199 protein-coding genes and 1 tRNA gene (2 of these 200 only partly in view) are annotated in these 230,686 nt (G+C 27.7%); 74 read left to right on the forward strand and 126 right to left on the reverse strand.

The genetic code is table 11. The features are described 5' to 3' along the window. Window positions 1-594: the 3' portion of an HD domain-containing protein gene (locus tag I1A51_RS11490; protein ID WP_196894031.1), read on the forward strand. 18 nt of this gene lie to the left of the window's left edge; only the last 594 of its 612 coding nucleotides appear in the window; its start codon lies beyond the left edge, outside the window; it ends in the stop codon at window positions 592-594. A 314-nt stretch (window positions 595-908) separates the two neighbouring features. Here I1A51_RS11490 and sucC read toward each other — a convergent pair whose 3' ends face one another. The 5 genes from sucC to meaB form a co-directional block, all read right to left on the reverse strand. After that, a complete protein-coding gene (sucC, locus tag I1A51_RS11495; RefSeq protein ID WP_196894032.1) occupies window positions 909-2,102 on the reverse strand; it encodes an ADP-forming succinate--CoA ligase subunit beta in 1,194 nt (397 codons plus the stop codon). Window positions 2,103-2,365: 263 nt separating this feature from the next. Continuing rightward, window positions 2,366-2,722, reverse strand: a complete 357-nt coding sequence (locus I1A51_RS11500; protein ID WP_196894033.1) for a hypothetical protein — start codon at window positions 2,720-2,722, stop codon at window positions 2,366-2,368. Window positions 2,723-2,844: 122 nt separating this feature from the next. Further along, entirely contained in the window at window positions 2,845-7,050 is a 4,206-nt protein-coding gene (locus I1A51_RS11505) for a T9SS type A sorting domain-containing protein (protein WP_196894035.1), read from the reverse strand. Between the two features lie 128 nt (window positions 7,051-7,178). Next, a complete protein-coding gene (locus tag I1A51_RS11510; protein ID WP_196894037.1) occupies window positions 7,179-8,537 on the reverse strand; it encodes a lactonase family protein in 1,359 nt (452 codons plus the stop codon). A gap of 133 nt (window positions 8,538-8,670) precedes the next feature. Then, a complete protein-coding gene (meaB, locus tag I1A51_RS11515) occupies window positions 8,671-9,768 on the reverse strand; it encodes a methylmalonyl Co-A mutase-associated GTPase MeaB (protein ID WP_196894039.1) in 1,098 nt (365 codons plus the stop codon). Window positions 9,769-10,073: 305 nt separating this feature from the next. Here meaB and I1A51_RS11520 point away from each other — a divergent pair, with 305 nt between their 5' ends. Continuing rightward, window positions 10,074-10,769: a hypothetical protein gene (locus I1A51_RS11520; protein WP_196894041.1), complete on the forward strand. Its 696-nt coding sequence runs from the start codon at window positions 10,074-10,076 to the stop codon at window positions 10,767-10,769. A gap of 342 nt (window positions 10,770-11,111) precedes the next feature. Next, entirely contained in the window at window positions 11,112-13,109 is a 1,998-nt protein-coding gene (gene uvrB, locus I1A51_RS11525; RefSeq protein ID WP_196894043.1) for an excinuclease ABC subunit UvrB, read from the forward strand. A gap of 36 nt (window positions 13,110-13,145) precedes the next feature. Here the strand turns inward: uvrB and I1A51_RS11530 are convergent, their stop codons facing one another. Next, complete coding sequence (locus tag I1A51_RS11530; protein WP_196894045.1) at window positions 13,146-13,820, reverse strand: hypothetical protein; 675 nt, start codon at window positions 13,818-13,820, stop codon at window positions 13,146-13,148. Window positions 13,821-13,932: 112 nt separating this feature from the next. Between I1A51_RS11530 and I1A51_RS11535 the strand changes: the two genes are divergently transcribed. Beyond that, window positions 13,933-15,372 (forward strand): T9SS type A sorting domain-containing protein, encoded by a 1,440-nt coding sequence (locus I1A51_RS11535; protein ID WP_196894047.1) that lies wholly within the window; start codon window positions 13,933-13,935, stop codon window positions 15,370-15,372. Between the two features lie 229 nt (window positions 15,373-15,601). Here the strand turns inward: I1A51_RS11535 and I1A51_RS11540 are convergent, their stop codons facing one another. After that, complete coding sequence (locus I1A51_RS11540; RefSeq protein WP_196894056.1) at window positions 15,602-17,353, reverse strand: amidohydrolase family protein; 1,752 nt, start codon at window positions 17,351-17,353, stop codon at window positions 15,602-15,604. A 467-nt stretch (window positions 17,354-17,820) separates the two neighbouring features. Here I1A51_RS11540 and I1A51_RS11545 point away from each other — a divergent pair, with 467 nt between their 5' ends. Continuing rightward, complete coding sequence (locus I1A51_RS11545; protein WP_196894058.1) at window positions 17,821-18,132, forward strand: hypothetical protein; 312 nt, start codon at window positions 17,821-17,823, stop codon at window positions 18,130-18,132. A gap of 105 nt (window positions 18,133-18,237) precedes the next feature. Beyond that, window positions 18,238-18,747 carry a ferritin gene (locus I1A51_RS11550; protein WP_196894060.1) on the forward strand — a complete coding sequence of 170 codons (510 nt, stop codon included), beginning with the start codon at window positions 18,238-18,240 and terminating at the stop codon, window positions 18,745-18,747. 277 nt (window positions 18,748-19,024) lie between these two features. On the opposite strand, the gene I1A51_RS11555 is transcribed toward I1A51_RS11550, so the two are convergent. Together I1A51_RS11555 and I1A51_RS11560 are read right to left on the reverse strand one after the other, a co-directional pair. Then, window positions 19,025-19,651 carry a carbonic anhydrase family protein gene (locus tag I1A51_RS11555; RefSeq protein ID WP_196894062.1) on the reverse strand — a complete coding sequence of 209 codons (627 nt, stop codon included), beginning with the start codon at window positions 19,649-19,651 and terminating at the stop codon, window positions 19,025-19,027. A gap of 9 nt (window positions 19,652-19,660) precedes the next feature. Further along, complete coding sequence (locus I1A51_RS11560; RefSeq protein ID WP_196894064.1) at window positions 19,661-20,338, reverse strand: TetR/AcrR family transcriptional regulator; 678 nt, start codon at window positions 20,336-20,338, stop codon at window positions 19,661-19,663. Between the two features lie 151 nt (window positions 20,339-20,489). On the opposite strand from I1A51_RS11560, the gene I1A51_RS11565 reads away from it, so the two are divergent. Further along, window positions 20,490-21,389: a DMT family transporter gene (locus I1A51_RS11565; protein ID WP_196894065.1), complete on the forward strand. Its 900-nt coding sequence runs from the start codon at window positions 20,490-20,492 to the stop codon at window positions 21,387-21,389. On the opposite strand, the gene I1A51_RS11570 is transcribed toward I1A51_RS11565, so the two are convergent. From I1A51_RS11570 to I1A51_RS11585, 4 genes are all read right to left on the reverse strand, one after another. Then, window positions 21,371-22,291 (reverse strand): helix-turn-helix transcriptional regulator, encoded by a 921-nt coding sequence (locus I1A51_RS11570; RefSeq protein ID WP_196894066.1) that lies wholly within the window; start codon window positions 22,289-22,291, stop codon window positions 21,371-21,373. The two genes, I1A51_RS11565 and I1A51_RS11570, sit on opposite strands and share 19 nt — an antisense overlap. A gap of 253 nt (window positions 22,292-22,544) precedes the next feature. After that, window positions 22,545-23,519 carry a hypothetical protein gene (locus I1A51_RS11575; RefSeq protein WP_196894067.1) on the reverse strand — a complete coding sequence of 325 codons (975 nt, stop codon included), beginning with the start codon at window positions 23,517-23,519 and terminating at the stop codon, window positions 22,545-22,547. 92 nt (window positions 23,520-23,611) lie between these two features. Beyond that, on the reverse strand, window positions 23,612-24,610 hold the full coding sequence (locus tag I1A51_RS11580; protein ID WP_196894068.1) for a hypothetical protein: 999 nt from the start codon (window positions 24,608-24,610) through the stop codon (window positions 23,612-23,614). A 25-nt stretch (window positions 24,611-24,635) separates the two neighbouring features. Then, entirely contained in the window at window positions 24,636-25,631 is a 996-nt protein-coding gene (locus tag I1A51_RS11585) for a hypothetical protein (RefSeq protein ID WP_196894069.1), read from the reverse strand. A gap of 267 nt (window positions 25,632-25,898) precedes the next feature. Here I1A51_RS11585 and lpdA point away from each other — a divergent pair, with 267 nt between their 5' ends. Then, window positions 25,899-27,287, forward strand: a complete 1,389-nt coding sequence (gene lpdA, locus I1A51_RS11590; RefSeq protein WP_196894070.1) for a dihydrolipoyl dehydrogenase — start codon at window positions 25,899-25,901, stop codon at window positions 27,285-27,287. A 74-nt stretch (window positions 27,288-27,361) separates the two neighbouring features. Here lpdA and I1A51_RS11595 read toward each other — a convergent pair whose 3' ends face one another. Then, on the reverse strand, window positions 27,362-28,426 hold the full coding sequence (locus I1A51_RS11595) for an endonuclease I family protein (RefSeq protein ID WP_196894071.1): 1,065 nt from the start codon (window positions 28,424-28,426) through the stop codon (window positions 27,362-27,364). Between the two features lie 179 nt (window positions 28,427-28,605). On the opposite strand from I1A51_RS11595, the gene I1A51_RS11600 reads away from it, so the two are divergent. Together I1A51_RS11600 and I1A51_RS11605 are read left to right on the forward strand one after the other, a co-directional pair. Continuing rightward, the gene (locus tag I1A51_RS11600; protein ID WP_196894073.1) at window positions 28,606-29,052 is read left to right on the forward strand and encodes a hypothetical protein; all 447 of its coding nucleotides are present in this window, start codon (window positions 28,606-28,608) and stop codon (window positions 29,050-29,052) included. A 210-nt stretch (window positions 29,053-29,262) separates the two neighbouring features. Next, window positions 29,263-32,475 carry a T9SS type A sorting domain-containing protein gene (locus tag I1A51_RS11605; RefSeq protein WP_196894075.1) on the forward strand — a complete coding sequence of 1,071 codons (3,213 nt, stop codon included), beginning with the start codon at window positions 29,263-29,265 and terminating at the stop codon, window positions 32,473-32,475. 50 nt (window positions 32,476-32,525) lie between these two features. Here I1A51_RS11605 and I1A51_RS11610 read toward each other — a convergent pair whose 3' ends face one another. Further along, window positions 32,526-34,631, reverse strand: coding sequence for a prolyl oligopeptidase family serine peptidase (locus I1A51_RS11610; RefSeq protein ID WP_196894077.1), 2,106 nt, complete (start codon window positions 34,629-34,631; stop codon window positions 32,526-32,528). Window positions 34,632-34,730: 99 nt separating this feature from the next. Beyond that, the gene (locus I1A51_RS11615) at window positions 34,731-35,231 is read right to left on the reverse strand and encodes a hypothetical protein (protein ID WP_196894079.1); all 501 of its coding nucleotides are present in this window, start codon (window positions 35,229-35,231) and stop codon (window positions 34,731-34,733) included. 1,167 nt (window positions 35,232-36,398) lie between these two features. On the opposite strand from I1A51_RS11615, the gene rpsU reads away from it, so the two are divergent. The 4 genes from rpsU to I1A51_RS11635 all read left to right on the forward strand — a co-directional run bounded on the left by rpsU (window position 36,399) and on the right by I1A51_RS11635 (window position 39,070). Next, window positions 36,399-36,593: a 30S ribosomal protein S21 gene (gene rpsU, locus I1A51_RS11620; protein ID WP_196894081.1), complete on the forward strand. Its 195-nt coding sequence runs from the start codon at window positions 36,399-36,401 to the stop codon at window positions 36,591-36,593. Window positions 36,594-36,800: 207 nt separating this feature from the next. Further along, a complete protein-coding gene (locus tag I1A51_RS11625; RefSeq protein WP_196894084.1) occupies window positions 36,801-37,493 on the forward strand; it encodes a hypothetical protein in 693 nt (230 codons plus the stop codon). A 75-nt stretch (window positions 37,494-37,568) separates the two neighbouring features. Then, entirely contained in the window at window positions 37,569-38,171 is a 603-nt protein-coding gene (locus tag I1A51_RS11630) for a hypothetical protein (RefSeq protein ID WP_196894086.1), read from the forward strand. Between the two features lie 5 nt (window positions 38,172-38,176). Then, entirely contained in the window at window positions 38,177-39,070 is an 894-nt protein-coding gene (locus I1A51_RS11635) for a ComEC/Rec2 family competence protein (protein ID WP_196894087.1), read from the forward strand. Window positions 39,071-39,148: 78 nt separating this feature from the next. Here the strand turns inward: I1A51_RS11635 and I1A51_RS11640 are convergent, their stop codons facing one another. From I1A51_RS11640 to I1A51_RS11655, 4 genes are read right to left on the reverse strand one after another with little or no spacing between them, the layout of a single operon-like run. Then, entirely contained in the window at window positions 39,149-40,483 is a 1,335-nt protein-coding gene (locus I1A51_RS11640) for a TolC family protein (protein WP_231374021.1), read from the reverse strand. Next, window positions 40,458-43,643 (reverse strand): efflux RND transporter permease subunit, encoded by a 3,186-nt coding sequence (locus I1A51_RS11645; RefSeq protein WP_196894089.1) that lies wholly within the window; start codon window positions 43,641-43,643, stop codon window positions 40,458-40,460. The genes I1A51_RS11640 and I1A51_RS11645 overlap by 26 nt, the downstream gene beginning before the upstream one ends. A gap of 12 nt (window positions 43,644-43,655) precedes the next feature. After that, entirely contained in the window at window positions 43,656-44,765 is a 1,110-nt protein-coding gene (locus I1A51_RS11650) for an efflux RND transporter periplasmic adaptor subunit (protein ID WP_196894091.1), read from the reverse strand. Next, window positions 44,752-45,213: a MarR family winged helix-turn-helix transcriptional regulator gene (locus I1A51_RS11655; RefSeq protein ID WP_196894093.1), complete on the reverse strand. Its 462-nt coding sequence runs from the start codon at window positions 45,211-45,213 to the stop codon at window positions 44,752-44,754. The genes I1A51_RS11650 and I1A51_RS11655 overlap by 14 nt, the downstream gene beginning before the upstream one ends. Before the next feature lie 668 nt (window positions 45,214-45,881). On the opposite strand from I1A51_RS11655, the gene I1A51_RS11660 reads away from it, so the two are divergent. Continuing rightward, window positions 45,882-46,778 (forward strand): UbiA family prenyltransferase, encoded by an 897-nt coding sequence (locus I1A51_RS11660; protein ID WP_196894095.1) that lies wholly within the window; start codon window positions 45,882-45,884, stop codon window positions 46,776-46,778. A gap of 483 nt (window positions 46,779-47,261) precedes the next feature. On the opposite strand, the gene I1A51_RS11665 is transcribed toward I1A51_RS11660, so the two are convergent. Next, window positions 47,262-47,597 (reverse strand): hypothetical protein, encoded by a 336-nt coding sequence (locus tag I1A51_RS11665; RefSeq protein WP_196894097.1) that lies wholly within the window; start codon window positions 47,595-47,597, stop codon window positions 47,262-47,264. A 364-nt stretch (window positions 47,598-47,961) separates the two neighbouring features. Continuing rightward, on the reverse strand, window positions 47,962-48,504 hold the full coding sequence (locus I1A51_RS11670) for a Crp/Fnr family transcriptional regulator (protein WP_196894099.1): 543 nt from the start codon (window positions 48,502-48,504) through the stop codon (window positions 47,962-47,964). A gap of 259 nt (window positions 48,505-48,763) precedes the next feature. Here I1A51_RS11670 and lpxD point away from each other — a divergent pair, with 259 nt between their 5' ends. Continuing rightward, the gene (gene lpxD / locus I1A51_RS11675; protein ID WP_196894101.1) at window positions 48,764-49,753 is read left to right on the forward strand and encodes a UDP-3-O-(3-hydroxymyristoyl)glucosamine N-acyltransferase; all 990 of its coding nucleotides are present in this window, start codon (window positions 48,764-48,766) and stop codon (window positions 49,751-49,753) included. 79 nt (window positions 49,754-49,832) lie between these two features. On the opposite strand, the gene I1A51_RS11680 is transcribed toward lpxD, so the two are convergent. Together I1A51_RS11680 and I1A51_RS11685 are read right to left on the reverse strand one after the other, a co-directional pair. Further along, window positions 49,833-51,749, reverse strand: coding sequence for a hypothetical protein (locus I1A51_RS11680; RefSeq protein ID WP_196894103.1), 1,917 nt, complete (start codon window positions 51,747-51,749; stop codon window positions 49,833-49,835). 118 nt (window positions 51,750-51,867) lie between these two features. Then, window positions 51,868-56,493 (reverse strand): beta strand repeat-containing protein, encoded by a 4,626-nt coding sequence (locus I1A51_RS11685; protein WP_196894105.1) that lies wholly within the window; start codon window positions 56,491-56,493, stop codon window positions 51,868-51,870. A 294-nt stretch (window positions 56,494-56,787) separates the two neighbouring features. On the opposite strand from I1A51_RS11685, the gene I1A51_RS11690 reads away from it, so the two are divergent. After that, window positions 56,788-58,719 carry a tetratricopeptide repeat protein gene (locus tag I1A51_RS11690; protein WP_196894107.1) on the forward strand — a complete coding sequence of 644 codons (1,932 nt, stop codon included), beginning with the start codon at window positions 56,788-56,790 and terminating at the stop codon, window positions 58,717-58,719. Between the two features lie 48 nt (window positions 58,720-58,767). Here I1A51_RS11690 and I1A51_RS11695 read toward each other — a convergent pair whose 3' ends face one another. The 10 genes from I1A51_RS11695 to I1A51_RS11740 form a co-directional block, all read right to left on the reverse strand. After that, a complete protein-coding gene (locus tag I1A51_RS11695) occupies window positions 58,768-59,721 on the reverse strand; it encodes an AAA family ATPase (protein WP_196894109.1) in 954 nt (317 codons plus the stop codon). A gap of 9 nt (window positions 59,722-59,730) precedes the next feature. After that, window positions 59,731-61,080, reverse strand: a complete 1,350-nt coding sequence (locus tag I1A51_RS11700) for a peptidylprolyl isomerase (RefSeq protein WP_231374022.1) — start codon at window positions 61,078-61,080, stop codon at window positions 59,731-59,733. Then, the gene (locus I1A51_RS11705; protein ID WP_196894111.1) at window positions 61,073-61,945 is read right to left on the reverse strand and encodes a hypothetical protein; all 873 of its coding nucleotides are present in this window, start codon (window positions 61,943-61,945) and stop codon (window positions 61,073-61,075) included. The genes I1A51_RS11700 and I1A51_RS11705 overlap by 8 nt, the downstream gene beginning before the upstream one ends. Beyond that, window positions 61,945-63,831, reverse strand: coding sequence for a peptidylprolyl isomerase (locus I1A51_RS11710; protein WP_196894113.1), 1,887 nt, complete (start codon window positions 63,829-63,831; stop codon window positions 61,945-61,947). The genes I1A51_RS11705 and I1A51_RS11710 overlap by 1 nt, the downstream gene beginning before the upstream one ends. A 212-nt stretch (window positions 63,832-64,043) precedes the next feature. Then, window positions 64,044-64,334, reverse strand: coding sequence for a DUF493 family protein (locus I1A51_RS11715; RefSeq protein WP_196894115.1), 291 nt, complete (start codon window positions 64,332-64,334; stop codon window positions 64,044-64,046). A gap of 318 nt (window positions 64,335-64,652) precedes the next feature. Further along, window positions 64,653-67,688, reverse strand: a complete 3,036-nt coding sequence (locus I1A51_RS11720) for a DUF7619 domain-containing protein (RefSeq protein WP_196894117.1) — start codon at window positions 67,686-67,688, stop codon at window positions 64,653-64,655. A 278-nt stretch (window positions 67,689-67,966) separates the two neighbouring features. Next, complete coding sequence (locus tag I1A51_RS11725; RefSeq protein ID WP_196894119.1) at window positions 67,967-68,293, reverse strand: hypothetical protein; 327 nt, start codon at window positions 68,291-68,293, stop codon at window positions 67,967-67,969. 135 nt (window positions 68,294-68,428) lie between these two features. Then, window positions 68,429-69,487: an isochorismate synthase gene (locus I1A51_RS11730; protein ID WP_196894121.1), complete on the reverse strand. Its 1,059-nt coding sequence runs from the start codon at window positions 69,485-69,487 to the stop codon at window positions 68,429-68,431. A gap of 47 nt (window positions 69,488-69,534) precedes the next feature. Next, complete coding sequence (locus I1A51_RS11735) at window positions 69,535-70,419, reverse strand: alpha/beta fold hydrolase (protein WP_196894123.1); 885 nt, start codon at window positions 70,417-70,419, stop codon at window positions 69,535-69,537. Beyond that, window positions 70,420-70,839: a PaaI family thioesterase gene (locus I1A51_RS11740; protein WP_196894124.1), complete on the reverse strand. Its 420-nt coding sequence runs from the start codon at window positions 70,837-70,839 to the stop codon at window positions 70,420-70,422. 75 nt (window positions 70,840-70,914) lie between these two features. Between I1A51_RS11740 and I1A51_RS11745 the strand changes: the two genes are divergently transcribed. Together I1A51_RS11745 and I1A51_RS11750 are read left to right on the forward strand one after the other, a co-directional pair. Continuing rightward, a complete protein-coding gene (locus I1A51_RS11745; RefSeq protein ID WP_231374023.1) occupies window positions 70,915-71,460 on the forward strand; it encodes a plasmid pRiA4b ORF-3 family protein in 546 nt (181 codons plus the stop codon). Window positions 71,461-71,724: 264 nt separating this feature from the next. Further along, window positions 71,725-72,150: a VOC family protein gene (locus I1A51_RS11750; protein WP_196894126.1), complete on the forward strand. Its 426-nt coding sequence runs from the start codon at window positions 71,725-71,727 to the stop codon at window positions 72,148-72,150. A gap of 155 nt (window positions 72,151-72,305) precedes the next feature. Here the strand turns inward: I1A51_RS11750 and I1A51_RS11755 are convergent, their stop codons facing one another. The 3 genes from I1A51_RS11755 to I1A51_RS11765 form a co-directional block, all read right to left on the reverse strand. Continuing rightward, complete coding sequence (locus tag I1A51_RS11755) at window positions 72,306-73,388, reverse strand: ETX/MTX2 family pore-forming toxin (RefSeq protein ID WP_196894127.1); 1,083 nt, start codon at window positions 73,386-73,388, stop codon at window positions 72,306-72,308. 171 nt (window positions 73,389-73,559) lie between these two features. Then, a complete protein-coding gene (locus I1A51_RS11760) occupies window positions 73,560-74,642 on the reverse strand; it encodes an ETX/MTX2 family pore-forming toxin (RefSeq protein WP_196894129.1) in 1,083 nt (360 codons plus the stop codon). 196 nt (window positions 74,643-74,838) lie between these two features. Beyond that, the gene (locus tag I1A51_RS11765; RefSeq protein ID WP_196894131.1) at window positions 74,839-75,897 is read right to left on the reverse strand and encodes a hypothetical protein; all 1,059 of its coding nucleotides are present in this window, start codon (window positions 75,895-75,897) and stop codon (window positions 74,839-74,841) included. Window positions 75,898-76,227: 330 nt separating this feature from the next. On the opposite strand from I1A51_RS11765, the gene I1A51_RS11770 reads away from it, so the two are divergent. The 3 genes from I1A51_RS11770 (at window position 76,228) to I1A51_RS11780 (ending at window position 79,663) form a co-directional block, all read left to right on the forward strand. After that, on the forward strand, window positions 76,228-76,971 hold the full coding sequence (locus tag I1A51_RS11770; protein ID WP_196894133.1) for a hypothetical protein: 744 nt from the start codon (window positions 76,228-76,230) through the stop codon (window positions 76,969-76,971). Window positions 76,972-77,104: 133 nt separating this feature from the next. Beyond that, window positions 77,105-78,457, forward strand: a complete 1,353-nt coding sequence (locus tag I1A51_RS11775) for a DUF1800 domain-containing protein (protein ID WP_196894134.1) — start codon at window positions 77,105-77,107, stop codon at window positions 78,455-78,457. Between the two features lie 18 nt (window positions 78,458-78,475). Continuing rightward, window positions 78,476-79,663, forward strand: coding sequence for a DUF1501 domain-containing protein (locus tag I1A51_RS11780; RefSeq protein ID WP_196894136.1), 1,188 nt, complete (start codon window positions 78,476-78,478; stop codon window positions 79,661-79,663). Window positions 79,664-79,733: 70 nt separating this feature from the next. Here I1A51_RS11780 and I1A51_RS11785 read toward each other — a convergent pair whose 3' ends face one another. The 6 genes from I1A51_RS11785 to rocD form a co-directional block, all read right to left on the reverse strand. Continuing rightward, entirely contained in the window at window positions 79,734-81,575 is a 1,842-nt protein-coding gene (locus tag I1A51_RS11785; protein WP_196894138.1) for an ATP-dependent nuclease, read from the reverse strand. Between the two features lie 98 nt (window positions 81,576-81,673). Further along, a complete protein-coding gene (locus I1A51_RS11790) occupies window positions 81,674-82,339 on the reverse strand; it encodes a class I SAM-dependent methyltransferase (RefSeq protein ID WP_196894140.1) in 666 nt (221 codons plus the stop codon). A gap of 199 nt (window positions 82,340-82,538) precedes the next feature. Then, window positions 82,539-83,165: a thiamine phosphate synthase gene (locus I1A51_RS11795; RefSeq protein ID WP_196894141.1), complete on the reverse strand. Its 627-nt coding sequence runs from the start codon at window positions 83,163-83,165 to the stop codon at window positions 82,539-82,541. A 281-nt stretch (window positions 83,166-83,446) separates the two neighbouring features. After that, on the reverse strand, window positions 83,447-84,181 hold the full coding sequence (locus tag I1A51_RS11800) for a hypothetical protein (RefSeq protein ID WP_196894143.1): 735 nt from the start codon (window positions 84,179-84,181) through the stop codon (window positions 83,447-83,449). A gap of 87 nt (window positions 84,182-84,268) precedes the next feature. Continuing rightward, window positions 84,269-84,460 (reverse strand): hypothetical protein, encoded by a 192-nt coding sequence (locus tag I1A51_RS11805; protein WP_196894145.1) that lies wholly within the window; start codon window positions 84,458-84,460, stop codon window positions 84,269-84,271. A 342-nt stretch (window positions 84,461-84,802) separates the two neighbouring features. Beyond that, window positions 84,803-86,044: an ornithine--oxo-acid transaminase gene (rocD, locus tag I1A51_RS11810; protein WP_196894146.1), complete on the reverse strand. Its 1,242-nt coding sequence runs from the start codon at window positions 86,042-86,044 to the stop codon at window positions 84,803-84,805. A 317-nt stretch (window positions 86,045-86,361) separates the two neighbouring features. Between rocD and I1A51_RS11815 the strand changes: the two genes are divergently transcribed. The 7 genes from I1A51_RS11815 to I1A51_RS11845 all read left to right on the forward strand — a co-directional run bounded on the left by I1A51_RS11815 (window position 86,362) and on the right by I1A51_RS11845 (window position 92,746). Further along, window positions 86,362-86,952, forward strand: coding sequence for an outer membrane beta-barrel protein (locus I1A51_RS11815; RefSeq protein ID WP_196894148.1), 591 nt, complete (start codon window positions 86,362-86,364; stop codon window positions 86,950-86,952). 632 nt (window positions 86,953-87,584) lie between these two features. Beyond that, window positions 87,585-87,902: a heavy metal-binding domain-containing protein gene (locus tag I1A51_RS11820; protein ID WP_196894150.1), complete on the forward strand. Its 318-nt coding sequence runs from the start codon at window positions 87,585-87,587 to the stop codon at window positions 87,900-87,902. Window positions 87,903-88,213: 311 nt separating this feature from the next. Then, window positions 88,214-89,662, forward strand: coding sequence for a lipopolysaccharide biosynthesis protein (locus tag I1A51_RS11825; RefSeq protein ID WP_196894152.1), 1,449 nt, complete (start codon window positions 88,214-88,216; stop codon window positions 89,660-89,662). Continuing rightward, on the forward strand, window positions 89,659-90,741 hold the full coding sequence (locus tag I1A51_RS11830; protein WP_196894154.1) for a DegT/DnrJ/EryC1/StrS family aminotransferase: 1,083 nt from the start codon (window positions 89,659-89,661) through the stop codon (window positions 90,739-90,741). Before I1A51_RS11825 ends, I1A51_RS11830 begins: the two co-directional genes overlap by 4 nt. 41 nt (window positions 90,742-90,782) lie before the next feature. Then, window positions 90,783-91,712 carry a glycosyltransferase family 2 protein gene (locus I1A51_RS11835; protein ID WP_196894156.1) on the forward strand — a complete coding sequence of 310 codons (930 nt, stop codon included), beginning with the start codon at window positions 90,783-90,785 and terminating at the stop codon, window positions 91,710-91,712. 81 nt (window positions 91,713-91,793) lie between these two features. Continuing rightward, window positions 91,794-92,450 carry a hypothetical protein gene (locus tag I1A51_RS11840; RefSeq protein WP_196894157.1) on the forward strand — a complete coding sequence of 219 codons (657 nt, stop codon included), beginning with the start codon at window positions 91,794-91,796 and terminating at the stop codon, window positions 92,448-92,450. A gap of 71 nt (window positions 92,451-92,521) precedes the next feature. Further along, on the forward strand, window positions 92,522-92,746 hold the full coding sequence (locus tag I1A51_RS11845) for a hypothetical protein (protein WP_196894159.1): 225 nt from the start codon (window positions 92,522-92,524) through the stop codon (window positions 92,744-92,746). Window positions 92,747-92,790: 44 nt separating this feature from the next. Here the strand turns inward: I1A51_RS11845 and I1A51_RS11850 are convergent, their stop codons facing one another. From I1A51_RS11850 to tssD, 3 genes are read right to left on the reverse strand one after another with little or no spacing between them, the layout of a single operon-like run. Next, window positions 92,791-93,108, reverse strand: coding sequence for a hypothetical protein (locus I1A51_RS11850; RefSeq protein ID WP_196894161.1), 318 nt, complete (start codon window positions 93,106-93,108; stop codon window positions 92,791-92,793). A gap of 7 nt (window positions 93,109-93,115) precedes the next feature. After that, on the reverse strand, window positions 93,116-94,726 hold the full coding sequence (locus tag I1A51_RS11855) for a hypothetical protein (protein WP_196894163.1): 1,611 nt from the start codon (window positions 94,724-94,726) through the stop codon (window positions 93,116-93,118). A 9-nt stretch (window positions 94,727-94,735) separates the two neighbouring features. Beyond that, complete coding sequence (gene tssD, locus I1A51_RS11860; protein WP_196894165.1) at window positions 94,736-95,458, reverse strand: type VI secretion system tube protein TssD; 723 nt, start codon at window positions 95,456-95,458, stop codon at window positions 94,736-94,738. 411 nt (window positions 95,459-95,869) lie between these two features. Here tssD and I1A51_RS11865 point away from each other — a divergent pair, with 411 nt between their 5' ends. The 4 genes from I1A51_RS11865 (at window position 95,870) to I1A51_RS11880 (ending at window position 102,365) form a co-directional block, all read left to right on the forward strand. Next, entirely contained in the window at window positions 95,870-98,287 is a 2,418-nt protein-coding gene (locus tag I1A51_RS11865) for an alpha/beta hydrolase family protein (protein WP_196894167.1), read from the forward strand. A gap of 213 nt (window positions 98,288-98,500) precedes the next feature. Next, window positions 98,501-98,914 carry a hypothetical protein gene (locus I1A51_RS11870; protein ID WP_196894169.1) on the forward strand — a complete coding sequence of 138 codons (414 nt, stop codon included), beginning with the start codon at window positions 98,501-98,503 and terminating at the stop codon, window positions 98,912-98,914. A 2-nt stretch (window positions 98,915-98,916) separates the two neighbouring features. Then, complete coding sequence (locus I1A51_RS11875; protein WP_196894171.1) at window positions 98,917-99,822, forward strand: hypothetical protein; 906 nt, start codon at window positions 98,917-98,919, stop codon at window positions 99,820-99,822. Continuing rightward, entirely contained in the window at window positions 99,819-102,365 is a 2,547-nt protein-coding gene (locus I1A51_RS11880; RefSeq protein WP_196894173.1) for an AAA-like domain-containing protein, read from the forward strand. Before I1A51_RS11875 ends, I1A51_RS11880 begins: the two co-directional genes overlap by 4 nt. A gap of 28 nt (window positions 102,366-102,393) precedes the next feature. Here the strand turns inward: I1A51_RS11880 and recG are convergent, their stop codons facing one another. The 6 genes from recG to I1A51_RS11910 all read right to left on the reverse strand — a co-directional run bounded on the left by recG (window position 102,394) and on the right by I1A51_RS11910 (window position 107,327). After that, the gene (recG, locus tag I1A51_RS11885; protein WP_262895828.1) at window positions 102,394-104,628 is read right to left on the reverse strand and encodes an ATP-dependent DNA helicase RecG; all 2,235 of its coding nucleotides are present in this window, start codon (window positions 104,626-104,628) and stop codon (window positions 102,394-102,396) included. A gap of 45 nt (window positions 104,629-104,673) precedes the next feature. After that, entirely contained in the window at window positions 104,674-105,153 is a 480-nt protein-coding gene (locus I1A51_RS11890; RefSeq protein ID WP_196894175.1) for a MepB family protein, read from the reverse strand. Window positions 105,154-105,239: 86 nt separating this feature from the next. After that, window positions 105,240-105,404, reverse strand: a complete 165-nt coding sequence (locus I1A51_RS11895) for a hypothetical protein (RefSeq protein WP_196894177.1) — start codon at window positions 105,402-105,404, stop codon at window positions 105,240-105,242. Between the two features lie 327 nt (window positions 105,405-105,731). Continuing rightward, window positions 105,732-106,487 carry a tRNA(His) guanylyltransferase Thg1 family protein gene (locus I1A51_RS11900; RefSeq protein ID WP_196894179.1) on the reverse strand — a complete coding sequence of 252 codons (756 nt, stop codon included), beginning with the start codon at window positions 106,485-106,487 and terminating at the stop codon, window positions 105,732-105,734. Continuing rightward, the gene (locus tag I1A51_RS11905; RefSeq protein WP_196894181.1) at window positions 106,477-106,923 is read right to left on the reverse strand and encodes an AAA family ATPase; all 447 of its coding nucleotides are present in this window, start codon (window positions 106,921-106,923) and stop codon (window positions 106,477-106,479) included. The genes I1A51_RS11900 and I1A51_RS11905 overlap by 11 nt, the downstream gene beginning before the upstream one ends. 59 nt (window positions 106,924-106,982) lie before the next feature. Next, window positions 106,983-107,327 carry a tRNA-binding protein gene (locus tag I1A51_RS11910; RefSeq protein ID WP_196894183.1) on the reverse strand — a complete coding sequence of 115 codons (345 nt, stop codon included), beginning with the start codon at window positions 107,325-107,327 and terminating at the stop codon, window positions 106,983-106,985. Between the two features lie 76 nt (window positions 107,328-107,403). On the opposite strand from I1A51_RS11910, the gene I1A51_RS11915 reads away from it, so the two are divergent. Both I1A51_RS11915 and I1A51_RS11920 read left to right on the forward strand, forming a co-directional pair. Next, complete coding sequence (locus I1A51_RS11915) at window positions 107,404-108,159, forward strand: LytR/AlgR family response regulator transcription factor (RefSeq protein ID WP_196894185.1); 756 nt, start codon at window positions 107,404-107,406, stop codon at window positions 108,157-108,159. 85 nt (window positions 108,160-108,244) lie between these two features. Next, window positions 108,245-108,886, forward strand: a complete 642-nt coding sequence (locus I1A51_RS11920; RefSeq protein WP_196894187.1) for a DUF4349 domain-containing protein — start codon at window positions 108,245-108,247, stop codon at window positions 108,884-108,886. Between the two features lie 254 nt (window positions 108,887-109,140). Here the strand turns inward: I1A51_RS11920 and I1A51_RS11925 are convergent, their stop codons facing one another. The 4 genes from I1A51_RS11925 to menD form a co-directional block, all read right to left on the reverse strand. Further along, window positions 109,141-111,201, reverse strand: a complete 2,061-nt coding sequence (locus I1A51_RS11925) for a T9SS type A sorting domain-containing protein (protein ID WP_196894188.1) — start codon at window positions 111,199-111,201, stop codon at window positions 109,141-109,143. 215 nt (window positions 111,202-111,416) lie between these two features. Then, window positions 111,417-113,486 carry a T9SS type A sorting domain-containing protein gene (locus I1A51_RS11930; RefSeq protein ID WP_196894189.1) on the reverse strand — a complete coding sequence of 690 codons (2,070 nt, stop codon included), beginning with the start codon at window positions 113,484-113,486 and terminating at the stop codon, window positions 111,417-111,419. Window positions 113,487-113,671: 185 nt separating this feature from the next. Then, window positions 113,672-114,094 (reverse strand): S1 RNA-binding domain-containing protein, encoded by a 423-nt coding sequence (locus I1A51_RS11935; RefSeq protein WP_196894190.1) that lies wholly within the window; start codon window positions 114,092-114,094, stop codon window positions 113,672-113,674. A gap of 4 nt (window positions 114,095-114,098) precedes the next feature. Next, complete coding sequence (gene menD / locus I1A51_RS11940) at window positions 114,099-115,769, reverse strand: 2-succinyl-5-enolpyruvyl-6-hydroxy-3-cyclohexene-1-carboxylic-acid synthase (protein WP_196894191.1); 1,671 nt, start codon at window positions 115,767-115,769, stop codon at window positions 114,099-114,101. Window positions 115,770-115,929: 160 nt separating this feature from the next. Here menD and I1A51_RS11945 point away from each other — a divergent pair, with 160 nt between their 5' ends. The 4 genes from I1A51_RS11945 to ung all read left to right on the forward strand — a co-directional run bounded on the left by I1A51_RS11945 (window position 115,930) and on the right by ung (window position 119,328). Further along, window positions 115,930-116,961, forward strand: coding sequence for a DHH family phosphoesterase (locus tag I1A51_RS11945; RefSeq protein ID WP_196894192.1), 1,032 nt, complete (start codon window positions 115,930-115,932; stop codon window positions 116,959-116,961). Then, window positions 116,951-117,505: a gliding motility-associated peptidyl-prolyl isomerase GldI gene (gene gldI / locus I1A51_RS11950; RefSeq protein ID WP_196894193.1), complete on the forward strand. Its 555-nt coding sequence runs from the start codon at window positions 116,951-116,953 to the stop codon at window positions 117,503-117,505. The genes I1A51_RS11945 and gldI overlap by 11 nt, the downstream gene beginning before the upstream one ends. Further along, complete coding sequence (locus I1A51_RS11955) at window positions 117,502-118,587, forward strand: peptidylprolyl isomerase (protein WP_196894194.1); 1,086 nt, start codon at window positions 117,502-117,504, stop codon at window positions 118,585-118,587. Before gldI ends, I1A51_RS11955 begins: the two co-directional genes overlap by 4 nt. A gap of 81 nt (window positions 118,588-118,668) precedes the next feature. Then, window positions 118,669-119,328 (forward strand): uracil-DNA glycosylase, encoded by a 660-nt coding sequence (gene ung, locus I1A51_RS11960; RefSeq protein WP_196894196.1) that lies wholly within the window; start codon window positions 118,669-118,671, stop codon window positions 119,326-119,328. A 61-nt stretch (window positions 119,329-119,389) separates the two neighbouring features. On the opposite strand, the gene I1A51_RS11965 is transcribed toward ung, so the two are convergent. The 4 genes from I1A51_RS11965 to I1A51_RS11980 all read right to left on the reverse strand — a co-directional run bounded on the left by I1A51_RS11965 (window position 119,390) and on the right by I1A51_RS11980 (window position 123,555). After that, complete coding sequence (locus I1A51_RS11965) at window positions 119,390-120,856, reverse strand: aminotransferase class V-fold PLP-dependent enzyme (RefSeq protein ID WP_196894198.1); 1,467 nt, start codon at window positions 120,854-120,856, stop codon at window positions 119,390-119,392. Window positions 120,857-120,871: 15 nt separating this feature from the next. Further along, the gene (locus I1A51_RS11970) at window positions 120,872-121,714 is read right to left on the reverse strand and encodes a hypothetical protein (RefSeq protein WP_196894200.1); all 843 of its coding nucleotides are present in this window, start codon (window positions 121,712-121,714) and stop codon (window positions 120,872-120,874) included. Between the two features lie 503 nt (window positions 121,715-122,217). Next, the gene (locus tag I1A51_RS11975) at window positions 122,218-122,949 is read right to left on the reverse strand and encodes a LytR/AlgR family response regulator transcription factor (RefSeq protein ID WP_196894201.1); all 732 of its coding nucleotides are present in this window, start codon (window positions 122,947-122,949) and stop codon (window positions 122,218-122,220) included. A 129-nt stretch (window positions 122,950-123,078) separates the two neighbouring features. Beyond that, a complete protein-coding gene (locus tag I1A51_RS11980; protein ID WP_196894203.1) occupies window positions 123,079-123,555 on the reverse strand; it encodes a protease complex subunit PrcB family protein in 477 nt (158 codons plus the stop codon). Between the two features lie 170 nt (window positions 123,556-123,725). Between I1A51_RS11980 and I1A51_RS11985 the strand changes: the two genes are divergently transcribed. After that, a complete protein-coding gene (locus I1A51_RS11985; protein WP_196894205.1) occupies window positions 123,726-124,283 on the forward strand; it encodes a thioredoxin family protein in 558 nt (185 codons plus the stop codon). 33 nt (window positions 124,284-124,316) lie between these two features. Here the strand turns inward: I1A51_RS11985 and I1A51_RS11990 are convergent, their stop codons facing one another. From I1A51_RS11990 to I1A51_RS12030, 9 genes are all read right to left on the reverse strand, one after another. Beyond that, window positions 124,317-124,571, reverse strand: coding sequence for a GIY-YIG nuclease family protein (locus I1A51_RS11990; RefSeq protein ID WP_196894207.1), 255 nt, complete (start codon window positions 124,569-124,571; stop codon window positions 124,317-124,319). A 332-nt stretch (window positions 124,572-124,903) separates the two neighbouring features. Then, window positions 124,904-125,608 (reverse strand): hypothetical protein, encoded by a 705-nt coding sequence (locus tag I1A51_RS11995; RefSeq protein WP_196894210.1) that lies wholly within the window; start codon window positions 125,606-125,608, stop codon window positions 124,904-124,906. A 230-nt stretch (window positions 125,609-125,838) separates the two neighbouring features. Beyond that, complete coding sequence (locus I1A51_RS12000) at window positions 125,839-126,468, reverse strand: response regulator (RefSeq protein WP_196894212.1); 630 nt, start codon at window positions 126,466-126,468, stop codon at window positions 125,839-125,841. A gap of 3 nt (window positions 126,469-126,471) precedes the next feature. Continuing rightward, window positions 126,472-128,799: a tetratricopeptide repeat-containing sensor histidine kinase gene (locus I1A51_RS12005; RefSeq protein WP_196894214.1), complete on the reverse strand. Its 2,328-nt coding sequence runs from the start codon at window positions 128,797-128,799 to the stop codon at window positions 126,472-126,474. Then, on the reverse strand, window positions 128,789-129,172 hold the full coding sequence (locus I1A51_RS12010; protein ID WP_196894216.1) for a hypothetical protein: 384 nt from the start codon (window positions 129,170-129,172) through the stop codon (window positions 128,789-128,791). Before I1A51_RS12010 ends, I1A51_RS12005 begins: the two co-directional genes overlap by 11 nt. 231 nt (window positions 129,173-129,403) lie before the next feature. Beyond that, on the reverse strand, window positions 129,404-129,958 hold the full coding sequence (locus tag I1A51_RS12015; RefSeq protein ID WP_196894218.1) for an NADAR family protein: 555 nt from the start codon (window positions 129,956-129,958) through the stop codon (window positions 129,404-129,406). 48 nt (window positions 129,959-130,006) lie between these two features. Beyond that, window positions 130,007-130,543 (reverse strand): HD domain-containing protein, encoded by a 537-nt coding sequence (locus I1A51_RS12020; RefSeq protein ID WP_196894220.1) that lies wholly within the window; start codon window positions 130,541-130,543, stop codon window positions 130,007-130,009. A gap of 144 nt (window positions 130,544-130,687) precedes the next feature. After that, on the reverse strand, window positions 130,688-131,911 hold the full coding sequence (locus I1A51_RS12025) for a potassium/proton antiporter (RefSeq protein ID WP_196894222.1): 1,224 nt from the start codon (window positions 131,909-131,911) through the stop codon (window positions 130,688-130,690). A gap of 63 nt (window positions 131,912-131,974) precedes the next feature. Then, on the reverse strand, window positions 131,975-132,505 hold the full coding sequence (locus tag I1A51_RS12030; RefSeq protein ID WP_196894224.1) for a nuclear transport factor 2 family protein: 531 nt from the start codon (window positions 132,503-132,505) through the stop codon (window positions 131,975-131,977). 244 nt (window positions 132,506-132,749) lie between these two features. Here I1A51_RS12030 and I1A51_RS12035 point away from each other — a divergent pair, with 244 nt between their 5' ends. Continuing rightward, window positions 132,750-134,903, forward strand: a complete 2,154-nt coding sequence (locus I1A51_RS12035; protein ID WP_196894226.1) for a TonB-dependent receptor — start codon at window positions 132,750-132,752, stop codon at window positions 134,901-134,903. 81 nt (window positions 134,904-134,984) lie between these two features. Here the strand turns inward: I1A51_RS12035 and I1A51_RS12040 are convergent, their stop codons facing one another. Beyond that, complete coding sequence (locus I1A51_RS12040; RefSeq protein ID WP_196894228.1) at window positions 134,985-136,025, reverse strand: Kelch repeat-containing protein; 1,041 nt, start codon at window positions 136,023-136,025, stop codon at window positions 134,985-134,987. Window positions 136,026-136,329: 304 nt separating this feature from the next. On the opposite strand from I1A51_RS12040, the gene I1A51_RS12045 reads away from it, so the two are divergent. Further along, the gene (locus I1A51_RS12045) at window positions 136,330-138,237 is read left to right on the forward strand and encodes an LTA synthase family protein (protein WP_231374025.1); all 1,908 of its coding nucleotides are present in this window, start codon (window positions 136,330-136,332) and stop codon (window positions 138,235-138,237) included. Window positions 138,238-138,593: 356 nt separating this feature from the next. Continuing rightward, window positions 138,594-139,571, forward strand: coding sequence for a DUF438 domain-containing protein (locus I1A51_RS12050; RefSeq protein ID WP_196894232.1), 978 nt, complete (start codon window positions 138,594-138,596; stop codon window positions 139,569-139,571). Between the two features lie 114 nt (window positions 139,572-139,685). Here I1A51_RS12050 and I1A51_RS12055 read toward each other — a convergent pair whose 3' ends face one another. Next, on the reverse strand, window positions 139,686-140,096 hold the full coding sequence (locus tag I1A51_RS12055) for a 6-pyruvoyl trahydropterin synthase family protein (protein ID WP_196894234.1): 411 nt from the start codon (window positions 140,094-140,096) through the stop codon (window positions 139,686-139,688). Window positions 140,097-140,234: 138 nt separating this feature from the next. Between I1A51_RS12055 and I1A51_RS12060 the strand changes: the two genes are divergently transcribed. After that, entirely contained in the window at window positions 140,235-142,313 is a 2,079-nt protein-coding gene (locus I1A51_RS12060) for a carboxy terminal-processing peptidase (protein WP_196894236.1), read from the forward strand. Window positions 142,314-142,378: 65 nt separating this feature from the next. Here I1A51_RS12060 and I1A51_RS12065 read toward each other — a convergent pair whose 3' ends face one another. Both I1A51_RS12065 and idi read right to left on the reverse strand, forming a co-directional pair. Next, entirely contained in the window at window positions 142,379-142,981 is a 603-nt protein-coding gene (locus I1A51_RS12065) for a DUF1684 domain-containing protein (protein ID WP_196894238.1), read from the reverse strand. Beyond that, entirely contained in the window at window positions 142,981-143,505 is a 525-nt protein-coding gene (gene idi, locus I1A51_RS12070) for an isopentenyl-diphosphate Delta-isomerase (RefSeq protein WP_196894239.1), read from the reverse strand. The genes I1A51_RS12065 and idi overlap by 1 nt, the downstream gene beginning before the upstream one ends. 285 nt (window positions 143,506-143,790) lie before the next feature. On the opposite strand from idi, the gene I1A51_RS12075 reads away from it, so the two are divergent. Then, window positions 143,791-144,567, forward strand: a complete 777-nt coding sequence (locus I1A51_RS12075) for a hypothetical protein (RefSeq protein ID WP_196894241.1) — start codon at window positions 143,791-143,793, stop codon at window positions 144,565-144,567. A 13-nt stretch (window positions 144,568-144,580) separates the two neighbouring features. On the opposite strand, the gene bshC is transcribed toward I1A51_RS12075, so the two are convergent. The 5 genes from bshC to I1A51_RS12100 form a co-directional block, all read right to left on the reverse strand. Next, entirely contained in the window at window positions 144,581-146,176 is a 1,596-nt protein-coding gene (gene bshC / locus I1A51_RS12080) for a bacillithiol biosynthesis cysteine-adding enzyme BshC (RefSeq protein ID WP_196894243.1), read from the reverse strand. Window positions 146,177-146,185: 9 nt separating this feature from the next. Further along, window positions 146,186-146,845, reverse strand: a complete 660-nt coding sequence (locus tag I1A51_RS12085; RefSeq protein WP_231374026.1) for a class I SAM-dependent methyltransferase — start codon at window positions 146,843-146,845, stop codon at window positions 146,186-146,188. Window positions 146,846-147,383: 538 nt separating this feature from the next. Next, window positions 147,384-147,755: a hypothetical protein gene (locus I1A51_RS12090; RefSeq protein WP_196894245.1), complete on the reverse strand. Its 372-nt coding sequence runs from the start codon at window positions 147,753-147,755 to the stop codon at window positions 147,384-147,386. 32 nt (window positions 147,756-147,787) lie between these two features. Further along, the gene (locus I1A51_RS12095) at window positions 147,788-149,200 is read right to left on the reverse strand and encodes a hypothetical protein (protein ID WP_196894247.1); all 1,413 of its coding nucleotides are present in this window, start codon (window positions 149,198-149,200) and stop codon (window positions 147,788-147,790) included. Window positions 149,201-149,293: 93 nt separating this feature from the next. After that, window positions 149,294-149,662, reverse strand: a complete 369-nt coding sequence (locus tag I1A51_RS12100; RefSeq protein ID WP_196894249.1) for a hypothetical protein — start codon at window positions 149,660-149,662, stop codon at window positions 149,294-149,296. A gap of 288 nt (window positions 149,663-149,950) precedes the next feature. Between I1A51_RS12100 and lhgO the strand changes: the two genes are divergently transcribed. Beyond that, the gene (gene lhgO, locus I1A51_RS12105) at window positions 149,951-151,147 is read left to right on the forward strand and encodes an L-2-hydroxyglutarate oxidase (protein WP_196894250.1); all 1,197 of its coding nucleotides are present in this window, start codon (window positions 149,951-149,953) and stop codon (window positions 151,145-151,147) included. Window positions 151,148-151,206: 59 nt separating this feature from the next. Here lhgO and I1A51_RS12110 read toward each other — a convergent pair whose 3' ends face one another. Together I1A51_RS12110 and I1A51_RS12115 are read right to left on the reverse strand one after the other, a co-directional pair. After that, window positions 151,207-151,986 carry a hypothetical protein gene (locus I1A51_RS12110; RefSeq protein WP_196894252.1) on the reverse strand — a complete coding sequence of 260 codons (780 nt, stop codon included), beginning with the start codon at window positions 151,984-151,986 and terminating at the stop codon, window positions 151,207-151,209. Between the two features lie 23 nt (window positions 151,987-152,009). Continuing rightward, the gene (locus I1A51_RS12115) at window positions 152,010-152,864 is read right to left on the reverse strand and encodes a hydroxymethylglutaryl-CoA lyase (protein WP_317192850.1); all 855 of its coding nucleotides are present in this window, start codon (window positions 152,862-152,864) and stop codon (window positions 152,010-152,012) included. A gap of 293 nt (window positions 152,865-153,157) precedes the next feature. Here I1A51_RS12115 and I1A51_RS12120 point away from each other — a divergent pair, with 293 nt between their 5' ends. Beyond that, window positions 153,158-154,081, forward strand: coding sequence for a cation diffusion facilitator family transporter (locus I1A51_RS12120; RefSeq protein ID WP_196894254.1), 924 nt, complete (start codon window positions 153,158-153,160; stop codon window positions 154,079-154,081). Between the two features lie 43 nt (window positions 154,082-154,124). On the opposite strand, the gene rluF is transcribed toward I1A51_RS12120, so the two are convergent. The 3 genes from rluF to I1A51_RS12135 form a co-directional block, all read right to left on the reverse strand. Continuing rightward, the gene (gene rluF, locus I1A51_RS12125) at window positions 154,125-154,847 is read right to left on the reverse strand and encodes a 23S rRNA pseudouridine(2604) synthase RluF (protein WP_196894256.1); all 723 of its coding nucleotides are present in this window, start codon (window positions 154,845-154,847) and stop codon (window positions 154,125-154,127) included. Between the two features lie 44 nt (window positions 154,848-154,891). Continuing rightward, entirely contained in the window at window positions 154,892-155,617 is a 726-nt protein-coding gene (locus I1A51_RS12130; RefSeq protein ID WP_196894258.1) for a glycoside hydrolase family 25 protein, read from the reverse strand. 118 nt (window positions 155,618-155,735) lie between these two features. Next, window positions 155,736-157,034, reverse strand: a complete 1,299-nt coding sequence (locus I1A51_RS12135; protein WP_196894260.1) for a PQQ-dependent sugar dehydrogenase — start codon at window positions 157,032-157,034, stop codon at window positions 155,736-155,738. A gap of 371 nt (window positions 157,035-157,405) precedes the next feature. On the opposite strand from I1A51_RS12135, the gene I1A51_RS12140 reads away from it, so the two are divergent. Beyond that, window positions 157,406-157,879, forward strand: a complete 474-nt coding sequence (locus tag I1A51_RS12140; protein WP_196894262.1) for a hypothetical protein — start codon at window positions 157,406-157,408, stop codon at window positions 157,877-157,879. Between the two features lie 48 nt (window positions 157,880-157,927). Here the strand turns inward: I1A51_RS12140 and I1A51_RS12145 are convergent, their stop codons facing one another. Beyond that, on the reverse strand, window positions 157,928-158,428 hold the full coding sequence (locus tag I1A51_RS12145; protein ID WP_196894263.1) for a shikimate kinase: 501 nt from the start codon (window positions 158,426-158,428) through the stop codon (window positions 157,928-157,930). 12 nt (window positions 158,429-158,440) lie between these two features. After that, window positions 158,441-159,631 carry a tRNA 2-thiouridine(34) synthase MnmA gene (gene mnmA, locus I1A51_RS12150; protein WP_196894265.1) on the reverse strand — a complete coding sequence of 397 codons (1,191 nt, stop codon included), beginning with the start codon at window positions 159,629-159,631 and terminating at the stop codon, window positions 158,441-158,443. 475 nt (window positions 159,632-160,106) lie between these two features. Between mnmA and rimO the strand changes: the two genes are divergently transcribed. Continuing rightward, on the forward strand, window positions 160,107-161,420 hold the full coding sequence (gene rimO / locus I1A51_RS12155; RefSeq protein ID WP_196894266.1) for a 30S ribosomal protein S12 methylthiotransferase RimO: 1,314 nt from the start codon (window positions 160,107-160,109) through the stop codon (window positions 161,418-161,420). Between the two features lie 94 nt (window positions 161,421-161,514). On the opposite strand, the gene I1A51_RS12160 is transcribed toward rimO, so the two are convergent. Further along, window positions 161,515-162,192 carry an alpha/beta fold hydrolase gene (locus I1A51_RS12160; protein WP_196894268.1) on the reverse strand — a complete coding sequence of 226 codons (678 nt, stop codon included), beginning with the start codon at window positions 162,190-162,192 and terminating at the stop codon, window positions 161,515-161,517. A gap of 226 nt (window positions 162,193-162,418) precedes the next feature. On the opposite strand from I1A51_RS12160, the gene I1A51_RS12165 reads away from it, so the two are divergent. From I1A51_RS12165 to I1A51_RS12180, 4 genes are all read left to right on the forward strand, one after another. Then, on the forward strand, window positions 162,419-162,778 hold the full coding sequence (locus tag I1A51_RS12165) for a hypothetical protein (protein ID WP_196894270.1): 360 nt from the start codon (window positions 162,419-162,421) through the stop codon (window positions 162,776-162,778). A 75-nt stretch (window positions 162,779-162,853) separates the two neighbouring features. Next, complete coding sequence (locus I1A51_RS12170; RefSeq protein ID WP_196894272.1) at window positions 162,854-163,213, forward strand: hypothetical protein; 360 nt, start codon at window positions 162,854-162,856, stop codon at window positions 163,211-163,213. 167 nt (window positions 163,214-163,380) lie between these two features. Continuing rightward, window positions 163,381-164,100, forward strand: a complete 720-nt coding sequence (gene bshB1, locus I1A51_RS12175) for a bacillithiol biosynthesis deacetylase BshB1 (protein WP_196894274.1) — start codon at window positions 163,381-163,383, stop codon at window positions 164,098-164,100. 77 nt (window positions 164,101-164,177) lie between these two features. After that, a tRNA-His gene (locus I1A51_RS12180) sits at window positions 164,178-164,253 on the forward strand. 126 nt (window positions 164,254-164,379) lie between these two features. Here I1A51_RS12180 and I1A51_RS12185 read toward each other — a convergent pair. From I1A51_RS12185 to I1A51_RS12200, 4 genes are all read right to left on the reverse strand, one after another. After that, window positions 164,380-166,596, reverse strand: a complete 2,217-nt coding sequence (locus I1A51_RS12185) for a RelA/SpoT family protein (protein ID WP_196894276.1) — start codon at window positions 166,594-166,596, stop codon at window positions 164,380-164,382. A 42-nt stretch (window positions 166,597-166,638) separates the two neighbouring features. After that, window positions 166,639-167,874, reverse strand: coding sequence for a M48 family metallopeptidase (locus I1A51_RS12190; RefSeq protein ID WP_196894278.1), 1,236 nt, complete (start codon window positions 167,872-167,874; stop codon window positions 166,639-166,641). A 4-nt stretch (window positions 167,875-167,878) separates the two neighbouring features. Then, entirely contained in the window at window positions 167,879-168,682 is an 804-nt protein-coding gene (locus I1A51_RS12195) for a TrmH family RNA methyltransferase (RefSeq protein ID WP_196894279.1), read from the reverse strand. 119 nt (window positions 168,683-168,801) lie between these two features. After that, window positions 168,802-170,721, reverse strand: coding sequence for a T9SS type A sorting domain-containing protein (locus tag I1A51_RS12200; RefSeq protein ID WP_196894281.1), 1,920 nt, complete (start codon window positions 170,719-170,721; stop codon window positions 168,802-168,804). Window positions 170,722-171,091: 370 nt separating this feature from the next. On the opposite strand from I1A51_RS12200, the gene I1A51_RS12205 reads away from it, so the two are divergent. From I1A51_RS12205 to I1A51_RS12225, 5 genes are all read left to right on the forward strand, one after another. Next, complete coding sequence (locus tag I1A51_RS12205) at window positions 171,092-171,661, forward strand: RNA polymerase sigma factor (RefSeq protein WP_196894283.1); 570 nt, start codon at window positions 171,092-171,094, stop codon at window positions 171,659-171,661. Beyond that, entirely contained in the window at window positions 171,636-172,394 is a 759-nt protein-coding gene (locus I1A51_RS12210; RefSeq protein ID WP_196894285.1) for a hypothetical protein, read from the forward strand. Before I1A51_RS12205 ends, I1A51_RS12210 begins: the two co-directional genes overlap by 26 nt. 4 nt (window positions 172,395-172,398) lie before the next feature. Then, the gene (locus I1A51_RS12215) at window positions 172,399-173,445 is read left to right on the forward strand and encodes a Na/Pi cotransporter family protein (RefSeq protein ID WP_196894287.1); all 1,047 of its coding nucleotides are present in this window, start codon (window positions 172,399-172,401) and stop codon (window positions 173,443-173,445) included. Between the two features lie 131 nt (window positions 173,446-173,576). Next, window positions 173,577-174,374, forward strand: a complete 798-nt coding sequence (locus tag I1A51_RS12220; RefSeq protein WP_196894289.1) for a response regulator transcription factor — start codon at window positions 173,577-173,579, stop codon at window positions 174,372-174,374. A 108-nt stretch (window positions 174,375-174,482) separates the two neighbouring features. Then, window positions 174,483-175,679: a cytochrome-c peroxidase gene (locus I1A51_RS12225; protein WP_196894291.1), complete on the forward strand. Its 1,197-nt coding sequence runs from the start codon at window positions 174,483-174,485 to the stop codon at window positions 175,677-175,679. A 92-nt stretch (window positions 175,680-175,771) separates the two neighbouring features. Here the strand turns inward: I1A51_RS12225 and I1A51_RS12230 are convergent, their stop codons facing one another. From I1A51_RS12230 to I1A51_RS12265, 8 genes are all read right to left on the reverse strand, one after another. Next, window positions 175,772-177,373, reverse strand: a complete 1,602-nt coding sequence (locus I1A51_RS12230; protein WP_196894293.1) for an aspartate:alanine exchanger family transporter — start codon at window positions 177,371-177,373, stop codon at window positions 175,772-175,774. Between the two features lie 137 nt (window positions 177,374-177,510). After that, a complete protein-coding gene (gene ribB, locus I1A51_RS12235; RefSeq protein ID WP_196894295.1) occupies window positions 177,511-178,644 on the reverse strand; it encodes a 3,4-dihydroxy-2-butanone-4-phosphate synthase in 1,134 nt (377 codons plus the stop codon). A 4-nt stretch (window positions 178,645-178,648) separates the two neighbouring features. After that, window positions 178,649-180,103: an LptF/LptG family permease gene (locus I1A51_RS12240; RefSeq protein ID WP_196894297.1), complete on the reverse strand. Its 1,455-nt coding sequence runs from the start codon at window positions 180,101-180,103 to the stop codon at window positions 178,649-178,651. 10 nt (window positions 180,104-180,113) lie between these two features. Continuing rightward, window positions 180,114-180,782 (reverse strand): LolA family protein, encoded by a 669-nt coding sequence (locus I1A51_RS12245; RefSeq protein ID WP_231374027.1) that lies wholly within the window; start codon window positions 180,780-180,782, stop codon window positions 180,114-180,116. Next, complete coding sequence (locus tag I1A51_RS12250; RefSeq protein WP_196894299.1) at window positions 180,769-183,294, reverse strand: FtsK/SpoIIIE family DNA translocase; 2,526 nt, start codon at window positions 183,292-183,294, stop codon at window positions 180,769-180,771. Before I1A51_RS12250 ends, I1A51_RS12245 begins: the two co-directional genes overlap by 14 nt. A 274-nt stretch (window positions 183,295-183,568) precedes the next feature. After that, complete coding sequence (locus I1A51_RS12255; RefSeq protein ID WP_196894301.1) at window positions 183,569-183,949, reverse strand: diacylglycerol kinase family protein; 381 nt, start codon at window positions 183,947-183,949, stop codon at window positions 183,569-183,571. Between the two features lie 10 nt (window positions 183,950-183,959). Continuing rightward, on the reverse strand, window positions 183,960-184,457 hold the full coding sequence (gene tpx / locus I1A51_RS12260) for a thiol peroxidase (protein WP_196894303.1): 498 nt from the start codon (window positions 184,455-184,457) through the stop codon (window positions 183,960-183,962). A 95-nt stretch (window positions 184,458-184,552) separates the two neighbouring features. Next, the gene (locus tag I1A51_RS12265) at window positions 184,553-185,185 is read right to left on the reverse strand and encodes a peroxiredoxin (protein WP_196894304.1); all 633 of its coding nucleotides are present in this window, start codon (window positions 185,183-185,185) and stop codon (window positions 184,553-184,555) included. A gap of 264 nt (window positions 185,186-185,449) precedes the next feature. Between I1A51_RS12265 and I1A51_RS12270 the strand changes: the two genes are divergently transcribed. Both I1A51_RS12270 and I1A51_RS12275 read left to right on the forward strand, forming a co-directional pair. Continuing rightward, window positions 185,450-186,802, forward strand: a complete 1,353-nt coding sequence (locus tag I1A51_RS12270) for an MATE family efflux transporter (RefSeq protein WP_196894306.1) — start codon at window positions 185,450-185,452, stop codon at window positions 186,800-186,802. 2 nt (window positions 186,803-186,804) lie between these two features. Continuing rightward, on the forward strand, window positions 186,805-187,035 hold the full coding sequence (locus I1A51_RS12275; RefSeq protein WP_196894308.1) for a hypothetical protein: 231 nt from the start codon (window positions 186,805-186,807) through the stop codon (window positions 187,033-187,035). A gap of 284 nt (window positions 187,036-187,319) precedes the next feature. Here the strand turns inward: I1A51_RS12275 and I1A51_RS12280 are convergent, their stop codons facing one another. Further along, window positions 187,320-187,844: a hypothetical protein gene (locus I1A51_RS12280; protein ID WP_196894310.1), complete on the reverse strand. Its 525-nt coding sequence runs from the start codon at window positions 187,842-187,844 to the stop codon at window positions 187,320-187,322. A gap of 237 nt (window positions 187,845-188,081) precedes the next feature. On the opposite strand from I1A51_RS12280, the gene I1A51_RS12285 reads away from it, so the two are divergent. The 6 genes from I1A51_RS12285 (at window position 188,082) to I1A51_RS12310 (ending at window position 194,070) form a co-directional block, all read left to right on the forward strand. After that, window positions 188,082-188,456 (forward strand): hypothetical protein, encoded by a 375-nt coding sequence (locus tag I1A51_RS12285; RefSeq protein ID WP_196894312.1) that lies wholly within the window; start codon window positions 188,082-188,084, stop codon window positions 188,454-188,456. 7 nt (window positions 188,457-188,463) lie between these two features. Continuing rightward, the gene (locus I1A51_RS12290; RefSeq protein ID WP_196894313.1) at window positions 188,464-189,246 is read left to right on the forward strand and encodes a TerC family protein; all 783 of its coding nucleotides are present in this window, start codon (window positions 188,464-188,466) and stop codon (window positions 189,244-189,246) included. A gap of 19 nt (window positions 189,247-189,265) precedes the next feature. Further along, the gene (locus I1A51_RS12295) at window positions 189,266-190,150 is read left to right on the forward strand and encodes a tetratricopeptide repeat protein (RefSeq protein WP_196894315.1); all 885 of its coding nucleotides are present in this window, start codon (window positions 189,266-189,268) and stop codon (window positions 190,148-190,150) included. Between the two features lie 158 nt (window positions 190,151-190,308). After that, window positions 190,309-190,638: a hypothetical protein gene (locus I1A51_RS12300; protein WP_196894317.1), complete on the forward strand. Its 330-nt coding sequence runs from the start codon at window positions 190,309-190,311 to the stop codon at window positions 190,636-190,638. A 334-nt stretch (window positions 190,639-190,972) separates the two neighbouring features. Further along, entirely contained in the window at window positions 190,973-191,290 is a 318-nt protein-coding gene (locus I1A51_RS12305) for a hypothetical protein (RefSeq protein ID WP_196894319.1), read from the forward strand. A 479-nt stretch (window positions 191,291-191,769) separates the two neighbouring features. Beyond that, on the forward strand, window positions 191,770-194,070 hold the full coding sequence (locus tag I1A51_RS12310) for a TonB-dependent receptor (RefSeq protein WP_196894321.1): 2,301 nt from the start codon (window positions 191,770-191,772) through the stop codon (window positions 194,068-194,070). 70 nt (window positions 194,071-194,140) lie between these two features. On the opposite strand, the gene I1A51_RS12315 is transcribed toward I1A51_RS12310, so the two are convergent. The 3 genes from I1A51_RS12315 to I1A51_RS12325 form a co-directional block, all read right to left on the reverse strand. Then, entirely contained in the window at window positions 194,141-194,905 is a 765-nt protein-coding gene (locus tag I1A51_RS12315; protein WP_196894323.1) for a hypothetical protein, read from the reverse strand. 15 nt (window positions 194,906-194,920) lie between these two features. After that, on the reverse strand, window positions 194,921-195,196 hold the full coding sequence (locus I1A51_RS12320) for a hypothetical protein (protein ID WP_196894325.1): 276 nt from the start codon (window positions 195,194-195,196) through the stop codon (window positions 194,921-194,923). Between the two features lie 186 nt (window positions 195,197-195,382). Next, window positions 195,383-196,636, reverse strand: a complete 1,254-nt coding sequence (locus tag I1A51_RS12325; protein WP_196894327.1) for an aminotransferase class I/II-fold pyridoxal phosphate-dependent enzyme — start codon at window positions 196,634-196,636, stop codon at window positions 195,383-195,385. Window positions 196,637-197,583: 947 nt separating this feature from the next. Between I1A51_RS12325 and I1A51_RS12330 the strand changes: the two genes are divergently transcribed. Together I1A51_RS12330 and I1A51_RS12335 are read left to right on the forward strand one after the other, a co-directional pair. Beyond that, window positions 197,584-198,780 (forward strand): S8 family serine peptidase, encoded by a 1,197-nt coding sequence (locus I1A51_RS12330; RefSeq protein WP_196894329.1) that lies wholly within the window; start codon window positions 197,584-197,586, stop codon window positions 198,778-198,780. A gap of 123 nt (window positions 198,781-198,903) precedes the next feature. Continuing rightward, window positions 198,904-199,956 carry a hypothetical protein gene (locus tag I1A51_RS12335; RefSeq protein ID WP_196894331.1) on the forward strand — a complete coding sequence of 351 codons (1,053 nt, stop codon included), beginning with the start codon at window positions 198,904-198,906 and terminating at the stop codon, window positions 199,954-199,956. A gap of 40 nt (window positions 199,957-199,996) precedes the next feature. Here I1A51_RS12335 and I1A51_RS12340 read toward each other — a convergent pair whose 3' ends face one another. From I1A51_RS12340 to I1A51_RS12380, 9 genes are all read right to left on the reverse strand, one after another. After that, window positions 199,997-200,833 (reverse strand): ATP-grasp domain-containing protein, encoded by an 837-nt coding sequence (locus tag I1A51_RS12340; protein WP_196894333.1) that lies wholly within the window; start codon window positions 200,831-200,833, stop codon window positions 199,997-199,999. Beyond that, window positions 200,830-201,366: an AAA family ATPase gene (locus tag I1A51_RS12345; protein ID WP_196894335.1), complete on the reverse strand. Its 537-nt coding sequence runs from the start codon at window positions 201,364-201,366 to the stop codon at window positions 200,830-200,832. The genes I1A51_RS12340 and I1A51_RS12345 overlap by 4 nt, the downstream gene beginning before the upstream one ends. 35 nt (window positions 201,367-201,401) lie before the next feature. Then, complete coding sequence (locus I1A51_RS12350) at window positions 201,402-202,307, reverse strand: aminoglycoside phosphotransferase family protein (RefSeq protein WP_196894336.1); 906 nt, start codon at window positions 202,305-202,307, stop codon at window positions 201,402-201,404. Between the two features lie 3 nt (window positions 202,308-202,310). Continuing rightward, window positions 202,311-203,033 (reverse strand): class I SAM-dependent methyltransferase, encoded by a 723-nt coding sequence (locus I1A51_RS12355; protein ID WP_196894338.1) that lies wholly within the window; start codon window positions 203,031-203,033, stop codon window positions 202,311-202,313. A gap of 148 nt (window positions 203,034-203,181) precedes the next feature. Continuing rightward, window positions 203,182-203,799 carry a zinc ribbon domain-containing protein gene (locus I1A51_RS12360; RefSeq protein ID WP_196894340.1) on the reverse strand — a complete coding sequence of 206 codons (618 nt, stop codon included), beginning with the start codon at window positions 203,797-203,799 and terminating at the stop codon, window positions 203,182-203,184. 256 nt (window positions 203,800-204,055) lie between these two features. Then, window positions 204,056-204,487 carry a hypothetical protein gene (locus I1A51_RS12365; protein ID WP_196894342.1) on the reverse strand — a complete coding sequence of 144 codons (432 nt, stop codon included), beginning with the start codon at window positions 204,485-204,487 and terminating at the stop codon, window positions 204,056-204,058. 106 nt (window positions 204,488-204,593) lie between these two features. Continuing rightward, complete coding sequence (locus I1A51_RS12370) at window positions 204,594-206,309, reverse strand: hypothetical protein (protein WP_196894343.1); 1,716 nt, start codon at window positions 206,307-206,309, stop codon at window positions 204,594-204,596. Between the two features lie 176 nt (window positions 206,310-206,485). Beyond that, on the reverse strand, window positions 206,486-207,190 hold the full coding sequence (locus I1A51_RS12375; RefSeq protein WP_196894345.1) for a LytR/AlgR family response regulator transcription factor: 705 nt from the start codon (window positions 207,188-207,190) through the stop codon (window positions 206,486-206,488). Continuing rightward, window positions 207,187-208,254, reverse strand: coding sequence for a sensor histidine kinase (locus I1A51_RS12380; protein WP_196894347.1), 1,068 nt, complete (start codon window positions 208,252-208,254; stop codon window positions 207,187-207,189). The genes I1A51_RS12375 and I1A51_RS12380 overlap by 4 nt, the downstream gene beginning before the upstream one ends. Before the next feature lie 222 nt (window positions 208,255-208,476). Here I1A51_RS12380 and I1A51_RS12385 point away from each other — a divergent pair, with 222 nt between their 5' ends. Then, entirely contained in the window at window positions 208,477-210,648 is a 2,172-nt protein-coding gene (locus tag I1A51_RS12385) for a DUF5916 domain-containing protein (protein ID WP_196894349.1), read from the forward strand. Window positions 210,649-210,805: 157 nt separating this feature from the next. Here I1A51_RS12385 and I1A51_RS12390 read toward each other — a convergent pair whose 3' ends face one another. From I1A51_RS12390 to I1A51_RS12425, 8 genes are all read right to left on the reverse strand, one after another. Next, the gene (locus tag I1A51_RS12390) at window positions 210,806-211,720 is read right to left on the reverse strand and encodes a hypothetical protein (protein WP_196894351.1); all 915 of its coding nucleotides are present in this window, start codon (window positions 211,718-211,720) and stop codon (window positions 210,806-210,808) included. A gap of 65 nt (window positions 211,721-211,785) precedes the next feature. Continuing rightward, complete coding sequence (locus I1A51_RS12395; RefSeq protein ID WP_196894353.1) at window positions 211,786-212,289, reverse strand: toxin-antitoxin system YwqK family antitoxin; 504 nt, start codon at window positions 212,287-212,289, stop codon at window positions 211,786-211,788. A 1-nt stretch (window position 212,290) separates the two neighbouring features. After that, window positions 212,291-212,794, reverse strand: coding sequence for a hypothetical protein (locus I1A51_RS12400; protein WP_196894355.1), 504 nt, complete (start codon window positions 212,792-212,794; stop codon window positions 212,291-212,293). A gap of 34 nt (window positions 212,795-212,828) precedes the next feature. Then, window positions 212,829-214,106, reverse strand: a complete 1,278-nt coding sequence (locus I1A51_RS12405) for an APC family permease (RefSeq protein ID WP_196894357.1) — start codon at window positions 214,104-214,106, stop codon at window positions 212,829-212,831. Window positions 214,107-214,222: 116 nt separating this feature from the next. Continuing rightward, entirely contained in the window at window positions 214,223-214,708 is a 486-nt protein-coding gene (locus tag I1A51_RS12410) for a hypothetical protein (RefSeq protein ID WP_196894359.1), read from the reverse strand. Window positions 214,709-214,773: 65 nt separating this feature from the next. Then, window positions 214,774-215,172: a hypothetical protein gene (locus tag I1A51_RS12415; RefSeq protein WP_196894361.1), complete on the reverse strand. Its 399-nt coding sequence runs from the start codon at window positions 215,170-215,172 to the stop codon at window positions 214,774-214,776. A gap of 105 nt (window positions 215,173-215,277) precedes the next feature. Further along, window positions 215,278-218,412 (reverse strand): BspA family leucine-rich repeat surface protein, encoded by a 3,135-nt coding sequence (locus tag I1A51_RS12420; RefSeq protein ID WP_196894362.1) that lies wholly within the window; start codon window positions 218,410-218,412, stop codon window positions 215,278-215,280. A gap of 315 nt (window positions 218,413-218,727) precedes the next feature. After that, on the reverse strand, window positions 218,728-219,351 hold the full coding sequence (locus tag I1A51_RS12425; protein ID WP_196894363.1) for a hypothetical protein: 624 nt from the start codon (window positions 219,349-219,351) through the stop codon (window positions 218,728-218,730). A 305-nt stretch (window positions 219,352-219,656) separates the two neighbouring features. Here I1A51_RS12425 and fumC point away from each other — a divergent pair, with 305 nt between their 5' ends. Next, on the forward strand, window positions 219,657-221,054 hold the full coding sequence (gene fumC / locus I1A51_RS12430) for a class II fumarate hydratase (protein WP_196894364.1): 1,398 nt from the start codon (window positions 219,657-219,659) through the stop codon (window positions 221,052-221,054). Window positions 221,055-221,152: 98 nt separating this feature from the next. Next, window positions 221,153-222,259, forward strand: a complete 1,107-nt coding sequence (locus I1A51_RS12435; protein ID WP_196894365.1) for a serine hydrolase domain-containing protein — start codon at window positions 221,153-221,155, stop codon at window positions 222,257-222,259. A gap of 33 nt (window positions 222,260-222,292) precedes the next feature. On the opposite strand, the gene I1A51_RS12440 is transcribed toward I1A51_RS12435, so the two are convergent. Next, window positions 222,293-222,727, reverse strand: a complete 435-nt coding sequence (locus I1A51_RS12440) for an NADAR family protein (protein WP_231374028.1) — start codon at window positions 222,725-222,727, stop codon at window positions 222,293-222,295. Window position 222,728: 1 nt separating this feature from the next. After that, complete coding sequence (locus I1A51_RS12445) at window positions 222,729-223,205, reverse strand: macro domain-containing protein (RefSeq protein WP_196894367.1); 477 nt, start codon at window positions 223,203-223,205, stop codon at window positions 222,729-222,731. Between the two features lie 46 nt (window positions 223,206-223,251). On the opposite strand from I1A51_RS12445, the gene I1A51_RS12450 reads away from it, so the two are divergent. Next, window positions 223,252-223,794 (forward strand): GNAT family N-acetyltransferase, encoded by a 543-nt coding sequence (locus I1A51_RS12450; protein WP_196894368.1) that lies wholly within the window; start codon window positions 223,252-223,254, stop codon window positions 223,792-223,794. A 170-nt stretch (window positions 223,795-223,964) separates the two neighbouring features. Next, window positions 223,965-224,414, forward strand: a complete 450-nt coding sequence (locus tag I1A51_RS12455; RefSeq protein WP_196894370.1) for a hypothetical protein — start codon at window positions 223,965-223,967, stop codon at window positions 224,412-224,414. Window positions 224,415-224,563: 149 nt separating this feature from the next. Here I1A51_RS12455 and I1A51_RS12460 read toward each other — a convergent pair whose 3' ends face one another. Further along, entirely contained in the window at window positions 224,564-227,425 is a 2,862-nt protein-coding gene (locus I1A51_RS12460) for a DUF2339 domain-containing protein (protein ID WP_196894372.1), read from the reverse strand. 311 nt (window positions 227,426-227,736) lie between these two features. On the opposite strand from I1A51_RS12460, the gene I1A51_RS12465 reads away from it, so the two are divergent. Beyond that, a complete protein-coding gene (locus tag I1A51_RS12465; RefSeq protein WP_196894373.1) occupies window positions 227,737-228,279 on the forward strand; it encodes an acyl-CoA thioesterase in 543 nt (180 codons plus the stop codon). A 117-nt stretch (window positions 228,280-228,396) separates the two neighbouring features. On the opposite strand, the gene I1A51_RS12470 is transcribed toward I1A51_RS12465, so the two are convergent. The 4 genes from I1A51_RS12470 to I1A51_RS12480 all read right to left on the reverse strand — a co-directional run. Continuing rightward, window positions 228,397-229,110 (reverse strand): pirin family protein, encoded by a 714-nt coding sequence (locus I1A51_RS12470; RefSeq protein ID WP_196894569.1) that lies wholly within the window; start codon window positions 229,108-229,110, stop codon window positions 228,397-228,399. 233 nt (window positions 229,111-229,343) lie between these two features. Continuing rightward, on the reverse strand, window positions 229,344-230,207 hold the full coding sequence (locus I1A51_RS12475; protein ID WP_196894375.1) for an AraC family transcriptional regulator: 864 nt from the start codon (window positions 230,205-230,207) through the stop codon (window positions 229,344-229,346). Between the two features lie 77 nt (window positions 230,208-230,284). Then, window positions 230,285-230,401 (reverse strand): CbrC family protein, encoded by a 117-nt coding sequence (locus I1A51_RS17645; protein ID WP_231374029.1) that lies wholly within the window; start codon window positions 230,399-230,401, stop codon window positions 230,285-230,287. Between the two features lies 1 nt (window position 230,402). Then, window positions 230,403-230,686, reverse strand: the 3' portion of a protein-coding gene (locus tag I1A51_RS12480) for an ADP-ribosylation/crystallin J1 (protein ID WP_196894377.1). Its footprint extends 58 nt past the window's final position; the window shows 284 of its 342 coding nt (coding positions 59-342); the start codon falls outside the window, past its right edge; it ends in the stop codon at window positions 230,403-230,405.

Genomic DNA, 230,686 nt, shown 5'->3' on the forward strand with positions numbered 1-230,686 from the left:
AAAATCGCCGCAAAATATTCGGATAATAAAGAACTTATTTCTGAAATTTGGAAAAAAATGGAATCCAAATATTCGGAAAGACATAGGCATTATCACAATCTAAAACATATTGAATCGATGTTGCAGTCTGCAATGTTTTTTAAATCTGAAATCAAAGATTTTGATGCGTTTTTATTTTCCATCTTTTTCCATGATATCATTTATTGTGTTTCCCGAAATGATAATGAAAAGAAAAGTGCAGAATTGGCTGAAGAATATTTACAACAATTAAATGTTCCAATAAAGATAATTGAGAAATGTAAACAACAAATTAAAGCTACAAAATATCATGAAATAGAAGGTTGTTCAGATACTTCTTATTTGATAGATTTAGATTTAGCGGTTTTAGGAACTTCGGAAGAAAAATATAAAGAATATGCTATAAACATTCGAAAAGAATACAATCGTTATCCTGATTTTCTTTATAAAAGAGGAAGAAAGAAGATTTTAAAGAATTTCTTAGAAAAACAGAATATTTATAAAACAAAATATTTCCAAGAGAACTACGAATCTAAAGCAAAAGAAAATCTAAAACTTGAAATGGAATCTTTTTAGTTTCTTTTTTCAGTAAAAAATAAGATAACTAACTATAATTGATGTTTTGTACGAAAAATTAATTTAGAATTTAATTGACCTATTTTTTAAATCTTAAAAATCAAGAAGATTGAAAAAAATAGACGAGAAACTGTTTGAGCTTTAGCGAGTTTTTTGAGTCTTTTTCAAATTTTGTAGATTTGTGATTTAAAAAATAAAGTCTTGATTTTTTTGATTCGTTTTTTTATCAAGAAAAAAATGAATTCTTAATTTCTAAACATAAAAAAAGCTATTCAATCAAACTGAATAGCTTTTTTTATATGTAAAAATATTAATTAGCTTAATACTTCTTGTACTTTATCAGCAGCTTCTTGGAACTCTACAACTGAATGTACAGCTAATCCACTAGCATCGATTAATTCTTTCGCTTCTTTTGCGTTTGTTCCTTGTAAACGAACGATTAATGGTACATTGATATCATCTCCCATGTTCTTGTATGCATCTACAATACCTTGAGCAACTCTATCACAACGTACGATTCCTCCAAAGATGTTTACTAAAATAGCTTTTACTTTAGGATCTTTTAAGATGATTCTGAAAGCAGTTTCCACACGCTTAGCATCTGCAGTTCCACCAACATCTAAGAAGTTAGCTGGGTCTCCTCCTGCTTGCTTAATTAAATCCATAGTTCCCATCGCTAATCCAGCTCCGTTTACCATACATCCAACGTTTCCATCTAAGGCAACATAGTTTAATCCTGCTGCATTCGCTTCTACTTCGATTGGATTTTCTTCACGTAAATCACGTAATTCAGCGTAATTTTTGTGACGGTATAAAGCGTTATCATCTAAAGTAACTTTAGCATCTACTGCTAAAACTTTATCATCAGATGTTTTTAATACTGGATTAATTTCAAATAATGAAGCATCAATTCCTACGTATGCGTTATATAAAGCTGTAACGAACTTAGTCATTTCTTTGAACGCAGCTCCAGAAAGACCTAAATTGAAAGCGATTTTTCTAGCTTGGAATGGTTGTAATCCTGCTAAAGGATCAATTTCTTCCGTGAAAATTAAATGAGGAGTTTCTTCAGCAACAGTTTCGATGTCCATTCCACCTTCTGTAGAATACATAATCATGTTTCTTCCAGTAGCTCTGTTTAAAAGAACTGACATGTAGTATTCTTCTGGCTCAGAATCACCAGGATAGTATACATCTTCCGCAATAAGAACTTGGTTTACTTTCTTTCCTTCTGCTGAAGTTTGAGGTGTTACTAAGTTCATTCCGATAATTTGGTCAGAGATAGTTTCAACTTCTTCTAAGTTTTTTGCTAACTTAACTCCACCACCTTTTCCACGTCCTCCTGCGTGAACTTGTGCTTTAACAACATACCACTCTGTTCCTGTTTCTGCAGTTAATTGTTTTGCTGCATCTACAGCTCCTTTATGGTTATCAGCAACTATTCCGCGTTGAATTCTAACGCCAAAAGTATTCAGAATTTCCTTTCCTTGATATTCGTGTAAGTTCATTACTAATTTTTGTTTAATAATCGTATGAGCAAATGTAATAATCAATTATCAGAAATAGGAAAAAAATTAGAAAAAAATTATTTTTTTATGAGGATATTAAATTCCTTTATTTATAAATTCATGAAAACATGTAAACTACTATAAGTTTCTCATTTATTTCTTTATAAATACAGGCTTATTTTCAAGTAAATTTTAATTATAAACAAAAAAATCTCCCAAAAAAAGGAGATTTATTTTTTCACACGTAATGGAAAGTCTTTCTTCTAATTTACATCGACAAAAATATCTGCATCTGACAAATTCCAATCGTTTTCTAAAAGTAATTCTTTAATATATTTTGCTTTTTTCTTTCTTAAATAAAAAACTTCAGCTTTTCCAGCATATACACGAATTGATAAATCTGCACCAAAAAGATGTGTATCAATTTTCACATTACGAATCGAACGAAATGCATGTGTTTCTTCATCATGTGAAAACAAATGCCAGTTTCTTCGTTTTACCGTCAATAATTTCTTTTCCGTATCCACTGTTATTCGCCAAGGTCTTAAAATAGCCATCGGATGCCCATTAAAAACCAGCGCAATTGTGGATGATTTTGCATTTACAATTTCTTTTTCCATCTTATAGGAATTTTAATATCATATTGTAAATATATTTAAATATTTAAGACCAAAAATCAATTTTCAAAAAAAATAAAACGATACTAATATTTCTATAAACATCGTTTTATTTCTTTATTTATTTAGATTTTAATCTTAAAACTTTTCTGTCCTTTTTCTGTAAAAACATTTACAATATAAACTCCTGAATGTATGTTTTTTGAAATCGGAATAGTATAAATTTCCTCTTTAGCTTTAGGAAATTCTTCCAAGATTTTTTGCCCTAAAAGATTATACATTTTAATTCCTTGAAGTTTCAATGAAGTTTGAACAATTAACTCTTGAGAATTTTCTGAAAAGTAAACTTTTGTATTTTCTAAGTCTAAATCTTCAACATTTAAAGTAGATTCTTCTTCAAAAACAATTGAAAATCTATTTTTATAAACTCCTTGCTCTAAAATGAATTCTAAACTTACTTCTGTCAATTCAAAAGTAGTTTGTAATTCTTTATCTTTTAAATAAACTTTTGCAGAAATCCCTACTTTTTCATCCATTTTAAATTCATAAACACCATCTTTTTCTGCTTTTACAACTAAAGGAATTTCTTTATCAAAACTAAATTTTGAAATTCCAGCAATCACATATTTCTTTTCATTTCCTTCAAATTTACTATAAAAATCTGTTGGTTGTTCATCAATCATCTCACTATCATATCCTTGCTCATGATTTTCTGTCAAACCATTTTTAAATCCAATTGCAATTTGTCTATTTGCTAATTCTGCATTGTCTGTATAATGACCTAAACTTAATTTTAAAACTGCCAAATCATCTTCAGAAGTTCGAAATAAAGTTGTTTCATCACTTGCTTCTGTTTTAAAAGTTCTCTGGCTATTTTTAAATGTAATTGTTCCTCCATTTGCAGAACCTTTTACAAAGAAACCTTGTCCAATTGGAATAAATCTTTTTGGTGTTTTTGCTCCCGTTAATGCTGCTCCAGAATTAATATGAACAGCTTTAACACTTGTTAATAAATTCAATGTTGCAAATCCACCTTCATAACTACTTATACCATGACCAGAAGCAGAAATTTGATCCCAAAAATATAAGGTTCCATCAATAACATCTTGTGCAACTCTTGGACTTAAATTATCTTTCAAAAACTCATGTCCATCAATTACAGATGGATACGGATTTCCAAGTAAACTTTCGTTCCCTGCTCCAATAGTAGAAGTTATAATTCCATCATTTGGAGTTCCAATAAAAACATAAGTTTCTTTTCTTCCTGGTCCTTTTATAGAAAACCCTTCACCAGCATTAACAGTTACAGCAGATTCTCTTACTAATTTCCAATCGTCAAAAGTAGCTCCATTTACAAATTTCCAAAACCAATAATCACTTAATTGAAGTGGACTCACACTTGCTCCATAAGGATCTTGTGTATATGCATAATCTGGATGTGTAGAAATTGCTGTGATTCCTTCATAACCTCCATAAAGTGTCATATCGTAATTTCCTCCAGTATGTAAAACATCGGTAACATCATGAGAAGTTGTTCCTGCAATAGAAACAGGAGAACTTAAATATTGAATAGAAAACTTCGTTCCGTGTTTTGATTTACGTTGTACATACAAATTACCATTTCCAGAAACTTGTTTATTTCCTGTATGATTTTGAATGATTTGCGCATCTCCTAACAAACGAATATCTCCATCTAATTGAATTTCATTTTCCACATATAAAACAATTCCTTCTTCAATTACTAAAGTATTTCCTGCTTTTACTTCTAAAGATTTTACTGTTGCATTTTCTGTCAAAGTAGCAACCATTGCCGAAGTATTTTGTGAATCAATAATAAAAGGAAAACAAGAATCAGTCATCGAAGGTGCATTATTCGTTCCAGATCCATTTTTAAAGGAATATCCATTCCAACCAACAGCACTTACATAATCAATTGTAAAATATGCTTCATTAGGTAAAATCACATTATCAATAGAAAACATTTTATCATTTCTAATTAATTCATAAGAAGTATTTGTTCCTAAATTTAATTGATTTGAAACGCGTAAATGCATTTTTGTACAAGCAGATTCATATTCTGTTAAATCTAAAGTTGACAAATCAAAAACCATCGAAACAGTTCCTAAATCTCCTACTTTATTTAATCGCCAAAGACTATTTACTCTTGTTGTAAAATTAAAAGTATCAAAAGCTAAGTCTAAATTCTCAATTGTTCGATTATTAGAACCCCACATTAAAAATTCATTATCATTTAAATCACTTGGATTACTTATTTCTAAAATCCCTGTCCCTCTAGCTTTCACATGATTATCTGTACTAGAAATTTGACCAATTCCAGCGAAATGGTGATCAAAATTACCTCTATTATTTTGATCCATTTTATAAAAATTATCACTAGAAATTCCAGTTTTATATTTTGCAGATAAATAATTTTTAAGGATAATTTCTTGTGTTTGATTTAAAGGTGTATCAAAGAAAATAACCTCCGCAATTAATCCTCTAAAACTATCTCCTAATTTTTGAATTGGAAAAGAATTATCACCAGAAACTAAAGTAGAAATTGTATTATCCGTCACATATTGTTCAAAATCTATAGAATTGCTTCCCGAATTTTTTTTATAAGATAAAAATGTCCTATTTAAAAGCTGATCTGTAGCAAATAAATGCGTTGAAGTATTTGTAAAAGATGGTCTATAATATTCTGTTCCAGAAATTGTTTCCCTTGTGTAAAAATCAACCGAAACATCATCATTACTTAAAATTTTACTTGTAGAAATATGATCATGAACATAACCTCTTAAAACCACAACTAATTGTCCTTCATTAAAGCTTTGTGTATTTCTAGAATCCATAAAACTTCCATTTCGAAAACGTCCTGCTGGATATCCATTAAAATTAAATCTAGTTTGTGGACTTATAATATTATTTTCTTGAATATAATCATTTAAATTTCCACTTAAATCTTTCCAATATTCCACCAAAGCATTATTAACAGTAGGTTCTTTATATAGTGCCTCCATATTATGTCCATTCAACCAAAGTTTCAGAGAAGAACTTCCATCAATATTACCAATTCCTGCTGGACCTCTTGCTTCAAAACTTTCATCTCCATTTCTTTTTCCTAAAACAATTTCTGAACGGCCAAAATTTAAAGTTTTTTGAACCTCATCTGTTAATGTAATAGTTGAAGCATACATATTTCCCCAATGAGAAATTGAATTATCACGTTTTATGTATAAATCTAATAAATTTTCTTCTGCTTCAGCACTAGCATATCCAGTATAATCATATGTTAAACGATAACTAATATCTTTTTTTGTACCTGCGAAAAATACACCATATTGCACATAATTATCTGAAAAACTTGAAAGAATTCCATTTGTAGAATTTGGTTTATCTGAAATTTTATATAAATGAATTCCAGAAAAATCACCTGAAAGATTATCTACTTTTAAATTTCCAAAAGAAGAAGTTAATTCTAGAGAACTAACAGAAAAATCAGAAGCATATATAAAAGTAGATTCATCACCAATTGCAGCTCCAGAATCTATCCACCCAGAAGTTTCCGTAAAATCAATATTATGTAATGTTGCATTATTTGTTGAGGTTTCATCATTTAAAGTTGTTCCAGAAGTTTGATCAAATTGATAATAAGCTAAAAGTCCAGTTTCTGTTCCTTGCAATTTCTTTGTCATATATTCTCGAATTTCATTTTGTGTTCTTGGTACACTCCAAATTCGAACCTCATCCATGGCTAATTTTTTAAAACTATTTGTAATTAATCTAGTTGCTAAAAACACTTTTCTACTTTTAAAAATAGAAGCTCCTCCATTATTTAAATCTAGAATAATTTCTTCACCATCAATATATATTTTGGAATAAATATAACTACTCACAAAACTATCTCCATCTGTATTTTCATTTTCAATTGGTAAACTTACATCTTTGTTACTAACAATTGCAATATGATGCCATCCAGAACTCACTGTTTCCGTCATCGAAGAAACACCAAAGTTTCCACCTGCGTGTCCATTGTGAATAGATAATGTTTCATCTTCAAAAGCAGAACAACAGGAATTACTCCAAAGCCACTTTCTATTGGAAACATCCGAATCAAAAGTAATAACAGGATCATTTGCATTCACTCCATTAACACCTCTATCAAATTTCACCCAAAACTCAATTGTATGAAATTCTCCCATGATTCTTTCTGTTTCTACATAGTCATCAGAACCATCAAATTGAATGGCATTTCGTGGATTTTGTGCAAAAGCACTCGATATTTTTAAAATGAATAAAAAAGCTATTAGTTTAAGTAGTATTTTTCGCATAAATGTAAATTTGTTGCGAAAATATGATTTTTATTCAAAAAACAATAAGCTTAACCGAAAAATATGGTGCAAAAAAAACACTTAACGGTTAAGTCAAGTGTTTTTGTATCTTATTCTATATTAATTTTTTACTTTAGCGGTCTTTGAACTCCAACTAAACCAACAAAAGCTTGATCTGTTGGACTTGCTCCAATCGAAGAAGGAATTTTATAAGGTGAATTACTAATTTCTACCAAACTTCCATCAGCGTTTACATAAAACGCACCAATATTATGACCTGTATAAGCTCCAGAAACATATAAGAAACCGTCTTCTGATTCAAATAAATCTTTATTATCCAAAGCTTCTTCTCCTCTACGGAAAAAATAATTTGGATCTAAAGAACTATATAATGTATTGTCTCCAGCAATATTGAAAACACTTACAATATTTGTTTTAAAACTTGAAGTAAACACTTTAGAATAGTCATTACTACAAATTACCCAACAAACTAAATCTTTTCCATCACCTGTTTGATAACTTGCAATTTCTAAAGCATCTGCACTATCTAGAACACGTAAACCTTTATCTATTTGATCACTTGTTAAATTTAAACTTGTCACATAAACATATTGATCATTTGGAGACCAAACTGTCCCTACAGCACCAGCTACACCAGCAGTTTCATTATAAATTTCATTTGATAAAACTCCATTTGCATAATCATAAAAATAAACTCTTGCAGGTTGTAACAAATTTGGGTCTACAGTATCAGATAAAACATCTGGAACTCCCCAGGTAGAAACTACAAACTTTGTTTCAGCTTCATTAAATGAAATACAAGTTGGTCCTCCCCATTCTCCAGAATTATAAGTAGCTGCAATATTTTCAAAAGATAAAATTCCTGTATTTATATCAAATTTAAACATTGCAATATTTCTTAAATCCGAATTTTGAATTGGGAAATTCGTTGCTTGTCCTTGTAAGTAAAGTGGACTAGAATGTTGGTTTGCTACAGCAACCCAAATATCATTTCCTCTATCTGCATAAGCGATACTAACTGGATGAATTCCTCTTGAATCAATATTATCCACTTCTTCTGTAGTTGGATCTTGATCTATTCTAATTAATTCTCCTGTATTTGAATTCAATTTAAACACAGAAACAGAACCATTAATTGGATTATCTCCTGTATTCACTACAAGCATATATTCTCCAATCATTTTAATTCCATTTTGAGAATCAAAAATTCCATATCCTGCTGCACCTTTATCTCCTGTAGGAATTGGAGAATCTGGCAATTCTTGTAAAGCTCCGTTAGCTAATCTTCCCATTGCAATCACTTCATTACCTTCTGTTGCGCTATTGGAAGTAAATAAAAAACCTACATAACCTTCAGGTTCTGGTGTTGGAGGGAAAGGAGTTGGATTAAAATCGTCATCATCACTACACGAAACTGTAAAAACCAATCCTACAATCATCATCAAATAAATAATTTTTTTCATCATCTTATGGTTGTTTTTTTTCGATTATCTTAAAGTTAACCAATTTTTACCTAAGATTTTTTGATAATTGTAGGTTTTAACAATTTTTACACATATTTTCTAAATATGTAACTATTTTATTTTAAGCAAATTAAATTTAAGATTCTTTAAAATAAATCCCTAATAATTTCTTAGCTGCTTCAAAAGGAGTCATCTTATGATTATTAATATTAGATTCTAAAATATCTATTTCTTGTTTTACTTCCTTATTCTCAAAAAACTGTTTTTTTAATGCGTCTTCAATTGTTTGTTTAAACCAAAAATGATTTTGAGATTCTCTTCTTTTTTGGAAATAAGAATTTTCTTTTGTCTTTTCAAAAAATGAATTAATCATAGAAATAATTTCTAAAACACCTTCATTATTTAATCCACTACATGTCAATACTTTTGGTGTCCATCCATTTTCTTTTAAAGGATATAAATGAAGTGCTTTTGAAAAATCAATTTTCGCTTGTTTTGCTCTTTTAATATTATCTCCATCTGCTTTATTTATCGCAATTGCATCGGCCATTTCGATAATTCCTCTTTTAATTCCTTGCAATTCATCTCCTGTTCCAGCAACTTTTAAAAGCAAAAAGAAATCAACCATCGAATGCACCATTGTTTCGCTTTGCCCGACTCCAACAGTTTCAACAATTATATGTGAATATCCAGCTGCTTCACAAAGAATAATGGTTTCTCGAGTTTTCTGTGCAACTCCACCCAAAGATTCTCCTGAAGGTGAAGGTCGAATAAATGCATTTTGATTATTTACAAGCGTTTCCATTCGAGTTTTATCACCAAGAATACTTCCTTTATTCACAGAACTACTAGGATCAATTGCTAAAACTGCAACTTTATGACCTTGTTCCGTTAATTTGTTTCCAAAAGATTCAATAAACGTACTTTTTCCAACTCCAGGAACACCAGTAATTCCAATTCTATAAGAATTATTCGCATGTGGTAAACAACCTTCTAAAATCTTATTTGCCTTTTCTTGATGTTTTAGATTTGTGCTTTCTATTAATGTAATTGCTCTACTTAAATAAGATATATTTCCAGCAACAATCTCTTTTACAAACTTTTTTACACTTGGTTGTTTAATTTTTTTTCTCTTGATAAAATTAATTGAATTCTGGCTAATTTTTTCTGGTTGAGAAACACCTCCTATTTCTGTTAATGTTTTTTTTGGTTTATTTTCTTTTTTGTCTTGCACGTTTAATTTTGTCTTTTGTTTCTTACAAAGTTAAAAAATGAATTATGGAATTTAAAAATATTACTTGGATATAATTTCTATATGCTAAATATTATTTTAAGTTATTCAAAATCAATAAGAATTAATTTAACATAAAACATATTAGTTATTTTTATTTATAAAAAACAATCTAATTGCGTTTTTATATACCGATTTTATTTAAAATCATTTCAAATATTAAAAAAATCACTAAAAATCATTAAAACACCTATTTTATTTCTATTTTTTTAACATATATTTGCCGCAAAATTAATTTAAAAAGAAAAATGAAAAAGGATTTTTTAACAAAGATTGCTAAAATTGCTATTGTATTAACTGTATTATTTAATGTTTCTTGTTCTAATGATGATGATAATGATGAAACACAATACATTGGACCATTTAATGGATCTGTGGATTCTGTAGAAAACATCTATACTCCAGAAACAGTTCAAGCTTTAAATAACCTTGATTTTACTATTTATACTGGAAATACACCACCATCTGTAGAAGGAACTTTTGAGGTTTCTCCGATGATGTTAATTAACAGTACTGTCCCAGGAGATGTAATTCCTACTTTTTTTCCAAACTATGTTTTTACATTAACGAATCAAAATAACAATGATTTAACTATTGATTTTGAAGGACAACATTTGGATGGTTCACAACAAGATAGCGGAGATGGAACATATATTTCTGGTCAAGGAAATAATTTTACTGTTTATTTAAACTTAACTAGTTTAATTGGTCAATATCCTGCACAAACTGCATTTGTAATTTCAGGGCAAAAGACAACAGAAGGAATTGCAAACTTGCAAATTGCTGCTTTAATGGTCGATAATGGAGGAAATATAGAAGATGAATATATTCCAAATAATACGGGAAGAGTACTTGTAGACTTTGATGAATTAGCTGAAGAAATTGAAATTGTAAATGAAACTTCAAGAGCAACTTCAAACGGAAAAAGCTTATTTAAGAAATAATGTTTTCAAAAGATTTTAAACTAAAAAGGAGTTGTCAATACAACTCCTTTTTCAATTAATAAAACCTACCTTAAAGAAAGGTTTTAATACAAAACACCTCACTATTTATTACTAAAAAATTACTTCCTTTTTTTCGCGTAATTTCTCCTTTAATCTATTACATAAAAGAATAAATTTTTAATCTTGGAATCTATCTTTGTTTTTTCGTTATTTTTGTAGCAAAAGTAAATTTCACATTTAAAGAAGTCTTCATGAAACTTTTAATTTATCATGTATTTATTGTAAATTATAAGCTTTAAATGTTAAAATAATTTGATTTAAAAGCACTTTTTACTCAAAACGATGAAATTTAAAATCAATTCTAACTTCCAACCTACTGGAGATCAACCACAAGCAATAGGACAACTTGTAAACGGAATAGAAAACGGAGAAAAATACCAAACACTTTTAGGAGTTACTGGTTCTGGAAAAACATTTACAGTTGCAAACGTAATTGAAAAAGTAGAAAAACCTACTTTAATTCTTGCTCATAATAAAACATTAGCAGCACAACTTTATTCTGAGTTTAAGCAATTTTTCCCAGAAAATGCTGTGGAATATTTTGTTTCTTATTATGATTATTACCAACCTGAAGCTTTTATTCCTACGACAAATACTTACATTGAAAAAGATTTATCTATCAATGATGAAATTGAAAAATTACGTATTAGTGCATCTTCTGCCCTACTTTCAGGAAGAAGAGATGTCATTGTTGTAGCCTCTGTTTCTTGCTTATATGGAATTGGAAATCCAATTGAATTCAAGAAAAATGTAATTTCTATTGAAGTTGGACAAGAAATTGCTCGAACTCGATTTTTACATAGTTTGGTAACAAGTTTATACTCTCGTACAGAAACAGAACTTAAAAGTGGTTCTTTTAAAGTAAAAGGTGATACTATCACAATTTTTCCTTCTTATGGAGAACATGCTTATCGTGTACATTTTTTTGGAGATGAAATTGAAGAAATCGAAAGTTTTGATGTTATAAATAATAGCGTCATCGAAACTTTTGAGCAATTAACAATTTATCCTGCAAACTTATTTGTTACTTCTCCTGATGTACTTCAAAATGCAATTCATGAAATTCAAGACGATTTGGTAAAGCAAATTGATTATTTCCATGAAATTGGAAGATATTTGGAAGCGAAAAGAATCAAAGAAAGAACAGAATTCGATTTGGAAATGATTCGTGAGCTTGGTTATTGTAGCGGAATTGAGAATTATTCAAGATATTTAGATGGAAGACCACAAGGAACACGTCCTTTCTGTTTGTTGGATTATTTTCCTGATGATTATTTAATGGTTATTGATGAATCTCATGTTACCGTTCCACAAGTTCATGCAATGTATGGTGGAGATAGATCTAGAAAGGAAAATTTGGTGGAACATGGTTTCCGCTTGCCTTCTGCAATGGATAATAGACCTTTAAAATTTGATGAATTTGAAATGATTCAAAATCAAGTGGTTTATGTTACTGCTACTCCAGCAGATTATGAATTGGAAAAAACAGAAGGTGTTTTCGTAGAACAAGTAATTCGTCCGACAGGATTATTAGATCCGATAATTGAAGTTCGTCCAAGTTTAAATCAAATTGATGATTTAATGGAAGAAATTCAAAAAAGAGTTGAAAAAGACGAACGTACACTTGTTACAACTTTAACAAAAAGAATGGCAGAAGAATTAGCGAAATATTTAACGAAAGTTCAAATTCGTTGTCGTTATATTCATTCGGATGTAGATACTTTAGAACGTGTGGAAATCATGCAAGATTTACGAAAAGGTTTGTTTGATGTTCTTATTGGAGTAAACCTTTTAAGAGAAGGATTAGATTTACCAGAAGTTTCTTTAGTTGCTATTTTGGATGCTGATAAAGAAGGTTTTCTTCGTTCTCATCGTTCGTTGACACAAACAATTGGTCGTGCTGCGAGAAATGTAAATGGTTTAGCAATTATGTATGCAGATAAAATCACTAATAGTATGCAAAAAACTATTGATGAAACAAACCGAAGACGTGAAAAACAGATTGCTTATAATTTGGAAAATAATATTACTCCTAAACAAATTGAAAAAGCAATTGATACAAGTTTAGTTGATAATCATAAGGAATATCAAGAAATTAAAAATTATGAAATTGCTGCGGAATCTGGTGAAGAATATGTAACTAAACCTGGATTGGAAAAACGAATTCGAGATGCGCAAAAAGGAATGGAAACTGCTGCAAAAAATCTTGATTTTGTTCAAGCTGCAAAATTCCGTGATGAAATTAAAGCTTTAAAAAATCGATTGGAGGAGTTTAAATAATTAAAAATAAAAGAGAGTTCGACTTTGAACTCTCTTTTATACATTATCCATTATATCTTCTAATTTGTCTGTATAAATCTCCCAAATAGTAGAGTTTTCTATGTCAGTTTCTTCTAATAAACTATCTCTAAATGAAGAAATTTCATTTTCTAGTTTTTCTAAAAATAATGTTGCATTAATTCTTTTACTTTCTTCTTCAAACAATTTTCCTGTTCTAGAAATCCTCCATCCATTTTTAATTTCACCAGAATGTAATATTCCACAACGAATATTTTCATAAAAATCTTGAGGAATTCCACTATTATTTCTTCTTACAGAGTACTCTATATCTCTATATTTATCTATTGTAAGACCTTCTTTTGAAAATTCAGAAAAATTAATTGATTTATTAAAAAAAACACCAAAACTTCTTTCACTCATTCCATGAGTATTTTTAAAGTCTTCTTCTGTGAATGAAATAAATGTTTCAATTAATAAACAACAATTTGCCATAATCGAAAATCCATTTTTATAATCGCTCTTATAGTTTTTATTATTATAATCAAATGGTTTTAAATATCTACCGTATAATCTATCGTAAATAAAGTTGGCTAATTTTTCTTTGTAACTTTCTTTATCATTTAACCATTCTTTAAGTTTTAAAACAGTAATTTCTTCTCTATTTTCACTACTCGTTGCCAATACAACTTCATTATTATTATTATTATTCATATTTAAATTTTCTTCTAATGTATAAATATTTCATATACTATTATTTCATATTAAACAATTCTTTTAAAAATCATTTAACTAACTTTAATAAAGTAATTTAAAATCTATTAAAATGAAACAAACATTACTTTTATTCTTTATTTCAATTGTTAGTTTTGGACAAATTGATGAAGAGAATATTTCTTTACTCACTTCAACTGAAAACAATCCGAAAATTGAGGAAATTCAAGTTCAACTTTATAGTGAGATTTCAGAAGAATATGAAAATCAAGGTAAAGAAATTTACGAATTTGATGCAGCTGGAAACCAAGTTCGATGGGAATATCACACTTGGAATAACGAAAACAATGATTATGTTCCAGATTCAAAAACAATTTCAATGTATGATGAAAATAATCGATTGATTCAAGAAAGTTCTTATTCTTGGAGTATTACAGAAGAGGATTTTATCAAAGTTGAAGAAGAAAGTGTTTCGTATGATGAATTTGGAAGATTTATCGAACTAAACACCTACAATTATGATACAGAAGAAGAGAGTGAATTTTTCACAAAAGCTGTTTTTATTTATGATGGTTATTTTATTGAAAATTACACTGCATATGTTAAATCTCCAGGAATCGTAGATGAATTTACAGAATATGAAAGAGGTTTGACTTATACACAAGGTGAAAATAACACAACAACAGTTGAAATTGAAGCTAGAGAAGATCTTACAAGTCCTTGGGAATTGTTTTCTAAAAGAATTATTCAATTTGATGTGAATTACAACCTTATTTTAGAAGAGTTTTATGAGTTTAACAACGGAATTTATGGTGCTGTAGATAAAGAAAAATATGTGTATGATTTAACTACAAATAAATTATTGGAATATTACGATTTTACAACAACTAGTGAAGGAGATGCATTTACAGAAAATCAAAAATTTCTTTATACTTATGATGGGAATATGACAAATGAAATAACTTATTATTGGGATTCAGATGAAGAAGATTATATTTTAAGTTCAAAATTGAAAGTAGTAAAAAATAATTCTAATCAAATTATTGAAAAAGAAAATGCAAATTGGAATACTACTAATTCTGAATATGAACCAATAAATCGTTGGGTTTATACTTATGAAAATGGTTATGTTACTTCTGTGAATACATTCCAAGGAATTCCGTTTGGATTTCATTCAGAATCGACTTACACACCAATGGTAGAAGAAGGTGTTTTGATTGAGCGAGTGGAAAGTTTTCAACTTTTAACAGATGAGCCAGAAAATAGATATAAATATATTTACAATTTTCCAGAATTAAACATTGAAAATCAAACTGCAAAAGCAACGGAAATTTCTATTTTTCCAAATCCAACAACAACTAATTTTACAATAAATAATGCAAAAGGTTCTTCAATAGAAATTTATAATTCTTTGGGTCAAAAAGTTTTCAATCAAAAAGTAATTTCTGAAATGCAAAATTTTCAGGTTATTCATTTAAAAAACGGACTTTATTTTGCAAAAATTCAAAAAGAAAAGAATCTTAAATCTATTCCGATTTTAATACAGAAATAAAATATTTAAACAGGACTCTAATTTATAGGGTTCTGTTTTTAAAATTTCTTCTCTTTATAATTCAAAATTTTAAACTCATTTAAAACACAAAAACGTTCCGTAGAAATGCAAATGCAGTTATCTAAAATCACTTTTCCAAAGAAAATTGATAAAATAACAACTATTTAAAACAAAAAAGATATGCTTCCAAACATATCTTTTCTGTATTTTATTTCTTTAAAAAATTGGTTTAATCTCTAACAAAATAAACTTGTTTAATTTTCCCATTTTCTATTTTATAAATCGCAATCGCTTCAACTTCTCTATCTCCAAAAGTAACACGTTCTTTATCGATTACGGTATTTCGCATTACAATTCTTTCTTCTAAATTACAATACAAATTAGGAACTCTTTCAAACATCGATTGGTATCTTTCTCTCATAATATCCTTTCCTTTATATTTCAATTTACCACTTGGAAAATCGTATACTTCCACATCTTCAGCATAAGGTTCTAAGAAAGCTTCAATATTTCTTAAATTATATCCATTTAATTGTCTTTGTGCCAAATCTGCTGGCGTATCTACTACAATTTTGTTTGGATCAAAAACTTCTCCTTTATTAAAAACACGATGAATTTTTAAAACATTTTTCAAATCTTCTACTGGATTTTCATCTAAAAGAATCAAATTCGCTTTCAATCCTACTTTTACTGCTCCAAATTCATTTTCTTTGCTTAAAACTTTTGCACCATTAATAGTAGAAGCTTCCAAAATTTGCCAATTCGACATTCCACTTTTTTTCATCGTTTCCATTTCTGTCAAATAAGAAGAAGCATGAATAGTTCCAATGTTTCCAGCATCTGTTCCTGTAGCAATTAAAACATCATTATCAGCTAGAACTTTTAAATTCTTTAATAATATATTTAAATCTTCTTTTCGTTCAGGAACTTTTCTTTTACCATAATTTATAACATGTTTAGAATAGGCAGAATCTTTTGTTTTTAAAAACTTTTTCAAATCCATTAAAGTTCCGATTTGGTGAGGATTTCCTCTTCGAAGTTCATGTAATTCTAATTCTGGACTTTGCGCATAAGATGTAGCGTAATTAACACTAACTAATAAAGTTGGACAAAGAATTACATTATTTTTTTTCAACAATTTCGCAAAATCTTTTGTCAAAACCTCATCTTTTACACTGTGAACTAAGAAATCACAACCATTTTCTACAGCTAATTGAGCAGCAATTCTTTGAGTAGCATGCACAGCAACTTTCAAATTTCTTTTATGCGATTCTTCAATAATCTTCTTCACTAAAGGCAATGCAGCTCTTGCAGCTTCTTCCGTAGTATCGTATTTTTTCTTGTCTAAAATGTACCAAATTTTAATAAAATCTGGATTATATTGCATTTGATCTTCAATATATTTTACAACATCTTCTTCTTTTTTAATCAAACTAAAAGGTGTATCATCCTTTAAATCATTATAAACTTTAGATTTATAAGTTGTCAACAAAGGACCTGTCATATAAATAGACGGAGTTTTCGGATCATTTACATATTCCTTTCTTTTTTTTAATAAATTATTTGTTGCACCAACATCAATTAAATTTGTAATACCATAACTTAAATAGCGATGCAATTTATCTTCCATCGTACTAAACGTCAAATCAATTTCATCATCATAAGATTGGTCTCCTCTTAAATCAAGAATATCAGGTCTTGAATACAATCCTCCATTCTGAAAAAAGTGAATATGCGCATCGGTTAATCCAGGCATCAAAAACTTTCCGTCTCCATTAATTACTTCAGCATTTTCAGTAATTTTTATTTTTTTATTCGATTTAATTTTTGTGATTTTCCCATCAACAATTTCTACTGTTTGTCCTTTTTTGATTTTGTGATTTTCCACATCTAAAATAGAAACGTTTTTAATATACGTTTGCGCATTTAAGGATATAACAGATAGCAATAAAAATATTGCTAATACATGTGTCTTTTGCATTTTTTTATTTTTGTAGATTATTTAATTCTTCATATTTATTTTTTTATACTTTTTCATTCTTCTTCTGATTTATTTAATCATCATTTTCCAAAGCATTAAATCTAATTTTTAAAATAAATTAAGTAATATTTATCTTATAAACTTAGAGGTAAAAATATATACTTTATTTTAAAAAACTGGAATAATATCTAAATATGTAAGATCTTAAATCTAAATCATATTTTTTTGAATTATCCATTTAAAAAAAATTTAAATGAATTATTCAATCATGTTAATTAAGTTAGTTTAAAATTCAACTATTCAACATTACACAAATCCATTCACCTTTTTTAATAAATTATTTAATATCTCACATTTATTTTCATAAAATTCAAAATATCACAAAAAAATAAGGAATGTTAACAAAATTCATTTGTTTTTTATTTGGAATAAATCTTAATAAAGATTATTTTTGCTCCGTAATGAACATGGAAATACTACATAACTCATCATTTTTTAGTTCTTATCAAGATGTTGAAAAAGAACTTTTTTACATCGACTTTGGACACAAAGTTGTTTCTTTAACTTTTCACCAATTTTTACATTTAAAACATAAAATCAATAGAATTAGTTCTCCAAGATATTTAGAATTAGTAATTCAAAAAAGAAATTTGGAAATCTTGACTTTATGCAACAGAAAACATATTATGATTTTAGATGTTCCACAAATTTTAGACTTACAAAAGTTAGTTCAAAATACTTTCCAATTATTTGAAACTGAAAGCTTAGTGTTATCGTAATCATTTTATTTATAATTAATCTATCTATAAATTATTAAAGATTAATAAAATATTATAAATAACTTCCTTAGATATTTTTATATTTAATACACTAAAGTATTGATTATGAAAAATATAATAAGACAAAAAACAAGCATCCATACTGATATTATGGAATTGTTGAATGAGCAAATATTCGCGGAACAACATGCTTCTTCTGCATATTTAGCAATGGCTTCTTGGTGTGATCAAAATGGTTATTTACAATCGACTGAATTTTTCTACAAAAACGCACTAGAAGAACGTGAACACATGATGAAAATTTTCAAATATATATTAGATAATGGTGGCGCTTCTTTTTCACCAGAAGTATCAAATATTAATCATGAATTTGAATCAATTAAAGATGTTGTTGAAACAGCTTTAGACATGGAAATTTCTGTGACACAAAAAATTTACAATTTAGTGAAAGAGTGTCGTAGAGTTGGTGATATTGGAACGGAAGTTTTTCTACAATGGTTTGTAACAGAACAATTAGAAGAAGAACAAAAGTTCAGAGATATTTTAGATATGATTCACTTAATGGATGGTGCTGCACAGCAATTTATCGACGAAAGAATGAAAAATTATCTTTAGAAATAAATACATATAAAAATAAAAAGGTCACTAATTTTAGTGACCTTTTTTCAAACCTTGTAAAAACCTTAAATATAAAAATATATTTAAAAATTAAATTGTGAACAATCTTATAGTATTTAAGATTCATTGATGTTAAATACAAAAAATAGCGTTTCATCAATACTGCATTCGCATCAATAAATAATCTTTCCAACTACGCAACTATTCTTCAGGTAATGAATTTGATAAAAGACTATTGAAGAAAATAGCTTATTCTTTTATCTTCATTACTTTATTATAAGAAACTTACTTTCCCAGAAGCAACATCATATACTGCTCCTACAATAGTAATTTCATTGTTGTCATACATTTCTTTTAAAACTTCACTTCTTTCTAAAATTCCTTGAATATTTAAGTGAACATTTTTCTCTACCACACGTTGAACAAAATCAGCATTATTTGAACTTCTATCTCCTGTTTCTTCAACAGCATCAACAGCTGGCATTAAATTATCCAACATTGGAGTAATATTTCCAAGTTCAACATGATCACATGCTCCTTTTACAGCTCCACATCCAGAGTGTCCTAAAACAACTACTGCTTTTGATCCTGCAACTTTACATGCATATTCGATAGAACCTAATATATCTGTGTTAATGAAATTTCCTGCTACTCTTGCACTGAAAATATCTCCAATTCCTTGATCAAAAACGATTTCTGCAGGAACTCTTGAATCAATACAACTTAAAATTGCAGCAAATGGACTTTGTTGTGTTGCAGTAACAGCAACTTGTTCTAAATAATTTCTTTCAATTCTTTTTTTATCAAGAAAACGTGCGTTTCCTTCTTTTAACATATCTAAAGCAGCTTGTGGTGTAATCGCCGCTTGCGTTTCACTTGTTTGCGTGATATAATCAGCCATGATATTTATTTATTTTTGAATAACTTTAAAAACTAAATCAATATAAAAATTAGTTATACAGTTTCTATCTTCCGAAATTGTAGTAAGTTTCGGCAAATGTTCTGTAAAATAATATTGATGATGAGCTCCTTCAATTACTGTAGAAACAAGCATATTCGCATTTGGATAATCAGGATTGATTTCTTGAATTACTTTACTTATTCGCATCACCATACTCTCATAACCAGAGAAAAAACCTTCTTTATTTTCAGAGTCTACCTCTTTTGTTAAATATGCTTTTGATGATTCAGAAATTACAATGTGATTAAGTTTAACCTCATTAATATGTAAAAAGTTACTATCTTCTTCAATAGGCTCTGTAACAATTGTTACAGCTCTTTTTAATCTTTCTTCTGGAGAAATAATATTAATTAAGCTAAAAACTAATTTATATTCCATCCAAGCCCAATACCAAGCTGTCAAATATAATAATAGCTTATGCTTACTTTCAAAGTATCGATAAATAGAAGCTTCTGTTGAAGAAATGGAACAAGCTAATTTTCTAAATGTAAAAGCTTCAAAACCAATATCATCAATCATCTCAATACTTCCAAATATGATTTTTTTTCCTAAATCACTTGATTCAGGGTTTTTTAAGTAAATGTTTTCATTTACCTTAATCTGAATATTTGAAAATAAATCTTTCATCTTTTTATATTCCTTATTCGCAAATATAATAGTATTACTATTACAAACAAATATTTTAACTATTATTTTTTATTAAAACCTTAAGAATTCTAAAGGTATCTAATTTAATACTAATTTATTAATTTAGAAATAGACAAACCAACAATTCATTATGAAAGCATATTTATTTTTAATTATTGCAGCATTTTTTTGGGGATTAAATTATTATTTAGCTAAAATCATGCTAAAACAAGTCAATTTTGTGGAAGCTGGATTTTGGCGTTATTTCTTTGGAGTAATCACACTTTTATTAATTTCTATAAAGAGCTTCCCTCCTTTTGCTTTAGTTAAAAAACGTTTTTTAGGAATTTTACTTATTGGTATTATTGGACTTTTTGGTTTTAATTTTTTCTTTTTTCTCGGCTTAATAAATGGTTCTGCTGTAAGTGCTTCTTTAATAATTAGCTTAAATCCTGCAATCACACTTTTACTTTCTTTTTTAATCTTAAAAACTTGTCTAAAACCGCAGCATATCGTTGGTGTAATTCTTGCTTTTTTTGGTGTTGTCTATTTAGTTTTAAAAGGAAATATTTTAAATATTAGTATGGTGCATTTTAGCAAAAGTGATTTATATATTTTGATTTCTTGTATCGTTTTTGCTTTTTATAATATTTGGGTTAAAATATATTCTGTAGATTTTACGAATACCAATTTTACTTTTTTGACAAATCTTGTTTGTATGATTAGTTTTTCCGCCGTTTTACCTTTTTATGAAGTTAGCAATGTTGGAAATCACGATTTCAATTTTTGGATTGCTGCTATAGGAATTGGTAGTGTTGGAACTGCTTTGGCATATTTTCTTTGGAATAAAGGAATTCAAATCAAAGGTGCAGATCAAGCAGGGATTTTCATGAATTTCATTCCACTTTTTGCAGCATTTTTAGGAATTTTCTTCGATGAAAAATTATATTCTTATCATTACGTTAGTGGAATTTTCATCATCATTGGAATGTTGATTATGAATATTAAATTCAAAAAGAAAAGGCTGAAAATTCAGACCTCTTCTTCGTAATTCTTTAAAGTTTCTTGTAATCCTTTGATCATAGATTCTCTTAAATGCTTAGGTTTTAAAACAACCGCATTTACTCCATATTGCGCTAATTGCATTTTAAATTCATAATTAATTGCAAGCACAAACTCTACAATAATTCGGTCTCCAAAAGTTCGTTCTGTAATTTTTTGAGAAGCATGTAAAGGCAAACTTTTTAAATATTCTAATTGAATTTTTGAAAAAGCAACTTCAATCAATTCTATCTTTTTATTTTGTCGATCTAAACCTACAATATGATTAAATAAATCTAATTGATTTTCATATTTCTGTAAATTGATTTTTTTCTTATTTCCTATTTGTAAATCCGAAATCCTATCAATTCCAAAAATTCGTATTTCCGTCTTTTTTAATGGCAAACCAATAACATACCAACGGTTTTGATATGCTTTTAATTTAATTGGTGAAATCGTGTATTTTGTGTTTTTTTTAGTTTTAAAATTATGATGTGTAAAAACAATTGTTTTCTGATTTTGAATTGCTTCAATTATCATGGGTAAATGTTCCAAACCTTTAAATTGATGTTGTTTATCAAAATCAATATAATTTAAAGTTTTACTAGTTTCATTAATACTTTTGGTAAAAAATTGTGCAGAAGAAGCCATTTCTAAATAATGAAATAAGCTACTAATTTGTTGTTTAGAATTAATTTCTTCTTCAATATAATATCCTTTTTCTTGTCTATTGTACTGATAATCGATTCCAAAATTAGTTTTTAAAGCTCTTAAATCTCTTTCTAAAGTTCTTTCAGAAATATAAATTTCTTTGTCTTCTAAAAAATCAATTAAAGCAGTTTTAGATGGAAAATTTCCGTGTATTAAACATTCCATAATCAATCGAAAACGATTGGCAATTTCGTAGTTCATTTTCTTTTTTTATATACGTCATTATTTGGCGATGTAAGGTAATATCTTTGCTGTGAAGAAAAAAGAAAAAGACAATATTTTTGATTCAAATCTAAATTTACGGGGAAAGATAAATTTAGTAAATGGGAAGAAATGTTGAAAAAGAAAAGTCTATTTTTTGAACTTTTTTTTTAAAAAAAGTTCGCTGTTTTGATTTAATTGTTAAATTATGTTTTTAAAAAAACCTGCACAAAAATGTACAGGTTTTTTTATTTTATTCTTCTTCTTCGTTTGTTATTTCAACTAATTCTGCTTCGTCAGTCCAATCTGGGAAAGGATCTCCACTAAGTGTTTTTGTCGCAAAATATTGATTATCACAATTTACAAAGATTCTATTTGAATTTTCATCTGTATAATTCAAAAACTGTCCATGATAAATATAGTATGTTCCTTCTAAATTTTCGTTACAGTTGTTTGGATTTACAATTTCATATAATAATTTATCTCCTAAAATTCCATTTAAAGATTTAATTTCAAATAATTTTGGAGAAGAAACAGCTTCATTTCTTCCAAAATAACCAGCTAATTCTCCAGATGCAGTATAAACTTTAAACCTTTTTAAGGTTGTACATTCTAAGCATTCATTAATTAGAAAATAAGTGTAACCTGAAACTTCAATCTTACGAATAATAACATTTGTTCCTAAATTTTCTAATTCTGTTTTTTTATCATTTAACCAAGAAATATCTTCCAATGGTGTTGAAAAATCAAAATAATTAGAATACAATGTTGCCATTTTTTGGAAAGTAATTGGAATTCTTCCAAATTTATTTCCATTTAAATCCAATGAAGAATTTAATAATTCAAAATCAACAAATTCTTCCATTTCAATATTTAAAGCATTTCCGGCACAATCGTAAGGAATTGATGTGATAAATCTAAATGTTTCACCATCAATAGTATGATTCATGTATTTATTGATAAACACATAAAAATGCTCTTGAATAAATCCATTTTCAACTTCCCTTGATTCCTTATGAAAAGTAATATCCACTACATTTTCATCGATTAAATCATTGACCCAAGCAAAACTTCCTTCAATATTATTCACATCATAATCACAAATTTGAGTTCCAGTTGGCTCCTCAGGTTGTTGGTTATTAGATGAGGAATCATCATCTTTACTACATGAAGTAATAAAAACTAAAGCTATTATTAAAAATAGATTAGTAAACGTAATTTTTTTCATATTTTTTTTAATCAAATTATTAAGATTTTGGACAAAAATAAAGATTTAATTAATTTCTAAAAACTTTATTTTAATGAAAGGTTATTTTATTATTATTCCAATAAAATAGCTTCTTCATCCCAATCTGGAAATGGATCATTTACATTAAACATTGCAGTTATACTAATACCTTCTCCATCGCAATTGTAATAAGCTGTACCATCAAATACTTTATTCTTTCTAATAGTTTGTCCATGATATTTATAAAAATCTCCTAGTAAACTTTCATCAACTTCACAATCTGTTGTATTTATAATATTATAAAATAATTTATCTCCTAATTCTCCTCGCATATTGACTAATACTGAATTAAAAGCATCTGTACTAGCTACATAATTATTATTTCCAAAAGTTCCAGCATATTCTCCTTTGAAATTATACACTTTAAATCTCCTTAATTGTGCACACTCAAGGCATTCATTAATCATGTAATATTTATATCCAGCAAATGTGAATATTCTTATCATTGTATTTTTATCTGAATTTTCTAATTCATTTTTTTTTGCATTTAACCAAGGAATTTCTTCAATTGGTTTGGAAACGTCTAATTGATTTGAAGGATTTGAATAAATAGTTTCAATTGTAATTAATTGATTTGGTAAATAAATCTTTCCCGGTCCTTCTTCAGGGGAAGTATAGTATTTCCAAGAACGATAATCACTTATATCAAAAAAATAAAAATAAGAGTCCTTTTCTCCTGAACAAGTATATAGTTCATGTCCAACAATATGATAAACATTTCCATCAGAATCTACTTTTTCTACATTTTTAGATACAACAACATAATAAAATTTTTTAATTTCACCATTCCATTCTTTTTCTGCTTTTCGCAAAGTAATTTCAACAACATCATCATCAATTAATTCTTCTAACCAATCAAAACTACCTAATAAGTCGTTTGGATCATAGTCACAAACAGTAATAGGAAGTTGCTGAATTATTTGTTCTTCTTGTTCTTGATTATTTTCTGTGGTATCATCCTCTTCATTACAAGAAATCATAAATAAAAAGGAAATTAATAGTACGATTTTTGCAAAATTCATTTTTTTCATATTTATTCTTTTTTTAAAATTTTAATTATTCTTCCTCTAACAAAATAGCTTCTTCATCCCAATCTGGAAATGGACTATTAATTCCATTTATAACACTCATTACATTTATAATATTACCTCCACAATCAAAGTGTACTTTAATATCTTCTTGATTGTCATAATATATTGTTTGACCATGATATTTATATTTTTTTCCAATATATTGCTCAATTTCTTGCTCACAATCATTTGTATTTATGATATTATAATACAATTTCTCTCCTAAAATACCTCGAGTATTAACTAAATAAGAGTTATATGCATCTACAGAAGAATTAAAATTATTACTTCCAAAATATCCTGCTAATTGTCCTTTATAATTGTAAATTTTAAATCTACGAAAAGTTGTACATTCCAAACAATCATTAATAACATAATAAGTATCTCCATAACCGTTGAACAAAGTAATCATTCCATTATTCCCAGAATTTTCTAGCTCATTTTTTTTAGCATTTAACCATGGAATTTCTTCAATTGGTGTAGAAAAATCAAAATGATTGGAATAAAAATTCCCTATTAAATCTAATTCATACGGGATACATAAATTTCCGCCTCCAGTTTCTGGTGTATAACAGAATCTTTGAGGATTCTGGTAAAACTCATCTCCTTCTATATAATTTAAAAATTCTACAACATTTCCAGAACAATCATAAATTTTATTTGCAACTACATTAAAAGTTTCATTTCCATCTGATACAAAATCAGTGTATTGTTTAATAATTACATAATAAAAATCTTTCACTTCTCCATTAAACATTTCTTTATTGACCGTATATAACCCAACTTCTACTACATCTTCATTGATAAGATCATTAACCCAATCGAAACTTGCCATAAGATTATTCGGATCAAAATCACAAAATGTTTGACCTAGTTCTTCTTGTTGTTGATTATTTTCAGTAGTATCATCTTCTTCATTACAAGAAATCATAAATAAAAAGGAAATTAATAGTACAATTTTTGTCAAATACTTTTTTTTCATATTATTTTTTTTAAAGGTTAATTTTTCAACAATAATATGAATTAAATATCTTTTTAACTAAAAAATTTAAAATTTCCTATTTTATGCATCTATAATTTCTAAAAACAAGTATTCAAAACTTCCTTATCTTTTTTACAATCTTTACTTCCTTTTCCATACATTTTAATTAAATTTGTGCGATGAATAATTTTAGGTTTTTTAAATTTATAGGATTGAAAACTTAAAATGAAAATTCATCAAAAACAACATTTTATTAAAAATTAAAATATGAAATACGACGTTATCATTATAGGAAGTGGTCCTGGTGGATATGTGACTGCAATTAGAGCATCACAACTTGGATTCAAAGTTGCAGTTGTTGAAAAAGAAAATTTAGGAGGAATCTGCCTAAATTGGGGATGTATTCCTACAAAAGCATTATTAAAAAGTGCTCAAGTATATGACTATTTAAAACATGTAGATGATTACGGATTAAAAGCTGAAGCAATTGATAAAGATTTCCAAGCAGTAATCAACCGTAGTAGAGGTGTTGCTGAAGGAATGAGCAAAGGTGTTCAGTTCTTAATGAAAAAAAATAAAATTGATGTAATTGATGGATTTGGTAAAATCAAACCAGGGAAAAAAGTAGATGTTACTGCTGCTGACGGAACAGTTACTGAATATTCTGCTGATCACATCATCATCGCTACTGGAGCTCGCTCACGTGAGTTACCAAACTTACCACAAGACGGAAAGAAAGTTATTGGATATAGACAAGCAATGACATTACCAGAGCAACCAAAGAAAATGATTGTTGTTGGTTCTGGAGCAATTGGAGTTGAGTTTGCTCATTTCTACAACTCAATGGGAACGGAAGTTACTATTGTAGAATTCTTACCAAACTTAGTTCCTTTAGAAGATCAAGATGTTTCTAAACAATTCGAAAGATCTATGAAAAAATCTGGTATCAAAGTAATGACAAATTCTTCTGTAGAATCTGTGGATACTTCTGGTGAAGGAGTTGTTGCAACTGTAAAAACAAAGAAAGGTGAAGTTACTTTAGAAGCAGATATCGTTCTTTCAGCAGTTGGAATTAAATCAAATTTAGAAGGAATCGGATTAGAAGAAGTTGGAATCGTAACGGATAGAGATAAGATTTTAGTTGATTCTTCTTACAAAACAAACATGCCAGGATATTATGCAATCGGAGATGTTGTTCCTGGACCAGCTTTAGCACACGTTGCTTCAGCAGAAGGAATCACTTGTGTAGAACGTATTGCTGGAATCGAAACAGAATCTATCGATTACGGAAACATTCCAGGTTGTACATATGCTACTCCAGAAATTGCTTCTGTTGGTATGACAGAAAAACAAGCAAAAGAAGCTGGATATGAATTAAAAGTTGGAAAATTCCCATTCTCTGCTTCAGGAAAAGCAAAAGCTGCTGGAACTCCTGACGGATTCGTAAAAGTTATCTTTGATGCAAAATACGGAGAATGGTTAGGATGTCATATGATTGGAGCTGGAGTAACAGATATGATTGCGGAAGCTGTTTTAGGTAGAAAATTAGAAACTACTGGACATGAAGTATTAAAAGCTGTTCACCCTCACCCAACAATGAGTGAAGCAGTTATGGAAGCTGTAGCAGATGCTTATGATGAAGTAATTCATTTATAAGAATTAGAATATATACAAATAAAAAACCAGAGAAAATTCTCTGGTTTTTTTATGTTTATTCTTTTGAAATTCTATTACATCTTTATGATTTTTCTAGAGATGTTTGAATTTTTAGTTTTGATATTTAACACATACATTCCTTTTTCTTTAGGTAAAGAAATAATGTTTTTTCCTAATTTTAATTCTTGGCTTAAAATTCTTCTTCCTGCTAAATCAATTAATTCAATAGAAGTTGCTTTGTCTACATTATCAATGTATAATACATTTGAAGCTGGATTAGGATAGATAGCAAAATTCTCTAATTCAAATTCTTCATTTGATAATGGATTTAACCAAGTATCTCCAATTTTATTTCCCCAAATATGTTCAACTAATTCTGGAAAATCAATATATGGATTTCTATTTTCTTGGTAGTTAAAAATAACATCATTACGATCTCTCTCCCATTCGTTTACAGGATCATTTCGATGCCAATCTAATAAAGCATCTAAAGTTCCATGAAAAGGTTCTTTATTAGATTGCCCTAAAATAGATTGTGTTAATTCTAAATCAGGTTCTCCTTCATCTCCTTCATATCTAGTCGCCATATAAAAAATCATACGAGCTACATCTCCTTTCACATCTGATCTTGGTTCAAATGTCCAGTTGATACCATCTGTAAAAGAACCTGTATTAAAAGTTCCATCAATCACTTCAGAACAAGTTTCACAATCATCAAAAGCTCTGTTACTTCTTGTACTGTTTACACTTTGATCTAAAGGTCTTAAATGATGAACATCTGTTCCCGCTCCACGAGAAGTTCCGAAATCACCTCTAGATTTTGCCCAGACATGCTCTCTTGTCCATCCACTCCCTCCATTATATTCCTGGTCACCATTAACAGAACGACCTGAATAAATAAGGATAACATTCTCAGAATTGTTAGGATCTTTATCTGTTTCTTTTAAAATATCCCAAGTATCTGTTGTTGAAGCTGAATAAGGAAATTCAATATGATCTTTAATAATATTATAAAGAGCATTTTTTAGCTGACTACCTGACTTCCCATGCGCCTCATCGTAATAATCATCTGGCATTTGTGCGATAGCTTGCGAACAAATACCTCCTATACATAGTAAATGAAGTAATATTTTTTTCATTCAAGGGTGTTTTTTTAAATTATTAAAAGCAGGCTAAATTAACATTTTGATAGTAATTTTTAAGACTATGTTGATATTTTTTTAGTTAAGTAATAGTTAATTTAGTTGTAGTGCAAAATAGTACAAATCCCTTAATTTTTATATTCAATTCATTATCAAACAATTAAACCTTAAAAACCATGCATTCACTTGAAAATGACATCGATTACATTGAATTCTGTTCTTCAAACACAGATCTCAAAACTATAAAGGATAAATACGTTGATACAGAAATATATAATGAAATAATTCATTTTTTAAACTGGTTTCACCCCGAATGGAAAACCAGGGCAGGTTTAGGGTATTGGTCTCCAGAGTTTATTTTGGATACGATTGTGGAAAATGAAAACATTTACAACAACCACAAATTTGATAGATTAGACAAACTTCATCATATTTATAAATATACCGGATTAGCATATTTAAAATCTAAAGAAAATTATCGGCACATCTTTAAAAGTTGGTGTTTAAAAAAATTTTATTCTTCTAAAAATGATATAGTTGAATATTTAAGTACGGAAAATAGAAAAAAGATGTTTAAAATGTTTGTACGAAAAGTTGGGAAACAAGTTATTTATCCTCTTTAAATCTCTTTTTTTGTTATATTATAAACAAAAAATGCCTTCTTTTTATAAAATTCAAGGTAAAAAAACCACAGAAACAAATCATAACAAATTGATTATTAATACTTTATATTTACAATTATTTTAAACTGCAATCATCTTTATTTATTATTTTTTTTTGTTAAAATTTACTCTATTAATTATTAAATTGCGAAAAAATAAAAATAAGATAAGATGAAAAAAGCCCCGATTCTGGTAATTATTTTCTTGGTAGGAAATATTTACAGTTTGCTTGCGCATAACAGTGCCCTAAAGAAAGATGTAAATCTTGAATTACACACAAATTCAACCAGTAGTTTTTTTTCTACATTCACCGTTGAACAATCAGGAGGTGATGATGAAGGTCCTGGAGGAGTTGGAAACACAACAGAAAATACAGGAGATGTTATTCTTTGGTTAGATGCAAATGATTTATTAAATATTGACATTGATGAAACTTTAGATGCAGACAGTCCAATAACAATTTGGAAAAACAAAGGAATTTATCCAAATGCTGTTTTTTCACCTGAAGATACCGATGCTACTCCAACTCTAAAACACAACTTACAAAATGGTCAATCTGCTGTTTATTTTGATGGTAATGATTTGTTGAGTGAAACTTCTGGAACATTTTTAGATTTTGTAAATCCAGCATATGTAACAGGTGAAATGTATGTTGTTTTACAAGCAGAATCAAATGGCAATAAATCTTCTATTTTCAGTACCACTTCTTATAAATTGAATTATGTAATGGATGATGGAGGAAATAATGTTGTTGGATATGAAAACACTTTTGGAACGGGAAATGAATTTCCTACAGCTCATGGGAGTCAATTAGATGCTGCAACACCTACAATTCTTAAAATTACTATGGAAAGTACAGTTGCAGGAAATCCTTTTGCGCCATTAACTTTTTCTGTATCAGAAGTTGGTGGAACAGAATCAACGACTACACTTTCTCCTGGAAATGGATTTATCTTAAAGAATTTAGGAGAATTATTAAAAGGAAATATTTTCGAAGTTGTTTTTTATAACAGAAAATTAAACAGTTTAGAAGAAACAATAATTGAAAATCATTTCTCTGCAAAATATAACGTTGGAACAAAAACTGAATATTCTGGTGATAATGATGGATATGATTATCAGATGGTTGGTGTTGGAGCTGTTTTAGATTTTACTTCTACTCCAGCAAACTTGTCTCATTTGACTTCAAATAGTAAATATTTAATGTCTATTGAAGCTACAAATGTAAATCCAACGCCATTCGGTTCTTACATTATGATTGGTTCAAATAGATATGAAAAATCAACTTCTTTTGTAGATGAATCTTCAAGCAATTTTAGAACTTTAGAAAATTCTTGGAAAGTTAATACAAGTAATCTTCCATTTAATGCTTCGTTAGAAATCACAATTAATACAAGTAGAATTACAAATTTTGAAAGTGAAATTTCTTTCGGAGATACAGATTGTAGTAAACAATTATATCTTTTAAGATCAAATGGAACAACAGATGATATTATTTATGACACAACACTACCTATCAATATTGCTTCTTATGACCAAGCAAATTCAACTTTAACTTTTACAATTAATTCTCAAGGAGCTAATCCTCCATTAAAGAATAATGTAGTTTTCACAATTGGATATGAGAAAGATTTAGTTCAAGCAACTGGATCTTCTGGAAATAATGATTTTGACGCTCCAGCAAATGGTGTTTTCTTATCAGATCAAGATAAATGTAAAGATTTATTAATTCCAAATGGAATGACTGCAAGAATTTCTCAAAATGCAACTGTAAAAACTTTAACTGTTGAAGAAAATGCAATTTTATTAATTGATACAAATGTAAACTTAGAAGTAACAACAAACATCAATTTAAAAGGTGAAATCAGATTGGTGGGTCATGGTCAATTAGTCCAAACTCATGCTGGAGCTAATTATAATATTGGAACTGGAAAAATCTTAGTTAATCGATTTATAACTTCCAATTCTATCTATCACATGAATTACATTACATCTCCTGTTCATGTTACAGGAAGTGCAACTTATAATGTTGAAGGAGTAATGAAAGATGGAAAATCAACTGGTGTATTTGATGCTATTACTACTTATTCTGATATTAATTTTATCGATGGACATGATGGTTCTACTTCTCCATTTGGTATTGCTGAATATTGGTTATTTGGTTATGTTGATGGAAATGCTTACTTAGATTGGGAAGCAAAAGGAAAAAATGGAGCTATTCGAATTGGTGAAGGATATACAATGAAAGGTTGTGGTGAAGATAGATTCTATGTATTTGAAGGAACTCCAAACAATGGAACTTACACAAGTGCAATTACGAATGGAAATGAAACTCTATTAGGAAATCCTTATCCTTCTGCTTTAGATGCGCATCAATTTATTAATGATAATAATGCTGTAATTGATGGAACTTTATATTTCTATGATCACATTGGAGGAAGCGGACATGGAATTACAGAATACGATGCTGGTTATGCTACTTTAAACTTATTAACTAGCGTTTCTGCAACTGTTTTAGCTGAATTTACAGGAACACCTTCTACATTTGTAAAAGTTCCAAAGCAATATATTCCTGTTGGTCAAGGATTCATGGTTACTGCTACTGCTGATGGAAATGTTGAATTTAATAATGGTCAAAGAAAAGCAGAACATGAATCTGGAACAAATTCAGTTTTCTTTAGAAATTCTGAAAATGAAGATGAAACTTCTTTATTAAAACTAGGTTTAAGTTTTAACGATTTATCTGGAAATACAATTTATTCTCAAATTGCTGTTGGATTTAAAGATGGATTAACTGAAGGGCATGAAAATGGATATGATTCAGAAAATATTTCTCTTAATACAACACAGATTTATTGGGATTTTCCAAATAATGAAAGAAAATATGTTATTACAGGTGTGTCTTCTATTTCAGAAAATACAGTGGTTCCTTTAACAGCTAAAATGGAAGCTACAGGAAACTTAACTTTTAATATTGAAGAGAAAGTTAATATTGATTATCCTATTTATCTTTATGATAGAAAAGCAGATATTCATTATGATTTAAACTCTCCTGCTTCAATTTATATTGGAGCTGGTGAACATAAAAATAGATTCTATATCAAAACAACTTCTTTTGGATTAAATGTAGATGATATTATTTCTGATAATGATTTTAATGTATTTGCTAATCAAAACTCAAATGAAATTATCATTCAAAATGAATCTCATAAAATTTCAAATGTAGAATTATTCAATTCTTTAGGTCAAAAAGTACAATCTTGGAATATTGATTCTTCTGATACTTCTATCGAATTACCATATAATTCATTAAACTCTGGAATGTATATTTTGAATTTTAAAGCTTCAAATACAACAATCACTAAAAAATTATTAATCCAATAATTTTTAAAATATAAACTAAAAAATCCCAACAGAAATGTTGGGATTTTTTTTTATTTCATTTCTAAAGTATTCATGATAAACCCATAAATATCTGCTTTTTCTCTTAAGCCTCGATAACTATTTGTTCCTCCATAATGTCCTGAATTCTTTTCAACTTTTAATAAAATCGGATTTGTTTGTGCTTTTCTATTTAAAAGTTTTGCAACAAATTTATACGAATGAAAAGGTGGAACTCTCTCATCATTATCAGAAGTTACAACTAACATTGCTGGATAATTAATATCTTCTTTAATATTATGATATGGCGAAAGTTTATATAAATTATTAAATCCTTCTAAAGTTTCTACACTTCCATATTCATCTGAATTTAATTTTCCAACAGTAAATTTCTCTTTACGAACCATATCTAATGGAGCAACTTCAGGAATCACTACTTTATATAAATCTGGTCTTTGAATTCCAGCTGCTGCAACAACAAATCCACCATGTGAACCTCCTTTTATCGCTAATTTCTCATTAGAAGTATAATTTTCTTTAATCAAAAATTCAGAAACATCAATTAAATCATTAATCGTATTTTGCTTTTTTAAAGCTTTCCCATCTTCAATCCACTCATTTCCAAAACCTCCTGTTCCTCGAACATATGCATAAACATAAATTCCTCCTTTTTTAATAAAATGAACTATTTCTGGTTTAAAATAAGGCGAAGAAATCGATCCAAAACCTCCATAAGTTTCAATTAATGTAGGATTTGGTTTTCCTTGTGTCATTTTTTCTTCATCATAAACCATAATCACAGGAATTTCTTTTCCATCTCTTGAAATTATATAATGCTCTTTATATCGAATTGATTTTGCATTGAAAGTTATACCAGTTTTTTGATTTAATTCTTTTTCAAAAGTCTTTGTATTAAATTCATAAATTACATTTGGAACTGTATACGATTTTAATTTATAAATAATATCATCTTCTGTTTCTCCTTCCATAAAACCACCAACATTTGCAGCAATTGGTTGTACATCTCGATATAAAATTTCACCTTCAAAATTATAAAAAGTCATAATGGTTTTTAGTTTTTCTTTAAAAACACATAAAACTCCAGAAGGAACTACTTTCGCTTGCACCAAATGACTATTTTCATAAGCAGGAATAATTTGTTTCCAATTTCTTGGGTCTTTCGGATTTATCTCAACAACAATTGTTTTCTCTGTTTCTTTATCAAAGATATTTGCAATGATAGTTCCTTTTTCTTTTCTTTCTTCTAAAACATCTAATTCTGTTTTTAGATTTCTTGCTAAAGGTCTAATTCTCGCAACTTCTTCTGAAAAATCATAATAATAATGATTTGCAATTCCTTTTTGCTCATCTTTTTCAGAAAGAATTAAATATCTTTTACTTTTTACTGATTGAATTGAAAGTTCAATGTGTGGTTTATTTTTTCTTTCAAAAATTAATTGATCTTCCGATTGTGGAGTTCCTATTTTATGATAATAAATTTGAGGCGCTATATCTGCATCAAATTTGGAATTTCTTGGAAATTTTTTGTAGTAAAATCCTTCTCCAACAAATATTGCATTCGAAAACTTAATATCTTTTAATGTTTCATCAAAGTGTTTATTTCGCTTTAAATCCACAATTCTTGCTTCTCTCCAATCTCCACCATCTCTAGAATAAAAATAGGTCAAATATCTTGAATCTTTTGAAGTGTAATAAGCTTCAATTCTTACTCTTCCTTCTCCTCCAATATAAGCTGGATCTACAATTTTTTTATAATCATTTTTTAAACTTGGTTTAAAATAAAGAGAAGCTTCTTTTAAGTGATTTTCAACAAAATAACTGAAATAGAATTTTCCTTTTTTGTATGGAATTTTGTAATCGTAATCTGTATCAGAATATTTTCCAATAACTCTAAATGCATTTGTTTTTTTAGAACAACTTTCCAAATACCTTTTTGAAATTTTATTCTGTTCTTTCACCCAATTAATCACTTCTTCATTTTTCAAATCTTCTAACCATTGGTAATTATCTTCTACTTTATAAGTTTCATGATATGTTTCAATTAATGGTTTTTCATGAATGATTTTCTTTTCAAATTTTTGCGCATAAAATAATGTTGTACTTGCTAAAAGCAATACAGTTACTATTTTTCTTTTCATATATAATTAATTTTGTTTTCCTTTTTAAAATAGATTTATTTCAAAAGATAAATATCTAATTCAGATTTAGTTAATTGCAATTTATTTTTACAACTTTAGTTATTTACTTTTTTCGAAAATAACTTTTTGAACATAATCCACTGAAAAATTGGATACATCAGCGTTTATCGATTCCAATTTCTTTCCAGAAGTTACTTCAAAAATCAATTTATCATTTACTAATTCATAGCTAGAAGTCAAAAGTAAACCTGAAGTTTCAAAAACACTATAAAGTTTCTCTCCAAATAAATAAGAATTCAGTTCAATTCCATTATTTTCATCAAAAACATATAGATTTCTGGTTTCATCTTTAAGAATCAATTTATAATCTTTTGTAACAGGATGTGTTTTGGAGATAAATTCCGTTTTCCAAGTCCAAGTATCCGATTGTTCTGTTTTTTCAATAGTTAAAACAACTGGAACAGAATAGGTTTCTTTTCCATCTTTCATCGCAATCATAGTTCCTTCCCAAGTTCCAATACATTTCTCAACAAAAGAAGATTGTGCGTTTGTAAATTGGATAGAAATTAAAGCTAAAATTAAAAAAATGTACGTTTTCATGATTTTTAGATTTCTCTTTTTCTTATAATTAATGTTGTTCTTTTTCAGTGTGCAAAAATAAAAAAAGAAAATCTAGTTTTGATACCAAATTTTCTTTTTTTCAATAATATAAGCATCATTTAGAATGGATTTAAAATTAAAATCATTCGCATTATATATTTATAACACGAATGATTTCATTAAGTAAGTTTTTGAAATATAAAAAAATGAAACCTACTTTAAGTGTAGAACTTTTTTTACTATGACATTATTTTAAGAATAAAAAATATACTGCAAAAGCAACGAACAAAATTACACAAACGGATAGTAACACACTATTCATTTTTCTTTGTTTACATTCTTTTCGTATTCTATTCTTGTATGCATGAATACATTCTTTATCACGAAGTTCTACATGATACTGATCCAATAAATTTCTATATTTAGTAAATCTTTTGGACTTTATTTTTTGACGAATGGACAGTTTCATGAGATTTCGATGTCGCATTCGTTCAAAAATGCTGTTGTCTGAAATTGCTTGAACTGCCATAACTCGTTGTTTTTAATGATCTTAACAATGTAAAGATACGGAAAAACCCTCGTAAAACCTTATTATTTAACTATCTAGCTAAATATTCATTGAATTCTTATTTCTTTTAAATTTTAAGAAATAATTAATAATCTCAAATTCCTAAATTTCCATAGAATTTTCAAAATTTTAAGAGATTAAAATTCAAATTTGAATATTTATCCATAAATCAAATCTTAAATTTCCACAAAAAATACTTATTTATTCTTTTTCAAGTGAATTTCTATTTATTTTCAGTCTATATAAAATATTATTTTATTCTTTTTTTCTTGATTTACTTCTATCTAAAAGTATTTCTTAAGCAAAATTCTCCTATAAATCATAAAAAAAGAAGGAATTTTCTTAAAATAATTTGTAGTAAGTATAATAAGTAGTAGATTTGGCTTCTGATTAAAAGAACAAGAAAGTATGTCGTATTCCAATTGTTATTGGATGAATATATCCCACCTCTATTTATACCAAACTACATCTATTTTCTTTTTCATTTTTAATTCGATTTTTAATCGAACCAAATAATTCTTTTTAAGAATCATAATTTCTTGACTCCTAACTAGAATTTTAAAAATTAAAACAATTTAATAATCATAAAATAATAAACTATGTTAATCATACCCGTAAAAGAAGGTGAAAATATAGATAGAGCCTTAAAGAGATATAAAAGAAAATATCGTAACACAAAAGTTCTTCAAGAGCTAAGAAATAAAAAACAATACAAAAAGAAATCAATTGCTAAAAGAGAGCAATTAATTAAAGCAAAATATAAAGAGTTTTTAGCTTCTAAAGAAAGCCACTAATCTTTTTACATAAAAAAATCCTATTATTAAATAATAGGATTTTTTTTTATTTTAAAGTTTATTCTTTTTAAAATATCGAAAAATCTTTTTAGGCTATGGAAAAGGGGTTTTAGAATACTGAAAAGTCTTTTTAGACATATTTTCGGAAAGAAATTTGATTGATTTTAAACATGAAAAAGAATTATTCAATCAAAAAATAAAAATCCTATGAAAAGATTTTCTTTATTGCTTTCATTACTTTTTTTAATCTCTTGCAATGAAAAATCAATTTTTAAAGAAGTAGCAAAAAACACCTTTCCAATCGTTATAGACACTTTTCAAACAAGAAAGGAAACTCTGATTAATTTAAAAGACACAGTCTATCAAAATTTTAAAATTCTATATATAGGAAAAATTAAAGACACTATTTATGTCGATGAAATTGTAAAATCTATATTTACTCCTCCTCCGCCACCTAAATCTCGGGAAATTGATTCAGAAATGGAGATAAAAAATTATCTTGACAATTATAAAACTAAATACTATGATTACTTCATAGATAGTGACAAAAGTGAACACTATAAATGGTACAGAGATTCTAAATTATCAATTCAAATTGACACAACACAAACTATTGGAAGTTCTGGTAAAATAGCTTATCCTGTAATTATTCAAAACACCACTAAGGATTCTATAGCATTTTTCCCATATTTTGCTCCATTAATTCTTGAAGCAAAAAACAAAAGTGGAGACTGGAAACCAATTAAAATAACAGAAAAATATGGATGTTTTCATGGTTTCAATGAAACTATTATTATTCCACCAAATGAAATTGTTTTGATTTCCTTTTTTAAATATTCTGGAGATTTTAAAACGAAACTTAGGTTGAAGCTTGGAGAAAATTATTCTGGGGAGTTTTGATAATTTCAAATATATCTATTAAAAAATATTTAATTCATAATATTAACACTACATTTGAATAAAAAAAAATATATTATGAATAAACATAATAAATTTGATGTTTTTCTAATTTTTTTCATAGCTTTTTACAATTTAACTATGGTGTTATTTTCTTTACTATGGTTATTCACAATAGTTTTAGACAGATTTAAAATTCAAATTTTTGGTGAACCTACAAGTGAAAATATAATAATTCATTTTTCTTACTTTTTTTTCGCAGGAGTAATTGGAGGTTCATTTTACTGTTTAAGAGCATTATACCAAAGACTAGGTGAAGCATATACTCCATCAGTAATAAACTCAAAAGATGAATTATCAGGACCTAATATAATATTTAACGTACAAGTTTGGCTTTTTTGGTATATCTATAGACCTTTTCAAGGTGGTATTTTAGCTGTAATACTTGTTTGCCTTTTTAATCAAGGTTTGATTGGGCTAAATGGGCTAAAACTTGAAAGCATAAACTCTATTTTTTTTCAAGTTGGAATAGGGTTTCTTGTCGGATTTGGAACACATGAAGTTATAAATAAACTTGAGGAAATAATCAAAGTTTTATTTGCAAAATCTTCTAAAAATTCAAAAAGTTTAAAAGAAAAGACACAAGAAAAAATAGATGAAAATGAAAAAATTAAAAAGTAATAATTATGAGTATAGTAAAATCCTTTTCTGTAGGAAATGGTGATATGTTTTATATTGATCATTTTTCTGATAATTTCACTATGATTGATTGTTGTCTAGATGACAGCAATAAAGAAAAAATTGTAAATGAATTAAAAGAAAAAATAAATAATAATGGCATACATCGATTTATTTCAACACATCCAGATGAAGATCACATTCAAAATTTAAATTATCTAGATGATGAACTATCTATTATAAATTTTTATTGTGTCAAAAACGAAGCAACAAAAAATGATGAAACAGATGGATTCGTTAGGTATAAAAATCTAAGAGCAAAAGAAAATACCTTTTTTGTTGAAGAAAATTGTTCTCGTAAATGGATGAATTTATCATGTGAGAAAACAGGAAGTTCTGGTATAAATTTTCATTGGCCAAGTACCACAAACAAAGATTATAAAGAGGCTTTAAAAAAGGCTAAAAATGGAGAGAGCCCAAACAATATTTCTCCTATTTTTAGCTATTCTATTGAATCTGGAATTCAATATATTTGGATGGGAGATCTAGAAAATGATTTCATGAATAAGATACTTGATGATGTTAGTTTACCCAAAAATATTGATGTATTATTTGCGCCTCATCATGGAAGAAAAAGTGGAAAAATTCCAAAACAATGGTTAGATATCATGAAGCCTAAAATAATTATTATTGGTGAAGCGCCTTCAAAAAATTTAGATTATAGTTCTTATAATGATTATGATACAATTACTCAAAATTCTGCTAAAGACATTATTTTTGAAAATACTTCAAATTATATAAATATTTATTCTTCAAATGAAAATTATTCTGTTGACTTTCTTGAAGATAAAAATTTAAATAACAAATTTGATTCTTATTATTTAGGTTCATTATCTATTTAAAAAATATTTCACCAAACAAAAAAACCCTCCAAAAGAGGGTTTTTCACGTTTCGAAATAAATAATAAATATTCGTTACATCATTCAGAAAACACCGAAAGTAGTTTTCCTTCCAATTGTCTTAAAGCAAGTTCAGCGTTTTTTGCATCGAAAATCGCCTTGTTTAAATCTACCTCAGCGTTTAAAAGGTTGATCTGCGCTTGGCGAAAATCGATACTTGTAATTTGCCCTAAATTATATTGTTCTTTTGATCGCTCAAAATTGTGTTGATTTGTAATCACATTTTTTCGTTGTGCTTCTAAAACAAACAAAGCATTTTGATAATTATTCCAAGAATTTTCAATTGTGATATCCAAATTTTGCTCCAATTGTTGCTTTTGAATTTGTACAATATCTTCGTTTACTTTTGCATTTTGTTTTTGCACTTTTGTTCTTCCTCCATCAAAAATATTCCAAGAAAGATTTACACCTAAATTAAATCCGTTCGTTTGTTGGTCATTAATTCCAGAAATCACAAAATTCTCCGATTGATTGTATTGATAGCTTCCAGAAACATTCAGCGTTGGATAAAAACCTGATTCACTTATCTTCGTGTCATATCTTCGCAATTCAATGTTTTTATTTGCTTGTAAAACCGAAACATTTTCTTTCCAAGCACTCGATTTAATATTATCTTTTGATAAATCAATCGCATGAATCACTTCTGGTTCTACTTCATAAGCAATAGAAGCATTAATTCCCATTATATTATTCAGATTTCGCTTCGCATTTTCTAGTTGTGTTCTTGTATTTAAATAATTAATACTATCATTATTCACATCAACTTCTGCATTTAACACATCTAGTTTTGTATTTTGACCGTAATCAAAATTATATTGTGTTCGCTTCAATCTGTCTTTTGAAATCTCTAAAGTTTCCTCTAAACTATTTAAGTTTTTTGTCAGACGAGCAACTTCGTAATATTCTGTTGCCAAACTTAAAATCGTTTCTTCAATCAAAGAACGAGCTTGTAATTCCGAAAGGTTTCTAGTTTCTTTTAATTTTCGATAATTATATTTTCGCCCAAAACCATCAAAAAGTGTGTAATCTATTCCAATCGACGAATTATATCCTTTTGTCGTGGCTCCATTTATACTAATTTCTGGTTCTCCTTCTCTTTTATTTGTAATATTATTTTTACTGTAACTATATCCTGCATTTGCTGTAACTTTTGGTAAATAATCCGAATTTAAAATTCCAGCATTATTTTCAGCAATTTCCACATTGTTTTGCTCAATCTGAATATCATAATTGTTTTCCAATGCTTTTGCTACAGCATTTTCTAAAGAGATTGTTTCTTGTGCAAAAATGCTTGAAAAAGAAAGCAATCCAATTCCTAGTATTATTTGTTTAATCTTCATAATCTTCTTCTTCATTTTTTTGCTCAATAATCGCTTGTTCTACTTCTTCTCTTGTTACTTTTTGACCTGTCCAAATTCTCTTCGTAAATACTTTTATACTATTAGAAACAGAAAGTAAAAGTGGTAACATTAAAAGTGTTAATAAAGTAGCAACTGTAATTCCATAAGAAATTGAAATTGCCATTGGTTTTAAAAACTGTGCTTGTCTACTTTTTTCTAATAATAAAGGAGCTAAACCTGCAACTGTTGTCAAAGAAGTCAAGAAAATTGCTCTAAAACGAGAAACTCCAGCTTTGTAAAGTGCATCGTTAAATTTTTCTCCTTCTTTTAGATAACCATTGAATTTTCCAATTAAAACCAAACCATCATTTACCATAATTCCGACCAGTGCAATAATTCCTAACCAAGAAAGAATATTAATAGAAAATCCATGAACAAAATGTCCAACTACAATTCCAATCATTGAAAAAGGAACCATCAAAATCAATAATAATGGTTGCACATACGAACGGAATGTAAAAGCAATTACAATATATATTAAAGCTAAAACAACTATTCCAGCCGATTTTGCTGTAGAAACAGTTTTATTTGCTTCTCTACTTTGCCCTTCATATAAAACAGTAACATTTGGATTTTCAGCTAAAAGTTGTGGCATAATTTCCGTACGAATTTCTTGTAAAATTTCTGTTGCGGAATCATCTGGAGATTGTAAATCTGCTGTCACTTGAATTTCTCTTTTTCCATTTAAGTGATTAATAGAAACTTCTCCTCTTTCGATTTCATATGTTGCTATTTCACGGAAAGGAACTTTTGTATTTAGTGGCGTGTTAATCCACATATTATCTAAATTCTGAATTGAAGAACGGTTTTCTTTATCATAACGAACCCAAACTTTAATTTCATCTTGTCCTCTCTGAAAACGTTGTGCTTGAAAACCGAAGAAACCATTACGAACTTGACTCATCACAGTTTGTAAATCTAAACCAAGCGCATAAGCATTATCTTTTAAATCAATTTTAATTTCTTTAATTCCTTCTGGATCATTATCTGCAATATCTTTTAATGAACTATTTTTTAATAATTCTGCTTTTAATCCATTTTTTACAGCTGTTAATTCTTTATTATTATTACTTAAAAGAGAAATCGCAACAGGACTTCCTCCAAAGTTTCCTCCAGAACCAAAAGTTAAAGATTCCACTCCTGCAACTCTTCCTGTCGCTTTACGAATCGCATTTGTAATTTCTGGTGAAGAAAAATCTCTTTCCTCTCCAGGTAATAAATTTACTTTTATAGAAGCATTCGAAGCTCCAGGACCAATTCTTTTAATTGTATTTTGAACAACTTGTAAATTTCCTGTTTGTTTTTTCGTAAAATCATCATTCACACGCCAAACTGCATCTTCAATTACAGAAATAATCGAATCTGTTGTTTTTTCATTTGTTCCTTGTGGCATTTTAAGATTAATCGAAACACGATCACTTGCAATAGATGGGAAGAAAGAAGTTCTTACAATTCCTCCTCCAATAGCTCCAACACTTAAGATTAATAAAGTAATTGGAATTGCAAATCCTAAAAACTGATTTTTCAAAAAGAATTTTAACACAGGTCCATATACACGAACTCTGATAACATCAATAAATCTTTCTCCATAATGATTTAATCGTTCAAAAAGCATTACAAGTGGATTCTTTCCTCTTGCTTTATTTTTAGATAAAGCTTTTGAATGTGCAATATGTGCAGGAAGAATAATTAAAGCTTCAATAAGCGAAACGGCTAATGTTAAAATTACAACAGAAGAAACTTCACTAAAGAAATCAGCGATTCGACCATCTAAAAAGAAGAAAGTTGAGAATGCAAGAATTGTTGTTAAAATTGCAGAAATAATTGGTGGAATTACTTCCATGGTTCCATCAATTGCAGCTCGTACAGGCGATTTTCCTCGTTCATAATGTTGGTAAATATTTTCTCCAATTACGATAGCATCATCTACTAAAATACCAAGAACGATAATCATTCCGAAAAGGGAAAGTACATTAATTGTAATATCTAATTGCGCAGCGAAAATAAACATTCCTAAAAAGGCAACTGGAATTCCGGCTGCAACCCAAAAAGCCAAATGTGGATTTAAGAAAATCGATAAAAAGAATAAAACTAAAATTACTCCCATAATTGCATTTTCCGTCAATAACATTGTTCTCTGTTGTAAAGTAATTGAAGCATCATTTGCAACATCTAAACGAATATTATCATGTGTTGCATTAAATTCTTCTATATAATCTTTAATTTTTGCAGCACTACTTAATAAATCTTCATTATTTGTATTACTTACACCAACTTCAATAGAAGCATTTCCATTAAAATAAACACGATCTGGGTTTTCAGACCAAGTGTCCGAAACAGAAGCAATATCTTTTAAACGAATGGTATTTCCGTTTGGTTCTGAACGAACAATTAAGTTTAATAAATCCGCACCATAATATTCACGATTACTAGCACGAATTAAATAATCCTCAGAACTTGTTTTAATTTGTCCACCTGTAACAAGAATATTTGTATTTCTTACCGCATTTGAAACATCGTTAAATGATAAATCATAAGCTCTTAATTTTGCTTCATCTAAAGCAATTTCAATTTCTTCATCAGGAAAACCTCTTAATTCCACTTGTGAAATTCCTTCCATTCCACGAATATCATTCTCAATTTTCCTTGCATAATTTTTTAGAGAAGCCAATGAAACATTATTTCCGCTTACATTAAAAGTAATTGTTTCACGAATATTTTCAATTTTAGCAATAATTGGTGGCTCCATTCCTGTAGGAAAAGACGGAACTCTGTCCACTGCATTTTTTACATCAGAAAGAACGACATCAATATTTTTTCCTCGTTCAATTTCAATCGTAATTTGTGCGCTATTTTCATTTGATACAGAAGTAACACGATCAATCCCGACAATTCCTTTTAAATTATCTTCAATTTTTAATACAACTCCCTCTTCCATTTCTTCGGGAGAAGCTCCAGGATATGCAACATTGATACTGATGTTTCGTGATTCCGTTAGTGGAAAGAAAGACGATTTCATTGAGAAAACACCAATCAATCCAAAAATAATAAATGCCCACATCAATACATTTACAGCAACTGGATATTTGATAAAATATGCTATAACTTTCTTCATGTTTTCTATTTATTATTTAGTTTTTGGCATCACTTTCATTCCTTCAATCGCATTCGGAATTGGTTTAGCAATCACTGTAGAATTTTCTTCTAATCCTTTTACAACAACAGTTTCTTTATTATAAAAAACAGGTGTAATTTCTTTTAGTTTTAAAACATCACCTTCTAAAACAAAAATTTTAGTTTTGTCTACAAGTAAACTTCTTTCAACAACAAAAGCATTTTCTTCTTCTTTTCCTTTTAAAGAAGCTTCCAAATACATTCCTTCTCTTAAATCATCTCCAGAAACTTCAATGTAAGCAGTAACTGTTTGTGAATTTTGGTCAATTTTCCCATTAATTCTTACTACTTTTCCTACCCACGTTTTTGTATCTTCCAAATTTTGAAGTTCTACTGTATTTCCAACTTTTAAGAAAGAAGCAAAAGAAGCATTTACAGCAACTTCCATTTCGTAAGTAGTTGGATTAATAAATTCACCTAATTTTTGACCAGTTCGAACTAAAACTCCAGGATTTACAAGAGATTCTGTTAGAATTCCATTAAATGGAGCTCTAATTATATATTTAGAAAAACGTTCTTCTAGATTTTTTACATTATAATATAAAGCGAAAACATTTCTACCAGAGATAAAAAATTTCTCTTTATCAGAAGTTGTTTCTGGAAGTTTAGGAATGGTTCTATTAATATTGATAGATTTCAAATAGCTTTCCCATTTTTGGAAATCATTTGGAAAATCTAAACGAATATCAGGCATAATTGCAGTTAAAGCATTAAAGAATTTACTTCTTTCAGAACGTAAGTTTGCTTCATGTTCATCACTATTAATTCGTAAAATAATATCTCCTTTTCTGAATTTTGTTCCAGCCTTAAATTCTTTGCTAGAACCTTCAAAGATTCCTTGTACTTCTGAAAACAATTCAATTTTTTGTTTTGCAATGATGCTACCATTTACATCTAAAATGATCGGAACAGTTTTATTTTCCACCACTTCTGTAAATGCAATTGGCAATTGAATTTTAGGCTGAGGTTTTACTTTTTTATTAGAAGCAATAAGTGTTTTTGCAACAAAATAAGCCGCAAATACCAATAAAACACCTAGTATGATACTACTATACTTTCTCATTGTTTGTTTGATTAAATTCTTTAATGTTAGTTTGAAGTTTTTGTAAAGTTTTAATTGTTGTGACTATTTCTTCTTCTGAAATATTTTTTTGTAATAATTCAATCACCAATTCCATTACAGGAAGTGATTTTTGATATATTTCATTTCCTTTCTCTGTCATAAAAACCAAATTGACACGACGATCATTTTTTGCAGCTTTTCGCTTGACAAAACCTTTTTTTTCCATCGTTTGAATCAAACGAGTTAAAGAAGTTTTATCTCTTTCTGTGATATAAGCCAAATCGTGCTGTGGAACACCTTCCAATCCAGAAAGTTTAATCAACAAAACCCATTGCTCTCTTGTCAATGGAATTTCGTTCTCTTGAAATCGATCATTGATAAAACAACCAAGTAATTTTCCTGTCTTTCCAACCCATGGAAGAATCGTATGTTCAAATATCATTTTCATGAAGTTTTGACGCAAATTTATCCTATTGGTTTAATTAGTTGCATATGCAACCATGTTAAACTTTTCTTAAGATTTTTTACATAAATGTTCGTCGAAAAATATTGCCATTTGGTATGGAAAAATCCTGTGAAAATTTGTTTTTTAGTAAATCTGATAAAATGAAGTTTTATTCTAAAAAAGAAATTTCGATAGTTTTTTGGAGATTTTAAGTTAATTACTCTTTCCTTTCGAATATAATTATGTTTAAGAAATTCAAAAACAAGAACGAATTATATTTAAAATAGTTTTATGATTAATTGAAAAATCAAAATGAATATTTATTATTTGTTACAACTGAAAAGATCTAAAAATTGGAAAGAAATGAATCTAAAAATTCAAAATTAGATTTTTAAAAAATTATTCATTAATACACCTTTTATATAAAGAAATAAAAAAACATTGCATTCACTTTTTAAAAATTCAAACACAAAGAACTAATTTAGAAATTAATATCTCTGAATTGGGTATATTTCTTCAAAATAAAGAAAAACCATATATTTTTACAGGAATAACGGAAATTGATGTAACGGAAATCTGGTAACCGTGAGAAATTTCACCATTTTCAACTATTTCACAAGAAAGTCACATTCTGTAATTTCGTTGACGTTAAAAAGAAAAAGTATTTTTAAATGGCACGAAGTATTGTTTTGACATTTTTTGACACACCAAAGTTTATTTTAAACGAATTAAAATTGCTTTGGAATTTCACTAAAAGAGATTTATTATTGGGCGTATTTTCGACTTCAATTTTCATGTCTGCTGCTGTATTCTATGATTTTGAGAACGCAAATCTTTCAAACTTTTTTATTGGAATTCTTTACTTTTCCCTTTATATCTACTCTAATGCAATTTTAAGTCAGATTTATAAAAATGAAGAAGAGAAAATTACATTGCCTAGTTTACCAACTTCGATTAGGAAAATTACGAAAGAAGAAGCATGGCAACGTTATATTGTTTTCAGTTTAATCTTTATATTTTTAGGTTGGCATCTAAAAATTTTAAGCTGGACGGCTCTTTGGATACTAGTAACATTTTGGATTAACGCAAAAGGTGGAGATAAACATTGGTTTACAAAAAATATAATTGCCAAAGGATTAGGAACAATCACACAATTAATTCCAGCATGGCTTATCATTCAAAACGATACTTCTCCATTAATTTATTGGGCTTTTATTATTTCCATTTGGGTTGCTTTTACAAGTGTTTTAGATGACTTTAGAAATATAAAAGTAGATTCTGAAAATGAAAGAAAAACATTACCAATTATTTATGGAGAGAAAAAAGCAAAATACATCACGACAGCATTTTGGACAATTATGATGTTTTCAGTTTGTTTTACAATGTATAATCTAAATACAGATCCAAACAACATTAAATTTATCTTGCTTTTTACAGTTATTGCTGTTTTACATTTATTTATTATCACAAGAATTTTAATCGTAAAAAATATAGAAAAACATAGAGTAACATTTTATTTACAATGTGCTCTATACTGTGTACTATTACTCGGTGCATTTCTGGTTTAATTATAATTTATCTCAAATTCAATCAATTCGATTGCTATGTAATCAAGCGCAATCAAAACCACTTAGTTAGCTTTTGAAGGAGAATTTATTGACGTCAAATATTCTAAAAATTTATTCTTTGTAATTCTAATTCAATAGATTCAATTTCAAAAGCTTTAATGTGGTTAAATTATTTTCTTCATTTCGATTTGCTCCATAAAAAAAGGGCAAAACTCCAAATTGGTTTCACCCTCATAAGACATAAACTCTTACTAAAACCACTTATTTTAAAGTGATTTTCCTTTTACATAAAATAAAAGTCAAATTGGCTAACTCTACAATTATAAATTCAAAAAAACCTTATTAATTTTTTTAATTTATTTTCGGTACAATAGTATGAAAAACTTTTTTATGAAATGTACTTTTTTTCAAATAAAGCTAAGGAAAAAGGTGATTTTACAACGACTCTAAAACCACCTTATTCCTTAACCATCTCTACTAGATTCACAATATGTTTTTCAATAGAAAGAATGAAATAATTATGGCAACTATACCAATAATCCCTCCTATTTTCAAAGTTTTAGATTTATCTAATGTTATGATAAATTTTCGATTAAAATTATACGCTTCATAACTTGGTTCTCCAAATAAATGTCGAATAATTACAGGTAATTCTATAATACTTGCAGTTACAACATATCCTATTGCACCAGATTGAATAGCAACATTTCCGTAACTATTTCCATCCAATAAAAACAAAAAAAGAAACATAATTAACCAATGCGCAAATGTCCCTCCCCAACCTAAAGCAGCAAATTGTTTCTCATTGTTCTTCTCCATATCATATTCGAAGATTTTACCAAATTTGGAGATTGGATACAAATGACAAACTGCTCCATAATATTTAGTTGCGAAATAATGTCCCCATTCATGCAGGAATCTACAAATTATATAGCCGGAAAAAATTCCTACTAGAACACTGGCACTATCAAATAAAATGGAATTTGAAGTGATAGACAAGTTGTTTATATACTTCCAAAAAACCAAAATTAGAAATGTCAGAATAACATCTCTAATCATTAAACCTATTAAATTAAGTGTAGTTTTACTTTCAAAGATCATCGTGTATTAATTTTCTATTACAAAGTTATTTTAGTCTTTACAATAAAAATTTACCTTTTGGTAAAAAACGATGCTATTATTGTTAATTTGCTCTAATTCTACTTAAACTTTGCTGTGTAATTCCTAAATAAGTTGCAATATGTCCAAGAGAAGCTTTTTGAAAAATGGTAGGATATTCTTTTAATAATTTCTCATAACGTTCTTTAGCTGTTTTCACTCTAGTTTCAATCAATTTATCACTTAAATGCAATGTAATTTCAATTAACATATTCATCAAACTTTCTTGAACAGCAGGAGTCGTCTTTCTAATTTCTTCAAATTTTTCTTTACTAATCACTTTTAAAACAGTGTCTTCCAAAGCTTCCATGCAATAAATACTTGATTGTCCTTTCACAAAACTTGATAAAATTCCTGCCATATCACCTTTATCAGAAAACCATTGTGTAATTTCATTTCCTTTAGAATCTAAAAAATAAATACGAACAAAACCTTTTTCTACATAATAAAAATGTTGGTGAATTAATCCAATTGGACTAATTATTTCTCCTTTTTTAAAATATTTTTCCTCAGCATTTCCGAATATTTTCTCTATAAAATCTGAATTATTTTTTTTGTGTTTTAACATTTTGTAGTGATACTTACTTTTTTTACAAAATTAATGCTTTACATAAAATAAAATTTAATCTTCTATTCATCAAAAGATTATCTATTTATAATTTAATAAAAAAACTAAAGAATTTTTCATAATATAATTTAAGAGAAATATTTTTTTTTGAAATATTATAAAAATTAAAATATTTTATTTTATTATTGCAAATATTAGTTTTTTATACGTTATAAAACTAATAAGACAGACTCACTAACTAATTCATATACCCCACGGAATGAATTCATTTACTATTAATCAAATCAACGATTTGTTAGAAGGAACAATCATTGGTCACACAGATCAAATTATTGAAGGTCCTGAACAAATGGAAAAAGCAAAGAAAAATCATATTACATTTATTGGAAATGCAAAATATGCAAATCTTTGGAAATCTTCATCTGCTTCTGTTGCTATTGTTAGCGAGAATTTAGATGTAGAACAAATTGAAAACAAAGCACTTATCAAAGTTAAGAATGCGGATTTAGCAATGGCGAAAATTTTAGAGATTTTCGCGCCTAGACTTCCTGAATTTTCTTCTGATATTCACCCAACAGCTATTATTGATGAATCTGCTCAAATTGGAGCTGGATGTAAAATTGGAGCTGGATGTTACGTTGGAAAACGTGTGACATTAGGTGATAACGTTACTTTATATCCAAATGTGACGATTTTAGATGACTCTTCAATTGGAAAAAATACAACCATTTGGTCTGGAGCTGTAATTCGTGAAAGAACAAAAATGGGAACAGATTGTATCATTCATAACAATGTAAGTATTGGTGCGGATGGTTTCGGATTTAGACCTGATTTTTCTGGAAATCTAGTTAAAATTCCACAAATTGGAAATGTAGAAATTGGAAATCATGTAGAAATTGGAGCTAATTCAACAATTGATCGAGGAAAATTTAGCGCAACTGTTATCGGCGATGGATGTAAAATCGATAATCTAGTTCAAATTGGACACAACTCTGTAATGGGACGTTATTGTATCATGGCAGGACATAGTGGTTTAGCTGGTTCTGTTACTTTAGGAGATGGTGTTATAATTGGTGGAAGTGCTTCTATTAAAGATCATGTTACATTACATTCTGGAGTTACAGTTGGAGCTGGTTCTGGAGTAATTAGCGATGTTCCAGCAGGAAAAACAGTTTTAGGTTATCCAGCAAGCGAATCGAGAGAAATGCTTAAACAATGGGTAGCTTTAAGAAAATTAGCAAAAAAATAGTTTATATATTAAGTTTTTTATTCTAATTCTAAAGGAAAATCCCGAAGTTGTTTGCTTACTCCGGGATTTTTATATTGATTTATTTTACAATCATTCTTTTTGTATCTGCTTTAACACCGTCAACATATAAAGAATAAAAATAAACTCCAGAAGCTAAGAATCCTTTATCATAAACAATATGACTTTCTCCTCTACCATGTAATTCAATTTTTTGAATATTTTTTCCTGAATTATCTTTAATTCTCAAATATGCTTTTCCAATATTTTTCGGAATATAAAATTTAATTTGTGTTTCCGATTCGTATGGGTTTGGTGTATTTTGATAAAGCATTGGCATTTGAATTCTTGTTTCTGAAGGAATGTTTAAATCGCTTTCATCCAAACAAGCACATTCTTCTAATGCTGTAATTTTTTCATTAGCAATGATTAATTGCTCTTCTAAGGTTTCAACAGTTGCAGACAATTCTATATTTGAATTTGTTAAAACCTCAACTTCACTTTCTAAATTAGATACAGTTGTTTGTAAATTTGAAATATTTTCATTTACAGAAGTTAATAAACTTGCTAAATCCACTGTATTCCCATTAGAAATTGCTAATTGAGTTCCACTTAATTCTAAATATTGTTCATCTGTATTTGCGAAATTTTCTAGATTAACAGAATTTCCTCCTGCAATAGAAAGTTCATTTCCTGTTAAACTTAACTCTTGATTATCTGTATTATCCATTAATCCAGATAAATCAACTGTGTTTCCATTAGAAATTAATAATTGAGTTCCACTTAATTCTAAATATTGTTCATCTGTATTTGCGAAACTTTCTAAGTTTACAGAATTTCCTCCTGTAATTGATAGCTCATTTCCAGTTAAACTTAACTCTTGATTATCTGTATTATCCATTAATCCAGATAAATCAACTGTGTTTCCGTTAGAAATTGCTAATTGAGTTCCACTTACTTCTAAATATTGCTCATCTGTATTATCTAAATAATTTGATAAATCTACTGTAGAATCATCATTTGTTAAGCTTAAGACATTTTCATTTAAGCTTAAATCTTGTGCGTCTGTGTTATCCATAAAACTAGATAAATCAACTGTATTTCCATTAGAAATCCCAACATAAGTTCCTTCTAAAGTTAACTCTTGATTATCTGTATTATCTAAATAACTTGATAAATCTACTGTAGAATCGTCATTTGTTAAGCTTAAAATATTTTCATTTAAACTTAAATCTTGTGCGTCTGTGTTAGATTCTAAAACTTGCCAAACAGTACCATCATAAGCTTTAAACTTATTATCTTCACTATCAAAATAAACATCACCAGCATTTGGAGATTCTGGAGTAGATGTATTTTGAAGTCTCATATATCCATTTACATGAAGAGTTGCTGAAGGATTATTTGTTCCGACTCCAACTTTATCATTTTTTATAGTGAAAATATTATCTTTATTTCCTGGAAAAATCTTAAAAGGAAGTTTACCATTTCCAACATCACGAATAAAAAAGTTAGTTTCATTTCCAGCGATATCCCAAGTGTAAGCTCCCCAACCAGAAGAATTATCTTGTTCTAAACGAATTGTTGGAGTATCACCAGTAACAGAATGTAATTCCATCAAAGGATTATCCGTTCCTAATCCGACATGCCCATTTGCTCCTAAGTATAAAGAATTTGTTTTTGCTCCAGCTAAAATATAAAAGGGTACTTTAGAACCTGTTACATCATCAATACTAAAAAAGCTTTTTCCACCATTTGAAGTATCATTGATAGAAATTCTCCAATCATTTGCAGCAAAATTTGCTGTTCCACTTGTATCGTCAAATAAGATTCTTAAGTTATTTTCTTTTAAAATAAAAGTATCAAATCCAAAAGTAGGTGTTCCGATATCCATTCCGATTCCTAAGCTTCCACTAATTTTTACATCTTCATTAAAAGTTTGTGAAACACCTTCATTAATTCCCAAAGCAACTAATAAAATTGCTAATAATTTTTTCTTCATTTTTTAAGTTTAATTTTAGATTTTGAATGTTTGATTAGAAATAATTTTTGGGGATTGCATATTAAAAAAAGTATTTTGACCAACATTCACTGATCAAAATACTTTTATGTTTTTATATTTATTTTACGATCATTTTCTTCGTATCGACTTTTACTCCTTCTACATATAAAGAATAGTAATAAACTCCTGAAGCTAAATAACCTTTATCATAAACAATTGAACTTTCACCTCTTCCAGATAATTCAATTCTTTGAATATTTTTCCCTGAATTATCCTTAATTTTTAAGTAAGCTGCTTTTACACCTGTAGGAATATAAAATTTAATTTGCGTTTCTTCCTCATATGGATTTGGTGTATTTTGATAAAGAGCTGGACCTTGAATTGAATCTTCGTTTGAAATAATATTTAAATCATTTTCATCCAAACAAGCACATTTCTCTAATTCCGAAATTCTATCTTTTGCATCTACTAATTCTTCTTCTAAAATATCAATAGTAGTTTGCATATTTTCCATTGTAGCATTTACCTCTGTTAATAAAGAAGCTAAATTAACTGTGTTTCCATTAGAAATTGTCAATTCAGAACCATTTAATTCTAAATTTTGCTCATCTGTATTGTCTAAATAATTTTCTAAGTTTACAGTGTTCCCTCCTTCAATACTTAAATTATTAGCACTTAAAGATAAAACTTGATCATCTGTGTTATCTAAATAATTTGATAAATCAACTGAATTTCCATTAGAAATATTTAATGTATTCTCTTCTAAATTTAAGTTTTGGTTGTCTGTATTATCAATGAATTCTGTCATATCTACAGAATTTCCATTTGAAATTGTTAATACACCATTTGCAAATTCTAAATTCTGGTTATCTGTGTTATCCATGAATCCAGATAAATCAACTGAATTTCCGTTTGCAATACTTAATGTAGTTACATCTAATGCTAAATTTTGATTATCTGTATTATCCATAAATCCTGATAAATCAACATTGTTTCCATTCGCAATACTTAATGTATTTACATCTAATGCTAAATTCTGATTATCTGTATTATCCATAAAACTAGATAAATCAACATTATTTCCGTTTGCAATACTTAATGTATTTACATCTAATGCTAAATTTTGATTATCTGTGTTATCTAAATATCCTGATAAATCAACTGAATTTCCATTTAAAATCGCTAAAGTATTCTCACTTAAATTTAATGTTTGATTATCCGTATTATCCATGAATTCTGTCATGTTTACAGAATTTCCATTTGAAATTGTCAAGAATCCATCTCCAAATTCTAATATCTGATTATCTGTATTATCCATAAATCCTGATAAATCAACATTGTTTCCGTTAGCAATACTTAATGTTGTAACATCTAATGCTAAATTTTGATTATCTGTATTATCCATAAATCCTGATAAATCAACATTATTTCCGTTTGCAATACTTAATGTAGTTACATCTAATGCTAAATTCTGATTGTCTGTATTATCTAAATATCCTGATAAGTCAACTGAATTTCCATTTGCAATACTTAATGTATTTACATCTAATGCTAAATTCTGATTATCTGTATTATCCATGAAGCTAGATAAATCAACATTGTTACCATTCGCGATACTTAATGTTGTAACATCTAATGCTAAATTTTGGTTATCTGTATTATCCATGAAGCCAGATAAATCAACATTATTTCCGTTTGCGATACTTAAAGTTGTAACATCTAATGCTAAATTCTGATTATCTGTGTTATCTAAATATCCTGATAAATCAACAGAGTTTCCATTTGCAATACTTAATGTATTTACATCTAATGCTAAATTTTGGTTATCTGTGTTATCCATAAATCCAGATAAATCAATATTGTTTCCATTCGCGATACTTAATGTTGTTACGTCTAAAGCTAAGTTTTGATTATCTGTATTATCCATAAATCCAGATAAATCAATATTGTTTCCATTCGCGATACTTAATGTTGTTACGTCTAAAGCTAAGTTTTGATTATCTGTATTATCTAAATATCCTGATAAATCAACTGAATTTCCGTTTGCAATACTTAATGTGTTTACATCTAATGCTAAGTTCTGATTATCTGTATTATCTAAATATCCTGATAAATCAACAGAGTTTCCGTTCGCAATACTTAATGTATTTACATCTAAAGCTAAATTCTGATTATCTGTGTTATCTAAATATCCTGATAAATCAACAGAGTTTCCGTTCGCAATACTTAATGTATTTACATCTAAAGCTAAATTCTGATTATCTGTGTTATCTAAATACCCTGATAAATCAACTGAATTTCCGTTTAAAATCGCTAACGTATTCTCACTTAAATTTAATGTTTGATTATCCGTATTATCCATAAATTCTGTCATGTTTACAGAATTTCCATTTGAAATCGTCAAAAACCCATCTCCAAATTCTAATGTCTGATTATCCGTATTATCTAAATATTTCGATAAATCAACTGAAGTCGCATCATTTGTTAAGCTTAAAACATTTCCACTTAAACTTAAATCTTGCTCATCTGTATTATCTAAATAACTTGTAAAATCAACTGTATTTCCGTTAGAAATCGTCAATAAATTATCTCCGAAACTTAAAGTCTGTGCATCTGTATTGTCTAAATACTTTGATAAATCTACCGAATTTCCATTTAAAATAGATAATGTATTTTCAGTCAAACCTAAAGTCTGATTATCCGTATTATCTAAAAACTCAGCCATATCAACTGTATTTCCATTAGAAATCGTTAATAATCCATCTCCAACAACTAAAGTTTGTGCATCTGTATTATCTAAATACTTTGATAAATCTACCGAAGTTGCATCATTTGTTAAGCTTAAAACATTTCCACTCAAACTTAAATCTTGTTCATCTGTATTATCTAAATAACTTGTAAAATCAACTGTATTTCCGTTAGAAATCGTCAATAAATTGTCTCCAAAACTTAAAGTCTGCGCATCTGTATTGTCTAAATACTTTGATAAATCAACTGAATTTGCATTAAAAATACTTAATTCATTCTCTGTTAAAGTTAGACTTTGTGAATCTGTATTGTCTAAATAAGTTGCTAGGTTTACAGAATTTCCATTTGAAATTGTCAATTCATTTCCACTTAAAGCTAAGTTTTGGTTATCTGTATTATCTAAATATGGTGCTAAATCAATTTGATTTGAACTATTTGTAATCGAAATTTTATTATTAGCAATACTTAATTCTTGGTTATCTGAATCATCCGTTACTGCCCAATCTGTTCCATTCCATAAATACGTTTTTCCTTCATCCGTATCATAAAGTAAAAGTCCAGCTTCTGTTTCAGATAAACTACTTTCAAAAGAAGTTCTCTCACTTGTAGTAAATCTATTTAAAAGTAAACCTTCTGATTTTGCTGATAAATCTAAAGAAGCATATTGATTTGGATTTGTAGTTCCTAATCCAATTCTAACTTTCGTAGCATCCGTATCTCCTCCTAAAACTAAACAATTTGAACAATCTGCTGAAGATCCTGCTCCAATTGCTGTTGCATATGTTTGTCCTTCACCAATTTTTACTTGATCTCCAATTGCTGTTGAATAAGCTGATTTAACTGAAGTTTTATATCCGATTGCAATAGAATTTGTAGCTGTAATTGTATCTTGAAGTCCTAAAGCAACAGAATATTGCCCATTCATATAAGTTTCGTAACCAATCCCTGTTGTATTCTGCGAATTTATATCTAAATAATTTCCAATTCCAATACTTTTATTTCCACTTATGTCTACATTATATCCCAAACCTATTTGATCATGACTTCTCAAATCAACATAAGATCCTATTCCTATATTTCTTTGTCTTCCATTAGAACCACTTCCATAAAGCTCAATATCGTATCCAATTAAAACATTATCTTGATTATGAGTTCCTGTTCCAACTGAAGTAAAATCAGCGAAAGCTCCCATAACAACATTTCTAGATCCTTCTCTATTTGAAGATCCTGCATGCACACCTACATATGTATTGTGTTGTGCTTCATTTTGGTTATTTGTTCTATTGTTGTCATATCCTGCATATGCTCCTATAAATGTATTAAATGACGCATATTCCGTAGCAGCACCAGCAGCATGACCAATCATCGTATTTTTAATTCCTGTTGAATTATCTACCATTGCAGAATCTCCAACTGCTGTATTCCAATAACCTGTAGTATTATCCCAACCAGCGTTAGTTCCAAAAAAGGCATTTCGATATCCTGTAGTATTTCTATAACCTGCTTGACTACCTACAAATGTATTATCACTTGCAGTTGAATTATTATAACCTGCATCTTCTCCAATAAATGTATTATCATCACCTGTTGTGTTTCTATATCCAGATGTTTCACCAATAAATGTATTATCTCCTCCATCTGTATTATAATATCCAGAATCTGTTCCAATAAAAACAGCATCACCATCATGATGATTATAACCTGCTCTTGTTCCAATAATTACGTTATCAAAACCATCTTCAGCATCTTTTGCTGCATCTGTTCCTATAATAACCCAATCAGAATCATTATAAAGTGTTTTTCCCGCTCTATATCCTAAAAAAACATTGTTTCTTCCAGAAGTATTAGAATATCCAGCAGAATCTCCAACAAAAACATTATAATCTCCTGTAGTATTACTTGCACCAGCATGGGAACCAGCTTGATAAACTCCTACTTGTGCATGACCTATAGCACATAAAAGGAATAAAGAAAAAAAGAGTAATTTTTTAATCATATATATAAATTTAAAGTTAGTAATCAACGTTAGACTATTTTAATAAAGAAAGGTTTAATTAATTTTAAATTATTTTAAATTTTTATTCTTTCCTTATTTTTTTAACATTATTTATAGCAATCGAAAAATTACTATTTATGAATAATGAAATATTTAATCTTAATTATAATTTAATCGCAAACATACTAATATTTTTTTATGAAATAATTAATAAAAAATTATCTTTGAGCTTTTGTTGAAAAAAATTAAAAACGTCAATACATTTTAAAAATTAGTTTTATTTTGGTATAAAGCATGAAAAACTCTTACATAATTACTCTCACTTCCTTAGGAATTATTTCCTTTTTTCTTTTAGGGATTATATTTCCTAACATCTTTTGGACAACTCATTTTTTAGCTTTTCTTCCAACTTTTGGAAAATTATTTTTTCTTCTTTTAAGTGGATTTTTAGCTTTTCTTTGGTGGAAACAATCTAATAAAGAAACTCCTTTTCAAGATTTTCAACTGAATTTTAAATTGGTTTTTAGCATCAGTTTAATATTTTCTATAGCAACTTTTATTTTTCCGATGGCTTTTGATTATTATGGAGAATCGTATCTTTTAAATAAACATCTAGAAAATAAAATCACGAAAATTCCTGATGGCGCAAATGAAGTTTTTTTCAATTTTGGTTTAAATCCATGGGACGGACAAAAAACGATTTTAGCAATTATCACTTACATTGCTTATTTTTTCAAAGTAACTTATAAAACTGCTTTTTACATCCAAAATTTCATTTTTGGATTTGGATTTATTTTTGTTTGGCTACAATTTGTAAAAAAACATATTCATAAAGGAAATCTTCAATTTCTTTTAGCAATTATGGGAATTTTCGCTCCTTTCATGCTAAACTTTTTTGGACATATTGAAATCAATGCTCCTGTTCTATTTTTTAATCTTTTATGGATTACAACTTTTATTCACTTTTCTAAAAATTTCACTTGGAAAAACTTAACAATTCTTTTTTTGCTACTATTACTTTGCTTAAAATTACATCCAGTTGCTGTTTTATTTATTCCAATTTTATTTACAGGCATTTTCTATAAATTCACTCAAAAAATTACTTGGAAAAAAGTCGGAATTTTTCTTTTAAGTCCAATTTTTATTCTTGGAGCAATTGTTTATTTTTTCATTTTAAAAGATTATAATGATTCACGTTCTCTAGCAAAAACAGCAGAAGAATATGAACATATTTTTCTTCCATTAATTTCACCTAAACCTCCTTTAGACACCTATAATATGTTGAGTTTTCAACATTTTTCAGATTATTTTCTAGAAATATTCATCTGGAGTCCAGTTGCTTTGTTTTTATGTATTTCATTGGTTGTTATTTTCAGAAAAAAAATGAATTGGAACCAACCTGAACTTATTTTTAGTGGAACAGCTCTTTTTCTTTTTGTAAGTTTATTTTTTGTAGTAAACCCACTTATAAGCATGCAAATGGATTGGGATTTATTCTCTTTTCCTGCGCCTTTATTTTTAGTTTTTATCGTTTTATTATGTAAACAAATAGAAAAAAATATCGATTTTAATCAAAAAGTTTTTTATCCAAGTTTAATTATCACCCTTTTTTCATTTCCAATTTTCATTGTTCATTCCAATGGTGAAATGCTTACAAATCGACTTTTCACTGTTTCAGAAACGATTTATAATACTTATTATGAATGGACAAATCATACCATACAAAATGCTACAAATAGTGGAAAATTATATTTTTCTGATGAAGAAATCATTGAAAAACAGAAAATAATAATTGAAAAATTAAGTAAAAAAGCAAAACCTGAAATCGATTTCGAATATTCTAAAATTCTAAAAAATCATGGAAAGTTATTTTTAAGAGAAGAAAAAAATCGAGAAATTGCCATTGATTATTTCAAAAAAGCGAAAACATTTTATCCAGATAAAAACATTGATTTATTATTAGTCGAAGCTTATTTCTCTTCAAAAGATTATAAAAAGGCATTTGAATATGCCACAATTTTATATAAAAATAATTTTCCAACAGCTCGAAAAGCAAGCAATATCATCATTCATTGTTCCATAGAAAATAACGATTTCAAAAATGCTTTGAAATATTCTAAAATTCATAATCAAAAATGGAAAAATGAAATCATTTCAGAAATTGAAACTAGAATTTTACAAAATAAAGATCTAGAAAATTTAAAATATTTATTCCAACGCAAATAAAAAAAGCTCCATCAATTTGATGGAGCTTTTTTATTCTATATTTTTAAGTTAGAATAATTTCTTGATGATATCATCTTCTGTTATTCCTTCTGCATCTGCTTTGTAATTTTTCACAATTCTATGTCTTAAAATAGAAGTTGCTACAGCTTGCACATCTTCCATATCTGGAGAGAATTTTCCATTAACTGCCGCATTTGCTTTAGCTGCTAAAATTAAATTTTGTGAAGCTCTTGGACCAGCTCCCCAATCAATATATTCATTAACTAATTCGTGTGCATTTGCAGTATTTGGTCTAGTTTTAGAAACCAATCTTACCGCATATTCCACAACGTTATCAGCTACAGGAATACGACGAATTAAATGTTGAATATCTATGATTTCTTTTGGAGAAAATAAAGGTGAAATTTTTACTTCTTCATCTGAAGTTGTATTTTTTACAACTAAAACTTCTTCTTCAAAAGATGGATATTCCAAATTGATAGAAAACATAAATCTATCCAATTGTGCTTCTGGCAAAGGATATGTTCCTTCTTGTTCGATTGGATTTTGAGTTGCCAATACGAAAAATGGCAAATCTAATTTATAATGATGTCCTGCAACTGTAACTGCTCTTTCCTGCATTGCCTCTAAAAGTGCAGCTTGTGTTTTTGGCGGAGTTCTATTAATCTCATCAGCAAGAATAATATTACTAAAAATAGGTCCTTTTATAAATTTAAAATTTCTAGTTTCATCCAAAATTTCACTTCCTAAAATATCAGAAGGCATTAAATCTGGTGTAAACTGAATTCTTTTAAAATCTAAACCTAAAGCTTCAGAAACTGTATTAACTAATAATGTTTTTGCTAAACCAGGAACACCAACTAAAAGGGAATGTCCTCCACTAAAAATAGATAACAAAACATGGTTTACCGCTTCTTCTTGACCGATAATTTTCTTAGAAATCTCTTTCTTTAATTTGGTAAATTTCTCTACCAATTGATTCACAGCAGCTACGTCTGACATATTTTTAAATTATTTATTTACCCAATTACTTTTAAACTCACAACCTTTAAATTTATCACTTACATTGATATAAGTATCTTCAATTTTTTCTTCTACCCATTTGTTAATAGTTTCTTCACGCTTTCTAGCAAGTGTTAACTCTTGGATTTTGATATAATCTTTGCTTAAAGTTGCTTTATGAGGTTCAATTCTATCTTTAATCAAAATAATCTTGAACATATTTTCTCCTGTTCTAGTTCTTTCAAAAAATGGTTCAGAAATTTCTCCTTTTTGAAGATTGCTAATTCTTTTGTAAAGTTCAGCATCAACCAAACGAGATAATTCAAAATAAGTTCCGTTTGTAGAAGGATTAATGATAATTCCTCCACTATTTTTAGTTTCTTTATCTTCTGAATATTCTTTAACAGCTTCATCGAAAGTAGTTTTTCCTGCTAAAACATCAGCACGAATTCCTTCCAAAAGCTCTCCTGTTTTTTGTAATTGTTCATTAGAGATTTTAGGTTGTAATAAAATGTGCATCACATCCAATTCTTGACCTCTAATTTTAGCAACTTGAATAATATGATATCCGAAAACTGTTTTAAAAGGATCTGAAATTTCTCCTTCTTCTAAACTAAAAGCAACTTCTTTAAATTCTTTCACAAAAGGAGATTCTTTTGTAATTGTATAAACAGGTTGTTGTGTTACAGCTGGATCTTGAGAATATAAAATCGCTTTTGTTCTAAAACTTGCTCCTTCTTCAACCTCTTTTTTGTATTGTTTTAATTTTGTGATAATTCTAGTTTCTTCCTCAACAGGAGTTTGTACATAAACAACAACTTGTGCCATTTCGATTTCCGTTCCAAATTCTGGAACTGCATCTTCATTCACTAAGTTTTGGTAAAAATTGTTTACCTCTTCAGGAGTAACATCTAAATTTTCAACAATTGCGCTTTCTTTTCCTTGAATTAATGTTTGTTCTTTTTGAATTTCAAATAATTCTTTTCTTAAATCTGCTTCATCATCAAATCCGTAATATTCAGCAACTTTTTGCGCATCTCCTAATTGCCCAGCTAAATAATCTATTTTACGAGTAACTTCTGATTCAATTGCTTCACTATTTACAGGTACACTATCAATAACAGCATGGTGTGCAAGAAGTTTTTGTTTCATAATTTCTTCCAACATTTCACAATCTGTAATTTTTATTTTCCCTTCCGTTTTTTGTTCTAATTCAAGTTTAAATTTCTCAATATCAGAATCTAAAACAATATTCTTACCAACAACTACAGCAACTCCATCAATTTTCTGCTTTCCATTCTGAGCGTTAGCAATGTACATAAATAGCATAAATGCTATAAATAAAATATTTCTATTCATTTTTTTGCTTGTATATTTCAAATTGTTTGTTCTTTCGTGCATCATCAAATAATGTTTCTTCGATTTCTTTTAATAATTCTAGCTTTCTTTTTTGCAAAATGATTTGCTTTACTGTCGGTTTAATATAACTTATTGGTGCTAAATTATTTCTTTCCAATACGTCTTTTATATATATTAAATTCGTTGTTAAAGAATCTTTTTGTTCGATAAAACTTTCTTTTTTGATTATTTTTCCTTCTTTATTTTTCTTTCTTAAAAAAGGAATTTTTTTATAAACATCCGATAGTTTTATCCAAGCTGAATCATTTAAAAAATAATAGTTAAATTCCAGTTTTTTCGTTAATAAACTATCTAAATCTTGTTTCTTACTCGACTTAAATAGGGTTACAAATTCATCTTTATTAATTACATCGTTTCCAAAACTAATGTATTTCAATTTTACAAGAGCTTCATTTAACTTGAAATTTCTATTATTTTCTTCAAAATAAGAGTTGATTTGCTCGTTTGTTACAATGGTATCTAATTCTTGTGCAATTACAGCTTCTTTATAAGAATTAATAAATAAATCCTCACGATATTCTCGAACTAATCGATCATATTTTTCCGATTCTTCTTCTAAATTCGTTTCTGCTTTTTTTAGCAATAACTGTTTCTTTGCCCATTCATTAATATAACTATTCACAAATAAAATACTGTCTTCTTTGGATAAATTAGCTGGTAAATCTTCCACTAATTGATCTTTATACAATAACTTATCATGAACTTTTGCTACAAATTCTCTCTTATCTTCTTCTTTTAAACTTAAATATTTACAAGAAGAAACAAAAATACCTATAAAAATGAAAAATACTATTCTTTTAAACACTATTTATTCTTTTCTTGATTTATAATTTCCTGAAGGGTTTCTTTGTTTACAACAATCTCATGCTGCTTTCTTAAATTATCCACCCATTCTTTTTCGATATAACCTTGGTAGTCACTAATTACTTGCCCTCTTACATCTTCCATCTTTTTCGGTGATGCTTTTAAAATATCTTTTACAAAAACAACAACAAATTGATTTTTATGTTCTTTTAATACTTTTGAAACTCCTTTTTTAAACTTTAATTTCTCTGGTAAAACTCCTTCTTTCTTTTCAAAAGTTCCTTCTTTGAATAAAACAATAGAGTTTTTATCTGCATTAAATATATCTTTCAATTTTGCAATGTCTTGATTTTTCTTTAATGCTTTTCTTACCTTTTTAATTTTCGCTTCATCCGTAGAACTTGCAATAATCACATCTGCTCTATCATCCCATTGGTATTTATTTTGGTGTGTATCAAAATATGTCTTTAAACCAATCGAATCTTTTTCAGATTTATCCCAAACTTGTTTTTGTAATAAATCAAACAATAATAATCCTTCACGATATTCTTTAATTGTTCCAGCAAATTCTTTATTTGTCAAATGTAAATTTTCTTTGAAATAATTTGTGACTTGCTTATTCTTAAATCGATCAAAGGAAGTTCTATTACTTTGTTGTCTAGTTTTATACAAATATTTGTAATAAATATCTTCTGAAATATTTTTGTCATTGATTACTAAAATCGACTTGAAATTCCCTTTACGTTCTCTCCAATTTGTATAATTAGCAACTTGCTCAAAATTATCTTGGATTTTATATTGCTTTTTTAATCTATTTAAAACCGTATTTCCTACAATTTGAGCTCTATCACTTCTTTCAATTTTTGTCTTTAAAAAGTCTTTTAAATCTTCAAATTGTGGAACTGGATATTTCTTGATTAATTTTACAATATGCCAACCATATTGTGTTTGAAATGGCTCCGATACTTTTCCAGGCTCATTCATAGAAAATGCAGTATTTTCGAAAGATTCTAACATTCTCCCTGAACCAAACTTTGGAAGTAATCCTTTATTCTTAGCACTAAATTTATCATCCGAATGTTTTTGCGCTAAATAACCAAAATCTTCACCATCTTTAATTTGCTTATACAACTCGTCAATTTTAGTCTTTGCATCTGGCAGTTCATTCTTTATCATAATGTGTGCCACTTCCACTTCTCCCTTTGAATTTCTGAACTTATTTGCTTTCGCTATATGATAGCCAAATTTTGTTCGAAAAGGCATCGAAACATCTTCCTCTTTCAAATTATAAACAGCAGATTCAAATGGATATACCATATTAAACGCTGAAAAATATCCTAATTCTCCTCCATTTTCTTTTACAGAAGGATCTTCTGAATATTTTTTTGCTACTGTTTCAAATGATTTTCCAGCTAAAATTTCTTTTCTAGCTTTTATTAATTTATTATATGCTTTTAAAGTATCTTGTGGAGAAGCATCTGGTTTTACTAAAATTAAAATATGACTTGCATTAACTTCCTGAACCGTACGATTATAGGCTTCCTGAACTAATTGTTCTGTAACTTTCGTATCTTTTAAATAAGGTTCTGCTAATTGCTCTCTATATTTTTTAAATTCTCTTTTAAAATTAGAAAGCGTATCTAATCCCTTTTCTTCAGCCTGAATTACTTTTAATTTATAATTGATGAAAAGCTCTAAATATTCTTTTACATCTTTTTTATTTTCTTCATTTACAACATTCGAATTTTTATGAAAAACTCTTAAAAACTCACTTGTATATATAGGTTTAGAATCTATTGTAAATAATTCTTTATTCTCTAATTCTTGTGCTGTTGCAGAAATTGATAATGCTAAAAAAGTAGCGATACAAAGTCTTTTTAATATCATAGTTTGCTTATTTTTGATAGAATACAAAAGTAAAAATTCATTAACATAAATTGCAAATTATCACTTTTTATTCAACCTTTCTATAAAAAAAATTGAAGCTTGTAATATTTTTTCACTTAATCTTATATTTCATCTATTATTTTCAACCTAAAACTTTTACTTTCTTTTAAGTTTACTATTAAATAGTACGAAGGAAAACGTAAAATATTTTATTATAAAGAAATAATTCCTTCAATTCCTTCTAGTTCTTTATATTTCGTAATAATTTCATCCGAACTTTTCATATTCGCAACAATAGAAATACTGATATATTTTCCTGTTTTAGATTTTTTTGTGTTAATAACAGCTCCCATATGATTGAATTTTGCTTCAATTTCAGCTATTTGTTTTCCATCTCCTGGAGCAATAAACTTAAACATGTATTTCGCAGGAAATGTTGTCGTTTCGTCTAATTTTGTCTTTAATTTTTTATAAAAATCTTCTTTATTTTCCTTATTTTCCATATCTATTTTCAAAAAATCTATTAAACATTAATACCTCTAAAAAGAAGCGTCGACAAAATTACATTTATTTATCAAAGCATTATAATTTAATCTAGGAGAAATTGGCGTTCTTTTGTTTTTAACAAAATTTTAAAGCTTTAAAATCCCTTTTTCTTTAAGATTTTGACTTCTTCTTTATCTGGTATTAAGAAATTTACTAAATCTTTTTAAAACAATCCTAAAGAAATTTAACTTTCCTAAGAAAATTCTTTATTTCAAATAAAAAAGACTATCAATTTAAAACTGATAGTCTTTTTAAAATTAAATAGAAAAATAAGTTTATCTAATAATCAGTTTATCTAAAAAATTACCTTTTACAGATTTCACTTTAATAAAGTAAACTCCAGAAGTAAGATTTTCTAAAGAAACTGATTGTTTTAATGTCGAATTTTCAATTGAATTTCTATAAACTTCGTTTCCTAAAACGTTGAAAATAGAAACTTCTTTTAAGTTATTATCAGCACTAATGTGAATTACATTAGAAGCTGGATTTGGATATACAGCAATGGAAGTATCTAAATCTAAATTATCAACTCCTAAAGTTCCAATTGTAGTTTGTGCTGTATTTGTTACAATTGCTTCATTGTAATCAAAATATATTTCTGCAGTATTTTCGATTACATCTGAAATTTGTAATGTATCTAATGTTTTGATTTTAAACACTACATATCCATCATTTTTATCATCTTCCCAATGTAATAAAATATCATCAAAAACAAATTTCACTAAATTTCCTTCAATAAATGTTTGGCAAGTATGGCTAGCATCGATTGTTCTTAATGTAGAAATATCAAATTTAGAAACATCAATAACATCTTCTACAACAATATTTAATGCATGAGCATTTCCAGTATTTTCAAAACGAATCATGTATGTTAAATAATCTCCGATTTGCTCAATTCCAATATTTTTTCCTTCTAAACATCTCTTATCATTTGGATCAAAAGAATTTTGAACTTCATGTGCTAAAGTAAAAGTTGCAACGTTTGCTGAAGTTCCATCCACCATATCCGCAGTATAATTTAAAATATCTCCTTGATTCACAGGATTTGTAGCATCTGTTGGAGTATTTAAAATAAATTCTACTGTAATTTCTCCTGTTGAGAATGGTGCAAAATCAACTAAATTCCATTGAATAACTCCTCCTGTATTACTATCTGGTGCTGTATCAGCTGTATCATAAGTCATTAAGTTTGACTGATATGTAAAGTTTAAATCACCTGTAAAAGAAGTAGTTCCTTGATTTTTATAAATAATTTTATATTTCGCTCTTGCTCCAGGTCTTGCAACTGTCAAAGGAACAATTGTAACTTCAAAATCATCAAAATCTCCTAATGGCGTAATACAGAAATTTTCTGTAATCTCATCTCCAATTGCATTAGGGAAAGTAACTGTAGCATCTGTTGGTGTTACTTCAAAATAAGTTGTATTTGGAACAATTGGTGTGATTGTATAAGTTCCTGCTTCTAAAGGAATATTGTAGTTTCCTAATTGATTTGCTAATAAATAGAAAGTATCTGTTCCATTTGTAATTTCAAACTTTAAGAATTCTGCAGGTGTATCTGTAGCATCACATCCATCAGCTCCAAAATCATAACTAACATTTCCTTGTAATTTATATGTTGAACTTAAAGGATCATAAGAACAAAAATCATTTACAGAACAATCAGTATATCCTTGACTTAAAACTAATCCTTCATAATATGTTAAGTTTGCTTCATCAGCACAAACATAAATTAATGATAAATCTTCTAAACCATCTGCATCATCACCAAAATCAACTTGAATTCCATTTTTGATAAAAAGAGTAGTTAAGTTGTCATTATCATTCATAAATAAAGAAGATAATTGTGTATTTGCAGAAACGTCTAATGCTAATAATTCATTAAATGCAATGTCTAGCATTTGTAAATTAATATTGTTTGTTAAATCAATATCTGTTAAATCGTTACTTTTTAAATTTGCAAATTTTAAGTTGATATTTGCTGATAAATCAATTGTTGTAAAAGCATTTCCTCTTAAAATTAATTCTTCTAAAGCAACATTTTGTGTTAAATCAAGATTTGTAAAGTTATTTCCTTGTAAGTTTAAATATTCAAGATTTATATTGTTTGTTAAATCTAAAACACTCGTAGCAACAAAGAAATTATCTCTTAAATTTAAAATTTCTAAAGCTGTATTATTACTTAAATCTATCGCTGCTAATTGATTATCTTTTGCATATAATCTTTCTAAAACTGTACAGTTTGTAACATTGATATTTGTTAAGTTATTCTCATCTGCATAAATTGTTTCTACAACTGGATTGGAAGATAAATCTAAAACAGCTAAATTATTTTCAGAAACTCCTAAACTAATCAATGCAGGATTACTTGATAAATCTAATGTATTTAAGTTGTTGTTTGCAAGTCCTAAATTCTTTAAATCTGGATTTGAGCTTAAATTTATTGTAGAAATTTGATTTGAAGAAAGGTATAATTCTTCTAAAACAGCTAATCCTGTAACTGTAACATTTGTCAATTGATTATCATTGATTGATAATTTATTTAAAGCTGTATTTGTTGCTAAATTCACATTAACAAGTTGATTAGAACTTAAATCCAATTCTACCAAACCAGTTAAATTTGCTAAGTTTACAGATGCTAACTGATTTTCTTTTAGATTTAATCTATTTAAAGCATTATTATTAGTTAACGTAATTGTTGTAAGAGCATTTCCAAATAAGCTTAATTCTTGTAAGTCAACTAAATTCGTTAAAGTAATTGTAGTTAATTCATTTTGAGAAATATCTAATTTTAATAAATTATCAAAATCACTTAAATCAATTGTTGATAAAGAGTTATTTGGTAAAGAAAGAGTTTTTAATTCTGTGAAGTTTCCTAATGTAATATCTGTAAGTTGATTAAATCCTACATATAAATATTCCAAATTAACTAAAGCAGATAAATCAATGTTTGCAAATTTATTTGAAGATAATCTTAAATTTGTAAGTGTAGTATTTGAAGAGAAATCAGCAGCAGGAATATCATTATCTGATAAATTTAAATACTCTAAGTTTGTAAACTCATCAATTTCATCAATGTTAGTAATATCTTGGTTTACAATTTCCAACCAAGTAATCGCTTGTGCTTCGGCAGTTGAAATATCTCCACTTAAATCTGTGTCGGCCGTGGCATCGGCCATTCCATCTCCGTCAGTATCAACACAAATCTCATTTACCAAAGCATTTTCAAAATTGGCATCGGTAAAAGTAATCTGTGAGAATGCCATAAAATTAACCAATAAGGCTAAAATTAAAACGTACTTTTTTTTCATAATAGATATATTTAATAAATGTTTTCTGTTTTTTACTCTTCTATTTTTTGAAAATCAGAATTTAAAAAAATAAAAGAGGATTCTATAAATTATCACTTAAATATAAATCCGTTGTTCATTGTTTTCACAATAATTACATGATAATTTTATAACCATAAAACTACAAATAAAATACTTTTTTTTTACATTAAGAATAAAAAATTATCTAAATAATTTGATATCTAGATAAAAAAAATGAAGATTTTGAATAAAAGCAATTTTTATTAGGAATATTTAAATTAAAAAGCTCCCCAAAAAGTATAAAGTAAGCTCACAACACAAAGTCCAAAGATAGAATATTTTAATGTTGCCAAGTATTTATTGTGAATTGGTCTTGCTTGTGTCAATAGCACAATTGCTGCAAAAGACAAGAAAACAGATAACATTGTGATAGTATCTAAAGAAGTAAATCTATTCAAAAACATCGAATGATAAGAAGTAATTTTCTCTTCTAAACTGTTAGAATCATGAAAATATCTAATAATAACCCACGATGTCAAAGCGTAAATCGGAAAAATTGCCACTGCAATTGCAATTTTGAATTTTAAAAGGATATTTTTACTCATAACATAATATTTTATGTAATTCATTCATCATAAATCATTCCGAAGATTAATTTTCTAACAATAATTAAATTACTAATATTATTTCGTCAATACAAAAATTAAGCTTTATTTAACTAAAAATTAATTTTTTATACGCTAAGAGATAACTTTTAACATTGTACGGCTCTTATTCACAGTTTCTTTCCATTCCAATTCTGCATCACTTCCATCTGTAATTCCTCCTCCAACATAAATCTTTGCAATTTCTTTTTCAATTTCCATACAACGAAGATTCACGTATAAGTCTGTATTTTGATTTAAATTTAATTCTCCTAAGAATCCTGTATAAAATTTTCGATTATAATTTTCTTCTTGAAGTATAAATTCTTTGGAAATTTCTTTTGGCATTCCACAAACAGCAGGTGTCGGATGTAATGTTTCTATTATTTTTCCCAAATGCTTTTTTTCTGTAATTTCTCCTTTTATAATAGAACAAATATGTTTTATATTTCCCGCTTCTTTTGTAAAAGGATCTGAAACTGTAATATTTTCTAAATAAGTTTGTTCTTCAGATGCATTTGCAGATTTTAAATTTTGAAGTATAAAATCTGTAACTATCTCTTGCTCTACTATTTCTTTTTTCCCCCAAGTAAAATCTGGATTTCCATCATTTAAAGCTGTTCCAGCTAATGACATCGTCGAAAATTTTGTTTCATTCACTTTGAAAAGTGTTTCTGGAGTTGCTCCTAACCACAATCCAACTTTCGGATGATACCAAATATAAACAAACGCCAGAGGATAATTTTCTAATAATTTTTGATATAATTTAAACGGCTCTTCTTCTATTTTTTTCTTTACAATTCGAGATAAAACTACTTTTTCAAAAACACCAGTTTTAATCGTAGAAACTCCTTTTTTCACCAAAGAAATATGAAATTCTTTTCCTGAATCATCTGTTTCAAAATGAATTTCTTTTGGAGATGTTTGATTTTTATTTTTTGCTTTAAATTGAAAAATTTCTGTTTTATTTTTTGGAAATAAAATAGTTTTTTCAGAAGAATCAAAAGGCGCAAATACAAATCCATTTTCTGTAAAATCTTCTACATAATGAATCTCATCTGTATGCTGCGAAAAAACAGTATTCATTTCTTCACCAGATTTTCTATAAATTACAAATGGTTTATTTTGCTTAATTATTTCTTCAACTCTATTCATTTTCCTTCAAAATTTCTCTTGAAATAATTATGTTGACTTAAATATGTTTAGTCTACAGATTTATTTCCTTTTGCAATAATACGCAACAATTCTTGTTTTATCTCATTAAATCTTGACCAAATTAAACTATGACCTGCATTTCCCAAAGTAATAATCGAAATTTGCTCTTTTGGAAATTTTCCTTCCAAATATAAAGTATTCTCATAAGGAACAATTCTATCACCTTTTCCTTGCATTACAGTAATTGGCGATTTTTGTTCTACCCAAAGTGAATCGTATTTTCTTAATTCATCTTTATGTGACATTTTTTCAATCGCAGCCGATTTCCAAATTTTAGGAACCATCCAACGTGTTCCTTCCCATTTATAAACATTTAAAATTGCTGGCATTGGCTCCACATCTGCATGAACTGCTGGTGCCAAAAGAACAATATCTTTAAATTTTTCTTTAGTTGCTAAAACAATTGGTCCGCCATAAGAATATCCAACTAAAATAGTATTTTTCGGATTTAAATCTTTCACCAATTCTTCCAATAAAGAAACATCAAATGCAATAGAATTTTGAGTTTCTCCTGCACTTGACATTCCAAAACCAACACGATCATAAGCAAGCATATTTACATTACTTCTTAGAGTCGAATCGGTTAAATATTTTGTAAAATCTGTTGCACTTCCTGGAGTTCCATGCACAAAAACAACAGTTGGAACATTTTTTTCTTCGGAAGTTGATTTTATATAAATCTCACGAACTTTAAAATCTTTAAAAGTGCGATATTCGATTTTAGGTTTTACACCTAATTCTTTAAAATCTTCTTTTATTTTTTTATCTGGTTTTGGTGTAGAAAAACGATAAAACGCAATCAACAAACCGATAATCGATATAATAAATATTACTAAAATCACTTTTAAAGTTTTAAATACTATTCGTTTCATTTATTTCTTTCTTGGTAAAACTATATTCGTTAATTTACATAAAGAGATTAAGTTCTCTTCTTCATCTACAACTCGAATTTGCCATAAATGTGTTGTTCTTCCTCTGTGAATAATTTTTGCAATTGCACGAACTGTTCCTTCACGTTTACTTTTCACATGATTTGCTGCAATTTCTACTCCACGAACATCAGATTCTTTTGGGTTTACAAAAATGTAAGAAGCTGCACTTCCTACACTTTCCGCCAAAGCAACAATTGCGCCTCCGTGTAATAATCCTAAAGGTTGATGCACTCTAGAATTAACTGGCATACTTGCTTCTACAAAATCCTCACCTACATCCGTATAGGTAATTTCCAAAGTTTCCATTAAAGTTTTAGGAGTTAACTCATTTAGTTTTTCTAGTATTTCTTTTTTATTCATGTATAAATCTTTTACACAAAAATACGTATTAATTCAACATTATGTAATAGCTTTGTATTACCAAATAAAGAAATCATGATATATAAAATAAGAGCCATATTAGATGTTACAGAAGATGTTTTTAGAGACATTTTAATTGACGGAGCAACTTCATTAGAAGATTTACACAAAACATTAGCAAATAGTTTTGATTTTAATGGGCAAGAAATGGCTTCATTTTTTAGAACAGATAATGAATGGAATCAAGGAGATGAGATTCCTTTAATCAATATGTCGGATGATTTAAACAAGCCTGAAATGCGAGATTTAAAGATTCAAGACGAGCTGAAAAGTGTTAATGATAAATTGATTTATGTGTATGATTTCTTTTCAATGTGGGCTTTTTTCATTGAAGTAAAAGAAATTAAAGAAAACTCTGAAAACATAGAATTACCAAAAATTGCTTTAGCTTTTGGTGTGGTTCCTGAAGAAGCTCCTGAAAAAGAATTTAAAGCGGATAAATCGCAACATGATCCTTTTACTTCTTCTATTCCTGGAATTGACGAATTCGATGATGAACTAGGAAATTTTGATGCTGAGAATTTTGAAAATATCGACGATATTGATCCTGATAAAATTTAAAAATTAAAACAAAATATATTAAAACGACACATAGATTTTCTTTGTGTCGTTTTTTGTTTTTATGAGTGAATACTTTTTATTATTTCTATTTTAAATTTTAGGCAAAAAGCTTTTATATTTGGTGGCAGCTATGATTATTTTTAATTATCCAATATTTAGTTTTAGAATAAAATAAAAAATGAGTAAAATTTATCAAAAAATAGAAATGATAAATTGCAACATGATTTTCATTAATAAAATAATATAGAAAACTTAAAAAACAATATGATAAAGAATAAAATTAAAGGCTTAGGAGAAATAATATTAAGAGTTCAAGATATGGAATTGATGAAAAAATTCTATAGTCAAACTATTGGACTTGAATTAATAAATGCATCTGAAAATTATTGTTTTTTCAAAATTGCCGATGGTTATGGTGGACATCATCAAACTCTAGCATTATTTGCTAAATCTAACTTAAATGCTTTCAATGAAAAGTTTGGAAACATAAAAACATTGAATAGTACTTTACACCATTTTGCTCTTGAAATTGATAAAAAAGACTATAATTATTTATTGAACTTCTTTGAAGAGAATAACCTTGAATATATAACAGAAGTTTTTGAGTGGACTAAATGGAAATCTATTTTCGTCAAAGATCCTGAATCAAATATTGTAGAGTTTGTTTGTTATGATGAAGGAATTGGATAGATTTAGCTCTAGGAAAATAGAAGATAATATTATTGATTTTGAGAACTCTGCAAAAGATATTTTTTAAAATATTTTCTAACAAAAAAAGAGCAATGCCAAAAACATTGCTCTTTTTTAAACTAATCCTAACTAACTTAACTACAAACTAATTTTATTTATTGATTCGGTGCATTTAATTCTTCATCTGTAAGAGGTACAGCAGGTGATTCCACCGCTTTTACTCCCATATTTGTTACTAAACTAGCAACTCCTTCCTCTACGATGTCACTTTTTTGGAAATTACTTGCATATAATCCCCAGAAATAATGTCCATCTGCTCTATCTGGATAGTTTACTCCAACTAATCCATCAATTTTTACAGGAACTTTATAAGTCACTTCACTTTTTACTTTATCAGCAACAATAACAATTGTTTTCTTACTTCTTGGTGGAACTGTAGCTGTTACAGAACCAGTCAAAGTAGTCGTTTCATTTTCTGTTCCTCCTGTTGAACCTTCAGCTCCAACAGAAACATTTACAGAAGCTTCAGCTCCTCCAATTCCAGGAATTCCAATATTTACTTTTTTACCAATTGTTAAAGAAGAGCTTACTTTTACTCCCCAACTTTTTGTTTGTCCTCTTTGATAACTATAAGAAGAAGTCATTGTTGACTCTTGATCTGATTTATTCACCAATTCTATAGATGTAACATCAGATGGAATTGGTAAATCTAAATTTTCAACAGTTACCACTGGATCTTTAATTCTTACATGACTAGATAATCCTAATCTTTCACTAACACTTGGACTTACAACTCCTGAAATATTTTCTCCTGAGTTTAAAGAAATACCATCTGGTTTTTTCCCGTCTTTTCTGTATAATTCTTTAATTTGATCTACTCCTGCTCCGTTATCAGGTTGGAATCCCAATTGTCTTAAATGTTTAATTGTAAATAAAACACTATCATCTCCATCAATTGAAGCTGTAACTTGTCCATTATCTTGACTTCTTTGTTTTGTTCTATCTACAAATGTTTCATCATCTACGATGTTCCAACCATCGTTAACCATATCTTCAACAGAATTGAATCCTAGATCTTGTAATGTTGTTCTTTTTTGTTGAGGAGTTCCATTGAACACTGTGTTATCTGGTTCGAATGCTTCTTTTTGTACATCCTCGTCTTTGCTACATGCTACTACTACAACTGCTGTAAATAGTATTAATAGACTTTTCTTTGTATATTTTACTAGAGTTTTCATTTTTTTAGCTTTATTAGATTTATGAATGGTATTAGAAATAATAATCAAAAGGGTAGTTTTTTGACACCGACTTCAATATGACCAGTCGTCTTAAATTAGATTAAAAAAAAACTCCGAGAAAGAATGTAGAATTTTTTCCATTCTACATTCCTAAAAACTATACACGAATATTTATTGATTCGGTGCATTTAATTCTTCATCTGTAAGAGGTACAGCAGGTGATTCTACCGCTTTTACTCCCATATTTGTTACTAAGCTTGCAACTCCTTCCTCTACGATGTCACTTTTTTGGAAATTACTTGCATATAATCCCCAGAAATAATGTCCATCTGCTCTATCTGGATAATTTACTCCAACTAATCCATCTATTTTCACAGGAACTTTATAAGTTACTTCACTTTTTACTTTATCAGCAACAATCACAATTGTTTTTTTACTTCTTGGTGGAACTGTAGCTGTCACAGAACCACTCAAAGTCGTTGTTTCATCTGTTGTTCCTCCAGTAGTTCCTGAAGCTCCAACCGTAATTCCTACAGAAGCTTCAGCTCCTCCAATATCAGGAATTCCAATATTTACTTTTCTGTCAATTGTTAAAGATGCACTAAGAGTTACACTCCAACTTTTAGAATGTCCTCTTTGGTAACTATAAGAAGATGACATTGTCGACTCTTGATCTGATTTATTCACCAATTCTATAGATGTAACATCCGATGGGATTGGTAAATCTAAATTTTCAACAGTTACCACTGGATCTTTAATTCTTACATGACTAGATAATCCTAATCTTTCACTAACACTTGGACTTACTACAGAGGAAATATTTTCTCCAGAATTTAAAGAAATACCATCTGGTTTTTTTCCATCTTTTCTATATAATTCTTTAATTTCATCTTTTCCAGCACTATTATCTGGTTGGAATCCTAATTGTCTTAAATGTGTAATCGTAAATAAAACACTATCATCTCCATCAACTGAGGCTGTAACTTGCCCATTATTTTGACTTCTTTGTTTTGTTCTATCTATAAATATTTCATCATCTACGATGTTCCAACCATCATCAACCATTTCTTCAACAGAATTGAAACCTAAATCTTGTAATGTTGTTCTTTTTTGTTGAGGAGTTCCATTGAACACTGTATTATCTGGTTCGAATGCTTCTTTTTGTACATCTTCGTCTTTACTACAAGCAACCACAACAGCTGCTGTAAATAGTAATAATAGACTTTTCTTTGTGTATTTTACTAGAGTTTTCATTTTTTTAGTTTTATTAGATTTATGAATGGTACTGGAAATAATAATCAAAAGATTGATTTTGAACACCGACTTCAATATGACCAGTCGTCTTAAAATTAGATTAAAAAAACTCCGAGAAAGAATGTAGAACTTTTTCCATTCTACATTCCTAAAAACTATACACGAATTTTAATTGGATTTGTGTTTGAATGTTCTTTTATAAAGGCTCTGCTGGAGATACAACAGCTTTTACACCTAAATGCAAAACTAATCCAGCTACACCTTCTTCTGCGATTTCGCTATTTTGAATCTTACTAGCATCTTGTCCCCAGATATAATCGTCATCGAATTTTTTATATTTTGTCAATCCTACAACTCCTTTAATATCCATCGGAACTTTATATTTAACTTCGCTTTTCTTTCTATCTGCGATAATCATTACAGTTCTTTTACTTCTTGGCGGAACAACAGCACTTACTTGCTCAGAAACACTTGTTAATTCTGATTTGTTTCCTCCTTTTGTTCCACTTGCTCCTACTGTCACACTAACATTTGCTCCAACTGTTGCCATCCCTTCGATACCAACACTTACGTTTGCTCCAACTGTTAGTGATCCACTTGCTGTTACACTCCAATTTGAAACATGTCCTCTTGTATAAGTATAAGTAGAACTCATATTTGCTTCTTCTTTTCCTTCATTTACTAACTCAAAAGTTGTAACATCTGAAGGCATTGGAGCTTCAATAGCTTTTACTGTAATAATTGGCTCTCTTACAACCACATCTGTTTTTACTTTTAAGAAATCTGTCACATTTGGAAATTTCACATCTCCTAAATATTCTGATTCTGAAAAATAAATTGCATCTGGAATTTTCCCTGTATACTCTTGTTTAAATATTTCTTTTAAAGCATTTAAACCATATTTTGTATCAGGTCTATATCCTAATTCTCTCAAATGTTGAATTGTAAAAGGAACTTTTGCTGCTTCTTTATTTTGATCAATTACAAATCTTCCTCTATTTGCTTTTTCCTTAGAAGGAACTGAATCTTCTGGGCTTTCATAGATTATTTCCCAACCGTCTTGAATCATTTCTTCAACTGAAGAATAACCAAACTCATTTAATGAACTTTTTCTTTGCTCAGTTGATTTTTGAATTTCAACTGTATCCGGCTCGGCTGCGCGAGTCACTTCTTCATCTTTACTACAGCTAGCTGCAATAAATAAACTTAAAACAATAGCTGCATTCTTTAAGTTTTTGAAATTCACTTTCTTCATTTTTACTGTAATAGATTAAATTAGTAAATTTTGTTTTTGCTGTATGAAAAGAACGTTGTTCGATTTTCTATTACAAAGATATGACCGGTCGTCTTAAGTTGGTTGTAAAAAAAGTTTAATTAACTTGATTTTAGTATGATAAGCCTATTTTTTAATTTTTATTTTAGGAAAGAAAAGATTTTTTTAACATTTCTGTTTTTAATCTATTAAATGTTAAAATCTAAGTTACAAAAAAGAAAATTTACTACCTTAAAGTTCCCACAGATTAACCTTTTTTTAATAGAATTCAACGTACATTTGCAAAAAATTACATCGCCAATCAAATTTTAAATGAAATTTACAACCTATATCTTTTTTTTATGCTTTTTTCTGTACAATTCTTCTAAAAATTGTAAACAAAACGAACAAGATTTATGTTATATCGTAAAATCTCCTGTAAATGTTTCTACAAATTGGTTAAACAATCCTAAAAAAGGAAAAATTATCGTAGATCAGCAAGTTGGCTATTATAAAAAATTCTATACAACTTATGATTACATTAAACATAGAATTCATCTAAAATATTTGTATTCTGAATGGGGAAATTTGATGATCACACTTAATGGCAATAATTTCTATTTTAAAAAGGATGAATATTTTAAGTTAAATGAAACAGATTATTCTGATGCTTTGGATAAAATGGATTTTAACCATTATACAATTCGTTTCCAAAATGAGAAATATTTAATTTCTAGAGCAAAACCAAACACAGACAGACTTTCAACGAATAATAATATTTATTATGTAATGTCTTTAAGTAATCGAAAAACCAATTATGCTTTTGGAAGTTTTGGTTTTTGTGATAATATTTTTGGTGATTATAATAAAGATGGAAAACTTGATATTGTAATGATTGATTTACTAAAACAAGAATCCAGTAATTATGATAATATAAATGGTTTGTTTAAAGCTAAAATCTTCACTTTTGAAAACGGAAAATTCATTCCAACTAAGAATAAAAAAGGTGCTTTAGAATGTACATATTATTCTTACAATGGAGAAATCAAAATTCTTTCTGGAAATTGGTATTATTAATTTATTTTATAAATTTTTAAAAAACAATACTTTACTATTTTAAACCATTTCTTTTTTGGATAGTCCTAAAATATGGCACGAATTCTGTAATCGGATTCAAAGCCAAAAATTAAACAATAAAATACATCCAAAAATGAAGAAAATAGAACTTAAACACCTTTGCAATCGCGCTGGTTTTGGAAGTATTCCTACAATATTTGAAAAATATAAAAATACTTCTAGAAAAGAAGTTGTAACTATTCTTTTTGCAAAGCATACTGCAAATGAGCCTTTTCAATTAAACTTTGATATTCCACAAAATATCCAAATGTTACCAAAAGAAGAAAAGAAAAAAGCAATCAGAAAAATCACAAAATCTATCCAGAAATTGAATTTTGCATATATTCAAAAACTTGCAAATTCGGATGCTTTTCTTAGAGAAAAAGTCACGCTTTTTTGGCATGGACATTTTGCTTGTAGAACTCGAAAATCAGATAAAGCACAACAATTAAATAATACAATCCGAAAATATGCACTTGGTAATTTTCGTGATTTGGTTTTGGCTGTTGCAAAAGAACCTGCAATGCTTGATTTTTTAAATAATAAACAAAACAGAAAATCGCATCCAAATGAAAATTTCGCAAGAGAATTGATGGAACTTTTCACTATCGGAAGAGATAATTATACAGAAAAAGATATTCAAGAAGCCGCTCGTGCTTTTACTGGTTGGAATTATAATAAGCAAGGTGAATTTGTCATTCGAAGAAAATTCCATGATTATGGAGAAAAAACTTTCTTTGGAAAAACTGGAAATTTTGACGGAACTGATATCATTGATATTCTATTGGAAGATAAAAGAACTGCAAAATTTATTGCTACAAAAATGCATCGCTATTTTGTAAATGATTATGATAATCCTTCTGAAATTGATGCAATTGCTAATGTTCTTTATAATTCTGATTATAATATCACGGAAACTTTAAAATATATTTTCAATGCTGATTGGTTTTACGCTACAGAAAACGTAGGAACAAAAATCAAATCACCAATTGAATTCTTAACAGGATTACATAGAACTTTTTCTATTTCCTATCAGAATAAAAACGCCACTTTTATCATTCAAAAAATGCTCGGACAGGTTCTTTTTCTTCCTCCAAACGTAGCTGGTTGGCCAAGTGGAAAAAAATGGATTGATAGTTCTAGTTTGACTTTACGTTTAAAACTTCCTTCTATCCTATTGAATAATGGAGCAATTCCTTTTTATGAAAAAGGTGATGATGTGGATAATGTTGTTCGACGTGGAAAAGGAAATAGAAAACTTAGAGCAGAAACGAATTGGGAAGGATTTATGGAAGCAACTTCTGATTTTACTCAAGCAGATTTAATTGATTATTTAATTACTCCTGATTTAAGTCCAACCGCAAAAAATATTTGTCAAGATTTAAGTTTGGATAAAAAACAAAATGCAACTGTTTTGGTTTCCTTACCAGAATATCAGATGTGTTAATTAAAAAAGAAAAGAAAAATGAAACGTAGAGATTTTTTAAAAACTACAGGAGTTGCATCTGTTACAATGCTTTTACCAAATTTCTTAAAAGCATTAGAGTTTTCTCCGAGTTTAACTGGACATAAAAAATTAGTAATCATTCAACTTTCAGGTGGAAATGACGGTTTGAATACTGTAATTCCTTATGAGAATGACATATATTATAAAAACAGACCAACAATTGGAATTGGAAAAAATGAAGTTCTAAAAATCACAGACGAACTTGGTTTACATCCGAGTATGAAAGGAATGGAAAAGCTTTTTGAAAAAGGATATGTTTCTATTTTGAATAATATCGGATATCCAAATCCAAATCGTTCACATTTTAGAGCAATGGATATTTGGCACACAGCAAGTGATTCGAACAAATATTTAGATTCTGGTTGGCTTGGTCGCTATTTGGATTCAAATTGCCAATCTTCTCATGAAGTTTTAGAAATTGATACTACACTTTCTTTGGCTTTAAAAGGAGATGCAAAAAATGCTTTAGCTCTGAAAAATCCGAATTCTTTATATCAATTGACAAAAGAACATTATTTCGATTCGCTGATTCGAAATACTTCTGACGAAATGTTGAGCGAAGATAATTTGGGATATTTATATAAAACTTTAGTAGAAACGAAATCTTCTGCGAAATATATTTTTAATACTTCTAAAACCTATGAAAGTAAAACTGAATTTCCCAAAACAGATATCGGTCAAAAGCTTGAAACTACAGCAGAATTGATTAATTCTGGTTTAGACACTTCTGTTTATTATATTTCTACTAGTGGATTTGACACACATGTTTTTCAGGAAAAACAGCAAGAAAAACTTCTTGGAAATTATTCGGATGCGATGCTTTCTTTCGTAGAAGAATTAAAAAAAGGAAACAATTTTAAAGATACATTGATTGTTACTTTTTCAGAATTTGGAAGAAGATTGTCAGAAAACGGAAGTCGAGGAACCGATCATGGAACAGCTGGCCCGATGTTTGTGATCTCTGAAAATCTAAAGAAAAATGGAATCTTTAATGAGGCTCCAGATTTGATAAACTTAGATGGAAATAAAGACATTAAATATCATTTAGATTTCCGACAAGTTTATGCAACTGTTTTAGATAAATGGTTGGAAGTAGATAGCTCTAAAATATTGAATAGTAACTTTCAACATTTAAATTTTATTTAGAAACCAATTTGACTTATTTATAAATTAATTTATCAGGAAAAGCACAGTTTTTAGGCTGTGCTTTTTTGTTTTATACTTTTGTTTTATCAACTTCTACTTCTTCATCTATAACAATATATTTTTCTCTTAATTTATCTAAACCTATAAAATTTTCTAATGAAATTGGAAACAACCTTTCATCAAAATTAAAATTTTCATCTTTAATTAAATTCCAGATAGCAAAACTATTTTTACTGTCAGAATTATAATCTATCACTTTTTCTAACTTTTTAATATTAAAATGCAGATTATTTTCATCAACCATGTCTATTAATTTCCTATTAGTAGTAATCATTCCTTTTATGGTAGATTCTTTTGATGTATATATCTCATTTGATTGTAAATCTTCTAAAGAATCAAAGTTTTTCACTTGATCTATAGATAATTCTCTTTCTTCAAAATCCCAATCAGTTATTACATAATAATCTATTTCAAAATGTTCACACAACTCAATAATATAATAAGCTGTTGCTTTCCCGTGATGACAAACTATTGATATATTTTCAAAGTTTAAATATGTGTCAGCATATTTTTCAATATTTTGTATAGAATCATCATTCTGTATAATCTCTTTTACTTTTTCTTTTATTATATGATTATAAACTAAAACATCATTAGGTCCTTCAACAAGAATTACTTTCTTACTAAATAGCATTCGACTTAAATTAGGTTCAACTGTTTTTATGAATTCATTAAACCTAAACATATTAATTGGCTCATCACTTAACTCTGAATTAGACGAAATTATATTTTCATATTTAAATTCACCAATATCATTATATTTTTTAACTGTTTGATTATTTTCATCCATTTCTAAACGAATAATTCCTTTCGTATCAAAAGGGTCAATCATTTTATCTGAATGTGTTGTATAAATTACTTGATGCCCCTTTTCAGCAAGATTACAAAGAACTGTTTTATAAAAATACTCTTGATGATTTTCATGTAAAAAACTTTCTGGTTCTTCGAATAAAAACAAGCAATTTTCATCATCTGATGATGACTCTGCAATAGCTTGAATTACTGCCATTACAAACATTGAGATATATCCATCACCAAAATGATCAATTGGAACTAAATTACTTTTATTTCCATTTAAACCAACTTTAAATAACATCTTTAAGAAAATATCTTCATAATTTGGTAATCCAAAATCAATATTACAATCATCATTTCTCAAATTAATCATGTAGTTCTTTTGAATTAATTTGATAAATTTTTCTAATTCAGAATCTTTTATAACATTGTTAGTACTATCATTAATTTCTTGATGAAATTGGTTTTTCTTATCATCCATAACTATATCTGAATCAACTATTTTTTTGATATGTTTAGCCAAAAATGATTTTAAATTTCCCCAACTAGTTTTTTGTGTACTAATTTCTTCTTTAATATTATGAAAATTGATATAAAAAATATTGAAATATTTTGTAGCTCCAAAGGCATCCCAATTAATATCATCAACTTCTTCACCTCTTCTTACTATTTTATTTAGTTGATTTAAAGATTCTATTTTACTTCCTTCAATTTCATTACCATCTGTAAAAATTTTTAATCGATGGTAACCAGTTAAAGAAGCATACTTTATTCCATCAAACTTTCTTTCTCGTGAACTTTCTGCTTTTAGTGTTATTTGTGGAATATTATCAATATCTCTATTATGAAAATCATCCAAAGAAAAAGCATCTTTACTTACAAAATTTACTTGTAATCCATAAAGAATTGAATTCATTAAATTAGTTTTTCCTGAATTATTATATCCAATTATAGCAACTGGTTTTTTATATTCTTCATTCGGAAATTTAAAAATTTGGTATTCTTTAAAAGATCGATAATTTTTAATTTCTAACTGTTTTATTCTAATTCTTGACATATGATTAATTTGTTTAATTAACAATTCTAAATTAAACAAACTATAAAACAACACCTTACGGGTTTTCACAATTCATAAAACTTTTTTAAAATAAAAATCTATAGCTCAAAAAACCTAGTCAAAATAACTCCTTTCCAATCATCTTTTGTAGTAAGTAATTGTTTTTCTTTTGTAATTTTAAAATTAAATGGCGGAACTAAAACATCTAATCCGCTTTTCTTTTTCAACCGAATTCCTTGTCCAGAAATGATATCAATATTTGGTGTAAAATCTCCTTCTGGAATATGTTCTGTAAGTATTATATATTTATAATTCGAAAGTTTCTTTAAAATATATTGCACCTCAGCATTCGATAAATGCTGTAAAACTTGACGAAGAATCACGCAATCCGCAGAAGGTAAATCGTCTTTTGCAATATCTAAACAATGAAATTCTAAATTTTCTGCAATAAACATCTTTTGATTTCGTGCAATCAAATCTGGTACAATATCCACCGCAATATATTTCTTTGCAAATTTCACTAACTGATTTCCAACATTGAAATCACCGCAACCTAAATCGCAAACTGTCAACGGAGTTTCAAAAGAATTTAAAAACGCTGAAACAACTTTCACATATGGATTTACAATTTCTGGTTGATGTGAACCTTGACCAGAATAAAATTCCGAATCATTTCCTCCCCAAAGATTCTTCTCATAAATCTGCGTCATTGCATCTTTTGTCGGCCAAGGTTTTTTATTTCTTTTTGGTTCTTTTTTTGTCATAAATTCTTCTGGAAAAATTAGTTTTGTTCGGCTTAGGGATTGCAACGGCATCCTTTTTTGCTTCTCTTCATTGTTTTATTTAAAGCAAAAAAGATATAGTGGAAAGCCCGACTTTGTAGATTTTTAACGAAATAAAATGAAGTTAAAAAATCTACAGAGGAAGCTCCAAAATATCTTTAATTTATCTGTTATTTAATCCTTACATTGTATAACGTTGTTCGTCAATCGAAGAAGATTTCAGCAATTTATGAAACGTTGAAATACTATTAAAATCGCGCGTAATAGCTTCAGAAACTGCGATTCCAGAAATACCAGTTTCTAAAATATCTTCTACATCTTTCGTTTCGATATCTCCAAAACCAATAATTGGCGTTTTTGTATCTAATTCTTTTACAATTTCGGTGTAATTATTTAAGTTTAAATTGTTCTCATCTTTACGAGAAAACGGTCCTAAACTAATATAATCTGCTTCTTTTTTGATTAATGACTTACATTCCTGAAGTGTATTTGCAGTTCCACCGATAATTTGCCAAACATATAAATGTTCTCTTATTTGCTTAAAATTCGATATTGGTTGATCTAAATGTACACCATCGGCTTTGATTTCTTTGGCAATTTTATAATTTCCATAAATCAACAATCGAGTCTGAAAATGTCCTGTGATTTCTCTTGCTTCAGTTGCAATTTTCAATAATTTTTTATCCGAAATATTTTTCAAACACAATTGCACCAATTCCGCTCCAGATGTACAAGCTTTTTGGATGTTTTCAAGATGTTCTTCAGGAGTATTTCCTTGTGATATATAATGTAATTTAGGTATAATCATGTCTTTATTTTTAGAAATTTCAGTTCTTTTTCTATTTAAATTTAAGAATAAAAAGGAACTTTATTTTTAAGAGAGCAAATGTAGAGAAACTAAAGGTTTTATTATCTAAAATGTGTATTATATAATCTAAAATGAAATATTGGTTATCTAAAATTACTTTTCCACGTTCTAAAATCGCTATTCTTTATTCTAAAATGACTTATCGGTTATCTAAAACCACTTTTCTATGTTCTAAAATCGCTATTCCATTATCTAAAATGATTTCATTGAACAAAAACAATTTATTTCTTTAATTTTTTAAATCTTGTTCTCTTTTCTAATTTCATAATTCGATCTTCAAAATAGATTTTCAGTTCATAAATATACGAAAGTGGATTCTCATAGTTTTTCAAAACAAAATATAAATGTGATTCTTTCTCTTCTTGAAGTTCTTCCTCAATTTTGCTTTTCTGATGTTGTAAATATTTTACCATTGAAGTAGGATTTTCAATTGTTTCCACATCTTCTCGAACAGAAATAAAAGCATTTCCACTTAAAATATGATTATATAAATGTTCCAATTCTCGCAAATCACCTTTTTGATATAAATCATTCAATTCAGTCGTCAATTCTTGTGCTTTTTGTTGCGTTTCTTCGCTTTCATTTGCATACTTATCTGGATGTACTTTTACAACACTTTCTTTGTACAACTTCTTTAAATTCTTTTTTACAACCTGATTTGTAGAATCATCGTTCTTTTCAGTAGATTTCGATAGTAATTTTGTAGGTTCTGTGTAGTTTTTTCCCTTTTTCTTTTGTTTTCTTCGCTTTTCTTTCTTTTCTCTTTTTTGTTCTTTATACAGTTTTTCTAAAAAATTAATGTGTTTAATTTCTTCATGTAAAACCATACGAATTTCATGTTGAAATCCATTTAATTCAAATGAAACTTGCTTTAATTCTTCTTCTAAAAGAAAAATTTCTTGCTTTAATTTTGCAATTAATTCCTTATTATTTTCTATTTCTACAACTTCTCTCATAAAATCGATTGCAAAGATATCAATATTCTTTATCTAAATTGTTTTCATCAAAAAAGTCTAATCAAAATAGATTAGACTTTTAAAATTTTATTCTTCATCTTTAGAACTAGAAGTTTCAACTTCTTTAATTTCAACTGATTTAGAATGATCACATCTTAATTCTTTATGCTTTGAATGATCTTTTTCGCAAGTTTCTGAACAATTTTTTTTGTTTGCTCCACACGAAATCATAACAATCGACATTACGGCTATCAGACCGAATAATTTAATTTTTTGCATGTCTTTTAAGTTTAAAATTTCGCGAATTTCGGATTTTATTTCTTTTCAATTGTAAATAAAATGTAAATTCTAATAAACTTTTATAATAAAACGAAAATTAATTGACCTATTTTTTTAATCTTAAAAATCAAAAAGTTTGAAAAGATTAGACGAGAAACTGTTTGAGCGATAGCGAGTTTTTTGAGTCCTTTTCAAATTTTGTAGATTTTGGATTAAAAAAATAAAGTCTTGATTTTTTTGATTCGTTTTTTTATCAAGAAAAAAATGAATAGTTCATTTTCAATAAAAAAAAGCCTAATCACTTTTAAGATTAGGCTTTTAAAATTCTTTATGTAGAAATTATTATTTCACAAACTCAGAAAAAGTTCTTTTAATAATTGAGATACAATCCATTAATTGCTCTTCATTCATAACTAATGGTGGTGCAAAACGGATAATATTTCCGTGAGTTGGTTTTGCTAATAAACCATTTTCTTTTAATTGCACACAAAGATCCCAAGCAGTTGAACTATCTTCTGTATCGTTTACAACAATTGCATTTAATAATCCTTTACCTCTAACTAAAGTGATAAAATCATTTCCTTCAGCAAATTTGCTTAACTCACTTCTAAAGATTTGTCCTAATCTTTCAGCGTTTTCAGCTAAATGTTCATTTTTCACAACTTCTAATGCAGCGATTGCAACTCTAGCAGCAACAGGATTTCCACCGAAAGTAGATCCATGTTGTCCTGGCTTAATTACATTCATTACAGAATCATCTGCTAAAACAGCAGAAACAGGATAAGCTCCTCCAGATAATGCTTTTCCTAAAACTAAAATATCAGGATGAACATTTTCGTGGTTTACAGCTAATAATTGTCCAGTTCTTGCGATTCCAGTTTGTACCTCATCAGCGATGAATAATACATTATGTTTTTCACAAAGTTCTTTTGCTTTTGCTAAATATCCTTCAGAAGGAACATAAACTCCAGCTTCACCTTGAATTGGCTCTACTAAGAATCCAGCAACGTTTGGTGTGTTTTCTAAAGCAGCTTCCAAAGCAGCTAAATTATCATACTCAACTTTTACGAATCCATCTGTATAAGGTCCGAAGTTTTTACGAGCAACCTCATCATTAGAGAAAGAAATAATTGTTGTAGTTCTTCCGTGGAAATTATTTTCACAAACGATGATGTTTGCTTCATTTTCATTGATTCCACGAACTTCATAAGCCCATTTTCTACAAAGTTTAATTGCAGTTTCTACAGCCTCCGCTCCAGTGTTCATTGGAAGAACTTTATCAAATCCAAAATATTCTGTAATATATTTCTCATATTTCCCAAGCATATCATTATAAAATGCTCTAGAAGTTAAAGTTAACGTTTGGATTTGGTCAGCCATTGCTCCCACGATATCTGGGTGGCAGTGCCCTTGGTTTACAGCAGAATAAGCAGATAGGAAATCATAATATTTTTTTCCTTCTGCATCCCATACATAAACTCCTTGTCCTTTTGATAATACTACTGGAAGTGGGTGATAATTATGTGCTCCATATCTATCCTCCAATGCAATTGCTTCAGCTGATGAAATTTTTTCTGATACCATCACTAAATTTTTTAAATTATAAAAACTACAATTCCTTCTTAAAATAGGAGAGAAATCATCCTTAAGTGGCCGCAAATTACTAAATATTTTGGACATTTCTTCCCGACCTTTAAAAAGAATTTTAATCTATTTTTTATTTGGAATGGCAACGAATTTCATTCCATAATTCTATTTTTCGATTCTTGAAACAATAAAGTTTTATTAAAAATACAGACGTTAAATATTCCTTAAACATTTTTGATTCCAGAAATAAAGCAAGAAATTTAATAGTAAATAAAGATTTATAATTAAAATTCCTAACTTTTTAATCAAATAATATGAAAAAATTAATCTTTACTTTAATATTCTTATTTGGAATTACAAATATGAATGCACAAGAACAAGGAACAAGTCAAATTAGTGTTGGATATGGAGTTTTGTCTTCTAATTTAATTATTGATGCTCTTACTGAAATTATTACATATCCAGCTTCTTTAGGAACAATTACCTATGATAATGAAAGTTCTACAGGAAGTATTTTCTTAACTTATAAATATGCAGCTCAAGATCGTTGGATGATTGGAGGAACTTTTGTCTATGAAAGCTTAAAAAAAGATGTAATCGTAGCTGGAGTTAATTCTGGTGAACAAAAAAATAATAGTTATACCATCGCTTTTGAAACAGATTATCGATATATTTCTAGTTCTTTATTTCAAATGTATTCTGGAGCAGGAATTGGTTATACTTTCTCAGATGAAGAATTTACTTCAAGTTCAAATGCGAATAATAATATTAGTGATAATGGTGGAAATGTCAATTTTCAAATTACTGCGCTTGGAATTCGCTTAGGAGATGATATTGCTTTCTTTGCAGAAGGTGGTTTTGGTTATAAAGGAATAATTAATGCTGGAATTAGTTTTCAGCTTTAAAAGAAAAAATCCAATTAGAAATAATTGGATTTTTTTTAACTCATTTTTATTCTAATACTATTTTATAACTCTATTTATTCCCTTTACTTTCTAAGAAAAGCATATAGATTCCTTTTTCATTATCACTTAAATCTAATGCTCCATCTTTCTATAAAGATTCTAAATTCACTTCCATTTTACGCCTTAAGAAATCTACTAAATAAGCATTTTCTATTACATTGATTTCATTATGATTTAAATTTAATTCTACTTTTCCTTTGTCGGATTTGGGAAAACAACAGAAGTTTTTTGATTTTCTCTAGGATGAATTACTTTACAACTTACTCTATATAATGCATTCAATTCAAATTTTGTTATGGCTCTATTATAAATAGCAATATCATCTAAAGTATCTTTAAAATATCTCCAACCTGCTCCAGAAATTTCATCTGTAAAACCTTCAAGTTCATTCGTTAGAATTTGTTGGTCAAATGACTTAAAGCCTAGTAAAGCTAAAACTCCTAATAATAAAATCTTTTCACACTCTATACTTTATTAATAATCAGATTTTTAACCTCATCACCATATTTATAAAAAGACTATTTTCATTGTAAATCCTAGATTTTCCTTACATTTAGAAAAAAATAAAGATTATGATTTTAACAACAACAAACACATTAGAGACACATCAAATCAACAAATATTTAGGAATTGTAACAGGAGAAACCATTATTGGAGCGAATATTTTCAAAGATTTCTTTGCAGGAATCACAGATATTGTTGGAGGACGTTCTGGTTCTTATGAAAAAGTTTTAAGAGAAGCAAAAGACAATGCACTTCGTGAAATGGAAGAAATTGCCAAAAGAATGGGCGCAGATGCAGTTGTAGGAATCGATTTAGATTATGAAACTATTGGAAATAATGGTGGAATGATTATGGTTACAGCTTCTGGAACAGCAGTGAAATTTTAAAAACTAAAATAAAAAAGCATATCCTTATGATATGCTTTTACTTTTTTGAAGTAAAAATCTCTTCTTTTCTTTTATTATATAATTAAATTCTTCCCCTAATAGAAATTTCAATTCAAACCTAAATCTCATTCATTCAAATTTTTAGTATTTAAGAATAACTATTCTTTAAAATTTAAATTTAAGTCAGAATCATTTTAAGTTAAAAAACTAAAATTAAAAAGCTTTATATTCGTTTTAAAATAACTAATTTTGCTTTCTTTTGAAGAAAAAGAATGGCAAATTACTTATTCTTTTATAAAAATTACCCCTAAATGAATGACTTAAAACAGAAAGCTGTAAAAGGCGTAAGTTGGAGTTTTATTGATAATATTGCAAACTCTGGAATTACATTTTTAGTTGGTTTGATACTAGCTAATATCTTGACACCTGCTGAATTCGGAATTCTTGGGATGATTACTGTATTTATCGCAGTTTCTAATTCTATTGTAGACAGTGGTTTTTCTAATGCCTTGATACGAAAAGTTGATGCAAAAAACATTGATTACAATACTACTTTTATCTTCAATTTTATTTTAGGAGTAATTTTATACATTCTATTATTTCTTTTTTCACCAGCAATCAGTAGATTTTTTGGTGAACCAATTCTTGTTCCAATTACAAGAGCAATGGGACTTATTTTAATCATAAATTCATTTGGAATTGTACAAAGAACACTTTTAATCAAAGAAGTTGATTTTAAAACACAAACTAAAATTTCTTTAATTGCTTCTTGTGTCAGTGGCGTGATTGGAATTGTCATGGCTTATAAAAATTTCGGAGTTTGGAGTTTGGTTGGACAACAATTATCTAGACAATTTTTAACTTCTTTATTTCTATGGATTTTTAATAAATGGCGACCAACTTTTGAATTTTCTATGAAAAGTTTTAAAGAATTATTTGGTTTTGGCTCTAAATTATTGATTTCAGGAGTTATTGATACCATTTATCGTTACATTTATTATATCGTAATTGGTCGATTTTATTCAGCAGGACAACTTGGCCAATATACACAAGCAGATAAATTCAATACAATTTTTTCAAGCAATTTGACAAATATTGTACAAAGAGTTAGTTATCCTGTTTTGTGTAAAATTCAAGATAATGATGAACGATTAAAAGCTACTTATCAAAAGGTCATTAAATTTACAATGCTAATTACTTTTGCTTGTATGCTTGGACTTGTGGCTGTTGCAAAACCATTAATTATTTTCCTTGTTGGAGAAAAATGGCTTGTTGCAGTCGGATATTTACAAATTATTTGTTTTGGTGGAATGCTATATCCTTTACATTCTATCAATTTAAATATTTTACAAGTAAAAGGAAGATCTGATTTATTTTTAAAACTAGAAATTATTAAAAAAATCATTGCAATTGCACCAATTGTAGTTGGAATTTTATATGGAATAAAATTTATGCTTTGGGGAGGAGTTCTTATTTCTTTCTTTTCTTATTTCTTAAATACTTATTACTCTTCAACTTTAATTAAATATAATGTTTGGGAACAAATTAAAGATATTATTCCAAGTTTTTTAGTTTCGATTTTTGTTGCAATAACTATGTGGAGCATCACGTTATTCAACTATTCAAATTGGGTAATATTATTACTACAAATCATAACAGGTGGTGGATTAGCAATTTTAATTTATGAAATTTTAAAACTACCTGAATATCTTGAAATCAAAAATATTGCTCTTTCACTAATTAAAAGAAAAAAAATATGATACCAGTTACAAAACCTTTTTTACCTCCAAAAGAGGATTATGATATTTTACTTCACGGTATTTGGAAGCGTCAATGGCTAACAAATATGGGACCTTTGGCAAGTGATTTAGAAATGAAATTAAAAGATCACTTAGATGTAAATCATCTTTTATTTGTAACAAATGGAACGATTGCTTTGCAATTTGCAATTAGAGCTTTAGACTTAAAAGGAGAAATTATTACAACTCCTTTTTCTTATGTTGCAACAACTAGTAGTATCGTTTGGGAGCATTGTCAACCTGTATTTGTAGATATTGATAAAGATTCATTAAATATTGATCCTACAAAAATTGAAGCCGCAATTACAGAAAATACCTCAGCAATTTTAGCAACACATGTTTATGGAAATCCTTGTGATGTGGAAGCAATTCAGAAAATTGCAGATAAACATAATTTAAAAGTAATATATGATGCCGCACATGCTTTTGGCGTGAAAATAAATGGAGAATCTATATTCAATTATGGAGATATTTCTACATGTAGTCTACATGCAACAAAACTTTTTCATTCTGGAGAAGGTGGATTAGTATTCACCAAAGATCCTGAACTTTTAAAAAAGATGGCTTATATGCGTAATTTTGGTCATAATGGACCTGAAAATTTTCAAGGTTTAGGAATTAATGGAAAAAATTCAGAGTTTCACGCTGCAATGGGATTGGCAAATTTAAATTATATCCAAGATATTCATGAAAAAAGAAAGCTTTTAACTGAAAGGTATGATGAAAAATTAACAAATTTAAAATCTATAAAACCTCTTTGGCATGATAATGCGTGTAAAAATTATGCATATTATCCAATAATATTTGAATCAGAAGAATTACTTTTAAAATGTATTGAAGTTTTAAAAGCTAAAGAAATTTTTGGAAGAAGATACTTCTATCCTTCTTTAGCTACTAGTTTACCTTATTTAGATTCTAAAGAATTGGAAATTACAGATGATATTGCCAAAAGAGTTTACTGTCTTCCTCTCTTTTACGATTTAACAATTGAAGAAGTAGATTGGATTTGTAGATTTTTATTAAGAACTCAAAATAATTAAATCACATTATAAATAGCAGTTTTCTGCTAAAAACAACATTGATGAAACCAAAAGTAAGTGTTTGTTGTATCACATATAATCAAGCAAAATATTTACCAGATTTTTTAAAAGGAGTTGAAATTCAAAAAACTGATTTTCCTTTTGAAATAATAATTCACGATGATTTATCAACAGATAATTCAAGAGAATTTCTATTAGAGTATCAGAAAAACAGCAACTTAGATATAAAATTTTTATTTCCAGATTATAATAGATTTTCAATAGGAGAAAAACCGTTTAATTTTGTTTTTGAAGCTGCACAAGGAACATATATTGCAATTTGTGAAGGTGATGATTATTGGATTGACCCTTTAAAACTTCAAAAACAAGTAGATTTTTTAGAAAAAAACGCTGATTATGGAATGGTTTGTACGAAAGTGAAACATTTTCATCAGAATTCGCAAAGTTTTGCTAAAAATTCATGGGGTTCTCCTGAAGTTTCCTTTGAAGAATTATTAAATAGAAATCAAATCTCTACATTGACATCTCTTTTTAAAAGAGATTTATGGCTTGATTTTAATAGAGAAGTTCAGCCAGCAAAAACTGATTGGAAAATGGGAGATTACCCACAATGGTTATACTTTTCATTAAAAAGTAAAATTCATTTTTTACCAGAAGTGACAGGTGTTTATCGTGTTTTAACGGAATCAGCTAGTCATTCTAAAGACATTCAAAAACAAGAAGCATTTATCAAATCTTTTTTTGATATCAAAAAATTCTTTTTAGATTTTTCAAAAACACCTTATAATCAAGAAGATTTAGATGATGAAATTTTATTTCACTTAGCCACGAATGCTTTAAAAATGAATCATCGAAAACTTGCAAGTACTTATTATTCTCAAGTTAAAAACTTTAATAAAACCAATAAGATAAAAAGTCTTGTAACGAAATCGCAAATTCTGACAAAACTATACCAAAAAATATATCCTTAAATTAAAAAGCTATTCTTTATTGAATGGCTTTTTTTAATTGTTTTTTTCAAAAAAATGCATTTTATTTGGAAAAAATGAAATATGAAAAAGAAAATTCTATTAGGTAGTCTATCTATTTTTCTAATTGTTATTCTTTGGTTCTTTTATGAAATAAAAATTAAAGATGTAATTAATGATTATTACAAAGAAAAAATACAGGAAAATTTGATTGAAAACTTTGCAAAAAATCAAAATCATTTTGAAGAAACTGTATCGTTTATTAAAAAATTAAAGCATTTAAAATCACTTGAACTCGAAAAAGATTCTACTTTTAGAATTACAATTTCAGATGTATCAACAAATGATTATTTACAATCTTATTCTATAAATATAGAAATTGATTCCATCAATAATTATTCAGATATTTTAAAAATGGATATTAATCATTTTACTTTTTTTGGAAACAATATTAATCCAACTTTAGAAAAATTTTTAGTTGAAAAAGGTATTTCTGTAAATGACCTTGAACAATTAAAAAACTATTTAAACAAAATAGATTGTTTTGCTTATGAAACTCATAAAGATGGGATAAATTTTAAGTATAGAGGAAATTACATTGAAAGTATTAATTATGTTTTTTCTTTAAATAACGATTTGTCTAATGATGAATTACATCTAATTCATTCTAATTTTTATTGGAAATATTATGAACTCGGACTTATTTGTGGATTTGAAATGAATTGGAGATTGTATCAATAAATTATTTTTAAATAAAAAATGGCATATAAAAAAGGCTCTTTGTTTTAAGTACAAATCGTATTTAATTCAAAATGAAAAAGGTTAACAAAAAACACTACAATTTTACAGAAAAACAAAAAGGAAGAGATTATCGTAAAATTTCAAGAGCAAACTTTCCAATTGGAAAAGAACTTAAAATAATGATGAATAAAAGATTCCGAAGACAAAACAATGTAATTCTAAGAAATAACATTGTTTTTAATGAAGAAAAGCCATTTGTAAAGCATGTAAAATTTCTAAGTTGGTGGGTAGATTAACAAAAAAACCTCTCTTTAAATTAAAGAGAGGTTTTTTATTTTATTTAGTTCATTAAAAAATAGTCTGAGAGAAATAAGTAAATTCTTTCACCTGCAAAAGCTAAAATAATTGCAAAAAACATGATTAAAAATCGGGTTTTATTAAGTGAAAAATGAATTTGTTTTTTTCTATGAATGAAATAATTGAATAGAAAAAATATTGCAATAGAAATAGATGCTCCAATTGTTCCAGCCAAAACAATATAAAAATGTTTTATCCAACTATAACCACCTTCAAAAAATTCTAGAAATAAATATCTTCCAAAAAAATTGATAAATACAATAGTTAGAATCCAAAATAAAATTTTTAAAAAATTATTCATTAGCTGATTATTTCGGTTTATATCCTGGGTTTTTTCCTGAAGAAAAACAATCTGTAAGCGCTTTTCTTACATTTAAATCTGCATCATCAAACAAAGAAGTATGACTTAAACTATGCGAAGTCATCGCTAAATAAGGAATACTTCCAGGTTTCACTTCTAATGCTTCATTATTTGCATCTTCTTCAGTGATTAAATCTGCATGATATGCAGTAATTAATGTATTATAAACTGTTAGATTTCTTCGAACTTCTTTTGCTTGTGCATCTAATTGACCAAAAATAATATATTCTAACCAACCAATTCCACTAATAATTCTTTCGACATCAGCAGGATTTACAAATTGACTTACAAGACGCATTAAAATTTCTTTTAAAGTTCTTTCATCATTTCGTTTCATTGCATTTTCAATTCCTGTAGCAAATCTTTCAAAATTTGATTTTCGATTTCTAGAATGGTAAAGATCTTTTTTTGTAATATTAAAATCCTCAATTGTAAACTTGCCTTTTACCTGTTTTTCAGGCGTCCAAGAAGTATCGTCGATTTTTAATAAAAGTCCATTTTCTTCTTCTGCAAGAACATTGTGTAAGAAATTTAATAAATAACTATCATCCTCATTTGTGCGAATTTCGATAACTCGATTCACAAGTCTTAATAAATCAATCAATTCTAAATCTTCAAAGAACTCAGAACGCCCATAACCTCCTTCTCTATTTTGTCTGTTATTTAAAAACGTTGTTTTACTTCTTGAAACAATTTGAAGTAATTCATTCATGATTGCTAAAAATTCTGTTTTTTCAGGAGAAACAATTTCTTTTTTCCCAATAAAATCAATGTTTTGTACAACAACTTTTAAAATTGTTTCTATTTCAATTAAAAGTAAATTTGTTGTGCGCCAAATTGCAGGACCTTCTGTATGATTATTAATATTTATATCTGTCAGATGTTCGTAAGCACTCATATCTAATGCACGCAAATTCTCAACAGCTTTTTTAATCTTATCTGTATCCTGTAAATTATCAATTAAATATTCTAAGTTTTTAAGTGTATAATCGGCAACAAAACGCTGTGTTATATCATATTCATTATGCACATTAATTATTTTACAATCTTCATGCAATTTCGCATGATTTAATTGATGTTGTTCTTTGAAAAAAGGCGTTGAAAGATATGTGATACTTTTCACTTTCCAATATGTAGGAAAATCACTATGTGAGCTAATCAATTCTGTAAATTGATTGATCACATTTCCTCCATGCGAATGTCCTATTAAATGTAAATGAATCTCTTTTTTTGTCCAATTACTATATACTCTTAAAAGTAAATCTAACAAACGCTCAGCAGCTTTTGTTCTTGCATCCGTATTATTATCACCAGACCAACTAAAAAAAGTATCCTCGATATGAAGATCTAAATATTGAGGTTTTAAGTTTTTTACACTATTCCACAAATTATCCGTTCCTCTCCAATAATCTTTATTCGCTTGGTGTTTTAAACCTTGAATATTCACAGGATCTGTAGTTCCTGCAACAAATTGAACAATATCTTTCGGTGGTTTTATTTTAACATTAGCTGTTTTCGTTTCACCATCTTCAAATTCTACTCTAAAATTATTTTTCATTATCTATTTTTATGAAGATTGTATAATTACTTCTAATTGCACTTTTTCTAAATCACTATTAATGATATAATTTTTCAATTTATCATCTTCTAAGACTTTTCCTTGATATTTATAATCATGTGATTTATCTTCAAGATGAATTGTAATTTTATCATTAATTCTATTTTTTGTCTTGATATTTAAGACAATTGTATCTCCAACCTCGTATTCTTCCAATCTTTTTCCGTTGACGTCTGTAATGTAATAATCCACAAACTTTTTTTTCTTTTCATCTTCTTTTGGTTGATGTGGTTTACTTTCTATTGGAGCAGTCCAGCTTACATTCCATGGTTTTACAAGTTCCGTTTCATAATTTTGTACTGCTGGAGAAATCGTAATAATTGTTTGCATTGGTTCTGTACCAACTGAATCAAAAACCTCTTTAAAATAAATTAAATGTGCATCTGTAAATTCATACGTTTTAATTGGGGATGTTTCAAAACTTTCTTCATAAAAACAAACTTTTCCTTTTTCCATTTTGTCTACTTCTTCCCATGTATCATCTTCACTTTCCTTTGACATCCAATTTAAAATCAAATCAGAATCTTTTCCTGTAGGAAAACAAACGGTAATTAATCCACCCATTATTTCAGATAGAGGTTTACCATTATCTCGTATTTTTCTGTGGTAATCCATATCAGTCCAGAGCAATTCTATTTCTTGTCCTAATACAAATAGTTTGGATAATATCATTATTATTTTTGTTAAGTTGTTTTCAAGCAGATGCTAATTTTCAATTACAGTTCCCTCCTTTTCATTCTTAATTTCAACAAACTGTTCTGTATTTTTATTAAAAATTATAACATAAATATATAATATTATTCATGAATATTAAGTATGAATGTTAATTTTTTTAGTTTCATTTAAATTTACAAGAAAAATATCCTAAAATCATTTTTTATGAAAAGAATATAAAATCTGCTGAATTACTTTAATATTTTTCTATATTTGAGAATCGATTAGCTATGAGATAAACAAAACTATTTTTACCATTTTAAACAATATACTTTTGTGTATTGAATTAAAATGATTATTGAATAAATTTTATATAAACCCTCTATAAAAATAAATACAAAAAACCCTTATATTCAAAATGATAAAATTATGAAACAGCTTATTTTTTTATGCTTTATTTTTTTTACAATTAATAGCATTCAAGCACAAGAAAGTTTGACTTACCAAAAACCTCCAAAAGAAATCTTAGATTTAGTTGATGTTCCTAGAGCTCCCTATGTTTTTCTAGATGATGACAATGAAAAAATGATTCTTTTATATAGAGATTCTTATAAATCTATCGAAGAATTATCTCAAGAAGAATTACGTTTAGGAGGTCTACGAATTGATCCTAAAACAAATATTGGAAGTCGAGTTTCTTATTTTAAAAACATTAAAATTAAAGATCTTAATTCTAAAAATAGAGATGAAATTCAAGTTCAAGGATTACCACAGAATCCAAAATTGACAAATTTTAAATGGTCTCCAAATCAACGTCATCTTGCTTTTACAAATACTACAAAAAAAGGTGTAGAAGTTTGGGTTGTTAATGTAGAAACAAAACAAGCAAAGAAAATTTCAAATTTAAAAGTTAATGCAAACTTAGGAAATGTAATTAATTGGTTTGAAGATGGAAATTCACTGTTAGTAAAAGTAGTTTCAAGTGATAGAAAACCTTTAATCGAAACTAAAAATGCTGTTCCTGTTGGACCTACTATTTCTGTAAATAATGGAAAAAAAGCACAAAACAGAACATATCAAGATTTAATTAAAAACAAAAATGACGAGCATAATTTTGAACAACTTGCTATTTCTGAAATCTATCAAATTTCTTTAAACGGAACAGAAAAAAAATGGTTAGACAGTGGAATGTACACTTCTATCAATTTTTCTCCTGATGGAAATTATGTTTTAGTAAAAACAATAGAAAAACCTTTTTCTTATTTAGTTACGTATAGAAGATTTCCTTCAAAAACTACTGTTTATACAAAAGATGCAAAGAAGGTAGAAACGGTTTTAGAAACTCCTTTAATTGAAGATCTTCCAAAAGGTTTTATGGCAGTTCAAAAAGGAAAAAGAAGATTCCGATGGAGAGCAGACAAACCTGCAACTTTATATTATATAGTTGCGTTGGATGAAGGAAATCCGAAAAATCAAGTAGAATTTAGAGATGAATTTTTAGAATTAGAAGCGCCTTTTAACGGAAAAGGAAAAAGTCTTTTAAAAACAATTCATCGTGGAGAATCAATTGTTTGGGCAAATGATAAAACTGCAATTGCTTATGATTATTGGTGGAATACAAGAAATACAAAAACTTATTTATTTAATCCATCAGATGCTTCTCAAAAAGCAAAAATTATCTCAGATAGAAATTTCCAAGATACTTATAGTGATCCAGGAGAATTTGTAACGGAAAGAAATGAATTTGGAAGTAGAGTTTTAACTGTAATTAAAAATAATGTTTTCTTAACTGGAGATGGTCATACAAAAGATGGACAATTTCCTTTTGTAGATCAATTACATTTAAAATCTTTAAAAAAGAAGAGAATTTATCAATCAAAATACACAGATAAGATTGAAGGAATTTCAAAATTTAATCCTTATAAAAAAGAATTATTAGTTCGAATTGAATCTCCGAAAGAATATCCAAATTATTACTTTAGAAATTTAAGACGTAACAAATTAAATCAAATTACTTCTTTTGAAAATCCATTTAAAAGTTTACAAAATGTCCATAAAGAAGTGATAAAATATAAAAGAGAAGATGGATTAGAACTTTCTGGAACGTTATATCTTCCTGTTGGTTATGATAAAAATAAGAAAGAAAAAATGCCAATGATTCTTTGGGCTTATCCAGAAGAATTTAAAGATAAAGCAAGTGCAAGTCAGAGCACAAAAAATCCAAATGAATTTATTTATCCATATTATGGTTCTATGATTTATTGGGTTTCAAGAGGATATGTTGTATTAGATGATGCTTCTTTCCCAATTGTTGGTGAAGGTGATAAAGAGCCAAACGATTCTTTTAGAAAACAATTAGTAGATAATGCAAAAGCAGCGATTGATGCGGTGGATAATCTTGGTTATATCGACAGAAATCGTGTTGCAGTTGGAGGTCATAGTTATGGTGCTTTTATGGTTGCAAATCTTTTATCTCATTCTAATTTATTTGCAGCAGGAATTGCGAGAAGCGGTGCGTATAATAGAACTTTAACTCCTTTCGGATTCCAAAATGAAGAACGTAGTTACTGGGATGCTCCGAATATTTATAATTCGATGTCTCCTTTTATGCATGCTGATAAAATGAATCAACCTTTATTGTTAATTCATGGAGAAGCAGATAATAATTCTGGAACATATCCAATGCAAAGTGAACGTTATTTCAATGCTTTAAAAGGATTAGGAGCAACAGTTCGTTTAGTAATGTTACCAAAAGAAAGCCATGGTTATCGTTCGAAAGAAAGTATTTTACATTTACTTTGGGAACAAGATCAATGGTTAGAAAAACATGTAAAAAATAAAAAATAGGAATAATATTTTTTGATTTAATCTTAAAGGCCTAATAGTTTATAATTCTATAAATTGTTAGGTCTTTTTTATTTTTAAAATTTTAATTTAAATTTTTAACACATTAAAATAGTAAATCACATTTTTTTAACATAAAAAATTTATATTTGATTCTTAAGCTATAAAGTTTTATTTCTAACAGTTTTCAATTATTAAAATCTAAATTTTATCATAATGGAAGAATTAAATAATATTATAGAATCTTTACAAAACACAGTAAATTACATCAAAAACATTACTGGAAATGAAGATGTTAAAAACATCTCTCAAACTTGTTGGAATTGGATTAAAAATAAATTTACTAAGAAAAGTGAACAAACAAAACTTGAAAATTTTGAAAATGATCCTGATAGTTTAGAAATGCAACAAAATCTAAAAAATCTTATAAATGATGCTATAATTGATGATGAAATAAATTTTGAAGAAATTAAAGAGCAAACAGATGCATTTGAAAAAATACTAAAAGAAAAAGATCCTCAATGGGCAAATCAATATATTACTAAAACCAATACTTTAAACGTAAATGGGAATAATAATAATGTATTTTCAGACATAAATGGAAGTACAATTACCTTGAATAATAAATAAATATGGAAGAAGAAAATTATATTACCACTAATGGGAATAATAATAACATATTAAATAATATTCAAAATTCAACCATTATAATTAAATATAACGAATCTCAGAGTAAAAAAAATGAAAAAAGGAATTATATAGAACAAAATGATATAAACCCCAAAGCTGTTTTATTTAATAATTATTCTCCAAGAAATAAAGAATATTATGTCGAAAGAAATATCGACAATATTTTTAAGAATGCTTTAAATCTTAATAATTTATGGATTTTTGGTAAATCTGGAGTTGGTAAAACTGCGATGATTCATCGAAATTTATTAAACTCAAATATAAAATATTGTTATTGTGATTTAAGCCCTGTAGATATTTATGATTCAGATATTGTATTAAATGAGATTTTGAGTGCTATAGAAGACGAATTTAATCTTGAAAGAAATTACAATCAAAAAAATGTAATTAAACAAATTTCAAATTTATTATGTAATTTAAATAGTTCAAAAATTATAATTGCAATAGATGAGTTATCTATTTCTAATGAAGAGATATACAGAAAAATTGCAAATGATTTATTTAACTTAGTCAATTACTATAACAATCAATCTGAAGATGATGAATTAACATTTATAGTTTCTACTATTATCGATCCACTAAAACTAATTCTAAATAAATCTAAAGCTAGTAGTTTTTTTCAATATATATGCTGCAATCCTTGGGAAGATAATATTGAAGATTTATATATTTTAATTTCAAAACATTTACAATTAAATTTAGATGATTCAAAAAAAGAAATAATTTCAGCTTGTAAAAATTCTCCTAGAATATTAAAAAATATTTTCAAAAACATTCTTCTACAAAACGATAACAAAAAAGAAAGTATTAGTATAGCAATTCAAAAAACATTAAATGAAATAGTATGATTAAAGAAAAAGTCCTTAAAAAATATACAACTATACCTGAACATTTATATGTAAAAAGAGGTGCTGATGAACAATTAGAACAAATTGTAAATGATATGCAACGTCCAGGTTATGTTTTAGTTGCTAGACAAATGGGTAAAACAAATTTACTTTTTAATGCAAAACGTACTTTAGAAAATGAAAATCGTTTATTTGTTTATGTAGATTTATCTAATGTTTTTGAAAAAGAAATAGATTGTTACAGGAATATTATTGATTCTATAATTGAACCTAATGAAGAATTATTTGAAGATATAGAACAAGAAATTTATAAAATTAGAGATATTAATTTACCTCCTCATAAAGAATATTCAAGATCTCTTAGAAAAATTTTAAATTGTTTCAAAGGAGATGTAGTAATTATTCTAGATGAAATTGATGCACTTAGATCGGCTGAATATTCTGATAAAATATTTGCACAAATAAGAAGTAATTATTTCTCAAGAACAAATTTTTCAGAATTTGAAAGATTAACTTATATTTTATCTGGAGTTATTGAACCTACTGAATTAATAAAAGATAGAAACAAATCTCCTTTTAATATTGGTGAAAAAATTTATTTGAATGATTTTAATTTTGATGAATTTAAAAATTTCATAAATAAAAGTGGACTAGATTTAACAAATGAATTGATTAATGAAATTTTTAATTGGACTAATGGTAATCCAAGATTAACATTTGATATTTGCTCTGAAGTCGAATCTTATATTATAGATAATAATAAAATTTCAATTGAAAATTTAGAACAGATAATTACCAAAAAATACCTTATTTCCTATGATATTCCACCTATTGATCATATTAGAGAATTAATTCGATCAAATAAAGCTGTAAGAGATGCTATCTTAAAAATTCATCAAAATAGACAGAATGAATTAAGTGATGAAATAAAGAAAAAGCTTTATTTATATGGTGTAATTACTTCTGATTTTGATGAAGATTCGAAAATTAAAAATTTAATAATTAAAAAATCTATTTCTAAAGAGTGGATTGATTCAATTGATAAACAAAATCAAAATAGTTTGAATTATGGCTTAGATAAAGTTGATTCTTTAGATTTTGATGAAGCAATTAAAATCCTATCAGATTTCTTAGATAATGCTAATCCTTCTAAAAATGAAATTGAAATCTGTAATTATAATCTAGGTTTTTCTTATTATAAAATTGAAAAATATAAAGAAGCTATAAAATATTTCTCAAAATCATTTTTATTAGACCCTTACAAAAACAACTCTAAATGTCTTCTAGGTATTTGTAAAATTAATAACAATAAAGTAGATGAAGGAATTGAAATACTCAAAAAAGTTATACAAAGTAAATCAAATGATTTTGCATATAGAACAGCTATTTTAAATTATGCAAGTATTATTTCAATAGAAAAGCCTAAATATGCTATAGAATTATATAAAGATTTACTTAATTCAATAGATGAAAGTTCTGATAATATAAAAGATTCTGATAAGAGTCAAATAAAGACTCTTGGATACTACTACATTTCGACAATATATTCATCATTAGATCAAAAAGATAAATCTAATTCAAATTTAGAAAAAGCTTTAAAATACTCTAATCTATCTGATTCATTATTTTTATCTTATCTTTTTGAAACTATAAATAATAACAACATTCAAGTCATTGATATATCAAACAAAATTATTAAAAATGAAATAAAATTTAATCAAAAAGAAGAATTCCCATATAGCTTCAATGAAAAAAATCTATATAAATTTCTTGATTTACTAATTAATGAAGATAATAAAAGCTATTTTAATGATTTATTAGAATATTCTATTCAAAATTTATTTAAAAATAAATTCACAAAAATTGAAATTGTTTTTAACATTTTATCTAAATCAGAAACTACTAATCATTTAAAATTATTAGAAAATTTACTCGAAACAGAAAACGAAATAGATAGGGAATATTTATTTAGTATATATAAAAATTTATCATTTTTACATACTGAAAAAGATTATGATTTTTTTAAATATTTTGATGAATATAAAAATATTTTCAAAGAAGAAAAAAGTTTAGATGAAAATGATATTTATTTATTTATGGTAGCAATAAAAAAACTATCTGATAAATATAAAATTATTGAAGCAATTGATTTATGTTCTTTAATTGAAGAAAAATTCTTAGTATCTAAAAACTCTGATTTAGAATTTGAATTTGTCATTATATACTACTGGTGTTCAAGCCTATACTTCTCACTTAAAAAAAGAAGAAAAGCTATAGAATATGCCAACAAAGGAATTTTATTGATTAATAATTCTAAAAAAAACACTACATCCTTTATTGATGAAGAAGGTCTAAAATCGATATATGAACAAATGAATCAAATCAAACATTCTTCAATTTCACAACAACCTATTGTAAAATCGAAAAAATATGGTAGAAACGATAGAATCAAAGTAAAATATTCTAATGGAAAAATAGTAGAAAATAAATATAAAAAATTAGAAGCAGATATTATTGCTAAAAGGTGCATAATAATTGATTAAAAAAATTAGAGAAGGAAATTTTTCTTCTCTAACTAATATTCGCCCAAAGCGTTTTTTTCTTCATAATTTCTGAAAGTGTTTTTACAAGAATTTTATTTTTATCTTTTGATAGATTATAATCATCTTGTAAAACTTCTTTTGCGGTTTCACGAGCAAGCATCAATATTTGATTATCTTTTACAATATCAGCAATTTTTAGGTTTAATACACCGCTTTGTTGTTTCCCCATCAAATCACCTGGCCCACGTAGTTTTAAATCTACTTCTGCAATTTCAAATCCATCATTGGTTTTTACCATCGTTTCCATACGTACTTTTCCATCACTAGAAAGTTTATTTCCTGTCATTAAAACACAATAACTCTGCTCTGCTCCTCGCCCAACACGCCCGCGCAATTGGTGCAATTGCGAAAGTCCAAAACGTTCTGCACTTTCAATTACCATCACACTTGCATTTGGCACATTTACACCAACTTCAATTACAGTTGTTGCAACCATTATTTGTGTTTTTCCTTCCGAAAATTGTTGCATTTCATAGTCTTTATCTTGTGGTTTCATTTTTCCATGAACAATACTCACATTATATTTTGGTAAAGGAAATTCGCGTACAATACTTTCATAACCATCCATTAAGTCTTTATAAGTCATCTTTTCTGATTCCTCAATCAATGGATATACCACGTAAACTTGTCGCCCTTTTTCAATCTCTTCTCGCATAAATTTAAACACACTCAAACGATTGCTATCATAGCGATGTGCAGTTACAATCGCTTTTCGTCCCGGAGGCAATTCATCAATTACAGAAACATCCAAATCGCCATAAACACTCATGGCAAGTGTTCGAGGAATTGGTGTTGCAGTCATTACCAAAACATGAGGAGGAAGTTCATTTTTCAACCACATTTTTGATCGTTGTTCTACACCAAAACGATGTTGTTCGTCGATAATCGCTAAACCAAGATTGTTAAATTTCACTTTATCTTCTAAAACTGCATGTGTTCCGATTAAAATATGAGTTTCTCCAGATTCGATTTCTGCATGAATAATCCTTCTATCTTTTGTTTTTGTAGAACCTGTAAGCAAACGAACTTTAATATTCATTTCTTTTAATAATTCTTGAATGGAATTAAAATGCTGTGTAGCTAAGATTTCCGTTGGTGCAATCAAAGAAGCTTGAAAATCATTATCCAAAGCAATCAACATTGTCAACAATCCAACAATCGTTTTTCCAGAACCTACATCTCCTTGAAGAAGTCGATTCATTTGCGTAGGGTTCGACATGTCTTTTCGAATTTCTTTTAATACTCTTTTTTGAGCTCCAGTCAATTCAAAAGGAAGATGATTATTATAAAACCCAAGAAAATTATCTCCAATATTTTCAAAAGAATAACCTTTAATTTTTGCTTTTCTAGTACTTTTTTTCAGTAATAATTGCATTTGAATAAAGAATAATTCTTCAAATTTCAGTCGAAATTGCGCTTTAGTAAGAAGTTCATAATTCTGCGGAAAATGAACATTAAGATATGCTAGTTTTTTTTCTAAAAGATTATTGTTTTTAATGACTTCTTCTGAGAGAGATTCATTAATATTTTTTCCAATTTCTGAAAGTAATTGATGAATCCATTTCGAAATTACTTTATTAGAAATTCCGCGAGCTGAAAGCTTTTCAGTTGATGGATAAATCGCTTGCATAGCTGTACCAATTTTATTCTCATGATCTGATTTTAATTCCATTTCTGGATGTGGCATGCTAAAATTTCCTTTGAAGAAATTAATACGACCAAAAATCACATATGGAACATTCAATTTGATACTATCTTTCAACCATTTCATTCCACGAAACCAAACCAATTCTAAAATCCCTGTTTCATCTTGAAATGTTGCAACAAGACGACTTCCTCTTTTTTGTTTGATTTCTTGAACACGAATAATCTTTCCTACAAGTTGAATTTCAGCAGTATTTGGTTGTAATTCGCTTACTTTAAAAAACTTTGTTCTATCAATATATCGATTTGGAAAAAAGTTTAATAAATCACCAAAAGTAAAAATACGAAGCTCTTTATTCAATAATTCCGCTTTCGCCGCTCCTACCCCTTTTAAGTAACCAATAGATGTTTTTGCTGAGTATGTATTCATTCTTTTTCTTGTAGTTTTAGAAAGAACGAAGATACGATTTTTGTGTTTTTTAGGAAAATAATTTGACTTGCTTTCGGCAGTTAATTTAATATAGTTTTTAATTTTAATTTTGACTTCGGCTTCGCTCAGTCAGCAGAATTATTTTTAAAATAAGTATAAAAAATAATCTATTTTTTATTTCAAAAGACTTTTAAATCCTTCTTCCTCTGTGATTTCATAAAAATATTCTAATTGCCATTTTTGTGTTTTTTCAGCTTGTTTATTTGTTACAATATCCCAACTTGGATAGACTCTAAAACCTCTTTTTCCATCTTTTTTTATTGTTTTTAAAATTCCTTTTTCAATTAAAATAGCTTTCGGAAAAATAAATTGTCCTAAATGTGAATCTTTTTTCACATTAATTATATAAAAATCAATATCATCATTTTCGTGAAAAGGTTCTGTAATTCCTTCTTTATTTCTTTTCCAAAAAGTTACAAATTGACCTGTTTTCTTGGGTGTAATTTTAGAATTTCTACAAAGCACAAAAAATTGATTTAAATGAAATTGGCAAGCTTCATATTCTTTTCCTTCTTCTTCAAATTTAAAATTAGAAATCTTGTATTCATTTTTATCATAAATTTTATTTTGAAACTCTTTCATTAAAGCATTCATATAGCATTTTTATTAAGTTTTAAAACAAAAAAATCCCATCATGCCATGACAACATAATGAGATTTTATACTTTTAGAAAATATCTTTTATTTCTTAGCTGCTTTTTCTAGCTTTTTGTATTTACGGATTTCCATGATGTTTCCAATCACCCAGTAAGGGATTGCAAATGTTAATAAGAAAATCATTAACCAGAAACCTGTAGTTAATACTGTTAGAAAAGCTAAAAAACCTGAAAATTGAGAAAAATCCATAACTGGTAATTTTTGTTTTAATAGTATTTTCAAGCCAAAAGTACTATTTATTTTCCAACTAAAGAACTATATTTTGTTTTTTTATCAATTGAACAAATATTTAATTCAATTTAACGGATGATTTTCAAATTCTTACTAAATATTTACATTATTTAATTCCGTTTTTTTGTTGTTATTTAAAATTCATCTATTTAAAATTTAATCCTCCATATGTAAAATTCCTAAAACTAGAAATAATAAAAATAATGGAAGTAAAAACAAATGGAGTTTATTTCTAAACAGCTTCATTTTAATTGATTGGTAGATTGGTAATCTTTTTAAGTGTTTTTATAATATAATTTCTCTTAATAAATTGGTGTATTCGTCTTTTATTGGTAATTCAGAATTCATGATAATTTCATTTCTTTCTGCAAAAGTTTTCTCTTTTTTTAATGGATTAAATCCTTCTTTTTTCACTTTCTCTATATAAAAACCGATTCCTCTTTTTTGCCAATTTGGAAGATTATTATAGTTAATTCCATTTTCAAACAAAAATTCATTTTTAAAAGAAGTTGAAGTTCCTAAAATTTTACCAGAAGCTTCTCTTGCCGAAAAACCTTTTTTTCTCAAAAACCAATAACAATGTGCTTTTATAGAATTTCTTTGCGAATCTTGATGTCTCCAACGGAAATAATCAATCACTTCTTCTTTATTTGGCAAGATTGAAAGTCTACAATCAAAAGCCGCAAAATCTCCCAGTAAAAGAGAAAATTTTGCACTCGCTTCTCCTGCCAAAATAGAATTCCATTTTCTAGTTTTTCTACCAAATAAGCCTTCATTTAAATCAAAAAGTAAAGAAATCTCATCACTTTGTGTATATGCGTAATTAATTTTAAAACCACAATTCATCAAATGTTTTGTAGTTTCTACCATCATATCTCGAAATTTCGGATCAAATGGTTTTTCAAAATCATGTATTTTCTTTGTCAGTTTTGTAAATCCTCTTCCATCAATTCTAGCTACGATATAAAATCCTAGCGGAACATTAAAATCATTAGCTGTTTCGTATATTCTTAATTTTTTATCTAAATCGTCAAATTTCATTTTTCCATTCTGTTATTATAAATTCATCCTTCACTATTTCTACAAAATAAAGTGTATCAAAACCTTCTTCGTAGTTTGGCATTTCTAGGTTTTTTCTTGTCGAAAACAAACCAACGTTCGGGATTTTCTCTTTTCCTTTTCTTAATAAATTTCTTTCTAAAGCCTCTTGAATATTAGATTTAAAATAATATCCAATCACTTTATATTTATTCTCTTTTGCTAAATCAATAAAATATTTTCTTCTCTCTTTTTCAACATTTGTATTATCTACAACAAATTGCGTATTCGTTTCAAAACAGGTTTCTAGAAACTTTTGTTGCTTATTTTTCGTATTCAATAAATCCAAACTTATTCGTACATGAGAATTAAAAAAATTCTGCTTATAAAAAGTCGATTTTCCTGTAGCTTGTATTCCTATAAATAGTATTGCTTGCATTGCTTAATTCAAATAAAATTTTTATTGTTCTCTTCCATATTAAATTCACTTTCATCTTTCTAAGCAATTCGCAATCCATTTTTAATTTTTCTTTCAGGAGAAATAATTGTCACTTCTTTTTCATCGCCAACAGCTCCCAAAAGTAAACATTCACTCATAATATTTGCAATTTGTTTTGGTGGAAAATTTACCACAGCAACCACTTGTTTTCCTAACAAATCTTCTGGTTGGTATAATTTTGTAATTTGCGCAGAAGTTTTTTTAATTCCAAATTCCCCAAAATCCAATTCTATTTTATAAGCTGGATTTCGAGCTTCTTTAAAAATTTCTACTTTTAAAATAGTTGCAACACGCATTTCAACTTTTGTAAAATCTTTCCAAACAATTTCTTTTTCTGTCATCATTTTCTTTTGTTTAATTCTTAAAGTCAAAATTCAACAAAAAAAGCTAACTTTCCACAAAAATTCAGACTTATTTCAAATGGACATTATTATCATTGAAGACGAAAAGCCTGCGGCTAGAAGGTTAAAAAGATTATTAGAAGATTTTGGTTTACACACAAATACGATGTTACATTCTGTAAAAGAATCGGTTGCTTGGTTTAAAGAAAATAAACATCCTGACTTGATTTTCTTAGATATTCAACTTTCAGATGGTTTATCTTTTGAGATTTTTGAGCAAGTAGAAATTACAAGTTCCATTATTTTCACAACTGCATATGATGAATATGCTTTAAAAGCTTTCAAATTAAATAGTATTGATTATTTATTAAAACCAATTGATGATGATGAATTGGAAGTTGCTATTGAAAAATTTAAGAAAAACAATCAACAAGCAGCAAATCCACAAATTGATTTATCGCAAATTCAACAACTTTTGAGCAATCCTTTTGAGAAAAATTATAAAAAACGTTTTACAGTAAAAGTCGGGCAACATTTAAAAGTAATCCAAGTTTCAGATATTGAATGTTTTTATTCTGAAAACAAATCGACTTATATTTTCACAAATGAAAAGCGAAATTATCTTTTAGATATTCCTTTAGAACAATTGGAAAATCAATTGGAAGAAGATGTTTTTTTCCGAGTAAATCGCAAGTTTTTTGTAAATATTAATTCTATAAAAGATATTGTTTCGTACACAAATAGCCGTTTAAAATTGGTTTTGGAAAATTATGATGAAGAAGAGATAATTGTAAGTCGAGAAAAAGTAAAAAAATTCAAAGAATGGTTAGGTTAGAATAATTTTGATTTTTTAAATCTAAAACTTAAATCATTTTACGTAAATATTTAATCCAAAAACTAAATTTCAAATTATTAATCATATGAAAAAGATAAGTATTTTATTGCTTTTAGTTACACTTTTGGTTTCGTGTGCAAGTATGAAAACTCCGGTCACTCATACAAAACGAAACATTTCAACAGAACAAAATGTTTTAGAGAATAAACGAAAGATTATTTACAATGCTTATATCAATTTATCTATAAAAGAATTTGATTCTGCCGCAGTTCGAATTGAAAATATCATTAAATCAAAGAAAGGATTCATCATCGAATCTTCTTTAAATGAAACAAAATGTCGAGTTCCAGAAAATTTATTAATTGAAACTTTAGATGAACTAGAAACTTTAGGAAAAGTTCGATATAAAAATATTGAGGGAAAAGATGTTTCGGAAAGTTATTACGATGCGCAAACACGCTTAGAAAATGCGGAAGCAGCAAAAGCGAAATATTTAAAATTATTAGATAAAGCTGTTTCTGTACAAGATATTCTAGCAATTGAAAAAGAAATTGAGCGATTAAATGAAAAAATTGAATTGTTGAAATCAAAAATTGAAAATATTAATTATTTAAGTACATATTCAACAATTCGAATTCAATATAGACAAAAAGAAAAACTAGGAATTCTAGGTTATGTTGGTGCAGGATTATATCATTCTGTAAAATGGCTTTTTGTAAGAAATTAAAATAAAGAGAGCTCACAAAATTGTGAGCTCTTCGTTTCAGTCTAAAAAATATATTGGGAAAATTGACGACTTTTTTTGATAATTAGAATTTAAATGAAATAAGATTCTAATTTTTATTTATAGATAAAACATTTAATTCTACTTATACCCTACCTTTTAAATTTCTTTTTTTATTTTAATCTTAAACAAAAAAATAGAGCTCACTTAAAAAATGAACTCTATTATTATGTAATATTTGAGGGAAAAATAATTCGTTATTTAATTAATAACGTTTTAGTTACGTTTTTATTTTCATTAATTACTTGTAAATAATAAATTCCTGTTTTTAAACCATGTGGAATCGTTTCTTTTTCTTTAGAAAAACTTTTTTGCAACATTAATTGTCCGATAGAATTATAAATAAATACATTTGTTTGTTGGTTTGAATTAGTTTCAATTGTTACAAAATCATTTGAAGGATTTGGATACATTTTTATAATTGCATTTGTTAGATTCGTTTCTTCAACATCCAAAGCATTTATCGTATCAACAACATGTAATGTATGATTTGTCGTTTTTCCATATCTATCTGTCGCAATAATATTAATATCAAAAGGAATTGTTTCAAAAGTATGTCCACTAATCATTCCTGTATTTTCATCCAAAATTAATCCACAAGGAATATTATCCGACGAATAAGTTAAACCAACACCTTCAGGATCTGTAAAAGCAGAATTAGGCAATGTGTAATCAAATTCCATTGTTGAATCCCAATCATAATCCGCTAAAGTTCCATTAGAAATTGGCGCTTCATCTTCCCCAACTTTTAACCAAAATTCTCTTGTAAAAGAATTTGTTCCATCAGAAGCTTGAATTGTAATTTTCGATTCTCCCAACGTATTTCCATCCACATTACTAATATTGAAATATTCTAAAATACTTAAAGGCGTAACATTAATATCAGAAGAAGGAATAAATGTTTCATTTGAAGAAGTTAATGTATACGTATTTGTTCCAAATCCAGCCAATTCTTCTCTAAAAAGTAAAGTTGTATTTAAACTTTCTCCTTGTGCTAACAAAACATTTTCTTTTGGACGAATAAATACCTCAGCATCTGGAAAAATAAACAATTGAAATTGCTCTTTATAGGATTCAAATCCGTTAGAAATATGAACAATTACTTTTGTTTCACCAACGACTCCTGAAGGATTTATATGTAATTCTCCATTTTCTACAGAAAAGCCAGCACAAGAAATAATTCTTGGATTTTCCACTTCAAAGTCATAATCGAAAACTCCATCCGAACCATCTAAATTTTTTACATCAAAAGGAACAATTGTCGCAGAATTCGTTGCTGATTGACGAATAAATTGTCCATTAATTGAAGGAACTTGAAAAGGTGGTTTATCAAAAGATACTTTAGAAATTACAGTATTTTTTGTATAAGAAATTATCTCATTATTAAATGTTGTAACATTTGTTAAAACACCGTCATTCACTACAACTGGATTTAAAGGGTTTGCTTCTTTTACCCAATTTACTCCGTCAGTTGTTGAAAATAATCTATCTTCTTCTTTAATTAAATGATTTCCATCTGTTCCTGCATATGGATGAATTTTTACAACTAGCCAAAGTTTATTATCATAAATGAAAGACGAACTAACTCTATCTAAATTTGCTTCAAAAGGGAACTCATTTCTTGTCCAATTTGCTCCATCATTTTCAGAAACATATACACCTCTTTCATTATCGATAAAAGCCCAATCTGTTTTATGTCCACCAAATAAAATTAATTTTCCATTTAAAGAAACCACTTTTTGATCCCAAAAGTGCGGAAAATCTGTTGATAATGCATTTGTTGCTTGAATCCAAGTAGAACCATTTTCTGTATACCAAACATCGTTATGTCCAGCTCCAGCAATTACAAATAATTTTTTGTTGTGAACTAGTACTTGATGTCTTCTTCTAGCTGGGAAAGGCGGAACAGCAGCAACTGTCCAAGTAATTCCATCTGTTGATGTTTTAATTTCATTCGTCATTCCACCAATATTACCTCCAATAGAATAATATTTTCCTTTAAAAAAAACTGTTTTCGACCAAGCATTTAAAACATCACGTCCGACTAAAGTCCAATTTTCTCCATCCGTAGATTTTAAAACATCGTAATGTGAATAAAGTTCTTCATCAACATTTCCGAACATCCAAAGTTCATTATTTCTTTCTACAAAAGAATAATCATTAGACATTCTCATATTTGTTAAATCATATGTTTGTGGTGCATTTTGTGCAAAAGTTATTACACTTATAAATAAAAAAAAGTAATAGATTTTCATCATGTTTTTGGGGTTTTAATTCTACATTCATTTTTGTTTTTTAGATTCACATAAAAAACAATCCTATTTTGCGTTTCATCTATATATAAAACAGTTTTTGAAGTAAAAACCCTACTCTATTTTTGCTATTTTCCATTAATATTTACACAAAAAAATAGAGCTCACTAAAAAATGAACTCTATTTACTTGATTTAAAAAAATTGGGGTAAAATATGTTTTTATTTCACTACTAAAGTTTTTGTAACGTTTTTATTTCCATTCATTATTTGTACATAATAAACTCCAGTTTTTAATTGATGTTGTATTGTTTCTTTTGCAGAAGAAAAACTATTTTTCATCATTAATTGCCCAATTGTATTATAAATAAATACATCCGTTTTAGCTGTAGAATTTGTTTGAATTGTAATTAAATTTTCAGACGGATTTGGATACAAATTAATTACTTCATTAGATAGTAAATTATCTTCAATATCTAAAGTAACACTTGTATCAGCAATCACATGTAAATTGTGATTTGTTGTTTTTCCATATCTATCCGTTGCAATGATATTAATATCAAAAGGAAGTGATTCAAATGTATGACCTGTAATTTTTCCAGTTGCTTCATCGATAAATAATCCACATGGAATATTATCAGAAGAATATTTTAAAGCAGCACCTTCAGGATCGGAAAACGAAGAAGTTGGTAAATTATAATCAAAATCAGAAGTTGAATCCCATTCATAATCTGTTAAAGTTCCATTTGAAACTGGTGCAGCATCATCACCAACTTTTAACCAAAATTCTCTTGTGAAATTACTTGTTCCATCAGTTGCATGAATCGTAAACTTTGTTTCACCTTCTACATTTGAATCAAAGTTTTGAATTCGGAAATATTCTAAAACACTTAATTCAAAATTACTTACATCAGAAGAAGAAACAAAAGATTCATCAGAAGAAGTAAATGTATAAGAATTCGTTCCATAAGCAGCTAATTCTTCTCTAAACATTAAAATTCCACCTAAATCAGCCCCAGTAGCAACTAATTTATTATCCATTTCTCGGATGTAATTATTACCATCAGGATAAACAAATAAATAGAAACTTTCTTTATAAGAGTTAAATCCATCTGTAATTGTGATTATCACTTTTGTTTCTCCTAATTTTCCAGAAGGTGTAATATGTAACTCACCATTTTCCACTGAAAAACCAGAACAAGTAATAATAGATTCGTCAAGAATTTCATATTCATAATCAAATAAACCATCCGAACCATCTAAATTTTTCACATCAAATGGAACAATTGTCGCAGAGTTTGTACCTGATTGACGAATAAACTGTCCATCAATTGCAGGAACAATAAACGGAGCTTCTTCAAAAATTTCTTTCGTTGTCGTAGGTCCAGATTGTGAAAAAGAAATAATTTCATTATTAAAACTAGCAATAGCAGTTCTAATTCCACTATTTGCAACAATTGGATTTAAAGGGTTTGCTTCTTTTTTCCAAGTAATTCCATCGATTGAAGAAAATAATCTTTCTTCTTGCTTTTTTAAAGATTTTCCTTCATTTTTATGATACGGATTAATCTTTACAGAAAGCCAAAATTTTCCATCTTTTATAAAATGAGTGTGTATTAAATCTAAATTCACACCCTCGATTGGAAATTCATGTTTTGTCCAATTTACTCCATCATCTTCAGAAATATAAATTCCACGTTCGTTATCTACAAATCCCCAATCCGATTTATGTCCACCAAATAAGATTAATTTTCCTTTAAAAGAAACAACTGTTGCATCCCAAAAATGAGGAAAATCAGATGATAAAGCATTTGTAGCTTGTGTCCAAGTAGAACCATTTTCTGTGAACCAAACATCATTAAATCCAGCTCCAGCAATCACAAATAATTTGTTGTTATGTACAAGAACAGAATGTCTTCTTCTTGCAGAAAAAGGAGGCGTTGCTTGCGTTGTCCAAGTAATTCCATCTGTAGAAGTTCGAATTTCATTTGTCATAAATCCGTCGTTTCCACCAATCGAATAGAATTTTCCTTTAAAGTGAGCTATTTGCGACCATAAATTAATCGAGTTTTGTGAAACTAAAGTCCAGTTGTCACCATTTGTAGATTTTAAAACATCATATTCAGAATAGTTTCCTTGATCTACGTTTCCGAACATCCAAAGTTCGTTATTAACTTCTGCGAAAGTATAATCATTTTCTATTTTTAAAGAAGCTACATCGTAGTTTGTCGCAGTTTGTTGTGCTAGTGCACCACTAGCGATAAATAATAAAGAGTAAAATATTTTCTTCATGTGTTGGGGTTTTATCATTTAATCATTTTGTTTTTTTAGATTCACCTAAAAAACATTTCTAAACATTTTAACTTTGTTAATGTCATTTCAAGTAAAACAACTAGTAAAATGATTCCCCTACTCTTTTTCTAAAAAAAAATGAGGTTCTTATTCATTTTTAAAAATAAAAACCTCATTATCAATATTTAAAGTAATTTTATTCCGTTTTCTGAAATAGAAATTTTCTTTAGTTTATAAAGTCCTCCAATAGCACTTTTAAAAGCTTTTTTACTCATTTTAAAATGGTATTTTATAGAATCCGGATCACTTTTATCATTACATTCCGAATATCCACCTTCTTCTTTTAGCTTTTGTAAAACTGCTTCCATATTTTGATCAATAGTTTTCTTAAACCCTTGTGGTTGCAGTGAAACATCTACTTTTCCATCTTCACGAACTTTCTTTACAAAACCTTCTAATTTCTGTCCTTCTCTTACTTTTTGGTAAACTTCATTTCTATAAAGCATCCCTTCATATTCCTCATTTACAAGCACATGAATTCCGATTTTTGTAAATCTTCCAATCACTATATCTACCTTGTCTCCTATTTTCAATTCGTTTTCTTCCATTTGTTTATAAATTTTTAAAATATGATTTTAATACTTTATCGTTTTCATCACTTGGAGTAAATATTTCCAAGATTTTTGGTTGTTCTGATTCTTTATAAAATTCTTGTAACTCAGTATTTAATTCTTTCAAACTTTTGGCTGTATGATATGAAAAATCATACATTTTTGCCAATTGTTCTGCGGTTAAATTATGAGGTGTTACAAAATAATCTTCTGCATTTGTTTGACTTGGTCCAGGAATAAATTTAAAAATTCCTCCACCTGCATTATTTATTAAAATAATACGGAAATTTCTCGGAATATTAGCATTCCACAATCCATTACTATCATAGAAAAAACTAACATCACCAGTGATAAAAATTGTTTGTTTTTCACTTGCATACGCTGCTCCAACTGCTGTTGAAGTGCTTCCCTCAATTCCGCTCGTTCCTCGATTACAATAAAAATGCAAAGTTTTATTGACATCAAAAAGTTGCGTGTAACGAATTACAGAACTATTGCTCAATTGTACATTTAAATTATCAGGAATTGTTTCTAAAATCGCTTCAAAAACTTTCATATCTGAGAAAGGAATAGAATTCATATAAATTTCATGATTTTCCTTTCTTTTATCTTTAATAGAAAGCCATTTTTCTTGATAATCACTTTTTGCATCTTCTGTTAAAAAGAAAAATTGACTAAAAAAGTTTGTTGGTGAAATTTCAAAATGATTTGTCAAACAATGAAATGTATTTGGTGCATTTTTTCTAGAAATATGCCAATGTTCTAGAGGTTTATGTTTTCTTAAAAATTGCTTTACTTTTTTAGAAACCACCATTCCGCCAAAACTCAATAAAATTTCTGGAGCTAAATCTTCTAATTCTGCTTCTTTTAAAGGAGCGATTAATTTATCAATACTATTAATAAATTTAGAATTTGGAATATTTGAAGTTGTTTCTGTAAAAACCAATACAGATGGATCTTTAATCATTTTTTCCATCTGAATAGAAAGTAATTCAGAAGGTTCATTTTGTCCAATTAAAACAATTTTCTTTTTTGCTTTATTCCATTTTTGAGCAAATTTATCCAAATATGAAACCTCAAGATATAATTCATCTTCCAGACTTTTTTGATAAATTTCATCTGAAGATTCCACATAATTAAAATCTGAAATTGTTTCATATAAAGGTTCATCCATTGGAACATTTATATGAACAGGACCTTTTTTATCTAAAGCAGTTTGTAAAGCTTTCTCTAATAAAACCTTGTTTGTTGTAGGTTCTTTTTCGATTAAATTTGCACTAAAAAGAATATGTTTTTCTAATACATTTTCTTGTCGAATTGTTTGTCCATCTGCAATATCAATTAAATGTTTTGGTCTATCAGCAGAAATTACAACTAAAGGTATATTATTATAATAAGCCTCAGCAACAGCTGGATAATAATTTAATAAAGCAGAACCTGAAGTACAAACAATTGCGACAGGTCTTTTATTTTGTTGTGAAATTCCTAATGCAAAAAAAGATGCACAACGTTCATCAACAACACTTAAAGTCTCTATTTTAGGATGATTTGAAAATCCGATTGTTAAAGCTGCATTTCTTGACCCTGGAGAAATTACAGCTGTTTGGATTCCATATTTTTCACAAGATAGCACGACATCTTGTGCTATTTTCTTCTTAGGAAATTCTTGCATGTATTCAAGTTATTTTACCAAGACAAAGGTACATTTTATAAATCTTATAGATAAAGGATATCTGAATAATATTTATTTTTAAGAAAAAGCTAATTTCCATACTGTAGAAGAACAGTCATATGCATTCTCTTTTAAATTTTTAATTGTATATTCGCAACTTATGACAAATACAGACCTAGAAGATTTAAAAAAGATACTATCTACGCCAAAAAATATTGTGATAGTACCTCATAAAAACCCTGATGGAGATGCGATGGGAGCTAGTTTAGCTATGAAGTTATTTTTAGATAAAAAAAATCATAGAACAACGATAGTTACTCCTAATGATTATCCTGAATTTTTGAAATGGTTACCAAACTCACATAAATCATACAAATTTGATTTACAGAATAGACAATCAAAAAGAGCAATAAATAATGCGGATTTGATATTCTTATTAGATTTTAATGCACTTCATCGTGTTGGAGACGATATGGAGAAAACATTAGAAAAATTTGAGGGAGATTTCGTGATGATTGATCATCACCAACAACCAGATGATTTGACAAGATTTATTTATTCAGATACAGAAATGTGTTCTACTTGTCAGATGGTGTATCATTTTATTGAAATGATGGGGGATAAAAATCTTTTAGATAAGGATATTGCAACTTGTATTTATACTGGAATTATGACTGATACAGGTTCTTTCCGTTTCAGAAGTACAACAAGTACAACACATCGAGTTGTAGCAGATTTAATTGATTTAGGAGCTGATAATGCAAGAATTCATAATAATGTATACGATACAAATTCATATAATCGTTTACAATTATTAGGAGTCGCTCTGAACAATTTAAAAGTAGTTCCTGAATTTAAAACAGCTTATATTACTTTATCTCAAAAAGAGCTTGACAAACAAAGTTTTCAAAAAGGAGATACAGAAGGTTTTGTAAATTATGCTTTATCTTTAAAAGGAGTAATTTTTGCTGTAATTTTTATTGAAGATATTGAACAAGGAATTATAAAAATGTCTTTACGCTCTAAAGGAACTTTTTCTGTAAATGAGTTTGCTCGTGCACATTTTAGTGGTGGTGGACATACGAATGCTGCTGGAGGAAGATCCACAATTTCATTACAGGAAACTGTAGATAAATTTTTAAATTTATTACCTAATTATAAAGAAGAAATTTCAGAATCTTATGAGGATTAACCAATTAGTATTATTCACAATCTTAATTAGTTTATTTGCTTGTAACAAGAACGAACCAAGAAAACCAATTCAACGAAGAACTGCATCGTTTTTTAAAGAATCTATTGAAGAAAACAAAAGAACAAATGCTATCGAAGAAGAGGAAATTGAAAGAATTATCGCTTTAGATAGTCTTAAAAATTATGAATCTAGTCCTTTTGGTTTTTGGTTTACTTATGAAAATAAAGTAGAAAATCTTTCTGAAACTCCAAAATCTGAAGATGTTGTAGTTTTTAATTACGAAATTAAAAATCTATATGGAGAAATTATTTATTCAGCAGAAGAAATTGGAGATCAAAAACTAATTATAGATAAAAGAGATGCTATCCAAGGTTTAAACGAAGGATTAAAAATGATGCATGAAGGAGAAATCATCACATTTATCTTTCCTTCTTTTATGGCTTATGGTTTAAATCTTCAGAAAGAAGATGAACGAATTGGTCAAAAACAACCTCTTATTTATAAAGTAGAATTAAAATCGATAATTAAAAATAACCAAAAATGAGACTACTGAATTTAGTATACATTTTTTTTGCGGCGCTTTTTATTTCATGTGCTCCAGCAAAAAAATACAAAGATTTAGAAGATGGAATCTACGCAGATATCCAAACTAACAAAGGAGATATCCTTGTAAAATTAGAGTACAAAAAAGTTCCTGTTACTGTGGCAAACTTTATCACTTTAGCAGAAGGAATTAATTCTCACATTACTAGAGAAGAATTAAAAGGAAAACCTTATTATGATGGATTAAAATTCCATAGAGTAATTGCTGATTTCATGATTCAAGGAGGAGATCCTGATGGAACTGGAGCTGGTGGACCTGGGTATAAATTCATCGATGAATTCCCAACAGATGCAAATGGAGAATTATTATTAAGACATGATGGGCCTGGAGTTTTATCTATGGCTAATGCTGGGCCTGGAACAAATGGATCACAATTCTTCATTACACACAAAGAAACTCCTTGGTTAGATGGAAAACATACTGTTTTTGGAAAAGTAATCAAAGGACAAGATATTGTAAATTCTATTGCTAAAGATGATATTATCAATAAAGTTACAATCATCAGAGAAGGAAAAGAAGCTAAAAAATGGGATGCTGTAAAAGCTTATGATGAAGGACTTGAAAATGCTAAGAAAGAGCAAGAAGAAAAAGCTAAAAAATTCCAAGCTGAAATCAATAACGGTGAAGTTCAAGAATTAGAATCTGGATTAAAAATCGTTACACAAAGAAAAGGAAACGGAAAGAAATATACACCTGGAAACATAATGTATGTTACTTATACGGGATATTTAGAGAATGGAAAAATGTTTGATACTTCCAAGAAAAGAGGACAATCTTTCCCATTTAACCCAGAAGAAAGAAGAGTAATTCCAGGATGGTTAGAAGGAATTCCATTATTAGAAGAAGGATCAAAAGCATTTTTACACATTCCTTCTCATTTAGCTTATGGACCAAGAGGTGCAGGTGGTGTAATTCCTCCAAATGCTAACTTAATTTTCGAAATTGAAATTGATAGTATTAAACCTGTTTCTAAAGAAGTTATTGATGCTAAAAAATTAAAGCCAGCAAAAGTTGGAAAATAATTTTTTAAACAAATAAAATAATAAAATAGCTATTCATTTGAATGGCTATTTTTGTTTATACACGATTTAAAAATTGAATTTATGAAATTAAACCCTAAATGGAAAGAGCTTTTAACCGATGAACTTTCAAAACCTTATGTAAAAGAATTACAAAATTTTGTTTTACATGCCTATGAGACAACAACAATTTATCCACCAAAAGAACAAGTTTTTGCTGCTTTTGATTATTGTGCTTTTGATGATGTAAAAGTGGTAATTATTGGGCAAGATCCATATCATGGATATGATCAAGCTCACGGATTGTGTTTTTCTGTAAATGAAAATATTCCTATTCCACCTTCTTTAATAAATATTTACAAAGAGATTAATGAAGATTTAGGAAAAGAAACTCCAAATCATGGAAACTTGGAAAGATGGGCAAAGCAAGGAGTTTTATTATTAAATGCAACATTAACTGTAGAAGCTGGAAAAGCAGGTTCACACCAAAGAAAAGGTTGGGAAAAATTTACAGATGCAGTAATTCAAAAAATCGCCAATGAAAAAGAAGGTGTTGTTTTTATGCTTTGGGGAGGTTATGCAAAGAAAAAAGGAAGTAAAATTGATAAAACAAAACATTTAGTTTTAGAATCAGGTCATCCTTCACCTTTGAGTGCAAATAGAGGATTTTGGTTTGGAAATAAACATTTTAGCAAAGCGAATACTTATTTAAAAAAGATTGATAAAAAAGAAATTGATTGGTAAAAAAAATCTCAAGAGCTAAAATAAGTTCTTGAGATTTTTTTAATTTATATCTTTCTATGGATTAATTTGAAAACCAATTTTTTACAAGGTTTCTTTCATAATCTTTTCCTTCTTTATGGTTAAATTCATTATGAGAAGCATCGTATTCATAATCTTTAGCCCATTCTTTAAAATTTTCCGCTAATTCTTTTATTGCTTTACAAACATATTGAATTTCAGCATCTGTTGTTGTTGGGTGGATAGACATTCGAACCCAACCTGGTTTTTCTACTAAACAACCTTGATTAATTCTTTCTACAATTGCAGCAGAAGTTTGCTGGTCTACATGTAATAAGAAATGTCCATACGTTCCTGCACAAGAACAACCTCCTCGAGTTTGAATTCCGTATCTATCATTTAATAATTTTACAGCTAAATTAAAGTGTAAATCATCAATATAAAAAGAAAAAATTCCTAAACGTTCTTTAATATGTCCAGCAAGAATATTCAAGTTTGGAATTTGTTCTAATTGTTCGAAAACATAAGAATTGATTTCATTTTCTCTTTCCTCAATCTTTTCTGTTCCCATTTCCTCTTTTAATTTCATCGAAAGAGCAATTCGGATTGTTTGTAAGAAACCTGGTGTTCCACCATCTTCACGAGTTTCAATATCATCAAAATAATCATGATCTCCCCAAGGATTTGTATATGTTACTGTTCCTCCTCCTGGGCAATCAGGAATATTATTACTATATAATTTTTTATTAAAAATTAGAACTCCTGAAGTTCCAGGACCTCCTAAAAATTTATGAGGAGAAAAGAAAATTGCATCTAAATACGATTCATTATCAGGATGCATATCAATATTTACATAAGGAGCAGAACAAGCAAAATCAACAAAACAAAGCCCATCGTATTTGTGCATTACTTTTGCAACGCCATGGTAATCAGTTTTAATTCCCGTTACATTTGAACAAGCAGTAACAGAAGCGATCTTATTTTTCCTATCCTTATATTTTTGAACAACTTTTTCCAAGTTTTCCAAACAAATTAATCCTTGACTATCACATGGAATAATTTCTACATCTGCAATTGTTTCTAACCAAGTCGTTTGATTTGAATGATGCTCCATATGAGAAATAAAAATTACAGGTTTTATTTCATCTGGAATTGTAGTATAATCTTTAAATTGCTCTGGAATACGAAGACCTAAAATTCGTTGAAATTTATTTACAACACCAGTCATTCCAGTTCCAGCTGTAATTAAAGCATCATTTTTATCTGCGTTTACATGTTTTTTAATAATTTCTCTAGCTTCATGATAAGCCATTGTCATTAAAGAACCTGTAATAGAAGTTTCTGTATGTGTATTTGCAACAAAAGGCCCGAAATCATTTAGCATTTTTTCTTCAATCTCTTTGTACAATCGTCCACTTGCTGTCCAATCTGTATAAATAATTTTCTGTTCTCCATAGGGAGAAGTAAAAGTCTGATCAATTCCTACAATTTGATCTCTAAATTTACTAAAATACTGTTCTAATGATTTCATTTTATAGTTGGTTTATTAGTTGAAAACTCTAAATCGCGCTCCAAAAACGATTGTTTTTTCAAAGAAGAAGAAGTTTTGAGAAGCTTTATCAGAAGTACTATTCGTTGTACGAATATTTGGCATATCAATAAATCCACCTTTTAATTCTGATTGAATAAAGAACCATTTGAAGAATGTTAGATTAAGACCAACTTTAGCAGAAACTCCATAACCAGAAACGTGAAAATCATCATGACGTTCTTTTCCGATTAACGTTGTATTTGTTTTAGGATATAAGAAACCAACACCTAAACCTTCGGTTAAGTTTACTTCGAAGTTTTCTGTTGCAATTCCTAATAAATCATTAAAGTTATCAAATCTATTTACTTCTATATTTACATAATTCAAACCATCTGTATGTTCAAATTTCAGGAAATCTTCTGTTAGTAAAATATTTTCTCCATTATAAACTCCGTCAAATCTTGAACCTATATCAATTGTTCCGTCAATTTTCACTGTTTGATTCTGAGGCATTACATATTTCATGTGATCCACACCTAAAGAAATATTCCAATTATCTTGGAAAAAATATCCAATTCTAAAATTTGTTTGTGGAATTGTGATTCTTCCTGGGTGAAAATATGGATCCAAACCAAAAGCTGTAGGTCTATCATTTGCTTTTACATTTTGTAATGTAAAGTTATACCCATTTCCTTTGAATGTAATATCAGAATCAGAATATGTACTAACATTCCAACCCCAATAAAAGAACATTTTTCCTTTATTTCCTTTTTTCTCTAGAACTTCTGGAGCGTCTTCTTGCGAAAATGCGACCAAACTTACAAATAATAATCCTAGGGTTAAAACTAAATTTCTCACTATTTTATAATTAAATTAAACATTTACTAATTTTATTTTTTGGAATTTCTTCATTTTTTAATTTTGTACATTAGGATTTTCTCAACTTATACTTTATAATCCTGAGAATAAATTAATTAAGTGAAGTCAAAAATTTATCTCGTAATTGCACAAAAATTTTACAAATATATCAATATTTAAAAGGAATTTTTCAAACATTTTCACAATTAATTGATATTTAAATAAAACAAAATGAATTGGCAATATTACAGTAAATGAGGAAAAGAAAATATGATATTTGTTACTTTATTTCTTTTAATTTCTATTTTTTATTTAGGAAGTTTTAATGAGGGAATTCTGTTTATTTAAATATTGAAAAACAAAGCAAAACTGAGCTGCTTTGGGAAACAGCTCAATTGCCAAGTAAATGGAAATAAGTAATAATTACTTTTTTAATTAAAAATTACAAAGTCCACTAAATTGAAAACAAAGTCTAATTTTTATTGGGTGAAAAAGATAATAGTTTAGACAGCCTTTGCATACAGATTTCCAACACTAAAATATTCTTTTATACGATTGATATTTTTTTTATATGTTCTAGAAAATGGAACTCTTAAATCATTTTTCAACTTGATATAAGAATTTTTCAAATCTATTCTAGAAATATGATTGACATTAATTATATAACTATTATGAACTCGAATAAAGGAATTCATCGGTAACCTCTTCTCTACTTCTTTTAAAATAATATTTCCTACAATGGTCCTTTTATTTCCTAAAACAAAATCAGAAGTTTTGCCATCTGCCTTCACATAAGAAATCTCCTCTTTTTCTAAGAAATACAAATTGTGATATGATTTTACACTAATTAAAGAATCGTTCACAATATGATTTTCTTCAAACTTATTTAAAGCCTTTTTAAGATCTATAATTTTTAAAGGTCTTAATAAATAATCTTTTACATGAAGCTTAATTGCCTCATACGCATATTCTTTTGAACTAGAATACACAATAATTTCAGGTTTCTGAATATTATTAAAATGCTGAAGTTCTCTTATAAATTGAAACTTTTCAATACTTTCTGAATCTATATTGTAAAAAACAATCTGCGGATTTTTACTTAACATTAATTCTAAGAATTCATCATTAGATTGCGTTTTTCCTACACATAGATAATTAGAAAATAATTCCATCTTTGAAATAAGCTCATTTGAAGACTGTAAATTATCGTCTAAAATTAGATAAGAAAAGTTCATAGATTTCCGTTTTTTTAACATTATAAAAGTATCAAGAATTTTTCAATGAAAATTACGGTTTTACCGTAAACTTTAGACAAAAGAAAAGCCACTACATCTGTAGTGGCTTCAATACTTTCTTTATATTTTTTACTTTACTTCTTCTAGTTTAAAAATATTTCCTTTTTTTGGAACTTCAATAACTAAAATTGGAGTTGTAATAACCGTTGCACTCATTCCATCTGGAACAATTTCTTTATATTTTATAATTGTCTCTCCATTTTTATTTACGATATCTTTAATTTCAATTCCATAACCTGCGCTAGATCTCTTTCCCATTTCAAAAGCAAAAACTGCATTATTTTGAAAATCAATCGTAGGAATTGGAATTCCTGGTTTCATCGTACTATTAATACTTCCATAAATTCGATTTAAAGCTTCTTGAGAATTTACGCGATAATAATTTTTATTAAATAAATTACTTCCTGAACTTTCTAATATAGTTTTATAAGAAATTGTTTTCATTTGTTCTTTATTTGAATTAGAAACTGCTTTTTTAGTGCTATCACAAGAAATTGTAGCAGCTGCAAAATTGATTGCTAATGCGAATAGAATGTATTTTTTCATAATATATTTTGATTTAGAGCTCTGAAATTTATTAAAAATATAATAGTATTTCATTTGAAATTACTATTTAGTTTGCAAATTCCCAATATTTCTAAAATTGATAACAATATTCTATTTAAAAATTCGGAATTTTGTAACTTTATTAGTACTAATTTATAAAATCAAAAGACATGCCAGCAGTACAATCTGAAATGCTTCCTTTAGGAACAAAAGCTCCAAACTTTCATTTATTAGATACCGTTTCTGGAAAATATTTATCCCTGAAAGATGTCAAAGGAGAAAAAGGAACTTTTATAATGTTTATTTGTAATCACTGTCCTTATGTAATTCATATCATCAAAAAAGTAGTTTCCTTAGCAAATGAATATCAAACGCAAGGTATTTCTTTTGTTGCAATTTCTTCAAATGATGTAGCTACTTATCCAATGGATGGACCAGAGGAAATGACAAAAAATGCGAAAGAAAACGGATTTGGTTTTCCTTATTTATATGATAACACACAAAATGTTGCTAAAGAATATAAAGCAGTTTGTACACCTGATTTATTTTTCTTTGATGAAAATCTGGAATTGATTTATCGTGGACAATTTGATGATGCTAGACCTGGAAACGGAATTGCTGTTACAGGAAAAGATTTAGTTCATGCTTTTGAAGCTCATTTAAAAGGAGAAAAAATTTCAGAAAATCAAAATCCTAGTATTGGTTGTAGTATAAAATGGAAAAATTAATAAAAAAAGTCTCTATTAAGAGACTTTTTCTTTTTAATCAATTATTGTAGGTTTCTTCTTGTATACATATATATAGGTAGACTTATTGTTATAACCTCCTTTGCTATCTTTATCCAACATTCCCAAATCATGCAATTCAGTTTCTAAAGCCAAAGAATGTTTTACCGATTCTAAATCCCAAACTTTCCAATGTTTACATTTACGTTTATTCTTCGCCTCATGTTCTCTTTTCCTTCTTGGCCCATTATTCGTAATTCCTACATACCAACGTGTGTGATTGGTATACATAAACGAATTTTTACGTACCCATCTAAATATTTCTCTTCGCACTTTTCTTACTTTTCTAGAACTTTTTGATGATCGTCTAAACATAAATTATTAAAGGGGATTGATATTTTTTAATTACAATTATTGTTATTAATTATAATTTTAACTTCATATATAAGTTATAAATGTATTAAAAATAATATTCCAATACAACTTATATACCTATCTAAAAGATACGAAAAATGTAAATAATTAGGAATCAACTACTCTTTATAAAAAATATTTTTTTCTTTTTCATAAAAAAATCCACTAATCAATGATTAATGGATTTTAATCTTTTTATCAAGTAATTTTTAACTTAATTTAAATGTATATGTCGCAGAATATGGACTTCCTGAAACTCCCGGATTTAATTGAACAGTATATGTTCCAGCACTAAGTTTAACTGGAAAATTTGTAATACCAACATTATCACCACTATCGATATATTTAAAAGCTATTGGAGTTTTACCAAAGAATGGTCCTTCTCCCTCATATAATTTTAATAAATATCTACAAACTTGAGGATTTACTAAGTTTGGTACAGAATAATTAACAGGAATATTTGTATTTGTCGGATTTACTACAAAAATAGAAGAAGGTTGCACATTTTGAGCGGTTCCTTGCATTAAATTTACTTGAGCTCCTAATGATAATAAATCATCTTTTTGCAAAAATAATCCTATTGTAAAAAAACCTGTTTTTAAATTAATCCCAGGTTCTACAGTAATTTCTTTTGGAGCCCACTCTCCACCACTTGAAGTAGAAGTTAAATCTACTCTTCCAACAAATTCTTCAATATTATTTGGTAAACTTAAACCTTTCCAAATTGCAATAAATGCTCCATTACTATTTAAATTCGAACCTTTAACCGTTCTTTCTTCTAATTGAAGATTTGAAGAGTTTAAAATAATTACATTATTTAAAGCCGTAATTTCTGGTCTTGAAACTTGTGCTAAATCAAACAATTTAATTGAATTGATTTCTTCGATTTTTTGATCAACATGATTCGTATTCATAATATTAAATTTTAATGATTTTTACTTTAATTTTAATATTTCAGAATCTCATTCTATCATTTATACGTCTATAAACTTTTCTAGAAATCCTTATTGAAATTATCATTGAAAGTGCAAAACCTATCTTTTACATCTTTTCTAATAATTTGCTTTTGTAAAGTTCCTTATTAATCATTGAAATTTTATACCAAGTTATTTGTAATTAAAAACTACCTGAAAGTAGGTAATTTTCAAATCAAATCTCTTTCAATCGCATATCTTGTCAACAAAGCAATATTGTTTATTCCCAATTTTAAATAAATATTTTTACGATGCGATTCTACAGTTAGTGGACTTAAAAACAATTTTTCAGCAATTTCATTTGTATGTTTTCCATTTGCAATTAATGAAACTATTTCTTTCTCTCTTTTTGTCAAATCTATCTCCGAATTTTCTTTTTTCTTTTGTTGAAAACTATTCATCACAGTCTGTGTAATCCTAAAATCATAATAACTTTCTCCTTTCATTAGTTTTAAAATCGCTTGCAAAATAGTTTCTCGACTAGAATCTTTTAAAATATAACCATCTACTCCAACTTTCAGCATTTTTTTTACAGTTTTTTCATCTGTATATGTCGTTAAAATCAAAATTTTAAGTTTTGGAAATTCTTTCTTCAGGATTTTACTTGTTTCAATTCCATCTAAAATTGGCATCGTAATATCCATCAAAACAATATCAGGTTTTTTTTCGTTCAATTTCTCCAACAATTCTCTTCCATTAAAAGCAATATCAATAATCGAAAGTTTTTTTTCTTCTTTCAACATAATTTTTAAACCATTTAATACTATTTCATGATCATCTACAAGAAAAACTTTTATCATAACTTATATATTTAATGGAATAATTATCAAAATTGTCGTTCCAATTCCAATTGCAGAATTAATTTCTAAAGTTCCATGCAACATCGAAACTCTTTCTTTTATATTCTTTAACCCAATTCCTTTTCTTTCTTGATTTTTATGAAATCCAACGCCATTATCTTCTAACAACAAAGTAAAATTTTCTTCATCTTTTGTCAGTTGTAATGTCACTTCCGAAGCATTTGCATATTTTAAAATATTCGAAAATAATTCTTGAATAATTTTATATAAATGAACTTCCACCATCGTTTCCAATTTCAAATCTTCTGGAATACAGTGAAACATAATTTTAAACATTTGAATCCTTTCAATTTTTGCAATTAAATCTTTTAAAGCTGGTAAAAACTGAAAAGAAAAGCCTTCTCCAACTGCCATTTGATGTGAAATAGAGCGAACTTCTGAACAAGCATCTGCAATCAAAGAAGAAATTAAATTATATTGTTTTTCTAATTCTGGATTTTGAGCAGAACTTTTCGTCGCTTCATGCTGGTATTTTAAAGTCACCAAATAACTTCCTAAATTATCATGAATATCTTTCGCTATTTTTTTGCGTTCTTTCTCTTGTGTTTTTAAAACAGTTTCTAACGTTTCTATCTCTTGTTTTTGTAATAATTGATTAATTTTTAATTGATTTTTTTCTTTTGTATGAATTAAAATTCTTTTTTGTTTTTTTTGTTTTTGAATAAAGAAAAATAACATACTAATCAATAAAAGTAAGATTGCAAAACCACTCAAAATTGAAAATTTTAATTGATCTGATTTTAGTCGATTTTCCAAAGAAATCGTTTTATTTTTCTGATTTAAACTTAAAATTTCTTGCTGTTTTTGCTTTGCTTCATAAGCCTCTTCTAATTCTAATAATTTCTGGTTATTTTCAACATTAAAAAGCGAATCTTTTAAAGTTCCATATTTTTCATACCAAATAAGCGATTTTTTAAAATTATTCAGCTTTTCTTCTGTTTCATACAATCCAAACAAAGCATTTTTCTGTTCTTTTGATAATTTTAATTCTAAACTTAAATCATAACTTTTTTGATAAAATTGTAACGCTTTATGATATTGTTTTAACTGAAAATAATTCGCTCCAAATAAATTATTAATCACTGCTAAAGAATAATTGTCATCTAATTGAATTGCTTTTTTTTCGGCTAATTTTAAATAGAAAATTGCTTCTTTGTTATTTTCTAAATCTGTAAATGCAAATGCTTTATTTAATTCAATTAGCATTTCATTTTTGGGCAATTTTTTCTTGTATAAAAGTAAACTTGCTTTCTCTAATAAATCCAAACTTTTCTTCGGACGCTTAATATGAATTAAAGCAATAGCAGTATTTATATAGGTTTCTGAAAGCTTAATGGAATCTTTTATTTTCAAATAATACCCAGCACTTTTTTCATAATATTTTAAACTTTCAGCATATCTTTTTTGCTGTAAATATATAGAAGCAATATTATTATTGATTTTAGCTGTTCCTAAAAAATCTCTAGTTTTTTCCTTTATTTTCTCACTCTTCAAATAAAAATCAATTGCCTTTGCCCAATTTCCTTTATAATAAAAAACATTTCCTAAATTCAAAAAAGCTTTGCTTTCTCCTTTTAAATTCTGTTGTTTTTTTGAAGTCTCTAAACTTTTAAAATAAATTGCTTCTGCTTTTTCAAACTGATTTGTTTTTGCATAAATACTTCCTAATTTATTTAAAATCCTTATCTCTTTTTCAAAAGCATTATTTAAAACGACTATTTCCTTTGCTTTCTCTAAATTTAAGATCGATTTATCAATCTTTTTTTGCTTAAAATAAACAGAAGAAAGTGAAGAATAAAAATCGGATAATTTTATAGAATTTTTATCTTCAAACTCCGCTATTCCTTTTAAATAATAAGATTCTGAATCCGCATATTTCTTTTGATTATAAGCGAATTTCCCTCTAAATAAATAGTATTTTTTTAAGAATTCTTTGGAAGTAATTTCTGGAAGAATTTGTTCTGATTTAATAAAATATTCTTTCGCTTCACCATATTTTTTCAAACTTCTAAAAATTTCTGCAAGCTGAAGATTTACCAGAAATTTATCTTCTTTTGAAGTTTTTTCATTTACTTTTAAAAGCACTTTTTTAGCAAAAAATAAAGCGGAATCTTTTTTCTTTTCTTGGTATAATTTCCAACTCAAATGCAACTCTTTTTCCAAACTTTCTTCATTAGAAATATCAAGAGTTTGAGCATTCACAAAAACTCTTGATACAAGGAAGAAAATAATAAAATATAAACGGTAATATTTGAAAGGTTTAATCTTCATCTATCGCATCATCAAATTGAATAATTACCAAACCATCTGCTTCTGGACCTTTTTGTAAATATTTTTTATGAGCCATCACAAAAATGGCAGAATCTTGATTATCTTCTGGTCTGTCAATATCAATACTAATTTTTGATATCGCATTTCCTAAATTTAAATTATTTTCAAAATTTAATTTTACAACAGCTCCAACTAATTTATCATTAATAGTATCATTAACCTCATTTCCATTGGGGTTTACTTCATAATTAACATATGATGCATTAGTGGATTCAACTAAAATATCTAAACGATATTTTTCTGTGTTTTTATTAAACAATAATCTTACATAAGGTTTAATTGAATTACTGGAATTTGACATGTTTGTATTCATGATATATAAAATTTAGTTGTTTTCATAGTATCATAATAGCCTTTTGTTCAAATTAAATTTACGGAATAAAAAAACATAATCATATGAAAATCAGTATTTTAACTTTTATAAATTTCAAATACATTATTAAAAATTATTTTTTACATATCTTGAAATCAATTGATTATGTTAAATAAAAAAGACAAATTAGTCAGAGCCAATTTGTCTTTTCTAATTATATTTTCGATTATTCTATTGCAACATTTCTCGAACTTCCATCAATGCAAATCCAAGTAAATTTAATCCACGCCAATTGGATGGTTTAGCTATGATTGGACTATCAACAGACAAACCAATTCCCCAAATTCTATCCACAGGACTTGCTTCAACAATTACTCTATTTTTAGTATTTAATAAATAGTTTTTTAAATCTTCATGTTGCGAAAACTTATGATAATTTCCTTGTTTTACAATTTCATAACGATGTTTTTTCCAAAGCTTCTCATCAAAATTTCGAACTTTTTGTCCTAATTTCTTTGCTTCTGCTGGACTTTTACAAGAAATAATTTTTTGATAATTTTCTTTATCCTTAAATAATTTTGCTTTTTCTGCCATCATCCAATGTTCTGTAGAATTAAACGTAACGTTTTCAACTGTAAATTCTACCTGATACCATTGACTTAAACAAAATTTTCCAACGGAAGTATCATTCTTTTTTTTGGAATGTCCCCAGAAAAATAAATATTTAATATTTTCTTCTGAATCTTCTTTTTCTAATAACCAATTTAAATCGTATTTCTGTTTCATTTTTATTTTTTTTGCGTCAAATTTACTCAAATTAATTTAACACACAAATCATTTTGTATAATTTTCATAATTAAAAATACATTGCAACAAACGTTTATTTAAATAACGATTCTTGCTTTTTAATTTCTTAGCAATATATTTTGCTTCTTCTAAATATGTTTTTATTCTTTCTTTATCCCAATGATTTGGTGGTTCTTGTAAATTCGTAATTCGATCTGCTAATTTTACCAAACCAACTTCTTTTTCTAATAAATTAATTCGACTTAAACTATCTGAAATTTGTTCTTGCTTTGATTTTAATTCTTTACTTTTTGTCAACGCTAAAATACCTTCCGAAACTTTTTCTCCAAAATGTTTTTCCAATTCCAATAAAGTTGTATCTGTATCTTCTAAAACATCGTGTAAAATTGCTAATTGAACAGCAAAATCAATATCGAAATTTGCTTCTTCATTATAGGCAACCAAAATTTCCATAGCAACATTGGAAAGATGCACTACATAGTTTGCTTCTGAACCTGGCACTTTTTGATTTGCATGTTTTTCTCCAGCAAATTTTATGGCTTTTTGATAAGTTTCTTGTAACATCTTTTCTAAATTCTTTTGTATAAATGTATGAAAAGTGAAGGTATATTAAAATACTTAGAAAATCATTTAATTTAAAAATAAAATACAGTTAACTAATACATTGTATTTGAATTTTCAGATTTTTGAGTTCATTATATTCAAATCTTAATTTGTTTCTGTCTTTTCTTCTAAAACTTCCTCTTCTTCCTCTTCTAAATTTAATTTTCTAGCAACCCAACCAATTGTTGTTCCTTGAATTAATAAGGAGAAAACAACTATGATAAAGACACTATTAAATATTAAATCGGAATGTTCGACTTGTGCTGTAAGTGGAATTAAACCAAAAACAATTGGCGTTGCACCACGCAATCCAACCCAAGAAACAAAGAGAATTTTCTTAAAAGAACTCCGCTGAAACATCAATAAAATTGCAACTACAATTGGTCTTCCAATAAAAACTAAAAATAATGTGATTAGTAAAGAATTGTCTAATTCTGGAATTAAATCGGATGGAAAAATTTGCAAACCTAAAATTGTGAATAAACTAATTTCCATCAACCATGAAATACTATCAAAAAATTGATAGGAAATCTGCTTATATTTTATTCCACCATTTCCAATGGTAATTCCAGCTATATACATTGCTAAAAGTAAATTACCACCAATAGAAGGAACAATTCCGATTAAAAAAATTGCTGTAGAAAGTAATAAAATTGGATATAAACCTCTTGTTTCAAGATTTAATTTATTGTAAACAAAAACCACAAACCTTCCAATTGCAAAACCTATTGCTAGTGCAACAACAACTTCTTTTAGAAAGGAAACGGTTAAATCTACAGGGTTTAAATCTCCTCCTAATAAAATTGTCGTCAAAGCAATTGTCATAAAATATGCAACAGGATCATTTGTTCCAGATTCTAACTCTAATGTTTCTGCTACATTTTCTTTTAATTTTAATTTTTTTGATTCAAAAATGGAAAAAACTGCTGCGGCATCTGTAGAAGATAAAACGGAACCTAATAAAATTCCTTCTAACAAAGTTAATCCAACAAAATAATATGCAAAAAAACCAACAGCAAAAGCAGTAAGTAAAACACCAAAAGTAGAAAGCGTGATTCCCTGAACTAAAACAGGTTTTATTTTGGAAAATCGAGTTTCTAAACCTCCAATATAAATGATTAAACTAATTGCAATTGTACTGTATTGTTGCGCAAATTCTGGATAATCAAAAACAAAATCGTAAGTTCCACCATTTCCAATAAAAAAGCCAAGTAATAAATATAAAATCAAACCTGGAATTCCATACCTTCTTGATGGTTTGTTAATGATAACACCAATAAACAATAAAACTCCTGTAATTGTCAATATGTTGCTAAAATTTAATTCCATAAGATTTGATTTTTAGGATAAACTAAATAAAAATTCCCCTTAAAAATTTAAGAGGAATCTTTTCTATTCATTTCGATATTGCTGAATAATCAACGAATCTTTTTCTTTATTAATTTGAATAATTGTATCTAAATTTTCATTTGGAACTGCAATGGAAAGTACATAATGTTTGATTTCCCATTTTCCATTTTCATCGTAAATCACTCCAGAACCACGACAAACTCCTAATCTTGTATCTAACAATTCATCAAACCACGCATATTTTCCCGTTTCGCCAACATAAATGTTTCTTTGCAAAGTTTTAAAATTCCAAGTTTTCTTTTTATCAAAATATGGTTTACTGAATTCTTCAAATTCATCTCTTGTCCAGTTTTCACTTGCATCCGTTCCAATATAAACTCCATCTTTTGACATTGCTTGAATATAATCTTGATGTAAAGCATTTGCCGCAGATCGATGCCATTTATTTAAAAGTGTATCTAACTTAACAATAATTGCATCTTTTTGCTCTGTTGTCAATTTTTTCGTTGCTGGCTCTGTACAAGCTACAAGTGTAACAAATGGAATAATGAATAAGTAAATTATTTTTTTCATAATACATGAAATATTTTGGTTTTCCTTTAATTTTTGCAAAATAAACAGAATTTATGCTATAAAAAACATTTTTATTTTACATTATTGTTATTACTAAAATACTTATTTTTTTTAGTTTCTATTTCTTTTAAACACACTTTTAGAAACATTTTGCAATTCAGTATTGATTTTCTACAGTTCAGTATAAATAATTCTTAATTTTTAGCAAACCACTTCATCTTTGCTGTATCAAAAACAACTAATGATGAAAACAAAACTATTTTTATTTTTTATTTTATTTACAAAATTTCTCTTTTCCCAAACTACAATTTCTGGAAAGGTAATTGATGAAAAAAAACAGCCAATTTTTGGTGTAAATGTTTATATTCAAGGAACATTTGATGGAGCTACAACAGATGAAAATGGAAATTTTTCATTTCAAACAGAAATCACTGGAGAACAAACATTAATTGCTTCTTTTATTTCTTATGACACTTATGAAAAAACTGCTGAAATTTCTTCTTTTAATAATTTTATTGTCAAATTAAAACCTTCCTTAAATTCTTTGGATGTTGTAGAAATTGATGCAGGAAAATTTACTTCTGGTATTTCTGAAAAAGCTGTAATGAGTCCATTGGATGTTGTGACAACTGCTGGTTCTGCTGGAGATTTTATCGCTGCTTTACAAACACTTCCAGGAACACAAACAAATGCCGAAGACGGTAGACTTTTTATTCGAGGTGGTGATGCCGGAGAAACGCAAATTTTCGTGGATGGTCTTCGAGTTTTCCAACCATATATTGCTTCTGCAAATAATGTTCCTACTCGTTCTCGTTATTCTCCGTTTCTTTTTCAAGGAATTTCTTTAAGTACAGGTGGTTTCGATGTTGAATTTGGTGATGCCTTATCTGCTGTTTTAGATTTAGAAACTATTGATGAAGTTAGACAAAATGAAACAAATATTTCTTTGATGAGTTTAGGTGGTGGAATAGGAAAAGTAAAAAAATGGGATAAAAGTTCGTTAACTGTCAATGCAAGTTACATCAATTTGGCTCCTTATATCGGAATTATAAATGATGATTTTGACTGGAAAAAACCATATGAAACTTTCGGTGGTGAAGCTGTTTATCGTCATAAAATTGGTGATGGATTATGGAAAGTTTACGGAGCTTTTAGTTTGGCAGATTTCGATGTCATTCAACCAAGTATTAATAATCCAAATGGTTTTCGAATGAAACTAAAAGATCGAGATTATTATATGAATACTTCTTACAAAGGAATGGTTACAAATTCTTTAAAATTAACAACAGGAATAAGTTTTTCTTACAATCATAAAAATATTCATTTTGATGATACTAATGTAAAAACAGATAATATTGGCGTACATGCAAAAGTAAAATTAAAACATAATATTAATAGTATGTTGAAATTACAGTATGGAGCGGAAACTTTTTACACAGATTACGATGAACATGTTTTTCCTTTTAATTCAAATGAAATTAAAGCAAATGTACAAGATAATTATAGTGCACTTTTTACAGATGCAACATTCTTCTTCTCTCAAAAATTAGCAACTAAAATTGGAGTTCGTGGACAATATTCTGAAATTTTAGATGCATTCCGTGTTGCCCCAAGATTTAATTTAGCTTATAAGTGGATGAAAAATTCACAGATTTCTGCAAGTTATGGTTTGTTTTTTCAAAAGCCAGATAATGATATTTTAAAATATACAACGGATTTACGCTTCCGTGAAGCAATTCATTATACAATTAATTTAGATTGGAATAAAAATAATCGAATTTTTAGAGCAAATGCTTTTTATAAATCGTACAATGATTTAATTAAATATCAAGAAACTTTAACTGATTTTACTTTCGAAAATATCAACAATTCTGGGGATGGTTATGTAAAAGGATTCGATTTTTTCTGGAAAGATTCAAAATCGATTAAAAATTTACAATATTGGGCTTCATATACTTTTACAGATTCTAAAAGAGATTATAAGGATTATCCAGAATTAGCACAACCAAATTTTGTTTCAAAACACAATTTTTCATTAGTGACAAAATATTGGCTTGGAAAATTGAAATCGCAAGTTGGTTTAACATATAATTTTACAAGTGGAAGACCATATACAAATCCGAATACTGGAGATTTTTTATCTGGTAGAACTAAAGGATATAATAATATCAGTTTGAATTGGAGCTTTCTACTGACGCAACAAAAGATTCTTTATTTCTCAGCTACAAATATTTTCGGATTTAAAAATGTTTTTGGTTATGAATATTCAGATCAGGTAAATATACAAGGAGAATTTGATAGAATGGCAATTACACCAAGTGCGGATAGAGGATTTTTTGTAGGGTTTTTCTGGACAATTAGCGATGATAAAACAACAAATCAGTTAGATAATTTATAATATTTTTTCCCAAAGTTTTGTTTTCAAATCCACAACTCCATTAGCAGAGTTGTGGATTATTCATTCTAAATCAAAACTTAACTAGTTCACGCTTAACTTATATATTTCTGTATTTAATGTCATTGTAGTATTTAAAACTTTTTTACTTCCACCGCCGAAATACAATCCATCTTCTATAATAAAACTATAACCACTGTGAAATGCTTCTCCTGGATACGTTCCAACTTGTGTCCATTCATCTTTAGCTATATTATATTTCCAAACATCTTTTAAAACCTCATCTGTATCTTTTGAAATTCCAAATCCGATAAAAATCGCATCTTGGGAGCTTAACATTGTATAAAAATTTCTCTTTTCACCAGGAAAATCTGTCATATATTTCCATTGGTTATTTTCAGTATCATAAATATAAAAATTGGAAGTTTCATTTTCTAAGCTTGCAAAAAATAATTTCTTTCCAGCAGAAACGATCTTCGCATTTGTTTGATTTTGTAGAAAATCTGTTTGTAAAGTTGACCAATTATTTGAAGAAAAATCATACATATAAAAATCTAGAGAATTCATTGATTTTTTAGTTACATAACCTTTATTTCCAACAACTGCTCCACCTCCATGAGAAATAGTTCCATAAGGAAAATCAGCAATTCCTGTAATCATTTCTGTTTCAAAATCGAAAGTATAAATTGTTTTTGTTGGAGCTCCATTAGAAGCAGAACCTCCAATTATCAATGCTTTTTCATTTGTTGCTAAAATAGTTTGACCTCTTGAAGTGTGCATCATATCCGATAATGCTGTCCATTGATTGTTTTCAAACTTTAAAATTTCTCTCGAAACTCCAAATCTATCTCCAGCTCCACCGCTAAATAAAAATGCTTTATTTCCTGTAGAAGCGGCATTTGCACCTAATCTTTCAAAATCATTATTTCCTGTTTGCATAGACCAAACAAGCGAATTATTTGCATAATCTATTAATTGTTCATTTTGAGTTGAATTATTTTCTTCTTGTTCCTCTTCTTGCATTTCTTGTTGTATCACTACATCTTCTGAATCATCTTCATGGCAAGAAATTAAACTTAATCCTACAACCAAAGGAATGGCTATAATTTTTGAGTATTTGAACATAATTATCATTTTAGGGTTTTCTAAAAAGTCGTTAAAACCTTGATTAAATTACAGATAATTAAAAAAATTATTAAAATTCAAAAAAGAACTCTAATTTAAAATGAGAAAAAATAAATAAAAGATAGTTCTTTCTTAAAGAAGATTCTTTGGAAAAATAAGAGTAAATTTGCACGAATTAAATTAATATTTGAAAATGTTTAGAAAAACACCTGCATATATAAAATATATTTTCAAGAATATTCTGTATTTATTCTTGTTCTTTCTTTTATTAAGAATTTTATTTTTTGTATTTGCCTTTAAAGGCTTGGATCAGCTAGGAAATCGTGAGGTTTTCAGAGCTTTAAAATACGGATTACGTTTCGATATTCGAACGACCTTAATTCTGCTGACCCCTTTAAATTTATGGATTGTTTTAGCAAATAATCGTTTTTTTCGAAGCAAAATTCATCGTTTATTTTCAAACATTTATTTAACAATAATTTATGTTGCGGCAACACTTTTTGCTGTGACAGATATTGGTTTTTATGATTATTTAGGAGAAAGATTAGACGCAACAGCAATGCGTTTTTTAGATAACTGGAAAATTTCTGCAACAATGGTTTCTGAGACGTATCCTGTTTATTGGGGAGTTTTTGGATTGTTAATTTTTGTTGTAATTCTTTATAAATTCTTCGATAAAAAATATGCTAAATTCATTCGTAAAGATAATTCTATAAAAGGAAAGAAAAAATTCGCTTATTTCTTCCTTGTTTTATTTGTAACTGCTTTTGGAATTTATAATAGTGTCGGGTTTTATCCACTTCGTTGGAGCCAAGCTTTTTTCTCAAAAAACAAATCAATTAATCAGCTTTCTTTAAATCCTGTTTTATTTTTCTATGACAGTTATAAATTTAGAAATGAAGGATTTGAAATTCAGCCAGCAGAAGATTATTTTCCAACTATGGCTGATTATTTAAATATTAAACAAAATCCAATTCTTGATTTTAAAAGAACTGTAGCAGAAAATGATACAATTCAAGCCAAAAAACCAAATGTGGTTATTGTAATGTTGGAATCTTTAGGAGCCGTTCCGATGGGGCATTTTGGAAATCCGATGAAAGGAACTCCAACATTGGATAGTTTATATCAAAACACAATTAGTTTTAATAATTTCTTCGTTCATAGAATTGGGACTGCAAGAAGTGTTTTTGCTAGTATTACAGGGCTTCCAGATGTTGTAAACGCTAAAACAGCTTCCAGAAATCCAAATATTATTAACCAACGAATTATTTTTGACCAATTTGAAGATTATGAAAAATTATATTTCTTAGGAGGAAGTGCAAATTGGGCGAATATTCGTGCTGTTTTTCAATCAAATATTCGAAATTTACAGATTTTTGAAGAAGGTTCTTATGAAACAGAAAAACGTTCGGATGTTTGGGGAATTGATGATTACGAATTATTTAAAGAGTCAGACATCGAGTTGAAGAAATTACATGATGCGAAAAAACCATTCGTTGCATATATTCAAACTTCTTCAAATCATAGACCTTTCACTGTTCCAGATGAAAAAGAATCTTACAAACCATTGACTGAAAGCGAAATCGATATGAGTCTTTTAGAAAAGGCTGGATTTAAAAATATCAAGCAATATAATGCTTTGCGTTATTTAGATTTTAATGTGAAAAGATATATTCAAAGAGCAAAAGAAGCTGGCTATTTTGATAATACAATTTTCTTATTTTATGGAGATCATAATACTTCTATTAATCCGTATTCTCACATGGAAAGAAATGAATATGAATTAGAAATTGGGCAATATCATGTTCCTTGTTTTATCATTGCTCCAGAATATATGAACATTGAAAATAAAGAGCGAAATTTCCCAGCAAATTTAATTGACATCATGCCAACTTTAGCAAGTACAGCAGGAATAAAATATACAAATTATACGCTAGGAATTAATCTTTTAGACACAACTAGAACAAAACATAATGCATTTATTTACGATCAAATTCAGGGAGAACCTGCTTTGGGAGTAATTGGAAAAAATTATTTTTACAAGACAAATATCTCAGGTTCAAAAAGTTTGCTACAGAATCTGAATAATGATTCATTGAATGATGTGAAAACTGAAAATCCTTTTGTAACTTCGCATTTGGATAGCTTAGCGCGTGCTTTTTATTATGAGACAAAATATTTGTATTATAATAATAAGAAAGACGATAAGTAAATATTGGAGAATACTTTCCCCCTTATACTATATGAAAAATCCCTGATTCTTTTTGGAATTGGGGATTTTGACTTTTTAGAAATATCCTTTTTTCAATTTTCTTTCAATTAAAATAAAAATTGCAAAATTAAATAAAACCACAAATTCATTTTAGATTTAATTCCTTGATTTTATAACAATTAGAAAATCACAGAATATATTAAAAGATAAAATAATCTTTTTTTCTTTTTTATTTGAATAAAAGCACTTAATTTTGCTTCCAAGATGAGAATCTACTGACTATAACTTGAATTAAAATCGATTAAAGAACAGGAATTTTAAGCACAAAAGTTTAGAATTCATAAAATGAAAAGCGTATGAATACTTTTTTACCGACAGTTGAAAAGCTTCCAGAAGGACATCCTGTAAAAGTATATTATGAAGAAGCGGAATTGATTCATAAATTAATTGATGAGATTGAAGATATTGATATTGAAGTAGAATTTCAAAAATATTACAATGCTTTCAACGAATTAGCAACAGTTGAAAAGCGTTTTGTTAGAAAAGAAAATCAACTCTTCCCTTATTTAGAAAAATACGGATGGAATGGACCAAGTCAAGGAATGTGGTCTTTTCATGATAACTTGCGAAAAATGATACGAATTATTGAAAGTAATAATGAAAAAAGGGAATTCGCAAAAATTCGAGAAAACCTTCGTTTTTTACTAGATAATCTTCAGAATCTGATGTATGTTGAAGATACAAGGCTATTTCCAAACGCCATGGAGTTATTAAATGAGAAAGATTGGGAAGAGTTTTTTGAAGGAGATGAGGAAATTGGTTGGATGTTAAAAGAAAAACCTACACCATATCCTAAACCGAAAGTAGAAGATTATATTCATCCAAGTCAGGATACAACAGTTCGTGATTTGCCTTTTTCAACAGATAATACATTTCATTACGATGAAGGATATATGACTCCAGAACAAGTAAATTTATTACTTCGATTCTTACCAGTTGATATCACTTATGTAGATGAAAATGATAAAGTTATTTTCTATAATCGTGGTGAAGATCGTGTTTTTGCGAGAAGTAAAGGAATTATTGGACGAGAAGTAAAATTCTGTCATCCGCCAAAAAGTGTAAACACAGTTTTACGAATTCTAGAGGAATTTAAAGCAGGAAGTAAAGATGTTGCTGAGTTTTGGTTTAATTTCCGAGGAAGAATTATTCACATTAGATATTTCGCAATTCGAGATAAAAATAAAAAGTATAGAGGTGTTATAGAAATGTCACAGGATGTGACGGAAATTCAAAAGCTAGAAGGAGAAAAGCGCCTTCTAGATTGGGACTAATTTCTTATTATTTGCTTATAAAAACATCTATAAACCTGCCATAATTTATAGATGTTTTTTATTTCTTCTATTTATTTTAAAAACTAAAAGTCCTTCAATTTGAAAGACTTTCTTTTATTTTCCATTGAAGGTTACAAAATTTCTTGGTGTTTCATATAATGTAATTTCCAAGTCAAAATCTTTATCTAATCGTTTTTTAATTTTCTGCCAAATTACAACAACAATATTTTCTGCTGTTGGATTTAAATTTTTAAATTCTTCTACATCTAAATTCAAATTTTTATGATCAAATGGAAGCTCAACTTCTTCATAAATAATATCTTTTAGAATCTTCATATCAATCACATAACCCGTTTCTGGATCAATTTCTCCTTTTACACTAACAATCAACTCGTAGTTATGTCCGTGATAATTAGGATTGTTACAAAGTCCAAATATTTTATCATTTTTTTCTTCGGACCAGTTTTTGTTATTCAGCCTATGAGCTGCATTAAAATGCGCTTTTCTATGTACAGTTACTTTCATTTTATTTAAAGCTAATAAATAGTAAAATAATTGATAATCAATAATTTAACAATAATTTACAACATAACGAAATAGTCTTTAAACTATTCTTAACAAACTAAATCGTAATTTAATATTTCCAATAAAAACCTCGAAATTATGAAAGCAAATCTACATATTTTGTGCCTATTGTTATTTATTTCTTTTACAGGATTTTCTCAAGAAAAAGAGAAAGAAAATACCTGTGATTTACCCAAAAGAATTGTAGATCAAATTAATTACTTTCATTTTTCGGAGCAAAAAATTGATGATCAATTTTCAAAAAAACTTATTTCGAATTTTATCAAAGAACTCGACTCAGATGGTTTGATTTTCACACAAAATGATATGAATTCAATTTATATCTATGAAAATCAATTAGATGACGAAATAAAATATAATTCTTGTGTTTTTCTAGACAAAATAAAGAAAATTTATAAAACTAACATCTTGAAAACTCAAAAAATGGTAGATGAAATTCTATCGGAAGAATTGATTTTAAGTGAGGATGAAAATTATGTTTTTTCTGATGACACGACAATTCTTTATGCTAAAGATGATACAGAATTATATGACAAATGGAAATGTTTATTGAAATATCGATTGCTTGTAAATTATTTTAAATATTCTGTGGATACAATTGATGAACTGAATGAATTGTCTTTTCATCCAGAGATTGCAATATTAATTCAAGAAACAATTTCTAAAAATTTAGAATGTTATTTTAATGAATTAATTCATCCAAATGGTGGTGTAGATTCTTTTATTGAAAATACTTATTATAACAATATTGCTAAAACTTTTGATCCAAATACAACTTATTTTTCTTACACAGAAAAAGAAATTTTTGAAGGTGATTTATCTACTGAAAAGAAAACTTTTGGATTAAAATTTGAAGTTTCTGATGATAAAAAATTAAAGATTAAAAAAATAAAAAATAATAGCCAAGCTAAAGAATCTAGTTTAAAAATTGGTGATGAAATTATTTCTTTACAATGGAATACAAATAAAAACTTCATCGATTTAAATTGTCCAAATGCTTCTTATATTCAACGAATTATCGATGCAAATAAAGATTCTAAAATCATTATTAAAGCCAAACAAAAAGATGATACAATAATCACAGAAGTAATTGAAAAAGTAACAGAGGAAACGGATAAAAACAAAGTAAATAGTTTTGTTCTTGAAAATCCAGGTTCCAAAAAAGTTGGTTACATTTCTCTTTCTAGTTTTTATTCTCAAAGCGATAATAATCCAAAAAGTGGAGTTGCGTATGATTTTAAAAATGAGCTTCGAAAGCTTAAAATGAAAAATGTTGATGGCTTAATTTTAGATTTGCGATTCAATGGTGGAGGTTCTATGCGAGAAGCTGGAAAAATTGCTAGTTTTTTCACAAATATTGGTCCTTTAGGAATTACTAAAATGAAAAATGGAGACTTAGAAATCATGAAAGATGTTTCTGTTGGTTCTTATTTTAACAAGCCAATTGTCATTTTAGTAAATAATTATTCTGCTTCTGCTTCCGAATTTTTAGCTGCTGCTTTGCGTGATCATAAAAGAGCAATTATTGTTGGAAGTAAAACTTATGGAAAAGGTTCAACACAAGTAATTCTACCAATCAAAGACACAAAAGAAAATGAATTTCTAAAAATTACTGTGGAAAAATTCTATCGTGTGGACGGAAAATCTTTTCAACAAGTTGGATTAACTCCTGATATTTTATTGCCAATGTATTTTGAAAATACAGCACATTCTGAGTTAAAAGAGCCACTTTCTTTAAAAAATGATCGAGTAAATAAGAAAACATATTTCAAAACAAAATACAATTTCCCAATTAGCTATTTAAATTTCTTGAGTAATCGTCGCGTAAATAGTTCGGATAATTTCCAAATGATTAAACAAATTATTCCTGATTACGATTTATATACGGACAAAAATGATTTTAATCTTTCGTTTGAAAAATTTAAAGAGTATTATGCGACGAAACTTCGAGTATTTGACAAGATTAATTTATTAAAGAAATATGAGCAAAATTCATATACACCTTATCATAGTGAAGCAACAATTTTAGAAAAAGAATCTAATTCGCCAAAAATTGCTTATGAATTAAAAAAATTAAATGGTGATTTTTATATTGAAGAATGTTATAAAATTATGGTTGATTTATTTTTGTATCAAAATAAAGTAGCGCAACGATAATTTTATTTTTTATAATTTTAAAATAAAAAAGCAAACTATAAAACTTTTATAATTTGCTTTTCTTTTTAATCTTTTTCATATTTCTTGACTCCTGCTTCAATTCGAACAGCTAAATCATTTTGTTCGGGTGGAATCGGGCAAGAATAATTTTCATTATAAGCACAATATGGATTATAAGCTTTATTAAAATCGAGAATTATAGTATTTCCCTCAGGAATTCTCAAATCTAAATATCTTCCTCCTCCATAGGAATCATTTCCATTTGTCAAATCTGTAAAAGGAATGAATAAATAATCTTTATATTCTTCTTTCTCTTTTAATTTTTGATTCTGATAAACTTCCAAACGATATTCTTTTCCTTCCAATTCAAAAACAACTTCTGCATATTTTTGATATTCTGGAAGTCGGCTTGTTGTTGTCGGCATTTGAAAAGTTATAGGATTTTCTTCTAAAATAAATTTTGCTTTTACTTTAAAAACATCATTTATTGGAAAAAAATCTAGAGATTTAAATTTCTTTAAATCTGCTTTTTTCAAAGGAGATTCTTCAGGATTTTTAAACTCTGTATTTAATTCTTTTTGAAATTCTTCTATTTCTTTTTTATTAGATTGTGCAAATCCAAATTGAAAGAACAGAAAAAAAACAAAACTATATTTTAAATTTTTCATTATTTATTTTCTTCTAAAAATGAGTAAAATTTCTCAAAGATAATCTTAAACCATTCCGTATAAATTTCAGGTTTTTCTTCAATATCTTTTTTTACATCTTCTAATGGCATCCATTTAAAAGCTTCCACTTCTTCTGGATTTACATTTGGATTTTCGTTAAAATTTCCAACCATTACATGATCAAATTCATGTTCTGTTAATCCATTTGCAAATGGCGCTTTATAGACAAAAGAACAAACTTCTTTTAATTCTGTTACAAAACCCATTTCCTCTTGTAAACGACGCTTTCCTGCTTCTAAATTAGATTCACCTTCTCTTTGGTGACTACAACAAGTATTTGTCCATAAAAGTGGAGAATGGTATTTGGAAGCTGCTCTTTGTTGCAACATTAAATCTCCTTTATCATTAAAAACAAAAACGGAAAATGCTCTGTGAAGTAATGCTTTTTCATGTGCTTCCATTTTCTCCATTAAACCAACTTGTTCGTCGTTTTCATTTACCAATATTACGTATTCCTTTTTCATCCTGTTTCGAAAAATTTAGATAACAAAGGTAGGAATTTATCTAACATATTTTTCAAATTATCCCCAGCCTTTTTCAGCCAAATATTCGTCAAAAGCTTGAATTAATTTCTCTCTAGAATTTTTATAAAAATACTTTTGATACAAAAGACAAAGAGCTATAAAAAAATCTATACTGATTATTCATTTCCATTTTATCATTTTAACTTCATATTTTCAGTTAAAGTTTTTAAAAACCTGAAAATCAACTCAAAAAATCTACGTAACTTTAGTTAAAACTAACTAACTATGAAACGATTATTGATTTTAATTTTGATAGTCGTAGCTGGAGTATTTCTCTATTTGAACAAACTAAGTAAAGATGCTCCCGTTTACGATTTGGTCATAAAAAATGGTAATGCCTTTGTGGATGGCTCAAAAGATTTACAAAAAGTAAATATTGGAATTAACGGAGATTCTATCGCTGAAATTTCCAAATATCAACTTTATGGAAGAGAAATTATTAATGCAAAAAATCATATTGTTCTTCCTGGTTTTATTCATATTGAAGAAGAAGATTACAATCCAAATCTACATCAAACGTTTATAAAAAACGGAATTACAACTGTTTTATATTTAGAAGATGAACCAAAAAAAATTGTGCATCAACCAACAGAATTAAATTTCGGTTTTATTAGTCCTGCTTTAATAAAAGATGCAAATTATGCAGATTTATCACAAAGAGTCGATGATCATAAATTTTGTAAAAAATCAAACATTATTTACTCAACTGAGATGGAAAAAGGGCAATTTTTAAATAATCTTAAGAAAATGACTGATGAAAATTTATTAACTTGGGAAGACGTATCTACTCGATGTAGCAAAAATATTGTCGAACTAACCAAAAAAAATATTCCTATTATGAAAAAAAGAGGAACCCTAAAAACTGGAAATGCTGCCGATATTTTAGTAATTCCAAGTTGTTGTCAGAAAACCAAAAATCCGATTCAATTAGTTTTTATCAATGGAGATTTAGTATCAAAAGTTCATTTAGAAAAACCTGAAAATAAAAAACCGAGCCATTAACTCGGTTCTTTTTTTATTCCATTTCTAAAATCGTAAAATTTTGTTCTAAAGGTTTCATATTTTCAAACAAAGCTGGAATTAAATCTTCTCCGTAATTTTCATACATTTCAACGAAATTACGTTTTCTTTCTTCTAAACTTTGATTTGGAAATAGTTCACCACGTAACATTTGAATTCTTGTTACCACATCATAGAGCTTTCTTTTTTGTGCTTTTAACAAACGTTTTTCTAGATTTTTCAATCCTTTTAACTGTTTTGTTTTTTGTGCATTTACAGCTCCTATAAACGATTTATCCGTTTTTTCTGCAACTTCTTCAAAAGAAGCAAACATTTGTTCTAATGAAGCAATTTGTTCCGTAAAATCTAAATCAGGATGTGATAATTCTTTTACTTTTTTATTAATTAAATCATCTTGTTTCATAAAAATTTCTTCTATGGAAATGTTTAATTTTTCCATTTTTTGAAATTGTTTATTTGTCATCAACAAACCTGAATTACGCAACAAAAGAATTGGAAAAGCTAATTTTTGTGTATCAAAATAAGATTTTAATTCCAACCAATAAGCCAATTCTCCTCCTCCGCCGATATAACATAAATTTGGAAGAATTGTTTCTTGATAAACTGGGCGAAGAATTACGTTTGGACTAAATTTTTCTGGATTTTTATATAAATCGTCGATTAATGCATCTTCTGTAAAAACCAGATTTGTATTATTTATTTTATAAAATTCTTTCTCTGCGATAATTCTTTCTCTAGAATTCTCTTCTAAATAAAATAAATTAATCTCTCTTGGATTTACTTGAACTTTATAGTTTTTTTGAATTTCTTCGTTTGTTTTTTCAACTTTTCGTTGGGCTAAATTTTCTAAAATATCTTCTTGCATTGTTTCTGCAAAAAGATTTTTTAGAGCTTTTCTATCTCCATCAACAATTACTAAACCATATTCTCCAAATAATTCATTCACTAAATAGCGAGTTGCATCTGCAAGAGTTTTATGATTTAAATAAGCTCGTTCGAATAAATCTTGAATGTATTTTGCATTTCTATTTGAAGACATTTCTTCTTTTAAAAGCGATAAAACTTCTTCTAAACCTTCAGTCGAAAAACGTCCTACAGCTCCTCCACTTTCTCTTTCCCAAGAAACTTTATTTCCTTTGTAGAAAAAATGATTAATTTCTTCAAAATCATGATCTTCCGTTGCCATCCAATACACTGGAACAAAATCATATTCTGGGTATGTTTCTTTTAATTCTTTCGTAAGATTAATCGTCGAAACAATTTTATATAAAAAGTACAATGGACCTGTAAAAAGATTTAATTGATGTCCAGTTGTAATTGTAAAAGTATTTTCATTTAAAAGAGAAGCAATATTTGTTTTCGTTGCTTCAGAAGCATCAAAACCAAAATATTGTTGCGTTAAATCTTGCACTAAAATTGTTCTATCTTCTGCAAGAAAACTTTCTTTTTTTAAATCAATTTGCTTTTTAAAACCTTCTAAAGTTGGAAAGTTTCCATAAAGATGTTGAATGTCTTCTTTTTGATCTAAATAATCACACATCAATTTAGAAAAGTATCCTGTTTTTTGATAAGCTATTTCGTGTTTTTTCATAAATAGCAATTATTTTTTTCTTTGAAACAATGTATAAACATATTCTCTTGGTGAACCAGCAGGATTGATAAATGTATGATCGAAATCTTTTACCAATTCAAAATCTTCTCCTAAACGCTCTGCAATCATTGCTTTATCATAACGACATAAATCCAAACCACAACATTTTAAAGCACCATTTAAATTAAACGTTGCGATAATTACAAAACCATCAATTTTCACCACTTTTTTTAACAAATCAAAATAAGCTTGTTTTTCTTCTTCTTTTAAAAAGAAATGTAAAACCGCACGATCATTCCATAAATCAACTTGTGAAATTGTATTTAAAGTTGTAGAATTTGTTAAATCATCTTGGATATAAGAAACATTTTCTGTTCCACATCTTTCTTTTAAAATTTCTAAAGCTTTCTCAGAAAGATCTGTAGCAATCAGATTTGAATAACCTTCGGAAATCAAATCATCAATCAAAGTTGTAGTTCCAACTCCCACATTTAAAATTCGAGTATCTTTTGGTAAATTACAATCTTTGATTAAATCTAAAGTTGGTTTTGCTTCTTTTTCATACCAACCCAATTTTTCTGTTTCTTTATCTGTATAGGCTTTATTCCAGTGGGAATTTTTTGAAGTATCCATAGAACAACAGTCGCCTGGAGTATCTTTTGTATTCATGTGTTTTCTGTTTCTAATTTAAAAAAATTGAACGGCTCAAATTACTACTTTTGACGCATACTTTTGAACATTCTAACATCTTTTTAACATTTTAACTTTTAAATTTTCAATCTAATTTTTCATCTTTGACAACGAAAAAATTGTTTAAAACACTAAAAACGAAATTGCTAACATTATGAAATCAAAATTATTTTATTTTATACCTTTTTTGGTATATATCTTATCAGGAATCGTATTTTTTGGAGATTATATTTATATGAACATAGCGCTCTCTATCTGCTTTCTGATTATTCCTTTTCTTTTAAAGAAACCTAATTTTAAGTTTTACCTCTATTCTTTTCTAATTCCTTTTATTATTGGAATTGCAATCAATGTAATTATTTTACTTGCTAAATCACATCCATTAAGTAATTTAAATCTATATGCTTTATTTTTTATAGCTTTTAGTTTGCTTAGTTATTATTTAGGAAAATTTGTAAAAGAAAAAGGTTTCAACTTATAATTGAAACCTTTTTTTATTATTCATGTTTATATTTTTTTAATTCATTCCAGGAAAAGAAGTTACTTTTTGCACCTTTAAATCTTCGAATGAATCTACAATTCTAACTTTAAAATCTTCAAAAGCGTTCACTTCTTGCCATTTTCCACATTTATCAGGGAAAGCATTTACAAACTCTACTTTTATATCTGGAAATGCATTTACATAACGAATTTTTATATCTTCAAAAGCATCGACAAATCTAACTTTTCCTTTTAATTCAATTCCGTTAAACGAACAATCATTTTCATAAAATAATTGTAGAAATTGTTCTTTTTTTGAAATTGATTTTCTTTCCTGAAAAGGACAAAAAGAACTATTAAGAATAAAAATACTTAGTAAAATCAATAAAAATTTAAAATGATATTTCATAAAACATGTTTTTTCTAAATTAAGAAAATCTATTATTTAAACTCTTTGAATTTAATTTCTTTTTTAACTTTATAAAAAACAACATATTTCCCTTTAAAATGTGCTAAAATAAATGATTCAATTTTATTATCAGGTTCGTTTAAAAATTCATTAATCCTTAATAAAACTGATTTAGATTTAAACTCAAAAAGAATATTAAAATCTCTCGGATTTAAAAATGTATATAAAACATTTTCTTTTCCTGGATCTATATCTTTAGTTCTTGTTTCAGAATTAAAATAAACCATAACTGGTCCTGCTTGATTATAGAATCCTCCAGAGTTTACCATCCATCCACCTGAATTTTCTCTGACTTTCTTATACGAACTTAATTCTAAACAAATTTCCGAACCATCTGGATAAATACTAATAATTGGATTATTTCTAATTGCAACTCTTCGGAATTTTCTATCCGTTTTTTCATCCAATTTATCAACACTAATCATGTTAGAATACCCTTCATATTTTATCGTTTGTATATTTTCATACTTACTTTTATCATTAAAAATATTTTTAGTGATAAAATAATTCTTTTCTAAATCGTAAACAGAAACAAAAACCTGTTCTTTATTCAAAATTGTTTGAAATAATTTATTGGAATGAATAAATGAATTTGAATTATTTTTAAGTGTATATGGTTTATTTAGAGGTTGTTTTTTAATTTCTTGAAAAGAAAAATCAAACGATTTTAAATCAACTTTTAATACATAAGTTCGAAAAGAAGTTCCATCCAAAGTCATAAATAATTTCGAATTATCGACATAAAATTTATATTTACTCACTAAATTTTCAGCGAAATTTTCTTTGTTTTTTAAAATCTGTTGGAATTTATTTTTTTGAACTACATCATAAAATTTTCCTGATTCTGCATCTTCAATAAATGTTTCTGAAAAATCAATCGTATGTTTTTTTACAAAATTTCCATTTTCAATTTGATAGAAATTTAAAGTAGAAGTATTTTTCTCTACAGAAACGATAAATGTTTTTTCTTCAACATTAAGAAAAGTAATAAATAGTTCTTTTTTTTCCGAATCAAATGGAAAAACTACTTCTCTATAAGAGCCTTTTTTCCCTTCTTCAATTGAAATAATTCGAAATTGTTTTTCTTTATTATTTGTAAAAAATAAATTGATTCCGTTTTCTACATAATTAACATTAACTAATTTATCAAATTTTGATTTCGATAATGTATAATCCAGTTGATTTTGGAAATTCAATTGCTTATCAAAATTTTGTAAATATATTTTTCTATTTCTTATTGTAATTAGAGTTAATTTCTCATCATCTTTTTCATAAATCGTCGTTTCATTAAAAGGGTTAAACTCTTTAATTTTGGAAGTTTTTTGTGCGTAATTTAAAGAGAATTGTAATGTAAATAGTATTATAACTAATATTTTTCTTTTCATAACATAAAATTTAGATTTTAAAATCTTTTAAAAATTATTTTTTTCTTATAGATATATGCGTACAATAAAGAATCTTTAAAATGAAAATAAGTTCTACTGAAATGTTTGTACAATTAATTCCTTTTTTTCCAATGAAATTGGAACTTCAAAATCTTTAAATGATGTAAAATTCCCATTTTCTATTTGTAATATCCTAAATTTATTCCTTCTTTGATTACTCAATAAAAGTTCAATTCCATTTCCTGTATAAATTGCATTTAAAACATTAGGAAATTTTCTTGAAACCTTTTCATCAACAAGATACTCTTCTTCAAATTTTAAATTTTCTGAAAATTTTTGAATATAAATTACTCCACTATAAAAAGTTCCTAAATGAAAAAAATTATCAGAGGTTATAGATAGTGTGGATGTTAAAAATTGAAGATTTGTTTCTCTTTTTGTTTCAAAATCTTGAGCATTCATATACCCAAATTCTAAAATTATCAATAGCAATAATATCGTTTTTCTAAACATAGTTTATTTTTTTCACAAAAATATAATATTAAAATATAAACTTCATTTTAATAACAATTTATTCTTATAATTTAAAACTTAATCTATAAACTTTAATTAAAACTAATATTTCATTCTAGTTTTAATAAACAAATTTCAGTACGTTTTTCTAGTCTAAGAAAACTTCATTTTTATTTGTTCAAAAATCTCTTTCTTCATTCTTATTTAAAAAAGTATTTTTGCTAAAATTTTAAACAAATGAAGCAATTATACGATTATGCAATTGTCGGTGGAGGAATTATTGGATTAGCAACTGCTTATAAACTACAATCAAAATATCCTGAAAAAACAATTATCATTTTTGAAAAAGAAAATGAAATTGGAGCACATCAAACAGGAAGAAATTCTGGTGTAATTCATTCAGGAATTTATTACAAACCAAATTCTTATAAAGCGATTAATTGCAAAAATGGTCGAGATCAATTAGTTGATTTTGTTGAAAAATACAATGTAAAACATGAAACTTGTGGAAAAGTAATTGTTGCTACACAAGAATTTGAAATTCCAATTCTGGAAAATATTTATGAAAGAGGAATCGAAAATGGAACTCCTGGAATTCGTTTTTTAAACAAGCAAGAAGTAAAAGAAAAAGAACCTTTTATCGAAGCTTTAAAAGCAATTTGGGTTCCAACTGCTGGCATTGTTGATTATGTTGGAATGTGTAAAAAAATGGTTTCTTTAGTAATCGAAAAACAACCAGAAAGTAAACTTTTATTGGAGACAAAAGTAAAAAATGTAATTGATAAAAAAGATATTTCGACAATAAAAACTACAAAAGGTGATTTTCAAGCTAAAGAAATAATTTTCTGTACAGGTTTAGAATCAGATAGAAATGCAAAAAAAGATGCTTTAAAAATTGACATGCAAATTGTTGGTTTTAGAGGCGATTATTATGAATTGGTTCCAGATGCTAGATATAAAATTAAAGGTTTAGTTTATCCTGTTCCAGATCCAAAATTTCCATTTCTCGGAGTTCACTTTACAAAAATGACAACTGGAGCAATCGAATGTGGACCAAATGCTGTTTTTACGTTTAAAAGAGAAGGTTATAATCGTACAAGTTTCAGTTTTAAAGATTCTTGGGAAGCATTAACTTATAAAGGAACTTGGAAATTATTTTTCAAACATTGGCGAAAAGGTTTAGAAGAATATAAAAGAGCTTTTTCTAAAAAATTATTTGTAAAAGAATTGCAAAAAATGATGCCAAGTTTAACCATGGAAGATGTTGTTTATTGCAGAGCTGGCGTTCGTGCACAAGCTTTAGATTCTGAAGGTGGTTTGGTAGATGATTTTAAAATTGAAAAAACAAAAAATCATATTCATGTTTTAAATGCTCCTTCTCCTGCGGCAACTTCTTGTTTAGCAATCGCAGATCAAATTGTTGAAAAAATATAAATTTCAAAAAAAAAGCTATTTCCTTCGAAATAGCTTTTAAATATATTTTTTAAAGAAAATTATTGAATTACTAAATATTCTGTAATTTCCTCATCTTGTGTTTGTGACATTGTCTCTGGGAAATTTAAACCACCAATTAAGCTTAAATTTTCCAATTCATATTGCATTGTTGTATTCGATTCAATCATTCCAATTCCTTCAGCAAAATATGCATCTACAACAATTACATCTTGTGGAGCCATTAAATCAAAAGAAACTAAAACTTCTGCTTGAATTTGAAGATTTACTTTAAATTGCACTTTAATTACATTTTCATAAGTTTCTCCATTTACATTTTTAGAAGACATTAATTCTTGTTGAATTGTTTCTACATTATACTTTAATTTTAAAGGAATTTGTCCAAAATTTTGTTCCTCTTCTCCTTCTAAATAAAATAATTGTGTATTAGCTGCTGCATTTTCACTTAAGAATTTTGCATTATTTAAATCAATTTCTAAATCTAAAATATTTCCAACAACATCTCCGACATTTACACTTCCTTGTAAATAATATTCTCCGTTTTCAACTTTGATATTATTTTGAGTAATCACACCCATAAAAAGATTTGTACTAACATCTTTTACATTTAAATCATAAATATTATTTTGTACAGAATTTACATATAATGAATCTTGAGCTGGCTCTGCTCCAGTCATTGTTGCATCATATTTCCAATAATTACTTGCTCCTAATGGAAAGTGATTTTGTGTTGAAATCTCTGTAGAATCATCATCTGAAGAACATGAGATAGCGAAAGCCATCGCAGAAAAAGCCAATGCTAGATTGCGTAATGTTTTCATAGTTTAATAGTTGTTTTTTTAGTTTATAAAAATATTTTTAATGCTTCATTATAAGCACTTTCGAAGCTCATTGCTTTTAAATTTGTGTCTGCTTTTTGCTGATTAAAATAAGAAACCATTTTTTCCGTCGGCATATTTCCAGTTAAATCATCTTTCGCCATAGGACAACCTCCATAACCTTTTATCGCTCCATCAAATCTTGAACAACCAGCTTTATAAGCTGCATCTACTTTTTCAAACCAAGTTTCGTGAGTTGTGTGTAAATGTGCTCCAAATTCAATCTCTGGATACGCATCAATTAAATTTGAAAATAAATAAGTAATAATTTCAGGGGTTGAACTTCCAACAGTATCAGATAAAGAAAGAATCTTCACTCCCATTTTAGCTAATCTCTCTGTCCATTCTCCAACAATTTCCACGCTCCAAGGATCTCCATACGGATTTCCAAATCCCATCGAAAGATACGCTACAACTTCTTTATTGCTTTTTACAGAAATATTCAAAACTTCCTCTAAAACTTTGATGGATTCATCAATTGTTTTATGTGTATTTCGCATTTGAAAATTTTCTGAAATTGAAAATGGATATCCTAAATAATCTATTTCTTCAAACTGTGAAGCGTCTTGTGCTCCTCGAACATTGGCAATAATTGCTAATAATTTACTTTCTGTTGAAGATAAATCTAATTTGGATAAAACTTCTGCTGTATCTCGCATTTGAGGAATTGCTTTTGGAGAAACAAAACTTCCAAAATCAATCGTATCAAACCCAACTTTCAACAAGGAATTTATATATTGAGCTTTTGCATCTGTAGGAATAAACTGTTTAATTCCTTGCATTGCATCTCTCGGACATTCTATGATCTTAACTCTTCTCACGTATTCTGTTTTGATGCGTAAAAATACATTTTTTTTATGTTAAAAAAAATTACACTCTTTTCATTTTATTTTGTCAAATAAAGGCTTTCATCATCTAATTCTTATTTTTTTAACTTAATTGGAATTAATAATAAAACAATATTTTTTTCCAGTTTCTTTAATTTTTAACAGCTTAAAATGTTAATTCTTTTACAATACTCTTATTTCTAATTATTTAAATACACAAAAATCAGTAAATTTAAGATTAGAATTTTCGATAAATAATGTTGATGGTAAATTAAAATTTAAGGTCAATGTATATAAAAAGAGAGCAAAAAGTTTTACGAATTTCTTTAATTGCGATTTTCATTATCGCTGTTTTTGGTATCACATACGGTGTTTATATCAATTCTGAAGCTATCGTTTTTGATAGTTTTTTCTCTTTTCTTACTGCTGTAATGACAGGTTTATCTCTATATGTCTCCAAACTTTTAACCAAAAGAGGCAACAATAAATACCAATATGGTTTTTCTCATTTTGAACCTGTTGTAAATGCAACAAATGGTTTTATGATGCTTATTATTTGTATCTATGCTTTTGTAAATGGAGTAAAAAGTATTTTGGATGGCGGAAATAATATTGACATTGATGTTGCGATTTACTATACAATTATCACATCTATTGCTTCACTTGCCATGTATTTTTATGTAAAAAGAGAAAGTAAAATTATTAAATCTGATATTATTCATGTAGAAATGAAAGAATGGTTAATTGCTTCTCTTTTGACAATTGCTATTTTTATCGGTTTTTCCATCGCTTTAATTGCTCGTCATACAGAAGTAGCTTTTATCATTCCTTATATCGATCCAGTTGTTGTTAGTATTCTTGCAGTTGTACTTGTTTTTACACCAATAAAAATCATTATCACTTCTCTTCGAGAAATTTTCTATATCGCTCCTTCAAAATTGGATAAAATTGTAAAAAGTAAAATGAATCAGGTAATAAAAAAACACGAATTTGAAAAATTCACAAGTTATGTTGCAAAATCTGGTCGTGTTAGCTTTATAGAAATTCATGTTTTAGTTCCAGAAGAAACTCGAAATACAAAACCAAAATATATGGATAAAATTCGAGATGAAATTGTTGAAGAATTGAATGAATATGAAGAAAAATTATGGATTTCTATCTGTTTTACTTCGGATCCAAATTGGCTTGTTCATCCAAAATTTAACGAATAAAAAAGAGATAAATTCCGAAAAACTTATCTCTTAACTGTTCATTTTAATCGTGTGTCTTAGACGAATCTCCTACCAAACGATTCAATTCATCTAATTCGTTTTTTGTCAAATATCTCCATTTTCCAACAGGAATATCTAAAGAAACATTCATAATTCGAACGCGTTTTAATTTCGTCACTTTGTAGCCTAAATATTCACTCATTCTACGAATCTGACGATTTAATCCCTGTGTTAGAATAATTTTAAATTTATATTTTGCTAATTGCTCTACTTCACATTCTCTTGTAATTGTATCTAAAATCGGAACTCCACTTCGCATTTTTCGAAGAAATTCTTCCGTAATTGGCTTATCAACTGTTACAATATATTCTTTCTCATGATTATTTCTTGCACGAAGAATTTTATTAACGATATCTCCATCATTTGTAAGAAAAATCAAACCTTCACTTGGTTTATCTAATCTTCCAATAGGAAAAATTCGTTTCGGATAACCAATATAATCCACAATATTATCTTTCTCAACTCTCGTATCAGTTGTACAAACAATTCCAATTGGTTTGTTAAAAGCTAAATAAACTGGCTTATCTTTTGGCTCAGAAATTAATTTTCCATCCACTCGAACCTCATCTCCTTCTTTCACTTTTGTTCCCATTTCAGGAACTTTTCCATTTATCGTTATTCTTTCTTGCTCAATTAATTTGTCCGCAGCTCTTCTCGAACAATAACCAACTTCGCTAAGATATTTATTTATTCTCGTTTCTTTCATCTCAAAAATCTTGGATTGCAAAGTTACTTTTTTCTATAGAAATTCTAAATTTTAATTTCTTTTAAAAATGCATTCCATTCTACTCTAGAACCATTAAATGTATTTATATCTACCCAACCTTGTACAGATTTGAATTTTCCTTTGTGTGAATGTTGCCAAAACTTCCATTTTCCTTCTATCTTTTTTCCTTTTTTAAAAGAACAAATCCAAACAAGATTTTCTTTAAAACGATTTTTCACATATGCTTTAAAACCAGATTCATTTGTATAAATCATTACTTTTAAATTCATTTCTTTTTCAATATGATTTATAAAAACTTCAATATCATCAATAATTTCTGACTTTGGTTTTACAATTTTATTTCCCCATTCTTCTACATCAATAACTAAAGGCAATTGATGTTTTTTTGATTTCACTTGTTTCAAAAAAAATGTTGCTTGCTCTATCGGATCTTTATCAAAACGATAAAAATGATAAAATCCAACGACGAAATCATTTTCAATTGCATTTTCATAATATTTTTCAAAACTTTTGTCTTTAAAACTATTTCCTTCAGTTGCTTTTAGAAATACAAAATCTAAATTTTCTTTTTTTAAATCTTTAAAATTGACTTTCCCAGAATGATTTGAAATATCAATTCCAGTAATCGGAAATTCTTTTTTATCAATGGAAATTCCTTTTGGAGAATATGTTTTTTTGTTGGTATAAAATAATAAACCAGCTGCAAGCGCAGCAAAAATTAATGCTTTAAACTTTAGACTTATCTTCATTCTTGACTTTTTTGGCAAAAATAGATTTTCAGAAGTGTTTATACAAAAAAGCACATCAAAATTAAATTTCAATGTGCTTTACCACTAAATATTAATTTATAGAAAGTTTATTAAACTCTTATTGATTGTAAGAAATTTTCCAAATAGTTCCATCTACAGAATCGGAAACAAATAAAGAACCTTCATTCCCAACAGCGACACCAACTGGTCTGTGTTTTGCATCACTTGGACTAAAAACTTCTCCAAGTTCAGAAAAACCATCAGCAAAAATTTCCCAATTTCCAGAAGGAAGTTCACCATTAAAAGGAACAAAAACTACATAATACCCTTCTTGTTTTTCAGGCGCACGATTCCATGAACCATGAAACGCAATAAAAGCACCTTTTCTATATTTTTCTGGAAAAGCTTCTTTATCATAAAAAACCAAATCGTTTGGAGCTAAATGTGCTGGAAAAGCCATAATTGGATCGCTCATATCTGCACATCTTCCAATTTCAGTTCCATCTCCACCATATTCTGGTGCCAATACTTTTTTATCAATGATTCCATCATAATAGCAATATGGCCAACCAAAATTTGCATTTTCTTTTACTAATAAAAATTCTTCAGCAGGAAGTTCTGCATTCTTTTTTACATCATAATGTTCTGGGAAAAAAGGATATAATTGATCTCGTCCATGTTGCACAATATATAATTCATTTACATCTTGATTCCAATCCATAGCCATTGCATTTCGAATTCCTGTAGCGTATAAAACTCCATCATTTTGTTGTGTTTGTCCAAGTTTATTTGCATCAAATCGCCAAACTCCACCTTGCCATTCTAATTGTGGACAAGGATCTTGACCAGGTGAACCTGGAGTTCGTGTTTGTTCCATACAAGCATTAGAAGGCGCTCCAACATCTACAAAAATATGCCCCTCATTATCAAAAGCTAAAGGTTTCGATTGGTGTTGATCTTGTTCAGGAAAACCAGAAATTACCAATTCTGCATTTTGATCTGGTAATAATTGACCTTCAATAAATTTATAACGATAAACTTCAGTGTCATTACTGAAATATAAATAACCATTATAAATTCCTAATCCAGTTCCTTGAGAATTCCCAAAATATTTGATTTCATCTGCTTTTCCATCACCTGTTGTATCTCTTAAAGCTACAATTCCATTTCCTTCATGAAGTTGTCTCAAAGACATGTAAACATCTCCATTATCATTCACTACAATATGTCTTCCTTTTCCTAAATCATCTGCGAAAATAGTAGCTCCAAATCCTTCAGGAATTTCTAAATTTGTATTGTTATCTACAATTTCAGTTGGAACTTCAGCAGTTTCTTTAGGTTCTTTTTTAGAATCACAAGAAAAGATAAAAAGACTTGCAGAAACAATTAAACCTATTGTTTTTATATTAGATTTCATAAACCACTTTTTATAATTTTTATTGAAATTACTTATTAATTTTTTCATCTAAACTTTTCTAGTAAAACAAGCCTTTTTTTTAACAATAATTTCTATTTAAAGTCTAGATTTTATTAAATAAATGTTAGCTTTTTACAAATTTTGAAAAAAATGAAATGATTATTTAATTGCTAAAAATCTCTATGATTTTGCTTCATTTATTGTAAACTATTGTACAGCAATACAACAAATTGTAAAACTTCAAAAACCATTTTATGAGCTTTCTAATTAAAAATCAATTTTTTAACAACATATCCACAATATTAATGTTATAAAATCGTAAATAATAATGATATTATATTATTTTTGTCAAAAACCAAATAATAAACATTATGAAAAAAATTAATCTTATTTATATTTTCTTTGCATTATTCATCGCTGTTGGATGTAGTGACAATGAAGACGATTCAGATAATTATGCTTGCCAAGAAGCAGAAGATGAAAGTTTAGCTGCATTAGCTGAATATGAAAGCGCAACAGAAGAAGATGAAGGTGAAAAATGTGCTAAATATAAGATTGCATTAGAATCACAATTACAAGTTTGTGGAGATAATGAAGCGATTAAAACTTTAATTGCAAATTTAGAAAATTGTGGTGGAGCTGTTGTACAAACTTGTGAGCAAATTACTTCTGCTACTCTTTTATTGAAAAGTGCTTATGATGGTGTTTCTCCAGGAGATGCGGATTATCAAGCTACTTGTTTAGGATATAAAGCTGCTTTAGAACAAAAGAAAGCAATTTGTGGAGATGATGATGGAGCGATTCAGACGATTATCAATAGCTTAAATTGTGATGCTACAGAATAAAACATTTAATTATATATAAATAAAAAGAGGTCAAATTGACCTCTTTTTTTATGCTATTTCGTTTACAATTTCTTCAATTGATTTATTATCTACAGAAATAATTTCTTGACATTTTTCATAAAAATCTCTTCTTTCAAAAAGATGTTTTGCAACAAATTCTGCTAAATCATCTTCTTTAATTGTCTGAATAATTGGTCTATTTTCTCTTTCTTTTTGTAATCTTTGAACCAATGTTCCGATAGAAGCTCGTAAATAGATTGTTTTTGATTTTGAATTTAATTCTAAAAGATTATTTCCATAACAAGGTGTCCCTCCTCCCATAGAAAGCACATAATTTCCTTCTAAATCTAAAATTTCTTTTACATATTGCATTTCTACTCGGCGAAAATAAATTTCTCCTTTTTGTGCAAAAATTTCATCAATAGACATTTTTTCTTTTTCTTCAATAAAAGAGTCTAAATCTAAATAATTTACTTTTAATTTTTCAGCAAGAAGTTTTCCAATTGTTGACTTCCCGCTTCCCATATAACCAATTAATGAAATTTTCATCTAATCTTTATTTTAAGCAATTACTCCAGATCCTAATAATTCTTCTTCTTTATACCAAGCAACAAATTGTCCTTCTGTAATTGCAGACTGTGCATTTTCAAACGCTACATATAAACCTGATTCTACTTTATGTAAAGTTGCTTTTTCTAAAGCTTGACGATAACGAATTCTCGCTTCTATCACCATAGATTCACCAGTTTTTAAAGCCAAATCTTCACGAATCCAATGCAATTCTTCATTAGAAACAAATAAAACATTTCTATATAAACCTTTATGCATTTTACCTTCACCTGCATAAATAATATTTGTGTCAACGTCTGTTTCAATTACAAATAAAGGTTCTTTTGTTCCTCCAACTGCCAAACCTTTTCTTTGTCCTTTTGTAAAATAATGCGCACCAGAATGTTTTCCAACAACCTTTCCATCTTCTTTAGCATAAACAAATTTCTTCGCTTTAAAAGCTAATTCTTCTTCTAGAGTTGAAAATTCAGGAATTTTTTCTACATATAAAGGTAAATCATTTGGAATTTGTACAATTTCTCCTTCTTTTGGAGCTAATTTTTGTTGTAAAAATTCTGGTAATCTAACTTTACCAATAAAACATAAACCTTGAGAATCTTTTTTCTCAGCTGTTATTAAATCTGCTTCGGCAGCAATTTCTCTTACTTCTGGTTTTGTTAATTCACCAACAGGAAACAACGCTTTAGATAATTGTTCTTGTGATAATTGACATAAAAAGTAAGATTGATCTTTATTTATATCAACTCCAGCTTTTAATTGATAAATTGTTTCTCCTTCTTTGTTTATAAATTCCGACTTTCTACAATAATGACCTGTAGCAACATAATCTGCTCCTAAATCCAATGCAATTTTCATAAAAACATCAAATTTAATCTCACGATTACATAAAACGTCAGGATTTGGTGTCCTTCCTTTTTCATATTCATTAAACATGTAATCAACAATACGTTCTTTATATTGTTCACTCAAATCTACAACCTGAAAAGGAATTCCTAATTTTTCTGCAACTAACATTGCATCGTTACTATCTTCTAACCATGGACATTCATTGGAAATTGTCACAGAATCGTCGTGCCAATTTTTCATAAAAAGTCCAATAACTTCATAACCTTGTTGTTGTAATAGATAAGCAGTTACACTACTATCTACTCCACCTGAAAGTCCTACAATTACACGTTTCATTTACGAAAATTTTAAGTGTGCAAATATACAACAATATTATTTAAAAATATTCCTAGGGAATTTTGTTTAAAATCTTTGAAAAAAAGAAGAATTGTCAGAATTTAAAATTATTATTAAAAGCTAAACACCTCTTAAAAAATCAAACATAAATAATTAATTATCAACAAATTAAATTAAGTAAGATAATTTAAATATTAAAAAATTATCAATAAAAATCAAGTTTTAAATTAACAGTTTTTTGTCTATATAAAAAAAATATTCTATATTGCGGGCTATTAAAAACGTCTGTAAAAAGACTAGGTTTTCAATTTATGTTCTAAAACTCTTTGTAGAAGTGCCAATTCTTTAAGTGTTTTCGCAATAAACTAGGTTTATTAAACCATTATCTAATTGAATTTTAAATAACCTTTATGGAGCTATTTATTTTTCGACTTAGATAAAGTTGTATATTTGCAGCCTTAAAAATCAGAATAACATGAGAACAAAATCTTCTAAGAAGAATAAGATAAATGTAGTAACCTTAGGATGCTCTAAGAATTTGTATGATTCAGAAGTTTTAATGGGACAACTAAAAGCCAATGGTAAAGAAGTTGTTCATGAAGACGCTGAAGATGATGGAAATATTGTAGTAATAAATACTTGTGGATTTATTGGTAAAGCAAAAGAAGAATCTATTAATACAATTTTACATTATGCAAATAAAAAAGAGCAAGGTGAAGTTGATAAAGTTTTTGTGACTGGTTGTTTAAGTGAGCGCTATAAGCCAGATTTGGAAAGAGAAATTCCAGATGTGGATTCTTATTTTGGTACACAAGATTTGCCACAACTTTTAAAAGTTTTAGAAGCAGATTATAAGCATGAATTAATTGGAGAACGTATAACTACTACTCCTAAACATTATGCTTATTTGAAAATAGCAGAAGGATGTGATAGACCTTGTTCTTTTTGTGCAATTCCACTAATGCGTGGAGGACACAAATCACAACCAATTGAAAATCTAGTAATTGAAGCTGAGAAATTAGCTGCAAAAGGGATTAAAGAAATCATGTTAATTGCTCAAGATCTTACTTATTATGGTTTAGATCTTTACAAAAAAAGAGCTTTAGGTGATTTATTAAAAGAGTTAGTAAAAGTAGAAGGAATCGAATGGATTCGTCTTCATTATGCTTTTCCAACTGGTTTCCCAGAAGATGTTTTAGAAGTAATGAGAAACGAAGAAAAAGTTTGTAATTACTTGGATATTCCATTACAGCATATTTCGGATTCAGTTCTGAAATCAATGCGAAGAGGAACAACTCATGAAAAAACAACGAAATTGATTCGTAAATTCCGTGAAGAAGTTCCTGAAATGGCAATCCGTACAACCTTGATTGTTGGTTACCCTGGTGAAACAGAGGAAAATTACCAAGAATTAAAAGAATGGGTAAAAGAAATGCGATTTGAGCGTTTAGGAGTTTTTGCTTATTCTCATGAAGAAAATACGCATGCAGCAACATTGGAAGATGATGTTCCAGAGGATGTAAAACAACAAAGAGTAGAAGAAATTATGGAAATTCAAAGCCAAATTTCTTTTGAACTTAACCAAGAAAAAGTTGGAAAAACGTTCAAATGTATCTTTGATCGTAAGGATGGAAACTATTTCATTGGAAGAACAGAATCTGATTCGCCAGATGTTGATAATGAAGTCGTTATAGATGCCACAAAGTATTATGTTCCTTTAGGAAAATTTGTGAATATCGAGATTGAAGAAGCAAGCGATTTTGACCTTTATGGCAAGGTTATTGATTAATGAATACTAGCTGTATTATAATAGATTTTATTAGAATTTGAATGGTAAGGCCTGAATTGTTTTTATACTCTTCGGGTCTTTTTTTTATGCTATTTTAATAATGTTTATTTTCTTCCGATTCTAAAAGAGAAATCAATACTTTTCTTATTTTTTTATGTTTTTCAATAATCATTGCATGTGTTCCTCCCTTAATAACAATACAATCATTTATATATTTTATCGGAAAAATAAAATCTTCTTCCCCATGAATATGTGAAACAATACTCAATCGTTCTTTTTGTTTCCAATGTAAAACTGTATGTATCGCCCATTCAATATATCTAGGATCACGAACAGAAAGAAACTTTTTATAATGTCCAATTCTTTTCTGTGCTTTTTTTCCAAAATATTTTGAACTAATTTTCTCTAAATCTTGAAACGCCCTTGGAGCCAAAAGTTTATATAATTTTAATCCTCGAATCAATTTTAATTTTAAAGGAAATTCTCTACTGGATTTAATACTTGAAATAATAATCACTTTTCTTACAGAAATAATTTTACTCATTTCTTGAACCATAATTCCACCAAAAGAAACACCAACTAAAACTGGGTTTTCATGTGTAATTTGCTCACAAAGACGCTTTGCATAATGTTCAATTGATTCTTTTTTTGAAGTCGGAATCAACCATTCTAAAAAAATACATTCATACCTATCTTCTGGCAAATTCAAATAATCATATATTTCCACACTGGCTGCCAAACCAGGAACAAAATAAATAGGAATCTTATTCATAATTACATTTTTTATACAATTTTATACTTATGTAAACAAATTTACCTCTAAATTTCACTTTTTAATAATTTATTTTCATTTTTAAGCTTAATTTATGATAATTAAAAATATTTAATTATATTGCAATAAGCTACTTAAAAATATGAAAAAGATTTAATTTTTTATGTATTTCAAAACATAAAATTCAAGTAAGTATTTATTAATAATCACTAAAAAATAAAGTATCATGGGGAAACTAAACTATTTATTTTTATTCTTATTTCTAAGCATAACTACTGTGTCTTTTGGTCAAAAAGATTTAGAAAAAATTAAAGAAAAAATTATTGGTAAATGGAAACACGATTCGAAAGAATTAACACTGGAATTTGTAGATCATCAGTTATTAAAAACAAGCTATGGAAGTGATGTAGTTGATAATGATGATTATTTTATAGATAAAAAAGGAAAGGAATATATCTTAAGTATTCGACTTTTAACTGGTCGAAGATATAAATATGTAATTAACTTAAAAGGGGAGAAATTAAAATTAACGCCTCTGTCTACTAACAATTCAAAAGCAAATAATTATACAAAAGTAAAAAGCTGATTTAAATCAGTATTTATTCATTAGATATAAAATAAATTGCATCATCTAAACTAACTAAATGTAATTTACTAACTAATGGAAAAAATACTACTATTTGTGTCCTGTTTCTTGATATCTTTTATTACTTTTAGCCAACAAACAATTAAAAGTATTGAAAAAGATATAGCAGGAAATTGGAAGCACCAAGAAAAAAACGTTATTGTTAATTTTTCTGGTGATGATATTATGAAAACAACTTATAATGATATTCATGATATAGACACATATGATATTGAAGAAAACAATGAAGGAAATTTCTTCTTACATGTTTTCTTATCTGGTACTGACGAATCTTTGCTTTATAAATTAATCTTAAAAGATGACGTTTTAACTTTAATTCCGGAAAATTTATCAGATAATCCAAAACCTGATATTTATAAAAGAATTAAATCTTAAATAATGATATATCACGAATAGATAATTTAAAAATCAATCCCCGTTGATTCTTTAACATTTTTAAAACTATTCGTGATTTTCTTTTTTACCCTCCACCCTTCCAAAGTTGTATATACTTTTTATTCTCTCTATTTTTGTATACACAAACGCATTTTATTTTTGAAATTATGAAACTAGATATATTGGCAATTGGAGCGCATCCTGATGATGTGGAATTAGGTTGTTCAGCAACAATTGCAAAAGAAATTGCTTCAGGAAAAAAAGTCGGAATTTTAGATTTAACTCGAGGAGAATTAGGAACTAGAGGAAGTGCTGAAATTCGGGATGAAGAAGCGAAAGAAGCTGCAAAAGTTCTTGATTTAAGCATGCGAGAAAACCTTGGTTTTGCAGATGGTTTTTTTGAAGATGATAATAAAGAACATCAACTTGAAATTATTAAAATTCTAAGAAAATACAGACCAGATATCGTATTATTAAATCCACCTTATGATCGTCATATTGACCATGGAAAAGGTAGTAAACTTGCTTCTTCTTCTTGTTTTCTTTCTGGATTAAGAAGAATCGAAACTGAATTGGAAGGCGTACAACAAGAAGCTTGGCGTCCAAAACAAGTCTATCATTATATTCAATGGCAGCCGATGGAACCAGATTTTGTTGTGGATGTAACTGGTTTTATCGATAAAAAAATTGAAGCTGTAAAAGCTTATAAAAGTCAATTTTTTGACCCAAATAGTAAAGAACCTTCTTCTCCTATTTCTAGCAAGAATTTCCTTGAAAGTATCAAATATCGAGCGCAAGATTTAGGAAGGCTAGTAAATGTTGATTATGCAGAAGGCTTTACTACAGAACGTTACATTGCTGTAAAAAATTTAAGTGATATTTTTTAATAAAAAAGCTTGCAAATACGGATGAAAGCTGTATATTTGCACCCGTATTACAAAAACATAAAGCTTTTGTATTAAATGGTGGTTGTAGCTCAGCTGGTTAGAGCGCCGGATTGTGGTTCCGGAGGTCGCCGGTTCGAACCCGGTCTTCCACCCCTAGTTTTTAAAAGGATTCCAAATTGGAATCCTTTTTTTTTATCACCTAATTATAGTTTTTCTAAATTAAAAAAGCCTGAAGAAAAATCTTCAGGCTTTTTTATTATTTATTTCTTATTTCTTTTATTAATGCTGATAAATTCGTTTGATTTTCTCTACACCATCAATTTTTTGAATACTTTGAATTAGTCTATTTAATTGCGAATTATTCTTTACAATTACAGTAATTTTCCCTTCAAAAACACCATCATTTCCTGCAATATTAATACTTTGAATATTCACATTCATATTATTTGAAATAACTCTTGTAAGCTGCCCAATTAATCCAACCTTATCTGTTCCAGTAATATTTAAAATCACAGAGAAATCTTGCCTTGAAGAATCAATCCATTTTGCTTTTAGAATACGATATGCATGATTTGCTTGCATACTAATCGCATTTGGACAATCTACCTTATGAACTTTAATTCCTTCATTGACAGTAATAAATCCGAAAACTTTATCTCCAGGTATTGGATTACAACATTTACCAAAAGAATATTCTAGTCTTTCTTCTTCATTACCAAAAACTAATAAATCGAAATTTTCATTGATTTCCTCTTTTGTAATATTCTCATTTGAAGAAGATTTTTTAATCTTATTTTTAAAGAATGAAATGAATGCATTACTTCGCTTACTAACAAATTCTTTTATTTGTTTATTATCAATAGAACCTACTCCAACACGGTAAAATAAATCTAAACTTGTTTTTAGTTTAAAATGATTTACCATTTCATTAACCACTTTTTCTGTAAGCGAAACTTTTAAGTGTTTCAACTTTCTTTCTAAGATTTCTTTTCCATCTTTTGCGATTAATTTTTCTTCTTCTTTTAATGCTGTTTTAATTCTTGTTCTTGCTCTTGCAGTAACTACAAAATCAAGCCAACGAACATTTGGTTTTTGATTAGGAGAAGTAAGAATTTCCACCTGATCACCACTGTGTAAAACATGGCTAATTGGCATTAATTTTCCATTAATTCTAGCTCCACGACATTGCATTCCAACTTGGGTATGAATAGAAAATGCAAAATCAAGTGCAGAAGCATCTTTTGGTAAAGCTTTTAATTCTCCTTTTGGTGTAAAGACGAAAATTTCTTTTGAATAAAGATTTAATTTAAAATCTTCCACAAAATCAACCGCACTCATATTTGGATTTTCCAAAGTGTCTTTTAAGCGATTTAACCATTCTTCTAAACCACTTTCTTTTGCGTCTCCATGTTTGTATTTATAATGTGCTGCATAACCTCTTTCAGCAATTTCATCCATTCTTTCTGAACGAATTTGCACTTCTACCCATTTCCCTTTTGGCCCCATTACTGTAATATGCAAAGATTCATAACCAGTAGATTTTGGTTGTGTAATCCAATCACGTAATCGGCTAGGGTTTGGCTGAAAATTATCTGTTACAATAGAATAAATCTTCCAAGCATCAAATTTTTCATTTTTTCTTGAAGATTTATAAATAATACGAATTGCAAATTTATCATAAACCTCATCAAACGTTACACCTTGTTTTCTCATTTTTTTACGAATAGAGAAAATAGATTTTGTTCGTCCTTTAATTTTATATTCAAAACCTTCGTTATCTAAAGATTCACGAATAATATCAGAGAAAGATTCGATATAAGCTTCACGATCATCGCTTTCATTTTTTAATTTCTCAACAATTCCATTATAGACATCTGGTTCTGTATATTTTAAACCTAAATCTTCTAATTCTGTTTTGATATTAAAAAGCCCTAAACGATGCGCTAAAGGAGCATAAATATACAATGTTTCTGATGCGATTTTCAACTGCTTATGAGGCGGCATAGAATCCATCGTTTGCATATTATGTAATCTGTCGGCAATTTTAATTAAAATCACACGAACATCATCGTTTAAAGTCAATAACATCTTACGGAAATTTTCCGCTTGAATAGAAATGTCTTGCGAATGATCTAAATTGGAAATTTTAGTTAAACCGTGAACAATTTTGGCAATAGTTTCACCAAATAATTGTTCCATATCTTCAATTGTATAATCTGTATCTTCTACAACATCATGTAAAAGTGCAGCAGCAATTGACGTTGCTCCTAAACCAATTTCATAAGCGACAATTTTCGCTACAGCAATTGGATGATATATATAAGGTTCTCCTGATTTTCTTCGTTGTTCGCTATGTGCTTCTAAGGCAATATCAAATGCTTTTCGGATTAATTTCTTATCTTCTTCCGAAAGTTTTTGATACGTTCCTTTTAGTAAATCTTTATATCTTTTTGCGATTTCTTTATTTTCTTCTTCTATGGAAACATTGTACGCCATACATTCTTTTTTTTATCAATTCAACCAAACAAACGCTTTCTATTATTTCTTAAGTAAATTTTGAACTCTTGCTAATAAAGGTGGATGAGAATAATGAACAAAAACCATTGCTTTATGAGGAGTTAAATTACTTAAACTATTTTTAGATAATTTTTTCAAAGAGGAAATTAAATATTTACCATCATAATGATCTTTTGCATAATTATCTGCTTGGTATTCAAATTTTCTTGAAATCACATTCATTATAATTCCTGTTATTTCAGAAATTGGAGAATACAAAATAGCAAACGCAACTAAACCAACATGAAAACTAGGAATTGAAACTCCTAAAGCTTCCGAAAATATTGGTTTATTGACCAATAAAGATAAGATAAATAACGTAAATCCTGTAAGTAAAATAGTGAGAATTAGGTTAAAAATTATGTGTTTTCTTTTATAATGTCCAACTTCATGAGCTAAAACAGCAACTATCTCTTTTGTTTCCAAATCATTAATTAATGTATCATACAATACGATTCTTTTTTCTCGACCGAATCCTGAAAAGTATGCATTTGCTTTTGTAGAACGTTTTGAACCATCAATTACAAATATTTTATCAATTGTAAATCCAACTTTTTTAGCAAAATTGGTGATTTCTTCTTTTAACTCTCCACCTTCTAAAGGTGTTTGTTTATTAAAAAGTGGCACAATTAATTTAGAATAAAACATATTCATAAAAATGGAAACAATACTCACTAAAACCCAAGCATAAATCCAAAAATTTTGACCAACTTCTTCATAAAACCAAGTGATTAATGTTAAAATTCCACCTCCAAGAATCATACTTAGGAAAAGTCCTTTTATCAAATCTAACCAAAAAAGTTTTTTAGTAGTTTTATTAAATCCAAATTTTTCTTCAATCACAAATGTGTGATAATAAGAAAAAGGTAAAGAAACCAAACTAGATCCTAAGGAAATAATTCCCATAAAAATCAATGTAATTACTATCTCATTAGAAGAAAAAGAACGAGCGATTCCATCAACCCAAGCAAATCCATCTAAAAAGAAAAAAGCTAAGGTTATAAGAATTGAAACCAATCCAGAAACATTAGAGAATTTTGAATTTTCTTTTTTATAAGCTTGCGATTTCTTGTATTCATCAGTATCATAAACATCTTTTAGAAGTTCAGGAATTGGCGCATCGTATTTTGTTCCATTTAAATAACCGATAATTTTATCGAATAAAAAATTTAGAACAATTATTCCTATGATGATATAAAATATAATTTTTGGATCCATACAATTATTTAAAATTACGTTGTCTTTTAGCCTCAAAAATAACAATAGCAGCTGCTACAGAAACATTCATGGAATCGATTTTTCCTTGCATTGGAATAATGATGTTTTGTGTAGAATTTTCCAACCATTCATCTGTTAAACCTGTTGCTTCTGTCCCTACAACAATTGCTGTTCCATTTGTAAAATCAATTTCATGATATGACTTTGAAGCTGTTAATGCAGCACAATTAATTTGAATATTATTTTCTTGTAACCAAGAAATAACTTCCTCAGTTGTTCCACTTGCTAATTGATTTGTAAAAACACAACCAACACTAGAGCGAATAACATTTGGATTGTAAAAGTCTGCTTTTGGATTTGCAATTATTACAGCATCTAAATTGGATGCGTCAGCTGTTCGAAGTAAAGCTCCAATATTTCCAGGTTTTTCAATTCCTTCACCTATTAGAATTAATGGATTTTCAGATTTAAATTGAATATTTTTTAGAGTGTTTTCTTTCGTTTTAAGAATTGCTAACACTCCTTCTGTAGTTTCTCTATATGCAATTTTCTCGTAAACTTCTTTAGAAATTTCGAATATTTGAATTGAAAAATCTCTATTTATTAAAGTATTTACCTCTTCAAAAGAAATAATTTTTTCATAATAATAAATAGATTTTATCTCGTATCCTCCACTTATAGCAAGTGAAATTTCTCTTTGTCCTTCAACAACAAACTCTCCTTTTTTCTTACGAGTTCTAGATTTTTCTTTTAACTGAATAATTTCTTTAATTCTCGAATTTTGCGTACTCGAAATAAAATTTTGCATACATCTGATATTTGTGTCAAAATTACGAATAAGTATGCTTTTAATAAATTAATTTAAAAGAAAAACCCCAAAGCAACGGTACGCTTTGGGGCTAGTGAAGATATTTTTGGTATCAAATATTATTTGATAGAAATTTTTGTCATATTAGATGCAGATCCATTATGTACATTTAAAATGTAGTTTCCTGTTTCTAAATTTGAAACTGGTAAAGCGATAGATTGCGCACCTCTTAAGTTAGTATATTCTTTGTTGAATACTTGTTTACCTAACATATCAGTGATTGTAATTTTATAATCTCCTTCTCCTTCGAAAGAAACATTTAATACATCAGCAGCTGGGTTAGGGAAAGCTTTTAATCCAATTGTTTCAATTGTTTGCTCTTCTGTATCTAACCATCTATCTAAATAGATTTTTTCTGAATTTAATACTCTTCCAGAAGTTCCATCAATTAATAATGCGATAACATTTGTTTTTTGGAAATTCATTCCACTTTCTAAAGAATAGTTAAAAGTATACGTTTTTGACTCTCCATCAATAACTTCAGAACCTAAAATAGAATCTTCCATACCATTATAATCTCCTAAGATTAATCCTCTTAAAACATTATCATAAGTATTTCCTCCATTTGAAAGATCATCTTCAGTTAAAATAACAGCAAATCTTAAATCAGCATCTGGCATTGTAGCAACGAAATTTGCAGTTAATTCAATTGAAACATCATTTGCAGCACCAGTAGTTTCAGCTGAAATTGTTGCAGGAACTACAAAATCATTTGCATCTTCAATTGCAGTACCCATATCTTTATATCCATCAACTGTTGATTGAGTAATATATAACTCAGAACTTAATCTATCAATTCTATATTGTGTTAAGAAACTAGCTCCAATGTTTTCAGCATATCCATCAACCTCAAAAGGATCTGTTGTATCAGCACTACTTACATGCACAGAAACTCCAGTTGCATTTTCATTAGATTCTAATTCTGTAGATAATATTTCTCCAGAAGTTTCCGCAGTTCCTCCAGAAGCCCAAACTCCGTTTAATGCTTCAACGAAAGATTTTTTAACTGGCTTAGAACTTACAGTAACAAATTTAGATACAGCACTGTTATTTTCAGCATTAGAATCAGTATCAGTTCCTCCATTAATTTGAGTAACAGAAACAGTAATATCATTATTTACTAATTCAGCGTAATTCAATTGATCGTCAAATTCATAAAAGCTTTGGAAACTTCCATCTGTATCAGTAACTACAAAATATTCATTTCTTCCTACTGGATTAGCAGGTGTGAATGTTTTAGTCGATTCATTCGTACCATCAGACCACATTAAAGTAATAGAAGTAATATCCTCTGACCCTACGTTTCTTACTAAAGTTTGAACTGGTACATCTGTATTTTGCTCATTAAATTTTGGAACAATAGCATTTGTAACAGCAACATCATGTAAATAATAGTTTCCAACAGAAATATTATCAATTGCTACACCAGATAAGTTTGTTGTTGTATGATGACGGAAAGAGATATAAACTTCTTGTCCAGCAAAAGCAGATAAATCTACTTCAGCAGTGTTTATAAATAAGTTATCAATAGTTTTTTCGTAAACTGCTGTACTTCCTACAATTGTAGTTTCATCTGTTGTAGTTGTTACATAAACAGAAAAATGTTCTCCTTGGTTAGCAGCTTCATTTGTCCATGCAGTATATTGGAAACTTAATACATGAGATTGACCAGTAACATCAGCTCCAAGAGTAATTGCAGGAGTTGAAATTAAGTTATCAGGAGTTAAAGCTCCTGAAGCATCAACTGATTGAGAAATTAAAAATACTCTTCCAAAAGTTTGATCTGCTTCATTTAAAAATCCAGCAAACCAGTTTTTAGTATCATTATCTCTATCAACACTAGTCCATGTACTTAAACCAGTTTGATCCGTAAAAGTTTCAAAGTTTTGTTCAAATTGAGTGGTAATTTGGGCACTTACATTTTGCGTAAAAATAGCAGCTGCCGCAAAGGCAAAAATTGAAGTAATTTTTTTGATCATAATTAAAATATTTATTTTTTTCAAGCAAATATATACATATTAAGTAATAGATTTAGATTTTTAACTATTTATCTATTTAATATTAACATTATAAATAATAATTAATTATTTTATTAACAATTTTATTTAAATTATTCTCATTTAGTAAAAGAATAAAAAACATTATTCAAAAAAACTCCCCCATTAATTTAACATATATTTAATTTTTGTTAAAATGTTAAAAATTTCTAAAAATATTAAGATTCCTGTTTAAATAAAGTGTCCTCAAAGAATTCTCCTTAAAAATAAATATTAATTAAAAATAGTTTTATTCAGGCAACCTTTTTTCTGTATACTCGTCTTTTCTTAAAAGAAACCAAATTAAATCAACTTGAAAATAATAAAATTACATATAACGGATAAGGAGCTTATCCGAGATGCAATTAAAAATAAAAGGAGCGCTCAAAAGAAATTATTTGACAAATATGCTCCGAAAATGCTTTCCGTTTGTCGAAGGTATATTCACGATATTCATATTGCAGAAGAATTAATGCTTCAAGGATTTATGAAAGTTTTTACAAGTTTAAATTCATTTCAATTTAATGGAAGTTTTGAAGGATGGATTCGTAGAATTATGGTAAATCATTGCATTTCATATTTGCGAAAAAAAGAAAAATTGGTTTTTGTTGAATCACTTCCAGAAAATCCACATTTAGAAGAAACAGATGAAAAAATAGATGCAAAACAAAATGCTGAATTTCTTCAAAAGATTATTGATGAATTACCTGAAGGTTATAAAACCGTTTTTATGTTGTTTGCTGTAGAAGGTTATAAGCATAAGGAAATTGCAGAAACTTTAGGAATCACGGAAAACACTTCTAAATCACAATTGTATAAAGCAAGAAATATTTTAAAATCAAAAATTAAATCCCAAAATGAAAAACAATATGGAATCCAATAATATAGATGAAATTTTTAAAAATTCTTTGGAAACAAAGGAGGGAAAAGTTTCTGATGGTGCATGGAATCGTTTAGAATTCATGTTAGATGATTTTGAAATAAAAAAGAAAAAAAGAAGAAATCGATTATTATTTTTTGCTGCTTCTATTGCTATTCTTTTGTTTGTTGGAGTTTTTCATTTTTCTAGTTCTCCGACTAAAAAACAATTAAAAATAGTTGAAAAAAAAGAAACATTAATTGATAGTAATTCTATTCAAATTTCATCTAATAAAGAAATTCAAAAAATAGATCCAATTAAAAACGAAATTTCAAAAATTGAAATTCATAAAAATCAGAAAATCGTCGAAATTCCAATTGAAAATCCAGAATTAATGGAAGTTCAAATTTCTATTAAAGACACTAATATTGTTGCAAATAAAAAAACAATAAATATTGAAGCAGAAAAACTTTTGGCTTTAGTAGAAGATGAAATTTCAGAAGAAGAAAAAAATTATACCATTAAAAATCCATTAACTGAAAATAGAGTTTTGACAAGAAAAATGTTGGATTCTATTTTAGTTGCAGAATTGGATTTCAATTTCAAATCAACTGGAATTCAAATTGATGCAGAAACTTTATTAGCAGAAATTGAAACAGAAATTGATTTTGATAATTCGATTTTAGATAAAAGTGTTTTGGGAATTATAAAAGAAAAAATTAAAAAATTAACCACAGCTGTGGCAAGCAATGATTAAAATTATGATGAGAAAAATTAGTTTTATTATCTTCCTTTTTATAGGAATTATTACAAATGCACAAACTTTTACACAAAAAATTGATAAAATTTCAGAAGAAATTGAACAAGTAAAATTAGAAGAAAAACAAGCTTTAAAAGAAAAAATAAAACAAATTAACGCGCAAATTTCAGCAGGAGATTTAAGTGAAAAAGCAGGAACAAAGCTAAAAGTCGATGCTGCAAATGAACATGCAAGAAATATTGAAAAGCGTGTAGAAATTTTAGAAGCAGAATTAAAAAAATTAGTGCAAGAAAAAGCTTCTTTTAGTGAAGAAGAAACAACATCAAAATCAAAAGAAAAAAAGGGTGTAAACATTGATGCTGATATTCAAATTTCATCTAAAAAAAATAAAAATGAAGATTTTGATGAAGATAAACCTACGTCAAAAAAGACAAGAAAATCTTATTATTCTTACTATTATAAAGATGATTTTTTAATTATCGGATTTGGTTTACAAAATGCATTGGTGGATGGTAATATCAATTCTTTGGAAAATTCAGATTTTAGAATTTGGCAATCGCCTTTTATTGAAATTGGTTATTTAAGAGCTCATAGTTTATTCAAAGACAAACGTTTTTTAGAATTAAGATATGGAGTTTCTTTAACTTGGAATACATTGAGAATTGACAACAATCAATATTTTGTAAAAGAAGGAAATAAAACGGTTTTAATGAATTTTCCTCATGATGTGAAGTATGCAAAATTGAATATTTTACGATTTGAAGTTCCTGTTTTATTCAATTTTAATTTTGGAAATATAAATTTAGGATTAGGTTCTTATGGTTCTGTTCATATTCGTACAAAACAATGTATCAAATATGTTGCTGAAGATGGTTCAACACATAAAGATAAAGTGAAAAACGAATTTAACACAACAAACTTTTCTTATGGTTTTATGACAACTTTTGGAATTGATGAGTGGAATATTTATGCAAAATACAGTCCTACTCCTATTTTTAAAAATTCAAACCTTTCAAGTTTGGCAGTCGGATTACGATTAGAATTATAAATTATATACTTGTTTTGAAATAATTATCAAGAAGTTAGGTTTTTAAAACTTAGCTTCTTTTTTTTGAAAAAAATAGAATAAAAGATATGTTGTTTTATGAAAAAAAAATTAAATTTGATAAAACGGTTAATATGAAAGAGATCTTAACAAGTAAAAATATCAAAGCCTTTGAATGTTTAGTAAATGTTTGGAAAAATGAAAAACTATCTTCTGAAGCAAAAGTTGAAATGATGCGACCAGATATTTCGAACATTACCGATTTTTTCTCAGCAGGTGAACATTATTATTGTGTATTAAATTTAGAAACTCAAAACCTTGATTTCATCAGTGTTCACGCACCAAAAGTTTTAGGTTTACCAATGGAAGAAATTTGCATAAAAAACATCGTTTCATTATATGATGAAGAAGATGCAAATTTATTGCCATATAAAGAAAAAACAATCTTTCATTTTACTAGAGAAAAATTAAATCCAAAGGAAATTGGAAAATATAAAATTGTATATACAATTCGTTTAAAAACACCTCAAAATCAACAAAAAATTATTTTACATCAATCTAAAGCTCTAGAAATTTCAGAAACAGGAAAAATTCTAAAAGTTTTAATTGTACAAACTGATATTACTTATTTACAACCGAAAATTGATCATTCTATTTCTTTTATAAGTAGTCATTCTAATCTACCTAGTTTTTATTCTATTGATTCTACAATTCAAAATTTTAAAATCAAGAAAAACTATTATAATTTCACTAAAAAAGAAAAGGAAATTATCGGATTATTTTCCAAAGGTTTACGACAAAAAGAAATTGCAGACAAACTTTGTATTTCTCCACTAACTGTCAAAACACATAAACAAAATATCATCAAAAAATCAAATGCAAAAAACATCACAGAATTAGTTACAAATTGCATTAAAGAAGGAATTATATAATTAATTTTATCATTTCATTAATTTAGTTTACAAAAAAATTAAGAATCCTTTTTTAAACCTTTTTTTAACTTCATAGTCATAGATGTAATTAACCAAACCATAATGACTATGAAGAAACTTTGTTTTATAATCTATTTATTAGGATTTAATTTGTTATTCATTGCTTGTAATGACGATGACTCCGAAGAGTATATTGAAATGGAAGAAGAAGATGAAATAGTCGATCCTTATCAAGCGATAAAAACTACATTTCCAAATACTATAGATTTGGAAAATTTATACAATTACGCAAATCAAACAATTCCGGATTACATTACAAAAGACAATACAGGTTCCAATGGAATTAGTAATTTAAAAGCAACTCTTGGAAGAATTCTTTTTTATGATAAAAATCTTTCAAAAGATAATACTATTTCATGTGCAAGTTGTCATAAACAAGAATTTGCTTTTGGAGATAATTTACTCGCAAGTCCAGGTGTCAACGGAAATACAGGAAGACATTCTATGCGATTAGTAAATGCTCGTTTTGGTGAAGAAACAAAGTTTTTTTGGGATGAAAGAGCCGAAACTTTAGAAGCTCAAGTGATTTTACCGATTCAAAATCATGTGGAAATGGGATTCAGTGGTGAAGATGGATTTCCTGCTTTTGAAGAATTGTTTCCAAAATTAGAAGCAATTGATTATTACCAAGAATTTTTCGAATTAGTTTATGGTGATCAAAATATTACTCCAGAAAGATTACAAGAATGTTTAGCACAATTTGTTAGAAGTATTCAATCTTTTGATACAAAATTTGATGAAGGTTTTGCGCAAGTAACAGAAGAATTTCAACCTTTCCCAAACTTTACATTTCAAGAAAATCAAGGAAAACTATTATTTCTTCGTCCTCCTCCAAATGGTGGAGCTGGATGTACGGGATGTCATAGAATGCCAGAATTTGATATTGATCCAGAAGCTTTAAATAACGGAATTATTGGAGTTATTGGAAATCAAACGGAAAAAGACATTATCGTTACTCGTTCTCCAACTTTAAGAGAAATCTTTAATCAAAATAATGAATTAAATGGACCAATGATGCATTCAGGAGTTTTTACATCATTTGAACAAGTTGTAAATCACTATAACTCTATTTCTGTTGATCCCGATAATACAAATTTAGATCCTCGTCTTTCTGCTGGAGGAAATGGACAAAATTTAAACTTAACAGAGGATGAAAAAGCTGCTTTAGTTGCATTTTTAAAGACACTTTCAGGAAAAGATGTTTATACAAATCCAAAATGGTCAGATCCTTTTGAAAATAATTAAACGAATTCTTTATTTACTAGAAAAATAAGGAAATTTTTATCTTAATTTAATTAGTATTGAAGCGAAAGAGGTTGGTTTTTCAGCCTCTTTTTTTATTTAAATAATAAAATTGCACCGATAATTTTTGTACAAATAATTAAAATTACCATCGCAAAAGGATAAACTGTAGCATAAGCAACCGCAGGTGCATTTGTTTTAGTTAAAGGAGTTACAGCACTTAATCCTGGCGTACTTGTCATTCCACCTGTTAAAGCTCCTAAAAGCGATAAAAAATTAATTTTTAAAACATATCTTCCGATGATTACAGCTAAAAGCATTGGAATTAAAGTAACCATAATTCCGATAAGAAATAATTCAATTCCTTGTTTTTCTATGGTTGAAATAAAATTTGTTCCAGCTGAAGTTCCTATGGAAGCTAAAAAGAAAAGTAATCCCATTTGTCTGAGTAATTGATTTGCATGCCCTGAAACATTCCAAATTATATTTCCTGTTTTTCCGACCCTAGAAAGTAATAAAGAAATTAATAAAACACCCCCTGTAATTCCTAGTTTAAAATTAATTCCAAAAAGAGGGACAGAAATATTTCCAAGTAAAATTCCAAGAATTATTGCAATTGAAATTGGTAAAAAATCTATTTCCATTAATTTCTTAGAAGAATCACCAATTAATTTAATTACAGCATCTCTATTATAAGTTCCACTTACAATCATCAGTTTATCACCGAAACGAAGACGAGAATTTGAATTCGGAGTCATATCAATTCCTGCTCTTCGAATTCTTGTTACGGTTGCATTATAATTTCTTCCAAGTGATAATTCGCTTAAAGATTTATTGACAACTTTTTTATTTGTAACTAAAACCCAATCTACGATACAACGATCGCTTATTGGAATTTCTTCATTTGTTTCTTCTCCAATTAAAAACGCAACTTTCTTTAAAGATTTTTTAGTACCAACAGCACGAATAATATCATTTTTTTCTAATATCAAATCTCTATTAGGCACAAAAATATCTTTTCCATTTTTCAAAATTCTAGAAATATTTGCACCAGTCATTGCATGAATATTTAATTCAATAAAATTCTTATTAAATATATTTTCATTGGAAACTTTAAAATTTTTTGCGATTAATTTCGGATAATTTTTATTTGTTTTTTCATAATATTCTTCCTCTTCTTTTTGAACATTAATTCGAAATAATTTAGGAATCAAACGAATAAAAAATATAACTCCTAAAACTCCAAAAGGATATACAACACCATAACCAATAGAAGTTTCTACAGCGCCACCAGTCGCATCGATTGCAGAAGCCAGACCAGGCGTACTTGTCAATGCTCCAGTGTAAATTCCGATTGCATAAAGTAAATTAACATTAAAAAAATACGAAGCCACAACAGCTGTAATTCCTCCTGTAACAACAACAATTGCTGAAATGATAATTAGTTTTAATCCATCTGAACGAAACGAATCAAAAAAACCAGGACCCGCTTGAATTCCAATTGTAAAAATAAAAAAGATTAATCCGATTGTTTTAAAAATAGCAGGCACAACAATTCCGAAATGACCAAAAATCAAAGCGATAAACAAAACAGCAGAAGTTCCGAGAGAAACTCCCTTAATTTTTAATTTTCCAAAAAATATTCCTAAGGCAATTATAACAAATACTGCAACATAATCTTGTGTCAATACCTCCATTGTATCTTGTTATTTTAGACAAAAAAATCTGTTTTTTTATGTTAGATAAACATGTTATAAAAATAAACTTTGTTTTGTTATAAATAAAGAAAAAAGCCGCTAAAATAGCGGCTTTCTATAAATTTATTTTATTTCATTTAGTATGTTGAATAATCAACTATTTCTAATCCGTATCCAGTCATTCCAACACGTTTTTTATCTTGAGAACTATTAGAAATCACATTTAATTTTTCAATTCCCAAATCGTGTAAAATTTGCGCTCCAATCCCGAAATCTTTTTCATCCATGATTAAATTTGGAGCTTTTGCATTTTTATCTTCAGAAATTGCTTTTTTAAATAATCCTAAACGTTGAATTAAATCAAAAGATTGGTTTTCTTGATCGATAAATACAACAACACCTTTTTCTTCTTTATTAATCAAATCAAAAACTCTTTTCAATTTGGCATCTGGATTGTTTGTCAAAGTTCCTAAAATATCATTGTTAACCAATGTAGAATTTACGCGAACTAAAACCTCTTCATCTCTATTCCAATCTCCTTTACTTAAAGCTAAATGAACTTGATTATTATTCGTTTGCTTATAAGCTCTTAAACGATAATGACCAAAACGAGTTTCGATTTCAAAATCTTCAATTTTATTAATTAAAGAATCGTGTTGCATTCTATAAGCTACTAAATCTTCAATTGAAATAATTTTTAAATCAAATTTCTCAGCTACTTTCATCAACTGAGGAAGACGAGCCATTGTTCCATCTTCATTTAAAATTTCAACTAAAATTCCTGCAGGTTTAAATCCAGCTAATCTAGCTAAATCAACAGCAGCTTCTGTATGTCCAGTTCTTCTAAGAACTCCTCCTTCTTTTGCTTTTAATGGAAAAATATGACCTGGTCTTCCTAAATCTTCAGGTTTTGTTTCTTCTTTTGTTAAAGCCATAATTGTTTTTGCTCTATCATGAGCAGAAATTCCAGTTGTACAACCATGACCAATTAAATCTACAGAAACTGTAAATTGTGTATTATGAAGAACTGTATTATTTGTAACCATCATATTTAATTCCAATTCTTCACATCTTTCTTCCACAAGAGGAGCACAAATTAATCCTCTTCCGTGTGTCGCCATGAAATTAATCATTTCAGGTGTCACTGTTTCAGCAGCAGCGATGAAATCTCCTTCATTCTCTCTATCCTCATCATCTACTACAATTACCATTTTACCATTTCGGATATCTTCAATAGCTTCCGGAATTGTATTTAGTGCTTTTTTTTCCATTTTATTATTCGTTGTGTTGTTTTTTCTTTTTTAATCCTAGTTTATTGAAAAAGTTTACAATAGGACGTATTACGTTATTTATATCAAATACTCCCATTCCTTTGGTTGCTTTATAAGTTAAAAAGATTCCAAAAGGTAAGAGAATTAAGGTTGCAATCCAGCTTGCGAGAGAAGCAGGTAATGCACTTTCTTCAGATAAATTCTTCCCAAATGTATCAATAAAGAAATATATTACAAAGACAATAATTGCTAAAACCATAGGAACTCCAAATCCACCTTTTCGGATAATAGATCCTAGAGGAACTCCTATAAAAAATAAAATTAATGGAGCTAGTGAAAATGCAACTCTATGATAATATTCAAAATCATATTGGTTTAATCTTTTTCTTTCAAGTTTAAATCCATTTCTACTATTTTTCACACTTGAACTTGCTCTTTTAATAGTGGAAATTGCATTGTCAACAACAGCTAATTGTTCAGTAGTATTAAAATTGTCTAAAATATTTTCGGAAAGATATTTATCTTTTAATGAATCAGGAGGCGTTTCTAAGTCTTCCGCCTTCATCCTAATCATTAAGTTTTTAAGTTTTAAATCGATATTCTTATCAAAAACCGTTTTTAAACTATCAATTTTTGGTTCTAATTGTGACAGCTTAAGCATTACTGCTGCGGATTTAATATTTTCATCATCAAGATTTTCATTTCCAAAATCAGAAATATCGATATTTACTGTATATTTTTTAAAACTTGCACGAGAATTCGGAAGTTTATTTTTTTCTTTTAAAGTAGTTCTTGCTCCAATTTCATCTGTATAGTAATATCCATCTTTTAAAACTAATGTCAAATAACGACTTCCTTCTTTACTTACAATTTCTCCTGTTTTTGCAGTTACAACCGTAATTTTCCCTCTATTTTTAGATAAATCGGCAATTTGTACATTTCGAAGAAAATTTTCATTCTTTCCATATCTTTCATCAAATTTGATTGTGAAGTTTGGAATTTCTGTATTAAATGTTCCAGGAATAAGTAAAAGTGAAGGTTTTTTCTTTTTTACATTTACTAATAAATTTCTTTGTTTAAAAGAAGCGTATGGAAATACATTATTAGCAAAAACAAAATTTAAAGCACTTAAAGATAAAGTGAAAATTAACAGAGGCATCATCATTCTTTTTAAAGAAATTCCAGCAGATTTCATCGCTGCAAATTCATAATTTTCAGAAAGATTTCCAAGTGCCATAATGGATGAAAGAAGAACAGCAATCGGAATTCCAAGAGGAACCAATGTTAAAGATAAATACCAAATAAACTTTAGTATAAAAATAAGATCAACTCCTTTCCCTGCAATATCATCAAAGTATAACCAAACTGCCTGCATTATCAGGACAAAAATAATGATTAAAAATGTTGCAAAAAAAGGAGTTAAAAAACTTTTAAGTATATATTGATCTAGTTTTTTCAATTTATAAATGTTATAATTCAGATATTAAATAATTTTTATCATCTCGATATTTCTTGAGGTCAAAATTAAAAAGTTTATCTGAAATAACATTATTAGTTTGCATATTTGTGATAACAATAGAAGTATTTGCTCCATTCTTACCAACTTGAATTATATCGTTTATATTTTTTGTCTTTACGTCAATTCCTAATAATATGTACTTTAACTCTGTATTAGAATCAATTGGAAGTAATTTTACATATTGAATTTTTCTTCCTCCAGCATTTTTTAAAATATCCATTTTATATCTGTATCCTTCCTTGTAAAAAGAAAGCATTTTAGAAGGACTAAATTCTTCTTCATTCTCAGAATCAGGAGTTTCGATAATTACTTCTTCATCTTCATGATTAATTGTATATTTTTTTGCTCCATCATATAAAAAATCTGCACCAAAAAGGTGTAATCTATATCTATCTCCTTTTAATGAAACATTTCCTCTATTTTGTTCATGAACATTTCCGCTCATGTTATCTAATTTATATAAAAATTCAATTTCTATTGTTTTGTAAGAAGCAGTTTTTTGTGAAACTTCATCTAACAATTTTTTTGCTTTATCTTGAGCGAATCCTACCGTTGCTATTAATAAGAATAATAGTAATAATCCTTTTTTCATTTCAAATTTTGTGTTATTTTCTTTCATTTTCTAATAATTGATTTAAAGCCATTTCATCTGGGACTAAAACTTGTCTTGCTTTACTTCCCTCAAAAGGTCCTACAATTCCTGCTGCCTCTAATTGATCAATCAATCTTCCAGCTCGGTTATATCCTAGTTTTAATTTTCTTTGTAATAAGGAAGCAGATCCTTGCTGTGCATGAACAATCAATAATGCTGCTTCTTTAAATAATTTATCGCGATCTTCTATGTCAATATCAAGACTCGTGCCACTTTCCTCTGAGCTGTATTCAGGAAGCATATGTGCATTTGGATATGCTTTTTGCATTCCAATATAATCTGTGATTCTTTCTACTTCTGGTGTATCAACAAAAGCACATTGTAAACGAAGTAAATCATTTCCTCCAGAATATAACATATCTCCTCGACCAATTAATTGGTCTGCTCCTGTACTATCTAAAATCGTTCTTGAATCAATTTTTGAAGTTACTCTAAAAGCAATTCTCGCTGGGAAATTTGCTTTAATAATACCTGTAATAACATTCACAGAAGGTCTTTGTGTTGCAACAATCAAATGAATTCCAACTGCTCTTGCAAGCTGGGCTAATCTTGCAATTGGTGTTTCTACTTCTTTTCCAGCAGTCATAATTAAATCTGCAAACTCATCAATCACCAAAACAATATATGGTAAAAATTTATGTCCATTTTCTGGATTCAGTTTTCTAGACTTAAATTTTGTGTTGTATTCTTTAATATTTCGAACCATTGCATTTTTCAATAAATCATAACGCGCGTCCATTTCAATACATAAAGAATTTAAAGTATCAATCACTTTTGTTGTATCCGTAATAATTGCATCCTCTGTGTCTGGCAATTTAGCTAAGAAATGTCTTTCTATTTTATTGAATAAAGTTAATTCTACTTTTTTCGGATCTACTAAAACAAATTTAACTTCTGCTGGATGTTTTTTATAAACCAAAGAAGTCAAAATTGCATTTAATCCAACAGATTTACCTTGTCCTGTTGCTCCTGCCATTAATAAGTGAGGCATTTTGGCTAAATCAACTACATAAGTTTCGTTTGAAATTGTTTTTCCTAAAGCAATAGGCAATTCCATTTCTGAATTTTGGAATTTCGTAGAAGAAATCACTGAACGCATAGAAACAATCGATGCTTTTCGATTTGGAACTTCAATTCCGATAGTTCCTTTTCCTGGAATTGGAGCAATAATACGAATTCCTAAAGCTGACAATGATAAAGCAATATCATCTTCTAAGTTTTTAATTTTAGAAATACGAACTCCAGCTTCTGGAATAATTTCATATAAAGTTACGGTTGGTCCAACAGTTGCTTTGATATGTTCAATTCCAATTTTATAATGTTTTAAAGTTTCAATAATTCGATTATTATTTGCTTCCAACTCTTCTTGATTTATAGAAATTGTTTCATCGTATTTCTTTAATAAATCAATTGAAGGAAACTGATAATTTCCTAATTCTAAAGTCGGATCAAATTCACCAAAATCATTTACTAATTTATCTGCTAAATTTTCCTCTACATGTTGCTCTTCTTTTTCAACAGCAACTTCTACTTCCAATTTTGGAATTTCCTCTTTTTCTTCCTCAGGTTTATTTGTAGAATAATTTTTAATCGTTGGTGTTAAGTTTTGAAGTGAACTTGTAAAAGAAGATTCTTCTTTTTCGATTTCACTTTTTGTTTTTTCAACAACAACTTGTTCTTCCTTCGTTTCTTCTGTTAATTCAAAAACAACTTTTGGTTCTTCTTTTGGTTTTGAAACAGGTTTCTTTTCAATTGGTTTTTGAACAGTTTCTTCTTTCTGTTTATTAATTTTCTCTTGTTTTTCCTTTGCTTCTTTAACTTTTAATTCTTCTTCTTTCTTTTTTGCTTTTTCTTTTTTAATGACATCTAATTCTTCTTTACGTTTTTCATAATGTTTTTTAGAAACATTAAATAAAGCCATAAAGAATCGTTTGATGTGTTCTGCATTAATTTTAAAACGAAGTGCTACATAAGAAAAAAGTGTAAATAAAATCAAAAGGAAAACTCCAATTTTCCCTAAAAAATGTTGTAAATAATCATTGATTTCAAAACCAATAATTCCAGAAGCAACCGTATTTTCAGAAAAAAGAAAACTAATCGTTACTGATAACCAAACCATTCCTAAAATTCCCCATCTCCAATTTTTACGAAGTTTTTTATGATCTGCTTGAACCATTCGATATAAACCAGAAAAGAAAAGTAGAATAGCAAAATTAAAAGAAGCTAAACCGAATCCTTTATACACAAAAATATATGCAACATATGCTCCAACTTTCCCCATTAAGTTGTGAACTTCCACATCTCTAGAGAAAAATGAACCAATAATGCTTTGATCTTCATCCCAACTAACAAAAAATGAAATAAAAGAAATTGTTAGAAAAACGGAAAACAAAAGAAAAAACAATCCGATAATTGTTTGATGTTGTAAACTTTTATTAAACTCTTCTAATTTCTTTAAGGAAATACCTAATTTCTTCATTTTATTTATTTTTAGTTAGAATTAACGATCATTTTTGAATTCAATTTTATAATCGCAAAAAATATATCTTTTAATTAATTTATTTTAATTTTCATCTACATTTTGTTGTTCTCAAAATTGTAAAATATTCAAACGGATTTTTCTATTGAAAATTTTGAGCCAAACTCAACTGGAAGCAACTTAAATTTACGATTAATATTTGTAAATATATAACTTCCTAACTGATAAAAACAGTGATTAACTGTAAGTTAAAAAACAATTTTAAGTAATTATTTTAAAATAGCACTAAAATTTTTGGAATGTAAATAATTAATCCAATAATTAAAGCACCTAATGCAACAAAAGTTACAGCACCAGCAGCAACATCTTTTATAATTCCTATTTTCTTGTGATAATCTGGATGAATAAAATCTGCCACTCTTTCAATTCCTGTATTTAAAGATTCTGTTGCCAGAACCACAGAAACTGCTAATGTTTGAATCATCCATTCAACTGGTGAAATATTAAAATAAAATCCTGCAATAATCATCAAAACTCCAATCGAAGACTGTACCATAATACTATGCTCAGTTGTCAATAACAACCAAGCACCTTGAAAAGCAAATTTAATACTTCTGATACGCCCTCTTACAAATCCATCTTTAGGGTTTTTCATAAAGTATTTTTTATAAAGATTTTAATGCATTTTCATAATTTGGTTCATCAACAATTTCCGAAACTTGCTCAGTATAAATTACATTTCCTTCTTCATCAATTACAACAACAGCTCTTGAATGTAAATTAGCTAAAGGTCCATCGATAATCTCTAAACCGTAATCTTTTCCGAAAGATCCTGTAGCAAAATCAGAAGCAGTTTCTACATTTTCGATTCCTTCAGCACCACAAAAACGAGCTTGTGCAAAAGGTAAATCTCTAGAAACACAAACTACTTTGGTATTCTCTAATTCACTTGCTTTTTTATTAAATTCTCTAACAGATGCAGCACAAGTTCCTGTATCAATACTTGGGAAAATATTCAAAACAATTTTTGTTCCTTTATAATCTTCTAAAGTAACTTTAGATAAATCTGTTTTGATTAATTCAAAATTTGGTGCTTTCTCTCCAACTTTTGGTAATTCACCATTTGTATGTATTTGGTTACCTTTTAATGTAATCGTAGCCATGATATTTTTATTTAGTTTTTAAAGTTCAAAAATAGCTTAAAAAGCAAAAACTCCCGAATTTCTTCGAGAGTTTTTAGAAAATATTATCTACTTTATTAGTTTTTAGACAAATATTCAGCAATTCCGTCGTGAGTTGCTAATAATCCTTCTTTTTCAGAGTTCCAGTTTGCTGGACAAGCTTCACCGTGCTCTTCGTTGAATTTCAACGCATCAACCATTCTTAAAGCTTCATCAACATTTCTTCCTAACGGTAAATCATTTACGATTTGGTGACGAACGATTCCTTCTTTGTCAATTAAGAATAATCCTCTGTAAGCGATTAATTCTCCATCAGCTTGTAATTCACCGTTATCATCATAATAATAATCTCCAGCTAAAACATCGTAGTTTTTAGAGATTGTTTTATTTGTATCAGCAACTAATGGATAAGTAATTCCTTTAATTCCACCTGCAGCTTTGTCCATTTGTAACCATCCCCAGTGAGATTGCTCAGTATCTGTAGATACAGCAACTACAGCTACTCCTCTTTCTTCAAATTCTGCTAATTTTGATTGGAAAGCGTGTAATTCTGTTGGACAAACAAATGTAAAATCTTTTGGGTAAAAGAATAATACTACATATTTATCTCCTTTGAATTGCTCTAATGTAAAGTCAGAAACGAACTCTCCTCCGTTTACAACTGCTTGTGCGCTAAATTGAGGTGCTTTTTTACCTACTAATACAGCCATTTTTTATATTGTTTTATGATTATTAATTTAATTTTCTTAGTGCAAATATATAGATTCTATATACTGTTTTGCTAAAATGAAATTTTAATATTTTATTTTATGATAGATTTTCTTTATCTCAACTTTGGAATCAAGTATAAGTTTTATCTATTCAATTCAAAAAGAATATACCTCTTATTTATTTTAACATAAATATAAATCATTTTAGATGAATCTACGAAGAAAAAATAGATACCTTTGCGAGCTTTTTGAATTATTCGAATCATGTTGAAAAATATCACAAATTATACTAAAGAGTTTAAATACAATCTTAAACTTTCTATTCCCGTAATGCTAGGTTCTCTTGGTCATCTCATGGTTGGACTTGTAGATGATATTATGATTGGAAGTTTAGGACCTGTAGAACTTGCTGCTTCTTCTCTTGGAAATAGTATCTTTTTTATAGCGCTTTCTTTAGGTGTTGGATTTTCTTTTGCAATTACACCATTAATTGCAGAAGCAGATGGAAAATCAAACAAAGAAAAAGGAAGAAAAATTTTTCAACATTCTTTTTTATTAATGTCTTTAATGGGAATTGTTTTAGCGATTTTACTTTATATTTCTAAACATTTCCTCCATCATATGAATCAACCAGAAGAAGTTGTAGAACTTGCAAAACCATACTTCTCCATCATAATTTTTACTATAATTCCAATTATGATGTTTCAAAGTTTACGGCAATTTGCGGATGGTTTATCACAAACAAAATATGCCATGTACGCAATTGTTATTACAAATGTGGTAAACATTTTAGTGAATTATATGTTGATTTATGGAATTTGGTTTTTCCCAAGATTAGAACTTGTAGGAGCTGCAATTGGAACACTAACTTCTCGTGTTGTGATGTTTTTATTTATGTTTTTAATTCTAAAAAAGAAACATAAATTCCGTCCTTTTATGAAGCTTATTAAAAGAAAAGATTTACATCGTTTTTATTATAGAAAAATTATCAATCTTGGAATTCCTTCTTCTCTTCAAATGCTTTTTGAAGTTGGACTTTTTTCTGCTTCTGTATTGTTAGCAGGAACATTAGGTGCTTTTCCACAAGCAGCAAATCAGATTGCAATTAAATTGGCTTCTGTAACTTTTATGATTGCTTCTGGACTTTCGGTAGCTACAACTATTCGTGTCGGAAATCAAAAAGGTTTACAACGTTATAAAGATTTGAGAAGAATTGCATTTTCAAATTTTCTTTTAATATTTTTAATTATGTTCGTTTTTGCAATTTTATTTTCAGTAATGAAAAATATGCTTCCGTGGATTTTCACAGAAAACTTTGAAGTAGTAGAAATTGCATCTGGACTTTTAATTTTAGCAGCATTATTCCAACTTTCAGATGGTTTACAAGTTGTAATTATCGGATCTTTAAGAGGAATGCAAGATGTGATTATTCCAACAATTTTAACTTTAATCGCATATTGGTTTATTGGATTCCCTGTAAGTTATTATTTTGGTTTACACACCAATTTAGGCACAAAAGGAATTTGGATTGGACTTTTAACAGGATTAACAGCTTCTGCTGCTTTACTTTTTATTCGATTTAATCAATTAACAAAAAAACTAATTCAATCAAAATAGATATGGAAATACCAAGATTTTTATTAGGAGACAATACAGATTTTCAAGATTCAATTTTTGTAATTCACACAGAATTCCCAAGATTTATCATCAATTTAGTAGATGATGAAATCGAATGGCTTGAAGATTTACAACAAGGAGATGTCGATGAATTAGCAAATCAAGTAAGTTCGCTTATTGAAGAAGCTAGTACGTTCTACGACAGAGAAATGAAACGTTACGAAGAAGCTTAGTTTTGGAAAAATAGTTTTACTATAGCGTATTTTTTTGTATATTCGCTATCCGAAATATTTAGATTTCAAATAACTAGAATAAAAAAAGAGGATGTATAGACCCGTTAAACATCCTCTTAAAATTAATTCAAATTCAAATAACTATATAATGAAAAGATTACTATTATTTTCTAATTAGGTTTTCAAATTAATCAAATTAAATAAGTCTAGTTTTTATTAATCTTTCATTACAATATTAAATTTAATATTTTTTTCTTAAATATTTTAGAATCTTTCTAAAAATTTTATTTTTCTAAATCTTTTACTTGCTTCACCCACTGATTCCCTTGAATTTTACTAAAAGGATAATTTGTTAAAATGGAAATTAATTGTAAATCGTTCTTATTTAAGTTTAAAATTTGCGCATAATTTGTAATTCCAATCTCATTTAGCTTCTTTTCCAAAACAGGACCAATTCCTTTTATTTTTTTCAAATCATCTTTATTTTCATGATTTGGTTTTCCAATTCTTTCAAAATTTAATTCAGGAGATTTTTCTGAAGTTTTCTTCTTTGATTTCACTTCCTTTTTTTCTTCATTTTCTTCCTTCACCTCAATAATATCTTCTTCTTTTACATCCTCCGCCCAATCTTCTTTTGGTTTATCTTTTTCTGGAGCATCTTCTACAATCGCATCATCAAAAGGAATATTTTTATCTCTATTTAAAACCGATTTTTTTTTTGCTAAAATATAGACAATAATAATCACGGCTAAAATCCATAATAATATCTCAAAAGTACTTCCTATGCTTAAAAGTATAGCTAATTTCATGGTTTGTCGATTTTACTTCTTTCTTAAAATTACAACCGTAGAAAAAAAAGCGCATGTAATAATTTGTTAAATAAACAGTCTTTCTTAGCTCCTTTTCTTTTTTTATGATTTTTTTAAAGGTTTTTTTTGTGTATTTTAAATTATATTTATTCAAATTTCGGATTTGTTTAGAAGGAGTTTGAATTCTTTTTTAGAATTTAAAATCGAAATATCAACAGATTTGTTACTTTTGAGTTTATGAAAAAAATTTTAATCGCAATAGGAATTACAATCACAGCTATCAATTTTAGTTGTGAACAAAAAAACACTAGCAAACGTTTTAGATCAGGAACTTTTGAAGTTCCAGCAGGTGAAAATCATGATAAATTTACATTTGTTCGAAAAGATTCATTACAAATCGAAAATTACGGTGGCGTAATCGATACGTTGATTGTCCAATGGCAAGATGATTTTAACTATACAGCAAAATATTTACATCCAAAAAAATCTATTGAAAAGCAAATTTTTCATTTTCAGATTACTGGTGTAAAAGACAATTCATACACTTATAAATTTAAAATAGGTGATTCTAATTATAATCAAGAAGGTACTGTGATCAAAATAAAAGATTAAATATTTTATGGAAATATTTCTCATTCCAGACACATGGATGGCGTTACTGACTTTAACTTTTCTCGAAATAGTTCTAGGAATTGATAATATCATTTTTATCTCCATTTTAGTTGGGAAATTGCCTGAGAGACTTCATACAAAAGCCACAAATCTTGGTTTATTATTGGCTATGGCTTTCCGAATCGTAATGATTTTTGGAGTTACATTGCTTTTTAAACTGAAAAAACCATTTTGGTCTGTTGATATCGGATGGTTTGAAATTGATTTGAGCGGACAAGGTCTCATCATGATGCTTGGAGGAATGTTTCTTCTTTATAAAAGTACAAGCGAAATTCATCAAAAAATTGAAGGTCAGGAAGATCATTCTGTAAATAGTAGAAAAAAAGCAAATACTTTAGTAAAAGTTCTAATTCAAATCATTTTAATTGATATCGTTTTCTCTTTTGATTCTATTTTAACTGCTGTCGGAATGACAAATGGAATTGAAGGCGCGTTTCTTATTATGGTAATTGCTGTTGTAATTTCTATTCTTATCATGATGTCATTTGCAAATGCAATCAGACGTTTTGTAAATAAACATCCGACTATTCAAATCCTTGGACTTTCTTTTTTACTTCTAATAGGTTTTATGTTAATTGCAGAAGGAGCGCATCTCTCAGATGCCGAAGTGTTTAACAAAGATGTTGGTGTAATTCCTAAAGGTTATCTTTATTTCTCTATCGCATTTTCACTTCTTGTGGAAGTGATTAATATGAGAATTCAAAAAAGAAGAGCTAAAAAAAATCAATAAATTATCAAATACCAACAAAATGAAAAAAAGATTATTAGTCGTTTTCATGTGCATTTCTACTTTTGTATTTGCACAAGATATTCATCGCTTTGAAGATGCAAAAGGTAATTCACATTTATGTGGTGAATTTCCATTAAAAACCTTAGAAAAAGACGAAGCTTTTCAAGAATGGTTTGTCAAAAATTATGACAATTTTCCAAAAACTGAAAAACAAAAATGGGCAAAAAAACTAAAAGATGTTCAAGTCGATATTTACCTTGGAACTTGGTGTGGTGATAGTAAAAGATGGGTTCCAAGATTTGTAAAAATCTGGGATGATCTTGGTTTAAAAAGAGAACAATTAAATTTTATCGCACTTTATAATTCTTCTGTCGAAGGAAAATACAAACAAGGTCCAAACGGCGAAGAAAAAGGTAAAAAAATTCATAGAGTTCCAACATTTATCTTCAAAAAAGACAATCAAGAAATTGCTAGAATTGTAGAAACACCAAATAATACATTAGAAACAGATTTAAAACAAATTGCTTTTGAATGTCCTTCGGAACCAAATTATCGTGCTGCAACTTATATTTTAGATGCTTTCCAAGGAAAAACTGTAGAACAGATTAAAATGGAATTCAACAAACATTATTCTACTGTGTATTATAAAACTAAAAATCGAAGAGAATTAAATACACTAGGTTATGTATTTTTAGAAGCAGGAAAAGTTCAAGAAGCTTTAATTGTTTTAAAAATTAATACATACATGTTTCAACACGATCCAAATGTTTATGATAGTTACGCAGAAGCTTTAGCAATTGCTGGAGAAACTGAAAAAGCTATTGATAATTATCGAAAAGTTTTATTGCTTGATCGAAGTAATGAAAATGCACAAGAAAAACTCCAAGAATTATATAAGAAATAATCTCAAAACCTGTTTCCATGGAAGCAGGTTTTCTATTTTACAACAATTGATTTTTAAATTTTTAACAAAAAATTAGAATCTTTTTTCATTTTTCTTATATTTCAGTCAAGAATTAATCCAAATAAAACTTATATTTGCAATCTATTCTCTCAATAGAAATGAAATTAAATTTGTTTAACATACTTGGTGTAATTTTTATGATTGTTTTGGTTTTTATACCAATTACAACACAATTAGCACATGCTCTTGAAGAAGAACATCATCATCAAGTTTGTGATGCAAAAGAAGTAAAACACTTTCACGCAGATGAAGTGGATTGTTCGATTTTCCACATGACAACAGATTTCGTTTCTCTTGACGATATTCCAACGTTTGAAATCATTCCTTTTTCAGAATTTCAAACAACTTTTTATACAACATACAAAAAGGCATCTAGTCCTTTTTCTACTTTTCGAAACACAAGAGCACCACCTGCTTTGATTTCTTAATTCCATATTTTTTAAAGAATTTATTTTTGGAGCTTTCTTTTCTCTTCGCTTTAACTCAGAGTAAAAGTCGGGCTTTACGCTACAAGTTTTATTTTTCTAAATAAGAACTTCTAAACAAATCTTAAGCTTCCGCTAGTCGCTTTTTCTTGCTAAGAATTTCTAATTTATCAAAACAAAAGCTTTTCACTGCAATCCCTAAGCTTTCCGAAAAACAACACAATTCAATATAAATTCATTTTAAATATTTCTATTTCTTAAAAAAGAAAAGGAAAATAATTTCATTAAATATTTAAAATCTAAAAGAAATCAATTTTAAAAGCTTTTAAGCTCTTTTATGAATTCATCTAAGAACAAATTAAGATTAAGCATTTTCTTCGCTATCATGGTTTTTATACCAAGTATAGCACAGTTTCTACACGCTTTACAAGAAGAACATTTTCATGATGTTTATTCAGAAGATGTAGAACATGTATATGGAGAAAAATTTGATTGTTCTATTTTTCATACAGTAATTGAATTTTTAAAACTTCCTGATTACAATTTTGCACACAAAGAAATCGTGATTGTTTTCAACAAAGTTAAGTTTCATTATGTTCAGGAATTATTTGAAATAATATACGCAACGAAAAATTCTAGAGCACCACCTTTTTAAGAAAAAAAGATATTTTAAAATCATCTTTTTTTCAAAAAATAATTACACATGTTTATATAAAATTGAGATTCCTTCTCCTTAATATTTGTTAGTATTTTGTTATTTATTATAGGGGTTAATTAATTACTAAAAGTATTAAGTGAGAAGGAATTTAAACCAAAAAACGACAAATTTTAATACTATTTTTAAATAAAGTTATTATTTAAGCAATTAATTTTAATTCATTATTATAAAACAATTTAAAAGAATTAACATCAATTATTTATTCAAGTAGAAAGCATTAAAATATTTTATATCAATTGTTTAAAATAATTAAATATTAAAATTAACACCAATTTAAAAATATGACTAAGACTTTAAAATTAAACTAATTACAAGCTTTAAATTAAAGTAAAAAGTGGTATTAACTTTAAATAAATAGTTCTAAAAACTTATTTATTAAATATTAGAAACTATTTATTTCACTTAAATTATACAAAATGAAGAAATATCTTATATTCCTATTTATTGGAATTCAACATATCTTATTTGCACAAGAAAAAATCACAGGAACAGTTAATGATGAAGATGGAAATCCTGTGGAAAGTGCAAGTGTTTACTTAGTCGATTTAGACAAAGGAACAACTACAAATTTGGAAGGTTACTTTACATTTGAAAGAGTTCCTTCTGGAGAACACACACTATTGATTAGTTATATCGGATTTGAATCACAAACTTTAAAAATAAAAGCTGGCGACAATGTAAATGTACAATTGAAAGAAGCTGTTTTTAATTTTGATGAGATTATTGTTTCAAGTCCATTTCAGAAATTACAAAGCGAAAATGTTTTAAAAATTGATCGTATTGGTTTACAAGAAATTCAGAAAAATGGTGCTCCTACTCTAGTTGAAGGAATAACTGCTTTACCTGGAGTTTCACAAATTTCAACAGGAAATGGAATCGGAAAACCTGTAATTCGCGGATTAAGCGGAAATCGAGTTGTAGTTTATACACAAGGAATTCGTTTAGAAAATCAACAATTTGGTGGTGAACATGGATTAGGTGTAAATGATGCTGGAATTGCTGATGTGGAAGTAATCAAAGGGCCTGCTTCACTTTTGTATGGTTCAGATGCACTTGGAGGAGTTTTATATTTAAAACCTGAAAGGTTTGCTCCAGAGAATAAAACACAATTTAATTTCCAACAACAACTTTTCTCAAATACACAAGGAAGTAGTTCATCTTTAGCTGCTAAAACTTCTACAAAACATTTTAAATTTTTAGCAAGAGGAACTTATGATGTACACCATGATTATAAACTTCCTTCTGGTGATTATGTTTTAAATTCTAGATTTAATGAAAAAGATTTTAAAGCTGGATTAGGAATTGAATTTGATAATTTCTCAAGTGTAATTCGTTATAATTTTAATGAAACAACATTAGGATTGCCAATGGAAATTGCAGGAAGTACTTCTGGAACAACGCCATTTGCTCCATATCAAAAATTAAATACAAATATTATTAGTGCTTTAAACACATTCTATTTTGATAAATCTAAGCTTTTTGTAAATCTTGGATATACAATTAACAAAAGAAAAGAAATTGAGCACGCTCATGAAGAACATGGCGAAGAGGAAGAAGGTCATGAAGAAGAAGAACATGAAGAGGAAGAAGCAGAAATTGCCGCTATCAATTTAGATTTAAAAACTTTCACATACGAAGCAAAATATCAATATTCTTTTGACAATGAAATTGAAGCAATTGTTGGTGTGCAAGGTTTAAATCAAGAAAATAAAAACTTTGGTCCAGAAATTTTAATTCCAGATGCTACAGTAAATGATTTAGGAGTTTTTACAAATTTCTTATTTCCTATAGGAAAACACTCTTTACAAGCAGGAGTTCGTTTTGATTCAAGAAATATTAAAACAAAAGAACATCATATCGAGCACGGACATGAAGAGCATGGTGAAGAGGAAGAAGGACACGAAGAGGAAGAAGAAGTAATTGCTGCAATTGATAAATCATTTACAAGTTTTACAGCTTCTGTAGGTGCAAAATTTGCTTTAAGTTCAAATACTGCAATTCGTGTAAATGTAGCTTCTGGATTTAGAGCTCCAAATTTAGCAGAATTAACTTCTAATGGAATTCATCACGGAGCAAATCGTTATGAATTAGGTGATGAAAATTTAAAAACAGAAAAAAATATTCAAACAGATCTTTCTTTTGAATATGGAAATAAACACATTGAATTTTATGCGAATGGATTCGTAAATGTGGTACAAGATTATATTCATTTAGATCCAACAAATGAAGAAATTGATGGAGCTCCTGTTTTTGCATATGTTCAAAATAATGCAACAATTTACGGAGGAGAAGTTGGATTCCATTTACATCCTCACCCATTAGATTGGTTACACTTATATTCTAGTTATGAGACAGTAATTGGACAACTTAAAAATGATGAATGGCTTGCTTTAATTCCAGCAAACAAGTGGCAAAATCAAGTAAAAGTAGATATTCCATCTATTAAATTCTTAAAAGAAAATTATGTTTCTGTAAATGTAAATCACAGTTTTGCACAAAACAAAGTAAGTCAATTTGAAACTTCTACACCAGATTATACTTTAGTAAATTTCGGTTTAGGTACAAACATCAAGCAAGATAAATGGAATGTAAATGTATATTTCTCTATTAACAATTTATTTGATAAAGAATATATTCCACATTTATCTAGATTAAAAACAGAAAATATCCCAAATCCTGGTAGAAATTTCGTTCTTGGAATGAATTTCAATATCTAAAATTTCACTTGTTTAAATAAATTTTGATGATTTATTTATTTTAAACCTCACTTTAAAAGTGAGGTTTTTTTTATTTTTTAATTTCAGCAATATTTAAAGTAATATCACAAAGTGAATCTAATTCATATCTTACAGCTCCTTGTAAAATTGTACGATCTAAACGATCTAAAACGTAAACTCCTTCTACTTTGAATTCTTTTTCTGAAAACAACTTATCTTTTGCATTTAATTTTACTTCTCGAACCATATCAATATAAAATGCATCATTTGTGATTTCTTCTAAAGTATATTTTGAAACTACTTCTCCATATTCCAATTTGTCAGTTACAATCCAACTTTCTTTCAAGTCAATTCTTTTTTCAGGAAAAACAATTTGAAAATGTTTTAAATTCAGTATTTCCAATGGTAAAAACGCATTTGAATTTCTATCTAAAACTTTTCCTTTTTTTGTATATCTAATTGTTTTATTGGTTTTCTTTTCTTTATTTTTTTCCAAATAATTTATAAAATCATTGATAAGTAAATGATCCGATTCTTTCTTTTCATTACCAGATATATCTTTTGAAAACTTTGATTTATACGTTAATTTTTCAACATCAAAATTCAAATTAAACAAAGAATCATTTTCAATTCCTTGATTCTCTATTTTTAAATAAGTTTTAGCTGTTACTCTATCTCCATCTTTTGTTTTTAATCCTGTAGCAATTCTATATCTTAAAACTTCTTTTGACTGTAAAGAAAGATATAGATTTTTCTTCTTATTTTCTTTTTTACAAGAAGTTAATGTTACAAAAGCAGTAACAATTAACAACACGAATAATTTTATTTTTTTCATTTTAAAGCATTTTTTTTAATTATTCAATAAGTATATAAATAGAGTTAAAACTAAAATTCCTAAGGAAATCCATAAGATATTTTTAATTTGTGTTTTCTTTTTTTGATTTTGAAGTTTTTCTTTAAAATCTTCCATTTCTTCTTTGGAAAATTCATTATAGGAAAAGTTTTTTGTCTCTTTTAACTTATAAATCTCTGCATTTTCTTTTGCAGTTTTTCTTTTTTTAACAAGGTTTCTATTTTGTTGTACAGATTTCACCATACTTAAACCTTGTCCAAATCCAACTGGCATATATAACAATTTTTATTTTTGGCTAAAATAAAACAATCATTTTAAATATAATCCATTCAATAAAGTTTATTCAGAAGTTAAATTGGGTAAGAAAAAATGAAGAATTAATTGAAAATAAAAAGGGATTACCCTCCAAAACAACAGAATAGAAATCTTGAAAGGGCAATCCTACTAAAAAAATAAGAACTATATGATATTTTCCTCTTTTAGAGTGTAATCTAAAATATTCAATGTTTTATCAAGCATTTCTTGTGTATGAATTGCTAATAAACTCATTCTAATTCTTGTTTGTTTTCTAGAAACCGCTGGGTATAGAATCGGGTTTGCATAAATTCCCAATTCAAATAAACGACGACCAATTCTTTTCGTTTTTTCTTCATCACGAATCATAATTGGAAATATTGCCGAGTTACTCTTTCCATAATCAATTCCCAAAGTATCTAATCCATTTCTGAAATACGCGACATTACTTTGTAACTGTTTAATCCATTGTGGCTCTGTTTTAAGCAATTCCATCGCTTTTATTACAGTATTTACCGATTGAGGCGTTGCAGCAGCAGAAAAGATGTTAGAAGCCGCAAAAAACTTTAAGAAAGCAATCACTTCTTTGTTTCCTGCAACAAATCCTCCTACAGATGCAAATGATTTGCTAAAAGTTCCTGTAATTAAATCAACTTTATCAAAAATGTTATAAATTTCAAATACTCCTTTTCCTTCTTCTCCAAGCACTCCTACACCATGTGCTTCGTCAACAATTAAAAAAGCATTATACGCTTTAGCCAATTCGCTAATTTTATCCAACGGAGCAATATCACCATCTTGCGAATAAACTCCGTCGATGATAATTACCATATTGTTATACTTTCCTTTATTTGTTTCTAGAATCCTTTCTAATGAAGTCACATCGTTATGTAAGAAATACTTTTTATTCGCAAGCATTGTTCCTTCTAAAACGCTTGTATGAACTCCCATATCAAGAATCACTAAATCATTACTGTTTAAAAGTGCCATCAAAGTTCCACTGTTTGCTGCATAGCCAGAAGTATAAGTAATCGCATCTTCCTTGTTGAAAAAAGCTGCAATCTCTTTTTCCAATTGATCGTGTAAAACGCTTTGTCCACCAATTAGTGGTGAAGAACCTGCTCCAGATCCATATAAATCTAAAGCCTCTTTTCCTGCTTCAATAATTTTAGGATGCTTAGTAAATCCTAAATAGTCATTTGAAACAAAACTAATGCATTTTTTTTCTTCGTTAGAGTAAGGATCAATTACTGGAATCTCAGAACCACTTCCAATTTTTGATGCAATTCTATAATTAGAATGCTTTTTTGATCTGTTGTGTAAATAAAAATCATAAAAAAGATTTGTTCGTTCACTAATCGTAACATCTTTTAATTTCTCAAAATCTTTCAAGCTCATTTCTGTAATTGTTGCTTCCATGATTAAATTTTTAAAGTGTTTATTCTATTATTATTTTAAATTATTATGTAAGTCGAGAATAAAGCTAATAAGAAAACAAGGCTACTTTTTTTGTAATAATACATTTAACCTTTTTTTCATTTAATCATCATGAAAACATAACCGAAAATATAGGGTGATTTTGCTATAAAAAGTGTAACTTAATGGCTGTATCTTTAATTTCTTTACACATTGATTATCATTTATATAAAGAGTATTTTTTATGTGAAAAATTTCTTAACAAAGCTCTTTTTTAGGTTATCTTAAATTTAAAAAAAATAATTGAATTAAGCTTATTAAAATTTAGTTTATATAAAAATAATTAAAAATAATGCAACTTATAATCAGTAAGTTCTTAATTACAACTTTAAAACAAAACAAATAACAACCTGTATGTCAGATTATTATATTAACATTTCCTTTAAAATATTCAAACAATAAAAAAACATTACAAAAATTTTAAAACCTAAATTTTCTCTGATTTTGAAATTTTACAAAAAAATCGCAACTATCAGATTATCAAACATTCTTACTTTTAAACAGACAAAATCATCTTTTTTTAAAACTAAAAAAATAGAAGATTTCAACACTAAATTTTAATATTTTTTCACTTTTTTAAACCTTTTGAATTAGCGTTTTTCTTTTAGGTTAATTTCCATCAATCTATCATTGTTAACACTAATTATTCGTCTAATTCTCATTTTTTTAGTCTAAAAAAACATTAAAAACGGATTAAATAACTTCTCAAAACGCAATTTTTCACCAAAGATTAACAAATACTTTCAAATTTCATTAACTAATTCACCATCAATTTTCTAGTAACTTGGCTTAACAAAATCTATTATGTCTGGCTATTCAAAATGAAGCATTAATTATTAAAATTTAAACCAATGATATATAATTACTTTCATTTAAAAATAGTTGAAATCATGAAAAAAAAGCTAATTCAATCAAGTATTCAATCTATTGGATACATGATGCTAGTCGTATTATTCTTTGCTTCTTGTGCAAACGATGATTCGGTAAGTCAAGCTAGTGGTAGAGATCAAGAATTTGCCGCTCCACCTTCTAGCCCAATTGCAGGTGAATACATTATTACATTAAATGAATCACCTTCATTTAGAACAACAGATTATGCATATTCCACAACAAACGACATGTTGAGAAGTGAATATGTTTCTACTTTTTCAATTGCGGATGAAGATATTATTCATACGTATGGTTACGCGATGAATGGTTTTGCAGCCAAATTAACGAAAGAACAATACGATCAATTAAGACAAGATCCAAGAATTGCTTCTATTTCTCAAAACGAATTAATTCAATTTATCAATCCTATTAAATCTGTTAATCCAACCACAACAGCACAAGAAGAACCTTGGGGTGTGCAAAGAGTTGGTGGTTTTGGTGACGGAACGGGAAAAACTGCTTGGGTAATTGATACTGGAATTGATTTTACACATCCTGATTTAAATGTAAATCGAGAAAAAAGTGTCAGCTTTGTTGCTGGAACTGATGGAAATGATGACAATGGACACGGAACACATGTTGCTGGAACCATTGCAGCAAAAAATAATGGACAAGGAGTTGTTGGTGTTGCAGCAAACGCTGAAGTGGTTGCTGTAAAAGTACTAAACTTTTTTGGTTCAGGATCTTGGGCTGATGTTATTGCTGGTATTGATTATGTTGCAGCAAATGGTAAAGAAGGAGATGCTGCAAACATGAGTTTGGGTGGATTCGCAAATGATGAAATTGATCAAGCTGTCCAAAATGCTGCTTCAAAAGGAATCTATTTTGCTTTAGCTGCTGGTAATGACGGACAAAATGCAGAAGATTATTCTCCTGCTCGTGCAGAAGGTGAAAATATTTTTACAGTTTCTGCGGTCGATTCAAATGATGAATTAGCTTATTTTTCAAATTATGGTGATGTTGTAGAATTTGCTGCTCCAGGTGTAGATATTTATTCTACATATATGGGTGGAAGATATGAAACTTTAAGTGGAACATCCATGGCTTCTCCTCATGTTTGTGGTTTACTTCTTTTAAATGATGGAAGAGTAAATTCAGATGGTGAAGCACAAAAATATCCTGATGGATTTACACCTGATCCAATTGCTCACCGTTAAATCAATTTAACTTTATAATATTTACAAAGCCAATTCTATAGAGTTGGCTTTTGTTCTTTTTTTTAAAACAATCTCTCTTTACTAGCTTTCACAATATACTTTTAATCTAAAAGAATATTTATCATGAAAAAGTTAGTAATCTTATGCCTTTTATTCTTCTTTTCTTGTATTAAAGAAGAAAGTATAGAAACTGAAAAAGTTGAAGCAATCTCCAATAATTGGAAAGTAAATTATATTTCTGAAGTAGTATTTTCTTCTGCTAAATCTTTCGATCCTAGTCAAAGACCAACAATTGCAATGAATGCAAAAGGTCAAATTATCTCCGTGCATCAATCCAATGGAATACTTAATAAACTTTATTATAATAATGGAATTTTAAACTCAAATAATGAAAATATTTTTTGGGGAAGTTCTCATGGATATGACAGCGGACAATGGCCAATTGTTGCTATGAATGATAATGGAGTTGTAGTTGAAATTCATGAAACTTCTAATGTAATGAATGATTTTATATGGTATCATGTTGGTATTTGGAATGAAAATAAGATGGAATTTGGTTCTAGTCATAAATTATATAAAGATGATCTTTATTCACAAGGAGCAAAACCAAGCATTACAATTAATAATAACAATCAAGTAATTGTCATTTATGAAAGTTATGGTTCCACTCCAGTTTCTATACATTATAATATTGGAACTGTAAATCTAGCAACCAAAGAAATTGATTGGGTACAAGGAAAAGGAATTGAGGCAATTTCTAATCAAACCCACAATCCACATTTTCCAAAAGTTACTATGAATAATTCTGGAGATGTTTTATTGGTTTGGTATAAAAATGAAAATAATGAAGAAAAAACATATTATATCACTGGAAAACAAAATGGTTTGAGTTTAGTTTGGAATCAAGCTAAAGTTTATGGAAATGGTTCGTATCCAAATACAACTTTGAATGATGATGGTTCAGTAATTGAAATTCATAATGTTGGAAATGCTATTTGTTTTACAAATGGATATTTAGAAAAAAATGAATTGATTTTAAATAATTCATGGAAAAAACTCACAGATATAAATGGAAATACTGGAAAAGTTCCTTCTGTTACAAGCAATTCTCAAAATGCTTTAGCTGTTTTCAGCAATGGTAATTCAAATTGTGCAATTGGAACATTTATAGAATAATTGAAAATGAGGGATCCAACTCCCTCTTTTCTTTTTCTTATTAAAATTTATCTTTGTTTTCTTCAATTTTTCGTTTTAAAACAGCAGCTAATTCATATTTTAATTCATCATTAAAACCTGATAATCCTGGAATATCATTATATTCTACTACATGAAGTTTTCCAGTTTCATCTTCTAAAATATCAATTGCTAAAATGTTAGCACTAATCGATTTTTGCAAAGTTTTTAATTTTAAAACGATTTCTTTTTCAGGAATAATTTCTTCAAAATCTGTTGTTTCTACATTTGCTTTCCAAAATTTCCCTCTTCTTGACATTGCCCAAATTTTATCATGAATTGCAATATATCTAATGTCTCTTTTATAATTTATAAAAGGTTCGACAGAAATATAATTTTCAGTAACAAAAAGTAAATCCTTGATATCTTGCCATTTTTCTTCTGTTTCTACAAGAACTTTTCCAAATCCACCATGATAATTTCCAACTTTTATAACAAAAGGAAAATCAATTTTGATATTTTTTAAATGTGTAGATTTTGTAACTACATTAAAATCTATCACAGGAAAACCTTGTTTTTTTAACATAGAAAGCATTGACAATCGATCAAATCCAATTTTTAAAGTTTCAGGTGAATTCACACACGGAATTTTAGAAATTTCAATCAAACTCATCGCTGTAGTTTGCAAATCAGTTGGTTTTATTGCTCCTATTCTCCATAAAATTCCATCAGGTTTTACAACACTTTCTGAATCTGCCACATATAAATTTCCATTTTTTAAAATCCAAGAAGTATCTTGAATCGATTTTTGAACAACTTCACATTCTGGAAAAAAATCTTGCCAATATTTTTCTCCATTTACAATTAATATCTTTTTCATCTCTCCATCCTAGCAATTACTTTTTCAATTCTCTCTTTATTTGTAAAATCTCCATCAATTTCTAAAGTAATACAGTTTAAAGTTTTCAGCCAATTTTTATGTTGAGTTATACTTCGTCCATCAAAATTTTCATCATCATATTTTGCAGCCCATTCCAAAAATTTATTAAATTTTTCTTGAGCTTGTACATCTTGTTTCCATTTTTCTCCATACATTTTTTCTTCTCTTTTCCTTAACCTTTCTAATCTTATTTCCTGCGGAATTTTAAGGAAAATAGCTAAATCAAATGCTGTTTGCCAATAAGAATTCCAAGTAACTAAAGAACCACTAATTATGACATTTTCTGACTTTAAAAAATCTTTTAAAAGTTTCTGATTTCTTTCTTCAAATGTTTCTTTTTCTTGAAAAGGTGGATTTGTTTTTTTCCAATAATAATCATCCGCATCTAAATGATTCCAACCTAATTTTTCTGCTAATGACTTTCCTAATGTTGTTGTTCCAGAACCTGAAGCTCCAAAAATTATAATTTTCAATGTTATTTTTATTTTTAAATATTTTTAAATAAAATTCAAGCCCAAATTGGTTTTAACAAATTAAAATTATCATGATCTTTTAAAATCATTTTAATTTTACTTTCTAATTCCTCAATTAAATCTGGATGAAATTTCACATACCAAACAATTGTTGCAAAAATACTCATCGCCATATAAACTGAATATTTTTGCCAAAATTTCATTGGTATTTCATTGTTTTTAAAATATCCATCCAATTGACCTTTTGCAAAATCAATACTAATTTCTTTACTAAACCATCCTAATTTCACAAAATCATGTACAAAATCTCCTGAATCTATTCTATTAAAATCTATAACACCAGCGTATTTCCCATTTTCAGAAATTAAATTTCCCACATGAAAATCATCATGTAATAAACAATTTTTTTCTGCCTCTAAACAAATAAGATTTTTGTTTATAAATTCTTCAATTATTTTTTCTTCTGAAAATGAATAATTTATCTTTTTATATTCAGAAATATAAGAGAAATGCTTTTTCGCTTTTCGTTCTTTCCAATCATTTTTTTCAAAAGAAAACTCATGAATTCTCTTTAAATCTTTTCCAGCTTCAAAACCATTTTCATATTGCAATTCTTTGGAATATTCCTTTAAACAAAATTGTAAATCCACACCTTCTATAAAAGAAAATAAGGTAAAACAATTCATTTTTTCACCTTCCTGAAAAGTATCTATTAAAATAGGTTTGTTACATTTTACCTCATTCTTGTAAAGAAATTGCATAATCTCAAATTCTCTTTTTCTATTTGCAAAGTTTTTGAAATCACTGATTCTTAATAAATATGTTTTATCTGAAATAAACAGTTTATATTTTACATCTTGAGAAAAACCTTTATGAATTTGTTCAAAAGTAAAATCAACTTTTAAAATAGATTTCAATCTTAAAATTAAATCTGTATTCATTTTTTATTTTTCTAAAACCAAATAAATCATCCTATTTAAACTTTCTTTTATTTTGACAGAAAAACCAATAGTTTCAATTAATTCAATTACATTTTCAGGAATTAATCTTAGTTTTTCATAAGAACTAACTTTTTGAATCCAATTTCCGTTTATTTTTTCATGCAATAAATCTGTCACTAAAATTTTCTTTTCAAAATAATCAATCACACAAGTTAAAATTTTCGTTTCATCACTTTTCACTGGAATAAATCTATCTGTATTTTTCAATGGAATAGAATAATCTCGGAAACTCAAAATTAATTTTCCATTTTTAGATAAAATTTGATAACATGATTGAATGAAATTCTCTAATTCTTCCTCACTTTCTAAATGTGAAATAGTATCTCCACAACAAGAAATTAATTCTACAGAATTTTCATCAAATTGTTTTAAATTCCTTATATCATCTTGAATGATTTTTATTGGTAAATTTTCTTTATTTTCTTCTAATTCTCCTAATAATTTTCGATTAAAATCAACTGCAACAACATCAAATCCAATTTCAGCCAAAGCAACAGATTGAATTCCATTTCCAGCTCCTAAATCAATTGCATTTTTTAAGTTTTTTGGTAAGATTTCATGTTTTAAGCAAAAGTTTTTAAAAGCATCTTTTTGTTGCTTAAAATCTCCCAACATCCAAGAATAAAATCCTGCAAGATGTGTATCATAATGTTTTTTAATTGACATATTCAGTTTGATTTTTATTAGATTTCAATTTTACAAAAAATGCTACTTTTCAAAAACTATTCTTTAAATTTTTATTTGTTTTTTTAATAAAAAAGCACATTGAAATTAAATTCCAACATGCTTTAAAACTCTATAAATATTGATAATCCTAATTTCTTTCTATTGCTATAATTTGATTTTCTTCATGCATGAATTCAATCTCTTCTTTAGAAAAGCTATATATATCATTGGAATAATTTTCAGATTTTTCAATCTCGTAAATTCCACTAATTTTATTTGTGATGTAAAGATTCAAATTCACAAAAACGCTATCTTTTTTGACATTCACAACTTTCATTGTAGAATATCCATCTTCTAACTCAGGTTTATATTCATAAATATCTCCTATTTCTGGACTTTCAATATATAATTTCTCTAAAGCTTCCGTTTCAGAACTCGCATAATTTGCATAAGCAATTAACCCTAAAATCAAAGTTAATCCTGCAAACTGCCATTTTGGTCCTTTTGCATTTGCTCTCACATTATCATATTCTATCTCATAAGGATCAGGTAAACCTCCATCATCTAAATCAAAATCATAATTACATTTTTGACATTGAGCATAACCAGATTTAAAAAATGGAAATAAAGGAATCCAAAAAACATGTGCGTGTTTTCTATAAATATTAATTTCAATAAAACCTTTTGATTCACAACTTGGACAAGTCAAATTCTCTTTAAGTTCTGTATGTAGATGCACAGCTCTTGCCCCAAAAATAATTAGCATAACTTTTTCTTTTTTAACCTAATTCAAAGTAAACTATAGCAAAATTTCACTCTGAATTTTATTTAATTTCTTCTTCAATTTTTAATATCTCATCCCATAGCATTGAATGAGATTGCAAATATATAAGAATCTAATTTAAAATTCCTAATAATTTTACAAATTCATCGAAAAACTCCAAAAATCAATTAAAAATCATTCTTTTTCATCAATTATTAGACTATTTTTATTTAAATTTAATTGATTTCGATTAATAATTTTAATTAACTGTGGGAATATTGACAAAATAGAACTTATAGATAAAATCATAAGAAACGCTTCCTTTATATAAGTTTCTAATACCATCAATACAATTTTCACATTGAATCACCTTTAAATTTGCTTCTATTGCTGAAATTAAAAACAGTGAAATACTAAAAATCAATATTTGTAAAATCTTATTTTTTATAATTACATTTTTCTTTTCTTGGAATCCAAAAAACAGAAAAAATAAAAAGGCTATTCCAAAAGAAAAATAAAAATACAATCTACCAAATATATAAAAATATTTTCCTGTAAATCGAATTCTATTATTTGTGGTAAAAACGAACATATCTTGAATTAATTCGAGAAAAAAAGATTCTAAATATAAGGCAGCAATTATAAAACCAACAATAAAAATAAAAGTTCCTAATAATAGTTTTTTAATCATAATTTTAATTTCTAAAGCATTTTTTTAACAACTTAACTAAGAATTTTGAATGAATTTAAAATTTTTCATCAATTAAAAATCCATTCAAAATTCATTTTATAATTAGTTATTTTCGATGAAAATTAACTTGTAATTTTTCTTCAATAATACTAAAATTTATATAAACATCTTCTAAATTTTTCCATTCAAAGTTTGAAGTTTCAAAATCCGAAAGATTTGGTGCAGAAAAAATAATATACGGTTTGTCATATTCGAATTCTCCTCCTTCTTCTGGAAAAGAAAAATACATTTTTTCAGAGTTTAAAATCAATTCTTCTTTTAATGTCAAATTAGTCAAATATTTTCCTGTTTGAAGAATAATTATTCCATTAATTATTTCTAATTTTTGAATTGTAATTCCACTATTATGATCATTTATTTTCAAAATTCCATTTTCAAAAAGATGAATATCAGCATTTCCTCCTTCAGAATCATCTTCAAAAATAATCTTTCCTCCACTTTTTCCTCCTAAAGCAACAAGTTTTGCATTTGCAGCTGTTGAAAAACCAGAAAATTTAGTAAATCCTCCATTTAAATTGGCTTCTTTTCCTCCTAAATTATAGATTGTTGCATTTGCGGCAGTTGGAACTTTCTCAAATTCCCCATCATTATATACTGTAAATTCTGTATAACCAGCAGCACAATTTTCATCTATCGATGGATGATTCCAAATTTCTGCATTTCCTGCTGTTGGGAAATTTGTTGTTGGCGGAGAAATTGAAAAAATTGTATGTCCAGCTGATGTACTTTCTTCTAAAACACTTCCATAATTATGAATTATTCCTCTAGCAGCTGTCGGACAACCATGAATTGCACTAAATTCAATATGTCCGCCTCCACCATGAAATTTTTCCGAAGCTCCATAATTATGATAGATTCCATTTCCTGCTGAAGAACCTCCTTTTGTTACTTTCGGAGGGTTATTATTAAAACTCATTACACCTCCATGAGCATCCGAAACTTGCGCTGGAAAATTATGAAACTGACCATTTCCTCCATTAGAATTTCCATCAAAAACTGTGTCACCTCCATTTGCTTCTGAAAAAGTTCCACCATAATTTAAATAAACTCCATTCGCTGCATTTGCAGTGTCATAAAATTGCGTATTTCCACCATCTCCTTGATAAACTGTTCCTCCAACATTTACAAAAGTCGCTCGTTCTGCATTTGATTTATCATGAAAAACCACATTTCCAAAAGTATCTCCATCTGTACCCAAAGTTCCATAAACTTTAAAATGTGCTGTTCCAGCTTTTGCTTCATCACAAAAACTTACTTCTCCTCCAACTGTGCTATTTTCTTTTGGTGGCGGAACTTCTCCAGTTTTTACCACAAATGAAGCTTCACCTGCTGTGGATTTATCAAAAAATCCAATAATTCCTCCGCCATAACCTTCTGTTAAAGAATTCGGACCTGCATAATAATTCATATCCACTCCACCAGCAGATGCTGAATTTTCAAATTTTAATTGTGGTTCTTTATAACTCACTCCTTTGGATGCAATAATAAAGTATTGGTTATTTTTAGAATTATTTACAACACCTCCACTTATTGTCAGAGCTGGAATTGTTGCATTATTGTCAATTTTAAAAGTAAAAGTTGCTGCATCTTCTGTAAATTCGATTGTATTAATTTTTGCATCACTTGTTGGAGAAAAAGTGATTTCTGTTTCATCAGAAGTAGAAAAAATTGCTTCTTTAGTTGGTTCTATAGCTGGCTCCCAATTTTTTGCTGAATTCCATTCATCAGTTGCTGGTTTGGCATTCCATTTTGACTTGCTCATTTGTGCTTTTATTTAAAAGTTTATAAACTGTTTTTGTTTAATAATAATTTCATTTTCCATCTAAATAATATTTTTAAAAATCTAAAAATCAGTTATTTAAATTTAAATGAATTTCTATAATTAAAAAATACATTAATCTTTATAAATAAATTATACACATAAATGCAATGAGATTATCAAACTAAAACAGCAGTAAGATTGGCTCGAAAATTCTCACCTATTGGAATTTCAATTTTACCAATTTCAACATCATTTTTAGTAAAAGCAGTAATTTTATCCTTGTTAATAATATAAGAACGATGCATTCTTATAAAACGATTATCTAATTTTTTCTCAAAAGAAGAAATACTATGTTTTGTTATATGAGATTCTTTTTCTGTGTGAATTTTAATATAATCTTTCAAACTTTCCACATATAAAATCGACTCAAAATAAACCTTTACATGTTTTCTATCTTTTCTTATATAAATATGGTTTTCTTTTTCATTGTTTTCAGAAATTGTAACTGGTGTTGGTACAATTTCTTTTTTTATTTTTCTAAATTTCTCGATTCCTCTAAAAAATCGTTGAAAAGTAATTGGTTTTAAAATATAATCTACAGCATTTAAATCAAAACCTTCAATTGCATAATCTCGATACGCAGTTGTAAAAATCACTTCTGGTTTATTCAGTAAATTTTTGAAAAAATCTGTTCCTTTTAAAACTGGCATTTCAATATCTAAAAACAATAAATCAATATTTTTTTCTTGCAATATTTTACTCGCCTCAATTGCACTTGCACAAGAAGCAACCAATTCGAAATCGTCCAATTGTGACAAATGTGTTTCCATCAATTCTCTTGCTAAAGCTTCATCGTCAATTATCAAACATTTGTATTTCATTTTTCTTCTAATTTTAAATTGACTTTAAACACACTTTCTTTTTCTTCAATTTGTAAATCAAAGGCATCAGGATATAATAATTCCAATTGTTTTTTTACATTTTTCAAACCAATTCTTTCTTTCGTTGAAGCAACTTTATTTGTAGGAATTGAATTTGTAATTTGAAAACAAATAAATGAATTTTCTAAATATATTTTTATCTCAATTTCTGCTTCTTTTAACTCTTGTGAAACACCATGTTTAAAAGCATTTTCGATAAAAGTTAACAAAATTAAAGGTGCAATTTTCACTTCTTTTTCAAATCGTTTATGAAATTGTATTTTCACTCTATTTCCATAACGAACTTTTTCCAAAGCAAGATAATTTTCAATCAATTCAACTTCTTTAAAAAGCGAAACAAATTTTTCATTACAACCATACAACATATAATCCAACATTTCTGAAAGTTTTGCAATCACTTCTGGAGCTTGATCCGATTTTTTGATGGATAAAGCGTATAAATTATTTAAAGTATTAAATAAAAAATGCGGATTTAATTGTTGTTTTAAAGTGGTTAATTCGGCTGTTTTCTTTTGTTCGTTTAATTTTAAATATTTCTGTTGGTCTTTATAAAATTTAATCATTAACAACAAAAGTGCAGGTGTTGCAAATTTTATGGATTTTCCTATAAAAGTTCGAGTTCTCGTTATATAAAACCAAAAACTTTTTACAGATTTATATTCCGTTTCATTTCCTTTCAATTTCCAATATTTTGGTTGAAAATAAAACTCATGAACAGTTACAAAAGTAAAATATGCCAACATTAACATTAGAATAACTCCAATTGTAAAAAGAAAATATTTTTTGGGAATTAAAAATTTCGGAACTAGAATTAAAAGTAAAGAATATGCAAACATTATTTGCATCAAAATGATGATAATTCTTGTTTCAAATACTTCTTGTAATCCTGTAAAATATTTCATTTCTACAGTAAAAAAAAAATATGCTATAATTCCAATCCAAAACAAAATATGTTTTACGATTGTAATTTGGAAAAAAGCAGATATTTTATGGATACTATTCATTTTTGCGCTAAAATACAATTTTAAAACAGATCGAAAATAAAAGTAGCTGAAACCTAAAATTTGGAAGTCAAAAAGTATTTTTCTGTATACAAAAACGGTATTTTCTATAAATCATTTTCTATCGTTCTAAACTTCTGATTTATCTACTTTTTCAAAAATCAATTCTTGCTTCTGCTACTTTTATCCGCCAACAAATAAGTCTAACTATTGAATCTGTAGAAAATGAAAAAAATCGTTCTGTTTTTAATTCTAATTTTTGGAATTAATCTTATTCAGGCACAAAATGGAAAAATTGCTTTTAAAGAAACTTCCATTCAATTGGATGGAAAATTAAATGAATCTGTTTGGGAAACACTTCCAATGGAAAGTAATTTCTTTAATTATATTCCAAATAGTGGAGAAAATGCGCAAAATAACACCCAAGTAAAATTATTTCATAATGGAAAATTTCTTTATATCAGTGCAATTTACCAGGATCCGAATCCAGAAGTTCAAATTGGTTCTTTAAAACGTGATGACATTAGAAATTCTGGAGGAAATAGTGATTCTTTTGCAGTTGTAATTGACACGTATAATCAACAACAAGCTGGATATTTTTTTATTGTAAATATGGGAGATGCTTTGGTGGATGCTTTGGTTGCAAGAAGAGGAAATGGGTTTCGAGTGAATACTAATTGGAATTCCACTTGGAATGCAAAAACTTCAGTAAATGGAAATTCAAAAGTTTATGAAATTGAAATTCCTTTAAAAACTTTAGGTTATAAAACAGAAAATCCAAATTGGGGAATTATGTTTCACACCAGAAATATCAAATTAAATGAATGGACAACAAGCACAAAAATTGATAGAAATTATTCGCAATTCGATTTGCGATTTGCAAAAGTTTTTGAGATGGAAAATTTGGTAGAAAACAAATCTTCACGTTTTGTTGTTACACCTTCACTTACTTTAAATCATCAGGAAGATTTAGCAAATGAAACAAAAGAATCTACTTTAAAACCAAGTGTTGATGTACAATATAATTTGAATTCTTCTTTAAAATTGGATGCGACAATAAATCCAGATTTTTCGCAAGTTGATGTAGATCGACAAGTAACAAATTTGAGTCGTTTTTCTATCTTTTTTCCAGAAAGAAGAAATTTCTTTTTAGAAAACAGTGATTTATTTAATAACCTTGGAATTTATGATGTAAATCCTTTTTATTCAAGAAAAATTGGAGCAGAAACTGATATGTTATTTGGTTTAAAACTTTCTGGAAATATTGCAGAAAAAACTCGAATTGGAATTTTAAATGCTTCCACAAAAGAAGAAGATGACATTCCTGCACAAAATTATACGGTTTTAGTTGGGCAACAACAATTATCAAATTCTTTTAGAGCGACAGGTTTTTTAATTAATCGCCAAGAAATGGATGGATTTTCATTTGCGGATGATTATAATAGAGTTGGTGGATTAAATCTAAATTATAATTCAAAAAATAATCGATGGACAGGTTTGATCAATCTTGCACAAAGTTTTACAAAAAATATTTCTGGAGATAATAATTTTTACAATCTAGGAATTTGGTATAATAGTTTAAAAGTTTCTTGGCGTGCTGCTGTTCGAAAAGTAGAGAAAAATTATATCACAGATGTTGGGTTTGTTCCGAGATTATATAATTATGATGCAATTACAGAAACAACAATTCGAGATGGATATACACAAGCAAGTACAAGATTTGGATTAACACGTTTTCCAAAAAATTCTAAAATTATAGACAACCATCGCTATTTTAATATTTCAAATAATACTTATTGGGATGAAAAAGGAATTCTAACACAAAGTTCTACGAATTTTAATAATGATATTTATTTTAAAGATTTATCAAACCTTTATGGTGGTGCTAGTTTACATCATATTAATTTACAATATGCATTTGATCCGTTAAGAAATGGAAATTTTATCACGCCAGAAGTTTATAATTTTTATCGAATGAGTTTAGGATTTGATTCTACTAGAAAAAAGAAATTTCAATACGGAGGAAATGTACAACTTGGAACGTATTATAGCGGAAAAAGAACTCGTTTTATTTTATATTCTGAATATCAATTATTACCTCTTGCTCGCTTACAAGTTAGATACGAACAAAATGATATCGATTTAAATGAGTTAGGAAAAGACACATTTCATTTAGCTCGATTTATTGGTGAAATATTCTTTACAAATCGCTTGAATTGGACAACTTATGTACAATATAACACACAATTTGACAATTTCAATGTCAACAGTCGATTACAATGGGAATATCGTCCGCTTTCATATGTGTATTTGGTTGTTTCTGACAATTATGATGAAAATATTTATCGAAAAAATTGGGGAGTTGCTTTTAAAGTAAATTATAGGTTAGATATTTAATTTGTTTTCATTAATTATTTAAACAGTAAAAATCGAAGTAAAAATTTACTTCGATTTTTTATTTTTTTAAAGTTAATGCTGAATATCAACCTTTGAATTATTTTTTTTCATGATAAGAAAACGAACAAAAAAAGTGAGATTCTATTTTAATACTAGATTAAATATAAGAAACATATTCAAGGATTGTTTGAAAAATAGTTTCATTAATTTCTGAAACACTTTTTTTCTTTATTTTCTTTTTTGATTTTAACTTAATCTCTATAAACTTTACAGATTCAATCAATTCTTGATCTTTCTTAAAATACTCTATCTTTTGTATAATTCCATTTTTATCATAAGAAATGGTTGTTTTATACATAGAATTTTCCAATTCTACAACTTGCTTTTTTTCATTAAATGATTTTATTTCTTTTTTAGGTGGAACTTTTCCTATAGTATGCATGTTATAATACAATCCAATTCTTTTATTTTCTTCATAAGAATATCGCCATTCCCAATTCTTTTTTCCTTTTTTAAAATTTTGCCATAACATCAATCTTCCTTCTTCATCATATTCCATCTTTGTATAATTCTTGTCGTCTTTTTTTCGACCTTGAAATTCTCCTTTTTCATTTATCCAATATTTTAAATTTCTAAAAAGAGAATCTGATTTTACAAAATAGGATTTTTCAGAGATGATATGTTTTTTTGACTTGTCCTGTTCATATTTTACATAAAAATTATATTCTAAATTTTCTTCTTTATCTGTTTCCCAAATTTCTCTTCTTTTTCTATTACCATTTTTATAATATTCTAAAAGATGCATTTGTCGCAAAAGATGTAAATCATTTTTATAATATTTTCCATACAACAAAACCTTTAAAGCCTGACCTGAAGAATTCAAAGTCATTTTTAAAAAAGGCAAATTTTCTTTATTAGAAATTTTCTTTGTTGGTTCACTATAAATATCATAGTAATAATCATGTCTAATAAGTTGGATTTCTATTTCTCCATCGTATTTTTTTTGGTCTTGTGCAAATAATTGTAAACTAAAAGTAAATAGAAATAGTATGAAAGTAGATTTTATTTTCATTTTTTATATTAATCGTTTCTTCGTTGTAAACATAGCTTTTTTTGTGTAATCTTACGATGTAAAAATCAATCTATTTGAATTCTTTTTGGTTCCATATCTCCATCTCCATAATCTTCAATTAAAATTAAATTACCATTTTTACCATATTTTTTCCAAATACCTATAGATTTTCCAAATTTGAAACTCCCTTCTACTCTAATTCGTCCATCTTTATAATAATAAGTCGCCTTACCATGATATTTATCGTTAATTTTTTGTGGCAATTCTCCCATTACTTGTCCATTTTCAAAATATTCACGAACATAAATAGCTTTTCCATCTTTTTCTTGAATAATTCTTAGAATGTTGTCATGAGCATCTTTAAAAATTCTAGTTTCTAGATTTTCTTTCTTATTTATATATTTGATTTCTTCTTTTTTAATATTAAAAAAAGTGTCACTTTCTCTCTTAATTTCTTCAAGCAATTCTTTATCCAATTTTATAACTTCGATTTTAGATACTTCTTTATTTTCACAAGAAATCAGCAAAAATAACATACCAAAAACAGCTAAAATTTCTTCTTTTTTCATTTTATTTTACTCTTTTATATTCATGAATTTTTTCATATCTATACCCATAATAAACTCCTCCCATTAAAAAAAAACTTTTATTCAGGTCATTAAGGATTAATTTTTTTTCTTTATCTAAAGTAAGCCTAACTTTTTTCACATCAAATCCTCCAATTAGAAAAGGAATTCCAGTTAATTTAAAATTCTTATTTTTTAAATAAAGAAATCCATTTTTTTTAAGTTTATATTTTAACACTTGTGATTTCACTATTGTATTTTCATCTAAAAAATTTAATTTAATTTTTTTATGATTTAATATTTTAATTTCGAAATTCAACTCTTTTTTAGCATCAAGATTAGGATGTTTAATTCTATTTATTTTTTCATCAATAGCATCTGTATAAAAAGTTCCATTTAAATTTTCAATATTATTTTCAGTTAATTTTAAATGCGAATCGTATTCTTCTTTAAAAATTCCACAACTTAAAAATAGGAAAGGTAAAAGAATTATAATCAATTTTTTCATCACTTTTAATTTTCAATTTCATCAAATATATATTTTATTCTGAATAAAACCATTTTTTATAAATCCATTCTAAAACAAAACAAATTCCGATGATTGACAAAACCACAATTACTCCAGTTTTATTTGTTTTTAATTGTTGGTTAATCAAAATAAATAAAGCTGCTAAGCATAAAATAAAACCTAAAAAAGAAATCACTCGATTTCCATTAAATTCTGCATATTTTCGGAAACAAACATAATTTACCATTGCAAAAATCAATAAAAAACCTGTGCTTCCAGCAGTTGAAATACTTTCGATATCTAAAAAATTCGTAATAATTAATGTTGCAATCGTAGTAATCATTAAACCAATTGGTTGTTTCCATAATGTTTTCGTGAATTGCTTTGGAAGTTCATCTTCTTCAGCAATTTCATAACTAACACGACTACTTCCATAAAGAGAAACGTTTATTGCAGAAAAAGTAGAAATTAAAGCTGCAATCGTAATGGCAATAAATCCAGCTTTTCCTAAAGTTGGTCTAGCTGCTTCAGCCAAAACATAATCTTTTGCATTTTCTATAGCTTCAAACGGTAAAGAACCAACTGTAACTGTAGCAATAATTACATAAATCAAAATGACTAAAATCACAGAATAATAATATGCTTTTGGAATATTTTTCTTTGGATTTTTAATATCTGGAGCTGCATTTGCGATTAATTCAAAACCTTCATAAGCAACAAAAATTACCATTCCTCCAGCAATTAATTTTAATGGAGATTCCCAATGAGAAACATAAAGTTGCATTTCACTTGGACTGCTGAATAATCCATAAATTCCAATAACGACAAATAAAAGTAAAATAATAAGTTTGATAACAACGGCAAAAGATTCAATTTCACTAACAACTTTTATACTATAATAATTGATAAATGTTGCTAATGCGATTATAAAGCTTGCATAAATATGAAAATCGATATTTCGGTCAACAAATAAAAAAAGATTTGGAGCATAAGAACCAAAAGCAGACGCATAAAGAGAAATCATAATTATATAACTTATCCACAAAAGATTGTTGATTCCTCCACTAAAAACAGATTTTCCGAAACCTTCATAAATAAATTTTACCGTTCCTCCTCGACTAGGATAACGTATGGAAAGTTTGACATACGAATAGGAAGTGATTAATGCAATAATTCCTGCAAAGAAAAAAGCAATTGGCGTTCCTCCTTCTGCCAAATGTACTGCCAAACCTAAAACAGCGAAAATTCCTCCGCCAACCATTCCACCAATTCCGATGGAAATTGCTTCGCCTAATCCTATTTTTTTATTCACTTAAAATTGTTTTAAAACTTTCACAATCTTGAAGTTAAACATTTATAAGACAATAAAAAAGCATATAAAAATTGAATTTCTATATGCTTTTTTTATGCTTATTCACTTGAATTCTATTATTTTACTAATTCTGTATTTAAGTTATTTAAATATGTTTTAAGTATTTTAGCCCAAAAAGAAGAAGTGATTCGACTGCTATATGTTTTCTTTTCTATTCTATCATAGACATAGAATTTTCTTACTTTATAAAGATATTCTCTAGATCTATCCATGGCATTTACATCAAATTTATAACCAGCAGATTTTTTACTATAATCAAAAACATATCTGAATTTATTTTCATCTTTATATTTTTCATTTGTCAAGTCATCTTTGGTAATTATTTTATATTTACCTGAATAATATTTTTTAAGATATTTTTTCAAATAATTTCCATAACTACCATCATAAGTTACACATAATAAAGTTGCATTATAATCTTTAAAATCTATTGGAATTGCGCCTTTTTCAACTGTTAATTTTGATTCAAAAACAGCAGACATACAACTTGTCATTAACACACAAATACTTAATAATAAAAAGATTTTCTTTAAATATTTCATTCTTAATTTAATTAATTTATAGTTTGTTTATATTTAATTTTGGGAGGCAAACTTACAAATCAATTTTAAACAAAACTTCTCTTTTTCATTTTATCTTTTATACAAATAATACAGAAAATAATTGCTAAAGAAAGAAATGAAGAAACAGAAACTGCTGCTAAAATATTTTTTAAAAATGGTTCATTAAATATATTGATTATCGGTAAATCTCCCATAGTAATCCACATCACGATTTCATAAAACAAAAAAGCAAAAATCAGAGCAATTCTTTTATTTTTTACACTTTTTAATTTCTTTCTAAAAATCAAAACAAGAATAAATTCAATTACAAAAATCCCAATTAATACATAACTCATAATAATTGGCAATAATCTTATCAAAAAAATATTTATTGTAGTATTTGTTACCCAAATCATGATAAAAAGAAAAGTTAGAATTGGATAAAGAATTGAATAGATAATCATCGTTTTTTATTTCATTTTAAAATGATTAAATCTAAAAAGAAATATATGTTTAAAACTAAAAATCACATAGAAAAACTCTATGTGATTTAAATTTAAATAACCTTATTATTCTTTAATCCACTTTTTTGAATAAACTCCTTTTTTAGTCGTGATTTGAATAAAATAAATTCCTGAATTCAAATTAGAAACATCAATAATATTTTGATTATGATTAAATTTAGAAATGATCATACCTTTATTATCAATGATTGATAGTTTTTCTATGTTTACATTTTTATCAAATTCAATCTTCAAAATATTATTAACTGGATTTGGAAATATTTTAAATTCTTCATTTAAAAATTCCGAAACACTTAATAATTCAACCACTTTTGTTTGTACTGTATTTGTAACTATAGGAAGGTTAAAATCAAAATAAATATTTGCAGTTCCTAAAATAATATCTCCTAAATCTAAATCATTTTTTGGTTTGATTTTAAAAGCAATATATCCATGGCTTTCTGGTTCATTTACAATTTCAGCAGCTAAATCAATATTATTAAAAATAAATTCTACTTCATTTCCATTAATTTGTACTGAATAATCATGACTTGCACTAATTGGAATTAAAGTTTGAATATCTAATTTTTCATCTAAAACATCTAAAATTCTAACATTGATTGCACTTGCTGTTCCTGTATTTTGAAATCTAACAATATAATCTAAATATTCTCCTACTTCATCTAAATTGATTTCTTCACCTTGCATTACTCGCTTGTCATTTGGATCGTAAGAATTAACAACAACTTGATCTAATTTATAGCCGTTATCTTCTGGGTTTTCATCATTTTCAACTGGAGTTGAATTTGCATTAAAACTCAAAATATCATCACCGTTAACGGTTGGAGGGGTAAAAACTTCCATTTGAATTTCAATAATTTTAGATTCTAATGGATTCATAGTTCCAATTTCATAAGTTAATGAACTTTCTGAAGCATTATTTTCAATTGGATCAGAACTTACAAAGCTTATTTTTTCAATATCGTAATTGAAATTTGTAATTACATTTTCAATGATTTCTGTTCCTATATTTTGAACAATTAATTGATATTTTGCTGTAAACCCAGGGCGAGCTTCAGTCAAAGCGATAATAGAAGTTTTTAAATCTTTTACAGATTGATTTGCTGTAATACAAAAATCAATATTTTCAGCAGGATTTGATTCATTTAATGTTACAGAAGAAGTATTTTGTTCAATATTAAAATATCCAGAATTATCTAAGATATTGATATCAAAAGTTCCTTCAGAAACATTTAAATTATAAGTACCATTTATTGCTGTTGTTCCAAAAACAAAATTATTTTCATTAGCATTTACTTGTAAATTATTTACTGGAATATCATTTTCATCACATCCATTATCATTTATATCATAAATAACAGAACCTGTTATAGAATATAAATTACAGTTTTCTCCTAAACCACCATCAAAAATAGTCCAACCTTTTTCTTCTATTAAATATTGTCGCACAGATTCATTACAATATGAAACTTCTTTAGCATTCAAAATTCTATTCTCTAATTCTGAATTAGCTAAAGCTAATAAAAGTGCATCGTAATTATCTGTATCCATTGCAGTATAACCGATAAACGCGTCACCTAAACCACTTTCAAACCCTTCAATAACTGAATTAAAATCCCAATTAGAAATATCTTGATTAAAAGCTAAAGCAAATTTGAAAATTGCTTCCATATCCCACACATTAGATGTATCCCAATTATTTAAAGGTTGATTAAACACTTTTGCATGAGCAAACGCAGCATTCATTTTTAAAACATTTGAAACATCCCAATCATTTAGTGGTTGATTGAATGCTTTAGTACGAGAAAACATTCCCCCCATATATTTTAAATTTGAGACATTCCAGTTATTTATATTTTGGTTAAATACATCCGTTCCTGAAAACATCGAAGCCATATTTTTTACATTTGAAACATCCCAATTATCTAATGGTTGATTAAATACAGTTGCATAATAAAATGTCTTCTCCATATTTGTCACATTTGAAACATCCCAATTATTTAATGGTTGATTAAATACATTAGCAAAGTAAAAAAGTTCTTCCATATTTGTCACATTTGAAACATCCCAATTATCCAATGGTTGATTAAAAATAATTGCACTATTAAAAACATCTTTTAAACTAGTTATATTTGACGTATCCCAATTATTTATATTTTGATTAAAGCTATGTGCTGAATGAAACATTCCTTGAATATTTGTGACATTTGATGTATCCCAATTGTTTAATGGTTGATTAAATAATTTTGCTCCTTTAAACATTGAATGCATATCAATAACATTTGATGTATCCCAATTATTTAATGGTTGGTTAAATGCTCTTGCATTATGAAACATTGAACTCATATTTACTACATTTGAGACATCCCAATTATTCAATGGTTGATTAAAAGTACTTTCTATAGCAGCTGCATTAAAATTAAAAAACATAAAAGACATATTTGTCACATTCGAAACATCCCAGTTATTTATATTTTGATTAAAATAATAAGCAGAAAAAAACATTCCTGACATATTTACTACATTTGAGACATCCCAATTATCTAATGGTTGATTAAATTTATTTGCAGATTGAAACATTTTTTCCATGTTTGTCACATTTGAAACATCCCAATTATTTAATGGTTGATTAAATATCTTAGCAAAACGAAAAAGCCCTTCCATATCTGTCACATTTGAAACATCCCAATTATTTATATTTTGATTAAAGCTTTGTGCTGAACGAAACATTTCTGACATATTTGTTACTTGACTCAAATCAGGAGTATCAACTGCATTTATTACTAAATTTCTCAAACCTCCAAAAGCTCCTTCCATTGTAATCCATTGTGCAGTTCCCCATTGCTCAACAGATTTTACTTTCGATTTTAAATTTTCTATATCATCTGGATAATATGCTATATCATCATAATAAACTCTATTTATATTTCCACTGACAGTAATTGTATACACTCCAGGATTGGCATATGTATAATGAATAATTCCTGGTATTAAATTAGTATTTGATAATGTATTACCATCTCCCAAATCAACTGTAAAGTTTTCTCCTAAAAAAGGAAATATAACTCCTAAACCAGTTTCATCATCAACTTCATAAGTCATGATAAAATCATCCGAATTTTGACTAAATCCATTATAAAATAATAATGTTGCAATTAAAATTGTGTAAAGTTTTTTCATATCTATATTTATTTTTTGTTCTTTTCATAGTGTTTTACTTAAACCGTTTTAGTTTAAGACATTTATTTTTTATATAGCAATTAAATCTCATAGCAAGAGATTTACAAATATATAGAAATCAATCTATATCAAAATTAAATTCTTTAAAAAAAAGGAAATCTATCCATATTCAAGGTTACTCATTAAAAATTACCTCTACACTTTTTTCAAATAATATATCTAATTTTAAAATAAAGAATACAGCTTTGGAAATTTCTTTTTTCTTAAAACAAAAAAACTTGAATATTTATTAAGTATTCAAGTTTTCATTATTTTCTAATTTAAACGCTCATATTTTCGTTCATAACGTTTATATTCATGCTTTGTAATTCCATCTCCCTCATCTTCAAAACGAATGACATCAATCCAAGGACCTTTATAATCTTTTTGTAAAAAATTCGGAACGATAATCGCCAAAGTTTGCTTCGCTACACCACTTGCAGAAAAAGATTGCGCCCAGCTATGATCCATAAATTGATCAAAATCATCAGGTTCAATTAATTTAATATTTAAACACTTTACACCTCCTTCTAATTCTTCCACCTCAGCACTTAATTTCAATCCTTTCATTTTTTTAGAAACATGTGCAGCAATTTTCTTAGCAACTTCTGAAATCGGAGTTCCTTTCTTTATTTTTACAAAATCTTCTACAACATTCGTAAGAATAAATTCTCCTTTCACATAGTTTACACCATACAAAGGCAACAAAAATTCTTGTTCATTTCCTTCTTCAAATTCATAATGCACAATCTTATTTGGAGTTTCTTCTTCTTTTAAAGCAAGTTTCTTTTCCGTTTTTACAGGTTTTTCTTTTTGAATATTTTTTGTTTCTTCTTTACATCCTACAGAAAGAACGGATACTAATCCAACCGAAAGGAATAGATTTCTATATTTAAACATAAGTTTTAATTTGATTTTAGTTAATGCTTTTTCTTTGGTATTTTTTGATGTTTGCAACTAAAAATGAATAGAAGAAATAAATATTTGAATATTGTTTTCATGGCTATTTCAACTATAGTTTCTATTGAAAGTAAAAATAGAAAAACAATCTATTAAAATTTAAATGTTACTAATAGAAATAGACAAACAAATTTGCTTTGAACTGAAGTGCTAAAAATTCTACAATCTTTTATGTTAAAGACTTCATATTTCTTAAATTTGTGGGAATTTAAATTTTGACTAAAAAATTCTTAAAAACAGAATCCATGAAATATAGAATCGAAAAAGACACAATGGGTGAAGTTCAAGTGCCAGCTGATAAATATTGGGGAGCACAAACGGAACGTTCAAGAAATAATTTCAAAATCGGAGCGCCTGCTTCTATGCCTTTAGAAGTTGTTTACGGTTTTGCTTACTTAAAAAAAGCTGCTGCGCACGCAAATTTTGAATTAGGTGTTTTAGAAGAAGAAAAGAAAAACTTGATTTCTCAAGTTTGTGATGAAATCTTAGAAGGAAAACTTGATGATCAATTTCCATTAGTGATTTGGCAAACTGGTTCTGGTACACAAAGTAACATGAACACAAATGAAGTGATTGCTAATAGAGCGCAAGAAATTGCTGGAAGAGTAATCGGAGAAGGAGAAAAAGTAATTCAACCTAATGATGATGTAAATAAATCACAATCTTCAAACGATACTTTCCCAACAGGAATGCACATCGCTTGTTACAAGATGATTGTTGAAACTACAATACCAGGAATCGAGAAATTAAGAGATACATTACAAGCAAAATCAGAAGCTTTTAAAGATGTTGTAAAAATTGGTAGAACTCACTTAATGGATGCTACACCACTTACAATCGGACAAGAATTTTCTGGTTATGTTTCACAATTAAATCATGGATTAAAAGCATTAAAAAATACTTTAGCGCATTTATCAGAATTAGCTTTGGGTGGAACTGCTGTAGGAACAGGATTAAATACGCCAGCTGGATATGATGTTTTAGTTGCTGAAAAAATCGCTGAATTCACAGGATTACCATTTATTACTGCTGAAAATAAATTTGAAGCTTTAGCTGCACACGACGCAATCGTTGAATCACATGGTGCTTTAAAACAAATTGCTGTTTCTTTAAATAAAATAGCAAATGATATTCGTTTAATGGCTTCAGGACCAAGATCAGGAATTGGAGAGTTAATCATTCCTGCAAATGAGCCAGGTTCTTCTATTATGCCAGGAAAAGTAAATCCTACGCAAGCAGAAGCAATCACGATGGTTTGTGCGCAAGTAATGGGGAACGATGTTGCAATTACAGTTGGTGGAACTCAAGGACATTATGAACTAAATGTATTCAAACCAATGATGGCTGCTAATTTATTACAATCTGCTCGTTTAATTGGAGATGCTTGTGTTTCTTTCGAAGAGCATTGTGCAAACGGAATTGAGCCAAACTATCCAAGAATTAAAGAATTATTAAATAACTCTTTAATGTTAGTTACTGCTTTAAATACAAAAATTGGATATTATAAAGCTGCTGAAATCGCTAACACAGCACATAAAAACGGAACTACTTTAAAAGAAGAAGCAGTTCGTTTAGGATATGTAACTCCAGAACAATATGACGAATGGGTTCGTCCAGAAGATATGACAGGAAGTTTAAAATAGTTTCCTTTCAATGATACTAAAATTAAAAAGAGGTTGTTTATTATTTTTAAACAGCCTCTTTTTTTATTTTTACACCAAAAATCAATAATACTATCAAAATGAAAAATGTAACTACTCTTCTAGCACTTCTAATAACAGTATTTTCTTTTGCACAAGAACGCAAAGGAGAACGTAAAGTAAAATTGGATTATTCTGATCCTGCTTATATTGAAAAACTATTAGAAGAAAAAGCTTATGAATTTCCAAACAAAACAGAATTTTCTCTGGCTATAATTAAAAATGATGAGGTGGATTTTTATGGCTTTGTTAAAGAACAAGACAGTGTAATTGCAGTACAAAATCAAAATGCAATTTTTGAAGTTGGATCTATTTCAAAAGTTTTTACCTCTACTCTTTTAGCAGATTTAATCACAAGAAAAAAAGTAAAATCTCAAGATTTAATCAGCAAAAAACTTCCTTTTAAATTAAACGATTCTGTAAATTTCACTTATGAAGAATTAGCAACTCACACCTCTGGTTTACCTAGACTTCCTGTAAATATGATGGCTTTAAAAGTTGATATGAGCAACCCTTATTTAATTTATACAAATGAATTATTGGAGGATTATCTTAAAAATTCTGTAGTTTTAACAGAGAAAGGAAAATATGCATATTCAAACACAGGAGCTGGACTTTTAGGTTACACAATCGAAAAAATTGAAAAGAAGCCATATGAAGAAATCTTGAAAAAAAGAATCTTTTCTGTTTATGGAATGAAAAATTCGACTTCTCAAAGAGAAAATGTAACGAACAGACTTGTAGAACCTTTAGATTATCGTGGAAATGTAACTTCTAATTGGGATTTTAAAGCTTTAGCTGGAGCTGGTGCAATACTTTCTTCAACCGAAGATTTGACAAAATTCTTAGCAGCACATTTAAGTCAAAAACATAAAAAACTAAACTTAACAAGAGAAAAAACAGTTACTGTAAATGAAAGATTAAGTTTAGGTTTAGGTTGGCATATTATTAAAGATAAAGAAGGAAAAAATATTTATTGGCATAACGGAGCTACTGGAGGATACACTACTTCTATGATTTTAGATATGGAAAATAAGCAAGCAATTGTGTTATTGACAAATATTTCTGGACTTTCTCCAAGAAATGGTGAGGCTGACAAAATCACACATATGATTTTAAAGCATTTAAATACAATTAATAAAAAATAAAACTTAAAAATCCCTTCATAGAATTGAAGGGATTTATTTTAATTTTTCTCTAACTTTCATCAGAATTTTTCCAAGTTTATTCTTACCTAATCCATTTCCGCCATCTCCCCAATATGAATCATTTTCTGTATGTTCAATTATTTTTTTACTTTCCGTAGAAAGTAAAAGTTTCTTCAATTCTTCATGTTGCGAAAATTTTGCAAAAACAACTTCATACATAATATTATCTTTTATTTTATCCCAATTTCTTCGAATTTTCACTTTCCTAGTTCTTCCTAATTCTGCTGCTTTCATCGGAGAAACAACATTTCTTATTTTTTCTTGGTATTTTTTATCTTCAAATTTTTGTGCTTGAAAATAATGTTCAGAAGTTTTCCAAACTTTTCCATTTATTTTAACTGGAAACAGAGCAAAATTCGAAAATTCACCCCATTTCTGATTTTCTGCATAAAATTTAATTTCTTCCATTTTAATCAAAATCATAAACAGTTACTTCAATTTCTTTTTCCAATAATGTCTTTTCTATGATTGGTTCTATTCGATGCCACTTCCCCCCTGCCAAACCACAACCAATTCTTGGCATATGAATAGAAGCATCTATTTCTTGTGCAAAAATTGCAATTTTTTCCAATCCTTTTTCAATTGCTTCATAACGAACTGGAACTCCTTTACTTCCTGTTTTTGTTCCTTGTTGCCCAATTAAATTTGCAACATAAATATATTTTTCAACTTGAATAAACTGTACATTTCCTAACTCAAAATCATTTTTTGCTCTTTCTCGATGCCATTTTCTATAAGAAATTTCTGGCTCTTTCCAACGTTTCGAAATTGCTAAAACAAAACCTTTTCCCCAACCTCCAATATTATTACAAATATGCACGATGATTTTTACACCTTTTCCTTGTGGCGCACTTGCATCTCCTTTTATATATTTAATTTTTGACATATTTTTTATTCATTTTATTATTTTTGTCGCAAAAATAAAATTTCTCATGAATTTAGAAACTTCTTACATATTTAAATCAAAAAGGTTAGGTTTTAGAAATTGGAAAGAATCTGATATTCCAAAAATGGCAAAAATCAGTGGAGATGCAGAAATAATGCGTTTTTTTCCTGCTGTTGCAACTTTTGAACAAACAAAAGAATTTGTCTTTCGTATGCAAAAAATGTTTGAAGAAAGACATTATTGTTATTTTGCTGTAGAAGAATTAAAATCAAAAAAATTCATTGGTTTTATTGGTTTATGTTTTCAAGATTACGAAGCGCAATTTACGCCTTGTACTGATATTGGTTGGCGTTTAGATAAAAAGTTTTGGAACAAAGGGTATGCAACTGAAGGCGCAAAACGTTGTTTAGAATATGCTTTTCAAGTTTTAGAATTAGAAAAAATTATCGCTACAGCACCAAAAATAAATGAACCTTCAATTTCTGTGATGAAAAAAATAGGAATGCAGAAAAAGTTAGAGTTCAAACATTTTAAATTAAAAGATTTTCCAAAAATTGAAGAATGTGTTTGTTATGAAATACAGCAATAAATTCTTTAAATTAAACGCTAAGTATTCAATTAAAAAAATATTCAACTAAAAAACACATTTTAAAGGCTTTAACACTATTTTTATATAGAATTTCTGTTTAACTTTAAACAAAATATTTAGACTAAAATTTGTTAATGATTATTTTTTAAAAATTCTATAAATACTTATTAATGTCAATCAAAATATTAGAAAAAAAATATATCTTAAATCGTAAGAATTTTCAACGATTTAAAATTATAACATTTATATATTTTGCTATTTTTTTGGCTTTAGCAATAGAAGATTTTTCGATTCCATCTGACATCATGATGTATCTAAATTATTCTGCTTTTTTTGTTGCTGGAAGTGTCGTTTTTATGAGTGTTTCTAAAAATTCATTTTATAAAAATATTGGTGAATTACAATTGAATAAATCTATTTTAAATATTCGAATTTACGATAAAGGAAAATCAGAATTTCATTTGAGAAGTATTCAAAAAGTCAATATTGTAAAGGATTGTTGTGAAAGATATTATCTAGAATTTGAAAATGAATATTTACTTTTAAAATTAAATGAAGAAAAACTAAAATTTACTGTTGGACATTTTATCAATCATGATATCCAAGTTTCGTTGATTTAATTTTCTAATTATTTTTTTATTTTTCAATAAAATTAATTGCTACGCTTTTTATAACACTTTTATTTTCAACCAATTTTCTTATTATAAAAAAACAGTAAAACAAAATAGCTGTTTTACTGTTTTAATTGATTTTATCTAGACTGAAAAATTTATTCAATTGTTTCTAAATCTTCATTATCCATTTGTTCGAATTTTGGTTTTAATTTCACATATGCAAAAGAAGCAATTAGTAATAAAATTCCAAGTAAAACAAACACCAACACCTTTCCGTTTGTAGAAAAGTTTCGAATATCAAATATTATTAATTTGATAATTCCTATTGCAAATAAGAAAATGGAAATTTTATTTAAATATTTTAGTTGTTTTCTCAGCGCAACAAAAACTAAAGAAATTGCGTGAATTGCTAAAAATATGGTTAATGTCGGACCGTCAATTTCTAAATTTAAAGTTGGAATTAAAACTAAATAAGTAATAAAAATTAAGATTTGTAAAAATGCAAAATGAACATTTTTAGCCATTTTTGTTTTAAAATAACTTCCATCTTTTTCAAAGAAATGATTATAAGTTAGATGAATTCCTGTCAAGAATAATAAAAGAGTAAAGACTGGTAAAAATCCTTCTTCAGAAAATGAAAATAATCCACCTGTAATTCCAATAAACATACTGAAATAAATTGCAAATCCTCCAGTTGCTTGAAGAAATTTATATTTATTTTGGAAAAAGAAAATGGTTGCAATTAATAAACCAATAAATACAACCGAAACATCATCTTTAAGTAAATCATTTTCTATTAATAGAGCTGTTACATATATTACAAAAATATAAGGAATTAAAAATAATACTGTTTTATAAGAAGATTTTAAAGCAGCTTTATTATCAAATGATTTTTCAAGAATTAATAAACTAATCAAAGAAAGAATTCCAATTAAAAGTCCGATTGTTGAAATTTCTGAAAGGTTTAAAATGACACTTACTCCAAATATTAGAATCGAATTTATCCAAAGAGTTTTTGCTTTTATCCAACGATTTAATCCATAAGAAATCATAAATGCGATCCAAATTGATGGAATGAATAAATCTTCTATGTACTTGTAGGATTGACGTAAGAAAATATATGGAATTGAAGCAAAGAAAAGAATTCTCAAATATGAGATAAGTTCAAAAAACGAACTCGTTTCGTATTTTATTTTCTGATAATATAATTTCAATAAATATAAAGAAGCTAAAAATAATCCAACTCCTGATTTCCCATAAATGGTTTGTTTTGATAAATAAAAAGTTTCCATTTCAAAAGAAGAAACTCCATAAGCAATTAATAAAGCAAATAAGTGTAAAATTCCGACTCCTTCTATAAATTTTGATTCCCAAACTTTTCCCCAATAAATCAAAGCAAACATTGGAATAATTAATAAATTATAAGCATAAGCTCCAAAAAATTCATTAGAAATTAAAAAGAAAGTGAGCGTTGCCCAAATTGGAAAAATTTGTTCTACAATTCTTGCTAAACTAATCTCTAATCCGAATTGCTCTTCATCTTTATATTTTTTATTTAATACAATAATTGTAAAGAATAAAATACCGATTATGATCCATGCAATAAAAGCGTTTTCAAAATTGTGATTGTTCCAAGATTCTAATAAGAAACTTGCTTGAATTATTAATTTATAAAAAGCAATAGTCAATAAAATATAACCTTCTTTTCGAACGGTAATAATTTTAAATTGGTAACCTAAAACAATCAATAAAAATGCTTCAATTGCCCAGAATAATCCAACTAATTCTTTAGAAAATAAACATGGAATTGCAAATCCTAAGAAAACTCCAATTGTAATAAATAATCCAACTTTGATTTTCTTTGAGATATTTTTCCAATAAAAAGCTAAAATTCCAATAAAAAGTGAAGCATTTCCGATATAAGCGAATCCTAAAACAAAATTATCATCAATCGAAACGAATAAATGGTATAATAATAAAGATAAATTTCCAGCCAAAATGAAAACCATATCTTTTGTAAGTGTCTTTTTTAATTTTGTTTTCTCAAATAAAACAATATAGAAAAATAAATAGGCAAAAGCGTGTAAAATTCCTATAAAAAATATCGAATTTGATGGCGTATAAAAAATAGATGTTTCCACAATTGCAACAAATAAAATAAAGGAAATATAATTTAATTCATTCCATTTAATCTTGTTTGCAATGAAGTTTGCAGCAAAAATTAAAATCCATAAATAAGCAAAATAAAGATCACTATTTCCAGAATTTTCTAAGAATAATGGTGCTAAAGCTCCACCAATTAAACTTAATAAAGCAATAATTTTTGTTTCAAATTTAAACGATAAAAATATAGAGATTCCAGTTGTTGCGACAATTAGTAAAAATCCAACTGTAGCTGACGAAAATATTGGAAAACTCGTCATTTGTGTTGTATAATAAGTAACTAAATATCCTAAAAGAATTGCCAATGAAATTAGCGCACTTCCAAATTCCTGATATATTTTTTCCTTTTTTTGAAGTCGAATTCCCATAAATCCAATAGTAATTGCAACTCCAAATCCTAAAACATTTCTTAAAACATCACTATAAATTCCTAATAAATCACTTTGTAAGAAATAACCTAATCCAAATAAAATAGCAATAATTCCAGCGATTGTCATAAAGAAAATAGGTAATTTCCCTTCTGTTTTATATTTAGAATAAAGTTGCTTAAATAAATCTAAACCTGAAAAAAAAGGAGAAAAAATCGCTGAAATTTCTAAAATAAAAGCTGGAGTTTCTCTTGGTTTTCTTTCTATAACTTTCTTTGGTTTTGGTTCAGGGAATAAAGGATTTTCTTTGTAAACAGGTTTTGATTCTGTTTTAGTTTTTTCTGGTATTTTATTCTGTAAAATCTCTTTTTCCTTAACTTTTTCTACAAAATTCTCTTCTTCTTTAACAATTGGTTTTTGAATTTCTTGAATTTCTGGTTGCGCTTTCATTTCCGAAACAAGTGGATTCGTAATTTGTTGTTCCATCAATTTTCGCACAAATTTGATCTCATTTTTCAAATGCAACATTTCCTTCTCATGTCTCGATTCAAGGTTATATTGTTTTGCTTCAAGTTTTTGAAAAGTCAATTCATTTGAGTAGATGAGCTTTCTACAATTTATACAGATTATGTTTTCACTATAATTTGTATAGTTGCAATTTTTACAATTCATATACTTTTTCTTTTTTAGAAGATGCTAATATCTTTAGCACATTTAACATATGCAAACATTTTTAATAATTTTTAACATTATATTTTATAACTTGCTCCTTATTTAATTTTAAATATACAACAAAAATGAACTTGAAATCACCTAAAGATACAGCAATAACTATTTCTGAATTAATGCTTCCATCCTACTCTAATTTTAGTGGGAAAATTCATGGAGGATATATTCTAAATTTGATGGATCAAATTGCATTTGCTTGTGCTTCAAAATATTCTGGAAAATATTGTGTAACTGCTTCTATCAATACAGTTGATTTTTTAAATCCGATTGAGGTTGGTGAATTAGTAACTTTAAAAGCAATGATTAATTATGTCGGAAACACATCTATGGTTGTTGGAATTCGTGTAGAATCTGAAAATATTCAAACTGGAGAAGTAAAACATTGTAATTCTTCTTATTTTTTAATGGTTGCAAAAGAAGAAAATGGTCATACTTCTAAAGTTTCACCAATTAAATTAGAATCAAAAGAAGATGTTCGAAGATTTTTACGTGCTGCACATCGTTTAGATTCAAAAAGAAAGCGAAAAATCGAATTTTCTAAAGATGAAAAACTTCCTGAAAATTTCGAAAATGCATTAGCACATTTTAATTGTGTTTATGAGGAAAAATAAAACAAAAAGTGATTCTGAAATGAGAATCACTTTTTTTATTTCTTTTATTTTTTAAAGCTTTAGAAAATTGTACAAAAGTTTTCTAATAAGGAAAATCAAATGTAACGGAATTGATTCTTAAAAATGCATAGGAATTTCCATGATTAAAACTTTAGAATTTGTTTCATTTTTAAGTGAAATTTCAGAAGTTTCCCAAATTCCCATTCCATCTCTTTTGGAAAGTTTTTCATCATTAATTTCAATTTCACCTTCTATTACAAAAATATAAATACCATTTTCTTCTTTATGAAGTTTATAAATTTCTTCTTTTCTTTTGGTATAATTTGCTAGATGAAACCAAGCATTTTGATGAATCCAAACGCCTTGATCTTTTGCATAAGGAGATAAAATTTGATATAATTCATTTTCTTTTGCTAAATTTTGAATTTCTACTTGATCATAACGTGGATTTACATTTTTTTTATTTGGAAAAATCCAAATTTGAAGTACCTCAGCATCTTTATTTTTGTTCTTATTAAATTCACTATGATATACTCCAGTTCCTGCACTCATCACTTGAATTTCTCCAGCTTCAATCGTCCCTTGATTTCCCATACTATCTTTATGTTCAATCATTCCTTTTAATGGAATTGTGATAATTTCCATATTATCATGTGGATGTTTTGAAAAACCAAATCCACCAGCAATTTTATCATCATTTAAAACTCGCAAAGCACCAAAATTCATTCTTTCTGGATTAAAATAATTTGCGAAACTAAAAGTATAATTTACTTTTAACCAACCATAATCTCCAGTTCCTCTTGAATTTGCTTTATAAATTACTTTTTTCATTTTCGTTTCTTTTTTATCTAATTTATCAAATTGTTTTTCCTTTTGGGCTGTTTTAGAAATCGCATTTATAATCATTGGCGTAGATGATGCAATTAAACCAGTTAAAAACGATTTTTTGATAAAATCTTTTCGTTTCATATACTATCGTAAATTGATTGTACAAAGTTTGTGAAAATCAAAAAGTGAGGAAATATGAAAATTCGGTAAAAACATATGAAAAACCGTTGTTATTTTTATTGTTGTTTTTCTTTTTTACGAAAATTTGAAGGAGAAATTCCAGAATATTTTTTAAAAAAAGCACTAAAATTAGAAGGCTCTTTAAAACCAAGTTCAAAACCAATTTCTTTTGTAGAATTTGTTGAAAAATATAGTAATCTTTTAGCTTCTGTTAGAATTCGAGTTTGAATGTATTCTTTTGCAGTTTTTCCGATAGAATATTTAATAATTCGATTTAAATAATCTGCAGAAATCACTAATTTTTCTGCATAAAACGAGGTTGAATGTTCTTTTTTATAATGTAAGTTTACTTCTTTTTTAAATTCACTTACCAAATGATTTTCTTCTTTTTTATCAAAATTAATTGCACAATAATTATAACATTCAATCAAAATTATTTTTAAAAAAGCACCTATAGAAATCTCTTTTAAATTAGTCGAACTATGAAATAAATGATTTATTTCCTTGAGATATTTTTTAAGTTTCCAAAATGTTTCTTTTTCGAAATTCAAAGGTGGACTTTCACCATAATTTTGAAACAAGTTTAAATCTTCAATAAAAGAAATTGGAATCGAATTTTGAATTAAAAACTCGGTAGAAAAAGTCAAAACAAAACCTTCACTTTTTTCAGATTCTAAAACTTGATGCACTTGGCCAGGAGAAACAAAGAAAATCTGAAAATCTTGAATTTTATAACTCTGAAAATCTATAATATGTTCTCCTTTTCCTTTTTCAATAAATAAAACTGTATAAAAATCATGTCGATGTGGCTCATTCATTTTACCTTTTCTATTTTCATAACTAGAAGCCATTTCTGATATTTCAAAATTCTTTTTTTCATCTAAGATATCGACCTTTTTATAAACTTTTATTTTTTTCATTTTAAATGAATTCAAATCTTTAAACCACTAAAATAAAAAAGTGACTCAAAAATGGAATCACTTTTAAAAAATATTATTTAATCATTTCTGAACCAGTATAAAGGTTCATTAAAAACAGAACATATCCCTTCTTCTTTTTCAAACAAATCAAGTTCGTAAGCATTTGGACTATATTTAAATTTTGGAAATTCCATTTTATCTATATTCTCCAATTACTTCAATTTCTCCAATAATATGCGAATTAAACTCTTCTAATTCTTCCGAAGGAACCCAAAGTTCGTTATGAATTTCTCCTCCAACATTTTCAATTTTAAATTTCTTCAAATAAGTTGCATCCATATCAAATTTCGTTACAAAACCACAACCATATGCTGGAACATTCCAATCTTTTGTAATTTGAATCGCATAAGCTTCATTCATTACAGGATAAAAAATTGGTTGTTCAGGTAATCTTGGTGGAAATCCTTTGAAATCCATTT

Source organism: Aureivirga marina, assembly GCF_015767265.1.
GTDB lineage: Bacteria > Bacteroidota > Bacteroidia > Flavobacteriales > Flavobacteriaceae > Aureivirga > Aureivirga marina.

Coding starts and splice junctions, on each gene's coding strand:
- sucC (WP_196894032.1), bottom strand. CDS start 2,102: ATGAACTTACACGAATATCAAGGAAAGGAAATTCTGAATACTTTTGGC.
- I1A51_RS11500 (WP_196894033.1), bottom strand. CDS start 2,722: ATGGAAAAAGAAATTGTAAATGCAAAATCATCCACAATTGCGCTGGTT.
- I1A51_RS11505 (WP_196894035.1), bottom strand. CDS start 7,050: ATGCGAAAAATACTACTTAAACTAATAGCTTTTTTATTCATTTTAAAA.
- I1A51_RS11510 (WP_196894037.1), bottom strand. CDS start 8,537: ATGATGAAAAAAATTATTTATTTGATGATGATTGTAGGATTGGTTTTT.
- I1A51_RS11520 (WP_196894041.1), top strand. CDS start 10,074: ATGAAAAAGGATTTTTTAACAAAGATTGCTAAAATTGCTATTGTATTA.
- uvrB (WP_196894043.1), top strand. CDS start 11,112: ATGAAATTTAAAATCAATTCTAACTTCCAACCTACTGGAGATCAACCA.
- I1A51_RS11530 (WP_196894045.1), bottom strand. CDS start 13,820: ATGAATAATAATAATAATAATGAAGTTGTATTGGCAACGAGTAGTGAA.
- I1A51_RS11535 (WP_196894047.1), top strand. CDS start 13,933: ATGAAACAAACATTACTTTTATTCTTTATTTCAATTGTTAGTTTTGGA.
- I1A51_RS11540 (WP_196894056.1), bottom strand. CDS start 17,353: ATGCAAAAGACACATGTATTAGCAATATTTTTATTGCTATCTGTTATA.
- I1A51_RS11545 (WP_196894058.1), top strand. CDS start 17,821: ATGGAAATACTACATAACTCATCATTTTTTAGTTCTTATCAAGATGTT.
- I1A51_RS11550 (WP_196894060.1), top strand. CDS start 18,238: ATGAAAAATATAATAAGACAAAAAACAAGCATCCATACTGATATTATG.
- I1A51_RS11555 (WP_196894062.1), bottom strand. CDS start 19,651: ATGGCTGATTATATCACGCAAACAAGTGAAACGCAAGCGGCGATTACA.
- I1A51_RS11560 (WP_196894064.1), bottom strand. CDS start 20,338: ATGAAAGATTTATTTTCAAATATTCAGATTAAGGTAAATGAAAACATT.
- I1A51_RS11565 (WP_196894065.1), top strand. CDS start 20,490: ATGAAAGCATATTTATTTTTAATTATTGCAGCATTTTTTTGGGGATTA.
- I1A51_RS11570 (WP_196894066.1), bottom strand. CDS start 22,291: ATGAACTACGAAATTGCCAATCGTTTTCGATTGATTATGGAATGTTTA.
- I1A51_RS11575 (WP_196894067.1), bottom strand. CDS start 23,519: ATGAAAAAAATTACGTTTACTAATCTATTTTTAATAATAGCTTTAGTT.
- I1A51_RS11580 (WP_196894068.1), bottom strand. CDS start 24,610: ATGAAAAAAATGAATTTTGCAAAAATCGTACTATTAATTTCCTTTTTA.
- I1A51_RS11585 (WP_196894069.1), bottom strand. CDS start 25,631: ATGAAAAAAAAGTATTTGACAAAAATTGTACTATTAATTTCCTTTTTA.
- lpdA (WP_196894070.1), top strand. CDS start 25,899: ATGAAATACGACGTTATCATTATAGGAAGTGGTCCTGGTGGATATGTG.
- I1A51_RS11595 (WP_196894071.1), bottom strand. CDS start 28,426: ATGAAAAAAATATTACTTCATTTACTATGTATAGGAGGTATTTGTTCG.
- I1A51_RS11600 (WP_196894073.1), top strand. CDS start 28,606: ATGCATTCACTTGAAAATGACATCGATTACATTGAATTCTGTTCTTCA.
- I1A51_RS11605 (WP_196894075.1), top strand. CDS start 29,263: ATGAAAAAAGCCCCGATTCTGGTAATTATTTTCTTGGTAGGAAATATT.
- I1A51_RS11610 (WP_196894077.1), bottom strand. CDS start 34,631: ATGAAAAGAAAAATAGTAACTGTATTGCTTTTAGCAAGTACAACATTA.
- I1A51_RS11615 (WP_196894079.1), bottom strand. CDS start 35,231: ATGAAAACGTACATTTTTTTAATTTTAGCTTTAATTTCTATCCAATTT.
- rpsU (WP_196894081.1), top strand. CDS start 36,399: ATGTTAATCATACCCGTAAAAGAAGGTGAAAATATAGATAGAGCCTTA.
- I1A51_RS11625 (WP_196894084.1), top strand. CDS start 36,801: ATGAAAAGATTTTCTTTATTGCTTTCATTACTTTTTTTAATCTCTTGC.
- I1A51_RS11630 (WP_196894086.1), top strand. CDS start 37,569: ATGAATAAACATAATAAATTTGATGTTTTTCTAATTTTTTTCATAGCT.
- I1A51_RS11635 (WP_196894087.1), top strand. CDS start 38,177: ATGAGTATAGTAAAATCCTTTTCTGTAGGAAATGGTGATATGTTTTAT.
- I1A51_RS11640 (WP_231374021.1), bottom strand. CDS start 40,483: ATGAAGAAGAAGATTATGAAGATTAAACAAATAATACTAGGAATTGGA.
- I1A51_RS11645 (WP_196894089.1), bottom strand. CDS start 43,643: ATGAAGAAAGTTATAGCATATTTTATCAAATATCCAGTTGCTGTAAAT.
- I1A51_RS11650 (WP_196894091.1), bottom strand. CDS start 44,765: ATGAGAAAGTATAGTAGTATCATACTAGGTGTTTTATTGGTATTTGCG.
- I1A51_RS11655 (WP_196894093.1), bottom strand. CDS start 45,213: ATGAAAATGATATTTGAACATACGATTCTTCCATGGGTTGGAAAGACA.
- I1A51_RS11660 (WP_196894095.1), top strand. CDS start 45,882: ATGGCACGAAGTATTGTTTTGACATTTTTTGACACACCAAAGTTTATT.
- I1A51_RS11665 (WP_196894097.1), bottom strand. CDS start 47,597: ATGGAGAAGAACAATGAGAAACAATTTGCTGCTTTAGGTTGGGGAGGG.
- I1A51_RS11670 (WP_196894099.1), bottom strand. CDS start 48,504: ATGTTAAAACACAAAAAAAATAATTCAGATTTTATAGAGAAAATATTC.
- lpxD (WP_196894101.1), top strand. CDS start 48,764: ATGAATTCATTTACTATTAATCAAATCAACGATTTGTTAGAAGGAACA.
- I1A51_RS11680 (WP_196894103.1), bottom strand. CDS start 51,749: ATGAAGAAAAAATTATTAGCAATTTTATTAGTTGCTTTGGGAATTAAT.
- I1A51_RS11685 (WP_196894105.1), bottom strand. CDS start 56,493: ATGATTAAAAAATTACTCTTTTTTTCTTTATTCCTTTTATGTGCTATA.
- I1A51_RS11690 (WP_196894107.1), top strand. CDS start 56,788: ATGAAAAACTCTTACATAATTACTCTCACTTCCTTAGGAATTATTTCC.
- I1A51_RS11695 (WP_196894109.1), bottom strand. CDS start 59,721: ATGTCAGACGTAGCTGCTGTGAATCAATTGGTAGAGAAATTTACCAAA.
- I1A51_RS11700 (WP_231374022.1), bottom strand. CDS start 61,080: ATGAATAGAAATATTTTATTTATAGCATTTATGCTATTTATGTACATT.
- I1A51_RS11710 (WP_196894113.1), bottom strand. CDS start 63,831: ATGATATTAAAAAGACTTTGTATCGCTACTTTTTTAGCATTATCAATT.
- I1A51_RS11715 (WP_196894115.1), bottom strand. CDS start 64,334: ATGGAAAATAAGGAAAATAAAGAAGATTTTTATAAAAAATTAAAGACA.
- I1A51_RS11720 (WP_196894117.1), bottom strand. CDS start 67,688: ATGAAAAAAAAGTACGTTTTAATTTTAGCCTTATTGGTTAATTTTATG.
- I1A51_RS11725 (WP_196894119.1), bottom strand. CDS start 68,293: ATGAGTAAAAATATCCTTTTAAAATTCAAAATTGCAATTGCAGTGGCA.
- I1A51_RS11730 (WP_196894121.1), bottom strand. CDS start 69,487: ATGAATAGAGTTGAAGAAATAATTAAGCAAAATAAACCATTTGTAATT.
- I1A51_RS11735 (WP_196894123.1), bottom strand. CDS start 70,419: ATGAAACGAATAGTATTTAAAACTTTAAAAGTGATTTTAGTAATATTT.
- I1A51_RS11740 (WP_196894124.1), bottom strand. CDS start 70,839: ATGAATAAAAAAGAAATACTAGAAAAACTAAATGAGTTAACTCCTAAA.
- I1A51_RS11745 (WP_231374023.1), top strand. CDS start 70,915: ATGATATATAAAATAAGAGCCATATTAGATGTTACAGAAGATGTTTTT.
- I1A51_RS11750 (WP_196894126.1), top strand. CDS start 71,725: ATGATAAAGAATAAAATTAAAGGCTTAGGAGAAATAATATTAAGAGTT.
- I1A51_RS11755 (WP_196894127.1), bottom strand. CDS start 73,388: ATGAAAACTCTAGTAAAATATACAAAGAAAAGTCTATTAATACTATTT.
- I1A51_RS11760 (WP_196894129.1), bottom strand. CDS start 74,642: ATGAAAACTCTAGTAAAATACACAAAGAAAAGTCTATTATTACTATTT.
- I1A51_RS11765 (WP_196894131.1), bottom strand. CDS start 75,897: ATGAAGAAAGTGAATTTCAAAAACTTAAAGAATGCAGCTATTGTTTTA.
- I1A51_RS11770 (WP_196894133.1), top strand. CDS start 76,228: ATGAAATTTACAACCTATATCTTTTTTTTATGCTTTTTTCTGTACAAT.
- I1A51_RS11775 (WP_196894134.1), top strand. CDS start 77,105: ATGAAGAAAATAGAACTTAAACACCTTTGCAATCGCGCTGGTTTTGGA.
- I1A51_RS11780 (WP_196894136.1), top strand. CDS start 78,476: ATGAAACGTAGAGATTTTTTAAAAACTACAGGAGTTGCATCTGTTACA.
- I1A51_RS11785 (WP_196894138.1), bottom strand. CDS start 81,575: ATGTCAAGAATTAGAATAAAACAGTTAGAAATTAAAAATTATCGATCT.
- I1A51_RS11790 (WP_196894140.1), bottom strand. CDS start 82,339: ATGACAAAAAAAGAACCAAAAAGAAATAAAAAACCTTGGCCGACAAAA.
- I1A51_RS11795 (WP_196894141.1), bottom strand. CDS start 83,165: ATGATTATACCTAAATTACATTATATATCACAAGGAAATACTCCTGAA.
- I1A51_RS11800 (WP_196894143.1), bottom strand. CDS start 84,181: ATGAGAGAAGTTGTAGAAATAGAAAATAATAAGGAATTAATTGCAAAA.
- I1A51_RS11805 (WP_196894145.1), bottom strand. CDS start 84,460: ATGCAAAAAATTAAATTATTCGGTCTGATAGCCGTAATGTCGATTGTT.
- rocD (WP_196894146.1), bottom strand. CDS start 86,044: ATGGTATCAGAAAAAATTTCATCAGCTGAAGCAATTGCATTGGAGGAT.
- I1A51_RS11815 (WP_196894148.1), top strand. CDS start 86,362: ATGAAAAAATTAATCTTTACTTTAATATTCTTATTTGGAATTACAAAT.
- I1A51_RS11820 (WP_196894150.1), top strand. CDS start 87,585: ATGATTTTAACAACAACAAACACATTAGAGACACATCAAATCAACAAA.
- I1A51_RS11825 (WP_196894152.1), top strand. CDS start 88,214: ATGAATGACTTAAAACAGAAAGCTGTAAAAGGCGTAAGTTGGAGTTTT.
- I1A51_RS11830 (WP_196894154.1), top strand. CDS start 89,659: ATGATACCAGTTACAAAACCTTTTTTACCTCCAAAAGAGGATTATGAT.
- I1A51_RS11835 (WP_196894156.1), top strand. CDS start 90,783: ATGAAACCAAAAGTAAGTGTTTGTTGTATCACATATAATCAAGCAAAA.
- I1A51_RS11840 (WP_196894157.1), top strand. CDS start 91,794: ATGAAAAAGAAAATTCTATTAGGTAGTCTATCTATTTTTCTAATTGTT.
- I1A51_RS11845 (WP_196894159.1), top strand. CDS start 92,522: ATGAAAAAGGTTAACAAAAAACACTACAATTTTACAGAAAAACAAAAA.
- I1A51_RS11850 (WP_196894161.1), bottom strand. CDS start 93,108: ATGAATAATTTTTTAAAAATTTTATTTTGGATTCTAACTATTGTATTT.
- I1A51_RS11855 (WP_196894163.1), bottom strand. CDS start 94,726: ATGAAAAATAATTTTAGAGTAGAATTTGAAGATGGTGAAACGAAAACA.
- tssD (WP_196894165.1), bottom strand. CDS start 95,458: ATGATATTATCCAAACTATTTGTATTAGGACAAGAAATAGAATTGCTC.
- I1A51_RS11865 (WP_196894167.1), top strand. CDS start 95,870: ATGAAACAGCTTATTTTTTTATGCTTTATTTTTTTTACAATTAATAGC.
- I1A51_RS11870 (WP_196894169.1), top strand. CDS start 98,501: ATGGAAGAATTAAATAATATTATAGAATCTTTACAAAACACAGTAAAT.
- I1A51_RS11875 (WP_196894171.1), top strand. CDS start 98,917: ATGGAAGAAGAAAATTATATTACCACTAATGGGAATAATAATAACATA.
- I1A51_RS11880 (WP_196894173.1), top strand. CDS start 99,819: ATGATTAAAGAAAAAGTCCTTAAAAAATATACAACTATACCTGAACAT.
- I1A51_RS11890 (WP_196894175.1), bottom strand. CDS start 105,153: ATGAATGCTTTAATGAAAGAGTTTCAAAATAAAATTTATGATAAAAAT.
- I1A51_RS11895 (WP_196894177.1), bottom strand. CDS start 105,404: ATGGATTTTTCTCAATTTTCAGGTTTTTTAGCTTTTCTAACAGTATTA.
- I1A51_RS11900 (WP_196894179.1), bottom strand. CDS start 106,487: ATGAAATTTGACGATTTAGATAAAAAATTAAGAATATACGAAACAGCT.
- I1A51_RS11905 (WP_196894181.1), bottom strand. CDS start 106,923: ATGCAAGCAATACTATTTATAGGAATACAAGCTACAGGAAAATCGACT.
- I1A51_RS11910 (WP_196894183.1), bottom strand. CDS start 107,327: ATGATGACAGAAAAAGAAATTGTTTGGAAAGATTTTACAAAAGTTGAA.
- I1A51_RS11915 (WP_196894185.1), top strand. CDS start 107,404: ATGGACATTATTATCATTGAAGACGAAAAGCCTGCGGCTAGAAGGTTA.
- I1A51_RS11920 (WP_196894187.1), top strand. CDS start 108,245: ATGAAAAAGATAAGTATTTTATTGCTTTTAGTTACACTTTTGGTTTCG.
- I1A51_RS11925 (WP_196894188.1), bottom strand. CDS start 111,201: ATGATGAAAATCTATTACTTTTTTTTATTTATAAGTGTAATAACTTTT.
- I1A51_RS11930 (WP_196894189.1), bottom strand. CDS start 113,486: ATGAAGAAAATATTTTACTCTTTATTATTTATCGCTAGTGGTGCACTA.
- I1A51_RS11935 (WP_196894190.1), bottom strand. CDS start 114,094: ATGGAAGAAAACGAATTGAAAATAGGAGACAAGGTAGATATAGTGATT.
- menD (WP_196894191.1), bottom strand. CDS start 115,769: ATGCAAGAATTTCCTAAGAAGAAAATAGCACAAGATGTCGTGCTATCT.
- I1A51_RS11945 (WP_196894192.1), top strand. CDS start 115,930: ATGACAAATACAGACCTAGAAGATTTAAAAAAGATACTATCTACGCCA.
- gldI (WP_196894193.1), top strand. CDS start 116,951: ATGAGGATTAACCAATTAGTATTATTCACAATCTTAATTAGTTTATTT.
- I1A51_RS11955 (WP_196894194.1), top strand. CDS start 117,502: ATGAGACTACTGAATTTAGTATACATTTTTTTTGCGGCGCTTTTTATT.
- ung (WP_196894196.1), top strand. CDS start 118,669: ATGAAATTAAACCCTAAATGGAAAGAGCTTTTAACCGATGAACTTTCA.
- I1A51_RS11965 (WP_196894198.1), bottom strand. CDS start 120,856: ATGAAATCATTAGAACAGTATTTTAGTAAATTTAGAGATCAAATTGTA.
- I1A51_RS11975 (WP_196894201.1), bottom strand. CDS start 122,949: ATGAACTTTTCTTATCTAATTTTAGACGATAATTTACAGTCTTCAAAT.
- I1A51_RS11980 (WP_196894203.1), bottom strand. CDS start 123,555: ATGAAAAAATACATTCTATTCGCATTAGCAATCAATTTTGCAGCTGCT.
- I1A51_RS11985 (WP_196894205.1), top strand. CDS start 123,726: ATGCCAGCAGTACAATCTGAAATGCTTCCTTTAGGAACAAAAGCTCCA.
- I1A51_RS11990 (WP_196894207.1), bottom strand. CDS start 124,571: ATGTATACCAATCACACACGTTGGTATGTAGGAATTACGAATAATGGG.
- I1A51_RS11995 (WP_196894210.1), bottom strand. CDS start 125,608: ATGAATACGAATCATGTTGATCAAAAAATCGAAGAAATCAATTCAATT.
- I1A51_RS12000 (WP_196894212.1), bottom strand. CDS start 126,468: ATGATAAAAGTTTTTCTTGTAGATGATCATGAAATAGTATTAAATGGT.
- I1A51_RS12005 (WP_196894214.1), bottom strand. CDS start 128,799: ATGAAGATTAAACCTTTCAAATATTACCGTTTATATTTTATTATTTTC.
- I1A51_RS12010 (WP_196894216.1), bottom strand. CDS start 129,172: ATGAATACAAACATGTCAAATTCCAGTAATTCAATTAAACCTTATGTA.
- I1A51_RS12015 (WP_196894218.1), bottom strand. CDS start 129,958: ATGAAACAGAAATACGATTTAAATTGGTTATTAGAAAAAGAAGATTCA.
- I1A51_RS12020 (WP_196894220.1), bottom strand. CDS start 130,543: ATGTTACAAGAAACTTATCAAAAAGCCATAAAATTTGCTGGAGAAAAA.
- I1A51_RS12025 (WP_196894222.1), bottom strand. CDS start 131,911: ATGGAATTAAATTTTAGCAACATATTGACAATTACAGGAGTTTTATTG.
- I1A51_RS12030 (WP_196894224.1), bottom strand. CDS start 132,505: ATGAAAAAAATAATTTACTTATTCATTATTCCATTTGTTACACTTGTA.
- I1A51_RS12035 (WP_196894226.1), top strand. CDS start 132,750: ATGAAAACAAAACTATTTTTATTTTTTATTTTATTTACAAAATTTCTC.
- I1A51_RS12040 (WP_196894228.1), bottom strand. CDS start 136,025: ATGTTCAAATACTCAAAAATTATAGCCATTCCTTTGGTTGTAGGATTA.
- I1A51_RS12050 (WP_196894232.1), top strand. CDS start 138,594: ATGAATACTTTTTTACCGACAGTTGAAAAGCTTCCAGAAGGACATCCT.
- I1A51_RS12055 (WP_196894234.1), bottom strand. CDS start 140,096: ATGAAAGTAACTGTACATAGAAAAGCGCATTTTAATGCAGCTCATAGG.
- I1A51_RS12060 (WP_196894236.1), top strand. CDS start 140,235: ATGAAAGCAAATCTACATATTTTGTGCCTATTGTTATTTATTTCTTTT.
- I1A51_RS12065 (WP_196894238.1), bottom strand. CDS start 142,981: ATGAAAAATTTAAAATATAGTTTTGTTTTTTTTCTGTTCTTTCAATTT.
- idi (WP_196894239.1), bottom strand. CDS start 143,505: ATGAAAAAGGAATACGTAATATTGGTAAATGAAAACGACGAACAAGTT.
- I1A51_RS12075 (WP_196894241.1), top strand. CDS start 143,791: ATGAAACGATTATTGATTTTAATTTTGATAGTCGTAGCTGGAGTATTT.
- bshC (WP_196894243.1), bottom strand. CDS start 146,176: ATGAAAAAACACGAAATAGCTTATCAAAAAACAGGATACTTTTCTAAA.
- I1A51_RS12085 (WP_231374026.1), bottom strand. CDS start 146,845: ATGAATACAAAAGATACTCCAGGCGACTGTTGTTCTATGGATACTTCA.
- I1A51_RS12090 (WP_196894245.1), bottom strand. CDS start 147,755: ATGAAATATCATTTTAAATTTTTATTGATTTTACTAAGTATTTTTATT.
- I1A51_RS12095 (WP_196894247.1), bottom strand. CDS start 149,200: ATGAAAAGAAAAATATTAGTTATAATACTATTTACATTACAATTCTCT.
- I1A51_RS12100 (WP_196894249.1), bottom strand. CDS start 149,662: ATGAATGCTCAAGATTTTGAAACAAAAAGAGAAACAAATCTTCAATTT.
- lhgO (WP_196894250.1), top strand. CDS start 149,951: ATGAAGCAATTATACGATTATGCAATTGTCGGTGGAGGAATTATTGGA.
- I1A51_RS12110 (WP_196894252.1), bottom strand. CDS start 151,986: ATGAAAACATTACGCAATCTAGCATTGGCTTTTTCTGCGATGGCTTTC.
- I1A51_RS12120 (WP_196894254.1), top strand. CDS start 153,158: ATGTATATAAAAAGAGAGCAAAAAGTTTTACGAATTTCTTTAATTGCG.
- rluF (WP_196894256.1), bottom strand. CDS start 154,847: ATGAAAGAAACGAGAATAAATAAATATCTTAGCGAAGTTGGTTATTGT.
- I1A51_RS12130 (WP_196894258.1), bottom strand. CDS start 155,617: ATGAAGATAAGTCTAAAGTTTAAAGCATTAATTTTTGCTGCGCTTGCA.
- I1A51_RS12135 (WP_196894260.1), bottom strand. CDS start 157,034: ATGAAATCTAATATAAAAACAATAGGTTTAATTGTTTCTGCAAGTCTT.
- I1A51_RS12140 (WP_196894262.1), top strand. CDS start 157,406: ATGAAAAAAATTAATCTTATTTATATTTTCTTTGCATTATTCATCGCT.
- I1A51_RS12145 (WP_196894263.1), bottom strand. CDS start 158,428: ATGAAAATTTCATTAATTGGTTATATGGGAAGCGGGAAGTCAACAATT.
- mnmA (WP_196894265.1), bottom strand. CDS start 159,631: ATGAAACGTGTAATTGTAGGACTTTCAGGTGGAGTAGATAGTAGTGTA.
- rimO (WP_196894266.1), top strand. CDS start 160,107: ATGAGAACAAAATCTTCTAAGAAGAATAAGATAAATGTAGTAACCTTA.
- I1A51_RS12160 (WP_196894268.1), bottom strand. CDS start 162,192: ATGAATAAGATTCCTATTTATTTTGTTCCTGGTTTGGCAGCCAGTGTG.
- I1A51_RS12165 (WP_196894270.1), top strand. CDS start 162,419: ATGGGGAAACTAAACTATTTATTTTTATTCTTATTTCTAAGCATAACT.
- I1A51_RS12170 (WP_196894272.1), top strand. CDS start 162,854: ATGGAAAAAATACTACTATTTGTGTCCTGTTTCTTGATATCTTTTATT.
- bshB1 (WP_196894274.1), top strand. CDS start 163,381: ATGAAACTAGATATATTGGCAATTGGAGCGCATCCTGATGATGTGGAA.
- I1A51_RS12185 (WP_196894276.1), bottom strand. CDS start 166,596: ATGGCGTACAATGTTTCCATAGAAGAAGAAAATAAAGAAATCGCAAAA.
- I1A51_RS12190 (WP_196894278.1), bottom strand. CDS start 167,874: ATGGATCCAAAAATTATATTTTATATCATCATAGGAATAATTGTTCTA.
- I1A51_RS12195 (WP_196894279.1), bottom strand. CDS start 168,682: ATGCAAAATTTTATTTCGAGTACGCAAAATTCGAGAATTAAAGAAATT.
- I1A51_RS12200 (WP_196894281.1), bottom strand. CDS start 170,721: ATGATCAAAAAAATTACTTCAATTTTTGCCTTTGCGGCAGCTGCTATT.
- I1A51_RS12210 (WP_196894285.1), top strand. CDS start 171,636: ATGAAAAACAATATGGAATCCAATAATATAGATGAAATTTTTAAAAAT.
- I1A51_RS12215 (WP_196894287.1), top strand. CDS start 172,399: ATGATGAGAAAAATTAGTTTTATTATCTTCCTTTTTATAGGAATTATT.
- I1A51_RS12220 (WP_196894289.1), top strand. CDS start 173,577: ATGAAAGAGATCTTAACAAGTAAAAATATCAAAGCCTTTGAATGTTTA.
- I1A51_RS12225 (WP_196894291.1), top strand. CDS start 174,483: ATGAAGAAACTTTGTTTTATAATCTATTTATTAGGATTTAATTTGTTA.
- I1A51_RS12230 (WP_196894293.1), bottom strand. CDS start 177,373: ATGGAGGTATTGACACAAGATTATGTTGCAGTATTTGTTATAATTGCC.
- ribB (WP_196894295.1), bottom strand. CDS start 178,644: ATGGAAAAAAAAGCACTAAATACAATTCCGGAAGCTATTGAAGATATC.
- I1A51_RS12245 (WP_231374027.1), bottom strand. CDS start 180,782: ATGAAAGAAAATAACACAAAATTTGAAATGAAAAAAGGATTATTACTA.
- I1A51_RS12250 (WP_196894299.1), bottom strand. CDS start 183,294: ATGAAGAAATTAGGTATTTCCTTAAAGAAATTAGAAGAGTTTAATAAA.
- I1A51_RS12255 (WP_196894301.1), bottom strand. CDS start 183,949: ATGAAAAACCCTAAAGATGGATTTGTAAGAGGGCGTATCAGAAGTATT.
- tpx (WP_196894303.1), bottom strand. CDS start 184,457: ATGGCTACGATTACATTAAAAGGTAACCAAATACATACAAATGGTGAA.
- I1A51_RS12265 (WP_196894304.1), bottom strand. CDS start 185,185: ATGGCTGTATTAGTAGGTAAAAAAGCACCTCAATTTAGCGCACAAGCA.
- I1A51_RS12270 (WP_196894306.1), top strand. CDS start 185,450: ATGTTGAAAAATATCACAAATTATACTAAAGAGTTTAAATACAATCTT.
- I1A51_RS12275 (WP_196894308.1), top strand. CDS start 186,805: ATGGAAATACCAAGATTTTTATTAGGAGACAATACAGATTTTCAAGAT.
- I1A51_RS12280 (WP_196894310.1), bottom strand. CDS start 187,844: ATGAAATTAGCTATACTTTTAAGCATAGGAAGTACTTTTGAGATATTA.
- I1A51_RS12285 (WP_196894312.1), top strand. CDS start 188,082: ATGAAAAAAATTTTAATCGCAATAGGAATTACAATCACAGCTATCAAT.
- I1A51_RS12290 (WP_196894313.1), top strand. CDS start 188,464: ATGGAAATATTTCTCATTCCAGACACATGGATGGCGTTACTGACTTTA.
- I1A51_RS12295 (WP_196894315.1), top strand. CDS start 189,266: ATGAAAAAAAGATTATTAGTCGTTTTCATGTGCATTTCTACTTTTGTA.
- I1A51_RS12300 (WP_196894317.1), top strand. CDS start 190,309: ATGAAATTAAATTTGTTTAACATACTTGGTGTAATTTTTATGATTGTT.
- I1A51_RS12305 (WP_196894319.1), top strand. CDS start 190,973: ATGAATTCATCTAAGAACAAATTAAGATTAAGCATTTTCTTCGCTATC.
- I1A51_RS12310 (WP_196894321.1), top strand. CDS start 191,770: ATGAAGAAATATCTTATATTCCTATTTATTGGAATTCAACATATCTTA.
- I1A51_RS12315 (WP_196894323.1), bottom strand. CDS start 194,905: ATGAAAAAAATAAAATTATTCGTGTTGTTAATTGTTACTGCTTTTGTA.
- I1A51_RS12320 (WP_196894325.1), bottom strand. CDS start 195,196: ATGCCAGTTGGATTTGGACAAGGTTTAAGTATGGTGAAATCTGTACAA.
- I1A51_RS12325 (WP_196894327.1), bottom strand. CDS start 196,636: ATGGAAGCAACAATTACAGAAATGAGCTTGAAAGATTTTGAGAAATTA.
- I1A51_RS12330 (WP_196894329.1), top strand. CDS start 197,584: ATGAAAAAAAAGCTAATTCAATCAAGTATTCAATCTATTGGATACATG.
- I1A51_RS12335 (WP_196894331.1), top strand. CDS start 198,904: ATGAAAAAGTTAGTAATCTTATGCCTTTTATTCTTCTTTTCTTGTATT.
- I1A51_RS12340 (WP_196894333.1), bottom strand. CDS start 200,833: ATGAAAAAGATATTAATTGTAAATGGAGAAAAATATTGGCAAGATTTT.
- I1A51_RS12350 (WP_196894336.1), bottom strand. CDS start 202,307: ATGAATACAGATTTAATTTTAAGATTGAAATCTATTTTAAAAGTTGAT.
- I1A51_RS12355 (WP_196894338.1), bottom strand. CDS start 203,033: ATGTCAATTAAAAAACATTATGATACACATCTTGCAGGATTTTATTCT.
- I1A51_RS12360 (WP_196894340.1), bottom strand. CDS start 203,799: ATGCTAATTATTTTTGGGGCAAGAGCTGTGCATCTACATACAGAACTT.
- I1A51_RS12365 (WP_196894342.1), bottom strand. CDS start 204,487: ATGATTAAAAAACTATTATTAGGAACTTTTATTTTTATTGTTGGTTTT.
- I1A51_RS12370 (WP_196894343.1), bottom strand. CDS start 206,309: ATGAGCAAGTCAAAATGGAATGCCAAACCAGCAACTGATGAATGGAAT.
- I1A51_RS12375 (WP_196894345.1), bottom strand. CDS start 207,190: ATGAAATACAAATGTTTGATAATTGACGATGAAGCTTTAGCAAGAGAA.
- I1A51_RS12380 (WP_196894347.1), bottom strand. CDS start 208,254: ATGAATAGTATCCATAAAATATCTGCTTTTTTCCAAATTACAATCGTA.
- I1A51_RS12385 (WP_196894349.1), top strand. CDS start 208,477: ATGAAAAAAATCGTTCTGTTTTTAATTCTAATTTTTGGAATTAATCTT.
- I1A51_RS12390 (WP_196894351.1), bottom strand. CDS start 211,720: ATGAAAATAAAATCTACTTTCATACTATTTCTATTTACTTTTAGTTTA.
- I1A51_RS12395 (WP_196894353.1), bottom strand. CDS start 212,289: ATGAAAAAAGAAGAAATTTTAGCTGTTTTTGGTATGTTATTTTTGCTG.
- I1A51_RS12400 (WP_196894355.1), bottom strand. CDS start 212,794: ATGAAAAAATTGATTATAATTCTTTTACCTTTCCTATTTTTAAGTTGT.
- I1A51_RS12410 (WP_196894359.1), bottom strand. CDS start 214,708: ATGAAATATTTAAAGAAAATCTTTTTATTATTAAGTATTTGTGTGTTA.
- I1A51_RS12415 (WP_196894361.1), bottom strand. CDS start 215,172: ATGATTATCTATTCAATTCTTTATCCAATTCTAACTTTTCTTTTTATC.
- I1A51_RS12420 (WP_196894362.1), bottom strand. CDS start 218,412: ATGAAAAAACTTTACACAATTTTAATTGCAACATTATTATTTTATAAT.
- I1A51_RS12425 (WP_196894363.1), bottom strand. CDS start 219,351: ATGTTTAAATATAGAAATCTATTCCTTTCGGTTGGATTAGTATCCGTT.
- fumC (WP_196894364.1), top strand. CDS start 219,657: ATGAAATATAGAATCGAAAAAGACACAATGGGTGAAGTTCAAGTGCCA.
- I1A51_RS12435 (WP_196894365.1), top strand. CDS start 221,153: ATGAAAAATGTAACTACTCTTCTAGCACTTCTAATAACAGTATTTTCT.
- I1A51_RS12440 (WP_231374028.1), bottom strand. CDS start 222,727: ATGGAAGAAATTAAATTTTATGCAGAAAATCAGAAATGGGGTGAATTT.
- I1A51_RS12445 (WP_196894367.1), bottom strand. CDS start 223,205: ATGTCAAAAATTAAATATATAAAAGGAGATGCAAGTGCGCCACAAGGA.
- I1A51_RS12450 (WP_196894368.1), top strand. CDS start 223,252: ATGAATTTAGAAACTTCTTACATATTTAAATCAAAAAGGTTAGGTTTT.
- I1A51_RS12455 (WP_196894370.1), top strand. CDS start 223,965: ATGTCAATCAAAATATTAGAAAAAAAATATATCTTAAATCGTAAGAAT.
- I1A51_RS12460 (WP_196894372.1), bottom strand. CDS start 227,425: ATGGAACAACAAATTACGAATCCACTTGTTTCGGAAATGAAAGCGCAA.
- I1A51_RS12465 (WP_196894373.1), top strand. CDS start 227,737: ATGAACTTGAAATCACCTAAAGATACAGCAATAACTATTTCTGAATTA.
- I1A51_RS12470 (WP_196894569.1), bottom strand. CDS start 229,110: ATGAAAAAAGTAATTTATAAAGCAAATTCAAGAGGAACTGGAGATTAT.
- I1A51_RS12475 (WP_196894375.1), bottom strand. CDS start 230,207: ATGAAAAAAATAAAAGTTTATAAAAAGGTCGATATCTTAGATGAAAAA.
- I1A51_RS17645 (WP_231374029.1), bottom strand. CDS start 230,401: ATGGAATTTCCAAAATTTAAATATAGTCCAAATGCTTACGAACTTGAT.